130 protein-coding genes and 3 pseudogenes (1 of these 133 running past the window's edge) are annotated in these 172,810 nt (G+C 46.8%); 97 read left to right on the top strand and 36 right to left on the bottom strand.

What is annotated here, in order from left to right; translation table 11 throughout:
• The 8 genes from NLX82_RS21655 to NLX82_RS21620 form a co-directional block, all read left to right on the top strand.
• Positions 1–6,086, top strand: a 6,086-nt coding sequence (locus NLX82_RS21655) for a non-ribosomal peptide synthetase (RefSeq protein WP_254349042.1), incomplete at its 5' end; no start/stop codon positions are given.
• A 154-nt stretch (positions 6,087–6,240) separates the two neighbouring features.
• Positions 6,241–9,549 carry a non-ribosomal peptide synthetase gene (locus NLX82_RS21650; protein WP_254349041.1) on the top strand — a complete coding sequence of 1,103 codons (3,309 nt, stop codon included), beginning with the start codon at positions 6,241–6,243 and terminating at the stop codon, positions 9,547–9,549.
• Positions 9,539–11,365 (top strand): ABC transporter ATP-binding protein, encoded by a 1,827-nt coding sequence (locus NLX82_RS21645; RefSeq protein WP_028542658.1) that lies wholly within the window; start codon positions 9,539–9,541, stop codon positions 11,363–11,365. Before NLX82_RS21650 ends, NLX82_RS21645 begins: the two co-directional genes overlap by 11 nt.
• Positions 11,362–13,095: an ABC transporter ATP-binding protein gene (locus NLX82_RS21640; RefSeq protein WP_069081198.1), complete on the top strand. Its 1,734-nt coding sequence runs from the start codon at positions 11,362–11,364 to the stop codon at positions 13,093–13,095. Before NLX82_RS21645 ends, NLX82_RS21640 begins: the two co-directional genes overlap by 4 nt.
• A gap of 230 nt (positions 13,096–13,325) precedes the next feature.
• Complete coding sequence (locus tag NLX82_RS21635; protein WP_254349040.1) at positions 13,326–32,168, top strand: non-ribosomal peptide synthetase; 18,843 nt, start codon at positions 13,326–13,328, stop codon at positions 32,166–32,168.
• 442 nt (positions 32,169–32,610) lie between these two features.
• A complete protein-coding gene (locus NLX82_RS21630) occupies positions 32,611–32,883 on the top strand; it encodes a hypothetical protein (RefSeq protein ID WP_023990462.1) in 273 nt (90 codons plus the stop codon).
• Positions 32,884–32,975: 92 nt separating this feature from the next.
• Positions 32,976–33,284 carry a hypothetical protein gene (locus NLX82_RS21625; protein ID WP_023990461.1) on the top strand — a complete coding sequence of 103 codons (309 nt, stop codon included), beginning with the start codon at positions 32,976–32,978 and terminating at the stop codon, positions 33,282–33,284.
• A complete protein-coding gene (locus NLX82_RS21620) occupies positions 33,259–33,534 on the top strand; it encodes a hypothetical protein (protein WP_023990460.1) in 276 nt (91 codons plus the stop codon). The genes NLX82_RS21625 and NLX82_RS21620 overlap by 26 nt, the downstream gene beginning before the upstream one ends.
• 92 nt (positions 33,535–33,626) lie before the next feature.
• Here NLX82_RS21620 and NLX82_RS21615 read toward each other — a convergent pair whose 3' ends face one another.
• The 3 genes from NLX82_RS21615 to NLX82_RS21605 all read right to left on the bottom strand — a co-directional run bounded on the left by NLX82_RS21615 (position 33,627) and on the right by NLX82_RS21605 (position 36,133).
• Positions 33,627–34,730, bottom strand: a complete 1,104-nt coding sequence (locus tag NLX82_RS21615) for a sensor histidine kinase (RefSeq protein ID WP_023990459.1) — start codon at positions 34,728–34,730, stop codon at positions 33,627–33,629.
• Positions 34,723–35,403 (bottom strand): response regulator transcription factor, encoded by a 681-nt coding sequence (locus NLX82_RS21610; RefSeq protein WP_023990458.1) that lies wholly within the window; start codon positions 35,401–35,403, stop codon positions 34,723–34,725. Before NLX82_RS21610 ends, NLX82_RS21615 begins: the two co-directional genes overlap by 8 nt.
• 163 nt (positions 35,404–35,566) lie before the next feature.
• On the bottom strand, positions 35,567–36,133 hold the full coding sequence (locus NLX82_RS21605) for a class I SAM-dependent methyltransferase (protein WP_081391272.1): 567 nt from the start codon (positions 36,131–36,133) through the stop codon (positions 35,567–35,569).
• A gap of 808 nt (positions 36,134–36,941) precedes the next feature.
• Here NLX82_RS21605 and NLX82_RS21600 point away from each other — a divergent pair.
• From NLX82_RS21600 to NLX82_RS21575, 6 genes and pseudogenes are all read left to right on the top strand, one after another.
• Positions 36,942–37,532, top strand: a complete 591-nt coding sequence (locus NLX82_RS21600; RefSeq protein ID WP_023990456.1) for a DedA family protein — start codon at positions 36,942–36,944, stop codon at positions 37,530–37,532.
• Between the two features lie 44 nt (positions 37,533–37,576).
• A complete protein-coding gene (locus NLX82_RS21595) occupies positions 37,577–38,143 on the top strand; it encodes a class I SAM-dependent methyltransferase (RefSeq protein ID WP_254349039.1) in 567 nt (188 codons plus the stop codon).
• Entirely contained in the window at positions 38,144–38,740 is a 597-nt protein-coding gene (locus tag NLX82_RS21590; protein ID WP_068938306.1) for a DedA family protein, read from the top strand.
• Position 38,741: 1 nt separating this feature from the next.
• Positions 38,742–38,867: pseudogene (locus tag NLX82_RS21585) on the top strand (winged helix-turn-helix domain-containing protein); the annotation flags it as partial.
• A 549-nt stretch (positions 38,868–39,416) separates the two neighbouring features.
• Positions 39,417–40,586 (top strand): MGDG synthase family glycosyltransferase, encoded by a 1,170-nt coding sequence (locus NLX82_RS21580; protein ID WP_254349038.1) that lies wholly within the window; start codon positions 39,417–39,419, stop codon positions 40,584–40,586.
• A 46-nt stretch (positions 40,587–40,632) separates the two neighbouring features.
• The gene (locus NLX82_RS21575; RefSeq protein ID WP_023990451.1) at positions 40,633–41,331 is read left to right on the top strand and encodes a polysaccharide deacetylase family protein; all 699 of its coding nucleotides are present in this window, start codon (positions 40,633–40,635) and stop codon (positions 41,329–41,331) included.
• Positions 41,332–41,522: 191 nt separating this feature from the next.
• Here NLX82_RS21575 and NLX82_RS21570 read toward each other — a convergent pair whose 3' ends face one another.
• The 3 genes from NLX82_RS21570 to NLX82_RS21560 all read right to left on the bottom strand — a co-directional run bounded on the left by NLX82_RS21570 (position 41,523) and on the right by NLX82_RS21560 (position 44,023).
• On the bottom strand, positions 41,523–42,671 hold the full coding sequence (locus NLX82_RS21570) for a sensor histidine kinase (RefSeq protein WP_075154804.1): 1,149 nt from the start codon (positions 42,669–42,671) through the stop codon (positions 41,523–41,525).
• Complete coding sequence (locus tag NLX82_RS21565) at positions 42,664–43,344, bottom strand: response regulator transcription factor (protein ID WP_053326157.1); 681 nt, start codon at positions 43,342–43,344, stop codon at positions 42,664–42,666. Before NLX82_RS21565 ends, NLX82_RS21570 begins: the two co-directional genes overlap by 8 nt.
• Positions 43,345–43,432: 88 nt before the next feature.
• Positions 43,433–44,023 carry a class I SAM-dependent methyltransferase gene (locus tag NLX82_RS21560; RefSeq protein ID WP_076264960.1) on the bottom strand — a complete coding sequence of 197 codons (591 nt, stop codon included), beginning with the start codon at positions 44,021–44,023 and terminating at the stop codon, positions 43,433–43,435.
• A 454-nt stretch (positions 44,024–44,477) separates the two neighbouring features.
• Here NLX82_RS21560 and NLX82_RS21555 point away from each other — a divergent pair, with 454 nt between their 5' ends.
• The 6 genes from NLX82_RS21555 to NLX82_RS21530 all read left to right on the top strand — a co-directional run bounded on the left by NLX82_RS21555 (position 44,478) and on the right by NLX82_RS21530 (position 50,287).
• Entirely contained in the window at positions 44,478–45,152 is a 675-nt protein-coding gene (locus NLX82_RS21555; protein ID WP_028541750.1) for a phosphatase PAP2 family protein, read from the top strand.
• Positions 45,153–45,362: 210 nt separating this feature from the next.
• Positions 45,363–46,469: a TolC family protein gene (locus tag NLX82_RS21550; RefSeq protein WP_053326155.1), complete on the top strand. Its 1,107-nt coding sequence runs from the start codon at positions 45,363–45,365 to the stop codon at positions 46,467–46,469.
• Positions 46,470–46,502: 33 nt separating this feature from the next.
• Positions 46,503–47,957, top strand: coding sequence for an efflux RND transporter periplasmic adaptor subunit (locus tag NLX82_RS21545; RefSeq protein ID WP_076264961.1), 1,455 nt, complete (start codon positions 46,503–46,505; stop codon positions 47,955–47,957).
• Positions 47,954–48,691 (top strand): ABC transporter ATP-binding protein, encoded by a 738-nt coding sequence (locus NLX82_RS21540; RefSeq protein ID WP_076264962.1) that lies wholly within the window; start codon positions 47,954–47,956, stop codon positions 48,689–48,691. Before NLX82_RS21545 ends, NLX82_RS21540 begins: the two co-directional genes overlap by 4 nt.
• A complete protein-coding gene (locus tag NLX82_RS21535) occupies positions 48,688–49,902 on the top strand; it encodes an ABC transporter permease (RefSeq protein WP_254349037.1) in 1,215 nt (404 codons plus the stop codon). The genes NLX82_RS21540 and NLX82_RS21535 overlap by 4 nt, the downstream gene beginning before the upstream one ends.
• Positions 49,903–50,035: 133 nt before the next feature.
• Positions 50,036–50,287, top strand: a complete 252-nt coding sequence (locus tag NLX82_RS21530) for an RNA polymerase sigma factor (RefSeq protein ID WP_023990442.1) — start codon at positions 50,036–50,038, stop codon at positions 50,285–50,287.
• 334 nt (positions 50,288–50,621) lie between these two features.
• Here NLX82_RS21530 and mprF read toward each other — a convergent pair whose 3' ends face one another.
• Positions 50,622–53,267 (bottom strand): bifunctional lysylphosphatidylglycerol flippase/synthetase MprF, encoded by a 2,646-nt coding sequence (mprF, locus tag NLX82_RS21525; protein ID WP_076264964.1) that lies wholly within the window; start codon positions 53,265–53,267, stop codon positions 50,622–50,624.
• Between the two features lie 1,301 nt (positions 53,268–54,568).
• Between mprF and NLX82_RS21520 the strand changes: the two genes are divergently transcribed.
• Both NLX82_RS21520 and NLX82_RS21515 read left to right on the top strand, forming a co-directional pair.
• Positions 54,569–54,970: a VOC family protein gene (locus NLX82_RS21520; protein WP_071558210.1), complete on the top strand. Its 402-nt coding sequence runs from the start codon at positions 54,569–54,571 to the stop codon at positions 54,968–54,970.
• 208 nt (positions 54,971–55,178) lie between these two features.
• Positions 55,179–55,415: a hypothetical protein gene (locus NLX82_RS21515; protein WP_254349036.1), complete on the top strand. Its 237-nt coding sequence runs from the start codon at positions 55,179–55,181 to the stop codon at positions 55,413–55,415.
• Positions 55,416–55,817: 402 nt separating this feature from the next.
• On the opposite strand, the gene NLX82_RS21510 is transcribed toward NLX82_RS21515, so the two are convergent.
• A complete protein-coding gene (locus tag NLX82_RS21510) occupies positions 55,818–58,667 on the bottom strand; it encodes an alpha-amylase family glycosyl hydrolase (RefSeq protein ID WP_254349035.1) in 2,850 nt (949 codons plus the stop codon).
• 768 nt (positions 58,668–59,435) lie between these two features.
• Positions 59,436–60,149 (bottom strand): beta-glucanase, encoded by a 714-nt coding sequence (gene bglS / locus NLX82_RS21505; protein WP_254349034.1) that lies wholly within the window; start codon positions 60,147–60,149, stop codon positions 59,436–59,438.
• A 499-nt stretch (positions 60,150–60,648) separates the two neighbouring features.
• Between bglS and NLX82_RS21500 the strand changes: the two genes are divergently transcribed.
• The 5 genes from NLX82_RS21500 (at position 60,649) to NLX82_RS21480 (ending at position 66,386) form a co-directional block, all read left to right on the top strand.
• A complete protein-coding gene (locus NLX82_RS21500) occupies positions 60,649–61,626 on the top strand; it encodes a LacI family DNA-binding transcriptional regulator (protein ID WP_254349033.1) in 978 nt (325 codons plus the stop codon).
• Between the two features lie 164 nt (positions 61,627–61,790).
• Positions 61,791–63,116 carry an ABC transporter substrate-binding protein gene (locus NLX82_RS21495; protein WP_254349032.1) on the top strand — a complete coding sequence of 442 codons (1,326 nt, stop codon included), beginning with the start codon at positions 61,791–61,793 and terminating at the stop codon, positions 63,114–63,116.
• Between the two features lie 59 nt (positions 63,117–63,175).
• Positions 63,176–64,060, top strand: a complete 885-nt coding sequence (locus tag NLX82_RS21490) for a carbohydrate ABC transporter permease (protein WP_053326151.1) — start codon at positions 63,176–63,178, stop codon at positions 64,058–64,060.
• A complete protein-coding gene (locus tag NLX82_RS21485; RefSeq protein ID WP_025723176.1) occupies positions 64,060–64,887 on the top strand; it encodes a carbohydrate ABC transporter permease in 828 nt (275 codons plus the stop codon). The genes NLX82_RS21490 and NLX82_RS21485 overlap by 1 nt, the downstream gene beginning before the upstream one ends.
• An 83-nt stretch (positions 64,888–64,970) precedes the next feature.
• Positions 64,971–66,386, top strand: a complete 1,416-nt coding sequence (locus NLX82_RS21480) for a glycoside hydrolase family 32 protein (RefSeq protein ID WP_254349031.1) — start codon at positions 64,971–64,973, stop codon at positions 66,384–66,386.
• Between the two features lie 75 nt (positions 66,387–66,461).
• Here NLX82_RS21480 and NLX82_RS21475 read toward each other — a convergent pair whose 3' ends face one another.
• Positions 66,462–67,649, bottom strand: coding sequence for a macrolide family glycosyltransferase (locus tag NLX82_RS21475; protein ID WP_254349030.1), 1,188 nt, complete (start codon positions 67,647–67,649; stop codon positions 66,462–66,464).
• Positions 67,650–67,848: 199 nt separating this feature from the next.
• Between NLX82_RS21475 and NLX82_RS21470 the strand changes: the two genes are divergently transcribed.
• The 17 genes from NLX82_RS21470 to NLX82_RS21390 all read left to right on the top strand — a co-directional run bounded on the left by NLX82_RS21470 (position 67,849) and on the right by NLX82_RS21390 (position 86,965).
• Complete coding sequence (locus tag NLX82_RS21470; protein ID WP_023990429.1) at positions 67,849–68,043, top strand: H-type small acid-soluble spore protein; 195 nt, start codon at positions 67,849–67,851, stop codon at positions 68,041–68,043.
• Positions 68,044–68,062: 19 nt separating this feature from the next.
• Positions 68,063–68,233 carry a hypothetical protein gene (locus NLX82_RS21465; protein ID WP_007432293.1) on the top strand — a complete coding sequence of 57 codons (171 nt, stop codon included), beginning with the start codon at positions 68,063–68,065 and terminating at the stop codon, positions 68,231–68,233.
• Positions 68,234–68,480: 247 nt separating this feature from the next.
• Complete coding sequence (locus tag NLX82_RS21460; RefSeq protein ID WP_023990426.1) at positions 68,481–69,206, top strand: FadR/GntR family transcriptional regulator; 726 nt, start codon at positions 68,481–68,483, stop codon at positions 69,204–69,206.
• Between the two features lie 47 nt (positions 69,207–69,253).
• Positions 69,254–70,438 carry a M20 metallopeptidase family protein gene (locus tag NLX82_RS21455; RefSeq protein ID WP_076295685.1) on the top strand — a complete coding sequence of 395 codons (1,185 nt, stop codon included), beginning with the start codon at positions 69,254–69,256 and terminating at the stop codon, positions 70,436–70,438.
• A gap of 69 nt (positions 70,439–70,507) precedes the next feature.
• The gene (locus NLX82_RS21450; RefSeq protein WP_028541762.1) at positions 70,508–72,055 is read left to right on the top strand and encodes an ABC transporter substrate-binding protein; all 1,548 of its coding nucleotides are present in this window, start codon (positions 70,508–70,510) and stop codon (positions 72,053–72,055) included.
• An 85-nt stretch (positions 72,056–72,140) separates the two neighbouring features.
• Positions 72,141–73,058 carry an ABC transporter permease gene (locus tag NLX82_RS21445; RefSeq protein WP_023990423.1) on the top strand — a complete coding sequence of 306 codons (918 nt, stop codon included), beginning with the start codon at positions 72,141–72,143 and terminating at the stop codon, positions 73,056–73,058.
• A 17-nt stretch (positions 73,059–73,075) separates the two neighbouring features.
• Positions 73,076–74,008: an ABC transporter permease gene (locus NLX82_RS21440; protein ID WP_023990422.1), complete on the top strand. Its 933-nt coding sequence runs from the start codon at positions 73,076–73,078 to the stop codon at positions 74,006–74,008.
• Between the two features lie 23 nt (positions 74,009–74,031).
• Positions 74,032–75,009 (top strand): ABC transporter ATP-binding protein, encoded by a 978-nt coding sequence (locus tag NLX82_RS21435; RefSeq protein WP_075154797.1) that lies wholly within the window; start codon positions 74,032–74,034, stop codon positions 75,007–75,009.
• Positions 75,006–76,010: an ABC transporter ATP-binding protein gene (locus NLX82_RS21430; RefSeq protein ID WP_028541764.1), complete on the top strand. Its 1,005-nt coding sequence runs from the start codon at positions 75,006–75,008 to the stop codon at positions 76,008–76,010. Before NLX82_RS21435 ends, NLX82_RS21430 begins: the two co-directional genes overlap by 4 nt.
• Positions 76,011–76,055: 45 nt before the next feature.
• Positions 76,056–78,080: a S9 family peptidase gene (locus NLX82_RS21425; RefSeq protein ID WP_254349029.1), complete on the top strand. Its 2,025-nt coding sequence runs from the start codon at positions 76,056–76,058 to the stop codon at positions 78,078–78,080.
• Positions 78,073–78,540 (top strand): hypothetical protein, encoded by a 468-nt coding sequence (locus tag NLX82_RS21420; protein WP_028541766.1) that lies wholly within the window; start codon positions 78,073–78,075, stop codon positions 78,538–78,540. Before NLX82_RS21425 ends, NLX82_RS21420 begins: the two co-directional genes overlap by 8 nt.
• A 186-nt stretch (positions 78,541–78,726) precedes the next feature.
• Positions 78,727–79,965: a sensor histidine kinase gene (locus NLX82_RS21415; RefSeq protein WP_254349028.1), complete on the top strand. Its 1,239-nt coding sequence runs from the start codon at positions 78,727–78,729 to the stop codon at positions 79,963–79,965.
• Positions 79,962–80,612, top strand: a complete 651-nt coding sequence (locus NLX82_RS21410) for a response regulator (protein WP_023990417.1) — start codon at positions 79,962–79,964, stop codon at positions 80,610–80,612. Before NLX82_RS21415 ends, NLX82_RS21410 begins: the two co-directional genes overlap by 4 nt.
• Before the next feature lie 201 nt (positions 80,613–80,813).
• Positions 80,814–82,205, top strand: coding sequence for an efflux RND transporter periplasmic adaptor subunit (locus NLX82_RS21405; protein ID WP_028541768.1), 1,392 nt, complete (start codon positions 80,814–80,816; stop codon positions 82,203–82,205).
• The gene (locus NLX82_RS21400) at positions 82,202–85,312 is read left to right on the top strand and encodes an efflux RND transporter permease subunit (protein ID WP_023990415.1); all 3,111 of its coding nucleotides are present in this window, start codon (positions 82,202–82,204) and stop codon (positions 85,310–85,312) included. Before NLX82_RS21405 ends, NLX82_RS21400 begins: the two co-directional genes overlap by 4 nt.
• 167 nt (positions 85,313–85,479) lie before the next feature.
• A complete protein-coding gene (locus NLX82_RS21395; RefSeq protein WP_028541769.1) occupies positions 85,480–85,941 on the top strand; it encodes a MarR family winged helix-turn-helix transcriptional regulator in 462 nt (153 codons plus the stop codon).
• A complete protein-coding gene (locus NLX82_RS21390; RefSeq protein ID WP_069080158.1) occupies positions 85,928–86,965 on the top strand; it encodes a threonine aldolase family protein in 1,038 nt (345 codons plus the stop codon). Before NLX82_RS21395 ends, NLX82_RS21390 begins: the two co-directional genes overlap by 14 nt.
• A gap of 224 nt (positions 86,966–87,189) precedes the next feature.
• Here the strand turns inward: NLX82_RS21390 and NLX82_RS21385 are convergent, their stop codons facing one another.
• Positions 87,190–88,029 (bottom strand): helix-turn-helix transcriptional regulator, encoded by an 840-nt coding sequence (locus NLX82_RS21385; RefSeq protein WP_023990412.1) that lies wholly within the window; start codon positions 88,027–88,029, stop codon positions 87,190–87,192.
• 188 nt (positions 88,030–88,217) lie between these two features.
• On the opposite strand from NLX82_RS21385, the gene NLX82_RS21380 reads away from it, so the two are divergent.
• Positions 88,218–91,526, top strand: a complete 3,309-nt coding sequence (locus tag NLX82_RS21380) for a pectinesterase family protein (RefSeq protein ID WP_254349027.1) — start codon at positions 88,218–88,220, stop codon at positions 91,524–91,526.
• A 189-nt stretch (positions 91,527–91,715) separates the two neighbouring features.
• Positions 91,716–92,933: a macrolide family glycosyltransferase gene (locus NLX82_RS21375; RefSeq protein ID WP_023990410.1), complete on the top strand. Its 1,218-nt coding sequence runs from the start codon at positions 91,716–91,718 to the stop codon at positions 92,931–92,933.
• 7 nt (positions 92,934–92,940) lie between these two features.
• On the opposite strand, the gene NLX82_RS21370 is transcribed toward NLX82_RS21375, so the two are convergent.
• Positions 92,941–94,167: a sugar efflux transporter gene (locus NLX82_RS21370; RefSeq protein WP_069080160.1), complete on the bottom strand. Its 1,227-nt coding sequence runs from the start codon at positions 94,165–94,167 to the stop codon at positions 92,941–92,943.
• Between the two features lie 244 nt (positions 94,168–94,411).
• Here NLX82_RS21370 and tnpA point away from each other — a divergent pair, with 244 nt between their 5' ends.
• Together tnpA and tnpB are read left to right on the top strand one after the other, a co-directional pair.
• A complete protein-coding gene (tnpA, locus tag NLX82_RS27965) occupies positions 94,412–94,549 on the top strand; it encodes an IS66 family insertion sequence element accessory protein TnpA (RefSeq protein WP_397344732.1) in 138 nt (45 codons plus the stop codon).
• 215 nt (positions 94,550–94,764) lie between these two features.
• Positions 94,765–95,015 (top strand): annotated as a pseudogene (gene tnpB / locus NLX82_RS27830) (IS66 family insertion sequence element accessory protein TnpB).
• A gap of 196 nt (positions 95,016–95,211) precedes the next feature.
• Here tnpB and NLX82_RS21360 read toward each other — a convergent pair.
• Both NLX82_RS21360 and NLX82_RS21355 read right to left on the bottom strand, forming a co-directional pair.
• Entirely contained in the window at positions 95,212–96,717 is a 1,506-nt protein-coding gene (locus NLX82_RS21360; protein WP_023990408.1) for an alpha/beta hydrolase family protein, read from the bottom strand.
• 430 nt (positions 96,718–97,147) lie between these two features.
• Positions 97,148–97,921: an alpha/beta fold hydrolase gene (locus NLX82_RS21355; protein WP_068938291.1), complete on the bottom strand. Its 774-nt coding sequence runs from the start codon at positions 97,919–97,921 to the stop codon at positions 97,148–97,150.
• 185 nt (positions 97,922–98,106) lie between these two features.
• Here NLX82_RS21355 and NLX82_RS21350 point away from each other — a divergent pair, with 185 nt between their 5' ends.
• From NLX82_RS21350 to NLX82_RS21340, 3 genes are all read left to right on the top strand, one after another.
• The gene (locus NLX82_RS21350; RefSeq protein WP_254349026.1) at positions 98,107–99,699 is read left to right on the top strand and encodes an alkaline phosphatase family protein; all 1,593 of its coding nucleotides are present in this window, start codon (positions 98,107–98,109) and stop codon (positions 99,697–99,699) included.
• Positions 99,700–99,780: 81 nt separating this feature from the next.
• Positions 99,781–100,134: an ArsR/SmtB family transcription factor gene (locus NLX82_RS21345; protein WP_254349025.1), complete on the top strand. Its 354-nt coding sequence runs from the start codon at positions 99,781–99,783 to the stop codon at positions 100,132–100,134.
• Between the two features lie 88 nt (positions 100,135–100,222).
• Positions 100,223–101,512 carry an arsenic transporter gene (locus tag NLX82_RS21340; RefSeq protein ID WP_302055917.1) on the top strand — a complete coding sequence of 430 codons (1,290 nt, stop codon included), beginning with the start codon at positions 100,223–100,225 and terminating at the stop codon, positions 101,510–101,512.
• A 30-nt stretch (positions 101,513–101,542) separates the two neighbouring features.
• Here the strand turns inward: NLX82_RS21340 and NLX82_RS21335 are convergent, their stop codons facing one another.
• Positions 101,543–101,938: a winged helix-turn-helix transcriptional regulator gene (locus NLX82_RS21335; RefSeq protein ID WP_075154788.1), complete on the bottom strand. Its 396-nt coding sequence runs from the start codon at positions 101,936–101,938 to the stop codon at positions 101,543–101,545.
• Positions 101,939–102,097: 159 nt separating this feature from the next.
• Here NLX82_RS21335 and NLX82_RS21330 point away from each other — a divergent pair, with 159 nt between their 5' ends.
• The gene (locus NLX82_RS21330) at positions 102,098–102,658 is read left to right on the top strand and encodes an NAD(P)H oxidoreductase (protein ID WP_254349024.1); all 561 of its coding nucleotides are present in this window, start codon (positions 102,098–102,100) and stop codon (positions 102,656–102,658) included.
• A gap of 122 nt (positions 102,659–102,780) precedes the next feature.
• Here NLX82_RS21330 and NLX82_RS21325 read toward each other — a convergent pair whose 3' ends face one another.
• The 3 genes from NLX82_RS21325 to NLX82_RS21315 all read right to left on the bottom strand — a co-directional run bounded on the left by NLX82_RS21325 (position 102,781) and on the right by NLX82_RS21315 (position 106,002).
• Positions 102,781–104,031: an ABC transporter permease gene (locus NLX82_RS21325; RefSeq protein ID WP_023990401.1), complete on the bottom strand. Its 1,251-nt coding sequence runs from the start codon at positions 104,029–104,031 to the stop codon at positions 102,781–102,783.
• Positions 104,015–105,334, bottom strand: a complete 1,320-nt coding sequence (locus NLX82_RS21320; RefSeq protein WP_023990400.1) for an HlyD family secretion protein — start codon at positions 105,332–105,334, stop codon at positions 104,015–104,017. The genes NLX82_RS21325 and NLX82_RS21320 overlap by 17 nt, the downstream gene beginning before the upstream one ends.
• A 134-nt stretch (positions 105,335–105,468) precedes the next feature.
• The gene (locus tag NLX82_RS21315) at positions 105,469–106,002 is read right to left on the bottom strand and encodes a MarR family winged helix-turn-helix transcriptional regulator (protein WP_076161070.1); all 534 of its coding nucleotides are present in this window, start codon (positions 106,000–106,002) and stop codon (positions 105,469–105,471) included.
• 335 nt (positions 106,003–106,337) lie between these two features.
• Between NLX82_RS21315 and NLX82_RS21310 the strand changes: the two genes are divergently transcribed.
• From NLX82_RS21310 to NLX82_RS21295, 4 genes are all read left to right on the top strand, one after another.
• On the top strand, positions 106,338–106,904 hold the full coding sequence (locus tag NLX82_RS21310) for a helix-turn-helix domain-containing protein (protein ID WP_023990398.1): 567 nt from the start codon (positions 106,338–106,340) through the stop codon (positions 106,902–106,904).
• 220 nt (positions 106,905–107,124) lie between these two features.
• A complete protein-coding gene (locus NLX82_RS21305) occupies positions 107,125–108,360 on the top strand; it encodes a CynX/NimT family MFS transporter (protein ID WP_254349023.1) in 1,236 nt (411 codons plus the stop codon).
• A 2-nt stretch (positions 108,361–108,362) separates the two neighbouring features.
• Positions 108,363–108,794 carry a universal stress protein gene (locus NLX82_RS21300; RefSeq protein WP_254349022.1) on the top strand — a complete coding sequence of 144 codons (432 nt, stop codon included), beginning with the start codon at positions 108,363–108,365 and terminating at the stop codon, positions 108,792–108,794.
• 331 nt (positions 108,795–109,125) lie between these two features.
• Positions 109,126–110,301, top strand: coding sequence for an alanyl-tRNA editing protein (locus NLX82_RS21295; protein WP_254349021.1), 1,176 nt, complete (start codon positions 109,126–109,128; stop codon positions 110,299–110,301).
• A gap of 12 nt (positions 110,302–110,313) precedes the next feature.
• Here the strand turns inward: NLX82_RS21295 and NLX82_RS21290 are convergent, their stop codons facing one another.
• Positions 110,314–111,015 (bottom strand): YoaK family protein, encoded by a 702-nt coding sequence (locus NLX82_RS21290; protein ID WP_254349020.1) that lies wholly within the window; start codon positions 111,013–111,015, stop codon positions 110,314–110,316.
• 194 nt (positions 111,016–111,209) lie between these two features.
• Positions 111,210–111,728 carry a DJ-1/PfpI family protein gene (locus NLX82_RS21285; RefSeq protein ID WP_028541780.1) on the bottom strand — a complete coding sequence of 173 codons (519 nt, stop codon included), beginning with the start codon at positions 111,726–111,728 and terminating at the stop codon, positions 111,210–111,212.
• 149 nt (positions 111,729–111,877) lie between these two features.
• On the opposite strand from NLX82_RS21285, the gene NLX82_RS21280 reads away from it, so the two are divergent.
• Positions 111,878–112,270 carry a winged helix-turn-helix transcriptional regulator gene (locus NLX82_RS21280; protein WP_254349019.1) on the top strand — a complete coding sequence of 131 codons (393 nt, stop codon included), beginning with the start codon at positions 111,878–111,880 and terminating at the stop codon, positions 112,268–112,270.
• Between the two features lie 170 nt (positions 112,271–112,440).
• Here NLX82_RS21280 and NLX82_RS21275 read toward each other — a convergent pair whose 3' ends face one another.
• Positions 112,441–112,776, bottom strand: a complete 336-nt coding sequence (locus NLX82_RS21275) for a winged helix-turn-helix transcriptional regulator (RefSeq protein WP_023990392.1) — start codon at positions 112,774–112,776, stop codon at positions 112,441–112,443.
• Positions 112,777–113,044: 268 nt separating this feature from the next.
• On the opposite strand from NLX82_RS21275, the gene NLX82_RS21270 reads away from it, so the two are divergent.
• The 6 genes from NLX82_RS21270 to NLX82_RS21245 all read left to right on the top strand — a co-directional run bounded on the left by NLX82_RS21270 (position 113,045) and on the right by NLX82_RS21245 (position 121,537).
• Positions 113,045–114,151 (top strand): FAD-dependent monooxygenase, encoded by a 1,107-nt coding sequence (locus NLX82_RS21270; protein ID WP_254349018.1) that lies wholly within the window; start codon positions 113,045–113,047, stop codon positions 114,149–114,151.
• 68 nt (positions 114,152–114,219) lie between these two features.
• The gene (locus NLX82_RS21265) at positions 114,220–114,984 is read left to right on the top strand and encodes a GTP cyclohydrolase II (protein ID WP_025722502.1); all 765 of its coding nucleotides are present in this window, start codon (positions 114,220–114,222) and stop codon (positions 114,982–114,984) included.
• A complete protein-coding gene (gene ribD / locus NLX82_RS21260; RefSeq protein WP_028541782.1) occupies positions 114,981–116,081 on the top strand; it encodes a bifunctional diaminohydroxyphosphoribosylaminopyrimidine deaminase/5-amino-6-(5-phosphoribosylamino)uracil reductase RibD in 1,101 nt (366 codons plus the stop codon). Before NLX82_RS21265 ends, ribD begins: the two co-directional genes overlap by 4 nt.
• Positions 116,082–116,662: 581 nt before the next feature.
• The gene (locus tag NLX82_RS21255) at positions 116,663–119,581 is read left to right on the top strand and encodes a glycosyl hydrolase (RefSeq protein WP_254349017.1); all 2,919 of its coding nucleotides are present in this window, start codon (positions 116,663–116,665) and stop codon (positions 119,579–119,581) included.
• 353 nt (positions 119,582–119,934) lie between these two features.
• Entirely contained in the window at positions 119,935–120,072 is a 138-nt protein-coding gene (locus NLX82_RS21250) for a hypothetical protein (protein ID WP_155990463.1), read from the top strand.
• A 346-nt stretch (positions 120,073–120,418) separates the two neighbouring features.
• Complete coding sequence (locus tag NLX82_RS21245) at positions 120,419–121,537, top strand: slipin family protein (RefSeq protein WP_069080674.1); 1,119 nt, start codon at positions 120,419–120,421, stop codon at positions 121,535–121,537.
• A gap of 60 nt (positions 121,538–121,597) precedes the next feature.
• Here NLX82_RS21245 and NLX82_RS21240 read toward each other — a convergent pair whose 3' ends face one another.
• Positions 121,598–122,011: a chemotaxis protein CheW gene (locus NLX82_RS21240; RefSeq protein ID WP_254349016.1), complete on the bottom strand. Its 414-nt coding sequence runs from the start codon at positions 122,009–122,011 to the stop codon at positions 121,598–121,600.
• 275 nt (positions 122,012–122,286) lie between these two features.
• Between NLX82_RS21240 and NLX82_RS21235 the strand changes: the two genes are divergently transcribed.
• The 14 genes from NLX82_RS21235 to NLX82_RS21170 all read left to right on the top strand — a co-directional run bounded on the left by NLX82_RS21235 (position 122,287) and on the right by NLX82_RS21170 (position 135,993).
• Positions 122,287–123,222 (top strand): DNA-binding transcriptional repressor DeoR, encoded by a 936-nt coding sequence (locus tag NLX82_RS21235; protein ID WP_023990386.1) that lies wholly within the window; start codon positions 122,287–122,289, stop codon positions 123,220–123,222.
• Between the two features lie 209 nt (positions 123,223–123,431).
• Positions 123,432–124,094, top strand: a complete 663-nt coding sequence (gene deoC / locus NLX82_RS21230) for a deoxyribose-phosphate aldolase (protein WP_023990385.1) — start codon at positions 123,432–123,434, stop codon at positions 124,092–124,094.
• A 30-nt stretch (positions 124,095–124,124) separates the two neighbouring features.
• Positions 124,125–124,520, top strand: a complete 396-nt coding sequence (locus NLX82_RS21225) for a cytidine deaminase (RefSeq protein WP_023990384.1) — start codon at positions 124,125–124,127, stop codon at positions 124,518–124,520.
• Between the two features lie 75 nt (positions 124,521–124,595).
• On the top strand, positions 124,596–125,774 hold the full coding sequence (locus NLX82_RS21220; protein WP_068938278.1) for a NupC/NupG family nucleoside CNT transporter: 1,179 nt from the start codon (positions 124,596–124,598) through the stop codon (positions 125,772–125,774).
• Between the two features lie 29 nt (positions 125,775–125,803).
• Entirely contained in the window at positions 125,804–126,988 is a 1,185-nt protein-coding gene (gene deoB, locus NLX82_RS21215; protein ID WP_179085407.1) for a phosphopentomutase, read from the top strand.
• 91 nt (positions 126,989–127,079) lie between these two features.
• On the top strand, positions 127,080–127,787 hold the full coding sequence (deoD, locus tag NLX82_RS21210; protein ID WP_023990381.1) for a purine-nucleoside phosphorylase: 708 nt from the start codon (positions 127,080–127,082) through the stop codon (positions 127,785–127,787).
• Between the two features lie 32 nt (positions 127,788–127,819).
• Positions 127,820–129,121 (top strand): pyrimidine-nucleoside phosphorylase, encoded by a 1,302-nt coding sequence (locus tag NLX82_RS21205; protein ID WP_025722513.1) that lies wholly within the window; start codon positions 127,820–127,822, stop codon positions 129,119–129,121.
• A 134-nt stretch (positions 129,122–129,255) separates the two neighbouring features.
• On the top strand, positions 129,256–130,305 hold the full coding sequence (locus NLX82_RS21200; RefSeq protein ID WP_254349015.1) for a leucine-rich repeat domain-containing protein: 1,050 nt from the start codon (positions 129,256–129,258) through the stop codon (positions 130,303–130,305).
• A 120-nt stretch (positions 130,306–130,425) separates the two neighbouring features.
• Positions 130,426–130,614: a hypothetical protein gene (locus NLX82_RS21195; protein WP_254349014.1), complete on the top strand. Its 189-nt coding sequence runs from the start codon at positions 130,426–130,428 to the stop codon at positions 130,612–130,614.
• A 116-nt stretch (positions 130,615–130,730) separates the two neighbouring features.
• On the top strand, positions 130,731–131,414 hold the full coding sequence (locus NLX82_RS21190; RefSeq protein WP_254349013.1) for a hypothetical protein: 684 nt from the start codon (positions 130,731–130,733) through the stop codon (positions 131,412–131,414).
• Positions 131,415–131,768: 354 nt separating this feature from the next.
• Positions 131,769–132,833: a sulfate ABC transporter substrate-binding protein gene (locus NLX82_RS21185; RefSeq protein WP_023990376.1), complete on the top strand. Its 1,065-nt coding sequence runs from the start codon at positions 131,769–131,771 to the stop codon at positions 132,831–132,833.
• A gap of 78 nt (positions 132,834–132,911) precedes the next feature.
• Positions 132,912–133,745 (top strand): sulfate ABC transporter permease subunit CysT, encoded by an 834-nt coding sequence (gene cysT / locus NLX82_RS21180; RefSeq protein ID WP_023990375.1) that lies wholly within the window; start codon positions 132,912–132,914, stop codon positions 133,743–133,745.
• A gap of 79 nt (positions 133,746–133,824) precedes the next feature.
• A complete protein-coding gene (gene cysW / locus NLX82_RS21175) occupies positions 133,825–134,700 on the top strand; it encodes a sulfate ABC transporter permease subunit CysW (RefSeq protein WP_013312030.1) in 876 nt (291 codons plus the stop codon).
• 162 nt (positions 134,701–134,862) lie between these two features.
• Positions 134,863–135,993: an aminotransferase class V-fold PLP-dependent enzyme gene (locus NLX82_RS21170; protein ID WP_075154773.1), complete on the top strand. Its 1,131-nt coding sequence runs from the start codon at positions 134,863–134,865 to the stop codon at positions 135,991–135,993.
• Between the two features lie 85 nt (positions 135,994–136,078).
• Here NLX82_RS21170 and phnE (NLX82_RS21165) read toward each other — a convergent pair whose 3' ends face one another.
• The 4 genes from phnE (NLX82_RS21165) to NLX82_RS21150 all read right to left on the bottom strand — a co-directional run bounded on the left by phnE (NLX82_RS21165) (position 136,079) and on the right by NLX82_RS21150 (position 139,596).
• Positions 136,079–136,876: a phosphonate ABC transporter, permease protein PhnE gene (phnE, locus tag NLX82_RS21165; RefSeq protein WP_013312028.1), complete on the bottom strand. Its 798-nt coding sequence runs from the start codon at positions 136,874–136,876 to the stop codon at positions 136,079–136,081.
• Positions 136,873–137,727, bottom strand: a complete 855-nt coding sequence (gene phnE, locus NLX82_RS21160; protein ID WP_034095097.1) for a phosphonate ABC transporter, permease protein PhnE — start codon at positions 137,725–137,727, stop codon at positions 136,873–136,875. The genes phnE (NLX82_RS21165) and phnE (NLX82_RS21160) overlap by 4 nt, the downstream gene beginning before the upstream one ends.
• Positions 137,724–138,494 (bottom strand): phosphonate ABC transporter ATP-binding protein, encoded by a 771-nt coding sequence (gene phnC, locus NLX82_RS21155; RefSeq protein WP_023990372.1) that lies wholly within the window; start codon positions 138,492–138,494, stop codon positions 137,724–137,726. The genes phnE (NLX82_RS21160) and phnC overlap by 4 nt, the downstream gene beginning before the upstream one ends.
• A 133-nt stretch (positions 138,495–138,627) precedes the next feature.
• Positions 138,628–139,596 carry a phosphate/phosphite/phosphonate ABC transporter substrate-binding protein gene (locus NLX82_RS21150; RefSeq protein ID WP_025722520.1) on the bottom strand — a complete coding sequence of 323 codons (969 nt, stop codon included), beginning with the start codon at positions 139,594–139,596 and terminating at the stop codon, positions 138,628–138,630.
• 252 nt (positions 139,597–139,848) lie between these two features.
• On the opposite strand from NLX82_RS21150, the gene NLX82_RS21145 reads away from it, so the two are divergent.
• The 4 genes from NLX82_RS21145 (at position 139,849) to NLX82_RS21130 (ending at position 146,354) form a co-directional block, all read left to right on the top strand.
• Complete coding sequence (locus NLX82_RS21145; RefSeq protein WP_069080671.1) at positions 139,849–141,759, top strand: bifunctional 2',3'-cyclic-nucleotide 2'-phosphodiesterase/3'-nucleotidase; 1,911 nt, start codon at positions 139,849–139,851, stop codon at positions 141,757–141,759.
• Positions 141,760–142,005: 246 nt separating this feature from the next.
• Positions 142,006–143,412, top strand: coding sequence for a hypothetical protein (locus tag NLX82_RS21140; protein WP_023990369.1), 1,407 nt, complete (start codon positions 142,006–142,008; stop codon positions 143,410–143,412).
• Positions 143,413–143,609: 197 nt separating this feature from the next.
• Positions 143,610–144,419: a bifunctional hydroxymethylpyrimidine kinase/phosphomethylpyrimidine kinase gene (gene thiD / locus NLX82_RS21135; RefSeq protein WP_013312022.1), complete on the top strand. Its 810-nt coding sequence runs from the start codon at positions 143,610–143,612 to the stop codon at positions 144,417–144,419.
• Positions 144,420–144,656: 237 nt separating this feature from the next.
• A complete protein-coding gene (locus NLX82_RS21130; RefSeq protein WP_075154772.1) occupies positions 144,657–146,354 on the top strand; it encodes a M3 family oligoendopeptidase in 1,698 nt (565 codons plus the stop codon).
• A 159-nt stretch (positions 146,355–146,513) separates the two neighbouring features.
• Here NLX82_RS21130 and NLX82_RS21125 read toward each other — a convergent pair whose 3' ends face one another.
• Entirely contained in the window at positions 146,514–147,488 is a 975-nt protein-coding gene (locus NLX82_RS21125; protein WP_075154771.1) for a ring-cleaving dioxygenase, read from the bottom strand.
• Positions 147,489–147,725: 237 nt separating this feature from the next.
• Here NLX82_RS21125 and NLX82_RS21120 point away from each other — a divergent pair, with 237 nt between their 5' ends.
• The gene (locus NLX82_RS21120) at positions 147,726–148,256 is read left to right on the top strand and encodes a GNAT family N-acetyltransferase (RefSeq protein ID WP_075154770.1); all 531 of its coding nucleotides are present in this window, start codon (positions 147,726–147,728) and stop codon (positions 148,254–148,256) included.
• Positions 148,257–148,487: 231 nt separating this feature from the next.
• Here the strand turns inward: NLX82_RS21120 and NLX82_RS21115 are convergent, their stop codons facing one another.
• On the bottom strand, positions 148,488–150,008 hold the full coding sequence (locus NLX82_RS21115) for an MFS transporter (protein WP_069080669.1): 1,521 nt from the start codon (positions 150,006–150,008) through the stop codon (positions 148,488–148,490).
• Complete coding sequence (locus tag NLX82_RS21110; protein ID WP_023990363.1) at positions 150,005–150,202, bottom strand: hypothetical protein; 198 nt, start codon at positions 150,200–150,202, stop codon at positions 150,005–150,007. Before NLX82_RS21110 ends, NLX82_RS21115 begins: the two co-directional genes overlap by 4 nt.
• A gap of 172 nt (positions 150,203–150,374) precedes the next feature.
• Here NLX82_RS21110 and NLX82_RS21105 point away from each other — a divergent pair, with 172 nt between their 5' ends.
• Both NLX82_RS21105 and NLX82_RS21100 read left to right on the top strand, forming a co-directional pair.
• Positions 150,375–150,842, top strand: coding sequence for an Lrp/AsnC family transcriptional regulator (locus NLX82_RS21105; protein WP_023990362.1), 468 nt, complete (start codon positions 150,375–150,377; stop codon positions 150,840–150,842).
• Positions 150,843–151,131: 289 nt separating this feature from the next.
• Positions 151,132–151,447 (top strand): annotated as a pseudogene (locus tag NLX82_RS21100) (transposase); the annotation flags it as partial.
• A gap of 189 nt (positions 151,448–151,636) precedes the next feature.
• Here NLX82_RS21100 and NLX82_RS21095 read toward each other — a convergent pair.
• The 4 genes from NLX82_RS21095 to NLX82_RS21080 form a co-directional block, all read right to left on the bottom strand.
• A complete protein-coding gene (locus NLX82_RS21095) occupies positions 151,637–154,177 on the bottom strand; it encodes an ABC transporter permease (protein WP_068938269.1) in 2,541 nt (846 codons plus the stop codon).
• The gene (locus NLX82_RS21090) at positions 154,174–154,851 is read right to left on the bottom strand and encodes an ABC transporter ATP-binding protein (RefSeq protein ID WP_068938268.1); all 678 of its coding nucleotides are present in this window, start codon (positions 154,849–154,851) and stop codon (positions 154,174–154,176) included. Before NLX82_RS21090 ends, NLX82_RS21095 begins: the two co-directional genes overlap by 4 nt.
• Before the next feature lie 108 nt (positions 154,852–154,959).
• Positions 154,960–155,877, bottom strand: a complete 918-nt coding sequence (locus NLX82_RS21085; protein ID WP_068938310.1) for a sensor histidine kinase — start codon at positions 155,875–155,877, stop codon at positions 154,960–154,962.
• The gene (locus NLX82_RS21080) at positions 155,874–156,551 is read right to left on the bottom strand and encodes a response regulator transcription factor (protein WP_023990358.1); all 678 of its coding nucleotides are present in this window, start codon (positions 156,549–156,551) and stop codon (positions 155,874–155,876) included. Before NLX82_RS21080 ends, NLX82_RS21085 begins: the two co-directional genes overlap by 4 nt.
• A 328-nt stretch (positions 156,552–156,879) precedes the next feature.
• Between NLX82_RS21080 and NLX82_RS21075 the strand changes: the two genes are divergently transcribed.
• The 7 genes from NLX82_RS21075 (at position 156,880) to NLX82_RS21045 (ending at position 162,961) form a co-directional block, all read left to right on the top strand.
• Complete coding sequence (locus tag NLX82_RS21075) at positions 156,880–157,833, top strand: ABC transporter permease (protein ID WP_023990357.1); 954 nt, start codon at positions 156,880–156,882, stop codon at positions 157,831–157,833.
• Positions 157,823–158,773 (top strand): iron chelate uptake ABC transporter family permease subunit, encoded by a 951-nt coding sequence (locus tag NLX82_RS21070; protein WP_028541803.1) that lies wholly within the window; start codon positions 157,823–157,825, stop codon positions 158,771–158,773. The genes NLX82_RS21075 and NLX82_RS21070 overlap by 11 nt, the downstream gene beginning before the upstream one ends.
• Positions 158,767–159,525: an iron ABC transporter ATP-binding protein gene (locus NLX82_RS21065; protein WP_028541804.1), complete on the top strand. Its 759-nt coding sequence runs from the start codon at positions 158,767–158,769 to the stop codon at positions 159,523–159,525. The genes NLX82_RS21070 and NLX82_RS21065 overlap by 7 nt, the downstream gene beginning before the upstream one ends.
• A gap of 12 nt (positions 159,526–159,537) precedes the next feature.
• Positions 159,538–160,518, top strand: coding sequence for a siderophore ABC transporter substrate-binding protein (locus NLX82_RS21060; protein ID WP_068938267.1), 981 nt, complete (start codon positions 159,538–159,540; stop codon positions 160,516–160,518).
• A gap of 33 nt (positions 160,519–160,551) precedes the next feature.
• Positions 160,552–161,295, top strand: a complete 744-nt coding sequence (locus tag NLX82_RS21055) for an alpha/beta hydrolase (RefSeq protein WP_068938266.1) — start codon at positions 160,552–160,554, stop codon at positions 161,293–161,295.
• 339 nt (positions 161,296–161,634) lie between these two features.
• A complete protein-coding gene (locus tag NLX82_RS21050) occupies positions 161,635–162,486 on the top strand; it encodes an aldo/keto reductase (RefSeq protein ID WP_254349043.1) in 852 nt (283 codons plus the stop codon).
• Positions 162,487–162,634: 148 nt separating this feature from the next.
• The gene (locus tag NLX82_RS21045; protein ID WP_013312008.1) at positions 162,635–162,961 is read left to right on the top strand and encodes a thioredoxin family protein; all 327 of its coding nucleotides are present in this window, start codon (positions 162,635–162,637) and stop codon (positions 162,959–162,961) included.
• A gap of 129 nt (positions 162,962–163,090) precedes the next feature.
• Here NLX82_RS21045 and bacA read toward each other — a convergent pair whose 3' ends face one another.
• Positions 163,091–163,888: an undecaprenyl-diphosphate phosphatase gene (bacA, locus tag NLX82_RS21040; protein WP_075154762.1), complete on the bottom strand. Its 798-nt coding sequence runs from the start codon at positions 163,886–163,888 to the stop codon at positions 163,091–163,093.
• A gap of 125 nt (positions 163,889–164,013) precedes the next feature.
• Positions 164,014–165,384 carry a hemolysin family protein gene (locus tag NLX82_RS21035; RefSeq protein ID WP_028541809.1) on the bottom strand — a complete coding sequence of 457 codons (1,371 nt, stop codon included), beginning with the start codon at positions 165,382–165,384 and terminating at the stop codon, positions 164,014–164,016.
• Positions 165,385–165,608: 224 nt separating this feature from the next.
• On the opposite strand from NLX82_RS21035, the gene NLX82_RS21030 reads away from it, so the two are divergent.
• From NLX82_RS21030 to NLX82_RS21010, 5 genes are all read left to right on the top strand, one after another.
• Complete coding sequence (locus NLX82_RS21030; protein ID WP_068938264.1) at positions 165,609–166,409, top strand: DUF1836 domain-containing protein; 801 nt, start codon at positions 165,609–165,611, stop codon at positions 166,407–166,409.
• Between the two features lie 204 nt (positions 166,410–166,613).
• A complete protein-coding gene (locus tag NLX82_RS21025) occupies positions 166,614–167,555 on the top strand; it encodes a glycosyltransferase family 2 protein (protein WP_068938263.1) in 942 nt (313 codons plus the stop codon).
• A gap of 41 nt (positions 167,556–167,596) precedes the next feature.
• Positions 167,597–168,550: a glycosyltransferase family 2 protein gene (locus tag NLX82_RS21020; protein WP_053326118.1), complete on the top strand. Its 954-nt coding sequence runs from the start codon at positions 167,597–167,599 to the stop codon at positions 168,548–168,550.
• Positions 168,551–168,623: 73 nt separating this feature from the next.
• Positions 168,624–170,003 (top strand): lipopolysaccharide biosynthesis protein, encoded by a 1,380-nt coding sequence (locus NLX82_RS21015; protein WP_028541812.1) that lies wholly within the window; start codon positions 168,624–168,626, stop codon positions 170,001–170,003.
• On the top strand, positions 169,978–170,952 hold the full coding sequence (locus NLX82_RS21010; protein ID WP_023990345.1) for a polysaccharide pyruvyl transferase family protein: 975 nt from the start codon (positions 169,978–169,980) through the stop codon (positions 170,950–170,952). Before NLX82_RS21015 ends, NLX82_RS21010 begins: the two co-directional genes overlap by 26 nt.
• A 184-nt stretch (positions 170,953–171,136) precedes the next feature.
• Here NLX82_RS21010 and NLX82_RS21005 read toward each other — a convergent pair whose 3' ends face one another.
• Positions 171,137–172,546, bottom strand: coding sequence for an RCC1 domain-containing protein (locus tag NLX82_RS21005; protein ID WP_028541813.1), 1,410 nt, complete (start codon positions 172,544–172,546; stop codon positions 171,137–171,139).
• Positions 172,547–172,765: 219 nt separating this feature from the next.
• On the opposite strand from NLX82_RS21005, the gene NLX82_RS21000 reads away from it, so the two are divergent.
• On the top strand, positions 172,766–172,810 hold the 5' portion of the coding sequence (locus NLX82_RS21000; protein WP_028541814.1) for a YrpD family protein. It continues 1,011 nt past the right edge of the window; 45 of the gene's 1,056 nt are visible here — the first part of the coding sequence; its start codon is at positions 172,766–172,768; its stop codon lies beyond the right edge, outside the window.

Raw genomic sequence — 172,810 nt, 5'->3', positions numbered from 1 at the left:
AAGAGGAGCTGGCGCTGGCGGCGGTGCTGTACCTCGACGACGAAGCGTCGTACAGCGACGAGCGGGCGAATGCGCCGATTGGCTCCGGCATGGTCTCCGGCAAGCTGACGGATGCTGTGGACGACGGCGGTGAGAGCCATCAGAATGTTGGCACCGACAGCTTCCATGAAGCCCGTCCGGAGGATCTGGCGTACGTGATCTACACGTCGGGAACGACGGGCAAGCCGAAGGGCGTGATGATCGAGCACCGCAGCCTGGTGAACACGGCGGCGGGCTACCGGCGGGAATACCGGTTGGATCAGTTCCCGGTGCGGCTGCTGCAGCTCGCAAGCTTCTCGTTCGACGTGTTCGTGGGAGATATCGCGCGGACGCTGTACAACGGAGGCACGATGGTGATTGTGCCGAAGGACGACCGGATCGATCCGTCTCGTCTGCACCACTGGATCAGCCAGCAACAAGTGACGATCTTCGAATCGACACCGGCGCTGATCGTGCCGTTCCTGGAGTACGTGCACGAGCAGCGGCTGGATATGAGCTGGATGGAGCTGTTAATCACGAGCTCGGACAGCTGCAGCGTGGCGGATTACCGGACCTTGCAGGAACGCTTCGGCTCGTTGTTCCGGATCATCAACGCTTACGGCGTGACGGAAGCGGCGATCGACTCAAGCCTCTACGACGAGGAGCTGGCGAAGCTGCCGCAGACAGGCCATGTGCCGATCGGCAAAGCGTGGCTGAATGCGAAATTCTACATCGTGGACGCGCATCTGAACCCGGTGCCGGTCGGGGTGCTAGGCGAGCTGGTCATCGGCGGAGTCGGAGTGGCGCGCGGGTACTTGAACCGTCCGGAGCTGACGGAAGAGAAGTTCGTAGACAGCCCGTTCGCCGCGGGCGAGCGGCTGTACCGTACGGGAGACTTGGCGCGGTGGATGGAAGACGGGAACGTGGACTTCATCGGCCGGATCGACAACCAGGCGAAAATCCGGGGTTACCGGATCGAGACGGGCGAGATCGAGTCGCAGCTGCTGCGGGTGGAAGGCGTGCGCGAAGCGGTGGTGCTGGTTCGAAGTGACGCGAACGGGCAGAAGGCGCTATGCGCGTATTACACGCCGGATGCCGGAGCGGAGCTGGCAGTGAACGATCTGCGCGGCGCGCTGGCGCAGGAGCTGCCGGGCTACATGATCCCGTCGTACTTCGTGGAGCTGGAGCGCCTGCCTCTGACGCCGAACGGAAAGATTGACCGGAAGGCGCTGCCGGCGCCGGAAGGGGAAGCGGGAAGCGGAACGGAGTACGTCGCACCGCGCAATGAGCTGGAAACGAAGCTGGCGGCGATTTGGCAGGAGGTGCTGGGGCTTGCGAAGGAGATTGGCGTTCACGACAACTTCTTCGACATCGGCGGCCACTCCCTGCGGGCGACGACGCTGGTCAGCAAGATTCATAAAGAGTTGAACGTGGATCTGCCGCTGCGTGACGTGTTCCGCCATTCCATGATCGAGAGCATGGCATCCGCCATTTCCCGGCTGGATGAGCAGACATTCGTTGCCATTCCGGTGGCGGATGACCGGGAGGTGTACCCGCAATCTTTTGCTCAAAAACGTCTCTTTATCCTGAATCAACTGGAAGGCGCGGAGCTTAGCTACAACATGCCGGAAGCGATGCTGCTGGAGGGTGCTTTGGATCGGACAAGGTTCGAAGAAGCGTTCCGTAAGCTCGTGGCGCGGCATGAAATGCTGCGCACCGGGTTCGAAATGGTGGATGGCGAAGCATCGCAGCGGTTATACCATGACGTGAATTTTGCTGTGGAGTTCTATCGAGTGGATGAGCAAGAGGCCGAAGAGACGGTTCGCCGTTTCGTCCGTCCGTTTGACTTGGCGAAGCCTCCGCTGCTGAGGGTAGGCCTTGTCGAGCTGGCTCCGGAACGCCATATTCTAATGTACGACATGCATCATATTATTTCCGACGGCGTCTCGATGGAAATCTTTGTTGAAGAATTCGTCCGCTTGTACGGCGGCGAGCAATTGGAGCCTCTGCGCGTTCAGTACAAAGACTACACCGTTTGGCAGCATTCGCAGGAGCAGAAGGAACGGCTTCAGCGTCAGGAGGCGTACTGGCTGGACATGTTCCAAGGCGAGCTTCCGGTGCTGGAAATGCCGACCGACTATCCGCGTCCGGCCGTGCAGAGCTACGAAGGCCAAACGCTGGAGTTTTTCTTCGACGCTTCGAAAACCGACGGGCTGAAGCAGCTGGCCTCGGAAACGGGCACAACGCTGTTTATGGTGCTGCTTGCGGCGTATAACGTCCTTCTGCATAAATATTCAGGTCAGGAAGACGTGATCGTCGGTACGCCGATTGCCGGAAGGAATCATGGGGATGTGCAGCCGTTGATCGGGATTTTCTTAAACACGCTGGCTATCCGCAGTTATCCGGCTTCGGAGAAGACATTCCTGTCATACCTGAACGAAGTCAAAGAAACGACCCTCCACGCCTTCGAGCATCAAAACTATCCGTTCGAAGAATTGGTGGACAAGGTGCAAGTCACCCGTGATTTAAGCCGCAATCCGCTCTTCGACACGCTGTTTACGATGCAGAATACGGAGGACGAGGAATTTGAGCTGGAAGGGCTTCGCCTGATTCCTTATCCGAGCGCACTGGATACCGCGAAGTTTGATATCAGCTTGGATGTGGGCGAGGAGAACGGCGGCTTGGATTACAGCTTCGAATATGCGACGGCTCTCTACAAAAGGGAGACGATCGAACGGCTGGCGAAACATTACGAGCAGCTGCTCGTAACGATCGTAAGCCGTCCAGATGCGAAGATCGCCGAGCTGAACTTGCTGACGGCAGAGGAAAAAGAACAAATTCTCGGCGCGTTCAACCCAGCGCAGCCGGAAGCGGCTCCTGTGGCCGCGTTCCACCGGCTGTTCGAGGAACAGGCGGAGCGCACGCCGGAAGCGGAGGCCGTCGTGTACGAGAACGACCGGCTTACGTATGCGGAGCTGAACGAGCGGGCGAACCGTTTGGCGGCCACGCTGCGCGCAAGCGGCATCGGCCGGGAGACGATCGTCGGCATTCTCGCCGAGCGTTCGGTGGACTTGCTGGTGGCCGTGCTGGCCGTCTGGAAATCGGGCGGGGCGTATGTGCCGCTCGACCCGGATTATCCGGCAGACCGCGTGCGGTTCATGCTTGAAGACAGCGGAGCGAAGGTGCTGCTGACGCAAACGGCGCTGCGAGAGCGTGCCGAAGCCTGGTTCGGCGAAGAGGAGCTGGCGCTGGCGGCGGTGCTGTACCTCGACGACGAAGCGTCGTACAGCGACGAGCGGGCGAATGCGCCGCTGGAAGCGGATGATCACTTGCACGAATGCCGTCCGGAGGACCTGGCGTACGTGATCTACACGTCGGGAACGACGGGCAAGCCGAAGGGCGTGATGATCGAGCACCGCAGCCTGGTGAACACGGCGGCGGGCTACCGGCGGGAATACCGGTTGGACCAGTTCCCGGTGCGGCTGCTGCAGCTCGCAAGCTTCTCGTTTGACGTGTTCGTGGGAGATATCGCGCGGACGCTGTATAACGGAGGCACGATGGTGATTGTGCCGAAGGACGATCGGATCGATCCGTCTCGTCTGCACTACTGGATTGAGCGGGAGCGGGTCACAATCTTCGAATCGACGCCGGCGCTGATCGTGCCGTTCCTGGAGTACGTGCACGAGCAGCGGCTGGATATGAGCTGGATGGAGCTGTTAATCACGAGCTCGGACAGCTGCAGCGTGGCGGATTACCGGACCTTGCAGGAACGCTTCGGCTCGTTGTTCCGGATCATCAACGCCTACGGCGTGACGGAAGCGGCGATCGACTCAAGCTTCTACGACGAGCCGCTGACGAAGCTGCCGCAGACAGGCCATGTGCCGATCGGCAAAGCGTGGCTGAATGCGAAATTCTACATCGTGGACGCGTATCTGAACCCGGTGCCGGTCGGGGTGCTGGGCGAGCTGGTCATCGGCGGAGTCGGGGTGGCGCGCGGGTACTTGAACCGTCCGGAGCTGACGGAAGAGAAGTTCGTAGACAGCCCGTTCGCCGCGGGCGAGCGGCTGTACCGCACAGGAGACTTGGCGCGGTGGATGGAGGACGGGAACGTGGACTTCATCGGCCGGATCGACAACCAGGCGAAAATCCGGGGCTACCGGATTGAGACGGGCGAGATCGAGTCGCAGCTGCTGCGGGTGGAAGGCGTGCGCGAAGCGGTGGTGCTGGTTCGAAGTGACGCGAACGGGCAGAAGGCGCTATGCGCGTATTACACGCCGGATACCGGAGCGGAGCTGGCGGTGAACGATTTGCGCAGCGCGCTGGCGCAGGAGCTGCCGGGCTACATGATCCCGTCGTACTTCGTGGAGATGGAGCGCCTGCCTCTGACGCCGAACGGAAAGATTAACCGGAAGGCGCTGCCGGCGCCGGAAGGGGAAGCGGGAAGCGGAACGGAGTACGTCGCACCGCGCAATGAGCTGGAAACGAAGCTGGCGGCGATTTGGCAGGAGGTGCTGGGGCTTGCGAAGGAGATTGGCGTTCACGACAACTTCTTCGACATCGGCGGCCACTCCCTGCGAGCGACAACGCTGGCGGGCAAGGTATTTAAGGAATTAAACGTCAACCTGCCGCTGCGCGACGTATTCCGTCACTCGACGATTGCGGCGATGGCCGAGGCGATCGCCCGGATGGAACGGCGGGAGCATGAGGCCATTCCTCAAGCTGAGGAGAGAGAGTACTACCCTCTGTCCTCCGCCCAGAAACGGCTGTTCATTCAGCACACGCTGGATGGAGCGGATCAGCTTTACAACATGCCGGAGCTGGTGCAGGTGGAAGGCGAGTTTGATTTAGACCGGTTGGAAGCCGCCTTGCGGAAATTGATAACACGGCATGAATCGCTGCGCACCGGTTTTGAAATCGTGAAGGGCGAAGCGGTTCAGCGGATTTACCCGCAGGTCGATTTTGCTATCGAGCATCATCAAGCGGATAAAGAGGATGCGGCTCAAATCGAGCAGATCGTCCGCAGCTTCGTTCGTCCGTTTGATCTCGGCAAGCCGCCGCTGCTGCGAGCCGGGGTCATCGAGCTGGAGTCGAACCTGCATATTCTCCTTTTCGACATGCACCATATGGTGTCCGACGGCGTATCGATGGCGATTGTGATCGATGAGTTCTCAAGTTTCTACGCCGGGGAAGAACTGCCGCCACTGCGCATTCAATACAAGGATTATGCCGTTTGGCAGCAGTCGAAGGCCCACCGAGAGCGGATCGGGCGGCAGGAAGCGTACTGGCTGCAAACCTTCGAAGGCGAGCTGCCGACGGCGGACCTGCCGATGGACTACGAACGGTCTGCGGCTCGCAGCTACGAAGGCGCGCATCTGGAGTTCGACGTCGAAGCTTCTCTCTCTGCGCGGCTGCGCGAATTGGCGGCCGAGCGTGAAAGCACGCTGTTCATGGTGCTGCTTGCGGCTTATACCGTGCTGCTGTCCAAGTACAGCGGGCAGGAGGACTTGGTCGTGGGCACCCCGGTGGCGGGAAGAACGAACGCCGATTTGGAACCGGTCATCGGGATGTTTGTCAATACGCTGGCGATCCGCAATCGTCCGTCGGACGACAAAACGTTCTTGTCCTACCTGGAAGAAGTGAAGGAAACGGCTTTGGGTGCTTTCGAGAACCAGGATTATCCATTCGAGGAGCTCGTGGAGCGTTTGAATGTGAAGCGGGAGCCGGGCCGCTTCCCGCTGTTCGATGCCGTTTTCGACTTGCAAAATATCGAAGAACGAGACGCCGAGCTGGAAGGGGTCAGCCTGAAGACTTACGAGCTTGACCATTTGGAAGAAGCGAAGTTCGATCTGACGCTGTTTATGTATGAAAACAACGGGGCGCTGAGCGGGGGCTTCTTCTACGCCACCAAGCTGTTCAAAGAAGCGATGATCCGCACCTTGACCGAGGATTACCTGCGGGTACTGTCTCAAATTGCGGAAAATCCACAACTCGAGCTAAGTCGGATTGAATGTCATAAACCGGCGGCAGGCGCAAAGAGTGCCGTCGATACGATCGAATTCGCGTTCTAATCCTACAAGCGCGCCTCCGCCGTCAAGCGAAAGCGGCGCGCATCCCAAGGAAGACGGCGAACAACGTCCAAGCCCGTAAACGCGCAGGCCGAAAGCAAGCTTTTTCGGACCTGCGCCAGGGCATGCGGTCACTTCATTTTTAGGGGAGGTACAAATGAAATCTTTGTTTGAAAAGGAAGAACGGTACTGGAGCGGCAAGTTTGATGCCGATGACAGCCTGAGCTTCCTTCCCTACAGTCAATCCTCCAAATTATCCGCCGACGGGGAAGCTGCGGCCGAGCCGGGCTTGCTTCACCGTACTCTGCCGAGCGAACTCTCGGAGAGAATCATTTGCCTCGCCAACGGTTCGGATTTGGCTTTGTACATGATTGTTTTGGCAGGAGTAAAAAGCCTGCTGTTCAAATATACCGGGCGGGACCAAGTGCTGGTCGGCATGCCTTCTTATAGCGCAGACCCCGACGGGACTCCGCCGCCGCATGACATCTTGGTGATCAAGACGTCCGTAAGCCGCCAGACGACGCTGAGAACGCTGCTCGGGGGCATCAAAGCCTCCATCGGCGAGGCGCTGGAGCATCAGCACCTGCCTTTTCGGAAAATGGTGGAGCCGCTCCATCTGGACTATACGGGGGACGGCCTCCCGGTCGTCAACACCGTCGCATCCTTCGCCCCGATTCATCCGGAACCGCTGGTTAACCGGGTGGCGGCCGATACGATTTTTCGCTTCGACCGCCAAAACCACTCCATCGAGCTGGAAATAAGCTTTGACGGGCAGCGGTACGAGCGGGCATTTGTGGAACAGGCGACCGACCATCTTGTTCGGCTGCTGTCCGTGCTTTTATTTCAGCCGGATCTGGAGCTCGGACAAGCCGATGTGCTGTCCCCAGACGAGAGGGAGACGCTGCTGAAGCGATTTAATGACACCGAAACCGGGTTCGAGCGGGGGAAAACGATTTACGGCTTGTTCGAAGAACAGGCGGAGCTTTACCCGGACAACGTGGCCGCCGTCATGAACGAGCGGCAGCTGACCTACCGCGAGCTGAACGAGCGATCCAACCGCCTTGCGCGGAAGCTGCGGGAGACGGGAGTAGAAGCGGACCAGCTGGTAGCGATTCTGGCCGAACGCTCGCTCGATATGGTTGTCGGCATTCTGGCGATTCTCAAAGCGGGCGGAGCCTACGTGCCTGTCGATCCCGACTACCCGGAGGAGCGCATCCGCTTCATGATCGAGGATTCGGGCGCGCCGTTATTGCTGATTCAAAAGCATCTGCACGAGAAGACCGACTTCGCAGGAACGCGCCTCGAATTGGACGATTTCGTTTGGGGCGACAGAGGGGCGGACGCCGCCGATGCGCTGGACGCTTCGAACCTGGAGCCGATTTCCGGGCCGGGCAACCTGGCATATGTCATCTACACGTCGGGAACGACCGGCAGACCGAAAGGAACGCTGATCGAGCATAAGAACGTCGTGCGGCTCCTGTTCAACGACAAGAACCTGTTCGACTTCGGGCCGTCCGACACGTGGACGCTGTTCCACTCGTTCTGCTTCGATTTCTCCGTCTGGGAAATGTACGGAGCGCTGCTGAACGGAGGCAAGCTGGTCATCGTACCGCCGCTCACGGCGAAAAATCCGGTCGATTTCCTGGCGCTGCTGGGCCGCGAACAGGTCACGATTTTGAACCAGACGCCAACGTACTTCTACCAGCTGCTGCGTAAGGTCTTGGCGGACCATCCGTACGATCTGCGGATTCGCAACGTCATCTTCGGGGGCGAAGCGCTCAGTCCGCTGCTGCTCAAGGGCTTCAAAACGAAGTACCCGGAGACGAAGCTGATCAATATGTACGGCATTACCGAGACGACGGTTCACGTGACGTATAAGGAAATCACGTGGGTCGAAATGGAGGCGGCGAAGAGCAATATCGGCAAGCCGATCCCGACGCTGAGGGTGTACGTCCTGGATGAAAACCACCGCCCTGTGCCGATCGGCGTAGCGGGCGAAATGTACGTGGCCGGGGAAGGGCTTGCGAGAGGATACCTGAACCGTCCAGATCTGACGGCGGAGAAGTTCGTCGATTCCCCGTTTGCGGAGGGGGAGAAACTGTACCGCTCGGGCGACTTGGCGACTTGGCTGCCGGACGGCAACATCGAATACCTGGGACGGATCGACCACCAGGTCAAAATCCGCGGGTACCGGATCGAGCTGGACGAAATCGAGACGCAACTGCTGAAGATCGCCGCCGTGCAAGAAGCCAAGGTGCTCGACTGCGACGACGCGAACGGCCAAAAGCAGCTTGTCGCTTACTATGTCGCGGAAACGAGGCTGGCGGCGCATGAACTCAAGGAGGAGCTCGCCAAGCAGCTTCCGGGGTATATGATTCCTTCGTACCTCGTGCAGCTTTCGGGGATGCCGCTGACCCCGAACGGGAAAATCGACCGCAAAGCGCTGCCCGCGCCGGAGGAAGCCGCGGTCGGAGGAGCGGAATATGTCGCGCCGAGAACGCTGCTTGAAATGAAGATCGCCCGCGTCTGGCAGGATACGCTTGGCGTTCCGCAGGTCGGCGTAAAGGATAACTTTTTTGAGTTGGGTGGCAATTCGTTAAGTCTGATGAGGCTCGTTCAAGCCGTTTATGATGAAACGGGATTTGAGATACCGCTGAACCGCCAATTCCATAATGTAACAGTTGAAGCCATGGCTTTCGGAGAGGGGGATCTCGGCCTGGATAAAGGAGGAGACTCCTTCATTAAGCTGAATAAAGCAGGAGATCTGAACGTGTTCTGCTTCCCTCCGGGCAGCGGCTTCGGCATCGGTTATCGAGAGCTCGCAAGCAGGCTCGACGGCCGGTTCGTGCTCTACGGCATTGATTTTATCGACGATGCCGTCGATTACAAGGCCATGCTGAACCGTTATGTGGACGAGATCGTCCGCATCCAGCCGGAAGGACCTTACGTGCTGCTCGGCTACTGCTTCGGAGGCAACCTGACGTTCGAGGTAGCCAAAACGATGGAGAAAAGAGGGTATTCCGTAACGGACGTGCTCATGGTGGACTCGTGGATTAAGGACGCGCTGACGCCTTCCGAAACGTCGGAGAAAGAGCTTGAAGAAATGCTTGCTGATTTCGACGAAGAAGAGAAGGAATTAATGAGCAACCCGCTCGTGCGGGAGCGGGTTCATCGGAAGGTCAAAGCGACCTTGGCGTACGAAGCGCAGCTTATTAATTCCGGCACGATCCCGGCCCGGATTTACGAACTGATTGCGAAGGACAGCGAAGCGTTCCGCTTGAAGTACCAATTGCCTTCCTGGCGGGGGGCAACGACGCAAGCTTATGCCGATTACCGGCTGGAGGGCGCGCACGAGGAATTGCTGGAACTCGCGCGCGTGGAAGAAACGGCCGTCGTCATCCGGGACATCTTAGAGCAAGTCAAGCGGCAAATCGAAGCGGAGGCCGGGGTACTGCATGGAAGCTGACCGACAGCCGTCTGTTCTAGAACAAGGCACAGCGGCGTCTTCCAGGCGCCAAACCGCTTACGCCGCCTGGAAAGCGTTCCGCTGGCTGATGTCCTATGTAAGCCGTCACAAAGGCTGGATGATCGTCGGTATCTTGTCCGCGATTGCCGCCGCCGTTATTGAGGTATGGACGGGAAGTTTGATCGAGCAGCTGACCACCCAGGCCGAGAAGGGGGCGGGGCCAGTCGTTCTGCAAATCGTGTACACGGTCTTTGTGGTCATCTTGATCGGTGTGCCGGCGAAGTTTTTCATGAGCTTCGGCGTGGAGCGAAGCAGCGCCTCTGCGGTGCAGGATATCCGCAATCATGTCATGCGTCATATCGGCAAACTCCCGGTCTCCTATTTGGAAAAGCAGCATTCCGGCGACGTGTTGTCGCGGGTCAACAACGACCTGCAGCTCATCCAGCAGTTTATGGTTCGGGACTTCGCCCAGTGGTTTTATCATCCGCTTTTGTTCATCGGCTGTTTCGCTTATTTGATCTACCTCCAATGGGAGCTGATGTTGTACAGCCTGCTGTTATTTCCCTTAGCGCTGCTGGTTTCCCAATGGATCGGCAAGCAGTTGGAGCGGTTAACGGAGGAAGCCCAGGTGAACATGGGCCGAATGAACGTCAACCTCCAGGATACGCTTGGGGGTATGCCTATTGTAAAAAGCTATCTGCTATCCGGCATGTTATCTCGCTCCTACCAAGTGCTGCTGCAATTGACGGCTCAAAAAAAGCTGGCCGTGAAAAAGCGGGAAGCCTGGGTCAACCCGCTGCTTTCCACGCTGATGATCAGCCCGATCATTTTCGCCGTCAGTTACGGAAGCTATTTGATCTACAACGGGCAGCTAGGTGCGGGAGAGCTGATTGCCTTCCTGTACTTGCTGAATCTGTGTCTGGAGCCGCTGGAGCATATTCCCGAGCTCATCACGCGGACGTTCGAAATGTCCGGTGCCCTGAGAAGGGTCTCCGAAATCGTCGAGCAGCCGACCGAAACGGAAAATGGCCGTTCGCTTCCGAAAGCAAGCGCCGCCCCCATCGAGTTTCAGAACGTAACCTTCGGGTATGAGGAGAACTCCCCGATTCTGCGGAATGTCAGCTTCTCAGTGCCGGAAGGAAAGACGATCGGGCTTGTCGGAGCGAGCGGCGGAGGGAAGAGCACGGTGTTTAAGCTTGTATGCGGCTTTTATCCACTTCCGGAGGACCAGGGAGAAATCCGCGTGTTCGGCAGCCTGATCCACGGCGCCGATCCGGAGCAGCTTCGGTCGTATTTTTCCGTGGTAACCCAGGATTCATATTTGTTTAGCGGCACGATCGCCGAAAATATCGGCTACGGGCGGGAAGAAGCGTCGATGGACGAGATTATCGAAGCCGCCAAAGCCGCTCAGGCGCATTCCTTCATTATGCAGCTTCCTGGCGGCTATCAGACGTATGTCGGAGAGCGCGGAGGCTTTTTGTCCGGCGGGCAGCGCCAGCGCATTGCAATGGCCCGGGCTTTTCTGAAGGATGCTCCCGTTCTGCTGCTGGACGAGCCAACGTCGGCTCTTGATCCGGAGTCGGAAAGCGCGGTTCAGGAAGCGCTTAACATATTGCTGAAGCAGAGAACGACGATGGTTATTGCCCACCGGCTTTCCACAGTACAAAACGCCGACGAAATTTGGGTCATGGAACAAGGAAATATTGTGGAAAAGGGCACTCATGAACAATTGCTGGAGATGAAGGGACTGTACGCCCAGTCGTACTACCAGGAATTTACCAAGTCTGCCGAACGCAGGGAGGTGGCGTACACTTGAAAAAGGGCGGATGGCTCTCGCAAGTGAAAGAACTCTGCTACTTGCTGACGTTTATGAACGGCAAGCGCAAAACCCAGTACGCTATTGGCCTGGTCGTGACGGCGCTCTCCCAGACATTGTTCCTGATCGCCTTCAGCTTGGTCGTACAAAACTTGGTTGATTTCTCCGTGTCCCGAGATACGTCCCTGATGGTGGAAGCCTTTATTATTTTGGGCGTGTCCCTGTTCCTGGAAAATATAGTTTCTCCCTGGTTCATTTACTTATACCAGCGCAGTGTCGAGCTGACTGTGCTGAATATCCGCGAACGTCTTTATGACAAGCTGTGCCGGGTGCGGCCGAAATTTCTGGAGCAGACGCACCATGGGGACTTGCTGTCGCGAGTGAACAACGACGTAACGACCGTTGAGTTTACATTCTCGCAGGTTTACTTCGTTTTGCTGCTTCAAGTTGTCTTTTGCATCGGCTCCATTGTCTCCATGGTGTTGATCGATTGGCGTTTTGCCGGCGTATCCTTTGTCATTCTGCTGCTGTCCTCCGTGGTCAGCCTGAAATTTGCGCGGGATGTTCGCGTCTTGTCCGAACAAGGCTTGCAAACGCTCGGTAAAATGACCGAAAAATTCAAAGATTTTATGGGCGGCATTCAATTGGTGAAGCTGTTCCGCATCCGCACGATTTACGGCCAGTACGAGGCGTTGAACGAACAAATGACGCAGACGCTTCGGCAAACGGCGCAGAAGAACGGCATGCAGGCTGCGGTGAACCATTTTATCAGCTACGTCACGTTCTGCGGCATCATCGTCATCGGCAGTCTTCTTTATGCCTACGGATTGATGGGGATGGGAAGCGTCGCCGCCCTGGCGGTTCTGCAAGTGAATCTGACGCACGCCTTGTTGAACTTGGGGATGGTTCTGTCGATGATCCAAAATTCGCTCGCGGGCGCTCACCGGATTCAAGAGGTACTAAGAGAGGAAGAGGAACCGGAGCGTTTGGGATCTCCTCACAGCGAGCTCGTGTCGGAGGCTGCGGTGGAGTTTCGCGATGTGGAATTTTCCTATCAGGCGGATAAAAAGGTGCTTGTCGACATGTCCATGCAGGTGTTTCCCGGCCAGGTCGCCGCTATCGTGGGGGCCAGCGGCAGCGGCAAAAGTACGCTGATCAAGCTGCTGCTCGGCTTTTATCCTGTGGACAGCGGAGAAATCCTGCTCCAAGGCAAACCGTTCGGCCATTACACGCTGGACGAAATCCGCAGGCAGATTGCATACGTTCCGCAGGAGCCGTTCTTGTTTACCGGCACGATTGAGGAAAACATCCGCTACGGCAACCCGGATGCAACGGATGAAGAAGTGATCGAAGCGGCCAAAGCGGCGTACGCTCACCATTTCATTCAGGAACTTCCTGAACAGTATAAAACGCCGGTGGGAGAGAGAGGAGCGTCGTTGTCGGGCGGACAAAGGCAGCGAATTGCGATCGCCCGGGCGATTCTCAAAAACGCCCCGATTCTGCTGCTGGACGAAGCGACTTCCGCGCTGGATAATGAATCCCAGCATTGGGTACAGCAGGCCCTGAACGTATTGATGAAGGGGCGCACCACCATTCTGATCGCCCACCGTCTCAGCACCGTGGAACATGCGGATTTGATTACCGTCATGAACCAAGGGATGGTCGTCGAGCGGGGCCGCCATCAGGACCTGCTGGCGCTCGGGGGTTATTACGCCCGGCTGTACGGCTAGACCCGCTTTACGGCGGGCGGCTTCCTGCTTGCGAATGCGACAGAGTCTTTTAGTAATCCAAGGTATGACTTTATAACCGGTAGTTACCAGAAAACGTAGACACGAAAAAGGAGGAAGAGTCCGAAGGAGCCGTTCCGGGAATGGCCTGCGCGGTTCTTCTAAGAGTGACTAAGTGACATCTAGGTACAAAGCCTATCTATAAAGAATCTCTAAACCGGGAGTGTGTCGATGTGAGAGAGAATACCAACGAGCAATATGGATTAACGCAAGCCCAGCGCCGAATATGGTTCATGGAAATTATGAATCCGGGAACGTCCATCACGATGCTTTCCGCGACCTACCAGATTACGGGCGAGATCAACACACAGCTTCTGGAGCAAGCGGCGGCAGAGATCGTCAAAACCTATGACGTTTTCCGAATCCGCATTAGCGGGGATTTGCAAAATCCAACGCAGTGGTTCGAAGAGCCGGAGAATGTCCAAGCTAGGATAAGCCGCCTCGAAATAGGCACAACCGAACAATTCTATGCTTGGGTGAAAGAAGTAAGCGAAAAACCGGCCAGCGTGTTCGACGAACACCTCTACCAATTTACGATTATCCATTTTGCGAACGGCCAAGTATGGCTCAATTTGACGGTAAATCATATTATCGCCGACGGCTTGTCCGTCAATGCTTTGTTGCATGCGGTGATGGAAAAATACCTGGAACTGCGCAAAGGCATCTCCAGCAGTTACCAGGCCCCTTCCTATCTGGATTATATTTCCGCGGAGCGTGAATATGAGCAATCGCAGCGTTATCAAAAAGGCAAGGAATACTGGCTGACGAAGTACAACACTTTGCCTGAAACGACCGGCATTAAATCGTATCCGCCATTCTCGATCGGCAGCGAATCCAATAAACTGGCCATCACTTTGGACGGTTCCCGGTATGAACGCATTCTGGCCTTTAGCGAACAATATCAGGTCAGCTTATATACGTTATTTCTGTCCGCCATGTACGCCTTATTGTACAAGCTGACCGACAGCACCGATGTTCCGGTCGGCACGGTTTTCGCCAATCGCACCAGCAAGAAGGAAAAAGAAACGATCGGCATGTTCGTCAGCACCGTGGCTACGCGGATTCGTCTGAATCCAGACAGGCACGTGCTTTCCTTGATCCAAACGGTTTCCAAGGAAAATACGGCGGATCTGAGGTATCAGAAATACCCTTATAACCAATTGATCCAGGATTTACGCGAACAACACGGCCGCAACGATCTTTCGGGGCTGTTCCGCACGTCTCTGGAATATCTGCCTTTGAAAATCGTGGAGTACGAAGAAATCAAGGTACGCCTGGAGGCTCACTTCGCTAGGCACGAGATGGACGATTTGCTGCTGCGCTTCGACCATATGCTGAATGAAGGCCATGTAATTCTCCATGCTTCCTATCGTACCGGCCTGTTCGAGACGGCCGAGATTGATCGGATTATGGAACAGTATGTAACCGTTCTGGACCAGTTTCTTCAGACTCCCGAACTGCCGGTACGCGAGATTTCTCTGCTGAGCGATGAGGAGAGACACCGCATTCTCAACGTTTTTAACCCGCCGGTGGCAGGGCTGAGCGAGGGAGAAGCGTTTCATCGGTATGTTGAAAAGTTTGCCCGGGAAATTCCGGATCATCCGGCAGTCGTCTACATGGACAAACAGCTGACCTACGGCGAATTGAACGAACGCGCCGAGCGGCTGGCTTCTCTCCTTCGCGAACAGGGCGTGGGAAGGGAGACGATTACGGGGATCTGGGCGGAGCGTTCGGTGGAACTGCTGGTCGGGGTGCTCGCTGTTTGGAAAGCCGGCGGAGCCTATGTACCGCTGGACCCCGATTATCCGGCGGAGCGGATTGAGTACATGCTCAGCGATAGCGATGCATCGGTGCTGCTTACGCAGCGTCATCTGTTGGAGCGGGCCGGAGGTTGGTTGGCCGATGACCGGCTGAAGCTTCAAGCTGTCTATGCCATGGACGATGAACAGATTTATAACGGGGATGCCTTAGCCGTGGAATTTGAATCTGCCGGCAGCGCCCTGCAAGACTTGGCTTATGTGATTTACACCTCGGGTACGACGGGACGCCCGAAAGGCGTCATGATCGAGCACGGTAGTCTCGTGAATACGGCGGATGCGTACCGTCGCGAGTACCGGTTGGATCAGTTTCCGGTGCGGCTGCTGCAGCTGGCCAGCTTCTCGTTTGACGTGTTCGTCGGAGACATCGCGCGGACGCTGTATAACGGAGGCACGATGGTGATTGTGCCGAAGGATGACCGGATTGATCCGAACCTCTTGTACGGCTGGATTCGGGACCAAAACATTACGGTATTCGAATCGACGCCTGCGCTCATCCTGCCGTTCATGCAGCATATTTATGAAGAAGGGCTGGACGTTAGCTCCATGCAGTTGCTGATTACCAGCTCGGATGCTTGCAGTGTCACCGATTACCGATTGCTGCAGGAAAGATTCGGCGGACAATTCCGCATCATCAACAGCTATGGCGTTACCGAAGCGGCCATTGACAGCAGCTTTTACGGTGAGCCGCTGGATAAGCTGCCGCCGTCGGGTCATGTGCCGATCGGCAAAGCTTGGCTGAACGCCCGGTTTTACATTGTCGATGCCGCGTTAAAGCCGGTTCCTGTAGGGGTTCCGGGCGAGCTTGTCATCGGCGGCGCCGGGGTGGCGCGCGGGTACTGGAACCGTCCGGACCTAACCGCCGAGAAGTTTGCGGACAGCCCGTTTGTGCCGGGCGAACGTCTGTACCGGACAGGCGATTTGGCCCGCTGGCTGGAAGACGGCAACGTCGACTTCATCGGCCGGATCGACTATCAGGTGAAAATTCGCGGGTTCCGGATCGAACTCGGCGAAATTGAAACGGCCCTGCTGCGTTTCCCGGGCGTCAAGCAGGCTGTGGTGACCGACCGTACGGATGAGCAGGGGCAAAAGTATTTGTGCGGCTACGTGGCGGCGGATGCTTCCTTGCAGCTGAGCGATCTGCTGTCCCAATTGAAGCAAGAGCTGCCGGCCCATATGGTCCCGGCCCGGCTGGTGTCTCTTGACAAGCTTCCGCTCACGCCGAACGGCAAAATTGACCGTAAAGCGCTGCCTGAACCGACCGGAGAGGTAGAAGCAGGCCGTGAGTATGTTGCTCCTCGCACAACGCTGGAAACAAGACTTGCTCTCATTTGGCAGCAGGTGCTGGGTATTGCGCGAGTTGGAGTCCAAGACGATTTCTTTGACTTGGGTGGTCATTCCTTGCGGGCCTCCACGCTTGTTTCCAAGATTCGGAAAGAGCTGCAAGTCGAGGTTCCGCTGCGGGAAGTTTTCCGCTACACCACGATCGAACAGCTGGCCCAAAGAATCAGCGGTTTAAGGCAGCAGGAGACGTATGAGATCACAAAGGCGGCTGAGGCCGAGTACTATCCGGTTTCATCCGAGCAAAAGCGTCTGTACGTCCTGCGCCAGCTTGACGGGGCCGAGCGCAGCTACAATATGTCGGCGGCGCTTCTTCTCGAAGGCAAGCTGGACCGCACGCGCGTCGAGCACGCGTTCCGGGCGCTGATTCAGCGCCATGAGACGCTGCGTACCGGGATCGAGCAGGTTCAAGGCGAGCTTGTCCAGCGCATCTATGACGAGGTAGAGTTTGCTGTCGATTATTTCCAGGGGAGCGAGCGGGAAGTGGACCAAGTGGTGGAAGCTTACTATCATCCGTTTGATGTGACCAAGCCCCCACTTCTCCGCATCGGCCTGATCGAAGTCGCCGAGGATCGCCACATTCTGCTGTTCGATATGCACCATATCGTCTCGGACGGCATTTCGACAGCGCTGCTCTTCGACGAGTTCAGCCGCCTGTATCGGGGCGAGGAGCTGACCCCGCTGCGCATTCAATACAAAGATTATGCCGTTTGGCAGCATTCCGAAGCTTACGGGCAGCTGCTCCAGCCGCAGAAGGAGTACTGGCTGGAACAGCTGTCGGGCGAGCTGCCGGTCTTGGAGCTGCCGACGGACTTCCCGCGGCCTGCCGTGCAAAGCTTTGACGGCCGGACCGTGAAGTTTTATATCGGGAAAGAGCGGACAGAGAAGCTGAAAGAACTGGCGGCACGGACGGGGACGACCCTGTACATGGTGCTGCTGTCGGCTTACACCATCCTTATGCATAAATATTCGGGTCAGGAAGATCTGATCGTAGGAACGCCGATTGCCGGAAGAACGCAGGAAGAAGTGCAGCCGATCGTAGGGATGTTTATCAACACGCTGGCCATTCGCAGCCGTCCGGAGCGTTCCAAGCCGTACCTTTCGTACCTGGAAGAAATCAAGGACATCACGCTCGGGGCTTTCGAACACCAAAATTATTTGTTCGAAGACTTGGTAGTAAGTCTTCACATTCCGCGCGCGACCGGCCGGAATCCGCTCTTTGACACGTTCTTCTCCCTACAAAATACGGAGAACGAGCAAATTGTCATCGAGGGGCTGGAGCAATCGTTTTATCCACTGGAAAACCAAACATCCAAGTTCGAGCTGCTCCTGGATATTTCGGAGCTGGACGGTCAGCTCGAATGCCGGTTGGAGTACGCTACGGCTTTGTATAAACAAGAGACCGCGGAGCGGTTCGCCAGACATTATGACAAGCTGCTCGAAACCATCGCAGCAGCGCCGGACGGGGATATTGCCTCGTTGGAAATGCTCACGGAGGAGGAAATCCGCGAGCTGGTGCGCGGTTTCAACGATTCGGAGGCGGACTACCCGCGACAGCAGACGATTCACGGCTTGTTCGAAGAGCAGGCGGAGCTTTACCCGGACAACGTGGCCGCCGTCATGAACGAGCGGCAGCTGACCTACCGCGAGCTGAACGAGCGATCCAACCGCCTTGCGCGGAAGCTGCGGGAGACGGGAGTAGAAGCGGACCAGCTGGTAGCGATTCTGGCCGAACGCTCGCTCGATATGGTTGTCGGCATTCTGGCGATTCTCAAAGCGGGCGGAGCCTACGTGCCTGTCGATCCCGACTACCCGGAGGAGCGCATCCGCTTCATGATCGAGGATTCGGGCGCGCCGTTATTGCTGATTCAAAAGCATCTGCACGAGAAGACTGACTTCGCAGGAACGCGCCTCGAATTGGATGATTTCGTTTGGAGGGACAGAGAGGCGGACTCCGAAGGTGCGCTGGACGCTTCGAACCTGGAGCAGATTTCCGGGCCGGATAACCTGGCTTATGTCATCTACACGTCGGGAACGACCGGCAGACCGAAAGGAACGCTGATCGAGCATAAGAACGTCGTGCGGCTCCTGTTCAACGACAAGAACCTGTTCGACTTCGGGCCGTCCGACACGTGGACGCTGTTCCACTCGTTCTGCTTCGATTTCTCTGTCTGGGAAATGTACGGAGCGCTGCTGTACGGAGGCAAGCTGGTCATCGTACCGCCGCTCACGGCGAAAAATCCGGCCGATTTCCTGGCGCTGCTGGGCCGCGAACAGGTTACCATTTTGAACCAGACACCAACGTACTTCTACCAGCTGCTGCGTGAGGTCTTGACGGATCATCCATACGATTTGCGGATTCGCAATGTGATCTTTGGGGGCGAAGCGCTGAGTCCGCTGCTGCTCAAGGGCTTCAAGACGAAGTACCCGGAGACGAAGCTAATCAATATGTACGGCATTACCGAGACGACGGTCCACGTTACATATAAGGAAATCACATGGGTCGAAATAGAGGCGGCGAAGAGCAATATCGGTAAGCCGATCCCGACGCTGAGCGTGTATGTCCTGGATGAAAGCTGCCGCCCTGTGCCGATCGGCGTAGCGGGCGAAATGTACGTGGCCGGGGAAGGCCTTGCGAGAGGATACCTGAACCGTCCGGATCTGACGGCGGAGAAGTTCGTCGATTCCCCGTTTGCGGAGGGGGAGAAACTGTACCGCTCGGGCGACTTGGCGGCTTGGCTGCCGGACGGCAATATCGAATACCTGGGCCGAATCGATCACCAGGTCAAAATCCGCGGTTACCGGATCGAACTGGACGAAATCGAGACGCAGCTGCTGAACGTCGAGGGCGTGGAAGAAGCGGTGGTGCTTGCCCGTCAGGACGGCGGGGGCGAGAAGGCACTTGTCGCCTACTTTGTGGCGGACCGGACACTGACGGTCAGCGAAATGAGAACCTCGCTGGCCCAGGGAATGCCGGGGTACATGATCCCGTCGTACTTCGTGCAGCTGGAGCGCATGCCGCTGACGGCCAACGGCAAAGTAGACCGCAAAGCGCTGCCGGAGCCCCAAGGCAGCTTGCAGACGGGCGTCGAATATGTAGCACCGCGTAACCGGACGGAGTCCGAGCTTGTGAAGATCTGGGAGGAAGTGCTGGGTTACTCCGGTATTGGAGTCCTGGACAATTTCTTCGAGCTCGGAGGCCACTCCTTGCGGGCGACGAACCTTGTCAGCAAGATTCGGAAGGAAATGAACGTCGAACTTCCGCTGCGCGATGTGTTCCGCTATATGACGGTAGAATCGATGGCCGGGGCTATTGCCAGCTTGGAAGAATCGCAGCACAGCTCGATTCCGAAAGCGGAAGAGAAAGCGTACTATCCGGTTTCCTCCGCGCAAAAAAGGCTGTACGTCCTGCACCAGCTGGATAGCTTGGAGCTGAATTATAATCTCCCAAGCGCCTTGCAATTGAGAGGGGCTTTGAACGAGGCCAAAGTGGAAAAGGCGCTGACTACTTTGGTGGCCCGGCACGATATGCTGCGCACCGGATTTGAAATCGTGAATGGGGAGCCGGTTCAGCGTATTCATCCGCTCGTAGCTTTCAAGGTCGAGAAGCTTCAAGCAAGCGAAGATCAGGTTGCAGCCATTCTTGAAGGCTTCATTCAGCCTTTTGACTTGACCCAGCCGCCTTTGCTGCGCGCCCTGCTGATCGAACTGGAGAAAGAGAAATTCCTGCTCGCGCTGGATATTCATCATATTGGTTCCGACGGCCTTTCCATGGACGTGCTGCTGCGTGAATTCGTGCGGCTTTACAATGGGGAAGAATTGCCGGAGCTGCGGATTCAATACAAGGATTACGCCGTTTGGCAGCAATCCGAGGAGCAGCGCCAGCGCATCAAACGGCAGGAGGAATACTGGCGCGGGGTATTCAGCTCCGAGCTTCCGGTTCTTGAGCTGCCTCTCGACTTCTCCCGCCCGGCTGTCCAGCAGTTTGACGGTCAAACGCTCACGTTTACGCTGGATGCGGAGAAAAGCGAAGCTCTCAAACGGCTTGCCGGCGATTCGGGAGCGACGCTGTACATGCTTCTGCTGGCTGCGTACTCCGTATTGCTTCATAAATACGCGGGACAGGAAGATATAGTGGTCGGCACTCCGATTGCCGCCCGTTCTCACGCCGACCTGCAGCCGATTATCGGCATGTTCGTCAATACGCTGGCCCTTCGCTTGGGTCCGGCGGCGGAGCGGACGTTCCTGGATTACTTGCAGGAAGTGAAGGAAACGACGCTTGGAGCCTACGAGCACCAGGACTATCCGTTCGAGGAGCTGGTGGAAGCTCTTCAGGTGAGCCGGGATTTAAGCCGGAATCCTCTGTTTGACACCATGTTTTCTTTGCAAAAGCACGAAAGCTTGGATTTAACCCTGGAAGGCTTGCAATGGTCGCTGTTCGACATCGAGGAAAAGACGGCAAAGTTTGATCTTAGCTTTGATATCGTGGAAGCCGATAACGAGCTGGTTTGCAAGATCGAGTACGCTACCTCGTTGTTTAGACAGGAAACGATGGTCCGGCTGGCGGGTCATTACGAGCAGCTTTTGGCGTCGATCCTGGCTCAGCCGGGTGCACGGATTTCGGATTTGGATATCTTGACGGACAGCGAAAAGCATGATTTGCTGGTCGGGTTTGACGTGTCGTCTTCGGCTCTTGCGAAGCAACCCGCCGCAGAGGGTACAGGTTTGGAGGCGGATGAGTCGTGGAGAGAGAGAACGTTCCACGAGCTGTTCGAGGAGCAGGCGGAGCGCACTCCGGGAGCGTTGGCGGTTGTCTACGAAGACAGTAAGCTGACGTATGCGGAGCTGAACGCCAAAGCGAATCGTCTGGCGTATGCACTGCGGGCGCGCGGGGTGAAGCCGGAACAGGTGGTCGGCATTCTGGCCGACCGTTCGGCGGAGCTGTTGATCGGGGTGCTCGCCGTATGGAAAGCGGGCGGCGCTTATGTGCCGCTCGACCCGGACTATCCGGCGGAGCGGATCGAGTATATGCTCGCGGACAGCGGGGCGTCGGTGCTGCTCACGCAGACCCGCCTGCTGGAGCAGGCGGAAGCTTGGCGCAGCGACGGAGCTCTAGTGCTGCAAACGGTGCTTGCGCTTGACGACGCCGCGACGTACAGCCTCGGAGCGGCGGAAGCGGCTGTGGGCGAAGCAGGCGCAGAGGCGGAGGCTTTGGCGCAAGCGGAAACGGCTGCCGCCGAAACGTCCGCCACGGCAGAAGCCGAGAAGAACGTACTAGCGGCGGATCTCGCATCGAATCCGGCGAATGTGAACAAGCCGCGCGATTTGGCTTACGTCATCTACACCTCCGGTACGACGGGCCGTCCGAAGGGCGTGGCGGTGGAAAACCGCAGCCTGGTGAACACGGCGGCGGGCTACCGGCGGGACTACCGCCTGGATCAGTTCCCGATCCGGCTGCTGCAGCTCGCCAGCTTCTCGTTCGACGTGTTCGTCGGCGACATTGCGCGGACGCTGTACAACGGCGGCACCATGGTCATTGTGCCGAAGGACGACCGGATTGATCCAACCCGCCTCTACGGCTGGATTCGCGACTACGCCGTGACGGTGTTCGAATCGACTCCGGCGCTGATCGTGCCGTTCATGGAGCATGTGCATGCCGAGGGTCTGGACCTCAGCTCGATGCAGCTGCTGATCACAAGCTCGGATGCGTGCAGCGTAGCGGATTACCGCACCTTGCAGGAGCGCTTCGGCTCGCAGTTCCGTATTATTAACAGCTACGGCGTAACGGAAGCGGCGATTGACTCCAGCTTCTATGACGAGCCGCTGGAGAAGCTGCCGAAGACGGGCAGCGTGCCGATCGGGAAAGCGTGGCTGAACGCCAAGTTCTACATCGTGGATGCGAATCTGAAGCCGGTGCCGATCGGGGTGTTGGGCGAGCTGGTTATCGGCGGAGCGGGTGTGGCCCGCGGTTACTTGAACCGCCCGGATTTGACGGCGGAGAAATTCGTAGACAGCCCGTTCGCCGCTGGGGAGCGTCTGTACCGGACGGGCGACCTGGCGCGCTGGATGCCGGACGGCAACGTGGACTTCATCGGCCGGATCGACAACCAGGTGAAAATTCGCGGCTATCGGATCGAGCTTGGTGAAATTGAAGCGGCTATGAAAAATTTTGCCGGCGTGCGTCAAGCGCTTGTCATCGACCGGACGGACGAGCGGGGGCAGAAATATTTGTGTGGGTATGTCGTAGCGGATTCCAGCTTCGATCTGGAAGGGCTTGTGGCCCATCTGGACGCCGCGCTGCCTTCCCATATGGTGCCTTCGCGCATCATGCGCCTGGATCAAATGCCGCTTACGCCGAACGGGAAGATCGACCGTAAAGCGCTGCCTGTGCCGGAAGGAAGCATTCGTGCCGAGGCTGCATACACGGCGCCTCGTACTCCTGCCGAGCAAGCACTTGCGTCGGTCTGGCAGTCGGTGCTGGGCGTGGATCAGGTCGGCACGATGGACAATTTCTTTGCGCTCGGCGGCGATTCGATCAAGGCCTTGCAGGTATCGTCCCGTCTTTTGCAAACGGGGTACAAGCTGGTCATGAAAGATTTGTTCCATTACCCGACGATTTCCGCCCTTAGTTTGCAGCTGCAAACGGCGGAGAGAACGGCAAGCCAGGCCGAAGTGAGGGGAGAGGTCATCTTGACCCCGATTCAGCGCTGGTTCTTTGAACAAAATCCGGCCGACGTGCATCACAGCAACCAGGCGTTCATGCAGTTCTCCAAGCAAGGCTTTGACGAAGAAGCTTTACGCCAAGCGGTGCGTCAGCTTGTCGTGCATCACGATGCTCTCCGTACGGTTTACCGCCAAACCGAGAACGGCTATACCGCCTGGAACCGCGGCGCCGGAGAGAACGAAGCGCTGTTCGATCTGGAAGTTGTCGATTTCAAGGGAGTCGGCGACGTGAAAGAAGCGGTAGAGGCTAAGGCGAATGACATTCAAGCGAGCATCGATCTGGAAAACGGTCCGCTGGTGAAGCTCGGCTTGTTCCGCTGCGACGACGGCGACCACCTGCTCATCGCGATCCATCACTTGGTCGTAGATGGCGTATCCTGGCGGATTCTGCTTGAGGATTTTGCTGCCGGCTATGAGCAGGCGCTGCAAGGGCAGCCGATCCGTCTGCCGCTCAAAACGGATTCATTCCAAACGTGGGCGAAACAGCTCGCTGATTATGCGAACGGTCCGGCGATGGAAAGCGAGAGAGAGTATTGGCAGCATATCGAGCAATTGACCTATGAGCCGCTTCCGAAAGATTTTGAACAAGGCAGATCCAAGCTGAAGGACAGCGGGCTCGTGACCGTTCGCTGGACGGCGGAGGAAACCGAACAGCTGCTGAAGCAGGCACACCGTGCTTACCATACGGAAATGAACGATTTGCTGCTTGCCGCGCTTGGCCTCGCGGTACAAGCTTGGAGCGGCCGGGAACGCGTGCTGGTGAATCTCGAAGGCCACGGCCGGGAAGATATATTGCCGGATGTGGACATTACGCGCACGGTAGGCTGGTTTACAAGCCAATTCCCTGTCGTTCTGGAGCCGGGTCACGCCCAGGCGCTCGGTCATCAGGTGAAACAGGTTAAAGAAAGCTTGCGTCGCATTCCGAACAAAGGAATCGGCTACGGCATCCTGCGTTATTTGTCGGCGCCGCGTGACGGCGAGCGCTTCGCTTTGGAGCCGGAGATCAGCTTTAACTATTTGGGTCAGTTCGACCAGGCTTACGAAAGCAGCGGCTCGAGGCCGTCTCCGTTCAGCCCGGGCTCCGATTCAAGCCCGAATGCAGTGATGGATTATGTCCTCGATATCAACGGTATGGTGTCGGAAGGAGTGCAGGAACTCACGATCCGTTATGGGGAAACCCAGTATAAACGGGAAACGGTAGAGCGCCTGGGCACCCTGCTTCATTCGAGCTTGCGTGAAGTCATCAGCCATTGCGTATCGAAAGAGCGGCCGGAGCTTACGCCTAGCGACGTACTGCTTCAAGATGTGACGTTGGAGGAACTGGAGCGGCTGACCGAACATACGGCGGCGCTCGGCGAACTGGAGAATGTATACACCCTGACTCCGCTGCAAAAAGGGATGTTGTTCCACAGCCTGCTGGATGCCGATTCGGAAGCTTACTTCGAACAGGTGACCTTCGATCTGTACGGAAGCCTGAATGTCGAAGCCTTCACCCAAGGATTGGATACGCTGGTGCAGCGGAATGAGGCGCTGCGGACCAACTTTATTACCGGCTGGAGAGACGAGCCGATTCAAGTGGTATTCCGTGAGCGGAAGTGTGAAGTGTACTTCGAAGATATTCGCTCAGTAAGTGATGAAGACCCGGAGAAGACGATAGCCGATTTCGTCAGCGCGGATAAAGCGAACAAGTTCGATATGGCCCGAGGCTCTCTTATGCGCGTGACAGTTTTGCGCACGGGCGACGAGTCCTACCATGTGATCTGGAGTCACCATCACATTTTGATGGACGGCTGGTGCATGTCCTTTATGATCAAGGAAGTGTTCGACACCTACTTCGCGTTCCAGGAGAAGCGGACGCTGGAGCTTCCTCCGGTTACCTCGTACTCCCGGTATATCGAATGGCTGGAAGCTCAAGATGCCGCGAAAGCTTCGCGTTACTGGTCCGAGTATTTGGCGGGTTACGATCAGCAGACCAAGCTGCCCCAGGAGAAAACGCAGCTGAAGCAGGGCGCTTTTGAAGCGGCTGAAATCGATGTGGAACTCAGCAAGGAACTGACCGGGCAAATCGAGCGGGTGGCGCGCCAGCAGCAGGTGACGCTCAATACGTTCATGCAGACCGTATGGGGACTGGTTCTGCAGGTATACAACAACAGCGAGGATGTCGTATTCGGCTCCGTCGTATCCGGGCGTCCGGCGGAAATTCCGGGCATCGAAAGCATGATCGGCCTGTTTATTAATACGATCCCGGTCCGTATTCAAGGCAAAGCCGAGGAGACGGTAGCCGATATCTTGAGAAAAACCCAGGATCAAGCGCTGGCATCGGGAGCTTACGAAACGTTCCCGCTGTTCGAAATTCAGTCGCTGAGCGAGCAAAAGCGCGATTTGATCAACCATATCATGGTCTTCGAAAATTATCCGATGGAAGAACAGATTGAGCAGGTCGTCGGCGGAGACAAAGAAGCGCTGAAAATCGCTAATATCCAGTCGCCGGAGCAAACGAACTACGACCTGGACATTACCGTCATTCCGGAAGAGCATATTTTGCTGCGGTTTACGTACAATGCGCTGACGTTCAGAGAGGAAGACATCAGGCTGATCCACGGTCATTTTGCCCGGGCACTGGAGAAGGTTGCGGCTAACCCAAACATCCGCGTGAATCAGTTGGAGCTTTTGACGGCGGCGGAAAAAGAGCAAATTCTTGGCGCGTTTAACCCGGCGCAGCCGGAAGCGGCTCCTGCGTCGGCGTTCCACCGGCTGTTCGAGGAACAGGCGGAACGCACGCCGGAAGCGGCAGCTGTCGTGTACGAGAACGACCGGCTGACGTATGCGGAGCTGAACGAGCGGGCGAATCGCTTGGCGGCTACGCTGCGCGCAAGCGGCATCGGCCGGGAGACGATCGTCGGCATTCTCGCCGAGCGTTCGGTGGACTTGCTGGTGGCCGTGCTGGCCGTCTGGAAAGCGGGCGGGGCGTATGTGCCGCTCGACCCGGATTATCCGGCAGACCGCGTGCGGTTCATGCTTGAAGACAGCGGAGCGAAGGTGCTGCTGACGCAAACGGCGCTGCGAGAGCGCGCCGAAGCCTGGCTCGGCGAAGAGGAGCTGGCGCTGGCGGCGGTGCTGTACCTCGACGACGAAACTTCGTACAGCGAGGAGGGGACGAATGCCGACAGCTTCCATGAAGCCCGTCCAGAGGACCTGGCGTACGTGATCTATACGTCGGGAACGACGGGCAAGCCGAAGGGCGTGATGATCGAGCACCGCAGCCTGGTGAACACGGCGGCGGGCTACCGGCGGGAATACCGGTTGGATCAGTTCCCGGTGCGGCTGCTGCAGCTGGCAAGCTTCTCGTTCGACGTGTTCGTGGGAGATATCGCGCGGACGCTGTACAACGGAGGCACGATGGTGATTGTGCCGAAGGACGATCGGATCGATCCGTCTCGTCTGCACTACTGGATTGAGCGGGAGCGGGTCACAATCTTCGAATCGACGCCGGCGCTGATCGTGCCGTTCCTGGAGTACGTGCACGAGCAGCGGCTGGATATGAGCTGGATGGAGCTGTTAATCACGAGCTCGGACAGCTGCAGCGTGGCGGATTACCGGACCTTGCAGGAACGCTTCGGCTCGTTGTTCCGGATCATCAACGCCTACGGCGTGACGGAAGCGGCGATCGACTCAAGCTTCTACGACGAGCCGCTGACGAAGCTGCCGCAGACAGGCCATGTGCCGATTGGCAAAGCGTGGCTGAATGCGAAATTCTACATCGTGGATGCGCATCTGAATCCGGTGCCGGTCGGGGTGCTGGGCGAGCTGGTCATCGGCGGAGTCGGGGTAGCGCGCGGGTACTTGAACCGTCCGGAGCTGACGGAAGAGAAGTTCGTAGACAGCCCGTTCGCCGCGGGCGAGCGGCTGTACCGCACGGGAGACTTGGCGCGGTGGATGGAGGACGGGAACGTGGACTTCATCGGCCGGATCGACAACCAGGCGAAAATCCGGGGGTACCGGATTGAGACGGGCGAAGTCGAAGCGAAGCTGCTGAGTGTAGGTGGCGTAAAGGAAGCGGTCGTCGTCGTCAGGGAAGATCAAGAAGGTCAGAAAGCTTTGTGCGCTTATTATACAGCGGAAGAAGGCTTGACGGCGGCGGACCTGAAGCGGGCGATTGCCAGCGAGCTGCCGGGGTACATGATCCCGTCGTACTTCGTGGAGCTGGAGCGCCTGCCTCTGACGCCGAACGGAAAGATCGACCGGAAGGCGCTGCCGGCACCGGAAGGGGGAGCAGGCGGAGGCCGCGAATACGTGGCGCCGCGCACCGAACTTGAGGAGAAGCTGGCCGCCATTTGGCACGATGTGCTTGTTCGGGAGAAGGCGGTAGGCGTAACGGACAACTTCTTCGACCTCGGCGGACACTCCCTGCGGGCGACGACGCTTGTCAGCAAAATGCATAAGGAGCTAGGCGTTGAATTCCCGCTTCGCGACGTATTCCGCTACTCGACGGTTGAGGAAATGGCCGCGGCTATGGAGCAGCTGGAGATCGGCTCGTTCACGGCTATTCCGGCTGCGGAACCTAGCGAGTATTATCCGCTCTCTTCCGCTCAGAAACGTCTCTATATCTTGAACCAGCTGGAAGGAGCCGAGCTGAGCTACAACATACCGGGAGCTATGCTGCTCGAAGGGGAGCTCGACCGGCAGCGGTTTGAAGAAGCGTTCCGCGGGCTCGTAGCTCGTCATGAAACGCTGCGTACCGGCTTTGAGATGGTAAAAGGCGAAGCGGTTCAGCGGATTTACGAAGAAGCCGCCTTCCAGGTGGAATATGTGCAGATCAGCGGGGAGCAGGCGGAAGAAACGGTGCGCCAATTCGTTCGTCCGTTTGATCTAGCGAAGCCGCCACTTCTGCGGGTAGGCCTTGCCGAACTGGCGCCGGACCGGCACATTCTAATGTTCGATACGCATCATATCGTATCTGACGGCGTTTCGATTGACGTACTGATCGAAGAGTTCGTCCGCTTGTACAGCGGGGAGCAGTTGGAGCCGCTCCGCATTCAGTACAAAGATTATGCGGTATGGCAGCAATCGGACGAGCAGAAAGCTCAGCTTGCCAAGCAGGAAGCCTACTGGCTCGACATGTTCCGCGGAGAGCTGCCGGTTTTGGAATTGCCGACGGACTATCCGCGCCCGGCTATGCAGAGCTACGAGGGCCGCACGCTGCAATTGTTTATGGATAGCGAGAAAAGCGAGGGTCTGAAACGGCTTGCAGCCGAGAACGGCGCAACGCTTTACATGGTTCTGCTTGCTGGTTATACAATATTATTGCATAAATATACAGGGCAAGAAGACGTGGTGGTCGGTACGCCGATTGCGGGAAGAAATCACAGCGACATTCAGCCGCTGATCGGGATGTTCGTCAATACCCTGGCCATCCGCAGTTATCCGGCTGCCGGTAAGACGTTCCTTGACTACTTGAAGGAAATCAAGGAGACGACGCTGGGCGCTTTTGAACATCAGAATTATCCGTTTGAGGAACTGGTGGATAAGGTGAACGTGACTCGTGATTTACGCCGCAATCCGCTGTTCGATACGATGTTTGCTTTGCAGAATACAGAGAATTTGGAAATCCAGCTTCCCGGACTCCATTTGTCGACGTATGCCAGCGAAGAAATTGTTTCTAAATTCGATCTCAGCTTGGACGTCACGGAGATCGAGGAAGGCTTGGAATATCTGTTTGAATACGCCACTGCTCTTTATAAAACCGAAACGGTGGAGAAATTGGCCGCTCACTACTTGCAGCTGCTTGAATCCATTCTCTGCAACCCGTCGGCGACTATTGCCGAGCTGGGCATTTTGACACCGGCGGAAAAAGAGCAAATTCTCGGCGCGTTTAACCCGGCGCAGCCGGAAGCGGCTTCTGCGGCCGCGTTCCACCGGCTGTTTGAGGAACAGGCGGAGCGCACGCCGGAAGAGGCGGCCGTCGTGTACGAGAATGACCGGCTGACCTATGCGGAGCTGAACGAGCGGGCGAACCGCTTGGCGGCTATGCTGCGCGCAAGCGGCATCGGCCGGGAGACGATCGTCGGCATTCTCGCCGAGCGTTCGGTGGACTTGCTGGTGGCCGTGCTGGCCGTCTGGAAAGCGGGCGGGGCGTATGTGCCGCTCGACCCGGATTATCCGACAGACCGCGTGCGATTCATGCTTGAAGACAGCGGAGCGAAGGTGCTGCTGACGCAAACGCTGCTGCGAGAGCGTGCCGAAGCCTGGCTCGGCGAAGAGGAGCTGGCGCTGGCGGCGGTGCTGTACCTGGACGACGAAGCGTCGTACAGCGAGGAGCGGGCGAATGCGCCGATTGGCTCCGGCATGGTCTCCGGCAAGCTGACGGATGCTGTGGACGACGACGGTGAGAGCCATCAGAATGTTGGCACCGACAGCTTCCATGAAGCCCGTCCGGAGGATCTGGCGTACGTGATCTATACGTCGGGAACGACGGGCAAGCCGAAGGGCGTGATGATCGAGCACCGCAGCCTGGTGAACACGGCGGCGGGCTACCGGCGGGAATACCGGTTGGATCAGTTCCCGGTGCGGCTGCTGCAGCTGGCAAGCTTCTCGTTCGACGTGTTCGTGGGAGATATCGCGCGGACGCTGTACAACGGAGGCACGATGGTGATTGTGCCGAAGGACGACCGGATCGATCCGTCTCGTCTGCACTACTGGATCAGCCAGCAGCAAGTGACGATCTTCGAATCGACACCGGCGCTGATCGTGCCGTTCCTGGAGTACGTGCACGAGCAGCGGCTGGATATGAGCTGGATGGAGCTGTTAATCACGAGCTCGGACAGCTGCAGCGTGGCGGATTACCGGACCTTGCAGGAACGCTTCGGCTCGTTGTTCCGGATCATCAACGCCTACGGCGTGACGGAAGCGGCGATCGACTCAAGCTTCTACGACGAGCCGCTGACGAAGCTGCCGCAGACAGGCCATGTGCCGATCGGCAAAGCGTGGCTGAATGCGAAATTCTACATCGTGGATGCGCATCTGAATCCGGTGCCGGTCGGGGTGCTGGGCGAGCTGGTCATCGGCGGAGTCGGAGTGGCGCGCGGGTACTTGAACCGTCCGGAGCTGACAGAAGAGAAGTTCGTAGACAGCCCGTTCGCCGCGGGCGAGCGGCTGTACCGCACGGGAGACTTGGCGCGGTGGATGGAGGACGGCAACGTGGACTTCATCGGCCGGATCGACAACCAGGCGAAAATCCGGGGCTACCGGATCGAGACGGGCGAGATCGAGACGCAGCTGCTGCGGGTGGAAGGTGTGCGCGAAGCGGTGGTGCTGGTTCGAAGTGACGCGAACGGGCAGAAGGCGCTATGCGCGTACTACACAACGGATGGCGAACTGACGGCGGCAGACCTGAAACGGGCGATCTCCAGCGAGCTGCCGGGTTACATGATCCCGTCGTACTTCGTCGAGCTGGAGCGCCTGCCTCTGACGCCGAACGGGAAAATCGACCGGAAGGCGCTGCCGGCGCCGGAAGGGGGAGCAAGCGCAGGCCGCGAATACGTGGCGCCGCGCACCGAACTGGAGGCGAAACTGGTCGCCATCTGGCAGGACGTGCTCGGGCCGGTCACGATTGGCGTGACGGACAACTTCTTCGACCTCGGCGGGCACTCCCTGCGGGCGACGACGCTGGTCAGCAAGGTGCACAAGGAGCTGAGCGTGGACCTGCCGCTGCGCGATGTGTTCCGGCACTCGACCATCGAAGCGATGGCCGAAGCGATCAGCCAATTGGAGCGGCAGGAATACCTCTCCATTCCGGTTCTGGATAAGAGGGATTACTATCCGCTTTCCTCCGTGCAAAAACGGCTGTACATCCAGCAGCAGATGGAAGGCGCCGAGCTTAGCTACAACATGTCCGGCATGACGGTTCTCGTCGGGCGCTTGGAACGGAATCAATTCGAGGCGGCGCTCAAAGGATTGATAGCTCGTCACGAAATTTTGCGAACCGGCTTCGAAATGGTCGACGGCGAACCGGTACAACGGATTTATCCGGACTTGAAGTTTGCCGTCGAGTATACGAAAGCGACGGAAAGTGAAACGAAGAGCATCGTAGACGGCTTTGTGCGCGTCTTTGATTTGGAGCGGCCGCCGCTGCTACGTGTGGGCTTAGTCGAATGGGAAGCGGAACGGCATCTGCTCATGCTGGACATTCATCATATCGTCACGGATGGCATGTCGATGGGCATCTTCGTCGAAGAACTGCTGCGCCTGTATAACCGCGAGACTCTGGAACCGCTTCGGATTCAATACAAGGAATTCGCCGCTTGGCAGCAGTCCGAACCTGTAAAAGAGCGGCTGAAACGTCAGGAAGCCTACTGGCTGGACGTGCTGGAAGGCGAACTGCCGACGCTTGAACTGCCTACGGACTTTGTCAGACCTGCCGCTCGCAGCTTTGAGGGAGATGTGCTGCCTTTCAGCATCGACAAGCAGATGACCGACAGCTTGCAGCGCATCGCCGATGAGAACAGTGCCACCCTTTATATGGTGTTATTGGCGGCCTATTCAATCCTGCTCAGCAAGTACTCGGGACAAGAAGACTTCATTGTAGGCACGCCGGTTTCGGGCCGCACACATGCCGACCTGGAGCCGCTCATCGGAATGTTTGTCAACACTTTGGCGATTCGCCATTATCCGTCCGGGGAGAAGACGTTCCTCGCTTACTTGAACGAAGTCAAAGAAACGATGCTGGGGGCCTACGACCACCAGGATTATCCGTTCGAGGAGCTTGTGAAAAAGCTGCAGGCGCCGCGAGATCAAAGCCGCAATCCTATATTCGATGTCATGTTTGCTCTGGAAACCAAGGAAGATAACGTTCAAAGCTTCGGGGATATCAAGATCGAATCTTATCCGGAAACTCATACGGTTTCCCAATTTGATCTTACCTTGGTCATTTCGTTGCTGGATGAGGGAATGAACGGGCAGTTTGAATATGCCACCAAGTTGTTTACGCTCAATCTGATCGACAATTTCGCTCAGGACCTGCTCGTGATCATCACCCAAATTTGCGAACAGCCTTCGGTGCTGTTGAAGGATATTTCCCTGAACGGGCAATCCGAACAGGAGCAAGATGTGCTAGAGGCCATTGATATTATTTTCTAATCCCTTACCCGGCTTGGGTGTATGCCGTATTTCTCTCGGTACGCATCCTGCCGGGTGTTTTTTTCCAAATGAAAGGGAAAAATCCACCACAGGAATCTGACGTCAAGTGCCGCTGAGTAACTATTTCGATTTATTGGAAAATCGACAAAACACAACAGACTACCATCCAAATCTGCTTGGTAGTTTTTTTTGTAAAAGGGGTCGAATAAGCTGAATTGAGATTTTTAAGATTCTCTTTATATCCTGCATTTCCTGCATAAATCCCATTTAGATTTATCATAAAATGATGCTGTTTTTTCAAGGCTTATCCATCGAGATATTTTTTGTGCCAGTTTTTTTGTTTTCAGATCATTATCTCACTCACGGTTAATTGAACGAACAATAGGCTCACCTCATTAGGTTTTTTAATATCGTATGATGGCACGAAGACTGTGCGGCTCCCGTGACACTAGATACCTTGGAAGCCTTAGAACAACAAATAAAAGTAATAAAGCACGATAATGGAATTTATAAACTTAGAACGATTACAGACGAAGAGGAAGAATCAACAATTAGAAAAGAAGACGTTAACGGAACTGAACTCGATTACGAAGAATATGATGAAGGGGGTGATTACTTTGTTCCATTACCTACTAATATTAAACCAATAATAGATAGTTTGAATTCACTAGATGACAGAAGAGTTCAAACTGTTATAAATTCTTATTATTGCTAATTGTTGCGTATCACATCTTTCGTTACTTATAAATACACTTGTCTCAAATATCTCGAACGAGAGCCTATTGTCAGTTTATTATGACAATTTAATTGAGAGAGTTAAAAAATTTTAAGGAAGATCAGAAGGAAGAGTTTATCGGTTTAATGGTGGATATAATTGATTCGCTTAAGGACTATGTTCACAAGGGTCAACTTAATGGGAAAAAGAATTTAGCGAAACCAAACTTAGATAAATTGAGCTACTTTTTAACTATTTGCGGAAAATCAATCTATAAATCTGCTGAATTAGAGTACAAAGATGTCCAAACCGAAGTATGTTTAGTTCCAGGGTATCAAGAGATAATAAGGAAACGTGAAGCTCTTGGAGAAGACAATGGCTTCATTGAAAGAAGTGAATAATGAACTAGTAAGAGATTTGATAGAAGAATTTAATAAAATAAAAATGGATAATAACCTAACTTTAGTTCAAAAAGAGCATCTGAAGACAGCACTTCTTCTTGAACTCTCACGAACTACAGGGCGGTTAGTTCAAATATATGGACAATGGACTAAAGATGGACAGATTATTAGAGATAATTCTTTGAAAAAGAAAATTGATCATTTAAGCACGTTATATGCGACATTCAGTATATTGAGGAAATGGTTATGAAATAGGAATATCCTGAGTCGCTGTAAATGGATTTATTAAGATGTAAAATTATAATAATCCGCCACTGTATAAATATTCTTTAAGGACTGCGGTTAGCTACTTGAGTTGTTTACAAAAGGTAAATTCAATTGGAATGTAAATACGTTATGACTATGATTGAGCGTTAGGGTGCCTTGATGTAACTCAACAATATTCCTAGCGATGGAAAGACCCAGTCCTGCTCCAGTTTGGATACCTTCGCTACTTCTTGAATGGTCAACCTTATAAAAACGATCAAATAGCTTCTCCTCTTGATCTTGCGTGAGGGGAGCTCCTTTATTTTCGACCTCAATCGTAATTTGCTCATGACTCGTTTTCAGTCGAATGCAAATGCCTCCCGGCTTCAAGGAATACTTTAAGGCGTTCATGAGAAGATTATCGATTGCTCTAGCAATTTTATCGCTATCAATGGAGGTAACCACTGGGGAGTCACCGATATCTTTTACGATATATACACCGTTTTCTTGAGCAATGGGTTCGAACTCGAACAGCAATTGATCCAAGAGTTGAAATAAATTGATCCTTCTCAGATTTAAGTGGGTATCGACTGAAGTGAGCCGAGTATATTCGAACAAGTCATCGAGCAACTTCTTCAAATGAATCGCTTTGTTATAGGTGTTTTGAACAAAGCGCGTATATTCATCTTTATCCTGATATGAGTCTGTTCTTAAAAGCTCGATATAGCCGATAATGCTTGTCAGAGGCGTGCGCAAGTCATGTGAAATACCTGTGATCAAATCCATCTTGGATTTCTCTATTTCACGTTCTTTTACAATCTGTTGCTCTAAACGTTCTGTCATTCGATTGATGTTGAGCGCAACCCGTCCAAGTTCATCTTGCCGAACAACAGGTACCCGATATTTTAAATTACCTTCGGAAATAATCTGAAGCCCTTGCTCCAATGTAATTAAGTCTCTAACGATTCGCCGTGTCAAAACTAAAAAAGTAAAAATAAACGTTACCATAAACAAGGGGGTAAGAAGATAAGGAAAAAAATTGCGAAACCAATGCCATTCCATAGTACTGCTAATTTTCAAGAAAAGTAAAATGAGAATATCATTTATAGCAATGGCGATAATAAAACTTAGCACCATTCTGATTAAAATGTTGACTTGAATTCGTTTTTTTCGTTTTGACTTTTGTACATGTTCATTCAATTTTATAGCCAACTCCCCACACCGTTTTAATATACTGAGGATCTCTTGGGAACTGCTCTAATTTTTCTCGTAAATTACGAATATGAACCATTACGGTATTATCAGAAAATCCATATGGTGCCTTCCATACATTTTCGTAAATGTGCTCCGAACTAAAAACCTGTCCAGGATGGCTGGCAAGCAAGACCAGAATAGCAAACTCCAGAGGAGTCAACGAAATTTCGTTGCCCTTTAACTTTACGGAATGTTTACTCTTATCGATGATCAGGTCTTTAATAAGAATAAGGGAATTAAATTCTTCTTTTCCTATTAATGTTTGACGACGTAGCTGCGCTTTTACGCGAGCAAGCAATTCTAATGGATTGAACGGTTTGATCATGTAGTCATCGGCCCCGGTAGTCAGTCCGTTAATTTTATCAATATCTTCTTCCTTGGCTGACAGCATGATAATCGGAGTATTCGATATTTCCCTTATTTTAAGGCATGCTCTGATTCCATCCATTCGTGGCATCATGACATCCAAGATAACCAGTTGAATCGGTGTTGTCTTTATGGCATCCAGGGCTTCTTCACCATCGGCTGCTTCAATCACATGGTATCCTTCATTACGTAGATATACATGAATGACATCCCGAATCTCGGAATCATCATCCACGACAAGAATGGTATTCATTACTGACTGCTCCTTCTTTTTTGACTGGGTAGAATTAAGGTATTTAAGGTACCTGAAATTACGCAACTAGTATAGATATCTTGATAATAAGGTAAAGTCTTCACTTTTTCTACATAGGCATAAGCGAAACATTTAATGGAGTGAATGAAAGTGTCATCATCATTTAAATTGTTTCCTTTTTGCGACAGACGTAAACGAAAGCGGGAGGGATATTGAAAGGTGCTAAATCAATTTTTTCAATGATAAATTTTTCGGAAAGCTGCTTTTTCATTTGAAGCGAATATTGAAAGGCGATAAACAAGCCTCCAGGTTTGAGTGCTTTATAGATCTGTTCAACCAAGGTATCTCTCAATTCACGCTCAAAATTAAAAAAAGGTAGTCCGCTAAAAATACAATCCAGCTGATGAATGTTCTCTTTCTTCATTGCTTCTAGTAACTGAGCAGCGTTCGGATGACAGGAGAAGTCTGGGTATTCTGTCTGTAAATTATTCCTCATAGTCTCATTCATCTCAAACAATAACACTTTCGTGGGTTCACTCACCTGGGCGTTGATAAAGCGGGTGATGGCACCTGTACCCGATCCGAGTTCTGCGACTGCCTTAATCTCGTTCCAGGGGGCTTGTTTAACCATTTTGGTCGCTAGAAACCGAGAGCTTGGTATAACACTGCCTACATTTTTTGGGCTGTGAATAAAGCTTTGCAAAAATAAAAGGTATTCATTAAGTTTCAACTGATTTTCCTCCATTACTGTTTTTATTGTCAGGAACAATGCTGAATATGGCACAAAAATTAACAAATTTATTTCTTTTATCGAAACGGATGGATACCGAAACGATTAAAAATGAGAAAATTGAAGTGAAGACATAGGGAGAAAATATCGTACGATTGGGAAGAACATACCGATGCACATGGCCCAATCTCTCTATTTCTGCACCTCTTTATTGTTTCGATACAGAAATCATAATGAAAAAAACTAAGGAATTAATGAGTATATTTCTAAAGAAAATCTAAAGATTCATCTATAGAAGGTTTAAAATCTATATCATCCAACCCAAAAAGCCTTACCAACCAAGTCGGTAAGGCTTTTTTATAAGGGCAAACTGTTCCGCCACGCAACTCAATGATATTTATGGCTATAGAAAGACCTAGTGCGACTCTAATTTGTATCCCTTCATAATGTTGGGAGGGGGATGTTTATGAGATCGTGTATTTTCTTCTACTTGTATGTGAAGCTATGTTTTCACTAGTACGAGTGGGAATAGGAGAGTGAACTCTCTCTTTTTAAATTTCCATCAGTGCTAAAGAAGTAGAATTACCAAAGTGTTAGGATAAAGTTGAGGTCTGATTAGCTTGGTTAAAAGCTGATCAGACCTTTCCTACATTGGGCGTAAAACAGTTTAAGATGTCAAGCCATGGCTTGGAGGGGAGAATTAAAGGCGTTTTTGTATTACTTCAGAATTTCTTTAGAAATATCCCTATAAGCTCCTAAGATTTTTATAATAATATACTTTCATCGACATTAACGAGGAGGTTAGAACATGATTAGTGATATCGTCTTACAGCTAGTCGATCATTATGGATATCTCTTTTTTTTCTTAGCCTTCTGCCTAGGCCCATTCGGCGTCCCGGTTCCAAATGAAATAACCATACTAACAGGTGGAATTTTGAGTAACAACGGAGCTTTAAACCCGTGGATTGTATATATTGTTATTCTCGCTGGCTTATTTACAGCAATTACAATTGCTTATTTTGCGGGCAGAATCTTTGGAGAAAAATTTAAACTAAAGTTTCAAAACAACCGTCACTTTCAGAAAGCAGAGAAATTTTTTGAACAGCACGGAGATATCGCAATGTGTCTTGGACATTTCATACCAGTCATTCGGTATATTTTGCCTGTATTCGTTGGTCTAAACGGTACCTCATACAAGAAGTTTGCTTTGATTTCGTATTCCAGCGCGTTTGTTTGGACCGCTACGTTCTTTACCTTTGGCAAGTTCCTTGGACATTATATATTGGCTTTGCTAGATTTGATCGATCCTAAATTGGCCGTGGTTGCTCTAATGATAGCCGTTGGCACCTTTATCACAACCAAGTGGTTCAAGTCGAAATTATCCAACTTTACTGCATAAGCTGGTGAACAAATGAAAAAAATAGAAGAAAGGGGGAGAGTCATTTGACTTCAAATCAGTATGCAATGTTCTTGCAACGATTTATTAAAAATCCAAAGCGAGTTGGAAGTGTTTTGCCCAGTTCACGGTTTCTGGCGAGTAAAATGGTTCAATCTGTGTCATGGGATGATGTGAGCACAATTGCAGAATTCGGTTCTGGCACAGGAGCTATCACACGCTTTATCGAACTGCGAGTAAATCGATCTGCTAAGGTGTTATTGTTTGAAATGGACGATAAGATGAGGAGGGTTTTGCAAACAACCTACCCAAACTTCTCATGTCATTCAAACGCTTGTCATTTAACAAAAATAATGAATCAAAAAGGTATTGATTCGTTGGACTGTATTATTAGCGGATTACCCTTTTTTAATTTTAAGAGCGAATTAAGAGAAACTTTACTCCATCAAATTACCGAATCCTTAAAACCAGAGGGCAAATTTATCGCTTTTCAATACTCCCTTCAAATGAAGAAACATTTATCTGAGAAATTCATTATTGATAAAATCGATTTTGTGCCCCTCAATTTTCCTCCTGCTTTTGTTTATACATGCCGTAAGAAAGAGGGGATTTAAGTGAGTTATGACACACTAATTCATTGGATTGCGCAGTTTGGTTATGCTGCTTTATTCTTTGCATTATGGCTCGGAATTGTTGGAATGCCAATACCGGACGAGGTTGTCGTTATGACCGGCGGAGCCGTTAGCAAAGTAGGATTACTCCACTATTTCCCAGCATTTATTATCACTTATTTAGGAGTTATCTCCGGGCTATCTCTTGGTTATATTCTAGGCAGGTTTTTCGGTTCGCCGGTGCTGGATAAACTTCGCCATAAAAAAAATTTGGGGAAGCATATACAAACATCAGAACACCTTCTAAATAAATATGGAAATATTGCATTGAGTTTTAGCTACTTTTTTCCGGTGGTGAGGCATATTGTTCCCTATTTAGTCGGAATTAATAAAATGTCATTTCGCCGTTATATTCTTTATTCCTATACAGCCGGGCTTGTTTGGACGTCTGTCTTTTTTGTAGTTGGCCAATTTGCAGGTGGTCATGTGGAAACAATCGGGACAATGATTTATCACTACGGTATATATGTGGGACTTGCCTTAATCATAGGAATTGTCATATTCATGATTCTTAAAAGTCGGAAAAGGAGCAAAGCGTGATGTGTGGAATCAACCTTTAGGAGATTTAGATAATACGGTAGTAGTTCAAATTCTGAATTTACACGAGAAAATAGATGATCTTCCAAGAGAGCCGCGATATATAAAAACCGTTTGGGGAGTTGGGTAGAAAATTGAAACTGATAAACGGCAAAAGAAATGTTTGCTTTGAGATTTTTTTGGCGTTAGTTTTCAGTCTTGTCATTGCATATCTCAGTTTCGCCATTGTAATAACTTGTATCAATTTGTTTGTAAATCGATTACAAGCGGGATATTTTTTTCTAAAGCTAGACCAGCCTTTATTTTCCCCTTTTTTTAAACTGACCCGACACATGTTTAAATACATTTTCGATTTGCCCGAAGGTTCGCAAGTTCTCTTTTGATAGATTTAAAGGAAATACAACAAAGTTATGATTTCACTGTTGCTATATATTCTAGCAGCTCAAACGATTTTCACATAAGGCGAAATGCTGATTTAAAAATATTAATCGTCATAGGTCAGATATACCCCCACCAACTCCCGAATTTCATTTCATCATCAATAATAAGAATCGTTTCTTTGGCATATGAAAGCATCCTTTCTGTGCCTTCAGTTTATGCCGATTTCTCTTAACATAAAAGGAAAGTGATTCTTAAACGTTTCTGAGATTTGATTTTTTGAAAAGGAGAGCTGTGATCCATGAAAAAAGGAACGAAAGAAAAAATGTTGATTCTTACCGGAAATTATGGAGATGGTCACATTCAAGTAGCCCAAGCGATACAGGATGCGATGCAAATTCGATTTCCTCATATGGAACCTGTCATTATTGATTTTATGGAATGGGTCCATCCTTATATGAATCATTTGAGTCGAAATGTTTATCTCCAAGCCGTAAAAACATTCCCTCAAGTTTATGGATATCTATATCAGAAAACGCGGAGACAAAACACCCTATCCTATATCATAAAGACCGTTTTTTCTACAGGAATCGGACGAATGATGAAATTGATTAATGAAATACAGCCTGCTATTGTAGTATGCACCTTCCCTTTGGCGGCAGGCGTGATGTCGAAGTTGAAATCATATGGTTCAATCGATATTCATACTGTTACTATCATTACCGATCACACGGATCATAGTTCATGGATTTATCCATATACAGATCAATATATTGTGGGTTCCAGAAGTGTACGTGATTCTTTAATTCAATTAGGTGTTGAAGAGACTCGGATTGCAGATACGGGAATTCCCATTCGCCCGCAATTTTCTCAGTCCATAGAAAGAGAGAAAACAGCTAAGAAGTATGGTTTAGATCCTCATATGCCTACTGTGCTTGTGATGGGAGGAGGTTGCGGCATGATTGGCGATGGAAGCTCTACTATTCAGAAATTTGATCTATTGTCACAGCCTGTACAATTCATCATTGTTTGTGGGCATAATGAAAAACTTCGAATGAAATTGAATGAGAGTCTGAAAATTTCCAAACATCGCATCTATTTAACAGGTTATATTAACTATGTTCATGAGTTAATGGCTATATCTGATATTATGATTACCAAACCAGGAGGAGTCACGACTTTTGAGGCGATTGCTATGGAACTGCCGATGCTACTTTGTAAACCAATTCCTGGTCAAGAACAGGATAATGCCAAATTTTTAGTTCGTTCTGGGGTAGCCATTCATGCAGAGACATCTGGGGATCTAACCGAGCGCCTATCGGAATTACTAGATGATGCAAAACTTCTTCAACATATGATAGAAAATACTAAACAGCTCCATCCTAAAGAGTCCGCGTTTGCTTCATTAGAAGTTATTTTTGGAACTATTGCAATGAATAATAGATCCAGTGAAATAAAGATATGCTCCTAGAAAAAAGGCAAGCATGGATTTATTACTGTTAAAAAGGAGCAGGATCATGAAGCAGACATTCATAATTCTCATTAGTGCATTACTCGTATACACGATTATCCCGACCCTTATAATCCGACTATTTGGAATCGGAGTTTATAAAAGGGGAACGGGCGAGCAGCCCATTGCGTTAACTTTTGATGACGGTCCGGACCCAGAATTTACGCCTCTTTTGCTTGATTTATTAAAGAAATATAATATAAAGGGTACCTTTTTTGTCCTTGGTCGCAAAGCAGAGAAATATCCCGATTTAATCCAACGGATGCACAATGAAGGACATCTTGTCGGAATCCATAATTATGTACATTGGTCAAATGCTTTAATGAGTCCTAAGAGGGTTCGCGAGCAGGTAAACAAAACGGCCAATGTCATTAATCGTATTATTGGGGAGAAAGCCTTCTATTATCGGCCCCCGTGGGGAGTCATTAACCTATTTGATTTTTTTCTGATGAAGCAATTTCGCATGATTCTTTGGTCTGTTATTGTAGGTGACTGGAAGAGCTCTGGCGGCAAGCAAAAAATTAAGCAAAGGCTGCTGTCCAAGCTAAGGGGTGGAGCTGTTATCGTTCTTCATGATAGCGGGCAAACATTTGGAGCAGATAGGGATGCACCTGCATACATGTTGGAGGCATTAAATGAATTTATCATTGAAGCATTATATACGGGGTATTGTTTTCAGAGAGTAGATGAGAAAAGAGCTGCATAATGAACAGGCTAAATATATGAGCATTAATTATGGTACGGCCGTGATAAGCGCGGCTTTTTTGTTTTACATAAACACATTAACTGTCAGCACTCTCGAAGATTATTTAAAAAACAGAGTAAGTTTAATTTGGATACTAAAAATCAAAACTTAAGCCCAGGACAAAGTATTGTTCGGGGCTTAAGTTTTTTTACTTATACATCAAGGTTGCCGGAGTGGCCTTCTTCTGATCCAATGGAACGGGTCAGAACTCCTTCGAAAGGCAAAGTAAGAGTAAATTTAAATATGTTATTTATATGAATGAGCGTTAAGGTTCCTCCATGCAACTCAATAATGTTTCTAGCAATAGAAAGGCCCAGACCTGCTCCCGTTTGAATGCCTTCACTACTTCTTGAATGGTCTACTTTATAAAAACGATTGAAGAGTTTATTTTCTTGCTCTTGTGTGAGGGGATTCCCTTTATTTTCGATCTCAATACTAATTTGCTTATTATCCAACTTCATTAAAATACGTACGGTTCCTGGCTTTACAGAGTACTTAAGGGCATTCATGAGTAGATTATCGATTGCTCTGGCAATTTTTTTACTGTCAATAACGGTTATAATAGGAGAGTTACCTAAGTCTTTAATAATATGGATACCGTTCTCTTGAGCGATCGGTTCAAATTCAAAAATTAATTGATCTAGAAGCTGGAATACATCGATTTTATTTAGGTCCAGGCGGGTATCGACCGAAGTAAGTCGGGTATATTCAAACAAATCATCGAGCAATTTTTTTAAATGAATAGCTTTGTTATAAGTGTTTTGAACAAATCGCGTATATTCATCTTTATTTTGAAATGAATTTGTTCTTAAGAGTTCTATATAGCCAATAATGCTTGTAAGTGGCGTACGCAAGTCGTGTGATATGCCTGTTATCATTTCCAACTTGGAGATTTCTAGTTCACGTTCCTTTTCGATCTGCTGTTGTAGACGTTCCGCCATCAAGTTGATATTAAACGCAACCCTCCCAAGCTCATCATTTCGCATGACAGGCACTCGATAGCTTAAATTACCCTCGGATATAATTTGAAGCCCCTGCTCCAACGAAATTAAGTCTCTTACGATTCGTCGAGTTAAAGCTAGGAAAGTAATAATAAAGTTAACCATAAACAGGGGGGGGAAAATATACGGAATGAAATTGAGGAGCCACTCGGATTCCATGCCATGGCCAATATCCAGTAAAAGTAAAATAAGCATGTTATTTATGGTTGTGGCGATAATGAGACTTAGCATCATTCTGATTAAAATATTGACCTGAATCATCCTTTTTTTTCGTTTTGGTTTTTGCACATGTTCAGTCAATTTTATAACCAACTCCCCAAATCGTTTTAATATACTGAGGATCTCTGGGAAACTCCTCTAATTTCTCTCGTAAATTACGAATATGGACCATCACGGTATTATCGGAATACCCAATAGGATCTTTCCACACGCTTTCGTAAATCTTATCAAAGCTAAATACTTGCCCAGGGTGGCTTGCAAGCAACTCTAGAATTGAAAACTCAAGAGGGGTCAGCGAAATGTTATTTTCTTTCAATGTAACGGAATGTTTACTCTTATCGATCACAAGATCTTTGATGAATATAACAGAATTAAATTCTTCTTTTCCTATTAATGATTGTCGCTGCAAATGAGCTTTTACTCGAGCGAGTAATTCTAACGGATTAAAGGGTTTTATCATGTAATCGTCCGCACCGGGAGTAAGACCCGAAATTTTACCAATATCTTCTTCCTCCCCCGATAGCATGATAATGGGGGTGCTCGATATTTCCCTTATTTTAATGCAAGCATTAATGCCATCCATTTGTGGCATCTTAATATCTAAGATGACCAGTTCGAAAGAGATTGATCTTATTAAATCTAACGCTTCCAGACCATTTGCAACTTCTATGACAAAGTATCCTTCATTGCGCAAATAAACGTGAATGACATCTCGAATCTCTGTATCGTCACCTACAACAAGTATTGTATCCATTACATGATGCCCCTTTCCTACTTTTTATGATTACGGCTACTAAAATTCTATAATTAAGACAAACCCAATGATTGCTACGAAAAGTTTATTAATACCGATTATTGCCTCCCCTTTTGCGACAGGTATATACAAAAGCTGGAGGGAAATTGAAAGGTACGAACTCGATTTTTTCGATGATTAAATCTTCGGCAAATTTTTTTTTCATTTGAAGTGAGTACTGATAAGCGACAAAAATCCCTTCTGGTTTTAGTGCCTTAATAATCTGACTAAGTAAGGTTTCTCGCATTTCACTCGTAAAATTAAAAAATGGCAATCCGCTAATAATACAATCAAGCTGGCCGATGTCATCTTGATTCAATTTTTTGATTAATTGGCAAGCGTTTGAATGACACGCGAAATCCGGGTATTTTGTCTTCAGAGTAGCTCTCATTTTCTTATCCCTTTCGAACAATAGCACTCTTGTTGATCCGGTTAACTGTGGCTTCATGAAACGTGTAATAGCACCTGTACCTGACCCGAGTTCTGCGACTGCCTTTACCTCATTCCATGGTATAGACTCAACGATTTTAGCTGCTAGAAATCGGGAGCTAGGTATAACACTTCCTACTCGTTGTGGATTTGTGAGAAAACCTTGCAAAAAAAGTAGACATTCACTGATATTCAACTGTTTTTCCCCCATTATTTAATTTCTCCCTTTTGGGTACCCAACAAATAAAGGGATGATATACCGAACAACTGGAAGGAATAATCCAAAACATATTGCCATATCTCCTCGTTTTGTTATTTATATCAATATAAAAATAGTAACGAAAAAATCTAAGGATTTTACGAGGATATATCTAAAGAAAATCTGAAGATATGTACACTATTCAGACTCGAAGTCTGCAAGAAGTGCATGAAAATCAGAAAGCTGATCTGATTGAAGAACCCAAAAAGCCTTGCCAACAAAAAAGTTGGCGAGGCTTTTTATTACGTAAATTGTTGATAAGATTCCCTATAAATAAGATGTGAGAGGGAATACCCCTTACCAACTAATGTTAAGGAATTCTTTAGAAAAATCCTCTAAAGTTCTTCAGAGTTTATCATTATGATGGGTTCATTGCTATAGATGAACCTAATCAGGAGATGATAACGTGACTCACCCTACAAAACAAACCTTCCTTTCAACTTGGCTGTCTCTTCTATGGCTTACAGTGGTTCCGTTATTGTATATTTTCTACGGTATACTTAACCATCCTACCGAACACGTCTATAGCCTCGTAACGGATCTAGATCGCCTAACGCCATTCGTTCCGTCCTTTATTATTCCTTATGTTCTTTGGTACCCGTTCATTGCATCTGTACTGATCGGACTTGCGTTCAAGGACAGAACAGCTTATTACCGGACGCTACTTGCGCTCTGTGGAGGGCTGATCCTTTCTTATATCGTCTATGCCCTTTTCCAAACGGCTGTTCACCGTCCAGACAATCTAGCCCAGACAGGCGTCATCAACCGTTTGGTCTGGTTGGTGTACAGCCATGACCAGCCGTTTAACTGTTTCCCGAGCATTCATGTGCTAACCAGCTACCTGATGCTTCGTGGAGCAAGGGTATTCGGAAGAACGATTCGCTGGGCAGTCACCGCGATGTCTATTGTCATTATAGCGTCCACTTTGCTGGTCAAGCAGCATGTACTAGCAGATGTCGTTGGCGGTATCCTAGCCGGAGAGCTGTTGTACCGATCGGCGGGCATAGCCTTATCATACCTACGGGGACATAGAAATCGCCTGACTCTGAAAGGAGGCGAGCGTCATGTTTCTGCTGAGTAAAGAGAGACGCTCATTCATATCTCATTTTATGAGAAAACCCTGACATATGATTACATTGCTAGATCGTTTCATCCCGAAATACTTTTAGCCAAAGCAGAAAGCAATCTGCACGTGTCTATGATTCATTTGTAGTTGCTCAAAAGAGAACAATAGATAATTCATATAAGAATGTGTTTGTACAATTATTTAAAAATAGAAAGAGGGGGTTCTATGAAAAAACGTATGTTCATTTTATTGCTGTTGGCCTTATCAACCAGTTCTTTTTCAGGGTCCTTTGTTCAAGCAGAGGGGCAGCAATTGGCTTCCAATGCAAGTGTGAAACTAACATTGAGTCAAGCCCAGCAATGGGCGCGATCCAATAGCTTTAGCTTGAAGGAGGCCCAGCAAACGATAGATCGCAATCGGATTAACTTGAAAAATGCAGGTAAGAATCTGGACTTCATTCCCGCAGGTACAGGTAATGGAGAAGAGGATGCGGCCAGTAGTTCAGCATGGAAGGGGTATGCCTCATCGACGGTTTCTTATCTGGAATCCAAGAAGCAAATCGAGCTTGCCCAAGATCAGACAGACTACACTACAATGAAGAACTATTATGAGGTACTTCTGGCTGATAACAAGGTGAAGAGCAGTGAGGATGCACTTTCGCTTGCATTATTGGAGGAAAAAGCTGCTGAGGCAAAAGCCAACCGTGGAAAAATTTCTCCAAGTGATCAAAGCAGCATTATTCAGACTCGTATAGAAGCACAAAAAAATATAGAGATTGCAAAAGCTGCGTTGCAAAAAGCGATGGATTCACTAAATACCCAAATGGGGCAACCGCAAGGTACGGTCTATGAACTGGTGGATCGACCTGTTTACCGAAAAATGGATAGCACGAATTTGGATACGCTTGTGACACGTGCCATTTCGGCGAGTCCTTCGGTATGGAGACAGGAGGAGGCTGTCAAGCTGGCAAAGATGGAAGTTAAATATTACACGTGGAACTCAGGGAATGATGATTATGAAATTAAACAGATTGATGTAGATTCAGCACAAGGTGGACTGGAAAATACCAAAGACCAATTGGCAGAAACATTGAAGAGTATGTACTTTAATTTACAGCAAAATGATGAGCAATACGAACAACTGCAAAGTAATCTGCAGAACGCTAATAAAGTATTAAACATTTCTCGTAAAAAAAAGGAACGGGGATTTGCCACAGGTACGGAGGTCGCTACTAATCAGTTAAAAGTGAAGCAAATAGAACGGAATATGGATGAATTGATTGTTCAAATGACACAGTTACAACATGCTTTAAACAAACCGTGGAGTGTATAGGATTTAAAAAAATATATTTAAGGGGATATGACATTGCCGGAAACAGTAAAAAAAGATGCATTGCAAATATTAAGAAAAAAAAGAAGATTAAAAGTGATCATAGGTATTCTGGCCTTGATCATTATAGTGGGAATCGGTGGTACTGTTTATATGAATAGGGGGCAGGAAAAGCCCGTGGAGGGTCCTGCGAATCAGATTGTTCAGGTGAAAAAAACCAATATAACCGAATCGCTTGCCGTGACTGGGACCGTTCAGGCTTCCAAGGAAGTGAATATTAATTTTACAAATGTCGAGGGTGCCAAGCTCATTGCGGTCAATGTCAAAGCAGGAGATAGTGTTAAGGCGGGCCAGGTTTTAGCTCGTTTAGATGATTCAGATGCCAAATTACAAATTAAAGATGCCCAGTCCAATGTTGCGATTGCAAGGGCCAAGCTAGAGGAAGCCAAGCGTGGACCAAAGCAAATTGATATTGAGCTCCAGAAGGCAAATGTCCTAAAGACACAGATGGCGATTAAAACAGCCAAGGACGGGACGGAGTTAGAGGAAGCCGCTGCACAAAAAGAGGTTGCCAAGGTGACCTTGGATAAAGCCCAGAAGGATTATGATGACCAGACTTATCTAGTTCAGAATGATGCGGCCGCAGAAAGTGACCTGGCGACGGCCAAGCAAAGCTTGGATAAGGCAAAATTGGATATGAGTAATGCCGAGCTTCAATACAAGAAGGCACAGATCAGACAAAACCAGGCTATTGAAGATGCTGAAATGGGTTATAAAACCGCTTTAATTCAATTAAAGGCAGCACAGTCCCCGCCTGAAGCTTCCAACATTCAATCTGCACAGGCTTCTTTACAGCAGGCCGAAACAGAATTGGAGCAAAAGAAAAGTGTTCTGAATAAATTACAGGTTACGGCGCCGTGGGATGGGATTGTTTTGAAGGTCAACGGCGATGTGGGCACCAGTCCTACTGCACCTTTTATCATAATGAATAACTCCAATACAGGGGTCATGAAGGTTAGTGCCAAGGTTAACGAAAGTGATATCGCCAAATTGAAGACCGGACTTCAGGCTACAATGCATACCAATTCATTTCCGGACAAGCAATTCAAAGGAGAAGTTCTTTTTGTTTCTCCAGAGCCAGTTGTGGAATCCAATGTGACTACATACAAAGTTGAATTGTCTTTGGATAGCCAAAAAATAAGGCTGCAACCGGGGATGAACATGGATGTATCCCTTCTGTTAGCTGAACACAAAGACGCGCTGTCTGTGCCATTGTTTGCATTGAGATCTGAAGGTGGTGTAGATGGAGTATATGTGGCGAAGAACGCGGCAAATCCTGCTGATTATGGATTTAGACCGGTGAAACTAGGCGTCTATACAGCGGATCAGGCCGAAATCAAGTCTGGTGTCAAGGAAGGCGAAACTATTGTTATTCCTCCTCAGAACAGCAGTGCTGATCCGAATGGCAGTGGAGGGGGGCAGGCACAATGAGCGAAACTCAATCCAATAAAACGGTGATCGAAATTAAAGAACTGAAAAAAATGTATGAAGTAGGCGGTCAGGAGATTCAGGCTCTGCGCAGCGTGAATTTATCCATTAGCGAAGGTGAGTTTGTTGCTATCATGGGACCCTCTGGTTCGGGCAAGTCTACCATGATGAATGTCATTGGTTGCCTGGATCATCCGGATACCGGAAAATACTACCTGGATGGGTATTCCATATTGGATGCTCGTGAGAAAGAACTTTCGGAGATTAGAAATCAGAAACTAGGTTTTGTGTTTCAAAAATTTTATTTACTTCCCCGAACTACAGCATTAGCCAATGTAGAGCTACCTATGATGTATGCAGGTATACCTGCCAAGGAACGCCGGGAACGAGCCGTGGAGGCGCTACGAAGCGTTGGCCTTGCCGAACGGATGTATAACAAGCCTAACGAGCTTTCTGGTGGTCAGCAGCAGCGTGTCTCCATTGCACGTGCATTGGTAAATAATCCTGTTATTCTGCTGGCAGATGAACCTACGGGCGCACTGGATACGAAAACGAGTATTGAGATTATGGAACTGTTTCAAGGGTTGAATGAGCTGGGAAAAACTATAGTTCTGGTTACTCATGAGCTGGAAATAGCTGAATATGCCAAACGATTGATTAGTTTTCGGGATGGCAATATTGAGCGGGATGAGCAAATTACGAATAGACGAATTTCATCAAGGACGGTAAGCCTATGAATGTGATGGAAACGATCCGTGTATTAATGAATAGCTTAACCACCAACAAGATGCGTTCATTTTTAACGATACTCGGTATTATTATTGGGGTGGCAGCGGTTATTGCCATTATGGCAATCGGAAACGGTTCTAAAGCCAGTATTAAGGAGGAAATAAATAGTCTAGGGAATAACGTGATTATGGTTGCTCCAGCCATGCCAATGACCGAGGAAGAAATCAATGGGGACAACTTGCCCTCCTTTACGTGGGTTGATATCAAGGCAATGGAACAAAAGAGTTCGATTGCGGCATTAATGCCCAGTATTTCGAGCAATTCAAAAGTTGTATGGGGTCGATATAACTATAATGCAACTATTATAGGAACATCCGCTTCATTTTATAAAGTTAAAAAGTTTTCCTTTGCTGAAGGCAGGACATTTACCAACGATGAGTTGGATAAACGTATGAATGTTGCTATTCTGGAAAGCCAAGCGGTTGTACGTCTTTTTGGTGGGGATACCAAAAACGTGGTGGGACGAACGTTTCAAATTAAACAGATCCCCTTCAAAGTGATCGGAGTATTGAATTCTCAGCCCGTTACGAATTTAAGCCGCAGTACAAATGATCAAATTTACATCCCTGCTACAACCATGATGAACCGTCTGGGTGAGAAAAATATCACCAGCCTAGATGTCTCCGCCAAGTCACCAGGTCAGATGGATCAAGCTCATTCAGATATATTGGGGAGCTTGCGTGTGACGCATCAGCTAAAACCCTCAGAACCGGATCAATTTCAAACTATGAGTCTGTCCGAAGCAGCAGGTGCAGCTTTGGGTGTAGATAATATCATGAGCAAATTGCTGGGAGGTGTAGCCGCAATATCGCTCGTGGTAGGGGGAATCGGAATTATGAATATTATGATGGTCTCCGTTATAGAGCGTACAAGAGAAATCGGTATTCGCAAAGCGATTGGCGCCAAGCCTAGAGATATTATGATTCAATTCCTGTTCGAAGCAGTCATTTTCGGTCTAATGGGAGGTATACTTGGGGTTGCTGCTGGCATAGGAGCGTCTAAAATAATTGAAGCAACAACTCGTATGACCATTGAATTCACGGTCTCGCCGATCATATATTCGTTTCTTAGCTCTGCAGGTATAGGTATCTTATTTGGGGTATACCCAGCTTATAAAGCAGCGAGATTGAAGCCGATAGATGCATTGAGATACGAATAATTTTATTGAAAAATGTTCATGAAACGTAAATAGGTATTGTTGAGGGTGCAGTATTTGTTGAAAAGCAATCGAAGCAGGAAGGAAAAGTAATGCCAAAAATCTTGCTATAGATGTATTAAGAAAACGAAAAAAGATGAGAGAATACTCTTCACATAGAGAACTATTTGATTATCACTGGGATACCCTCGATTTTGTAATTCAAGAGGAAGTCGAGCGAATTCTTTTGATGGTAAGTAATGACGTGCAAAGGACTGTACTCGAATTGCGCCTAGTCCAAGGATACTCCATAAAAGAAACAGCTAAAATTTTAAACAAGAGCGAAGCTGCCGTGAAGTCGTCGCTGTACAGAGCTTCTAAACATATTAAATTAAGATATATTTCATGAACTGATTGGGAAGAACCTAATAAGCAGTAGGACTGACAGTATTCTTTTTGCTGAAAGAGCTTTTTTTTCAAGCTCTGATCCTTAAATATCTTTTTATTGATCCAACCAATACCTCTAGTTTATCTGTTATCTAATACAATAAACCACGTTTTTTATGTCTAGAAGAGTGTAGGTAGAATAGTTGAGTCAAAACATTAAAAGGTGGTCATTTGACCACCTTAGGATGTGAAGGAATTGCGAATATCTAACCGTGAAAAATAATTACTTTCATTCTATTACCCTCATTTTTTCAGTCCACGTAACTGTAGCCTATCCAAAGAATTTATTCTGAAGGTTAAAGAAGCTCTACTTGTTCTGGACGACGAGATACCAGTCGGACAAGATCCAGCGTAAGCATTGGAAGTGTCATACCTGCCGGATAAGCTAAATATCTTGCTTGCCATTCAGGTGAGAATTTTTCCTTGTAACGGCGCAATCCCTCAAATCCATACCAGTGCCCACCATATCGGAACACCAGCCGAGCTAATTTTTCTTCACGATGCGCATTCTGATTTTCACCCACACTGGAGAGAGGAGACATACCCAAATTGAAATAAGAATAACCTTGTTCTTTTGCCCATTCAATTATACGTACAAATAACACATCCATCGTTCCATTCGGTGTATCATTCAAATGGCGCATCAGATCAATTGAGATCACTTTATTTTGGTCATAAGCTGGAGCTAATGTTGCAAAAGCCAAAATGTGACCCTCAGCATTACGAAGCAATGTTAAGGGAGAGCGTTGAATATACGCTTCGTTGAACCAGCCTAAAGAATAAGCTTTTTCTTTACGATCGCCTAGCCACTCATCCGAAATCTGACGTAATTCAGACAGTAATTCTGAATGATAGGGTGGGGCAAGCACTTCAAATATTTGACCTTCACGATCTGATTTATTTTTAGCAGTTCGCAAGTTCTGCTTACTTTTCCCACTTAATGTGAATGTAGTTAGAGGAACCAAAGCTTCTTCGCCTAGTTTGAAGAATTTGTAACCATTCTCATGATAGATCGATAGATATTCAGGTGTTGCTTGATAAAAAACAACGGTTAATGCATACTGATCCGCATACCTCTGAAATTCTTGAATCGCAGCAGAGACAAGATTTTTATTACCAACTGGGTCGCCAAGTACAATTAATTTGTGACGCACTCGAGAATAGGGAATTAAAATTTGATCATTTTGCGCCCAATAAAAATTTTTGTCTCCTAGATAGAGAAGATGAGTCAAAAGATTACCGTCTTCTTTGGCAATAAATTGAGTTAATTTCTCTATACCCGCCTCATCTGGACGTATTCCTGTGTAGCGATGCGGGCGTAAGGTGAATATAGATGCCATTAAAATTAAAGCACCGATTAATCCAACAAGGGCCGTCACTGCATATTCATGCGGGTTCAAAAACCATTGTTGAGTACGCATTGGTAGATGTCGCAAAATAGCTGGATGAATATGTGTACCAATAACGTAATACGATAACGATGAGATAAAAGCAAGGAACGCCCAAATCCAGATACTACGTAAAGAAATACTAGCACTTTCACTGTTAAATCGAGCCCGTGATATCCATAGCACCAATGCAACAATAAGTAAAATAATAGCTTCCTCGTAATCGAACCCTTTGGCAAATGTGAAGATAGCACCTGCTAACAACAATGCTCCCGTCCATATGTAAGCGCGACGAGTACGCATTGAAATACCACGTGATACGATAATAAGCATAATACCGATAGTCACAGATAACTGTTCTGAAAAACGCATAATAGGTAAAGATAACACATGTTCCATAAAACGTAGGCGAGCAATTAGGCCTGGGGTAGCCGCAGAAAGTAGTAATATGATACCACTGGTGAATACTAACTTTCCAAGCGCCCATGCTCCTAGATCACTAAGTAGACCGAAATGAGAAGGCCAGCCCCAGAATTTGACCCATGTGTTACGTGAAGCGTCCAGACTAGTTGTAATCATTTCACGCATTTGTTTACTGTTCGGACTCATCTCAAACGTAGCTAGCACAAGACCGATCAACCAAGGAACTACAAAGTAAAAAATGCGGAACAATAACAAAATCGTTAGTGCACGTGATGGATCAACACCTAATGTCTGAAGTCCAAGCAACACGATCAGATCAAATGCTCCAATACCACCTGGCGCCATACTAATAATCCCTGCAATTGCTGCTACAATATACACACCGAATACCGGGGCAAACGGTAAATGATTCAGATCATAAAAAGTGAATAACCAAAATAATGCCCCTGCACAAGCCCACTCTAGAACAGAGGAACCTAGAGAAGCGATGACTACTTTCCAAGGTAACTTGCCATCGCCCTTATGAAACCATTTGGCGAACAGGGAAGATCGTTGCATTAATAGGAAGAACGGTAAGTACAATGAAACTCCCCATACACCGATACGAAGCCAAGGAAGTTGTTCAAAAATAGGTTCAACAGGAAAAACACCGACCAGTACAAGACAGCCAAGTAAAGATAGACCGACTAATACGATAGGCGATAAAAAGAGTGCAGCAGCTCCCATTGTTTTCATAGGAACGCCACTTCTCTTATACAGTAATGTACGTAGTCCTAGACCGGTAAGACCAGCGAACCCAATCATATTATTAAATGTATTGGCTATCCATGCATATCGATAAGTCGTTTTCCAATTGATATCAAGCTTAAATTGTTTTCGTATTAAATAATCATAAGTACTCATTACAGATACCGCTATAAAAGAAGCAATGATCAATTGAATAACGACATGAACGGGCATCATGCGTAATTCATGAATAATTTTAGCTAAGTTAATATTCTGAATCTCGTGTCTTCCATACACATAGATAATGACTAAAATAGCTACAGGAATCAGTATCCTAATAATTTTAGCACGGTACAAAGCCAAAAATAGCTGTAAAATTTTAAGCTTTCGAAGCAATTCTCTCATTGTGTCGTCGACTCCACCTTCGGACAAAATAATATCGATATTTTTAATACAAGACGGATTGTCAAACCAAATGCGACAGGACTTCTGTGAAAGATTCGTGAGCGGTCCTCCAATCCAGACATTTTCGGGGTCGGTGGTTAATTAGATCCAGTAAATGAAGGAGATCTTCATCCGTGACCCAAGCCATCAGTACTCTTGGGGAGGAACCCAGCAGTAAACCGTTAGCATTTTCATTCAAACCGCGTTGCTAGGACAAATAGCGTCAGCAAAATAAACTAGCAGGTTAAGTATAGCTTCCATATCCGCCTGGCAAGCAAACTACTTGGTTCAGTTAGCAGTGGCTGTGAATAAGCTGCCTGCGGGGTACTGTGTGATGGTTACACCTAGCGCAATCTCTATGAACAACTCCATACGATCGGCATTGTTGATGGGAGTATGCAAGCGGGTTTATGTTCAATTATTGTGGCTACGTACGCTTCATCCTTACCGTGGGCCAGATACGAGGATACTAGATGAAGTTTCATATGGGATTGTATTCTAAAAGAACTCAGAGAGAGGGCGAAATAAGAATAGATAGGCATAGCGTTAATTAGATTTATTAAGTTATTACTGACCATTTTGAACTTCTCTCTTTTTCTTTCAGAAAGCATAATAAAAAAAACTAAGGAATTAATGAGTATATTTCTAAAGAAAATCTAAAGAATTTGTATAACTAAGTAATAACTTGAAATGGAGATTCTTTCGCTAAGACTCTCCACCGTTAAAGTTGAACAGGGCTTCCTACGCAAGTGCTCCAGTTGCAAGCTCCATGATTAAGCTTCAGCGCCCCCCATCTCGGTTAAAAGACGGAATTCAGTGTGAAAGCTCTAACTACGCATGAAGAGTTGAATATATTCTTGACTGAATCGTATTCAATTTATTGATACTCGGATATTTTATTGTTTTATAAATATAAAAAATCTTATTGCCAATAAATATAGTTATAAGCTAAAGGGAGGAACGATGATGCCCCTAAAATCAGATTCTTTGAAAATATATGATTTTGCTTCAGTGACACCTTTGGGTATCCATTATCGGCATGCGCATTCAATATACCCAACTGACTGGAAGCTTCTTTACCTAGATACGGATCCCGAAGAACTTGAAGAGTGCAGAATTGTTGTAAGAGAGTCATTACTTTGATGCGAAATCCATTCTTGGCTAGATCGATACCTTGCGGTTTCTTTTATAAGATTCGCTTCTGCTGCCAGAAGTAGAGTATAGTAGGAGTAGTTGGAAATATATTCCAGGAGGCTACAGCCATGTCACAGGAGATATGGATTAATCTGCCGGTCAAAGATGTTGAGAGGTCAACTGCCTTTTTCAATGAGATTGGATTCCATGCGGCTAGCGTTGGTAACGAGAGAGCCAAGCTTGCCATAGGCCAAACAACGATTCTGCTGTTCCCGGATGCGGCGTTTGAGAAATTTACAGGTTCAAAAATCGCAGATACTTCCCATACCGCAGAAGTAATATTTTCCATTGGCGCTGAAAGCAGAGAAGAAGTAGATGCCTTTATTCAAAAAGTAGAGTTTGCCGGAGGAAACATCTTTGGCAAACCGAGTGAAATTGACGGCTGGATGTACGGCGCAGGATTTGCCGACCTGGACGGTCACCGCTGGAACCTGCTGTACATGGATGAGAGCAAAATGCCGAAACGCTAATATGAAAACGCCGGTCACCTGCTTAAGGTCACCGGCGTTTTTTACACCCCCTATAATCTCATATCCGTAATTCAAATCAAAGTCGTTGCTTAGAAGGAAAAATTCGTGGGTTAAATTTATACAAATCACCTGGGCTATCCCTAAGCTAAGGGATATATTAGATGTTTTCAATCCTATTGAAAATCTCGATCGCTCAAGAGTAGAACTTGTGCATGGATTGACCCATTTGCTTAATAATGCGGGATTAGACCCTAATAATTTAAGTGCTTTTTCTTTAAGAACAGAAGTTATAAAAATCACGGCCAACTTTAACAGCTGGCCTGCGGAAGTAATAGATTTGTATCTAACAACTTCAAAAAACGTTCTAGAAGGTATGAAGGAGATTATTCAGTCTTTTGCTGACCCGAACACACAGCTGAAAAAATTGTTAAAGAAACGTGTGTGAAATACAATGCAAATGGAGGAAACAACTATAATAATTGTATTACAGTTTTGCCTATCATTATTATGGCAATAGCATTATACATTCATGAAGGACATCCTCAATTATCATATGCTTTAGGTACTTTTGGTCTAACGCTTGTACCGTTGTATGCGGTAGAACATATCCGGATGACCGGCCAGAACCCGTTAATACTTGATGGTTGTTGGTCATTAAATATACGGAGGAATGTACGCACATAGAAGCTGTCGTTGGTGCATCTTGGTTCACTCCCCATCCGTTAAAAATTTAGTCCAGAGCAATATCCTGACTCTCTCTCTTGGATATACTTTTTAATTGGAAGCAACCTTAGCACGGTGCAATACCGAACTGAGGTTGCTTCAGTTAACTAAGACATACTGCCGCTTACTTCAGATAGGTTCCCGTTTCTCCAATTCCACCGCTGCCATTCAATACATATACCCTTGCGTTTCCTTTGCCGGAGCATGTCAGGGTAATCTTGCCATCAGTAACGGTTTTGGAATTACCAGTCACCGCATCCACATAGGTTCCGTTCGGAATTCCGGTAAATGTGGCGTTTCCTGAAATCGTGACCAATGCAAAGCTGTCAATGCCTTTGGCGCTGTCGGTATATCTTCTCTTAAACGCCAGATTGCCCGTTACATTCTCTGTGGAATACTGTCCTTTTTGCAAGGCGGGAACAGCTCTTCTGATTAAATTAAGCTGTCTGATATGTTTGGCCAGAGGATGGTTGAGCGATTCCGCAAGCGTGCCGGTAGCATTTGTGTATTTGCCGTAATCTTGTACTGTAACATTGCCTTCCATGTGATCGCCGAAATATGCCCGTCCCGTTTTGCTTAGCGGTGCGTTTGGACCCGGATCAATGACAGCCCCCTTTTGGAATTCGATTTCGGAACCATAGAAGATAGCGGGTATTCCGCGGAAGGTGAACATCAGATCGAGATTCTCGGCCCAAGTGTCCTGTGTGCCCGCAAATCTTTGATTTTCCGGAGCCTGGTCGGGCGCATAGTCATGCGAGTCGATATAGGTTACATTCCAGGTAGCATCATTATAGTATTGATCGCCACTTCTCATATTGAATGCTTCCTGCGCGGTCTTGAATGCCCAGTGCATCGGAAAATCAATCACATCCATGCCCGATTTCATTGAATAGTCAGGCGTATGATAGGTATTTCCGTTTAAGAGAGCATTGTTCGAGGTTGGCTGTCCTGCTGTAGTAGAGTTGTCCGCCCACTCTTGTTCAACCGACACTTTATTGGAGGCGTAATCATTCTTTCCATCGCCCGGATACGATTTCGAGCTTTTCCAAGTATAGAATGGCGTCGAGATCGCCGGAATTCCACTGTTCCAGACATCTCTGTAACGGGTGGCTACTTCTCCAAAAATATAGAAATCCGAGCCGCCTCTTGTCTTCCAGGCAGGAATATAGTATTTATTGAAAATATACCGGCTCACATGCTTCACCGTATCGACACGGAAAGCGTCAACACCCATGTCTATATAGTGATTGTAGGTATCAATTAAATATTTGTTAACTGCAGGGTTTTCCGTGTTCAAATCCACGCAATCTCCCGCTATCTGACCAGTTTGAACAGTATAGGATTCCCAGGAGAGACTTTTCTCTGTATGGTAAATGTTATTGTTCGTTTCCGCGTTCTTCATTAAAGCGAGCCTTGCCTGATACTGCTGATCGGGTGTCATAGTATCATAGTTTGACGGCAGCTTATCCGTAGTTTTCACCAAGTTGTTAGCCGTATCCGGTTTAGCCGGATCTTTCTTGAACATGGGGTACAGATTCTCTTCACCGAAATTACCGGTATGATTGACAACGATGTCTTGAATAACCTTCAGCCCTTTGGCATGGGCCGCATTGATCAAATCCTGGTAAGAAGCTCCCGCTGATTCATATCTTGGGTCTACTTTGGCGAAATTTATTGCATGGTAACCATGATAATCATAACCGCTGGCATTCTGCACAACAGGTGTAATCCAGACGGCGCTGAATCCGAGGGCTTTGATATAATCGAGCTTTTGAATCAGCCCCTTAAAGTCCCCTCTCCAAGCCGGGTCCGAATCCGGATTACGCGCCTTGGCATCATCCCATGCGTGCATGTTGTTGCTCGGATCACCGTCATAGAACCGGGAAGTAATCACGAAGTAAATAGTATCTTCCCGAAAATCACCTTTATTTCCAATATTATAAACAAAGCTTTGTTTGGTTTGATTGCCAGCGCCGTCTATAACGAGAAATTTTAATGTCGTGGTCTTGGAAATAAGGATGGACGGTCCGGTCAATCCGGCCATAGCGTTGCCGAGGATATATACTTTCGAGTTTATGGTTGGTTCCGTACCATCGTCCGTGTAGTATGCCTTGGTCGTTGCCGCCTTGTTATCATTTAGGTTGAAGGATACAGTCACGGAGGAATCGGAATGTCTGGTAGGCAAATTCGCTGTGATTGTCGGAGCTTGCAGATCTGAATTCAGGTCAATCATATAAGCGAAAGAGGATGCATTTCCAGTTTGACCGATTGAGTTGACACCGAAGGCCTTAATGGTCAAAGAGGAAGCAACTTGGATTGGAGAGGTATACAAGGTAGAGGATGTCGTAGGTGTCGAGCCGTCTATCGTATAGTAAATCTTATCGTCACTGTTGGTGCTGGAAAGCGTCACCGATTGGGACGAATCATATGTTTTGGGTACAGGAGAGGCGGAAATCGCCGGAATTTTAGGCATTTCCGGGCTGGTATCATACCATGTGTTATCTGTGTAATACCAGCCCTCTTTCACACTGCGGGACAAGTCGGCCGTCTGTTTGCCGCTACCGTCATTAAAGATGAGACTTGAGCCTGTGGCCTCGGCAATGGTGTAGCTGTACCAGTCGTTTCCATCCGACTTCATCAGGATTCCCGGCCACGCTCCGCTTATCGGAACGGTTGTCGGATTCAGATTCCAGTAATGGATTCGAATCGCTGAATTCCAGCTTGAAGGTTTCTTAAAGTGAACCGTTAACCCAGTTTGAGTTGATTTAGGTATTGTGGTAGGTGCATACGTTGCGGTAACGGTAGACGTGATCGAAGCGGTTGTAGAGGGAAGGGTAGTCGCTGTGGAATTCGTGTAGGTGGCTGTATAATCGGTGCTACTGGCCGAAGCTACGCCGGGTAAACCGAAGAAGTTGAAGCAAAGCGACAAAATAATCAACCAAGAAATAAAACTCCCAGTTTTTTTTCCTAGCAAGTTAACAACCTCCTGATAATATTTAGTGGAATAGATAATGCAACCGGTTGCATTAAAAATAAAAAAAAAAGAAGACATTTATTTTGATAAAATGGATTCTTTGATCGCCTCCTCCGTGGTATATATGGAAAATAATCATTGTACGCGCTTACAAAAGAAACTATGAGAAAAGCCCATTCACACAGGGCTCTATACCAATGATTTTTTCCTTTTATGATTATATCATCCATACTTTTACTGGTCAATGAATTGCTAGGGACATATTTCAAACCTAAGCTAGCCTGTTCATAATTGAAGCCAACGTCCAAAAAGCCTTGAAAGGCACATGTTAATGTATCAAAGCGAGTCGCTAAGCAGATGTCAATAAGCAGTATATGGTCAGGAAAGAAAATAGAAAACGCGAGCGTGAGTATCCTAAGGTGGAATGGACAGCAATATAAGCTTGAACTTGAAGCTGAACCGGGGATGATTCCTTCAAACGTAATACTTGTTGTCTGACTTCCTTTCATTAAAGTTGATTCCTGAGTTATAAACCGATTGGAGTTACATAACCCCTTTCCTGTATTGGTATCTTTAAAGTAATTGAAGCAGGAAAATGCTAACCATCCGCAAACATATGGGTTAAACAGGGGATTTATTAAATACCTGATTATATTCAGCTGCGCATCGGTGATCGCCAGCTTTGAATAGATTTCCAGCGATTTTATTCATGGCCGAATGCATCATCAAAAAAAACAGCCACTACAGGGCTGCTTTTGGTACTATGGGCTAATTGCTCGTGTATTTTACCCAATCATATTCAGCGTATAGCGGATTCGCTCCATTATACGAACCTAGCCAGTCGTCAACGCCAGTGCCATTCCATAAATTCATCATAATCTTGCCTGGCGTGCTTGGTATGTTTGTAGTTGCCGTATGCTTTAGAACCCCGTCAACATACCACTTAATGTATCCTGGCTGCCAATCGAATGCATAGGTGTGAAAGCCTTTTGATGCATCGAAGCCCAGGTCTACAATCTTCTCGTGACCACCGACCCCGTTTGTATAATAGTTGAATTGCACTTTTGTCGTGTCTTTGCCTAAAAATTCAATATCTATTTCATCCCATTGCGTGCCATCAGTAGGTCCCGTATACGTAAAAAAGGAAGATACGATCCCTGTATTTTTAGCCGGCTTCATGCTGACCTCGTATAAGCCGTATCTGTAAGTGTTCGTCGATCGATACTCTCCGCAATCAAATTTATTGTACGCAGAACTTGTTAAGCCAAGCTTCATTTTGCCATCGTTCGTAAAATTGATATTATTGGCACGCCAAGTGCAATTAAACATGTTCCCATTGGAATATCCATCCGCTTTTTGCCATGCACCAGAATTGAAACCATTAAGTGGTTCCCAAAAAACATTCCCCGCATAAACGCTTACTGAAAAAAACAGAGAGACAATTCCAGTTGCCAGTAAAGTAAACCAAGATTTCTTCTTCATGTTACACCTCCATAAAAGATTGACCAAACATGAAAGAAGCGGCTGACAATGATACATTATTTCAAGTATTGACCGGCTTACCGAAAAAATATAAAACGCTTCCATATTTGGTATCTTCATTGTAGCTTGAAATTGAGGCGTAGACTATAGCAAACTTAACGCTTGAAACATAATTTAAAAAAACCTAAATTTTATCAAGTTGTGGTTTAAAAATGCACCGCTGGGCCGCTACGCTACTCACCCCGATAACCAGAGCCTTTACGTCCGGCGGGGAAGTTGAATCCAAGAAGGATGGTTAAAGAAAAGATAGCAAGACCTTTTTAAGGGGGCCTTGCTATCATTATGGTTTAGAGCAATTGTGACCTTTAATTTTGGATTCGCAAAGTTCAGTCACCTAACATTTAAGGCCATTTTGAGGCCTTCCGTTATGTAAGGTTGTTGAAATGATGAGGAGAGAGTATAGTTTGTATGTATTTATTTTGTGCGGGAAGAGGTTAATATGGCGACAATTCATGATGTAGCATTAAAAGCGGGCGTGTCAGTCACTACAGTATCCCGTGTAATGAATAACCGAGGATATATCAGCGAAACTACACGCAAAAAAGTGTTTGACGCAATGGAGGAGCTTAATTATCAACCGAATGAAATAGCACGATCTCTGCTACGTAAGCAGTCCAATATTATTGGCCTTATTATTCCCAATGTCTCGCATCCTTTCTTCGGTGAGCTTGCCAATCAGGTCGAGTATTATGCCTATCAGCATGACTGCAAGGTCCTGCTGTGCAATTCACATATGGATCCCGTGAAGGAAAAAGTATATATCGATATGTTGAAGCGGAACCGGGTGGATGGCATCATTATGGGTAGCCATACATTAGAAGTAGAAGAGTACCGACATTTGAATTCACCGATCGTGACGTTTGATAGGCAGATCGACCCGTATATTCCTTACATATCCTCGGATAATTATCGCGGAGGCGAGCTGGCTACGGAGCTGCTCATTCGCAAAGGCTGCCAGAAAATTGCGCATATCTGCGGAAATCTGGAGCTGAACATGCTGTCCAATGAGCGGACCAAAGCATTCCGGGATGTCGTGGGCAGGAATGGTGTCGAGCATGTGATCGTTCAAACAGACTTGAATGTGTTCGATCAGAAGGAGTACGAGCGAATCATTTCAAAACTCGTTCATGAACATCCGGATGTGGATGGAGTGTTCGCAACAAGTGATATTATTGCCGCTTTTGCGCTGAAAGAATATATTCGCGCTGGAAGGCATGTGCCAGAGAATGTGCGCATTGTAGGCTTCGATGATGTAAGCGTTGCTTCCTGGCTGACGCCGGAACTTACATCGGTAAGACAGCCGATTGCAGACATCGGCAGACTGGCGGTCGAGCTGATCCGCAGGCAGGCGGAAGGGGAGCAGGTACAACCTGTCAATCTGCTGCCTGTTGCACTAATTGAGCGTGCAACGACCTGAATGAAAATCTGTTCCTCTAACAAGGGGAACAGATTTTTTTTAGTACATGTTAAAAATTCAACATGTCAAACGATTGACACAAGTTAAACCTTTGACATATAATCCGTTTGTAAGCGTTTTATTTAAGTGTTCAGAGCCATTATATAAATAAGGGGATGACAACAATGAGGAAATTCAAAAGAGTTCAATGGATGGTAATGCTGCTTCTTTTGGTTATGGTGGTGTCTGCATGCAGTGGCTCCGGAGGAGAAGGTAATTCGGTTTCTGGAGGGGGATCAGGGGATTCGAAAAATGTGAAAATTACGCTTTTGAACTCCAAAGGCGAAATCCTTCCACAGCTGGAGGAAGCCGCGAAGGCGTTCCAGAAAGACAATCCGGGCATTACTGTTGAAATCCAGCCGGTTCCGACTGGTGGTTCTCCTTTTGAGCGTGCCTCCGCATTGTATGCATCAGGAAACCCGCCGACCATGATCATGCTAGATACAGGTGATGTTGAGAAATTCAAGGACCGTATCCTCGATCTAAGTGGGGAAAAGTGGAATGCGGACACTGTTGAAAACGCTACCACTGCTACGACATTTGATGGTAAAAATTACGCGTTTCCGCTGGCTGTTGAAGGCTACGGATTCATTTACAACAAAGCCGTTGTAGATAAAGCGATAGGCGGAAGCTTTGATCCCACCACAATTAAAACCCGAAATGACCTTGAAAAACTGTTTCAGCAAATCGAGGCATCTGGTAAGAAAGCATTGGTGATTTCACCAATGGACTGGTCTCTGGGCGCTCATTATTTGCCTCTTGCTTATGCAGGCCAGAACAAAGACATGGCTGAAGTGGACAAATTCATGGCGTCACTAAAAGCGGGCCAGGCTAGCTTGGCTAATAATCCTGTATTTAACGGACTTATGGATACATTCGACCTCATGATGAAATACAACATCGATCAGGCTTCTCCGCTAGCAGGAGCTTATGAACGCGGACCGGAGCTGCTCGGCAAAGGTGAAGTTGGCATTTGGTTCATGGGCAACTGGGCATGGCCGCAAATCAACAGTTTTGATACCGCTAATAAAGAATATGGTTTCTTGCCTGTACCCATCAGTAACAATGCCGATGACTACGGCAATCAGGAGATTTCGTCCGCTGTATCCAAGCGCATTGTTATTGACAAGGAGAAGACTACTCCGGAACAGCAAGAGGCGGCGAAGAAGTTCCTGAACTGGATCGTATATGATGCGAAAGGCCAGGATTTCCTCGTGAACCAAGCGAACATTATCCCGGCGTTCAAAAATATTACACTGCCTGCGGCCGACCCGCTTGGCAAGTCCATCCAGGATTATATTGCAAAAGGCAAGTCAGAGCAGTCGATGAGCATGCTGCCTGCCGACCACTGGTCCAAGACAGGATCTTCCATGCAAAAGTATCTGGCGAAACAGGGCGATCGTGCAACACTGGTTAAAGAAATCGAAAACTACTGGAAAACGGTTAAATAAGGTTATTTTCAAATTACCTGGAATAGAGAGAGAAACCCGGAACAAAGGGAGGGATCATCATGATTACGGAAAAAGGAGTATGGAACCGGCTGCGGACGCGGCTACTGTTTACCGGCCCAACCTTGTTTGCCTTCATAACGGTAATGATTATTCCATTTTTGTATGGCATCTATCTGACGTTCACAAACTGGGATGGTATTTCCACCACACTATCGCTGGTAGGCATCCAAAACTATCTGGCTGTTTTTAGAGATATTGAGTTTTGGAAATCGTTCAGCTTGACGCTCAAGTATGTGTTTTATACCGTTGTTCTTATTAATGTGATCGCTTTTATGCTGGCTTATGTGCTGACTAAAGGGTTAAAAGGACAGAGTGTTTTCCGAGCGGGATTTTTCCTGCCCAACCTTGTCGGCGGCATTGTACTCGGCTTTATATGGCAGTTTATATTCAACAACGTGCTTGTCTATTTGGGACAACATGCCAGCATACAGTCGCTCAGCACGACTTGGCTGGCTGATCCCGACAAAGCGTTCTGGGCACTCGTGATTGTAACCGTGTGGCAGAACGCGGGTTACATGATGGTCATTTACATCGCGGGATTGACGGGTGTGCCGAATGATATTATGGAGGCCGCAAGCATTGATGGGGCAAACAGCTGGACCAGACTGCGGAAAATGGTGCTGCCCTTGATGGTTCCTTCTTTCATCGTATGTATATTTTTGTCCCTGCAGCGCGGTTTTATGGTCTATGACGTGAACCTTGCGCTCACGAAAGGTGGGCCGTTCAGCAGTACTCAAATGGTGTCGATGCATGTGTATGAAAAGGCATTCCTTTCCCGTGATTATGGTGTGGGGCAGGCAGAAGCATTCGTGTTGTTCCTGATGGTTGCTCTCATCACTCTGCTTCAGGTTTATTTTAGCAAGAAGTTGGAGGTGGAGGCGTAATGGCAAGAAAAAGAGTTGCTTCCTCCGTGATCAAATTCATTGTGTTGACAGTCATACTCATATTGTTCATCGTACCGTTCGTCTTTCTGCTGATCAATTCGTTCAAGGAAAACATGGCCATCACCTCAAATCCGTTATCGCTTCCAGAGAGCTTCAGTATGGTCAATTATATGAATGCATTCGATAAAATGAATTACATCGCTGCCTTCACCAACTCATTGGTCATAACGGTGTTAAGTGTTCTGTTTATCTCACTGTTCGCGGCGATGACGGCTCATTATTTTGTCAGAAACAACACCAAGTTCAACCAATATACATTTATGCTGATGGTTGCATCCATGATCATTCCATTCCAGGCTATCATGATTCCATTGGTGAAAATCTACGGGTCCCTTGATCTGCTGAACAGTAAGTGGTCGCTGATTTACATGTATATCGGTTTTGGCAGCTCGCTGGCCGTCTTCATTTATCATGGTTTTGTAAAGAGTATTCCAAAGGAACTGGAGGAAGCGGCGCTAATTGACGGATGCACGCGGTTTCAGACATTCTTCCGGATCGTGTTTCCGGTACTGATGCCCACGACGGCCACCATTTCCATTCTCAATGTGCTGTGGATCTGGAATGATTTTCTGCTGCCTTCCCTCATTCTGGTCGATCCGGAGCAAAGGACACTTCCATTGTCCACGTACAACTTTTATGGAACCTATACAGTGGATTATGGTCCATTGATGGCAAGTTTGGTACTGACGATATTTCCGATCATTATCATCTATCTGTTCGCCCAGAAGTATATTATTCAGGGTGTTATGCAAGGTTCGATTAAATAACTGCAGGGGAAGGATGCTTTATCAAACAGACTAAAGCGTATACGAGAGAGCGTGCAGATCAATTTATTTCCCAATCGAAGCATATGCTTCGGCCGGATTATCGGCTGAACTACCACTTAATGGCTGAATTCGGCTGGATGAACGATCCGAACGGCTTCATTCAATATCACGGGCAGTATCACTTGTTCTATCAACATTACCCGTATAAATCAGTATGGGGACCGATGCACTGGGGACATGCAGTCAGCCGCGATCTTATGAAGTGGGATTATCTGCCGATCGCTTTGGCACCGGACGGTGAGTTCGACCAGGATGGCTGCTTCTCCGGCAGTGCGATTGAGCAGGACGGGAAGCTTGTCCTGATGTATACCGGACATGTTGTAACCGGGCCTGACAAAGATCAGGATTACAAGCAGTCGCAGGGAATCGCAGTATCAGAAGACGGAGTAACGTTCGAAAAGTGGGAGGGCAACCCGGTCATCGGTTATGACGCCATACCGGACACGATCAGCCGTAAAGACTTCCGTGACCCTAAGGTGTTCAGACACGAAGGTCAATATTACGCCGTTCTCGGTTCTAATGATGCGAAAGGGAACGGACTTGTACTGCTTTACCGTTCTGAAGACCTGAAAAGCTGGACGTATGTCAATGTACTAGCCGTGAGTGACGGACGCTTCGGCGATAATTGGGAGTGCCCGGATCTGTTCCCGCTCGGTGGTCGGCACGTATTTATGCTGTCCCCGCAGCGCATGCCTGCGCAGGGGGAGGCTTACCGCAATCTGCATTCCACCATGTACGGTATAGGTGATTTCAATTCCGCTGCCGGAACATTTACGGCAGAGCGGTATGCTCAGGTGGATCACGGATTCGATTTCTATGCTCCACAGTCAACCTTGGATGATAAAGGGCGGCGTATCGTTATCGGATGGATGGATATGTGGGAGTCGGAGATGCCGACTCAGGAGGGGCACCATTGGGCTGGTGCGATGAGTCTTCCGCGGGAAGTGGTTATCGACGGCGCCAGGCTGCTGTTCCGTCCGCTTGAAGAGGTAAAGAATTACCGATCCAATCTGTTCGAGCAGCGGAATATCTTACTGACAGGTGAGCAGATTATGGACACGCGCGGAGATAGCTACGAACTGAAGGTCGTATTTGAGTTTGAGGCCAGTAACACCGATGAATTCGGTTTGAAACTGCGGGTGGGTAGTGAAGAGGAGACTGTACTGTCGTACCGTCCCGATGACGGTCTGTTCCGTTTCAACCGAGAACGTGCCGGTATAGGCCCGGGCGGGGAGAGAAGAGTGCCTGTGGGCTTACACGAGGGCCGTCTGGAGCTTCGGGTTTTTGTCGATAAAAGCTCGGTGGAAATATTCATCGGCGATGGTGAATACGTCCTCACGGGAAGAGTGTATCCGGGAGTGGAATCTACGGGCATTCGAGCGTTCGCGAGCGGAAAGTGTACGATTGCTTCGTTTCAGAAGTGGGATATATCCACATAGGAAATGCATGACAAACAGGAACCCGACCATTGATGGTCAGGGCTCCTGTTTTTTGTAGAATTGTAATCGTGTGATTTACACAAGCTTATTTTGAAGATAGGCATCAATTTTTGCGAGGGCTTCTTCTGTACCGCCAGATTGCTGGAAGCTATCATTTATTTTTTGTACGCCCTCTTTATACGCCGCGTTCGACATTACCTCATCTACGGCATCTCTTAACGATTGGACATTGATTTGGTCTTTGGTTATTCGATAGCCAGCCTGAAGTTCTGTTAACCGCTGCGCGACCATGGGCTGATCCTTGTCCTGAGGCAGTACAACCAAGGGTACATTAAAGTGAATCCCTTCATTCACACTGTTCATTCCACCATGAGTAATAAATACATCTGAATGACGTAGTACCTCCAATTGGGGAACATAGGGCGAGATGATAAAGTGCTCTGGGGCTGGATTGATTTTCGTAAAGTCAGCTTTCTCGCCAGCTGCAATCACGACGATACCTTCAAAATCGGAAAAAGCTTCAATACAGGTGTTGAAAAAGTCCTCAACATGATCCAAAACCGTTCCCATCGAAATATACAGAACTTTTTTATCTTGTAGTGCGTCCAAAGGAAATGAATTTTCCCCTTTGCGTTCTGGGAAGCTGGGACCAATAAAGAGATTCTCTTCACCAAAGCTGTCAGCGTCTGGTTGGAAATATCGACTGGTATATACAACATTCAAAGCCCCTGTATTGCTCATAAATTGAACCATATTTTTGGGAGCAACACCGAACCTTTCTTTCATGAGCTGCAGTGAGGTCGTGGCCTGTTCATCAAGTTGAAACGGCTCATTTCTATTAGAGCGAAAGAGATTGGTAGCCATCCGATTCTGCGAAATCAGAAAAGATGGGGAGGAAGCAATACCAGGGATTTTCAAATAGTCTCTAACTAACTCGCCAGCTCCGAATCTATCATAGAATACAAAGTCAAAATCAATGCTTTCAGACAGCTGCTGGGTAATGGCTAAGATGTCCATTGAAGTCTGGATATGGATATTCATAAATGCGTTCAGTCCTGCCGAAGTATTGGTATTAATGGAAGCAGTCCTGACCAGATCAGAATGCAGGTGAACCTTCGCTCCAACGGCTTCGAGTCTGTCCTTGTATTTCTCAGTTGTAATGTAATGTACTTGGTCCCCTCGTGCTGCAAAGGCTTGCGTCATCCCGATCGTAGGGTTTACATGTCCTTCTGCCGGAAAGTTAACCATTAATATGTTTAACATTCATCATTACTCCTTTTCTCTACAATTAAGATCGCAGTTTTCACTGAATCTCTCAATCCATAATAACAATAATATTTATTTTTTCAAATGATATCCTTTCATGATCATGAAAAACATGTTGGCATGAAATGTGTATAACAAATATTTACCTCGTGCATAGTAAGGGGGAACTCTACTTAGCAAGGGAGGTTTTTTCTAAGTGAATGTTCAAAGAGCGCAAGAAATAGCGTCCTCTTCCATAATGGCGAATGTGTTGTGTGATGGGTTACCCATTTATATTCAGCATGTGAACGAGCAGAGTGAGACGGCACGCATTTATGCGCTGAACCATCCAGAAGAGGAACGGGAAGTACCTTTGTACACGTTAACGGAAAGAGATCAGGTACTGGAATAAGAAAGGAGCGATATGAAAAATGAAACCAAATCAACAGAAAGTAGTCGAGGCAGACCGTTTGAATTTTCGTGACCAGACGGATGATGTGGTTAGAGAAGTGCCGGCCACGACGGATGCCAGCGAAGCAGTTGCAGCAATGACCTCACATATCAATAAATACGATGTACCGGATGAGTTGGAGGAGAAATAGAGAATGACCGAGCGCGCACAGGATAACCTGTTGCGTGCTTTTTATATGATGCATAAGGATAACCAAAGATTTAGCAGCTCTGTAAGGGGCTGCTTCTTTTTATTGTTTCGAAAGCATCATAAATATTTTTAAAAAAAGTATTGCATATAGGTTTACTAGGTATTATGATAACAACAGATTTATATTTTTTTGTTTTTTACAATGGTATAAGGTTTAGACCTTAAAGATTTATGATCGGAGTGTTCATATGTTAATCCAAACTCCTCTGCGCTTTGAAAAAGTATCAGCTAAAAAAGTGAGTGATTTTATTAGAGAGCAGTTGGAAGAGGCTATTATTTTAAAGGAATTGCTTAGCGAGGAGCAACTACCGACAGAACGGGAACTCGCAGAAATATTTAATGCCAGTAGAATTACAGTTCGTGAGGCGTTATCTCAATTGGAATCCAAGGGACTCATTGAAAAGAGAGTAGGTGCCAAGGGAGGGACCTTTGTTCTTCCAGTGACAGCAAACTCTCATAAACGTACCCGGGAAGAAATTGCAAAAGATTGGGAGCACATGCTGAAGGTCTTTGAATATCGGATGATTGTGGAGCCAGAGGGTGCTTTTTTAGCGGCTGCGCGGATCACCACGGATGAACTGGACCTGCTTCAGCATTACCTGGAACAGAGCATTGAAGCGGACTGTACCCGAGAATGGTTTCGGGCCTTGGATGTTAAATTCCATCTGGCCATTGCCAAAGCATCCGGTAATCCATTTTGTGAAGATGCGGTTAGGCAGATTCGTACCAAGATTAACCCGGCACTTGATCTCATGCCCTATGATGATCAGATTCGGACGGTGAATTACGACGTCCATACAGAAATTTTGAGTGCACTTCGGGCACGAGATGCTGAGAAGTCGCGGGAAATGATGAAGCATCATATCGGACATTCCGCAGATGCCATTTATGCAAGAGTAGTTGCAAAAGGCTAACGATATCATACAGAAAAGAATACGATTCGAGTGGGGAGGGTGAAAACATGAACATACACGAGCTTTTGGCTTTATCTAGACCACTTCAAGAGCAATTGATCACATGGCGAAGGGATTTTCATCGCCATCCTGAAACGGGTTATGAAGAGATTCGAACATCGGGCATTGTAGCCGAGCACTTGCGTAGTCTCGGGTTGGAGGTGACAACCCAGGTAGGGAAAACCGGGGTTGTGGCTCTGTTACGGGGAAAAAGCCCAGGGCCTACCATCGGTCTAAGGGCAGATATGGATGCATTACCGATTCAGGATCAAAAAACGGTTCCCTATCGTTCGGAGATCCCAGGTAAGGCCCATTTATGTGGGCATGATGCCCATACAGCCATACTGATGGGAACTGCACAGTTACTTGCTCATTTGGAGCGACCTGAAAGAGGAAATATCAAATTTGTCTTTCAGCCGGCTGAAGAAGGTTTGGCAGGGGCCAAGGCTATGATCGATGACGGTGTATTGGAGAATCCAAAAGTGGATGCGATGGCAGGACTACATATGTTCCCGGGTCTGAAGACAGGAACACTGGGGGTCAGCAAAGGGGTCGCTTTTGCATCGGCAGATAGCTTAACCATTAAGATTCTAGGCAAAGGCGGTCATGCTGCCCGTCCACATGAGGGAATAGACGCCATTGCCGTGTCCGCGCAGGTTATTTCTGCCCTGCAAAACATTCCAAGTCGTATGGTTGATCCCCTTGAAACCATGGTCATTACGATTGGCAAAATTAGTGGCGGGTATATGGGAGCGGCCATTGCACCGGAAGTAGAGATGATCGGTACCGTGCGTACCCTATCTGCGGAACTGCGTAACCGGATGCCTGAGCTGATCGAACAGGTGGTCCGTGGGGTGTGTGAGTCGTTCGGGGCTGGATATGAGCTGAGTTATCAGCAGGGCTACCCGGTTGTGCAGAACGACCCGGATATGGTCGATCTGATGACGGAAACGAGTGAGCAATTGTTTGGCTCCAAGGAGTGGGACTACATCAAACCGTCAACAGGCGGGGAGGATTTCGCTTTTTATTGTGAGCAGGTACCCGGCGTGTTTTTCCGGCTGGGATGTGGGAGAGGTGATGAAGATACTAGCTATCCATTACATCATCCCAGATTTGATTTAGATGAAATGGTACTGCCTTATGGGGTAGCCATGATGTCGGCCATCGCGCTGAATTTTTTGAAGACAACATAAAATTGGGATTAAGACGCTCAAATGCAGCTGTGTGGCAATATACAACCTTAATGGAGTGGAGTGGACAAGATGAATAGACATAAGTGGTTTAGAGGCGGGATTACGTTACTGATTGCTGCGATGATCCTGGCAGGCTGCGGTACCCAATCCACAGGCGATAGTAAAGACAGCGCAACATCGACCGACAGTAAAGTACTGACAATTGCTAATGCTACGGATATTGAAAGTTTTGATCCACATAACAATAACAATACGGCGAGTGAAGCTGTTCTGGTTAACGTATTTGACTACTTATTGAAAAATGATAGTCAGCAAAAGAAAGTACCTGGACTCGCTACTTCCTGGGAAAAGGTAGATGATACCACTTGGCGTTTTCATCTGCGCGAAGGGGTAACCTTCCATAACGGTGATCCATTCACAGCCGAAGATGTGAAGTACACGATAGAAAGAGTAGCAAAGGATAACACACTCAAACAAAATTCCTACTTTAAAAATATCAAAGAAGTGAAAGTGGTAGATGAACATACGGCAGACATCATCACCGATGGACCTGATCCGTTGCTGTTGAATCGTTTATCCAAAATGGGAGCTGGCATCTTACCTTCCAAGTATATTGAGAAAAATGGGATAGAGGCATTCCTTAAGAATCCGATAGGTACGGGCCCTTATAAATTTAGCCAATGGATCAAGGATGACCGGGTGGTACTCGTTAAAAACGATAAGTATTACGAAGGTCAGCCCAAATGGGATCAAGTTGTCTTCCGCTCCATTCCAGAAGCCTCTACGCGTGTATCTGAACTGCTCGCAGGCTCGATTGACATTGCATCTGGTATCCCTTCCACGGATATAGAACGTGTTCAAGGCGAAGAGGGTAAAAAAATCGTTAAGGCTCCGATCCAGCGTGTGCTGCAATTGATTTTACGTCAAAGTCAGGGCAGTGTTACGGCTGACTCCAAAGTGAGAGAAGCGATAGATCTCGCGATTGATAAAAAAGGAATCGTAGACAGCATCGCAGGCGGTGCTGGGATTGTAACCCGTACTTCCGTTACACCAGGCAACTTTGGTGCCGATCCTTCCTTATATGAGAAAACATTATATGATCCGGCTAAAGCTAAGGAACTGCTGAAGCAAGCCGGTTATGCTGGCGCAGGCCCGACATTGACCCTTTCAGTATCCTCAATATACAAAGAGTATGCCGAGGTCGTAGCCGCCATGTTAAATAAAGAAGGATTCAACATTAAATTGGACGTGCTGGAGCCAAGTGCTTTCAGTGAGCGTTACAGTTCCAAATCTTTCAAAGAAATGTTTATGATCGGCATTGGTAATTCTCTATTTGATGCTTCCAACAACTATAATCGCTATCTGGTAGAAGAGGCAAAAGGCGAAACGGATTATAACAATCCGAAGGTAGAGAAGCTGCTGCAGCATGCGCTGACGAATTTGGATACAGCCTCGCGTGAAAAAGAGTATCAGCAAGTGCAACAGATTTTGGCTGAAGATCGTCCAGCCGTATATTTGTTCCAAATGGAAGGGATTTATGGCACCGGTAACGGTGTGAACTTCCAACCGAGAAGCGATGAAATGTTCTATGCAGAGGATATTACACCTGCTAAATAAAGAAGAGAAATGAACGGGCGGGGACCTCAATGAAGGTTCCTGCCCGTCCTTTTAAAAAAAGCCTGCTGGTTACGGAGGTGACAGATTGAAAACGTATATCGCTAAATCACTGCTTCAGGTTATTCCTGTACTGTTGATTGTCTCCCTTATTGTATTCATCCTGGTGAGGGTAACCGGGGACCCTGTGGCCCTTATGCTGCCGGAGACCGCTACAGCTGAGGATCGTGCAGTGTTAACGCAGGCGCTGGGGCTAGATCAGCCCTTATATACGCAATACATTAAATTTATTGGCAGTGCCTTACAAGGAGATTTTGGTACCTCGTTTCGCTATGGTGAATCGGCTTTGCCGTTAGTATTGGAACGGCTGCCTGCCAGTTTTGAATTGGCAGTAGCCGCCATGATTTTTGCGGTCATCATTGCTGTGCCGTTGGGCGTCATCTCAGCAGTCAAACGGAATACCTTTACCGATTTAATCATTTCCAGTTTATCCGTAGTCGGCAAGGCCATGCCTAACTTTTGGATGGGGATTATGCTCATCTTATTATTTTCCGTCATGTTAGGGATGCTTCCGGTGTCCGGCCGGGGCGGGATGGATCATTTAATACTCCCCGCCTTTACACTGGGTGTCGGCCTTTCTGCACAGATGACCCGACTCATTCGCTCCAGTATGCTGGACATTTTGAATCAGGACTATATTCGAACAGCCCGAAGTAAAGGGATTCTAGAAATCGTGGTTATCGGAAAACACGCTTTCCGTAATGGATTGATTCCGGTCGTTACGATTATGAGCTTGCAATTTACGAGCTTGATCGGCGGTACACTGATTACAGAGACGGTATTTGCATGGCCGGGTTTGGGACAGTTACTTGTCGTCGCTGTGAATACGCACGACATGGCTATCGTTCAGGCTGCTGTATTTGTGATTGCCTTTATTGTGGTGGTCAGCAATATTTTAACCGATGTCGTTTACCGACTGCTTGATCCAAGGATTAAATACAACTAGAGAGGGGAGGGGGAAGCGTGGCAGGCATTCATGATGTACAAGCCCTTGGTCCAGATCTAAACCTGGATGGCAAAAAGCAGACACAACCGTCCGGTATCGGACGCATATGGAAGCAACTGTTACGAAGTAAAACCGGAACAGTCGGCGCAGTAATCTTACTGCTCGTTAGTTTAACGGCATTATGTGCCCCTATGCTGGCCAGTCACAATCCTGCGGAAATTGACCCGCTTAACCGTCTGAAGCCGCCTATGTGGCTGGATGGTGGATTGCCGAAACATTGGCTTGGTACAGATAACCTAGGACGAGATATGTGGAGTCGTATCGTATATGGAGCGAGAGTTTCGCTTATCGTCGGTATTGGTGCAGTTCTGGTCTCAGGCACCATTGGCGCAATCCTCGGCCTCCTCGCCGGGTTTTATGGTAAATGGGTGGATGCCACCATAATGAGAGTTGCCGACGCCTTTTTGGCTATTCCGGCTATTCTGCTGATGCTGGTTGTCTTGGCCGTGGTAGGGCCTGGCATGACTACGCTCATTTTCGTCATTGGGGTTACAAATTGGGTTTCTTATACGAGAGTTGTCCGGGGCGAGGTATTGAGTATCAAGGAACGAGACTTTGTTAAAGCAGCCAAGGCGATTGGCTCTAAAAATAGTAGGATTTTGTTGAAGCACATTTTACCGAATGTCCTGTCTTCGTTTATCGTCATTTCCGGTATGAATGTAGCAACGACGATTATTATGGAAGCTTCTCTTAGTTTTCTCGGGTTAGGGATTACACCGCCGGCAGTGTCTTGGGGTGGCATGCTGAGCGATGGGAGACAGTATATAGCCACGAGCTGGTGGGTGGCAACGTTTCCCGGTCTGGCGATTACCATCACAGTCCTGGGCGTCATTTTTCTCGGTGACTGGCTTCGCGACGTGTTAGATCCCCATATGAAAGCGAAAGAATAACAGAAAGCGGGGGATCGGAAAAGATGACCACGAGATTGCTTGAAGTGAATCATTTGAAAACCTACTTTAAAACGGAGGATGGCATCGTTCCTTCAGTCAACGGTGTCAGCTTGACTGTGAATCCAGGCGAAACAGTAGCTATTGTTGGAGAGTCCGGTTCCGGTAAAAGTGTAACCTCCTTGTCTATTATGGGTTTAGTGGCAGCACCAGGTAAAGTCGTGGGCGGGGAGATTCTGCTTGAAGGACGAGACTTGCTCCAATTGTCCAAGGGAGAAATGCGCAAATATCGGGGAAACGAGGTATCCATGATTTTTCAGGAGCCAATGAGTTCGTTGAATCCTGTATTTACGATTGGCAACCAAATCAGTGAGGTCATCCGGCAGCATCAGAAGCTGAGCAAATCCGAAGCACGGCAGAAAAGTATAGAGATGCTGGAAAGGGTAGGTATACCTGGCGCGTCGAAAGTGGTAGGTTATTTCCCACATCAGTTGTCGGGAGGAATGCGTCAGCGGGTGATGATCGCAATGGCCTTGGCCTGCCAGCCAAAACTGCTCATCGCTGATGAGCCGACGACGGCTCTGGATGTAACGATACAGGCTCAAATTTTGAATTTAATCCACAAGCTGAGCAAGGAAGAGAATACAGGCATCATTCTTATTACCCACGATTTAGGTGTCGTCGCGGAAATGGCTGACCGGGTAGTCGTGATGTATGCCGGGGAAGTAGTCGAGGAAGCGGACGTATTTGAATTGTTCGAAAAGCCGGGCCATCCCTATACGATCGGACTGCTAGGATCACTCCCTAAGCTTACGGAACAGAGAGAATGGCTGGATTCCATTCCCGGTACCGTTCCTAATATGATGCAGATGCCAAGTGGTTGTCCATTTCATCCCCGCTGTCCTTATGCCCAGGAACAGTGCACAAGGATTCATCCTGAAATACAGGCTAAGAATCCAGGACACTATGTCAGATGTTTACGGATGGAGGAGGTGTCAGTATGAACGAGACAACACAGAAAACACCGCTTCTCGAAGTGAATGGGCTCAAGAAATATTTTCCGATGAACAAGGGCTGGTTTTCCAGAAAGAGCGGTTATGTACGGGCGGTTGATGATTTGAGCTTTAAGGTGATGCCAGGAGAAACCTTAGGTATTGTAGGGGAATCAGGGTGTGGCAAATCAACAACAGGACAAATGATTACACAACTATTAGAACCCACGGCAGGCGAAATTCGTTTTCAAGGGCAAAGCCTGTCTGATTTAACAGACGAAGAAGTCCGCAAAGTCAGACGAGATTTGCAATTTGTATTTCAAGACCCGTATTCCTCTTTAAATCCAAGAATGAAGGTTTTTGATATCGTCGCGGAACCGCTGCAGGTACACGGGATTGCTAGAGGCAAGGAGCTTAAAGCTGAAGTTTTTCGACTGTTGGAAACGGTAGGGTTAGGCGCGCATTTAGCGGATCGGCATCCCCATGAATTCAGTGGCGGGCAGCGTCAACGGATTGGCATAGCGAGAGCACTGGCTATGAAACCGAAGCTCATTGTTTGTGATGAACCTGTATCCGCGCTGGATGTGTCAATTCAGGCTCAGATTTTGAATTTGTTAAAGGAGCTTCAGCAGCAGTTCCAGCTTACCTACATTTTTATTGCCCACGGGTTGCCCTCCGTCAAGCATATTAGCGACCGCATCGCGGTGATGTACTTGGGCAAAATCGTGGAGCTTGCAGATCGTGACGAGTTGTTTGCAAGACCGCAACATCCGTATACAAAAGCATTGCTTGAGGCAGTGCCTGTTCCTGATCCGAGGCTGCGTAAAGAACGGATCACATTGACGGGGGAAATCCCCAATCCTGCCAATCCGCCTTCGGGCTGTACTTTTCACACGCGTTGCCCCTATGCACAAGAGATATGCCGACTACAGAGTCCATTGCTCGAAGAGCATACTCCAGGACATATTGCTGCCTGTCATTTTCCCCTGCATGAGCAGGTGGCTCACGAATAGATGAACTTTTGGAAGTAGGCGTTAACCAAAAAAAGGAGGCTACTCATGAATAAACGATCAATTGTACCGGAGGATTTGTACGGATATCAGTGGATCAGTGATCCCACAATAAGCCCCGATGGAACGATTGCCTACGTCAATAAAAGCATAGATCGCCCAAAGAATGACTACCAAACACACATCCGTGTCGCATCCCTTCTTGGGAACGACGATCAGCCGTTGACCGGTGGCCACAAGGATTCGGCTCCAGCTTGGTCACCCGATGGATTACAGCTAGCTTTTTTACGTCTGGCGAATGGAAGCAAACAGCTATGGACGGTTCCGGCTGAAGGTGGAGAGGGACAGCAGCAGACGGAGGTGAAGCGGGGAGTGGGTGCATTCGTCTGGTCACCGGACGGAAAGTATATTGTATTCACAAGTATGGTGAGTATACACGCTGAGCGGGAAGCCATGGGGCTTGAGGAATATAGCAAGCAATCCGGTGAGCGGGGACGTATCGTGGATCGCACCACTCCCAAAGCTGAAGGATCGGGCTGGTGGAATGGTCTATTTAGTCATTTATATGTATTGGAGCTTGAAAACGGCCGGATCACGCCAATAACGTCGGGACCTTGGAATGCATCTTACCCTGTATGGTCCACGGACAGCAAGCAGATTTCCTTCTTGTCCAAACGTGTAGACGACGACATGAAGGATGCAGACATGCTTTCGTTTTCGGATGTGTATACGATCGATTGCGACGGCGGTAATCTGGTGAAAGTTACGGATTCCAGCTTGGCGATTAGCCAATTTTCGTATGCCCCAGACGGAAAATCATTGACTCTGATCGCTAGTGATCGCATTTATGGAAGTGGTAGCCAGAATCGACTATACACCGTGCCTGTTACGGGGGGAGCCCCGGAACTATTGGTTCCTGAATTAGACATGCAAATCGGCAACTTCGCCTTAAGCGATATGAAATCATTTGGTCCGTCTCCATCTCCGTTATATGCTCCTGCACGATTGAAGCCAGAAATGTATGTGCTCGGGACGTTGCAGGGTGCTGTTCATATATACCGCATCACAATGGACGGGGATGTTCAAGCGGTGACTGGCGGAAGTGATAGAGATATCTATCAGTACACGCTATCTGATGACGGCCGCTATTTGGTTTTTGCTGCACTTGATGTGGACCGGCCAGGCGAGCTGTATCAAATGAATCTGGAGACAGGGGAAGAGAAGCGACTTACGCACCATAACGACGATCATATGGCTTCCTTGCAAGTGAGTTCACCAGAGACGTTTTGGTTTGAGGCTTCGGATGGCTTCAAGGTACAAGGATGGATTTTCAAACCGGCCGGAATGGTACCGGGGGATCAGGTTCCTTTGATCTTACAAATTCACGGCGGACCCCATGCGATGTATACCGGCACGTATAGCCATGAAATGCAGACGCTCCTTGCGCAGGGATATGCCGTGCTCATGACCAATCCGCGCGGTAGCTTTGGTTATGGTCAGGATTTTGCTCAGGCCTGCCGGGGGGACTTTGGGGGAGGAGATTATCGTGATCTGCTGGACGCCTTGGACTTTGCGCTGAACCAGTTTGATTGTATAGATGAAACCAGGCTCGGGGTGGCTGGCGGCAGTTATGGCGGCCTGATGACCAACTGGATCATTTCTCACACGAACCGATTTCGAGCTGCCGTTACGCAACGCTGCATCTCCAACTGGCTCTCCTTCTATGGCTTGAGCGATATTGGTATTTCCTACACAGAGGGAATCGTTGGGGCTAACCCGTGGGAAGATCCTGAGCTACTCTGGTTCAAATCCCCATTGGCACATGTAAATAGCATTGAAACTCCGTTGCTGATTTTACACGGCGAGGAAGACCTGCGCTGTCCTGTTAGCCAAGGGGATGAGTTGTTTACGGCTCTTAAGCGGTTGGGTAAAATAACACGCCTCATTCGATATCCCGGGTCCAATCATTCATTGCTAAAGAGCGGTAAACCGTCCCTTCGTGTGGATAACTTTGAACAAGTGGTGGCTTGGTTCAATTCCTACTTGAGTAAAGGAGTATACTCCAATGAGTAAAGTGAAATTGTCCATCCCAGTGGCCTTTCTGATCGAGAACTTATGTACGAGTGGTGAACCAAAAGACGTCATCATTGAATGTATCAAAAAACAGGATTTCACTCCTTTGCTCGACAAGGTTAAAGAAAAAACAATGGATTTCAAAGAACGTTGTCAAACGGCAGAAGACATAGGAGACGAGTGGGAAGAAGCGATCCTTAGTGGTTATGAATTTAAGTTTTTACACATCAATGGATTGAAAAGGCTGCTTTATTTTCGTTTGGATCGAGCCCTAGATCGCGATTATGAGCAAGATGGGATCACGTTGAAAAATCTGTATCTTGATCCTATCGAAATTGATACTTTACAAGGGCTCATCGGCAGACAGTGGCAGGTGATTGCTGAAGACAATGAAGCTGCAGGTAACGTGCAGAGGAGAGTCAGCATTAAGCTTTTATACCGAAATGAAGATGATTCTTAAAAAGCAAATAGTATTTAATGCCCAAACGTACAAATGATATTGCCCATGTGTACGTTTTTTTCTTTTTGTTTTTTTGTAAAATAATATATAAATGATTTCTGTTCAAACTAAATGGACCAGGCGCTCTCATAGCGGCGTTGTCTCTAATAAGTTGAAAAGCCGAATTCAGAATTGTAGGAGGGAATTATGATTGATGTATTCAATGAACAGATTCAAAATCTAGATCCAGAAATAAGTGAAAGTGAAGGTGAATTTGAGAAGAAAGATATTTCAAAAGTGTTAACTATAATATGGATTTTTATAATTTATAGTGAGTCTGTCATTCTTCAACATTTGTCCAGCGGTCTAAATCTGCCGCAAAGTGTCTTATTCACTGTAATCATCATATTGCACATCCTCTTGTACTTGCATGCTCAAAGAGTTGCAAAATATTTTTCATGGGCTTATTTTGTTGTGCAAGGGGGATTGATCTTTTCAAGTGCATTTCTTCTACCTGAAAGTTTCTCCATTGTACTGGTTGGGTTAATGCCAGTTTTGGTGGGTCAGAGTATAGGCATTTATTACAAGCCGCTTAAGGTTATTCTTGTATTTTTGATCTCCTATGTACTTTTTTGTGTGGCTGTGGTCTGGCATAATGATGGCAAGCAATTTGTGTTGTTCATCCCGCTATTTTTTCTAATTGCAGTTGTTATAGTAGCTTATGCCGTTCTTTTTCTCAAACAAGTCCAAGCACGAATCCGAACGCAAAACGTTCTTAAAGAACTTGAAATTGCACATCAAAAGGTCGAAGAACTTACAATTGCTAACGAACGACAACGTATGGCCCGTGATCTTCATGATACGCTGGCTCAAGGGCTTGCTGGGCTAATCATGCAACTTGAAGCCATTGATGCCCATCTGACAAAAGGAAGTACGCAAAGAGCTCAGGAGATCGTCCAACAATCGATGTCACAAGTGCGAAGAACATTGTCTGATTCAAGGCGAGCTATAGACAATCTGCGTTCGAAAACCATCTCGGAAGTTGATTTTGCAGAAGCAGTGGAGGAAGAAATACAGCGATTTACGATGGCTACGAGCATTCGTGTAATACGCAACATCAAAATTAAAGCTTCAGTTCCCAGACTGGTGTTCGAACATGGATTGTTTATTATAAGCGAGTGTTTAACCAACGTAGCGAAGCATTCACATGCTAATACCGTATGGATTAATATTTTAGATAACGAAGGCAAGATTGAAATCGAGATTCGCGATGATGGAAAAGGATTTGATACGGATATTATTGCCAAGCAAACAGGGCATTACGGAATAATAGGTATACATGAACGTGTACGGATACTGGGTGGAAAAATCAATATTAGCAGTATATTTCAAGAAGGTACAGCTATAAAAATAGAGGCGCCTCTTACTAAAGGAGACCTATCATGAAATACAAGATTTTAATTGTCGACGATCATTGGGTAGTTAGAGAAGGATTAAAGCTGGTGCTGGAGACCAATGACAGTTATGAGGTTATTGGTGAAGCCGGAGAAGGTGTAACGGCTCTTAAATTGATTGAAGAACTTCAGCCGCATGTCATATTGTTGGATTTATATATGCCACAAATGAGTGGTTTGGAAACCATGAAAGCCCTCAGAGAAAAACAAAATGAAACACCAGTCATTATCCTGACGACCTATAACGAAGATGATTTAATGATTAAGGGGCTCTCTTTGGGAGCAAAAGGATATTTATTAAAAGATACCAGTCGAGAAAATTTATTTCGCACTATTGAGTCTGCGCTAAGGGGGGAAACGCTGCTTCAGCCAGAGATAACAGCAAGGGTATTCGCTGCCACGAATAAGAGAGAAGCTGAGATAGAGTCACACGAAAGAAACTTAGTTCTGACTGATAAGGAAAAGCACATATTAAAGTCTGTTGCACATGGTTATAAAAGTAAGGAAATTGCGTTTGATATGGGAATTTCCGAGCGTACCGTAAAGGCACATTTAACGAATATTTATAACAAGCTTGGTGTTGATTCCAGATCCGAAGCTGTTGCTGTTTCGTTGGAACGTGGTATTTTACAGCTTTAGAAATAATAACTGAAAATATGTTATTTATTTGCCCAGTCGTACATAAGGTGCTTGCCCCTTTGTACGATTTTTTTGTTTGTTCATTGTTATAACATGAAAAAAGGATGAAAAAGTTTACTTGACCCACGGGTTGCTGATAGCACCTTTAGAAGAGAGAATCAGAGAGGATGACATTAGTTGAAGAGAAAAGGAATCAGAATAATGATTGCAGGGGTTGTATTAGCTATAGTAGCTTCTGGTTGCTCCAGTGCAACGGAGAACTCTGTAACACAAGCCAGTCACCCGGTAAAAGTGGAGAAACTTGCAATGAAACCTTTGGCCAATGATTTTAATTTGGCGGGGACATTGCAGGCAAGTAATGAGGCCAATGTTTCCTTTGAAGCGGATGGACGTATATTGAACACCATGGTCGAGGTTGGAGATTCAGTAGAAAAAGGGAGTGTCCTTGCGAAGTTAGATACATCTGCTTATCAGTTACAGCTGGATCGGGCAAAGGCAACCATGGAAAAGGCAAAGGCTGGTGTTAGCCAAGCGGAGGCTTCTGTTCAATCGGCACAGGCGGGCATTCATAGTTCACAATCCCAGGTCAATGCGGCCCAATCCAAATTGCAGGAATTGAACAATGGCGCCAAAAAGCAGGAGATTGCACAGTCTCAAAATGCGGTTACTGTAGCAACTAATAATTACAACAAGAAGAAAGCGGATGCCGCACGGTCCCAAAGTCTATTCCAGGCAGGTGCAGTATCCTTAACGGAAAATGAGAATGCACAGCTGGAATTAACGAACGCACAAGAAAGTTTAAGTGATGCGCAAGAGAAATTGTCTCTTTTGCTTGCAGGGGCATCCCAAGAACAACGTGCACAAGCTTCGGCTGGGGTAGATCAGGCTAGAGCAGGGCTGGAGTCAGCTAGGGCTACTAGGCAACAAGGGATAGCCAGCAAAGCCCAGGCGCAGGCTACCTATGAGGATGCACTGGCTGCTTATGAACAGTCATCCTTGTCACTGAAAAAAGCTACTTTAACCTCCCCGATCACAGGTGTTGTGATTGAAAAAAAGATATCTGATGGTCAACTGGGCTCCAGCGGGAGTGAGGCATTTGTTGTCGGGAATATCAAGACTTTAAAAGTACTCCTCCCCGTACCGGACAGTGAAATCTTATCTTGGAAGAAAAACCAAAAAGTAAATATGTCTCTCTATGATGAAATTAGAACAGGGACTGTTACCCAGATCTATCCATCGACTAACTCCAAAACGGGAAGCATCAATGTGGAAGTTAGCATTCCCAATCCTGAACTGAATTGGAAGCCTGGTCAAGTCATTAGTGCTTCTAAAAGCATGAATCAAAACGAAGCGCTTTTAGTACCCGTAGAGGCTGTAATTAGTACGGAAAATGACCCGTATGTCTTTAAAGTTGTGAATGGAAAGGCCGTAAAAGCCGCGATTAAACTGGGGAAAGTGACTAATAATCTACTCGAAGTGGTCTCTGGGCTACAGGCAGGCGATCAAATCGTTACGCAAGGAGCAGGAACCTTATTTAATGGTGATTTAATTGGGAATGATGTACTTGGGAAATCGGAGGAGTCGTCCGAATGATTAAATATATCGTTAAAAAGCAGAAAATCACACTTATTTTCTTTGGCATGTGTATTTTGCTAGGGATTTACAATTTTGCATCGTTACCTAAACAGGAGATGCCCGACGTTATTCCTATGTCAGCCAGTGTCACAACTGTGTATCCAGGGGCCTCACCTGAAAGAATCGAACAAACCATTACGAAGATATTGGAACAGAAAATTAAAGAAGTGGAGGGTGTCAAAACTATTTCTTCCACTTCATCTAAGGGCCAATCTAGTATAAGTATAGAAGCTTTGGATGAGGCAAATCCGACAAAAGTGTGGGCCGATCTTCGTACAAAGGTACAGGATGCGCAGTCTGAACTTCCGGACGATGCGATGCAGCCCATTATCAATGATAGTATGGCAGGCTCCTTCATCGGGTCATACGCAATCACTTCTGATAAAGTTGAAAATTTATATGCGTTAAATGAATTGATGAATAAATGGAAAGATCAATTAAAAACGGTCTCAGGAATTTCAAAAGTTAATATTCAAGGAATTCCAGAACAAGAAGTACGGATAAGCCTGAACACTCAAAAAATGCAGCAATATGACATCTCCTGGGAACAGGTCGTTCAAGCCATTAAAAATGAAAACGATAGAGTGCCTACAGGAAGTCTGGATTTCAATCAGCGTACGTATCAGTTGACAGTAGATGCTTCAACTGATCCCAATGTTTTAAATAATGTTCAGATTTCAAGCAACGAAGAAGGGTTCCCTATATCCTTGAAGGATATAGGTTCAGCCTCGCTTGTTTTAAAAAAAACGGGGAGTTATACGTATGTGAATACCAAGCCTGCTATTTCAATCAGTTTGAGTGGAGATAAAGGCACAGACGTACCAACGGTATCCAAAGCGGCAACAGCCAAAATCAACGAACTTGCGAGTAGTTTACCTAAGGATGTACATTTTGAACTACTTTTCGCTCAAAATGACCGTGTAAGTGAAATATTTGGTAATCTCTCCAAAGAGATGATGATTGCTATTGCATCGGTTATTGTGATTTGTACATTAGGTTTGAACTTGCTGACCTCTGCATTTGTGGCCTTGGCTATCCCTGTTTCTATTGCCATCGGTTTTATTGTCTTGCCGATGACAGGAACGACGCTGAATCAAATTTCAGTCATCGGATTAATCATCGTACTGGGGATACTGGTTGATGATGCCGTTGTGGTAAACGACAACATTGAACGCCGACGCTCTGAATTTGGGGAAGATGCTACGGAGGCGGCAATTAAAGGAACGAAAGAAGTATCCTTATCGATCATTACAGCCACGCTGGCTACGGTTGCAGCATTTGCCCCGCTTTTATTTCTACCGGGCAATATGGGAGACTTTATTAAACCGATCCCTACCGTTATTTCGTTAACGATGCTGGCCTCCATGATTATGTCGCTTACGATCATTCCTATTTTCCGTCAATGGTACGATAACCGTCATAAAGGTAAAGAACGTAGCAAACCGACCAAGCCTCCAGGGCTTCTTGGCAATCAAATTCAGTCCCTCTCTAATGTATACGCTAAAAACTGGATGCCGAGAATACTGCGTCGACCACTTTTCACTGCGCTTATTGGTCTTATGATTGGTACGGCAGCTTATGGACTGCTTGCTATTGTGCCCATTCAATTATTTCCTGAATCGGACCAACCGGATGCCACAATCAACGTAACGATGCCAGAAGGAACGTCGTTGCAGGCAACCAATCAGGTTATAACCGAGATTGAGAACTGGGTTAAAAAGCAGCCAGAAACCGAACATTTGGCAGCAACGGCAGGTGGTGGAGCACCTCAAATGTACAGCGATATAGTAGCTGGTAGTGGCTCCGTGGGAGCGGTACACGGACAACTTACTGTTGTTGGTAAAGAGGGAGTCTTTGATATCAAAAAAACAGTGGACAGCTGGACAAGTACGCTGCAAGCCAAATATCCAGCAGCATTAATAAGTATACGTGTTCCTCAATTAGGCATCCCAGTCGGTAGTGCAGTATCTGTCCGTATTAAAGGAGAAGACCTTGGAAAGTTGCAAACGATGACCACAAAAATAAAAGAAATTGTTGCGGGAACTTCTGGAGCTGTAGATGTGACCGATAATATGGGGATGCAAAGCTATAATTTGAATTTTCAAGTCAACCAGCAGGCCTTGGATAAATATCAGGTCAACTATTCCAACTTAACCCGCACTTTGTTGCTAATGGGTGACGGAGTGAAGGTCACGGATTTTGACACGGGTAAGGAACTGCTGGATATCAATATGTACATGGATAAACCTAACCATGATCCTGAGGTGTTATTCCAACAGCTAAGTGTCACTAATGCGGGAGGAGAGCAGATCCCGTTATCCCAGTTAGCAACGATGAAACCGGACTTTTCCATTCAGCAAATCCACCGCTATGATTTGGAACGGACGGTAACGATCTCCGCCAATGCAAAAGGGCGTACGGCTACGGAGCTCACCCAGGACATCCGTAGCAAGCTTACAAGTACACATTTCGATTCGGGGTACACTTGGGAAATGGACGGGGAAACATCTACGCAGACCGATTTGTTTAAGGATTTAGGCAAATTAGCCGTTATCGTTGTTTTTCTCATTCTGCTCTTGATCACCATGCAGTTTTACTCGGTTTCCACACCGATCATTATAATGACGACTGTGTACCTGGCAGCAGCAGGAGGAGTGCTTGGTAGCTTTATTACAGGTATGCCAATTGGTTTTATGAGTATTATGGGTATCATTTCACTTGCCGGTATCGTCGTGCGCAATGGTATTGTATTGATCGAGTTTATTGAAGATGCGCGGCGTGAAGGCGCAGAATTAACAGAAGCCATCTTAATGGCATGCTCTGCCCGTTTCCGTCCGATCTTGCTCACCTCGCTAACTGCGATCGTCGGAATGATACCGATTGCTACGATGGGAGAAATTCTATTCAAGCCATTGGCAGCGACCATTATATTCGGACTGATTTTTTCAACCATTTTAACGTTGTTTGTAGTTCCGACTCTTTATATGGTCGTAGCTCATCTGAAGCTGAAACGGAAGCATAAGAAGGAAAAGGCTATAAATAGCGATAGCTCAATGACCTTGTAAGTAAATATAGAAAAGAATATACTTCATTATCTCCTTATTATTATGAAATCGTACATTAGACGAGTGTCTTAATGTACGATTTTTCTTTTGTGATTATTATTTCATTGACATAGTCCACAAAAATCATTACTATAATTGTTGCAAAAGTCCACTAAATTGGGGGAGTTATGATCAATATAAATGCTAATATGATAGCGGATATGAGGCGTTTTAATCGGTTCTATACGAATATACTGGGTGTTTTAGATAGACATGTGCTGGATAGCGGATATTCCTTTACCGAGGCCCGTGTCATTATAGAGATCGGGTTGATCGAGCCATGTATTGCGAATACTCTTGTCGAATCTCTTAAAATTGATCGCAGCTATATGAGTAGGATCATTGCTAAATTTTGCAAAGAGGGCTTTCTTGTTAAGGAAAATTCAACGTTGGATAATAGAACAAATCTGATTCGTTTGACTCCTAAAGGAAAGGAGTTCTATAACCAACTGAATGAAAGGTCTGATGAACAAATTCTAAAATTAGTTCAAGGACTTTCAGAAGAAGAGATAAAGGAATTACATGCTTCTATGTTGTTAATTCAGAAGAAATTGGATAATTTGGAGAGGATACAGAATGATACGATTTGAATGCGACTATACCGAAGGTGCCCATGAGCGCATATTAAAGCGACTACTGGAGACTAATGATGAACAAACTCCAGGTTATGGTGTGGACGATCATTGTGAAAAAGCCAGAGCATATATTAAAGAAGCATGTGACTTCCCAAATGCGGATGTACACTTTTTGGTTGGAGGTACACAGACCAATACCACCGTTATTTCTTCTATTCTGCGTCCGCATCAAGGCGTCGTTGCGGCAGTTTCTGGACATATTGCCGTACATGAGACCGGAGCGATTGAAGCTACTGGGCATAAAGTACTTACTTTGCCAAGTGATGATGGGAAAATCCGGGCCGTGCAGGTAAAGGAGCTGTATGACGCTCACTGGAATGATGCCGCTCCTGAGCATAGTGTACAGCCCGGGATGGTTTATATTTCCCAACCTACTGAAAATGGAACGATTTATAGCAAATCAGAGCTAGAAGCATTAAGTAGAGTCTGTCAAGAGTGTGGTTTACCACTGTTTATAGATGGAGCCCGATTAGGCTATGGCTTGGTGGCCGAAGATAGCGATGCATCTTTAGCAGATATAGCGAAGCTATGCGATGTATTTTATATTGGTGGGACCAAAATTGGAGCCTTGATGGGAGAAGCAGTAGTCATTCTAAATGGTACATTGAAAAAAGATTTTCGATATATGATCAAGCAAAAAGGAGGGCTGCTGGCTAAGGGAAGAATGTTGGGCATTCAATTCGAAACTTTGTTTGAAGACGGTTTATACGTTGAAATTTCCAAACACGCTATAGATATGGCCATGCTGCTTCAAAACGGATTATCTGAGCAAGGGTTTTCTTTTCAATACCGTTCTACAACCAATCAGCAGTTTCCGATTTTACCAGATCGTATACTAAAGGCATTGAGTGAAAAATATACTTACTCCTTTTGGGAAAAGGTTGATGATGCACATAGTGCTGTTCGATTCTGTACCAGTTGGGCAACGAAGAAAGAAAATGTTGAATTGCTAATTCAGGATATTAAAGCATTGCGATAAAGGTCATAGAAAGAGTAATTTATAATTTTAAAGATGTAGAATGACTATGTAATAGCCATACTTCGTTGCATGCATTGCAGCGAAGTATGGTTTTTTTGTGTGCATTTTACTTATTCCAAAGTGGCTTGTCTTTAGTTCCATGAAAGAGCAAGTGGATATAAAAATGGGAAAACAAGACAAGAGCGGAGGTATAAAATCGGCGTCTAATTCTTTACACTGAATATCTACCGAACCTGCTTGCGGTACTGAAGAGGGGAGAGCCCAGTTATTTTTTTGAAGATTTTATTAAAGTGGGAAGCATGACCGAACCCGACATCCTCTGCAATATGCTGGATTTTGTCCTTGGTGGTTCGAAGTCTGGTTTGGGCCGCCCTGACCCTCACTACGCGGATGTATTCGCTGAAATGAAAACCAGTCAACTTTAGAAAGATACGGCTTAGGTACGCTGGACTAATGAAAAAGCAGGCGGCCACTTGTTCGAGAGTTAACGGTTCATTGTAATGATCCTGAATAAAAGAAGAAATTTCCGTGATTTTCTGATGCATGGGATGAGAGGAAACAGGTTCACTACGCTCGATCGCTTCCGATCGGTGCACCAGGATCAGCATTTCCAGCAGTAGATGCTGTACGCAACGGTCATGCAGAGGCTGCTTATTCCTGCATTCGGTATTCATCTGTAGGAATAAACGTTCAACTTCCACTTGCTCTCTCGCAGGTAAGCGAAGCAACGCGGATTGCTGATACGGCGGCAGGTCAAGAATGTCATGATCCTGCTGTGGGAGAAACGTCGGAGAAAAATGAATCAAGATGCGCTCTGTTTCCTGCAATTGCGTACTGGCGGTAGAGTGCAAGTCATGAGGAAGGATGAATATCAGATCCCCCTTGCGAGCGGTGTATACCTTGCCATTCATAAAATAGATGCGTTCGCCTCGCAGTAAGAGATACAGCTCATAGTTCTCATGGACATGAGGCCGGGGCATGACTGTGAAACCGGTACGATAGATGTGATGAATGGAAAATTGTTGTTCGCCAATGACATATTTATCTTCTTTCATTTCATTCATGTGCTTCTTCCTTTACAAATTAAGATAAGTAAGCGCATTCATATACCAACAGTATATATGACAACCTGCCAATGATAAAAGCAGAAAAGATTGATGAAAGGAGGTGAAGGCGCTTCTGAACGTCTCGAATCGTGTTTTTATAAAAATATGCGCTGATGTGGAAGAAAATCTTAGGGAGGAAACAGAATATGAGCAAGCAGCGTACATGGAAAAAGGTGCTATGTAATGTGGTTGTGGGTTCATTGTTGTTGACCTTGTGCCCACCACTAATCCAAGCGGAGACTGCGGTAGGAACAGAGATCGCAAAGGTGGCAAAAGTGGCGACGGATATTCCGGCGTTTCCGGGGGCTGAGGGTGGCGGTAAATATGTTACTGGTGGACGCGGAGGTGAAGTGTATGAGGTCACCACGCTGGCAGACTACGGCAAAGGGGAACAGATCATACCCGGATCTCTTCGCGCAGCGGTCAGCTCCGATAATCGGACGGTCGTATTCCGGGTGGGTGGAACGATTCATCTCAAGGAGCCACTTAAAATCTTGGGAAACAACCTGACGGTTGCTGGTCAGACAGCTCCTGGCGACGGTATAACTGTAAGCGATTACACAACAGGAATTGATGCAGATAACGTCATTCTCCGTTACCTGCGTTTCCGATTGACCGACCGTTACCCCAGTGAGGATGACGCGTTAGGGGCCAGATACCATAAAAACATAATGATTGATCACTGTTCCTTTAGCTGGTCGGTGGATGAGGTACTGAGCCTGTATGACAACGTCAATACAACGGTACAATGGTCCATTGCGTCCGAAAGTATGCTAATGACCACGCACCAGAAAGGTCGCCATGGCTATGGCGGCATATGGGGCGGACGAAATTCCACCTATCATCATAACTTGTTGGCTCACAATGCAAGCCGTAATCCGCGTTTTCCAACCGATAAAAAACAAATCGACGCTGTGGAAATGACCAATAATGTCATTTATAACTGGGGATTTTTCTCTTCATACGGCGGCGGTGAAGGATCGTATAATGTGCTAAATAACTATTATAAGTATGGCCCCAACACATATCAGGACGTTCGCGGTCAAATCTTTGTGGACGTGGGTAGTAAAAAATATAAAACACGCATCTTTATTGGTGGTAACTACATGTACGGCAATGACTCGGTTACAAAAGACAACTGGCAGCTTGGAACATCCATTGGGTCAATTATTGATCCTTCCACCCGTTTGGCGGAGCCGATTGAAGTCAGAGGGGAATACGACAACGGAATTTCACCGGATGCGTATGGTCCATATCAAGCGACGGATGCACAAACCGCATATACGGAGGTGCTTGCCGGCTCAGGAGCCACGCTGCCAAGAAGAGATGCGGTGGACGCCCGAATTATGAATGATGTGAAGAATGGAACGGGTGCGTTTATTAACTCTCCGCGTGAAGCAGGGTGGATTTACGACGATTCTAACGTAACGACGACGGAGATTTCTGACAGTGACCATGATGGAATGCCGGATGAATGGGAACGTGCCCATGGGCTGGACCCCAATAATGCAGATGACCGTAACGGTCAGGGGCTTGCCGGTACAGGGGCGTATGCTCATTTTGCCAAGGGTTATACGAATCTTGAGGTCTATTTAAATGATCTTATTGAGAAGCTGTCGAATGGAAATGAGGTGGATAATCCAGAGGCCGTCGTTCAGGTGTCGGATGCAAACGGACGTTCACTAAAGCATAACGATATTTTGGAAGCAGGCCGTGATGCGACCATAACAGCAACAGCCAAGGACAAAGATGGTATTGCTCATGTTGAATTTATCATTGACGGCAAACTTGTTGGTAAAGTAGAGACCGCGCCTTATCATCTCGATTGGAATCATGTAACAGACGGTACCCACAATATTATTGTACGGGTGACTGACCGCAAGGGGACTGCTGTATTTTCCAATCCTGTTACCATTCACGTCAATACGACTGCGCCATCGGGAAGTTGGCTCAGCGAAGAGATTGGCTCTGAGGGCAACGATGGTTATATAAAAGGGCATACTCAGGTCTTAAAAGAAGATGCAAGCGGTAGCAGCATACGACTGAAGTCAGCGGGAGACGTTGACGGTAAGGCAGATATTTTCCATTATGCTTATCAAAAATGGGAAGGTGACACTGAGATCACAGCCCGTGTGGAACAAATTACCCCGGTGGATGATAATGCCGAAGCGGGTGTAATGATTCGTGAATCGCTGAAGCCTGGATCAAAAATGGCTTTTATGTCTTTAGCATTTGTTAAATATGGCAAACAGGGTATTCTTATCAGTCGTGATCAAACCGATGGTAAGACGAAACGCGCGTCAATGGAGGCTTTTATTACAACGCCATATTCGGTTCGTCTTGTACGACAAGGACAAAAGGTTACCGGCTGGGTATCCGCAGATGGTGTGACGAACTGGGAGAAGGTTGGTGAAACTGTTATAGATGTGCCAGATAATCAGCCGTTATTGTTCGGGTTGGCTACCGATGCATCCAAACAACAAAACGATGTATGGAATTACAATACGTCGGAATTCAGCAATGTCACCATCCGCAACCTGACAGACTCAGGAGGAACTCATCCCACTAGTGTGGTGGTAGCGACCTATGGCCCTGCTGACTTTAGATCTCTTCAGGCAGCTATTGACGCAGTCCCTGACGACAGCAACACAAGGACAGTTATCCATCTCAAAAACGGTACGTATCGTGAAAAAATAAAGGTGAATTCCTCCAAAAAAAATCTGAGCATTATCGGAGAAGATCGCGACAAAACGATCATTTCTTTTGATGATACGGCCAAAACCGTGGTGGACGGAAAAGAATTAGGAACAAGCAACAGCTATACAATGCGTGTGCAAAGTCCCGATTTTGTGTTGGAGAATGTCACGGTTGCCAATACAGAAGGAACTGGGCAGGTGCAGGCTGTAGCGTTATATGCCGAAGGCGATCGTGGTAAGTATCACAATGTCAAAATTACCGGCCTACAGGATACGTTGCTTGTGAACCGTGGCAGACAGTATTTCAAGGACAGCTACATCAGTGGCAGTGTAGATTTTATATTTGGCAATGCACCTGCCGTGTTTGATAATTCGATCATACACAGCCTGCGTGCTGGATATGTGACAGCAGCTTCAACAGAAGAGAACAAGCCGGGCTTTGTATTTATTCAATGTCGTCTGACAACAGAAAATGGCTTGACAGGCAAGGTGGATCTCGGACGGCCATGGCGCCCTTATGCTCATGTTACTTTTTTGAAGACCTATATGGATGACCATATCAAGCCGGGCGGCTGGAACAATTGGGGTAAGGAATCCAATGAGCAGACCGCAAGATTTGGAGAGTTTGACAACTTTGGGCCAGGTGCGGAAAGTAGCGGGCGTGTACCTTGGGCCAAACAGCTTACCGCCGATGAAGCAAGCCAGTACACCGTTGAAACTGTTCTGGGCGGGACAGACCATTGGGATTGGCGTCTTTAAATTTGATGTTCAATGGTTAAGCGGGGCAAGCGCTTCTAGCGTTCAGCCTCGCTTATTTCTATAGTTTGAGTAGAGGATACATACTTAATTTTCGGTGTTGAAAATACTTGTTTATATGGTAAATGTTTGCTATGTTAAAAGTGCATTTATTTCAAATTGTAATTTATTATTGATTTGGAGGTGTAAGGTATGGCACGTGTGTTAGTAGTGATCACGCCTGCTGAAGGCCATGTTAATCCGACACTAGGATTAGTGAAAAGGTTGGTAGACAGTGGGGAGGATGTTGACTATGTGTGTACGGAAGAATATCGTACGAGAATTCAACAGACAGGAGCACAGATGATCACCTACCCTTTTGTTGATGATGCTTTTTCTAAAGACTCTGATTTAAAGCCAGCAGAATACAAACATCATTATCAATTTGTGTACATGATGGTAAAAGGTATGATTCTTCCGATTATTCCAGAGGTTTTGAGAGTTATTGAAAACAGAACCTATGATTATTTAATCTATGATTCTTTGATGGGCTGGGGAGGCACGATTATTGCACAGAAGCTAGGAATCCCTGCTGTGTGCTCTATCGCTTCTTTTGCTTTCGTAGAGCCGTTGGGATCGGGACAAGGCATGAATGACAATGATCCGGAGGTAAAAAAGTTGTACACGGCTACGATGCAAATAACGCATCAACTAGCTAATGAGCTTCAGGTTGACGCTCCGGCTATAGAAGAGATTGCTCCTCATGGCGGGCGCTTAAGAATAGTTTATACAAGCCGCTATTTTCAACCGCAAGCCGAAAAACTGGATCACAGTTTTATTTTTACAGGTCCTTCTATTGTACCGCGTAAAGATGCTCCATCTTTCCCGTTCGAACAACTTCGTGTTCTGCATCCACAGGCGGTTTACATTTCAATGGGTACTATATTGAATAAAGACTTAGAATTTTATAAGCTTTGTTTTGCAGCATTTCGCGATTTGCCTGTGCAGTTTGTGCTGTCTTCAGGCAATTATACAGACATGGAGCCATTGGCCCCGTGTATCCCTGACAATTTTATAATCAAGCCTTATATTCCGCAATTGGAAATGCTTCAGCATGTGGACGCTTTTGTTACACATGCGGGGATGAACAGTACAAGTGAAGCCCTATATTACAATGTACCGCAGGTCATGATTCCTTTAACATCGGATCAGCCGATCGTAGCCAGTCGGGTGCAGGAACTGGGAGCGGGTGTTGTTGTGGATAAAAATGAGCTTACACCCGCTAGTTTGAGAGCTGCCTTATTAGAGGTATTGAGTCATCCAACCTATAAAGAACAGGCTCATGTGATCGGCGAATCATTACGCCAGGCTGGTGGGTATAGACATGCTGCAGATACAATTATGAGTCATTTCTCCACCATAGAAAAATAAGCGCAGTCTATATACTGTGATTCCTTTCTTTTAAAGCAGCAGATTTTTCAAACTCTAATTTCTTCGAAATTGCCAGGAGACCAAGGGAGCAGATGATTAGGGCCAAACATACCCAATAGGTGTTTCGGTAACCAATCCATTGAGCGGTTAATCCGCCCATCAAGCTCCCTACCAGTCTTCCGATGGTTGTCGCATTGGAATATAGCGTCGATGCGTACCCTGGAAGAGAGGGCAACAAATCCTGCATGTAACTAATGCCAATGGCAGAAATCACTGCAACAAAGAAGGCTAGAAGAAGTTGCCCCACGAATAGCTGCCACATCTCCGTAGACATAATAACAAGGATATAATAGACAACTCCTGTTAATGCCCCTAAAAATACAAGCAAACGGTTGGAGTATTTAGCTGCTAGTACGCCTAGCATGAGCATCAAGGGGATTTCTAAAATGGCGCAAATACTGGATACTAGAGCAACGTCACTCGTGTCACCTTTTAAATTGTGAATGATGAACAAAGAAATATTTAAACTGTTCATCCAGTGAGACGTATAGAGCAGAGTAAGAACTAAAAAGGGGATCAGAATCTCAATATTTTTATGTAATGTAATGTGATGAAGTGAAAGTTGATTCTTATGTTTAAGCTGAGCGGGAGTCTGCTGGATAAAAAAGAATAAAAGAACAGCAATGAGAACAAAAATAGAGGTCGTTCCCATAAAGATACCTTTAAAGCCCGTATGTGCAATCAAAAAGGAACCAAAAAGCGGCCCAGTAATAAAGCCAAGAGAAAACATAGACCGAAGCGTTGAATTAGCAAAGGCGTGATCCGCAGATTTACTGCGATCTACTGCTTCACGTGCACTGGCAAATAACTGCGGCATCCCAGGAGCACCAATGGCCGTAAAGATCGTCATATAAACAAAAAGTACATAAAAATTTTGGATTACAAGATATCCTGCAAATGCTACGGCATTAAATAACGTACAAATCACCAAAATTTGTTTACGATCTAATCCGGTATCAGAACGTTTGGCAATCAGAGAGCTTATCCATATGCCACAAATCAAAGTCACCGCTGTAAACACACCAAAGGTTCCCACAGATACGCCAAGTGTACTTGTAAAATATACAGCTAAAAAAGGTGCGCTGATGGATATAGCCATGCCTTGCAATAACATGCAGATCATGAACAATGGGTAGTTAGGGATAACGAAAAGATTTTGAATACGCTTTAGCATTTCTTTTTTACACCCCTTCGGATTTAGTAGCAGAAACATATCTATCCTTACTAAACTATATATGATTTTAGTATAAAATGTATATTTACATGGTGTGAAATATTATATATTATTTTTCACTTTGAGGAGCAGGTCAATATACAGGCAAAGATACAGTAACAGGCTAAGAGTCAAACTCTCCATACCTTCAACTACTAACCTAGCTATGAGATCATGAGATTAACCTGAATACGGAGGGTAACTCATGAATGCCAAAGAACAACGCAGACAAGATTGGCACACACGTATCGCAGCCTATCGGGCAAGTGGCCTCACGATGAAAGCTTGGTGCTCCGCAAATCATTGTTCTGTCGAACAATTGAAATATTGCTGTACAAAATAAAGCGGTATCATCCTCAGCTACTCCAGATCCAAAGACTTCTCCCGTACAGTTTGTACCTCTTGCCACTGTAGATCCACCTGGCAGCGTTTCTCCTTCTCTAATCCTTCATATCGGTGTAGCCAGTATCGAGCTTCATTCCCGCTTTGACCCAATGCTTTTGCGCGAAGTGATTCACGCGCTTACTTCACCATGCTGACCTTTCCAAGCATCAGCGTGTGTTTCTTGCTTGTGGTTCCACCGATCTGCGCAAGTCGATCGACGGACTTGCTGCCATCGTTCAGGAAAGCTTTGGTCTGAATCCGTTCTCCTCCGCTTATTCGTATTCTGTAACCGGGCATGCAACAAGCTCAAAATTCTATATTGGGGTCACAATGGGTTCTGGCTTTACTATCGCAGCCTAGAACGTGGCAGATTTCAATGGCCTACAGGCAAGGAAGAAGTAGTAGCCATTTTACTAAGGTGGTAACGCTGATGTTATGTTTTTTGCTACTTCCACACGGCTGCTCTGTCCTGCTTTTAACTCCTGTATGATGGCTAGTTTCTCAATCGCATTGTATTCGTTCTTCTTAGACAAAGGAAAACTCCCCTTCAAGTAGCGGTTTATTTATTAAACCTGTCTACTTGAAGGGGAGCATATCAAAATCGGTAGCCTGTTCCGTAATTTATAATAGCGAGGTTACGAACTTCACCTCCGGAAAGCGGCTATCCGGTCCTTTCATTAAGATTCCGCCTTGATTTTTCAGATACCTATCGAAGAAATCCAGCATATAGGCATTGATAACGGAGTTCGCTCTTTCGGGCGCAATCTTTCCTGTAATGCCCAGCATTTTGAAAATCGGAGAAATGAACTGTACGTCGGCAAAATTCAAATGCTCCGTATTTTCGATATAGAGGACTTGTCCTCCTTCGTCGACCGTTTCGCGCATCCGTTCAAGCTCCAACTTTTTATCTTCCGTTACTTGATCCTCCCACTCTCTTGTTGAGCCCATATGGTTAAGCTCTGCATCCGTGTAGACCCGGTTATCCATCACCATTTTTAATTTTTCGAAATAGCTTTCCGAGTTGATGAACAAAAACGGCTTTCGCAGACCCTCTCTGTCACGCAGTCGATAAAGCCCTCCATCAAGGTCTATTCCAACCGCGATTCGCGGATCGTAAGAAGCGTCATAGGCCGTCGCTCCGCCGATGGAATGACCGAACACCCCGACATGACCAAGATCAATTCTCCCTTTTAGATGACTTGGAATCTGTCCCGATTGGATGAGCTCGAATTGGTCCAGCGCAAACGCCACATCGCCGGTTAAAACTTGTCCCAACTTGTCGCGATTTCCTCTACTCGTCTGGTAATCATGGTCGGGCGAGAATAAGTCGTTGGTTGTGCTGGTCGTGATTCGCCCGTCCGGAAACTCGGTTGCAAATGTATTGTAGGTGTGGTCGATCACTGCCACGATATATCCATGACTCGCGAGATTTTCGGCTTGCGACGTGTGGAGGTACCTGGAAGAGCCGTTGCCGGGATTCGCAAGGATCAGCGGGTATGAAGTCTGTGCCCAAGAGACTTCGGCCCCCGAATAAGCATGACTGGGTACGTACTTCAGGTGTTGAAAAGTAAACCCGGGAAGGCCATAGTCCGCGGCCATATAACGTAAAATCTGGGTTTCGGGAATAAAGGGAGCATACTTGCCGATGCCAGCTTGAGCTGGATACCATACCTGAACCATCAATTCCCTTTTGCCTGTCGTGGTTTTGCCAAATGTCTCCTCCCGGCTTGGATCGATGAAATGAAAGACTTGCGTACCTACCTTCAACTCGCCGGTTGGCGCCGGAAAGTCGAATACGGGAAACACATAGAGGAAGCACCCCGTTGCGATTAGCCCAATCACGATAAAAAGGCGGCCCAGCACCCTACGGATTCGCGAGGCAGTCCGAACGACTTTCAGCGTTATGAAAACGTCTATAAGTGAGAGCATAAGCATCAGGATCGTAAATCCGTATAAAAATAAAAGCTGAACCCTGTATCCTTCGACAAGCAAATGTATCACTAAAAAAATGGAGCCTGCTCCGCTTGTCAGGAGCAAAGCTGGTTTTCGAATACGTTGATTGATAATGAACAGGAGTGCCAACAAACAAGCACTTGAAAAGAATAGCAGCATTTCAAAAAACCTCACGCCAACTCCTCCTTAAAAATAATCCTATCAATGGATTAGTATAGAGGAGCAGCTAGGTTCATACCATTGATCTAGATGACAATTGCCTAACACTCTTGTAAGGTTGCGCGACGATGGCGCAGAAAACGGCATGTAATGTGCTGATTCCTGCCTTTCGGCTGGGGTTGTTTGTTTCACAATTGTGAAGACAGCTCAATCTCCAATCTCCGATAAAATGATTTTCAGAACTCAGCTTCTTGCTTCGTTTATGGAAGGGTTCAAAGGCGAGATTGACCGAAACACCTCGGTCAGCATCACTTCCGCTAACTTGTTAAATCATAATTCAGCATAACTTAGCCCTCATTTAGTTGAACAGGTGGGGGCTACTTGACGCTTACGTAACAGGAGTGGGATGTAGATATGTATGTGGAATTTTCCTGTAGGATTTACCTTAAAGACTGAAGCGATCTACGAACTGCTTGATCAGTTCATTCAATAATCTGGCGGCCTTCGTAGGAAGGCGATGATCAGCTTTCTTAAGGAAAACCAGCTCACTATTTGGTAATTGTTGATGCAATATTTTGGCATAGGGATGAAAGTGCTTATCTTCTTCACCATAAACGAGCAGGACAGGAAGCTGGATTTCCTTGAGCCGAGAGGTGCAGTTGTACTTCAAGCTGTAACGGTAATATTGTTCGACATTCCTGGGATTTCCCTGCTTCGCATCGTTGAATAACTTACGGAACAAAGATAGCTGTTTCGTTTGTGACCAAGCAATAGAAAGGGCAAGCGTACCGACTGCGCCGATTTTGGAAAGAGCAATGCCCAAAGAAATTTTGTTTCTTAGTCGCCATTCGTTTACTTCCGACATTCCACTGATAACAATTCCTCCCCATGCCCGATCTGGATAAGTCAAGAGGAACTCAAGTACTATCGAGCCTCCGGTAGAATATCCACACAAAAATACTTTATCTAAGCTCATCCGGTCCATCAAATGTTTAATATCCAGGGCGATGAGAGGATAAGTAACCGTTTGTTCGGAAGGCTGACTTTTACCGTGTCCTCTGATATCAAAAGCTATAGTTCGAAAATCGGATGATAACTCTTGGAATTGGTATGTAAAATTTAAGCTTGTGAGTACTGGAGGGTGAATGAATAGGATGGCCATTCCTTCACCAGAATCCATGTAATGCATAGAGTATTCGTTTATGTTTGTAGTAGCCATGGTTATGCTCCCTCCCTGAATGGTTTGATCTTAAATTTGGCCTATTAGATCCAAAAAATTCATGGAGGCGTAACTTTAATTGCTTGTATGAAATACCTTTGTCCCGATGATCCAATACAGGAATAATATTTTTAGTACAAGAAAAAAATAAGAGGATCAAGTTTTTCTAAGAAAGGGACACATACATGGGCATGAAAAATAAAGTTACCATAGCACTAGTGCTAAGTTTATTGTTGATGATCTTGGGCTGTAGAGCGGACTCCAGTCAACAGCTAAAACAACAAAGTGTGAAGTCACCTATCATAGTAAATCAAATGGGCAAAAAACCTGTCATTGTGATCTTGATTGATTCATTAATGGATAAGCCTTTGCAAGATGCGATTCAAGAAGGCCGTGCACCCGCGATGCAATATCTCCTTCATCAAGGGCAATATTTCCCGCAAGTAGTGAGTTCATTTCCCACGATGTCTGTGACAATCGACAGTACATTATTAACGGGAACGTATGCCGACCAACATCATGTGCCCGGACTCGTTTGGTACAGCGACCAAAAGAAACGCATGATTCTCTACGGCAATGGTGCCAAAGAAGCCTTGAAGATAGACCAACTGCAAGTATTCTTAGACGCAATTTACCAATTAAACCAAGTTCATTTGAATAAAAAAACGAAAACCATACATGAGGAATTGGCTGACAAAGGAAAAGAATCCGCGTCCATCAATGCTATTGTCTTCAGAGGGAAAACGAAACATGCCTTAAAAGTGCCTGACTTCATAGCGAATAGCAGCAGGGTGCCAGAAAAAATGATAGTAACAGGGCCTAAATGGTTATCTTATGCAGCTTTGGCACAATTGAATCCGAAAAATAGCTGGAATACTCCTTTGTGGAAAAAATTTGGGATGAACGACGAATTTTCCGCAAAAGATACCGCTTTTCTAATAAGCCAGAAGAAACTTCCAGACGTAACCATCACATACTTTCCAGAGAATGATAATTTAGCGCATAGAAAGGGCCCGACTCAACTGGAGGGAATCGAAAAAGCAGATCAAGCACTGCAAACTGTGTTGAATGCATATGGTTCGTGGGAACAGGCTGTAAACGATGCGATATGGGTTGTCATGGGTGACAGTGCGCAAAGCGCTGTTTATGATGATCGACAGGTTGCCACTGTTGATTTAAAGTCGCTTTTGAATCATTACCGTATTGCAAAATTAAATCAACCTGTAAGAAGTGATGACCAAATCGTGATTGCCGCTAATGAACGGATGGCCTATATCTATGCGATAAACGATAACGTAGAGCTGTCCAACGTGGCGAAGCTTTTACAGCATGAGGACAAGCTCGACATTATCGCTATGAAAGATGGTAAAAACAATATTCATGTTACAAAGGGAAAAAAGGATAAGCTGTTTTCTTATCATCCCGGTGGAAAATTCATCGATGAATATGGGCAATCGTGGACCTTGTCGGGCGAAGAGGACCTTGTGGATATTACGGTGAATAACAACCGGATCCAATATGGAAAATATCCAGACGTTTTGGCGAGGCTACACGGGGCAATGAATTCACATGAAGGAAGATATGTTGTCGTCACGGTCCAACCTGGATATGAACTTGTCGGCGAAAGTTCCCCTACTCACATCGGAGGGGGAGCTCATGGATCGCTGCATGAAAAAGATTCCCTTGTCCCATTAATTATTTCTGGAACGAATACACGCCCCAAAACACTGCGAATCGTGGATATAAAAGACTGGATTATGCAATTGGTGAACGAATAAGTATTATTCGTGCTTGATATTAAAACCGTACTACATTAGTATATAAGCATATAGTTATATAAGTGGAAGGGGGGGCACACCTTGGATCAACTTGGTTATGTAGCCGATCATTTAAAGCTATTGGGGGATAAAACTCGGCTGGCCATGCTTTCCCTGCTAAGAGAGAGAGAATGGTGTGTTTGCGAATTTGTAGATATCTTTGATATGTCGCAGCCAGCAATTAGCCAACATTTGAGAAAATTAAAGTCGCAAGGGATTGTAAAAGAAGAACGACGAAGTCAGTGGGTATACTATTCCTTAAATGTAGACGACAAGCCGCATATTCAAGCTGTTCTTGAGAGTATGCCAAACTCTAAGCAGATTTTAAAATGGCTGAATAAAGAGGAGCCGATCGCATCTTGTGGACCGGATTCATCGGCTTGCTGCTCATCCTAAAGGCTGCTCCGTTTAACTCCTTGCAGGGATAAAGATGTTTTTAATATAAGTATATGTTTATAAGGTGATGTAATGGAGGTTTAAAACATTGATTTTGTTGGCATGCATTATATTCTTAGCCACTTTAGTGTTGGTGATCTGGCAGCCTAAAAATTTGTCCATCGGATGGTCTGCCTGCGGCGGTGCCATACTCGCCTTGCTGGTGGGTGTCGTCGATTTGCATGATGTTTGGGAAGTTACTCATATTGTCTGGAATGCGACACTGGCTTTTGTAGCCATTATTCTGATTTCGTTGGTGCTTGATAAAATAGGCTTCTTCGAATGGGCGGCGCTTCACATGGCACGAGCTGCGCGAGGAAGCGGAACCCGGATGTTTGTTTATGTGACCATTCTTGGCGCAGTTGTTGCTGCTTTTTTTGCGAATGACGGTGCGGCCTTAATACTGACACCGATTGTACTGGCGATGGTTCGGGCACTTAAATTGGATGAGAAAATGGTTTTTCCTTTTATCATAGCGAGCGGTTTTATTTCAGACACGACGTCGCTTCCGCTTGTGGTCAGCAACTTGGTTAATATTGTGTCAGCCGATTTCTTTGGTATCACCTTTATGGAATATGCGAGTCGCATGATTATACCTAATTTATTTTCTTTAGCAGCCAGTATAGGAGTACTGTATCTCTTTTTTCGTAAAAGGATTCCGAAAACGTTTGATGCGACACAATTAATCAGGCCTGCGGAAGCGATTAAAGATCCAAAGATGTTCCGTATGTCCTGGATCGTTCTCGCGGTTTTGTTCATTGGCTACTTTGCATGCGAATTTTTTAATATTCCCGTTTCGGTGGTGGCCGGTATTATTGCTATCTTTTTCTTATTGATGGCGCGTAGAAGCCCTGCAGTGCCGATGAAAGAAGTCATCAAGGGCGCTCCATGGGCTATCGTATTTTTCTCCATCGGAATGTATGTTGTGGTGTATGGTCTACGTAATGCCGGTTTGACGGATCTGCTGGCCCATGTGATTCAAGCGGCTGCCGATCAAGGTATGTTTGTGGCCACCATGGGCATGGGTTTTATTGCAGCGATTATCTCGTCGGTCATGAATAACATGCCTACGGTCATGATTAATGCGCTTGCCATTGATGCCACCCATGCAACCGGTATGGTCAAAGAGGCGTTGATTTATGCTAACGTGATTGGATCGGATCTAGGGCCGAAAATAACTCCGATTGGTTCATTAGCCACGTTGTTGTGGCTGCATGTGCTTCGTTCGAAAAACGTGAAAATTTCTTGGGGGGCTTATTTTAAGACAGGCATTGTCTTAACCATTCCTACACTTTTTATGACCCTACTCGGCTTATACCTGTGGTTAGTCATTTCATAGGGCTATAGTATTTCAAACAAGCACGCTTCCTTAAAGAGGTGGTGCTTGTTTGGCGTTTTTTTCCTTCACAGTATACTCTTCCAGCACCTTTGTTTTATCTCCATAGATCCTATCCAAATGATCTTCTCCCCATAAGCAAAAACGATCAAGCAGATCTTTAAAATCCCATCCATATTCACTAAGCTCGTACTCCACTTTGGGTGGAACCTGGTTATAAATGATACGGTGGATGATTCCATCCTTTTCAAGCTCTCTAAGCTGTTGGGTGAGCACTTTTTGGGTGATTTTCGGAATGAGTTGACGAAGTTCGTATGTACGTTTTCTGCCGCTGATTAAATGGTGTAGGATGATGCCTTTCCACTTTCCACTGATGACCTCCAAAGTTGCCTCGATCCCGAGCATATAGGTTTTGGCGTTATCTTCCATAAACTTTCCCCCTCCAATTTGTAGTTCTAAAAGCACTAAGGAACCTTAAAGTACCTACGGTACAATGAAGTGCGTACTTCACACTTTCACATATATCAACCATAATAGCATCTGTAAACAGGGTACACCAATCACGAGGAGAAAGAAGGTTACGGATACATGAAAGTTCTATTGGTCGTCACGCATCCTAGAGAAGATTCACTTACCCTTGCGGTCATGAATCGTTTTGTAGAGGGATTGAAAGAGAATAAGCACGAGGTAGATATTTTGGACTTGTATCGGGATGGATACAATCCGGTATATAGCGCGGCAGATGAGCTGGATTGGAATACGCCTCATAAACAATATGCTCCTGAAACACGGAGAGAGATGGACAGAATTGCTGCTGCGGATGCTCTGGTCTTTGTGTTTCCTCTATGGTGGTACAGTGTTCCTTCCATGCTAAAAGGGTACCTGGATAAAGTCTGGAACATAGGTTTACTTGAGGAGTTCAAGACAAAACAGGTCTTGTGGCTGTGCTTGGCGGGAGGAACGAAAGAACATCTGATCAAGTATGAATATCACGATTTAGTTACTAATTATTTGAATAAAGCCATTGCTGGTTACGCAAGAGTAAGAGAGTCCAAGGTGGAGTTCTTCTATGATACTTTGTCCGAATCGAAAGAATACATTGAAGGTTTACTGGAGCACGCTTATCAATTAGGTCGGGCATATAAGTGAATTTTATTCTGATAACAATGACAATTTAATATTATTGAGAATTTTGCAAAATCCTGATTATTGAAAAAGGGTTAAGGCTCGTTAGACGGCACTTAACCCTTTTTTATTTTATAGACGAGACTCTATCCTTTTATAGGCTCATGCATAGGTGCTGATGGTGCCCCTTGCATAGATAACCCGCCGCCAGTTGAGCTTGCTGGAACAACGGGATGTGGTGATCCCTTTTCAGAAGCATTGCCAGCAGTTTGCTTGGCCAGCTTTTGTTTTTCCCACAGTGCTCTGGCGATAACCAGCATGGAGAGTACACCCACATATAGTAACAGAGAACCGAGTTCGGGAAGCATCTCTTGCAAAGGTGCACCACGCAGACCCATGGTACGAAGGAATTTGTACATCCATACAAAGGGGAAGAAATCACCGATTTGAATCGCTAAAGGTGGAAACAGTGATCTGGAAAGAACAGCCCCTGATAAAACAAAAGCAGGCATGAGTATCATCACCATTCTGCCGATGGCTATTCCTGGATGTGCAGCGCCCCATGCAACCAGGACATTGATACAAACGGTGCCGAATACATACAGGACAACCGGAATTATAAAGAGAATCGGATTGGCCTCGAAACGGCCTCCTCCAAACACTTTAAGCATCCCGAGAGAGAAGATTAAGCCAGCCGTCGAAAACAGCGTATAAGGAAGCATACGCAGTAGTATGTTGAACGGATTTTGCAGCTCAGCAGCCAGCCTCTTGGAAACCCGGAGTCTAGCGACCAGAGGTAAGCTATTTATATTGAGTATCATAAAAGAGAACATACAAGTGAATGCAAGTATCGTCGTATTCTGATAGTCATTCGTTGGATTAAACAGGGAACGCACTTCCAAGGCGATACCATTGAGGGCCCCTTGGGCCTGTTCTGCGTTCATCCCGGTTTTCAACATAGCTGGAACAGACAGTTCCATATTCTCGGAAACGCTAATTTCCTGCATAGCTGTACGAATCGAAGTAATAGATTGAACATTGGTATTATCGAGAATGAGACCCACGCGGCTGGAAAGGGAACGATTGTGATTATCCTCTAAACCATGCGGCAGGGAAATAACAGCCAAATATTGCTCATGATAAAAATACTGTTCAGGGTTGTCCGTATACGAAACAATCTCAGCTACGTTCATATACGGGGAAGCATCTATTTTCTGAATGAACTCACGGCTGTAAGCTGTGTTATCTTGATCCACCACTACCACGTTAGCGTCGTTAATTTGGCTGCTTGGGAGCAACAGTGAATACCCCAGTACGGCAATCAACGGGAAGATGATTGCTATGATCGGATACTTGGAGTGAACCAGATACGACCATTCATCACGAAGAGATTTCATTTGTATTCACCTCAACTGTCATGCCTGGTAGCAAAGCTGCTTCTCTTGTTACATATACACGTACCTGGAATGTAGCGGTATCTGCTTCTCCTTTTTCACGGGACATCTTTACATTAGCGAATTGTGGTGCAGCAGTTACATAGCGTACCGTACCTTTCAGGTCCTTATTGAGACCAGAGATATGAGTTTTAATTTCTTGATTGGCCTTGAATTTCCCCGCTTGTTCTTCATTCACATAGAGATCGTAATATAAATCATTGGTTTCCAGGGTAATCACAGGAGCCCCTTGCGCCACATTTTCGCCGACTTTGGTACTAATCGAAGTAACCTTGCCATCCTGTGGTGCTTTTAACACCAGGCGTTCTTTTTTGAGCAGCAACGTTTTAAGCTGAACTTCCTGTGTGTCTTTTTGCTGCTTTAAGAGGTCAATAGCCAGCTTCTGATCTGCCAACTGTTGACGACTCTGCTGAATGGTTTCCAGTTGGGTCTTGGAACGATCGACGGACAATTGGGCACCGCGAATTTCTTCCTCGGCTTGTTTTACCGAAACGGCTGCTTGTGTCGTCTGTTCACTGGCCTGCATACGTTCTTCAGAAGTGGCACCATGAAGTAGCTTTTGAAGAGACTCTTTTTGCTGGCTCAACTGATTTGTCGCTAAAGTCAAAGAGGATTCGGCATCATCCAACGCTGCTTTGGATGCACTTCCTGCATCATAGAGTGCTTTATTACGCTTATAGTTGGTTTGCGCTGTCTGAACGTTTTTGGTGGCTGAGGCTACGGCAATTCGTTGCTGCTGAACATCTTCATCCCGAGCCCCGTTATTGACCTGTTGTTCCGCAGCAGTGGCTTGACGCTCAGCCGCTTGTGCCCGCTGCAATGCGGCCTGACTTTTACTCTCAGTCACTTGAGCTTGCGCGATATCTAGCTGTGCCTGTTTTTCCTGAGTTGCTGCTCGTGTATACCCTAAATGGATGGATTGTTGTTGTTGGCTGATTTGCGTATTGAACTGGGCGATTTGTGTCCGCAGCTGCTCAATTTGCAAATCCACATCTTTAGAATCCAAAGTCATAAGGACAGTTCCTTTTTTCACCTTAGTTTCTTCTGTTACCGGGATGTTCAGGATTTTGCCGCCTACTTGTTCAAACGATACATGAATGCTATCCGCATTTAGTGTTGTGCCTTTAACAGATCGAGAAGCATTGACTTGATCTTGTCCGTTAGTCTGAAGCAGGAACCCCCCGCCGATAAGGCAGGCAATAGAAATGACAGGGATGATGAGGCTGGCGACTTGTGTGCGATTCATGAGTAATACGCTCCTTACATTCATAAAATGAGTTAAACATAGACTCGAATAAATATCCTGGTATGTACATTTTATTTATTCTTTTATTTAATAATTTAAAAGTTAGTCGGCTAACTAAAACGCAAAATTAAAACTTATTCTGGTTTTGCTGCTTTATATATCTCTTTTGCTTGAGGGATGCCGCTTTCTATTTTTTGGAGTAATGTCAGGAGCAGCTCTTTTTCATCGGTGGATAGGTGGCTCATCAGTGTGGAAGTGCTTGTGAAATGTGTAGGCAGCAGTCTTTCCATCATTTCTGTTCCTTGTTCGGTCAGTTTAACAATGCTCATACGGCGGTCGGAAGGGTGTACGGATCTCATAGTAAGCCCATCGCGTTCCAGGCGGTCAAGCAGACCGGTAACGGTAGGCTTGCTAACCCCTACTTTCTCCGCAAGCTCTGTAGCCAGCAATCCTGTATGGATGTTGCGGTACAGAAGAATTAGTATTGAAAATTTTCCATGAGATATACCGAACTTCTCAAAGCCCTCAAAACTGACTTTAAAAACACTGGAAGATACTCGCATAAAAAATAGCATAGCTTCTGTCGCTCTTACATCAATCTCGGGGATACGCTTAGAAAATTCTTGCAGCGCCTCACGAGTGGGCAAGTCCCGTAAATCAAAATCCATAGGGTTCTCCTTTCTTCTTACAGTATGTTCCAATCAACAAATTAGTTAGCCGACTAATCTTAATCTATTCAAAAATGAATTTCAAGCTAAATTTTGTTAATCGTCATGTGGATTTTTCACTATATGGAGGTTGTTGTCAAAAGAAAATAAAGTATTAGACTGAAAAATAAAGTGTTAGACTGACGATGCTTCATTAAGCTAACTGGCAGATTAGTTACATAGACGTCAGAATTTTGCATAGGAGTGTAGTCCACCATCCCATACTAATTGTATGGAAAAGAGTCTAGATAAACAGTATACTAGCTATAATTGTTTTTTGTTGAGGTGCATATCAAATGGATGAAATCGATGAATCAAAACAAATTGTATTACAAATCGGCGGTGTCTTGAAAAAGTACAGAAAAGAAAAAAACATGAGCTTAGACGACTTAGCGGAATTAACGGGTGTAAGCAAACTTACTCTGGGGAATATCGAACGTGGCGATACAAATCCAACTTTGGCGATTATATGGAAAATTTCAAAAGGCATATCTTTACCGCTATTAGCTTTGTTGAAATCAGAAGACCCTGTTAGTTTGTATCGAGCAGGCGAAGGACTGCGGTTTTCTAATGATCAAAAAAATTGGATCATTGAACCGGTCTTTAAAAACGCAAGCAACGATATTGAAATGTGTCGGGCTTACTTACAGCCGAATAGCTCGTATCACCCTGAAGGTCATCATGTGAATACAACTGAAATTGCGACAGTAATGACTGGTTCCATTGAAATTCAAGTCAATGGAGAGATTTACACATTGAATCAATATGATACGATCAGTTTTCGTGCAGATTGTCCTCACTCTTATACCAATCGTACGAATAGCGAAACAGTGCTCCATATATCCTTAAAGTATGGTTTCTAAAAGTCGAAAATTCCACTTATTAAATACAACTCCGAATTCCATGACGGGAATTCAGAGTTGTATTTTTGTTTTTAGATGAGTTAATGTGTGTTATAAAATACTTATTGTTAAAAATAATATATTATAATATACTTTTATTGTTCGCGCGGATGTTATTTCATAGTTTTTCAATCAGCAGGAAACAAATTTTACGTATGAATTTAGTAAGGAGAAATGAAGAATGTCGAACAAACAAAATATAAAAGCCGTACCATCCTCTATAGGACTGATAATTCTCGGCATTATTATTATTGCAGCTAATTTACGTGCTCCCTTAACCTCAGTCGGTCCTTTAGTGAGTCTCATAAGGGATGACGTTCGTATTTCAAATACAGTAGCAGGCCTGATAACAACGCTACCTTTGCTTGCCTTTGCTTTATTATCACCTCTAGTACCCAAATTTGGACGAAGGTATGGGATTGAACGTATCATTTTGATTGCCCTAATCGTTCTGACTGTTGGCATTGTAATACGTTCTTTATCTGGCGCAGCTAATCTATATATTGGGACAGCAATTCTTGGATTCGCAATTGCCGTATGTAATGTATTATTGCCAAGTTTAATCAAAAGGGATATCCCAAATAAAATTGGCTCCATGACAGGTGTTTACTCAATTTCAATGAGTTTATTTGGAGCAATCGCATCGGGAATCAGTGTACCGCTAGCCGTGAACGCAGGTCTAAAATGGCAGGGAGCATTGGGAATATGGGGGATTCTAAGCTTTGTATCGATTCTCTGTTGGTTACCCCAATTAAGAAATCAAACGAAGCAAACAACCACGACGAGTCAACAGATGGCCAGCAACGATGTGAATGTTTGGCGATCCCCTCTTGCCTGGCAAGTAACCTTGTTTATGGGTATACAGTCCATGGTTTTCTATGTGTTGATCGCATGGTTGCCTGAAATTTTAAAGCAGCAAGGAATTGGCTCAAACCAATCAGGATGGTACCTCTCGATAATGCAGTTAGCTCTGCTTCCATTTACCTTTATTGTCCCCGTTATTGCTGGGCGCATGTCTAGCCAACGTTTGTTAGTGGTCATCACAATCATTTTGCTTTTAACGGGAACGCTCGGACTTCTATACGGAAGCTCCAATATCATTCTGTTGTGGATTATAATACTCGGAATTGGTGGAGGCTGCGCCTTTAGTTTGTCCATGATGTTTTTCGGTTTACGTACTGAAAATGCGCATCAAGCAGCGGAACTGTCTGGCATGGCGCAATCGATCGGATATTTTCTTGCCGCAATCGGTCCTGCCCTTATAGGATTTCTGCATGATGCGACAAATAGTTGGAATCTGCCACTTTTCATTCTGCTTGGCGCTTCGGTCTTACTCTTTTTAGTCGGTATAGGAGCAGCAAGAAACCGTTTTGTAGGTAGCCGAAATAGTTACGAGCTGCCACGGAAAGGACGATAAATATGTTTGACAAAATTATTGTGGCAATTGATAAAGCTGAAATAACGAACAAACTCCTCGATGCAACCGTTGAAATAGCTCGAAACAAACAAACTCAAGTTACCTTGGTTAATGTCAGCCAGGAATATGTATCGAATGGCATGACATATTTACCAGGGCATTTCTTGGAAGAAATATTGAACGAAATGGAGAAAGCGAGTTTGGAACAGTTGCAACAAGCCAAATCCAAATTAGAATCTGCGGGGATTAACCCGGAAACACTTCATCTTAAGGGAGATCCTGCACATGAAATATTAGATTATGCAAGAGATTCCAAGCAGCAACTCATTATTATTGGAAGCCGTGGGCTAAGTGGCATAAAAGAAATGATGCTTGGAAGTGTCAGCCACAAGGTTTCACAGCTATCAAGTTGCCCAGTCCTCATTGTGCATTAACTCCTTCGGGAACCGTAAAGATGATGCATTGTTATACTAACGGAGAACTTTAGTTCAATAAAACAGCGACAGTCTAGGACTTTATTTTCTCGTCCACGGCTGCCGCTGTTTTTATAGCTGGGGCCAGTCTAATACTTTTTTTACGAGATCTGACGGTTTTATAATTCGAAATGTCGCGTGGGACCAACATATCCAGTCTAGTACTTTATTTTCTTTCTACAGTTGTTCGTGCCATGGTTCAAGCTTTTCCCTACATTGATATTTACAATGAAGTGCTTGATAATAAGTGGATATCGTACGAGACAAAGAACCTAAAAGTGAGGAATCTGGAATGACGACAAAATTATACTACACTGCTCCAAATCTTACGGAGTGGGACACTCATATTACACAGAGCATGGAAAGAGACGGAAAATATTTGGTTATGCTGGAGGAAACGGCCTTTTATCCGCATGGCGGAGGCCAGCCTTGTGATACAGGAACAATTCAGGGCGTCCGTGTATTAGATGTTGTTCTCGAGGATGGGGATATTTGGCATCAGGTAGAGCATTTGCCGGAGGATAGGAAAGTAGCCTGCCAATTGGATTGGGAGCGCAGATTTGATCATATGCAGCAGCATAGCGGGCAGCATTTGCTGTCAGCGGTTTGTCTGGAGTTGTTGGGTGCGCGTACTGAAAGCTTTCATCTGGGACAAGAATATGCCACGATTGATGTGAACTGTTCGGATGTAACACCTGCGCAGCTATCGGCAATCGAACAGGAAGTAAATCAGCAAATCTATAGTAATCGCAACATAAAAAGTTTTTTTGTAACCAGTGAGCAATTGAAGGATATTCCGCTGGTGAAAACGCCCAAAGTGACGGAAAATATTCGGATTGTCGAGATCGAGGGCATTGAATATAATGCTTGCGGCGGTACTCATGTAGCTCAGACCGGGGAAATTGGAATGATTAAATGCTTAAAATGGGAGAAGCAGAAGGGGATGGTAAGAATCCATTTCAAATGTGGCGTTCGCGCACTCCAGGACTTTAACGATAGTGTTCAGATACTAGATGTGTTATCTACGAAGTTCAATACCGGGCGAAAAGATATTTTGACCCGATTCGAAAAGTGGGAGCAGGAGCATAAGCAGCTTAAGGCGCAAGTGGAGCTCCTACAAGAGGAAAATGCTTCGTACCAGGCGAAAGAGTTGCTATCTGCTGTGCAGGGGCATGTTCTTGCTCATGTATTCGAACAAAAATCCCTTCAGGACATGCAGCAATTGGCTACCAAGCTGACAGCTGAGCATGATCTGCTTGTTTTATTTGCCACAACAGCAGAAAACAAAATCATTCTGGCACATAACGGCACCCAGCCTGTTGCCTGCGGAGCATTTTTGAAAGAGAATCTGGGCGCGTTTCACGGTAAGGGGGGCGGTAGCAACCAATCTGCTCAGGCTGCATTCTCGTCCCGCGAAGACCTTTTGAATTTCTTTGAAACGGCCCAGCGGCAGTTCATTCAGGGCTGATGTAATGGAGGATTAGTGACGAAGCGGCAGCTTCCACTTTTCCTCTTCTGTAAATAAAATAAAAGAAAAAATAAGTGCAACAACAGCGCCCCAAACGGCTTTATCCCCAATCGTCAAAGTCAGAAATCCCCCCAGCAAGGCTCCTACCAAGAAGGCAGCCAGGATGACACCATAACGCATCGCTCGAATGGCAGCGTTCGTGTCCTTAGTCGTTACAGCGACATACACAGCCTCGATAGCTGATCGAAGGTTACCGGTGCTGACCGTGGAGGTGTACGGCACATCAATGAGCTTGCGGAAGGAAGTCATTTGCACGGAAGCGACGAATGAGACGATCACCACTACTACCGTATTGGGAACTCCTTGCGGAATCAATCCCACGATGAAAAAAATCGCGATTTCCAGTAAAAGAATTGCGCGGGTCCAGTCTGGAGTTAAACGGTGGGTTGATTTGCGTTTAATCCCTTCAGCAACAAAAACCCCCAGTGAAAAGGCGATCAGAGGCGGGATATAGGATAATGCCTGAATCCAGTGCCCCTGAATGACTTTAACAGCCAGCAGCACGATATTGCCTGTCTGTGCGTTGGCGAAAACACCGCCTCTTCCAACAAAGGTATATGTGTCCAAAAAGCCCCCTACTAATGATAGTAAGGCGCCCAGTCGCAACGATTCGGACGTTACCTGATGTAAATGGATTTTGCCTTTCCTAAACACGGCATATAAGCCTCCTATACTAAACGTCGATTCTTTAAAGCTAACACGAAAATCCAGGACCATACAATTAAATTAATCACTTAAGCATGAAAATGGCACAAAGAAGCCGCATCGGGTCCCATACAAAAGAAAGGACGCGATGCGGCTTTTTGGAGTGCTGTTTAAAGTGCCCACCTAGAACCTCAAAGATGTGCTTATTGCAGGGCTTTGACAAGTGCTGCGCCGAAGTCCTGTGCACCATCTGGACCGTCGGCTGTAATAATGTCGCTATGCGCAACGACATGCTGTGCCACATATTCGGCTTGATGCGATTGGAGCTGGTCCTTTTGTACATCCACAGGATAACATGTAGCCGTTCTGCCGGAGAGCAGTCCAGTTTGAGCCACGGCTACAGAACCTGCGCAGATGCCAGCCAATAGTTTCTTTTGCTCATGAGTTTGTTTCAGCAGAGCTTGGAGATCCGCGTTATTCCAAAGATAGTCATTCGTTCCTGATCCGCCGATCACAGATACCACATCATAATCAGCCAGCACAGCGTCAGTAAAAACAAGATCAGCTGTCGCTTTACCGTTGTAGTCACCTATGATTTCGCCTGTTTTTGTACTAGCTAGCGTCACAGTAACACCTGCTTGCTCCAGTGCTTCCTTTGGTTTAAACAATTCATCCTCATTAAAGCGCTCTGGGGGTATAATAAAAAGAGCTTTTTTACTCATACTTTATTCCTCCTTGAATGTGTAACGTTACCTACTATTGTAGGGTGGACTTGTCAGGCTGTGAAGAATGCACTTTCAAGTACGGAGGTTACCTGTAGGTTACTATTAGAGTGCAAGACCATGATGATTTAGAAGGAGTTAATTGATATATGTCCGATACGCTAAGAGAAGAAATACGGGAGAAGATCGTCAACGGAGACTATAACTGCGAAAAGGAACTGACCCTTTCGGTCTTAAGCGGAAAGTGGAAGATCGTCATTTTATGGCATCTGGGTGTAGAAGGGGCGCACCGTTTCAGTGACCTGCAAAGGCTGTTTCCGAAGCTGTCGCATAAAGTGCTGACCAATCAGCTGCGGGAGTTGATGGAGGACGGTATTGTGCACCGGGAAGTGTATCCCGAGGTACCTCCAAAGGTGGAGTATTCGATGACTGAACTGGGGATGACGATTTTGCCCATTGTGGAGATGATGTATGACTGGGGGAAAAAACGGGTGCAATCCATTCGTGAGGAAATGCAACGCAGCGGTGAGGGAAACGTTTAAATAATGGAATCGATATGTAGGTGAATCAATAAAGTTCCTTCATATGAAAAATAGAACGCCTTGCACTATGAGTACAAATTGTACTTAGAGCAAAGGCGTTCTTTGGCATGTTAGCAGTCTGTGTGTTTTTATCATGTTAGTTTAGGAAAAATAGCTGTAGCCCATATGGATCATTGCTTTTCAAGTGCTGGTAGAACCTCAATCCAGCGTGTAGCCCAAGTACCGATATGGTCAAACAAAGGAGCTAAATCGCGTCCCTTATCTGTAAGAGAGTATTCAATCCGTACAGGCTTCTCAGGATAAACCATACGTTGTATGATTCCTTCTTCCTCCAGCTCTTTTAGACGGTCGGAAAGGACCTTTCCACTTAAATTAGGGATTGAATTCTCAATAGCGACGAAACGTTGCGGACCATTAGTTAGTTGAAATACGATCAACACCGTCCAACGCTTACTCAGTAGCTCCATAGCTTTTTCAAACCGTGGGCACATCTGCGGAATGTTCATGTGATCACCTCATGCTCCTATTATTAACGATCCACTGTTAAAAGTAAATGATTTTACTTTACATAAATTTATTACTTGACGAAATGGTGTGATATAAATATACTTTGTTACATAAAGTAACTTGTTGGCTTTGATACGGAGCTTGAGATATGAATACTTAAAATTTGAACTTAATTTGATATTATTTTTGATATTATTAATGATGTAATTAAATGAACAGATACGAACTAATCGTTATGGTGATGGTTTGGGCGTAGGGGGAAGTCAGATGAAGTTGGAATGTGAAGTGTGCGTAGTTGGAGGGGGACCCGCAGGAACTTTGTTGTCCTGTCTACTGGCGGCGCAGGGTGTATCCACGATATTGATTGAGCGGCAGAGCATAGCGGGAAAGGCTTTCCGCGGTGAAATCTTGAATGATGAGGGTCAGGAAGTGATCCAAAAGCATAAGCTGCTCGAACAAATTCATAAGGACTATGTTCTCGCCTCTACAAGAATCGAATATTGGGAGCATCAGCAGCAAGTGAAGACGGTCAAGCCAGCATCAGTAGATGGTAATGTGGGGGTTCATATTCCACAGCCTCGATTTTTGGAGGCTCTGCTCAAGCAGGCGTCAACCTACGAGTCCTTCCGTTACCTGGCGGGTACAACTGTGACTACCTTGGAAGGTAAGAGCGAGCAGGGGTACACGGGCTTGGCCGCCCGCGATAAGAACGGTCATGAGATCACGATTGACAGTTCGTTGATTGTAGGGGCAGACGGTCGCTATTCGACTGTGCGCAAGCTGGCGCAGATGCCTGTGACAAACATTCGACACGGCTATGATCTGCTATGGGCGAAAATCACAGCACCTGCTGGGTGGGAGCCCGTCACTCGTCTGGCACGGGTCAACGGAGGGCAGTTGGCTTTATTCTCGCAGGCTGAGGGCTATATTCAAATTGGCTGGAATGTGGAGGAAGGTAGCTTTCCAACCCTGTTTAAGCAATCCTTTGAACCCTTTATACAACGGCTTACCGAGGCTTTTCCGGATTTGAAGCATAGTGTGCATGATCACATTCGTTCATGGAAGGACTTCGTACCGTTGGATATTTTCAGCAGTCGCAGTGACACCTGGGCGCAGAACGGGCTGGTCCTTATTGGAGATGCGGCGCATACCATGACACCTACCGGAGCTTTTGGCTTGAATGCAGCGTTAAAGGATGCCGATGTGCTAGCTAGTGAGCTTCTTCGTTTACGACAGAAGAGCTATACCGCAGGAGACCTAAAGGCGTTCGAAGACGGACGACGACAGGCTGTCACCGAGCTTCAGGAACGGCAGCTGACGATGGAATCCACGTTTCATGAACATTTCTTACAAGCCGATAATCAAAGGATATAAATCCTGACAACAACATGAATTACCGGAATTTTCATATATAGAGTTTATATAAAGGATGGTGCAGAGAGATGAACCAAAAAGATGTAGCTACGCTACTTAACGATAAAATTCAAACCGTTCGCGGAGAGCAATCTTCGACGATTTTAGTAGGACCGATCAAGCTGCCAGTTAATATGGAAGGAGAAACGGTTGTTTTTCAGTGGTACTGCTGGTTGCCTGTACGGGATGAGGAAGATCGTCAGGACTTACTGAATGCCACCGCTGAGACGATTGTGAAGCGATTGTCCACACTGGATTTGGCAGAGGGACAACAGTCAAGCGTTTTGGTGTATGGCGATCTTCAACAGTCGGAAAATGCATTAGTTCGCATGCATAGTATTTGCCATACTGGAGATATTTTTGGTAGCAAGCGTTGTGATTGCGGATTTCAACTCCACCAGTCCATGAAAATGATTGTGGAACATGGAACGGGTGCATTGTTCTATCTGGCTAACCATGAAGGCCGCGGAATCGGTTTGTTTAGTAAAGCAATGGCTTATATTCTGCAGGAAGAAGGCATGGATACTGTAGAAGCCAATCATCAATTGGGTTTTGAAGATGATACACGCAACTATGCGGATGCCATTAGTGTGCTCCGTCACCTGAGACAAAAACCAGTAACCCTGATCACAAATAATCCCAAAAAACTGGATGCCTTGAAGAAATCGGGTATGAATGTGGCGGGTCGCATGCCGCTCTGGGGCGATGTGTCGCAATATAATGAACGGTATTTGAATACAAAAGTGGAACGATCCGGCCATTTGCGGGATTCCGATCTCAGGGAGGTTCTATGACCACTCACGAAAAATATATGCGCCTGGCACTGGAAAATGCCAGAAGTGCTAAAGGGCAAACAGAACCGAATCCGCTCGTCGGATCAGTCATTGTCAACAACGGTCGTATCGTTGGGATCGGCGCTCATCTGAAGCCCGGCGAGCCACATGCCGAGATTCATGCGTTGCGTATGGCGGGTGAACACGCTCAGGGAGCGACAATTTACGTAACGCTGGAGCCGTGTTCCCATCACGGTCGGACAGGCCCGTGCGCGGAAGCCATTGTGAAGGCAGGCATTCGTCGGGTGGTGGTTGCAGCGCTGGACCCGAACCCGCTGGTTTCCGGCAGAGGGGTACAGATTTTGAAAGATGCGGGCATTGAGGTCATTGTCGGAGTATGTGAGCAGGAATCCATCCGCATGAATGAAGTGTTCAATCAATATATTGTGAGCAAGCGTCCTTTTATTACGATCAAATCGGCAGTAACACTGGACGGTAAAATTGCAACCCGGACCTCGGAAAGCAAATGGATTACATCTGAGGCTGCACGGGAGGATGTGCATCGTCTTCGTAACGAGCATGTGGGAATCCTGGTCGGTGTACAGACGGTGATTCACGATAATCCTCAGCTTACGACTCGTCTACCAGAAGGACGGAATCCGATTCGTATCATTTTGGATAGCAAGCTTCGAATTCCATTGGATGCCCGTGTCATTACAGATGGGGAGGCGCCTACCTGGATATTCACAGGACGCGCTTATGATGAAGGCAAGCGTAGCCAGTTGGAACAGCTAGGTGTAAAGGTATTTCCGACTCAGGATGAAAACAGCGATCGGGTTAACCTGCCGCAAATGCTGGATATTTTGGGTGCGGCAGAGGTATCATCGGTGTTCGTGGAAGGCGGAGCCGAGGTGAACGCTTCCTTCGTGCAGCAAGGGCTGGCAGACAAGCTGGTGCTGTACATGGCACCAAAGCTGGTTGGAGGACGCGCAGCCCCGGGATTTCTCGGGGGAGAGGGCGTGTCTGCGATGAGCGATGCGGTGGCATTGCATGATTTGAGCGTGACACAGGTTGGTGTAGACTGGAAACTAGAAGGGTATTTTGAGCGGGAAAAATGAGTGTTGTTTGCGGGGGAGAAGGCACTCCACTAAGGGGTTGATCTTCCGATCGCTGTTGCAGTGGGATTCTTCGGATTGTATAAGACATTTAAAGGTAAGAATCCCACTGCAAAGGCGAACGCTTACGCTTCTCCAGATTCAACCCCTTCGCTCCGCTACTGCCCACCGCAAAGTCACTCATTTTTTCGAAATGGTGTGGAGCATGGGAAAGGCAAAAGGACTTAAATACTCAAAAGCTTATATACTTAAAAGAACAGAGAATCTGAAGGGCTACAAGGCCTGGAGGATTCTTTTTTTATATACTAAACGTTTATTAGGGTGAATGATTAATGGGATGAATAACTCATAGGGTAAATGTCTAATGGGGTGAATTCGAGATAACATAATTACACATGCTTGGGTTTTTCGTCCTGGTTTCTTATGTATTTTTAGAGACTTTCGCCTCGTTTAGTTAGAATATAGAAATGAAAGGATTGACCTGGAAATTGAGATCAAGCACAATGAAGTTGAAATCAACTTGGAAGAGAAGGGAAAAGCCTTGCAGTGAAAGGGATTATAGAATTCAAAGGAGGATGTAGGTTGTGAAAAAAACGTTATTATGCTTGTTAAGTGCCAGTCTGATATTTTTAGCTGCACCGGTTTCTACTAAAGCCTTTTCGGGTGAGGTCACACAAGGCGCTGGCTCATATTCAACCACACTACCTGCCGGAGCAGCAACACCGCAAAACGAGATTTACAAAACAGCGAATGTAAACAGCCCAATGCCTACCAATGACTGGTGGAGCAGCCTCGCCTGGGTACCGTACTCCGAGGCTCAATATCCGCATCCCCTTGCCTTGAAAAATCAGCAAAACGGTTTACGCATCTTTAACCCGAGTGGGAAAATTACGGTAAATCCGGGATACATCGCAGGTTGGATGGATGATGTGAACGATTTTTCCGTCGGTCATTCTGTAAGCGTTTCATTTCCTGATGCCAAGGTGGACGGTTTCAGCGACTGGTTTGTCAAATCATTATTTCAAAGCGGCAGCAATAAAATGAGTGCTACCTATGGACACGGCTCCCCCTATGTTTTTTTTGAGTTTGGCGGTGGCAATCCCAAGCTTTCATTTAATGGGGTGCCAGAGGTTTGGTCTGGGTCAGCTAGTTCCCCTGTGCTTGGCATTACGGTTAATGGCTCACACTATGGTCTGTTTGGTCCTTCCGGCAGCACCTGGTCTGGCCTCGGAACGAGTACTCTGATCAATCAATTGAACGGGAAAAACTATTTTACAGTGGCGGCTTTGCCTGACAAAACAACCGCGACATTGGACAAATTTCAGCAATACGCCTATTCTTTCGTTACAAACTCCAAAGCACAGTACAGCTATAACGAAGCCTCTTCCGAAGTGACGACCACCTTTACTGTTGCGACAACAGCGAAGGAAGGCACGCAAAGCGGTACTATTTTTGCCTTATACCCGCATCAGTGGAAAAATTCATCACAACCCCTGCTAGGCTATACGTACAATTCTGTACGCGGTCTGATGAAAACAGCAGAAGGTGCTTCTTTTCAAACGAAAATGAAGTTTACAGGGGTACTGCCTTCCCTGCCCGACTTGGGGTCCTACGATAAAAATACGCTCAACAGTTATATAGACGAAGCGAAAGCGGAAGTCTACTCCGGCGATAGAGACACGTACTGGACTGGAAAACGTCTGGGCAAGCTAGCAGCGCTGGCGCCGATTGCCGACCAGGCTGGCAATACCGCAGCAGCGACCCAGTTCCGCAATGAGATCAAAAGCCGGCTGCAGGACTGGTTTAAGGCCAGTGACAGCTCGGGTAATCTGAAAAGCTCCAGTCTATTTGTGTATAACAACAATTGGGGGACACTGATCGGTTATCCCGACAGCTTTGGCAGTGCGGTAGAATTAAATGACCATCACTTCCATTATGGATACTTTATCAAGGCCGCAGCCGAAATTGCACGTGTGGACAAGAGCTGGGCATCCAATTCCCAATGGGGGCAGATGGTACAGCTGCTCATTCGCGACATCGCCAATATCGACAGGTCTGATTCGAAATTTCCGTATTTGCGTAATTTTGATCCCTATGCCGGGCATACCTGGGCTTCCGGCCATGCCAAATTTGGTGATGGCAACAACAATGAATCCTCCTCGGAAGCGATGAATGCTTGGGCAGGTCTTATTTTATGGGGCGAGGCGACGGGAAATACTCAAACTCGTGATCTGGGCATCTATCTATACACAACGGAAATGAATGCGATTAACGAATACTGGTTTGATGTGCATGGCACAAACACCCCTGCAGGGATGCAAAGCGCGACGGCAAGCATGATCTGGGGTGGTAAAACCGTAGGGAATGCAACATGGTGGACCAATAATGCCGCAGAGGTTCATGGTATCAACTGGCTACCGATCACCTCGGCTTCCTTGTATCTGACGCAGTATTCAGATTATGCAGCTAAAAATTATAACGATCTGCTGCGAAAAAACGGTGGGAATTTCAGTCCATGGGAAGATATTGTGTATATGTACAGAGCGATCTCGGACCCGTCCGATGCCAAGGCCAAATTCAGTGCACGCGTAGCGGCCATGACACCGGAAGCGGGGAATTCCAAGGCGAATGCCTACCACTGGATCTACAATTTGGATGCTTTAGGCAACATCGACCGCAGCATCACTGCTAATTCACCTATTTATGCCGTATTTCATAAAAACGGTGTAAAAACTTATGTGGCCTACAATTTTACAAACCAGGTTAAAACGGTAACCTTCTCAGATGGGCACACTATTACCGTGCAGCCGAATAGCTTTAATACCGGAAATGGGAGCGGCGGTGGCAATCCGCAACCTGATACAGAGGCTCCATCCATCCCGGCGAATGTTCGAGCTACGACCAAAACGGCTTCGGTAGTCACTTTGGAGTGGGATGCAGCTACAGACAATGTTGGCGTTACGGGTTATATCGTTTATAAGAACGGGGCTCAGGCCGCAGAGATAAGCGGTACTTCCGCTTCAATTACAGGGCTGAATGCAGCTTCCACTTACAGCTTTACCGTTAAGGCTCGCGATGCAGCTGGTAACCTATCTGCAGCAAGCAATGCGGTAGGGGTAACGACAGAGCCAGCATCTGGCGGTAATGAGGGTGGCGGAGAAACAGAGGATTATAAAGTAGGAGCTCGCTTTGTCAGCGATCATGAAGCATTGCTTCAATTTACACCCAAAACAGCCTCGGCCTATGTTGACGTGCATTATACTTTAACGGGTGGACAACAGCTCAATTACCGAATGACAAACAACGGCGGTGTCTGGGAGCAGCGGGTTACAGACCTCGATATTGGGAAGGCTGTCAGCTATTGGTTTACCTATGAAAAGGCGGGATTGCAATACGAGACCCCTTCATTCAGCTATACACACCAGCAGACTGCTTCTACAACGACAGACGTTCCACAACTTCCACTACCGAGCGTTGATCCCGTTTTCGAAAAAACATCCTAGTGGATCAGGCCTAAGATACGAACGCGACAGTTAACTATAGAAAGAAAGACACAAGGGAAGCAAATACGCTTCTCCTGTGTCTTTTTTTGTTTTTTTATAGGGTCGTAATACTTTCGCCATGTTCGTGAGTTCCAGGTTGCGCGATAATGATAAAGGCTGATACAGGAAGATATTACCGAGGCGAGGATTTCCAAAGGTCCCGCAGTGCCTGCCCTGATGGGGTCAGGTATCCTGTAATTCTGATGTATCCACCAACATTAGGGTTCAATTCCCAATCGCCTTCCACGCGACTTCTGGTAGAGTATTCGAATGATCGAATAAAAACAATGAAAAGACCCGGATAAGAGCATCCCATGTCTGGTCTCGATGACAGGTACCGGGGCGATGGCTATGCGGCCAGCGGATACCGGAGAGAGCAAGCGCCGACAGGGTTCGAGGCTTCGGGGATACAGATTCACAATCGATGTTGGGCTGATGAATTCCATCCCTAGAACACGGAAACAGGCGGTATCTTTCTTTTTCCTTAAGCTTGACCCCGCCGTCCACACCGAAGGGATGCTCTGCAAGGGTCACTAACCCTACTACAACAAATAAAAATAAAAAATCCTCATTTTAAAAATGTGTGTTTACTATAACATGCGAATCAGCGGAGCGGACCATTTGAATCTGAAGAAGCGAAGCGTTCGCCTTTGCAGTGGAATTCCTACCTTTGAATGTTTTATGTAATTGAAGGAATTCCACTGCAACAGCGATCGGAAGATCAAATGGAACGTGAAGCCGCTACACGCGGAAATGTACATTTTTAAGTTGAGGATTTTAAATACTAGGAGTGATACGATGTTTAAGAAGATAACGATTAAATCTGATGAGCGCGGGCTGCTGTTCAAAAAAGGAAGCTACCACAAGTTGTTGCACCCAGGAACTTACCTATTGAAAACATTTCGGCAGGAAGCAGTTGAAATTTTGAATGTAGCCGAACCATTTTTTGTACCTGATCATGACATTCGTTTGTTTTTGACAGATCCCCTATTGCTTGAGCAATTGAATGTCATTGATGTAGAGGACCATGAATATGTGTTGCATTATGAGGATAATCGATTTGTGGAGCTACTGACGGCAGGAAAATATGCTTTTTGGAACATGCTCAAGAAACATCGTTTTGTTCGTGCAGATACTCGGCAGCCTGCGATTGATAAGGCATTGGGGCAAGCATTCTTGTCCAAGACACCGGGCTTCTGGAAGGCACTTCAGGTGGGCAGCTATGAATTGGGATTTTTATATTACGATAATGTGTTGCAGGGTGAGCTGAAACCGGGCAAATATTATTTCTGGATGTCCACAGTGAATACAGAGATCAAAACGATAGATATGCGACAACAGCAGATGGACCTGATGGGACAGGAAATCATGACAGAGGACAAAATCACGCTGCGCCTCAACTTCGTCTGTCAGTACCGTATCATCGACCCGTTGCGGGCGTTGGAATTCAGGGCATACGAGGAACAAATGTACATTATGCTTCAACTGCTGCTGCGCGAATATGTTGGCACGATGAAGCTGGATGATTTGCTGAAAATGAAGCAGGAGATTGCGGAATATGTTTTGACTCGACTGAATGAGCAGAGCGGCGAATATGGAGTGACTTTTACGTCAGCAGGGGTGAAGGATATTATTTTGCCGGGGGATATCAAGGATATTCTGAATACCGTGCTGTTGGCAGAGAAGAAGGCACAGGCCAACCTCATCACACGACGTGAAGAGACGGCATCCACTCGTAGTCTGCTCAATACGGCCAAGCTGATGGACGAGAATGCCACCCTCTTTCGTCTTAAAGAACTGGAATTCATGGAAAAAATCTGCGAGAAGATTGGCACGATTTCGCTGACTGGCGGGAATACGTTGCTGGAGCAGCTGAACACGCTGGTTCACATGAAAGAGGGGCAGGGACTCCAATAACTGAAAATACTCCCGAACGATGAGTGCAAGCCGGCTCAAGGTTTGGGAGTATTTTGCGTTTTAGTTTGTCTTGGTGGATGCAAGAAAAGCGTCCATATCGATCACCGGAATGAGGGTACCCTGATGCTCCATCACAGTAGGGAACAACTCGCGCTGCCACTCTTCCTCATTGCTTTGTAGCTGACTGTCCTCGGCAGAAGCCGTGTCCTCCACCTGATCGACAAGTAGAGCAATCTTCGCACGGCTGAGCAAAATCATTTTGTCCTCGGCGGAATCGCTTGATGCAGGAAGAAACAGCTTTTTGCGTAAATTAAGGATCGTAAATACGTTGCCACGAATAGTCACCATTCCTTCATGCCACGTCTCGGAAAAGGGAAGCGGCGTTCCTTTTTTGGCATTCATGACTTCTTCTACTTCCACAAAGTTTAACGCGAACTTTTTGTCCGCCAGACTGCACACAATAAATTCAGACATAGCAATTCTCCTTACATATTCAGATAAGCCATCACAGGTTGTGAATGAGCGGTAAAATGGGTTAACTATTGCGTTTTGACAGATGGAACGATAAAGTTGAGGATGCGGTAAAGTAGTTGTAGTTAATCACAGAATATCACAAACGAGCAGTTAAATCTTCCAAATTAACAACTATACGGCCAAGGCGTGGCTTTAAGTTTCCCTTCATATATAATGTTTGGGACTAAAGTTGTGTCCGCTGGCACTACATTTTAAGATAAGCGGGTTGAGGTAGAATGGATCATGAAAAGCAGCGATTAAGTATCGAGGCAGCCAGATTATACTATCTAAACGACTACAGTCAGCAAGATATCGCGGTCAGACTCGGGGTTTCGCGTCCTACGGTATCGCGGTTACTGCAGGCTGCCAAGGAACAGGGATACGTGCGGATCAGTATTGTGGACCCGATGGAGGATATGGACGCGCTCGGAGAGCAGGTGAAGAAGAAGTACGGACTGGATACCGTGTTAGTCTGTTATTCGCCGTTAAATGAATATCAGGAGATCAAGAAGCATATCAGCAAAAAAGCAGCCGATTATTTGCATGAAACGGTACAGGATGCTGATATTATTGGAGTGACATGGGGAACAACGATGCATGCCGTGGCCCTTCATCTCCAACAAAAGCAGGTCAAGGGTGTTGAGGTGGTTCAGCTCAAAGGAGGCGTGAGCCATTCACATGTCAACACATATGCCGTGGAAACCGTGAATTTGTTCGCAGAAGCCTTTCATACCATAGCACGGTATTTGCCGCTGCCTGTGATTTTCGACAGTCACGCCGTTAAGAAAATGGTCGAGGAGGATCGGCATATCCAGCGTATCATTGAACTTGGCAAGCAGGCGAACATCGCTGTGTTTACGGTGGGTACGGTCAAGGAGGATGCATTGCTGTTCCGATTGGGTTATTTTAACGGGGAAGAGCAGAAGCTACTGCAAAGAATCGGCAAGGGCGATATTTGCTCGCGCTTTTTTGACGCTGAGGGCAACATATGCAGTCAGGAAATCAATAGCCGTACCGTCGGGATTGATTTGCCTGATTTGCGAAAGAAGGAGAAGTCCATTCTCGTCGCTGGAGGCCAGCGTAAAGTGGAGGCCATTCGGGCATCGCTGCGTGGAAAGTATGCGAATATCTTGGTGACAGATCAGTTTACGGCACAAGCACTTTTACAATAGAGCAAGTCGTTCTCAATCCAGCAAAATACACGGTTATGGCGTTTCCCTACAGGGTAATATGAATTGTAGGTGACGCCTTGCGCATAAGCTTGAACATAATTTCAAAATGTGTTTTACATATGTTCAAAGGCATGCTATGATGGTCTCATCACAGAGAAATAAAGGACTTTTGTCTTCACACTATTTATCTAATGAAGGAGCTTTTAGATATGAACATTGCAGCATTAATCGACCATACATTGTTGCGTGCAGATGCGACGAAGGATGAATTTACGAAATTGACTACCGAGGCAAAAAAATATCAGTTTGCTTCTGTATGTGTGAACCCGACGTGGGTAGCTTATGCAGCAGAACAGCTCGCAGGCACAGGCGTAGCCATCTGTACAGTTATCGGTTTCCCGCTGGGAGCGAGCACGTCCGCAACGAAAGCATTTGAAACGAAAGATGCTATTGCTAACGGTGCGACTGAAATCGATATGGTTATTAACATAGGTGCTTTGAAGGCACGTGATGTACAGCTCGTCGAGCAGGACATCCGTGCGGTCGTGGAGGCAGCTGCCGGTACACTGGTAAAAGTGATTATCGAAACATGCCTGCTAACAGACGAAGAGAAGGTACTGGCATGTGAGCTGTCCGTCAAAGCGGGAGCGAATTTTGTGAAAACCTCGACAGGCTTCTCAACAGGTGGAGCTACTGCGGAAGATGTGGCTTTGATGCGCAAAACGGTAGGACCTGAGATTGGTGTCAAGGCTTCAGGCGGTGTACGCAGTTTGGAAGACGTGCAAAAATTAGTAGAAGCTGGCGCAAGTCGGATCGGTGCAAGTTCCGGTGTGAAGATTATCGAGGGCGAGCAGTCTACATCTTCCTACTAAGTTTATTTTAAAGTCATGGAGGGATTCGCGATGAAGGATCAATTGATTCAGAAAGCGCTTGAGGCGCGTAAACAGGCATACGTTCCGTATTCGAATTTTCAGGTGGGTGCTGCGGTTCTCGGAAGCGATGGCACGATTTATCACGGATGTAATGTGGAAAATGCCTCCTACGGCTTATGCAATTGTGCAGAGCGGACAGCGATTTTCAAAATGGTATCCGAAGGCTGCCGTCAAATTGATTCGATTGCGATAGTAGCTGATACGGAAGGACCTGTGTCTCCATGTGGGGCCTGTCGTCAGGTTATTTCCGAATTTGCTCATCAAGATACCAAAATTTATCTGACAAACCTTCATGGCAACACGGAAGAGTGGACGGTGGATCAATTACTGCCGGGTGCTTTTCGACCTGCGGATCTGGGGAAATAAAAAAAAGAATGCCTCTTTGGAGCGCATTCTTTTTACGGGGAATGTAAGCGCTTAATGTAATGAGGGGGAAATTAAATGAAATATGTAATCGCTCTGGTGGGACTGCTCGTTGTATTTGCACTTACTTACGTTGCCAGCAGTGACAAGCGTAAAATCAGGTATCGTCCGCTGATAGTTATGGTTGTTCTGCAAGCAGCGCTTGCTTGTGTGCTATTAAATACACGTATTGGCGAATTTCTGGTCAAAGGCTTTGCAAAAGGTTTTAATAGTCTTTTGGCATATGCAACTGAAGGGATTAACTTTGTTTTTGGCGGAATTGCGAATGAAGGAGCAGCACCGTTCTTTATCGGTGTACTGCTGCCAATCGTGTTTATATCTGCGCTGATTGGTATATTGCAATATGTAAAAGTGTTACCTTTTATTATTAAATATATCGGGCTTGTCTTGAGCAAAGTAAACGGAATGGGTAAACTGGAATCCTACAACGCTGTAGCTTCGGCTATCTTGGGTCAATCCGAGGTGTTTATTTCCGTTAAGAAGCAAATTGGTCTGCTGCCAAAACATCGGTTGTATACACTGTGTGCGTCTGCGATGTCTACGGTGTCCATGTCGATTGTGGGAGCTTACATGCAAATGTTAAATCCCAAATATGTGGTCACAGCTTTGGTATTGAACCTGTTCGGCGGCTTTATTATCGCTTCCATTATTAATCCGTACAAGATTGAGAAGGAAGACGATTTACTGGAGGTTCAGGAGGAAGAGAAGCAGTCCTTCTTCGAAATGCTCGGGGAATATATTATGGACGGTTTCAAGGTTGCTATTACGGTAGCTGCAATGCTGATCGGTTTTGTGGCGTTGATTGCCATGGTTAACGGGATTTTCTCTTGGTTGTTTGGAATCAGCTTTCAGGCGCTGCTTGGATATGTGTTTGCGCCTTTCGCTTTTGTCATGGGTATTCCGTGGAACGAAGCCGTTCAGGCGGGCAGCATTATGGCTACCAAACTCGTATCCAACGAATTCGTGGCTATGCTTGATCTGACCAAGCAAACAGGCTTGTCGGAGCGCACGGTCGGGATCGTATCGGTATTCCTCGTATCCTTTGCTAACTTCTCATCCATCGGTATCATTTCCGGGGCTGTGAAGGGTTTGCATGAAAAACAGGGAAATGTGGTGGCCCGCTTTGGTCTGAAGCTGTTGTACGGGGCAACGCTGGTTAGCGTGCTGTCGGCAACGATTGCAGGGTTGTTTTTGTAAAAAAAACAGCGAGTTAGGAAAGGATTTTTATGATGTCTAAATTCAAACGAATTCACTTGGTGGTTATGGACTCGGTTGGTATCGGCGAAGCGCCGGATGCTGCCCAGTTTGATGATTACGATGTAGATACACTCGGTCATATTGCCCGCGAACGCGGTGGTCTAAAGATGCCGAATATGGGTAAGCTCGGTCTATCCAATATTCGTTCCATAGAAGGTGTGGCAGCAGCCGACAAGCCGCTTGCGTATTACACTAAGATGCAGGAAGCGTCCAATGGCAAGGATACGATGACGGGTCATTGGGAAATCATGGGCTTGAATATTGCCGTTCCTTTCCGTGTATTTCCTGATGGGTTCCCGGATGAGCTGATTCAGCGCATTGAGGAGCACACAGGCCGCAAAGTTATTGGCAATAAGCCTGCCAGCGGAACGGAAATCATGGATGAGCTGGGCGAAGAACACGTGAAAACTGGAGCGCTCATCATCTATACCTCGGCGGACTCTGTGCTGCAAATTGCGGCGCATGAGGAAGTTGTACCTTTGAAAGAGCTCTATGAGATTTGCGAGTTCTGCCGTAAAATCACGCTGGAAGATCCGTACATGCTGGGTCGCATTATTGCACGTCCGTTCGTAGGCGAGGCAGGGAACTTCTCTCGTACCTCCAACCGACATGATTATGCGCTCAAACCGTTTGGTCGCACCACCATGAACGAGCTGAAGGATGCAGGTCTAGATGTGATCGCCTTGGGTAAAATCTCCGACATTTATGACGGTGAGGGTGTGACGAAGGCGGTGCGTACGGTGTCCAATATGGACGGCATGGATAAGCTGGTGGCTACGCTCGATGAGGATTTCACCGGATTAAGTTTTCTGAATTTGGTGGACTTTGACGCTGTATACGGTCACCGTCGTGATCCGCAGGGATATGGTCAAGCCTTGGACGATTACGATGCGCGTCTGCCAGAGGTTTTTGCCAAAATGACCGATGACGATCTGCTAATCATCACTGCGGACCATGGGAATGACCCGACATATCGGGGAACGGATCACACCCGCGAATATGTACCTTTGCTGGCATATTCCCCGCGTTTTACAGCTGGGGGCAAGGAGCTTGCAGTTCGTAAAACCTTTGCTGATATTGGAGCGACCGTGGCGGATAACTTTGATGTGAAACTGCCTGAACATGGAACGAGCTTTTTGGCAGAGCTTCAGTAATCAAGGACCAGCAAGAGTACAAGCAGGATTACTAGTAACGATATAAATAACGATACAAGCATGGACAAATGGGACGGAGGAATAAAAAAACATGAGTGTACACATTGGAGCCAAACCCGGAGAAATTGCAGAAACGATTTTGCTGCCAGGAGACCCGTTACGGGCTAAGTTTATTGCTGAAACGTATCTGGAGGACGTGACCTGCTACAACGAGGTACGCGGAATGCTCGGATTCACGGGTACGTACCAAGGCAAACGCCTATCTGTACAGGGAACTGGGATGGGGCTGCCTTCCATCAGTATTTATGTCAACGAACTGATTAGCGAATATGGTGTGAAAAACCTGTTCCGCGTGGGTACATGCGGCGGAATGAAGGAGCATGTGCACGTTCGTGACGTCATTTTGGCACAGGCATCCTGTACGGATTCCGGCATGAACCGCCATATCTTTGGCGGCTACGATTACTCGCCGATTGCCAGCTTCAATCTATTGAAGGGCGCTTATGATCGCGGTGTTGCCAAAGGCTTGAACATGCATGTCGGCAATGTATTCAGCTCAGACAGCTTCTACCGTGATGACAAATCAGTGGTACAAAAGCTGATGGAATACGGCGTGCTGGGTGTAGAGATGGAAACTTCGGCTTTGTACACGCTGGCAGCCAAGTTTGGCGTAAACGCACTGACGATTCTGACGGTAAGCGATCATTTGCTGACGGGGGAAGAAACGACCGCAGAAGAACGGCAAACAACCTTTAAAGAAATGATGGAAGTTGCACTGGATACAGCAGTATCTCTGTAAACGATCATACGCACAGTGAGGAGAAATGACATATGAGAATGGTAGACTTGATTGAGAAAAAACGTGACGGAAAAGAACTGAGTACAGAGGAAATTAATTTTATTATCCAAGGCTACACTCAGGGTGAAATTCCTGATTATCAAGTCAGTGCATTGGCGATGTCCATTTTCTTCAAAGATATGACTGAACGCGAACGCGCTGATCTGACAATGGCGATGGTTCATTCGGGTGATACCATTGATCTGTCCGCGATTGAAGGTGTAAAGGTCGATAAGCATTCCACTGGCGGTGTGGGTGATACGACAACGCTGGTACTGGCTCCGCTCGTAGCGGCCTTGGACATTCCGGTAGCCAAAATGTCAGGCCGCGGCCTCGGACATACCGGAGGAACGATCGACAAGCTGGAAGCTATTGCAGGCTTCCACGTCGAAATCAGCAAGGACGAATTTGTGGATTTGGTGAATCGCAGCAAAATTGCGGTCATCGGGCAAAGCGGCAACCTGACACCTGCGGACAAAAAGCTGTATGCCTTGCGTGACGTTACAGCGACGGTCAATTCGATTCCGCTGATTGCCAGCTCGATTATGAGTAAGAAAATCGCTGCTGGCTCCGATGCCATCGTGCTTGATGTAAAAACAGGTGCAGGGGCATTTATGAAAACCGTAGATGATGCCAAAGCACTGGCACATGCCATGGTGAGCATCGGTAACAATGTGGGTCGAAAAACGATGGCAGTCATTTCCGATATGAGTCAACCGCTGGGTCTGGCCATCGGTAACTCGCTGGAAGTGAAAGAAGCGATTGATACGCTGCGTGGCGAAGGACCAAAAGATCTGGAAGAGCTGTGTATGGCTTTGGGCAGTCAGATGGTGTTTTTGGCAGGGAAAGCAGAATCCCTCGAAAACGCCGAAGAGAAGCTCAAAGAAGTCATTCGCAATGGCAAAGCACTGGAGAAATTCAAAGAGTTTATTGCAAATCAGGGCGGTGACGCTTCTGTAGTGGATCATCCTGAACGCTTGCCGCAAGCGCAATATCTTATTGAGGTGCCTGCGAAGCAGGACGGTGTGGTAGCTGAAATCGTGGCTGACGAAATCGGTACCGCAGCGATGTTGCTTGGAGCAGGACGTGCGACCAAAGAATCCGAGATTGATCTGGCTGTCGGCTTGATGCTGAACAAAAAGGTCGGGGATGCTGTTCAAAAAGGCGATTCACTGGTTACTATCCATGCGAACCGTGAAGATGTAGCCCAAGTGCTGGAGAAAATCTACGCCAACATCCGTATTGCGGATCACGCGGAAGCGCCAGTGCTAATCTACGGAACAGTGACAGAGTAAGCGATAAGCCATATTTATAAAGTCGTGTTGAGTGTCTTTGATCAAGTTTGAAAAATATGACAGCCGGACTCATAATAGATATGAGTTCGGCTTTTTTTATTGTAAGGCCGAGGGTTGCACAGAGGGGGAGAGACATGTTCAGATTATACAGCGATGTCCGGGGAGCAGCCTATGAAAGACTGATTGATTATGCTATGGAACGGGCAGACACGTTTATGCTGGGCATACATAAATGGGCGACAGAGGATGAGAATGGAGTGATCGACCAGGATGTCCTGTTCAAGGAATTGTTACAGCAATTGAATCCTTTTATGCTGTCCACACACTCTTATGAGGAAATTAGGGGCATCCATTCCATTGCCTACACACAAGGAACATTTTACCGATACCAGTGTGCGCCCGAGGCAGGGGGATTATTAAAGCAGGCGGCGTCTAGTTTGTTTTCCTGGGTACATCCCCAATTACCTGAGGATTTGTGCTTCCAGAATGCGGAGGGAAGGGATTGGATCATTAACATAGCTCACGAACGAATAGGTGGACTAAACATGGCTACAGAAGAAGCGGATGAATTGGAGAAGCTTATCCCCGGTGTGTTTATTCACAAACCTGAATATCATCAGAATATAGATATTTTTCTGGACGATGCTATTCGACATCAACCGGATCGAGTAGAGCTTATGCGGTTTGGCTTGAGGGAGATACCGGAACGGATTAGAGAATTGTATTCCCTGAAGCATCTGACTATTTTCGAGCAGGATATACGAACACTACCGCACGCTTTGTTCGAATTGGAATCGTTGGAGTCACTGACGATACAAGTAGCGGATTTGGAAGAGCTACCCGCTGACATTGCCAAGCTGACCCATCTCAAAAACCTGAGGATCAGCTGTGGATGCTATGATCGTCCGGCCCCAGATTTCAAAGTGATTCCCAAGGCGGAGCTGGCATTTCGGCATTTGCCTCCTGAAATCGGAGAGCTGCAACAACTGGAGTATCTGGATATTCAGTATAGCGGAATCCGTACGTTGCCTCCTGAATTACAAAACCTGAAAAATCTACGCTCCTTGGACATTGTGAATGGATTCATCGAATCGGCACCCGATTTTATATATAAAATGACCTGGCTGAATCGCTTCCTTATAGAAGATAAGCCGTTCCATCTGTGCAATCACGGTGACGACTGAAGGATAGATAAGAAGAGGAGGAAATCAAATGGTGGAGAGGAACGCAAGCTGTACATCAGTATCAAGAATACAGGTAAGCAACCCGTACAATACAAGCTCAATAGTGCGAATGGATTAGACTTGCAAGGGTCAACGAGCGGGTTTTCCAGCCGAACGTTGCAGCCGGGAGAACGCCACGATCTGGTGTTTGTAAAGCCAGAGGGACAGGATGAAGCTGCAAATGACTCCTTGAAAGAGATGATTTTGAAAGTAAGTACGGACGATGGATCGCAAGGAAACGTTAAAACCTTCGCATATATTACACTGTAAGCTCCTTCCAGAAAGGGCACGACATGCGGTCATTAGTCTACTTATGTTACAATAGAACGGTTGAAGACTTAATGAACAGAATAGGTCAGAGCAGAAAGCAGAAAGGATGACCCGTTGTGCCCAAAAACCATGAATTCGGTAATCAAAAGATGTCACGGAGGCTGTCACTCACAGCCATTTTACTTACACTTACCTTTGTAGCACTTACTGGCTGTGGTCAGGATAAGAATGCTGAAACCATTGATACTGGAAGCAGTACAAGCGTGATCGAGAACGGAGCCGGTGGTAGTCGTAGCGGTTCAGCCCAAAGTGACAAAACAGCGAAAGAGAGCAAGAGTGCAGAAAACAGCGGTACTGATGCACAAAAATCAACTCCTTCGGCTCCATCTGCTTCATCGGATACATCTTCTTCTCCGGCAGCCTCCAATCCATCGCAAAATCCATTTGAGGTAGCAGGTATTCAAGATCCTAAAGCGTTTTTGAACACGTTCAAAGCGCTGCAGAAGGCAGTTGCCGACAATGACAAGGAAAAAGTGGCCAATTATATTTTGTACCCTCTGCGTGTTAATGATAGTGAAAAGTCGCTAACGATTCCGAATAAGAAAGATTTTATGGCCAAGTATGATCAGATTTTTACGGACGCAATTCGCGAGGCGCTGGTGAATCAAAAGACAGATGATTTGTTTGTTAATTATCAGGGAGTCATGGTGGGATCGGGTGAACTGTGGTTGAGAAGAGCTACGGACAATCCGAAGCTTTTTGGAGTCTTTTCGATTAATCTTGAAACGGTTGCCAACTAAGTCGTACTTCGTGTGTAAATGACCTCTAAACGGTCGGAAACATATATAATGTTTCTGACTGCCCCCCCCTAAAGAAAGAAAAGTCCAGATGATACATACCAAAAAAAGGTTTGACATCACTCCTAAACTCTCGTATTATATCCATATAACTCATTAAACAGGTAGGAATTAAAGAATTAATGTATGATCTCGCCATTTTGGCGGAGAACCTCTAGGAACAGCAGGCAGACACTGTCCACGTGACAGGTTTGACCTATCAGGGCTGCATCAGGGAATTCTCCGCTCTTTTTTTGATTATGTCTGTCAATAACAGGCGTAAATGAATACAAATTACATAGAATTCGGGGTGTCTTGATGAAGAGGCAATGGAAAAGTGGACTTATTCTCGGACTATCTTTGGTTTTAACGATTATGCTAAGCGCTTGCGGGGCAAGCAAGGGAGGGACGCAGGCGGATGGTAGCTCTGCTGCCGGTTCCAAGGACGTGGAGTTACTCAATGTTTCTTATGATCCGACCCGTGAGCTGTATGAGGCATATAATAAAGCATTTGCCGCCCATTGGGAGAAGGAGAAAGGGCAGAAGGTTACGATCAAGCAATCTCACGGAGGATCTGGCAAGCAAAGTCGTTCTGTGCAGGACGGACTGGACGCGGACGTGGTAACTCTGGCCCTGGGTTATGATATTGATGCGCTACAGGAAAAAGGACTCGTTAAAGAGGGGTGGCAAAGTAAATATGAGCATAACAGCGCCCCGTACACTTCAACCATCGTGTTACTGGTACGCAAAGGGAACCCGAAAGGGATTAAGGACTGGGACGATTTAATCCGTGGCGATGTGCAAGTTATTACACCGAATCCTAAAACTTCGGGTGGAGCACGTTGGAACTATCTTGCAGCCTGGGCCTATGCGCTCAAGAAGAACAATAACGATGAAGCCAAGGCCCAGCAGTTTGTACAGGAGCTGTATAAGCATGTGCCGGTACTGGATAGCGGAGCACGTGGAGCGACAACGACTTTCGTAGAGCGTGGAATTGGCGATGTACTGATCGCTTGGGAAAATGAAGCACTGCTCTCGGTGAAGGAGCTGGGTGCGGACAAATTCGATATCGTGTATCCGTCGATCAGTATTTTGGCGGAACCACCGGTAGCGGTAGTTGATAAGGTGGTAGATAAAAAAGGTACACGCGAGGTGGCGGACGCATACCTGAAATATTTGTACAGTGAAGAAGGGCAGACCATTGCTGCCGAAAATTATTATCGCCCAACACTGGAGAGCGTGACGGCAAAGTTCAAGGATCAATTTCCTAAATTGGAGCTCGTGACCTTGAAGGATGTATTCGGGACATGGAAGGAGACGCAGCAGAAGCATTTCAGCGACAAGGGCATTTTTGACCAGATTTATGTACCCGGCAGTTCATAAAATAGGTGGACTGTGTAGGGATTGGGTCGGTAGCCGCGAGTGTCATAGTCAATGGATTCAGAGAGGGATGGACAGAACATGAATCAAGTGCAAGCCACTCGAAAACGCGTACTTCCCGGGTTCGGGTTAACAATGGGTTATAGTGTGCTGTATCTCAGTCTGGTGGTGCTGGTGCCTTTATCGGCACTGCTTCTGAATTCAACTGGACTGACGTGGGAGAAATTTTGGGACGTGGCGACTGATGTTAGGGTGCTGGCTTCCTACAAGGTAAGCTTTTTGTGTGCTGCGGCTGCGGCGCTGATCGACCTGTTTCTCGGTTTATTGATAGCTTGGGTGCTGGTGCGTTATGAGTTTCCGGGAAAACGAATTTTTGATGCGGTGATTGATCTGCCCTTTGCTTTGCCTACTGCGGTAGCAGGGGTTGCTTTGACTGCTCTGTATGCGCAGAACGGCTGGATCGGTTCATTGTTTGAACCGCTTGGATGGAGGATGGCGTACTCACAGACGGGGATTACGCTAGCATTGATGTTTATTGGCATTCCGTTCGTTGTACGGACAGTGCAGCCGGTGCTGGAGGAGCTGGACAAGGATGAGGAGGAGGTCGCTGCTACGCTGGGAGCTGGCAGATGGCGTATCTTCTGCAGCGTTATTGTGCCGGAGCTGGTGCCACCGCTGCTGACGGGTTTTGCGCTCGCCTTTGCCCGTGGCATTGGCGAGTATGGTTCTGTCGTCTTCATCTCTGGCAATATGCCGATGAAGACGGAAATTGCTCCACTGCTCATAATGTCCAAGCTGGAGCAAAATGATTATGCAGGAGCTACGGCAGTAGCGTTGATGCTGTTGGTAATTTCATTCGTGCTGTTACTCGTGATTAACAGCATTCAGCGCTGGTCACGACGGCGTACTGCCTAAACGCAACTGTCTAATGTGACTATCTAATGTTAACATGCAGGGCTGCGCATGATACCCACGTTCTAAGGAGGGATAGATTATGTCACAAGCGATAACTGGGCAGGAGCTTGCTTCTGCACCAGTGCCTTCATCTGCACCGCCCAACAGGGTCACGACCGAGGCCGCTTGGGTGAAGTGGACGCTGATTGGTGCTGCTTTTTTAGCTTTGCTCTGGGTGCTGGTATTGCCGCTAATCGTCGTGCTTACCGAAGCACTCAAGCAAGGATGGGGCGTATACGTCGAAGCGTTACGGGACCCGGATGCCATGTCCGCATTGCGGTTGACGCTGCTGGTGGCAGCGATAACGGTACCGCTGAATACGGTATTTGGTGTAGCTGCCGCTTGGCTGATCACGAAATTTCAATTTCGCGGCAAAGGCTTGCTGGTCACCTTAATTGATTTACCCTTTGCCATCTCTCCTGTCGTCGGAGGGCTGATGTATGTATTAGTGTTCGGCGCACAGGGCTGGCTTGGACCGTGGTTGGACGAGCATGATATTAAAATTATATTTGCTTTGCCTGGTATTATTTTAGCGACGCTGTTCATCACCTTTCCATTTGTGGCGCGAGAACTCATTCCAATGATGGAAGATCAGGGACAGCAGGAGGAAGAAGCGGCGGTCATGCTGGGCGCGCGCGGCTGGCGCATTTTCTGGAAAGTGACGCTGCCGAACATCAAGTGGGGTTTGTTGTATGGCATCATTTTGTGTAATGCGCGAGCCATGGGTGAGTTCGGTGCAGTGTCCGTCGTTTCTGGACATATCCGTGGAGAGACGAATACACTGCCGCTGCATGTAGAAATTTTGTATAACGAATATCAGTTCTCGGCATCTTTTGCGGTGGCCTCGTTGTTGTTGTTACTTGCTCTGGCAACCTTGGTACTTAAAAGCTGGTTTGGACGCAAACGCGTGCATTAATTTATGATTTTGTATATGATCCCTCAGGGCCTCTCTTTGCGTCTATCGTCTGTTAACGGCGAGAAGATGGGAAGAGAGGCCCTTGTTCTAAGGTGGCTTATATGGATAATAAAATGATCATATCAAGGCACGTTGGTGTGCCCAGGAGGAGCGAAGGGAAAAATGAAACATCCGTTTCAGTCCTACCGTCAGCTGTTTCCAGTGCTGTCCTCACATATCCATGTAGGGAGCTGTTCACAGGGGGCTGTATCGAGGCCGGTTTCCGCTGCCATTGAGGAATATCATCGAAGTTTGCTGCAACATGGTCATAACGGCGATCTGTCTATGGCACGTTTGGAGGAGGCCAGAGGGCATTTTGCCAAGCTCATCGGGGCGGAGCCTGACGAAATTGCGGTCCTGTCCTCAGCCTCTGAGGCGATTGCTGGGGTGGCTACAGCCCTTCCTTATGTACCAGGTAAAGAAAGCATTGTGTATGCGGACACCGACTTTCCGACGGTGGGACACATCTGGCAGGCACAGGAGATGTTCCATGATCACATCTGCTGTATCCCCTCCATCGAGGGAGAAGTGACGATAGAGCAGTATGAGGAGCATGTTACGGAGAAAACTGCGCTCGTTATGGTGTCACAAGTGAACTATACCAACGGATTTCAGCAGGATTTAAAATCCATTGCAGATATAGCTCACCGAAATCAGGCGTTGCTGTTTGTGGATGCTTACCAGTCTGCAGGGATCGTTCCAGTGGATGTTAAGGCGATGGGCGTAGATATTTTGGTCGCGGGAGCACGCAAATATATGCTGGGAATTCCGGGCGTGGCTTTTCTTTATGTAAGCAAGGACCGAATAGACCGCTTCAAGCCACGTCTTACAGGCTGGCTTGGGCAGGAGCCTGCTTCCCGGTTTGATATTGCTCACCCGGTTCCGGCGGCGGGAGCCCGACGCTTTGAGACGGGATTGCCTTCTTTCATTAGCATTTTTGCCGCCAATGCGGCTTTAAAGCTGCTGCTAGAGATCGGAGTCACGAATATTCAGGCCTATATGAGTGAGTTGTTGGATTTTTCCGTTGAATATGGACGGCGCAAAGGGCTACACATACGTGTACCTTACAGGGGAGGCACATTACCAAGCCTGCTCGCTGTTGAAGTAGCCGACGTGTCGGCTATGGAGAGGAATTTGAGAAGCCAAAATATGATCGTTTCAGCACGAAAGGATGTTATCCGTGTGGCTCCTCATTTTTACAATACGGCTGAGGAAGTCCGACGGGTCATAGATGAATTGGCAGGGAGATGTTGAACGACAAAAGCCTCTTCCGAGTGAATGGGAGCATGACATGTCCCTTTTTACACAGGAGAGGCTTTTTGGGCTTTTAGAGTTCTAATTATACGATCCGTTTGCGCAGCCAGCCGGAAATCAGATCCGTCAAAATGATCAGAACCACAATGCCGAGCAAAATAACGCCTACACGGTTCCAGTTGCGCATTTGGAGTGCAAATAATAGCGGAGTACCGATACCACCTGCACCGACCAGACCGAGCGTGGTAGCAGAACGGATATTAATTTCAAAACGGTAAAGCGAATACGAAAGAAACTGTGGAATCACCTGTGGTAGCACGGCGAAGAAGATCACCTGCCAACGATTGGCACCGCACGCGATCAAAGCTTCCTGGGGCCCGTGATCGACGCTTTCGATCGTTTCCGAGAAAAGCTTCGCCAGCATGCCGATGGAGTGAATGCCAAGGGCGAGAACACCCGCAAACGAGCCGGGCCCTACGGCTTTGATAAACAAGATGGCGACGATCATTTCGGGAAATACCCGGATGACACTAAGCACAAATTTCCCGCTACCCGATAAGGGACGCAGACGGGTCATATTGCTGGACGCCCAAAAGGCGAACGGAAGGCAGACAAATGCGGATACGAAGGTTCCGAGCACTGAAATGACCAGCGTATCCAGCAACCCGCGCAGCAAATCCTCTCCCTCAGGGATGTAGACGAACGACCAGTCGGGATGAAGGAAGCCGTCCAATATAGCGACAGAGACACTTTTAGCCGTCCCCTGTAATCCTTCAAACTGCATCCCGCGAAAAGCCCAAATATAAATGATGATTAGCAGAATAGCTATCGCCCATAGGCGCAGGCGGGAGCCAATAGGTCTGCGAAGCGTAGGATCATTCATAATAATTTCCTCCGTAGCAGGTTACTGCCGTAATCAATCGCAAGGACGATGACGAGGGTCAGTAGAATAATGATGCTTGCCCGATCATATCGGAACAGCCCCAGAGAACGGTCAAGCAACAGACCGATACCGCCAGCCCCGACCAGGCCCAGAACGGAAGCTGCGCGTACATTAACCTCAAAGGTATACAGCAAGTACGACACAAAATAAGGAAGAGCCTGCGGAACCACACCAAAGGCGATGACTTGAATGCGGCTCGCGCCAACAGCGGTCATGGCTTCCAGCGGCCCGGGATCAATGGCTTCAATCGCCTCAAAGGTCAGCTTGGCTATGATGCCAAAGGAGAAGAAGAGCAGGGCGAGCATCCCTGCAAACGGCCCGATGCCGAACACCGCCACAAAGATCGAGGCAAACAGCAAATCGGGAATCGTCCGTACTAGATTCAGGATCGTGCGCATCGGGAGCGAAATCAGCTTGCGCGGCATCACATTATAGGCACACAGCAACGCGACAGGGATCGCTAATATGGCTCCCAGTGTCGTGCCAACAATGGCGATCTGGATCGTTTCCAGCATCGGTTTCCAGATGGTAGGCAAGTAGCTCCAGTCGGGTGGAAACATTTCCCCCAACAATTTGCCCATCTCCGGCAAGCCGACGATCAACTGGTACGGTGTGGCATCCGTATGAATGGAGCAGGCTACCAGCACCACGATAAAAATCATCCAGGTGGCATAACGCTTGTAACGTCCTGGCAAAGGTGGCCCTGCGGGCGTCTTGCCAGGTTGCGGCGGTCCAGCATGCGGTGACGGTTGCGTCGAAGAGAGCGGCTGGGCAGTAGAGTCGGGCTTCATGATCCCACTCCCAGCAGCTCATCATGCTTGATGGCCCGGCCGTAGATCTCCGCAAAGGCCTCATCCGTAGCCTCCTCCGGTGTGCCGTCAAAGACCACTTCCCCGGCGCGCAATCCGATGATCCGCGTTGCATATTCGCGCGCGAGATCAATGAAATGCAGATTGACGATGGTCGTAATCTGCATTTCACGATTGATCCGCTGAAGGTCATCCATTACCTGGCGGGTGGTCAGCGGATCCAGCGATGCGACAGGCTCGTCCGCCAGAATGATTTTAGCCTCCTGCGCCAGAGCACGGGCGATGGATACGCGCTGCTGTTGGCCACCGGACAGCTCATCTGCCCGGCTGTAGGCCTTTTCGCGGATGTTCACGCGCTCCAGCGCTGTTAGTGCCAGTTCGATATCTTCCTTCGGAAAGAGGCCGAGAATGGTTCGCAGCGTTGAATGATAGCCGACGCGGCCGGAAAGTACATTGCGGAGCACCGTCGAACGCTTAACCAGATTGAAGCTTTGAAAGATCATGCCAATATCACGGCGAATGCGCCGCAGCTCGCTGCTTCCAGCAGACGTGACGGACCTGCCACCCACGACAATGTCGCCGGACGTAATGTCATGCAGTCGGTTAATGGAACGCAGCAGGGTAGACTTACCTGCACCGGATAAGCCGACGATGACGACCATTTCTCCCTCCTGAATCGTCAAATTAATATTGTTTAACCCTTTGGTGCCGTTCGGGTATGTTTTCGATACGTTACGAAATTCGATCATATGCTCCCAACTTTCTCCCCTGATGGGGTGGAATGAAAACAACACCGCCATGAATACATGGACGGTGTTGCCCTGTCATTCGTAAAGCCTGTTTCGTAGCTGTTACTTCATTACAGTACCTTGTTTGCTCCGATTACTTAACCGCTTGACCAACGGCTTCGGCGTATTCACGCACAGAGTCGAAGTTTTTATCGTCGCCCTTTTCATAACCTACATGGGTGTAAATCTCTTTAATGATTTCGCCGCCTGCAGGATCTTTAGCGATGTCAATAAAGGCTTGGCTGATCTTGTCTCTCCACGCTTGATCCATATCAGAACGTACGCTGACGGTATCATTTGGAATTTTAGCTGTGTAATGAATGACGCGAGTTTTTTCAAATACATCCGGGATTTCCTTCTTCACCGTGTTACGTGCATCCTGGAAAACAGCTACCGCATCAACTTGACCGTTCAGCAACGCCAGAATAGCAGCATCGTGGCCTTTGATTGTCACACCCTGCACATCCGTGTCGGGGTCCACGCCAGCTTTTTTTAGCTCTGCTGCAGGGTACACGTAGCCTGCGGAGGAGGTTACATTTTGCCAGCCAACCTTCTTGCCTTTCAGATCAGCTAGACTTTGAATCGGAGAATCCTTTTTCACCACGATCATTGCTTTATAAAAGTTTACTTTTTCAGTCGTGTCCTTGCCTGTAGCATCTTCAATTCCGTAGCGTTGAGCTTGCAACAGCAAGTCGGCTGCTTTACGGTTATCGTGGGCCAGTACATAAGCATTCGGCGGAAGGAATCCTACATCTACCTGTTTGGAAGACATGGCTTCCACAATCGTATTGTAGTCAGGAGATACCGTTACTTTCACCGGGATCCCAAGCTTGTCACCCAGTAGATTTTCGAGCGGTTTGGCTTTGGCTTCGAGCGTATCTGCATTTTGAGAAGGAACGAACTGTACCTTTAACTCCTTAGGAACATAGGCTGTGCTTTCGTTTTTAGAGCCATCTGTACCCGGAGTGGACGCGCTGTTGTTATTGCTTGCATTGGAGCCACAAGCGGCTAGACCCGCTGCCAGTGTGAAAGTCATGCACAAGGTCAGTGCTTTTTTGAACAAAATAATTTCCCCCTAAACATAGTGATAACGATAATAAAAAACCTGTAAATGCTGTGACAAACCAAATCTTAACAGCTAGTCCCGTAGCTAGGGTAAAAACCACTCCTGACTTTGGTAAAAATGATGTAAAATTTATCGTATGCTTAAAACCATTTTCTGGATTTATGCAAAATGCTTGTTTTAACATTCTCTTAACAGTGCTCTGTTAGACTTGTTCAAGCTCTATGACCGAAGCTGAGGGAGAGAACAAGATTGGATATTTTGGATATTAACGAAAAGGCAGACCAGGACAATGTAAGCCTTGTGAGAGTGAAATTCCGCATTATGGTTACAACCGATTTGCATGTCAGCTTGTGGAATTACGATTATTATACGGATCAGGAGACGCTGCATTACGGTCTGGCGCAAACAGCCAGCTTGATTCAAATAGCCCGGGCGGAGGTACCCAATCACCTGCTGCTGGATAACGGAGATGTGATTCAGGGGAATCCAATGGGAGATTATGCTGTACAGCGAATCCAACAGGACCCAAGCGCGGTGCATCCCGCCTATAAAGCTATGAATCTGCTTGGATATGAGGCAGGCAATATCGGGAATCATGAATTTAATTACGGACTGGAATACTTGCAGACTTGCCTTCGAGGAGCGCAATTTCCTTATGTGAATGCCAACATTTATATAGCGGGAGAACAAGAACGAAATTACTTTACACCTTATCTATTGCTGGATAAGACGGTAGAGGATGAAGCAGGTGGTAAGCATCTGTTGAAGGTGGGAGTCATCGGCTTTGTCCCTACGCAAATTATGCAATGGGACAAGGCATGGCTGGAGGGGAAAATCATCGTCAAAGATATGCTGGAAACGGCAAGACGGTTTATTCCACAAATGAAGGCGGCGGGAGCCGATCTCATCATTGCTATGCCCCATGCAGGCTTTGAGGATATTCCCGAAACGCTTGATATGGAAAATGCGGTGCTGCATCTTAGCAGGGTGGAAGGGATCGATGCCATTGTGTTTGGTCATGCACATAAAGTATTTCCCGGACCTTCGTTTATGGGGAAAACAGGTGTTGATGTAAAGCGAGGTACCATCCACGATATCCCAGCAGTGGAGCCGGGCTTTTGGGGGGATCATCTGGGTATCATTGATCTGGAGCTGACCTTTAGTGGAGAGAAGTGGCAAGTGGCTGCATCTGCTGCCGAGGTACGCCCGGTGTATGATCCGATACGCAAGGAGGCGCTGGTACAACCGGATACTGCCATTCAGCTGGCGGTAGCAGAAGAGCACGCCGGAACACTGGAGTATATTCGTGCACCTGTAGGTCAGACGACGGTGGCGGTGAACAGCTTTTTTGCTCAGGTGATGGATGATGCTTCGGTTCAGCTGGTGAATGATGCGCAAATGTGGTATGTGAAGCAGCAGATGCAAGGGAGCGAGCACGAAGGATTGCCCGTTCTGTCGGCAGCAGCTCCTTTTAAAACAGGTGGCAGATATGGCCCATCGTACTATACCCATATTCCGGCGGGGACGTTGGCGATCAAGCATATCGCCGATCTGTACAATTTTCCGAATACGTTGCATGTCGTTCGGCTGAGCGGAACGGAAATCCGGGAATGGCTGGAGTGGTCTGCTGGACAATTCCGGCAAATTGATCCTTCAGCAGAACAAGAGCAAGAGCTGATTAATTCTGATTTTCCAAGCTTTAATTTCGATATCATCGACGGCATCAGGTATCAGATTGATGTAACACAGCCAGCCAGATATGATGCTGACGGGGGCCTAAAGGACCCAGATGCACACAGAATCATTCAGATGTCTTTTGATGACGAACCGATGGATATGCAGCGAAATTATCTGGTTGTTACGAATAACTATCGCGCGTTTTCCTCTGCGCTGGTCAATCCGGGTGGAGAGCGAATCATACTTGCTTCACCGGATGAGAACCGTCATGTGCTGACTGAATACGTGCGGCATATGAAGACGTTGACGCCAAAAGCTGATGGCCATTGGTCCCTCGCCCCATGGTCAGGGCGTCCGCATGTGACCTTCCTGACCTCACCGCAAGCAACGGATGCCGCTAATGCCTATTCGGAGTTGCTTTATGAAGGGTTAACGGTAGAGGGATACGCTAAGTTTGCCCTCGATTTCGGACGTTCACGGTAAAACTGCTAACTTGTTTTTGTCCTATAAGTCCACAGCATCAAAATAATAGAAAAAGACTGTCCCACAGAGGACGGTCTTTTTTCATAAAACAGTTTTAAAATCGTACAAAATTCGTGATTTTATATGTCCTGAGTCGTATTTAAAGTTATTGACCTCTCGTATAAATAGACATATACTTTGATTAAACAAATTTTGGTTTAAAAGGTAATGAAAAAGTCACCATCATTCGTTTGAGGGGGTGTCCCTTTGGAAAAAAACACCACGATCCGCGCAGAAATAGAAAAGTATATTCAAAGTGAAGGCATTTCAATGCAATGTTTTGCAGATGCTTCCAAGGTAAATCCGGGTACACTTAGCGGTATACTTAACCGGAACCCACCACGGCCGATCTCAGTCAATCAGCTGGATTTGATTACCGAGGCCATGGGATTGGAAGAAGGATCTTTGTTCGAGATGTATGTTGATGAATGTTTTATTCATTCCTTACCACACTGGAGAAGGTTGCGTCCGTTTCTCCTGCGTTGCTCAGAGTTGAACAAGCTGGAGTGTATACGCAGTGTACTTGGCTATTTGATGGACGATTTATCGAACGTTCCTGCTATTTTTGAGACCGCAGAAGCGATGTTTGAGGATGGCAGACATGAAGCTTCCATGCTTCTGTATGATTGTGTCATCGAGAGTGAAAAGTATACCCACTCTGAACGATTGGCGATCAGCTATTTCCGTATATTCCAGATTCAGATTAAGGATAACCAACGGAACTTGAAGGCTGCTGTACAATTCCATTTGTACCGTAGTCGTCTACCGGAAATTTACGCACTGGAAGGCTTACATATGCTATCTCAAGTGTTTGCTTTAAAAATGCAATGGTCCGAGATGGAAATGTATGCGGACGAGCTGAGAGAGCTGGCGCAGGCATTGTATCGCAATCGGAACCGTTTTGGAGATGAGCACCTGGAGCTGCTTAAGCCGCTCGTTTATTACTATGCTCAGGGGCATCTGCTCAAGGCCAGTTGCTATGAGTTTCAGGGTAGATATGAGGAATCCAAGCAATGGATTGAAGGTTATGCAGATTTGAGCTGGTTTGAGGGTTTAGACGAGGAAGGCTGGAAAGTGGTCAACCTACATCGTGTATATGCACAGGGCAACCGACTTTGTATTGAAATTAAAATGGGCAACACTTCTGCAATCTATGATTATATTACTTACCTGCGTGAGCATCCGGATGAGACACTGGAGGGCTTGAACACCTTGCTCGAATCAGCGAACCGGTTTGGTTATTTCGTGGATGCCGAACTGGGACTATTTAGTCAGCAACTCAAAAGCTTTTGGCAGCTTGCACCGGAACGATGGGACACTCATTATCGCAAGCACTTTAACGCATTTCGCTTTGCATCCTTTTGTAAGGTGTATGCGGAATACTATTTCCGAAAAGGCGATTACCCCGAGGGAGTGGGACAAACACTGCATTGCTTGCAACTGTCTGTCGATAATAGCTATACAGAACATATCATTGGTTGTATGGCTTTATTTGAGCAGCATCGGAATTTTGCTACACTGGAACAGCAGCAGTTGTATCAGAGTCTGTGCTTAGGCGTACGTGCAAATGAAAAGAATCATGCCTATGATCATAGTACCGGTGGGTATTTATAATTCTAAATTTCATTCGAATTCTTCATATAACACGTTATTGCGAGGATGTTCCTGTTTCAAAAGGGGATGTTCTCGTTTTTTAGCTACTGTCGTCGCCTGTGACTTTTAGCATAGAGAGGACCGTTTTGCGCGTTGACAAGTTTCGCGAGCGGGATTAGGATAAATGCAGCACAGAAAGTGAAGGAGAGCATGTACAAATGACGATTCCCAAAACATTAACGATAGCCGGCTCCGACACAAGCGGTGGAGCGGGTATTCAGGCAGACCTGAAAACCTTTCAGGAGCTTGGCGTATATGGCATGACCGTATTGACAACCGTAGTAGCGATGGGTCCTAAAACCTGGGATCATCTTGTATATCCTGTTGCGTTGGATGTGGTAGAAGCGCAGCTGCGTACTGTATTGGAAGGTATCGGTTTTGATGCGATGAAAACAGGTATGCTTGGTTCCGTTGAAATTATCGAGCTGGTAGCCAGCCATTTGAAAAAGCATGATCTGAAGCGGATCGTAATTGACCCGGTCATGGTCTGCAAAGGCACGGATGAAGTGCTCCAGCCGGAAAATACAGAGGCGATGCTGGAATTGTTGATTCCTGGCGCTGACCTGGTAACACCGAACTTGTTCGAGGCTTCGCAACTGGCGAAGAATGGACCGATCACGACACTGGAGCAGATGCAGGAAGCGGCTGCGATTATCCATGAGCGTGGAGCTAAGCATGTACTGATCAAGGACCGTGGCAAAATTCGCGCAGGTAAAGCGATGGATCTGCTATATGACGGAATCACTTTTGACTGGTTTGAAGCCGATGTTGTAAAAACAAACTTTACCCACGGTGCAGGCTGCACCACTTCGGCAGCGGTAACGGCTGGTTTGGCTCAAGGGCTGACTGTACGTGAAGCAGTGGATCAGGCCAAGAGATTCATTACACAGGCCATTGAAGGTAGCTTCAAGCTGAATGAATTCGTCGGTCCGACTTTGCATGCGGCACATCGTTTGCAAAATCAATAAAGCATAAAGGTCTGCGATCTTAGAAAGACTTATAAATCTCCATCAGGCTGAATATATATTAGATTGTTTTAGACCATGACTTTTTTGATATATAGAGTTAGATGAGGCTCAAGAGCCGCAATACATGGTATTGCGGCTCTTGAGGTTGTATTTTTTTGGAATTATAGCTTCCAGTTTGGTCTAAGCGTACTGTATAATAGGCATCAGATTTATTATATTTAAGGAGGAACCGAAGCAATGACATTATTCAGCCAAATGGCTTACAGCCGACCAGAGCAACCTGAAATTGAACAGCGGTTTAAAACGCTGTTGCAGCAGTTTCGTGAAGCGGACAGCGTAGAACGTCAAAATGAAGTGATTCATGCGATTAACAAGCTGCGCAGTAACGTGGAAACGCAATTGCAATTGGTGGAAGTTCGGCACTCCATTAATACGGAGGACGCCTTTTACAAAGCGGAGCAAGAGTACGCTGATGATTTCATGCCGGTTATTCAGGAGTATGTAACCGATTACTACCGTGCATTGGTGGATTCTCCATTCCGAACCGAGTTGGAGAGTCAATGGGGCAGTCAGCTTTTCAGTATTGCCGAAGTAGCACTCAAGTCGTTCCATCCGGATATTATTGAGGATTTGCAGCAGGAAAATAAGCTGACCTCGGAGTATGCTCAATTGATTGCTTCAGCGAAGATCCCGTTCGAGGGAGAAGAACGCACATTGTCGCAGCTCCTGCCTTTTGAAATGGCTACCAACCGGGAGACGCGCAAACAGGCCTCCGAGGCTAAATATCAATTTATGAGTGAGCATGAGGACGAGCTGGACCGGATTTATGATGAACTGGTGAAGGTGCGCACGCGCATGGCACACAAGCTGGGCTATGACAACTTCGTAGAATTGGGCTATGCTCGCTTGGGACGTACAGATTACAATGCCGAAATGGTAGCCAATTTCCGCGAGCAGGTGCTGAAGCACATCGTTCCTCTGGCAACCAAGCTGAAGGAACGCCAGCGCGAACGGATCGGAGTAGATCAGCTTCGCTATTATGACGAGGGCTTCAACTTCCTGTCAGGCAATCCTACGCCTAAAGGTGACCCGGAGTGGATCATTCGTAATGGAGCACGTATGTATGAGGAACTTTCAGCGGAAACACATGAATTTTTCAGCTTTATGATCGAACGTGGATTGATGGATTTGATCAGCAAAAAGGGCAAGCAAAGTGGAGGCTATTGTACATTTTTGAGTGAATATGGCACGCCGTTTATTTTCTCCAATTTCAATGGTACATCCGGTGACATCGACGTATTGACGCATGAAGCAGGTCATGCCTTCCAGGTCTATGAAAGCCGACATTTTGAAATTCCTGAGTACCATTGGCCAACCATGGAGGCGGCTGAGATCCACTCTATGAGCATGGAGTTTTTCGCATGGCCATGGATGAATCTGTTCTTCGAGGAAGATACGGACAAATATCACTTTGAACATCTATCCTCATCGTTGCTGTTCGTGCCTTACGGCGTAGCCGTGGACGAATTCCAGCATGCCGTATACGAACATCCAGACTGGACCCCAGCCGAACGTAAAAGCGCATGGCGCTCCATTGAACGTAAGTATAAACCGCATCTGGATTATGAAGGCAACGAGTATCTGGAGCAGGGCGGGTTTTGGCACAAACAGGGTCATATTTTTCAATCCCCGTTCTACTATATTGACTATACACTCGCGCAACTGTGTGCGTTCCAATTCTGGAAACGCATGAGTATCGACCGGGCAGCTGCGTGGGAAGATTATTTGAAGCTATGCCGTGCTGGGGGAAGTCGATCTTTTACCGGATTGGTTGAGTTGGCTGGACTAATCTCGCCGTTCCAAGATGGCTGTATCGCCTCTGTAATCGGAGAAATCGAAGCATGGCTGAACAGTGTGGATGATAAAAAGCTGTAAGCATAACTAAAAAGGGCATTTCGCTTACCTGTCAAAGCTGAAAAGCTTGCAGATGAGATCCTTTTTAGAATGAAAATAGAACAGTTGCACGAAAAAAGCCGGGAACCTCTACATGATGTAGAAGTCCCGGCTTTGCGTGATTTTAGAGCAAATATAACTCTATTCATGTTTGGTGTTAAGCGGTTTGAGATTGGCTTCAATAGAGGCACGGCGTGATTCCAAAAATGGCGGTAACGCCAGCGATTCACCCAGAAACTCCAGTTCCTCATCCGTATCAAAGCCGGGTCCATCGGTCGCCAATTCAAACAGAATGCCGTTCGGCTCACGGAAATACAATGAACGGAAGTAAAAGCGATCTACAAAGCCTGAGTTGGAAATTTGCAGCTGCCCAATACGGTCTACCCACTGTTTGAGCTCTTCCTCAGTTTCAACACGGAAGGCTACGTGATGCACACTGCCACGTCCTGGTCGTTCTTGTGGCAGATCGTTGCGCTCTTCCAGATGAACTTCAGTTCCCGTACCGCCTTCACCTGTTTCATAGATGACCACATCTGGTTGTCCGGCAACGGGGGAAGGGTAAGAGCCTTTTTTGCGGAAGCCCATAACCTGTTCAAGAATGAGAATGGTATTCTCCGCTTTAGGAATGGTCAGATGAACCGGCCCAAGTCCTACAATGCCGTACTCGGCAGGGACAGGGCTTTTCTCCCAAGGCGTGCCGCCGCGCATTCCGTTATCATGTTCATCTGAAACGAGGAAGAAGCGTTGTCCTTCAAAATCCTCAAACGAAAGCGCCAAGCGTCCTGCTTGATCCGTAATTTCACCATGCTTTACATCCAGCTGCTCGAAGCGGTTTTTCCAGTAATCCAGTGCCTTGTCATTCGGTACCCGTAGGGAGAGCGCTGAAATGCTGTTATTGCCTGTACGAGTTTGTCCCGCATGTGGAATTTCAAAGAAAGTGACTTCCGTACCCGCAGTTCCACGCTCATCTCCGTAGAAGAGGTGATAAACGCTCACATCATCCTGATTCACCGTTTTCTTAATGAGTCGAAGACCCATTACCTGAGTATAAAAATCAACATTCTTAGCCGCCGCCGCCGTAATCGCCGAAACGTGATGCAATCCTAACAGTTTCATGTCATTGTCCTCCTTGGTTTTATATGATTAGCATGTAAAAGCGAAATGAACAGTAGTCAACGTTGCTTAATATTTATTATCTTTATATTAAGATATATCATTTTTGATTGTTTGTCAACTTGAATTAGACACTGACTCCAAAGACGGACAAAAATAGAAATTCGAAATAGTGCAAAAGCAGATACAATATAGCCCAATATAGATAGAATGAATTTTATTATAAAAGGAGTGTGTTCGTTGTATACGGATAAGGATTTAACCATTAGGCCCGTTACAGAAGAAGACTTACGGGCTCTTTGGACGTTAACTTATAAAGAAGAAGCACCGGAATGGAAACAATGGGATGCGCCTTATTATGAACATAAGACACTTTCTTTGGATGATTATTTAAAAGATAAGGAAAAGCGAATCGGACAAGATGACTTTTGGATCATTGAAGTGGAAGGCAAGGTCATAGGATCAGTGAGCTACTACTGGGAGCATCAGCCTTCACAATGGCTTGAAATGGGGATAGGTATTTATGATTCGCGGTATTGGAGCGGTGGGTATGGTACGAGGGCACTTCGACTATGGATCACACATTTGTTTAATACACTACCTCTAGTGAGAGTGGGCTTTACAACCTGGTCAGGAAACCATCGGATGATGAAGGTGGGGGAGAAGCTAGGCATGACCCTCGAAGCCAGGCTTCGCAAGTGCAGATATTATAATGGAGAGTATTATGATTCGATCCGAATGGGGCTTTTACGGGAAGAGTGGGAACTGTAGTTGTTCATACAAAGTACCTTTCTAAGCATAAAAAGATGACCTCTGAATTGATCAAGGCCACTGAAAAACTGTTGATTTCCGAAAATACAAAGATTTTAGGGGTACAAATATGTCTCCCTGAACGCGAAACGAGCCTTAGAAGCGATTCTAGAGGCTCGTTTTTCTTTGGATATTCTCTTACTCTCAACAATGGGGGACTTTTTCAGTACCTCGATATCCCCGGGATTGTCTTTATGCTCTCTTAGGTCCAAAAATCATAAAACTGATCGCGGCTAGAACCCAGACACCAATACCGCCATAGAGCATTATCAAGCCAAAGCCGTGCATAAGCGCCGCATGGACGACGGCTCCAGACGCATCCAGGGAGGAGAGTTCTGGCAAACTCTGCCTGAGAGATACAGTATTTCCGGCGGCTACTTTTTCGGCTACAGACCGCAATTGCACTGCACTGAGAGTCCCGGAAAGGGCACTCTTCAAATAAGACAAAATACCTGCCTGCAAGATGAATCCCATCACAGCGATATTGATGGCTAGACTGATCAATCTAGCACTCATATCTATACCGGAAGCCATGCCTGCACGGGCACTTGGAACAGAGCCGGTGGTCGTGTTGGTCACAGGCGTGTTCGTTAAGCCAAGCCCAATACCAGCCAACAAGGAGCCAGGGAGCATGGTCAACCAACTGGCGTGATCGCTGCCGCTGCCATATTTCATCAAAATGAAGCCCATACCGAGGATGAACAGACCTGATGGAATGACTATGCGCGGCTGGTAGCGGAGCGAAAAACGCTCTGCCAGAGGTGGAATTACCAAGGTGGGCAGCGCATAAGCCAAGAGAGACAGCCCGGCGGCTACGATGCCGTAACCCAGGCCACTCTGGAAATAGATCGGCAGATAGATCATGAACGGCCAGAAACTGAAGTTCATGCCGATGGAGCCAAGGAGAGCGCCGGAGAAATTACGTATCTTGAATACGGAAAAGTCAAACATCGGATGGGCGCTGAGCTTTTCCGCAAATAGAAAAATAATGAAACTTATTGCTACTGCAACAAGGATGCTGATGGATGCTCTGCTGGTAAAGCCGAGTTCCGGCCCTTGCGTGATAAAGTATGCAAGGCCAAAAACTGTCAATGAAAGCGTGACGATGCCGATAATGTCCAGCTTTTTCACCTGCGGATCTCTGGACTCTTCTATGCCACCAAAAACAAGAATCAAATTGAGGATGGTCAACGGAACGTGGACCAGGAAAACCCAATGCCAGTTCAACACGGCCACGATTATGCCGCCGATGATAGGTCCAAAACCGAGGCCGATACCGAACACAATCCCCCATATGCCAAAGGCTTTGCTGCGTTCTTGTCCTTCCTGAAACCGATGTGAAAGAATTGCTATCTGGCAAATCTGCATCGCACCAGCACCCACCCCTTGAAGAAACCGACTGATGATCAGAACCGATGTGCTTTGCGCCAAGCCACAAATCAAGGATGTAACACCGAACAAGACGAGGCTGATAATAAAAATACGCCTCCTTCCATACCGGTCAGCCAGCGTTCCAACAGCCATCAGAACTGTGGCACATGCAATGGTATAAGCGTTCATAATCCACTGCATATCCTTAAGATCGCCATGCAATACTTTCTCCAGAGTTGGCAGTATCACTGGCACACTGGAAATTTCGAGGCCGAACATCAATGCGGACAAACATATAGCAGCCAATGCAATTATATTTTTGCGGGAGAGGGAGAGGCTCACTGAGAGGTCCCTCCAGACTTTTGTTCACGGTCTGGACATCCGGCAGCGCAACTATAATATTGCGCCTCATTAAGCGTAACTCGTATACCAGCACCAACCAGCCTTTTTTCGACAATTGTACGATCAATAGCCTCTTCAATATGTACTTCTAAATCTGCTACTGTTCCTACCTTATTAAAAACGTATTTGCTCAAGGGCAGCCATCCTCTCTATCTTTTCATGTTTGGTTCACCTTATCGATATGAGTTTTATTATATAATCTAAATCATTCATTTTACATAACGCAATCAATCCATTATGATGATTATACAAAGTAATTAAATGAATTTCTCATAAAAACGTTAAATTTAAAGGAGAGAATTCAAAGTGGATCATGTAGACAAACAAATCCTCTTTTATCTTCAAAGTCAGGCGAGAATTTCAATGACAGAGCTAGGGAAATGCGTGGGTTTATCCCAACCTGCTGTAACAGAACGAGTTAAAAGAATGGAAGAAAAAGGTATTATCAAGGGGTATCGCACTATCATCTCTCCTGAAAAAATAGGAAAGGATACGGCAGCCTATATATTGTTTCGGACTAGAGATTGCCATGCATTTCTTGATTTTGTTCATACATCTCCACATGTTGCCGAGTGCCATCGTATAAGCGGAGAACACAGTTATTTATTAAAAGTAGTGACCAGCTCGACACGCACCCTCGAAGAGTTTAGCAACCAGTGCGATAAGTATGGAACCTACACGAGCCTGCTTGTCATGTCGTCACCGATCGATCATAGACTTCTCATTCATTCTCTGGAAGAAGCAAGTGGAGCTGCTCATTCAGAAAAAGATTAAGGATGAAAAAAAGACAACCCCGGATATCCCGAGGCCACTGAAAAAGTCCTAAATTCTAAAGCGAGACAGTTCCTCCATAACAGAGGTTACTGTCTCGCTTTTTCGGTATAATTAAAATATCCAAATAAAGGCGGGTGGTTCCGGTGCTTCCGAAACAGCAAAGCATGGTCTAAGTCCATATATTGAACTATACAATCTGTTGATTCCCAAAGACCATCTGTTACGGAAGAATGGACGAATTGGTGGACTTTAGCTTTATTTATGAGGAACTGAACGAAACCTATTGTCACGACAAGACGAGTTCGAGTTTAACAAAGATGCGGGAATGTACGTATGCAAAGCTGGACATCTGGCGATCCGCAGAGCGCGTGAAGGCAAAAAAGTATAAAAAGCCATGAGCATTTGAAGAAGTTACGTTTCAAGAAAGCGAAAGCTTTAAAGCCAAGGCCAAAGAACGATACAAAATTGAGGCGAAGAATAGTGAACTGAAGCACAGACACGGGTACGATGTAGCGTCCTCCTCGGGTCTGATAGGTATGGAAATCCAGGGGGCTATGGCGATATTCACTGTCAATTTAAAACGAATATTGAAACTGATGGAGTAAGCAAGGGCCACATGAGGCGGAGAGCAAGAGAAAAGACGACGGTTCATTCTGTGAATTCAGAATAAACCGTCGTCTTTTTGATTCGTGTTCTTGTTTTTTTCACGAAAGGCTGGTTTTTCGGTGGCCTCGAATTGATCAGGAGTCATCTTTTTATTATTCACACTGGTATTTTGGAATTTCTCAGTAAATCTATTCTGCCTGCCGAAGTTGCTCTACAATACTTTGTTTGTTGCTCAAAGAGTAAACCACTAATGGAATTAATATCCCAAGCAATAACAGTAAAGGTAATAAGACTAGAAGTGGCCAGATTATAAAGTGATAGCTCAAAAACCACATCATACTGCTTAGGGGTTTCACAATTGAAATAGAAAATATGATCCCTAATAAAATGGAGAATAGGGCGGTGCCGAGAACATAATATAGCCCTTCATAGATCAGCATACCCCGCAATTGCTTTTTGGTCATGCCGATACTTTGCAGCATGGCAAACTCCTGACGCCGTGTCAATATACTCGTCAGAATTGCGTTTACAAAGTTGAGGATACCAATTAGGCCGATAATCAGACTAAGCGTGCCGCCGATCATCATGATGGTGTTTTGCATACCGGAAAACTCATTCATTGAAGTAAATTTGGATGTGTAGTTCATTACCGGCTCTGTAGTTTCGGTGTAACTTTTTAAAAAAACCTCCATGGCCTCTTCCTGATCAGGGGATACATTAAAGGCATAGCTCATCACAGCAGGTTGCTCCGCAAGCGGCTTGTAAATATTCGCTGGAAGATAAAAATTATACTTATCTGAAAGGCGATCAGAATTGGTCATATATTTAATTGCAACATGACCAAGCACTGTGAATGCATGCGTAGTATACTCTTTATCCAGCGGAGCTTCTGCTGCTCCCATATAACTGTGAAGCGTGACCTTTTCACCCACCTTATAAAGAGCTTCTTCCATATGGGGGATGTTATGGTCATCTAAATCTACCCCTTCCAATATATACTTACCGGAAGCCAGCTTCTCAAAATCAAGCTCACCGTCTAGCAATTGCAAACGGTGCAATGGTAAATCTTCCAGCCCATATACTGTCGCCATGAAGTTGCCGCGAGAGTCAGTCACATCGTCCTCATGGGTGTCTTTTCCATTCTCGACAGTAAGCACTAATTTGCCGCCGTACAAGCGACCGCCCTCTTCAAAGCCGGGCTGTGTCTGTACAGCCTGAATAAAACTCTCGGAGGTCTCATTTTCAGGGCCTTTAAAAAAGGGGCTATGGAAATATTCAGCATGAGCAATGAGAAAGTCGGTGTCATTGAAATTGGATACAAACTTATCCATATCAATGCTCTTAGACAGGGTGAAGGCCGTGTTAAGAAGTACAAGGCTCAACGAAAGACTGATGACTACCAACACGGTACGCTTTGTATTGCGCCCCAAGTTGGAGCGAGCCATGTGGATCATTTTAGCGCCTTTGGTGGATTTTTTCAGCTTACGGCTGCCCTTGGTATTTCCGTCTGTGTATCTTACTGCCTCAACCGGCGAAACAGCTGCCGCAATCCTGCCTGGCTTGAAAGTGCTGATCATTACGGTAATGAGCGCGAACAAAGCCGATCCTATAAAAATCCATGGGTTGGGAGATACCGATATCTCGGTGCCAGCAAAGGTAGTGTTGTTCATAAGAAGTGGTATAAGTGCTTTACCGACAAAAAAACCTGCTATTAATCCAAACGGGATTCCTATCACTGAAAGAACTAACGCCTGTCTGCGAATGATCCGGCGGATCTGCTTGCCGCTTGTGCCGATCGTCTTTAAAAGACCATAAAAACGAATATCTCGCATCACCGATATTTGAAAAATGTTATAGATGATCAAATAGCCGGTAAATACGATCAGTATCAGGGCAGAAGTAAGTGCCATGATTGTTCCCGCATCCATACTGAAATTGGTCGAGATGTATGACCAATTTACATTATTCGCGATATAGTTCGGTGCCTCTTCGTCAAGCGAATACCCGCTTTCGGTAATCACTTTACTGAGCTTTCCCTGCAAATCAAGGCTGTTGTCGAACATCATATATGCACTAATGGTTCCTGTATAGAAGTGATCCTTTTTATAGTTGCTTTGTAATTCCTGAGCATGAGCATCGACATAGGATCTGGAGGCGAATATTTGTCCTGTGTTAAACACAGGATCGCTTTTCCACCAGCCGGAGAGGATAAAATCACGCTGTACTTCTTTACCTCGTATGTCAAGCTTTAGTCTCAAAGGTGCTCCAACCTCCAGTGGAACACCCAATAGCTGCAACGTCTTGGAGTCTGCGATTACTTCATTTTCCGCCGCAGGCTTGTGCCCCTCTTTAAGCTCAATAAAACCAAGCTTCATCCCTACATCGTCGTAATACCAGAACTCCGTATGGCGTTTTAGAAAATTATCGTTCATAACTCGATCGCTTAATATACGGTTATAAGCTATTTCCTTGATCAACGGATGATCCTTGACATGATTAAATTCGTCATCCGTTATATATTTAAGTACGGCATGTCCATCTCCACCGACCTGGCGCATGGTCGCCCGTTGTAAGTTTTCCACAGCGCCAATCCCCATAGTGAACAGTGTTGTAAATAGCAATGAGGTTAGTGCTATGGCAACAATGGCAATAATGTTACGGGTTTTGTTCACTTTGAAACTCTTATCAGCCAGATTGCGGATTACTTTTTTGTTCTTTACCTTGATCATTTGCCTTCACCGCCAACTATTTTACCGTCCTCAATCCGGATGATCCGGTCTGCCATTTGCGCGATTTCCTCGTTGTGGGTAATCATCACTATCGTTTGGCGGAACTGTTGGCTGGATACTTTGATCAACCCCATCACATCCAGACTGGTTTTACTGTCCAGGTTTCCGGTGGGTTCATCTGCTAAGACAATTGCGGGCTTGGCTGCCAGTGCTCTGGCAATGGCTACACGTTGCTGTTGTCCACCGGAAAGATTGTTTGGCAGATTATTCATTTTGTGGTCAAGGCCCAAGGTATGTACAATTTTATCTATGTAAGTTTCGTCCGGTTCTTTACCGTCCAGTTCAATGGGCAGTACAATATTTTCGTAGACATTCAAGACAGGCACCAGGTTGTAATTTTGAAACACGAAGCCAATCTTTCGTCTGCGAAAAATGGTCAATTCTTCGTCTTTCAATGAAAAAATATCTTTGCCGTCAATCGTAACGCTTCCGCTTGTCGGACGATCAAGTCCACCCAGCATATGAAGAAGAGTAGATTTGCCGCTCCCGGACGTACCGACAATGGCGACAAATTCACCGCTTTCCACCTCCAGATTCACGCCGTCTAAGGCATGAACAGCAGTATCCCCATTACCATAATGCTTTTTTAGTGCCTGAGTTTTTAATAGAGCCATATACGTTCTCCTCCACAAAAAAATGTCTGGATCGTAGTCATCTACAGTACAGACATTAACACACTAATCTTTCTACAATCTTTCTGAAATCTAACGGTATTGAAAGAATTAAGTATCCATAGAAAGGAAAATAGAAAAGGTGGAGCCACTGCCGTAGCGTGACCGTACCTTGATGTAACCACCCTCCGCAGCGATGATTTCTCTAGCTAAAAACAGTCCAATACCGACACCTTCCTGCGTGTTTACAGTAGGGGAGCGATAGAAGCGGGTAAAGATATTCCCTTGTTCATCTTCTGCAATCCCTATGCCGTTGTCGGTAATATCAATTCGGCAAAACAAATCGTATGCCATTACTTTTATATTCATGCTTCCGCCTGTCTCTGTATATTTTATGGCGTTATCCATAATGTTATAGACAGCTTCACTCGTCCACTTTAGGTCAAAATAAGCATGGGTAACTGTGTCCTCCATAACAACTGAAATCCCTTTGGCGTCTGCTTTTGGCATCATTTGCTCCAGTGCAGCATCAAGGAGCTTTTGAACAGATTCTCGCCTTGGCGATACCGTGATAATCCCCGTTTCAAGCCGCGATGTTTTCAACAATGCCTGGATAAGAAAGTTAAGCTTTTCGGCCTGTGCAGATAGAGCTTTCACACAAGTGGAGGTATCCTGCGATAGTTCGTATTCGCTAAGTAGTTGGGAATAAAGCAGGATGTTAGCCAATGGTGTTTTCGTTTGGTGTGAAATATCGGAAATCAGCTCATTTATTTTATTCTTTTCGGCAAGCAGATTTTTGGAGGACACGGAACAAATGGAAAGAAACTTCGCAAATTTAGCTTCTATTGCAGAGAGAACGGATTCATCAAAGACATCCTCCGAGAAGCTGCCATTTATCGCGGCATCCAGCATGTTCTCAATGGTTTTCATTGTTTTATGGATGCTCCTGCGATAAAGCATAATAGCACACACAGCGGTGCATACAGCAACAACGGCAATTCCAATACATATATAGAGGAGTGTTGTCATTTCAACGCCCATGTGTAGCCCAGCCCATAAACCGTCTTAATGTATAGAGGAGAAGAGGGGGAATCCTCTAATTTATCCCGTAGCCTTTTTACTGTAACAGACAATGCGTTTTCACCTACATACTCAGCTCCATCAGTCCAGATGCTATCTATCAAATGATCGCGCGAAACGGTGTTGCCTCGATTATCGACTAGGATACGCAACAATTTTTGCTCAGTTTTACTTAGTTCAATAGGTGTACCATTCTTAATAAATTCCATTCTCTCGAATGAAAAAGAAAAATTGTCTAGCTGAATGGAGTCTGCAAGCGAGTATCTGGATTTCTTTAGCTGAACGCCAACTCTTGCTCTCAGTACCATAAGACTGAAAGGCTTGGTTATATAATCGTCAGCACCCAGCTCAAAACCAGTGACGACATCTGTTTCCATATCATTCGCAGTCAGAACGATGACTGGTAAAGTTGTTCTTTTTCGTATATGGGTTAACAGATCGAGTCCACTTCCATCCGGCAAATTTACATCAAGAATCACTAGGTCAAAGGCGGTAACGTTCAATTGTTCTTTTGCAGTAGCTATGTCATACATTTGCGTAAATACGTTGTTAGGTTCTTTAAGGGCAAGAACAATACCGTTACTCAAGGCGATATCGTCCTCGATGATTAATATGTGATTCATCATTCTCCTCCTATTTTTTTACTAACCAAAGTTAATGAACTCGGTTTCCAGAACTGCTCACCATAAACATAAAAAAGGGCTCCCAAACTCTCTATTTCCAGTTTACCGGATTTTACTCTTATTTGCTCCTTGGGTTGTCCAGGTGGGGTGTCGAGAAAGTTCTCTGCAGCTTTTTTGTCCAGCTTTAAAACCTCATCACATTGACAGATACGGTATGACTGATATAATTTATGCTAGTTGATTTTGATAATCATTATCATTATTGGAGGGGAGGACAGGGCCGAAGCTTGGTACAGGTTGTTGGAGAACAGGCTCCCTTGGTTAGAACATGAAATTGCGTTATTTAATACTGGCTTTTCTGGTACTGGCCTTCGCCTCGGTTTTTATCGGTGTTCATGATGTAACTCCACTTGATGTGTTCCACTTAACCAACGATCAGGCGCAGGTACTCCTGATTAGCAGATTCCCACGATTGATCAGTATCATTATTGCAGGGGCGAGTATGAGTATCTGTGGGCTCATTATGCAGCAGCTTACCCGGAACCGATTTGTTTCTCCCACCACTGCAGGGACGATGGATGCGGCACGATTGGGTGTGCTGATGGCTATTATGGTGTTTGGAGCAGCAGGATTTTGGACGAAGATGCTGACGGCTTTCGGATTTGCTCTAGGGGGAACACTGATTTTCATGAAAATACTGGATAAAATCCGTTTCAAGGACCCGGTATTTATCCCGCTTGTCGGTTTGATGTTTGGAGGCATTTTAAATTCGGTAACGACCTTTTTTGCTTACAAATACAATCTGATCCAGGGCATTTCTTCGTGGATGCAGGGAGACTTTTCTCTAATCATGAGTGGTCGCTACGAGATGCTATATCTTAGTATTCCTTTGGTTGCGTTGGCGTACATATATGCGAATCGTTTTACAATTGCAGGCATGGGTGAGGATTTTGCGGCCAACTTGGGTGTACATTACAAGCGCACCGTCAATGTCGGTTTGGTGATCGTGGCTTTGGTTTCTTCTGTTGTCATCTTAACGGTCGGAACGATTCCCTTTTTGGGGCTGGTTGTACCCAATCTGGTCAGCATGTATATGGGGGATAATCTGAAAAAAAGCCTGGCCCATACAGCGATCTTGGGCGCCGTCTTTGTGCTGTTTTGCGATATTTTGGGACGGGTGATCATTTATCCGTATGAAATTTCTGTAGGGCTTACGGTTGGTGTGATCGGGAGCGCGTTGTTTTTGTATTTGCTGCTGAGGAGAAGGGCTTATGAATCCTAAATTAAAAATCGGAATATTAGCCGCTGCCGCGCTTGTGTTGATTGCTGCTTTCGTGTTTATAGATCTTCCACATACCTGGCATTACGCGCTGCCACGACGATTGAAAAAGATCGCAGCCTTCATTCTGACAGGTGGCTCCATTGCTTTTGCAACAGTTATTTTCCAGACGGTTACGAATAATAAGATTTTGACTCCCGGTATTATTGGACTGGATTCACTGTATATGCTGATTCAGACGACGATTATTTTTGCATTTGGTTCCGTCCCTTTCATTTCGACCAGCAAAGAATTGAACTTTTTGCTGTCGGTAGGGCTGATGGTGCTGTTCGCAGGACTGCTATACAAATTAATTTTCCGCAAAGATGGACGCGGGATTTATGTACTTTTGCTGATCGGTCTGGTGTTCGGCACACTATTCAACAGTCTGTCTACCTTTATGGAGGTACTGATTGACCCGAACGAATTTGCGAAAATCCAAGACAAGAGCTTTGCCAGCTTCAGTAATGTAAACACCGAACTACTGTGGCTTTCTGTATTCATTCTTGTGCTCGTATTTGCTTATGCGTGGAGATTCATCAAGTATCTGGACGTGCTGTCGCTCGGACGAGAGCATGCGATTAATTTAGGGCTCCCTTATAGTTTTATTATCAAAAGGCTGCTAATTATCGTAGCGATTCTTATCTCCATATCCACGGCACTTGTCGGGCCGATTACGTTTCTAGGGTTAATTGTGGCCAATGTGGCTTATCAGGTGATGAAAACCTATCAGCATCGTTATATTATTCCGGCCTCTATTTGTGTCAGTGTCATTGCGTTGGCAGGATGCCAACTGCTGGCAGAAAGAGTATTCGACTTATCGACAACGGTCAGTGTCATTATTAACTTTATCGGGGGGGTGTACTTCCTGTACCTTTTGCTGCGGGAGAATAAGTCATGGTAGAAGTCAGAAACGTATCCAAACGCTACGGGAATAAAAATGTGGTGGATCAGGTATCCGTCACTGTACCTAAAGGTACCATTACCTCCTTTATTGGACCTAACGGCGCTGGAAAAAGCACCTTGTTGTCGATGATCAGTCGCCTGACTGACAGTGATGAGGGAGAAATCCTCATTGACGGGCAGGCCGTGAGTCTGACGAAAAGTGAGGAGCTAGCCCGGAAGATATCTATTTTAAAACAGACGAACGATGTCAATATCCGCTTAACCGTGAAGGAACTGGTCAGCTTCGGCCGTTTTCCGTATTCCAAGGGCAGATTGAACAGCGAGGATCGCAAAATGGTGGAGCAGTCTATGGCCTACATGGGACTGGAGGATATGAAGGATAAGCATATTGATTTGCTTAGTGGGGGACAGCGACAGCGGGCTTTTATTGCCATGATTCTGGCTCAGGACACAGAATACATCCTGTTGGATGAGCCGCTGAACAATCTGGATATGAAGCATTCGGTTCAGATTATGAAGACGCTGCGCGGTTTGGTGGATGATCTCGGCAAAACGATTCTGGTCGTGTTGCATGACATTAATTTCGCCTCCTGCTATTCAGACTATATTGTAGGGATGAAGGATGGCAGGTTGCTAAAACAAGGAACGGCTGACGAGATGATTGATAGTCAGGTATTAAAGGATTTGTACGATATGGATATTCCGATTCAACAGATTGGTGACCATAAAATTTGCGTTTATTTCACTTAGGGGGAATGTTAAATGAAGAAAAATATGATGTTTTTAACGCTGATGCTTGCATTGGTACTGATCGTGTCAGCCTGTGGCAAAGCAGCTCCGGCAACACCGGAAGCGACTGGAAACGACTCCTCTGCTGCAACAACGGAATCCAAAACTATCTCGGTCAAACACGCACTGGATGAAAACCCGGTCCAAGTCAAAGTTAATCCAAAAAATGTCGTTGTCTTTGATTTTGGTTCATTGGATACGCTGGATAAGCTGGGCGTTGACGTTGCGGCAGTAGCGCAGCAGGATCTTCCTACGTATTTGAGCAAATATAAAGATTCCAAATATGCAAGTGCGGGCACGCTGTTTGAACCGGATTACGAGAAAATCAGTGATCTGTCTCCTGAACTCATCATCATCGGCGGCAGACAAGCTGATGCATATAAAGAGTTGAGCAAAATTGCACCGACCATTTCGATGGCTGTAGACACCAAGGATTATATCAATTCCTTTAAGAAAAACGTTGAAACATTGGGTCAAATCTTCGACAAAGAGGATGTTGCCAAGCAGGAACTGGCTGCGATTGATAGCTCCATCAAGGCCGTACATGACAAGGCTGTAGCGAGCAAAGCTAAAGGACTGATCGTGCTGACGAATGAAGGAAGCCTGAGCGCATATGGCTCACAATCCCGTTTCGGTATCATTCATGATGCTTTTGGCGTAACCCCTGTAGATCCGGGCATTAAAGTATCCACGCATGGACAAAAGGTTTCTTTTGAATATGTACAGCAAAAAAATCCGGATTATATTTTTGTTGTTGACCGTGGGGCTGTGGTGGTCGAGGAAGGCAAGGAACAGGTTACAGGTAAACAAACCATTGAGAATGAACTGGTGAAGAAAACCAATGCATTTAAAAACGGTCATATTGTATACCTTGATCCTAACTACTGGTACCTGTCAGGTAATGGTCTGGAATCTGTGTCTGAAATGATCAAGGAAATGGATGCTGCACTGTAATGAATACATTCACATCATGGGGGACTGTGTAGGATGAAAGGTCATGTAGATGAAATTCCATTAGATGGGTACCTTGTGCACGTCTATACACCTCCCGTCTCCGTGAGTCATAATGAGCTGTATCCTGTGCTGTATGTGCAGGATGGCAGCTCTTTATTTCTAAGCGGGTTGGATGAGCTGGAAAGAGGTTTTTCTACGGGAGAGTTGCCCCGTGTCGTGCTGGTAGGTATTCAGCCCGTAAATCGGCTGGATGATTATACGCCTTGGAAGGCAGCTGCTTTAGTAGAAGGAAGACCTGCTTTTGGTGGTGACGGAGATGCCTATCTGGCGTTTGTGGTTACAAAAGTAATGCCGTACGTCGAGGGGAGATATCCGGTAAAAACCGGACCGGAGCATACGGGAATCATCGGCGCCTCATTGGGCGGATTAATTTCCATGTATGCCGTCTTCAAGTATAAGGACATATTCGGACGCGTCGGTTCCATCTCAGGCTCGTATTGGTATCCGGGTATGATTGGTTATATGCAATCTGCATCTTGTGCAACTGTGAGGGATGGGATACATCGCTTTTATATATCTGTCGGGACCCGTGAAGGTGAAGGGAAGACGAATGTACAAAAAGATATGGTTCCGCTGACCCTCCAGGCACACGAGGTGCTGCGGACACAGGGACTGGATGCAAAAGATGTGCTCCTTGAGTTGGATCAGGATGCGGTGCATCGTGTGGATTGTTTTCAGCGTCAATTTCCTAAGGCCGTCCGATGGCTGTTCGGATAGCATGAATGGAATACGAATTTCATACAACAACCTCAAAGGATTGGAGAGCGTGGAGTCTCTATGCCTTTGGGGTTGTTTTTTTTGTATATTTTTTTTCGTATAATAGAATCAATTTCATAATACCTTGAGTAGCTTTAATAAAGAGTACATATAGATCAAAATGGTTTAATTTGTCTATATGAGGTTTACATTTCGTTAGTTTAATCATTTATGAAATTGATTCAATAGAGAAATATTAAAAATTTAAAATTATACGTTATTGGAAGTGAGGGGAGCATAAATGAAAAAAACCGCCTGGGATCTTCAGATTTGCTGGTAGGTGAGATTGGCTTGGGATGTATGTCGGTCGGTACGGATGAGCAGCAAGGTGTTTACTTGATTCATGAAGCGCTAGACAGGGGCGTAAACCTGTTGGATACAGCCGATTTGTACCAGCACGGACGCAATGAAGAAATCGTAGGTGCAGCGATCCGTGGACGGCGACAGGAGGTCATCCTGGCGACCAAGGTTGGCAATCGGCGTCTACCGGGGCAGGAGGGCTGGGGATGGGACCCATCCAAGAAATATATTCTGTCTGCTGTTAAAGAGAGCCTACGCCGCCTTGGAACGGACTACATCGACCTGTATCAGTTGCACGGAGGGACGATTGACGATCCGATGGACGAAACCATAGAGGCTTTTGAGCAATTGCAGCGGGAGGGAGTCATCCGTTATTATGGTATTTCCTCAATTCGCCCTCATGTCATCCGTGAATATGTCAAACGCTCGAATATCGTTAGTGTTATGAATCAGTATAGTTTGCTGGATCGGCGTGCAGAGGAAGAGGTACTGCCTTTGCTTCAGGAGCGGGGAATTAGCGTGATTGCACGTGGGCCAGTGGCCAGTGGTGTATTGGCTGACCAAGGGGAAGGGAAGATAGCCAAGGGATATCTGGACTACAATGAAGCAGAGCTGCTGGACGTGCGTAAGCAATTAAAGGCATTTGCAGGTGCGGACCGGAGTATGGGTCAGACAGCGATCCGTTATAGCCTGTCTCATCCGACTGTCGCTGCTGTTATTCCGGGTGCAAGCTCTTTGGGACAATTGGAGCATAATATTTCTGCTGCGGATATTGCACCGCTAACCAGGCAAGAGCGGCAGACGCTACAGCAAATCAGCCGAGCCAATCGGTATGATGCGCAATACCGCTAATCCGAGCAAGTATAGGACAAGTGTCAAACATGTACCCGTCCCAGTTGCAATTTATAAAAGAATCATTACAATATAGGAATAAGCCTCGGTTTATAATTCATATGTGAATATGGAGACGTTATAAATACACTCTAGGAGGGACCAACGAATGGAACGCATCGAATCTCAGCAGCAATATCAGGATTTAATTAATGGTGACGGTCTGACTGTCGTGAAATTTGATACAACCTGGTGTCCGGATTGCAAGACACTGGATAAATTTATGGACGGCATTATTGAGGAAAACGCAGATAAGCGTTTCTTTGCGCTTGATGCGGAGAAATTCCAGCCGATTGCAGAAGAAAATCAAGTGCGCGGCATTCCGAGTCTGCTCGTGTTCCGTAATGGCGAAAAAATTGCTCATTTGCACAGCAAATACGCTAAAACGCCAGCTCAAATCTCGGAATATTTGACTACGCTGGAATCCAAACAATAATCAGAACGCATGATAGGGATAGTTCCAGACTATCTTTCCTTTCAGCAAAATAGTAAAAGGGATATCCAAGGCTGATCATTCAGATCCTATGGATATCCCTTTTACTATTTATTGGTACCAAACGATGGCTTATAAAATAATGAAAAAGAACACAGCCGCCAGCACGAAGCGGTAAATGGCGAACGTAGTCAGGCTCAAGCGTTTGAGCAGACCGAGGAATGTTTTGATCGCCAGCATCCCGACGATAAAGGCAGTAATAAAGCCGGCCGCGAACACTGGGAAATCACTCATAGACAGATGATCCATACTTTTGATCATATCAATACCCGATGCACCCAGCATGACCGGAACAGATACGAGGAATGTAAATTCCGCGGCTGCCGTATGGCTTACACGTGCGAATAGGCCCCCAGACATGGTTGAGCCTGAACGGGAGAATCCTGGCCATAGGGCTAGGACTTGGAACAAACCGATCGTAAAAGCTTGTTTGTACGTGATCTCATCCAGCGTATGTGATCTAATAGGCGGATGAAATTTTTCAGCCGCGATCATGAGCAGGCCCCCGATCACCAAACTGTATAAAACCGTTTCAGGACCAAACAGGTATTGCTTAATTACATCACGGAACAGTACGCCAATTAGCCCCGCTGGGATCATGGCTAAAATAATATGTAACAGGTTTAGACGTGGCTGACTCGAGATTTTGCGTCTGAAATCAAACAGGCTCAGGAATCTGCGCCAGTATAATACGACGACTGCCAGCACAGCACCTAATTGTACGATAACCTCAAACGTTTTGACCGTATCATTCTCTGTGTTTAATCCTAGAAGATTAGCCGTAAGGATCATGTGACCCGTCGAAGAGACCGGCAAAAACTCTGTCAGTCCTTCAATAATTCCCATAATAATAGAAGATAAAATATCCACTTTACTAGCTCCTCCTTACACGCGTGCAGGGCAAACGACCTAAGCCGTTTGCCCTGGGAATATGTCATTTCAGTAGGAGTGAACACAAGTGTCAAGTGCAAAGATAAACGCTCAGGTCACACGGTTCACTCCCGGGAAGAAGTGTCCGATTCTGCTTCCAATTCAGATGCGGGGGATGTGTGGTGTAAAATAATCTCCACCCGACGAATACGATTTTTACCCATTTCACGAATGATAAATTTCACATTCTCTTCTATGAATTCCTTGCCCTGTCTAGGTTCCGGAACCCGGCTATACACCCACCCTCCGACAGTATCCACGTCTTCATCGTCCAATGTCAAGCCCGTCAGATCACTCAGATCGGAAAGCATCACTTTACCATCCATCAAATAACTGTTCTCCGTCAGTTTCTCGATTTCCTTCCGTTCATCCTTATCAAATTCGTCCCGAATTTCGCCAACAATCTCCTCCAAAATGTCCTCAATGGTAATGAGGCCGGAGGTTCCACCGTATTCATCGACCAGGAGAGCGATATGAACCTGCTCCTTCTGCATACGTTTCAGCAGTGTGTTGACGGGGATAACTTCCGGAACGGTCAAGATCGGTTGAATCAGACTGTCGAAAACAAGCTCTGGATTGCGATCATACTCAAGGAATAGCTGTTTGGTATTAATCATACCAATGATCTGATCCTTGCTGTCTGTCGCCACCGGAAAACGGGTATACTGCTCTTCGTGAATAGTCAGCATGTTTTCTTGTAGCGAGCGATTCGTAAACAAGCATACCATATCTGTACGTGGTACCATAATTTCTTTGGCAACGGTCTCGTCAAAAGCAAAGATACGATTTACGTAGCCATATTCGGTGTTATTGATCTTACCACTTTCCACGCTTTCGGACAAAATGATCTGAATTTCTTCCTGAGAGTGCGCTTCTTCATGCTCACTAGCCGGTTGAAGACCAAACAGACGAACCAGACGATTGGCCGAGCCGTTAAGGAGCCAAATAAACGGATACATAATCCGATTAAACCACACAATGACTGGGGAGGTTAACAGACTGACAGCTTCCGCTTTGCGGATCGCCAATGTTTTGGGAGCCAGTTCGCCGATCACCACGTGCAGGTAAGTTACAATGACGAATGAAATAATAAAGGCCAGGATATGTGAAAAATCCCCATTGATGTTGAGCTGTTGAAAGAGAGGCTCCAGCAATTTGACTACGGTCGGTTCACCGAGCCAGCCGAGTCCCAACGCTGTAATCGTAATACCAAGCTGACAGGCGGACAGGTAGCCGTCCAGATTATTGACGACTTTTTGTAGCGCCAGTGCGTTTTTACGGTTCTCCACGACCAGCTGATCGACCCGGCTGGAACGGATTTTAATAATCGCAAACTCGGTAGCCACGAAAAAAGCACTAAATAAAATCAACACCGCAAACAAAAATAGACTGACACCTATACCCATATAATTTTCACTCATCCCTTTTTCGTTCAATTTTTTAAGGAACTCCATTTTAAGTTCACTTGAACTTATTTTAAGAACTTAAAAGGAAATATACAAGGTTCATATGGAATCATAGCAGGTCACCTACCTCCAATTTACACGGAAAATAAGGCATAATAGAACCCGCACGGCTCATTGCTTCACTTTACAAGCCTAGTTTGAGGGCGTATGATGAGTTCAAATGAACTTGAAATGTAATAAAGGGAGGAAAGCAGATGGAGTCTTTTACCCTTACTCGTCGTGATATGGCCCATTTGCTGCTGGCCATGGAAGGTCGCCGCGAATTGCAGCCTTTGGCCGTTCTACAGGACGCCTGGAGGCGCACTCATAGCCATCTCGCCCGTTCCGGGAGCACGATGCCGACATTTTTATACACCGACGTGACACCTGTGCTAGATAAAATCATCAAGGGTAAGCACAGCGCAGCCTTTTCGCTGCAGGAGATCGTTTCCCTGGGTCAACTGGTCGAATACAGTCATGTCTCACTGGCATCTATGCAAAATTGGGTCAAACGCGACTTCAAGGAATTTCTCGGCGCTCCGAAGATCGGCAAAAAATACTCGGTCAACCAGGCAGCTATATTGCTCATTGTGGAAGATTTAAAATCATGTCTTGATTTTGAATCCATTCGTCAGCTATTTCATATCCTGTTCCAACAACCCGAAGATGATACGGACGATCTGATTCAGCCGGTCGATTTGTACGCCGCTTATTCAACTTTGTTTGAGGAGCTGGATGCGAACGGAGACCAACTGCTCGATGTTGCTGGAGCAGGCTATGCAAAGGACAACGGAAATTCCGTTACAGGACAGCAGCGCCAGGAAGCTGCGACAGAGGAGCTGCTGGTTCAGGCGGCCGATCAATACACCAGCCGTTTACAGCATTTGACCCCTAACCAGTGTGAAGCAGTGCGTAATACTTTGCTGGTGGCAGCGGTAGCGGTGCAAAATAGTTATTTTTTGTCCATGGCACGTCGGTATGTGAATGCGACGTTGTTTCTGGACTTCCAGGGGTAAATCAGGATTGGCACTAGAAGCCAATCCTATTTTTTTGCTCTTTTTAGAGGATTGGCTACCCTTTTGGAGACTGAAAAAGTATACAAAAGAGGTATATACACTAAAACGCTGTCAAAGATACAATAAACATATATAATCCAGCAATTGGAAAAACTTTGAATATCTCTTCCAAAGCATCTGGATACACACACAGGAGGTAATGGCATGTCCGATGTCTCCATCATCATTTGTACCCGCAACCGGATCGAAGACCTGACACGCTGTATACAATCTATTGCAGTACAGCAGCAATTGGATCATACGGCTGTAGAACTGCTGATTGTTGATGACGGCGATATTTCCGACCAACAGATCGAGCAGTACCGTCACATGGTATCCGGATTGCCTCAAGGCGTTTTGAAATATTATAAAAAAAGTCGTCCCGGCGTTTGGTTGTCCCGCTATGAGGCCTTGTCTCTTGTGCGGTATGATATTGTGCTGTATTTTGACGATGATGCAGAACTGGACGATAAACTCTATATCCGGCGCTTGCTCGATACCTATGATCAGGATGAAACGATTGTGGGTGTTGGAGGGATTGCAAAGGGATTACATTCGAGCCGGGCAGGAAAGCTGCTGGGCGTTTTGACATTTCAGATGTCTTCATCCCTCGGCAAGCTCTCGCCTAGTAGTCTGGCAGGTTCTTTGCTACGTTGGGGCGAAGCGACTGAGGTTTTCGATACAGAATTTTTCCATGGCTGCAATATGTCATTTCGGAGGGATGCGCTTCGGGACATGAAGCCGTATCCGTGGATGACCAGTTATGCCGTGGCTGACGATTTGTACATGTGCCAGTTGGCGAGCCGTTACGGCAAATTGGTTATCAATCCTGACTTAACCATCATTCATCATGAATCTCCAAGCTCGCGCGATAAGGCGGGCAAAGTAGCCAAGGCTACAGCAATTAACCACTATTATTTTCTTGCTTTGAAAAAGGCTGGAGTGATTCAGTATGGAGCCCTTTTATGGACCTTATCCTACTTGATGCTCAAAGAAACGCTGCGTCGCAATTTTAATGCCGCAGATGGATACAAGCAGGGGGTGTTGTTCATTCTGAACCCGCGCAAGCAAAAATATAACGAATATTTAGGCCCGGCGGTTCAGTAAACTGTTTTCTTTACACACTGACAGGATAAAGGGGGAGTATGATGTTAAGCTTGTCCATTGCTCTGTGCACCCGAAATCGGGTTGATGATCTGACCCGATGCATTAATTCAATTGCCATTGGGGGAGCACCGGAGGCATGTGAAACCGAGCTATGGATTATTGACGACGGAGAACTGCCGAAGCATGTGCTGGAACGTTATGAGCGTCAGTTGGGCAGAGCGGGAATTACCTACCGATATCATCGCAAGGAGCAGCCGGGATTATGGTTATCTCGTGTAAAGACAGCTGAACTTGCGCAGGGTGACATCATTTTGTTCCTTGACGATGACGTTGAGCTGCCGAGCAACTATTTGAATGAGTTGATGCGTACCTATGAGGCTTACCCGCAGGCCGCTGGTGTCGGCGGTATTGCACAGGGAATGAGTAACAGCTTCATGGGAACGATTCGATGCTTGCTGTCATTCCAGCAGTCTTTGTCCAAAGGGAGGTTGTCCCTCAGCGGTCAGTCCGGCTCGATGTATAACTGGCATAAAGCCAAGAAGACGTTTAGAACCCAGTTTTTTCATGGCTGCAATATGTCATTTCGCCGTGAGGCGATTCGCAGTCTGGAGCCGGTACCTTGGTTGCAAAGCTATAGCGTAGGCGAGGATTTATTACTTTCGCGCATCGCAATGAAAAGCGGTCCGTTATACATTAACCCGGCGCTTACGCTACTTCATCACGAATCGCCGTCCTCGCGCGACAATATGGAGCAGGTTACTTATATGCGGGTGATGAATCATATTCATTTGCTGCGTGACGAGGGATCTGGGCCGATTGGTTATGCAGCACTATACTGGACGACGTTGTATCAGATTTTGAGAGAAAAGCCCAAGAAAAATCATACTGCCATTCAAGGCTATAGAAGAGCGTTGAAAGCAATCTTTTCAAGTCCAAAGGAGCCTGTTGGCGGGGGACAGTTGCCTGAACGCAATTCCAAAAAAACGGTAGGCTGATGGAGGTGCGTCAAAAGACGCAATGTGAGCTTAGAGACGAGAGGCTTAATAAGGAACAGGAGTTGGACGTAACATGAGCACATGGACAGCAGCAAGGAAAGTATTCACGGGTGACAGTCTCGCCAAAACGATCATGCGCACGAGCTTTAACAATTTTTTTGTGCTAATCGTCACGACCCTGACTTCCATCCTGACCGCACGTATGCTCGGAGTAGAGGGGAAAGGAGAACTGGCGGCAGTTCTGTTCTGGCCTACGTTGATCGGCAGTGTGTTGAGCTTCGGATTACCAACGTCGTTAATTTATAACATCAAGAAGAAAACAGGCACGACGGAAGAACTGCTGGCGTTGTCGCTCTGGATTCAGTTGCCTGCCAGCTTGTTGGCGGGAGCGGTGGCCTGGATATGCATGCCGCTGTGGCTGAATGGTTATGGTGCGGACATCATCCAGCTGTCCCAGCTTTATTGTGCGGCAGCCATACCGCTGGCAGTGCTTACAGCGCTGACGACAGCATTGTCGCAAGGGCTGGATCGATTTAGCGTATATAACGGCCTGCTGTTTTACTACCCATTACTGAATTTCATCGGTCTGGTGACACTGTGGCTGATGGGCCTGCTCAATGTGCAGCTGGCAGGAGCAGTGAATTTTGCCGCGAGTTTCCTTGCGCTAGTATGGGCGTTCCTCCGTTTGCGCAAGTATATGAATTTGCGTGCTTTCCGTCCATTTACCAGCCGCCAAGTGCTTCGTCCTTATTATAGCTATGGAGCGAGGGTTTACGGGATGGAGCTGATGGGGACGCTGTCCACACAAACGGACAAAATCGTTATTGTGGCGCTGCTATCACCCAAAGCGTTCGGTCTGTACTCTGTCGTCTACGCCTTGTCTCGTGTGTTCAATGTGGTGCAAAATGCCGTCACTAACGTTACTTTTCCTAAGGTGACGGGGATGGAGCACAGCAAGATTGTCGAAACAGTAGGTCGTGCTTTTCGCATCTCTATGGCTGCGATGCTAATCGTCATTGTGCCTGCTCTCTTCATTGGACGATACATGCTGGGTTTGCTGTACGGCCCCGCTTTTCTGGAAGCATCGCTAACGTTCTACCTGCTGTCACTGGAATGTATCATTGGTGGCGGCTCATGGATTCTGGCTTCGGCCTTTAACGCGCTGGGACGTCCGGGACTGGTATTGTTCCGGCAAATTGTAGCCTATGCGATCACCGTCGGTCTATTTTTTATTTGTACACCGATCTTTGGTCTGGACGGCATTGCGATTGCTTTGCTTGTAGGCGCTTGTGTACGATTGGCGTTCTCACTGTTCTCATTCCCGATGTTTTTCAATGTTCCGCTATCACGGATCATTTTTGATAAAAGTGACATTACATTTGTCATTCAGACTATACAAAAGAAGCGCAGGAAGGGAGAACTGAAAGATGCCGAATTTGCATCCCATGGCTAAACTGAAAAATAAGCTGAGCGTCATTCTCGACGTAGTCCCCCAAGGTTCGAATATCATTTATGTCGATTATCCCGTCTATAATAACGGTGGGGATGTACTCATCATGAAAGGCACCGAAGCGTTCTTCAAGGATAATGGCATCCGTGTCCGTGCCCGTTATAGCGCTATGGATATTCCCGATCGGCTTCAAATTCCGGGTGACTGGATTATCGTGTGCCACGGCGGCGGCAACTTCGGCGATCTCTATTCAAATCACCAAAATTTGCGAGAACGCATCGTTCGCGATTTCCCTAACCACCGAATTGTAATTATGCCGCAGACGATCCACTTTCAATCTGAACAGAAGGCTAATGAAGTCGCTGCCTTGTTCAATGCTCATCCGGATCTACATATGTTTGTGCGGGATACACGCTCTTATCAGTGGGCTAAGGACAAGCTGAACCAGTGCAGTATCACACTATGCCCTGATATGGCGCACCAGCTCTGGCCATTGAAGCCGACTACGGAAACCGTGAAGGATGTATTGTATTTCCTGCGGACTGATATTGAAACGGTGGGTGGACAAAAGAAGTTCGATGACGAGGCAGATGCCGCTCACCGGCTGGACTGGGATACTTTGTTCACTCCGCTGGAAGTGAAGGGAATTGTCTATTTCCAGAAGTTTTATCGACTGGATAAGAAAATCGGTGGACCGTTGCCTACACGTACGTTCTGGTACAAGTACACAGACCATCTCATGAACAAAGCGGTTACGCTGTTCAGCTCTTACCGCGAGGTTCGCACTTCACGGCTGCACGGTCACATTCTGGCCTGTCTGCTTGATATGCCGCACGTTGTCATTGACAATTCCTACGGCAAGAACTCGCAATATTATAATACCTGGACACAGCCGAATCCAAAGGCGCAGCTGTTTAGTGAAGCTCCAAGTGCGTTGGAGCAGCCATCTTAATAGTAAGAAAAGATACGTATGATTAATTTCAAAGGTATGATAACGGCAAAAAATCTCCTGACCATTTCATTGGTATAGGAGATTTTTGCTTGTGTTAAATTAATAAGGATAGTTAAGAGTTAAGCTTGTGAACTATTAAGGCTATTCATATTTAATGGGATGATCGCTCGTTCTTTCTTGGCTTCTATTGATTATTGACAGTTACCTCATATTTTGATGCGTTCCAGTTTACCTTTGCACCCAAGGTTTGAGAAATGAATCTGATCGGTACCAAAATACTCCCGTTTATATATTTTGGAGGAGCAGCGAGACTTACTTTTTTTCCATTAACCAATGCGAATTTTTGGTTTACAACTAGTTCTATAGTCAGTTTACCTTTTGTGATGGTGACATGATCCCTTTGGCTACTATTCCAAATGACTTTAGCTCCTGATTTTTCAAATATTCCTCTGAAAGGAACATAGACTGAGCCGTTCAGTAATTTGGGAGTGGTAGTCAGATCCATGATAGAGCCATCTACGGTCAATTGAATAGGCTTCACTACAATAGTCGGTTGCTTTACATTTTTCAATGTCGAGTCAATTCCAAGTTGACCGTTAACGTTGCTCCCCCAACTCCATAATTTATTGTTTTCCGTTCTTACGATTGTAAAGTCGTTTCCAGAGTTTACTTCCGATATATTAGCAAGCCCCTTTACTTTCTCTGGATTGGAATTACCAGCAGAAATCCAGACATCGCCAGTAGTTGTTACAAATGAAACAGTGTGGTCGAATTGAGCAGAGATATCTTTTAACTTCTGTGGAATTTTAAACTGTTTAGTTTTGCTCTCTAGCGGATTATATGTCCACCCGTTGCCATTCATATCAATTGCACTTATAGCAAAATCTCCACTTTTAATCATTTTAATTTTTTTAAGTTGTTTAAGCAGCTGTGGTTCTTTAATATTCGCATCTTCATTGTCGCCGCCCCAATAGAGCAATGTTCCATCCTTGGAAAGTGCAAAGGAACCCTGATTCGTAGCTGCTATACCCACAATATTCATGGGTAGATCTTTTATTAAAGTTGGTTCATTGATGAAAGATGACTTAAAGTTGGCTAATTGTCCCCGAGAATTATCACCCCAGCCCCAAACCTGCCCGCTTTGATCTAATGCTAAAAAGTGATCTCCTCCGGCGGCAATTTTTACAACATTTTTTAGGCTTGAGAAGGTTTTAGGGGCAACACTACGACCTTGATTTTTTTTACTTTGCCAACTAACAACGGTACCATCTGTTTTTATGGCTAGAGAACCAAAGCGACCCGTGGTGACCTGTTTAAAAGTATCAGATGACATAGAAACCACAGGAGAGGGTACGGAACGATTTATGCCGTCTTCTGAGCCTAATTCCCCATCTTCATTACGCCCCCATGCAAGTAGCTTTCCTTGATTGTCAATAGCGTAAGTATGTTCACCACTGCTTGAAAATTGAACTATATCTGGAGATGGTTTTACATATTCGTTTGAATATGCTTCTTTTGAAACTAAGCAAGAGGAGAAAATTAATAAAATAACTGATAAAGCTATGAAACATTGCTTTAAATTTTGATTTTTCAAGATATGCTCTCTCCTTTTTTGAAATAACTTCTAATATCATATAACCATAAACAAGAAAGAAATTGCAAATAAATCCAGCTAATATGTATTTGTTTCCATAAAAAATGTAGACAAATGAATAATGAAATACTATTATATGTTTTGGGTGAAAATTTTTACAATATTAGGGAAGGGGAATAGCAAAAATTTTTCTCAAAAATTAGGATGAGGTGAGAGTGAATGAAAAAGGTAAAGTTCTCAATAATTATCTTTCTGTTATTCTCT

Source organism: Paenibacillus sp. A3M_27_13 (assembly GCF_024213315.1).
Taxonomy (GTDB): domain Bacteria; phylum Bacillota; class Bacilli; order Paenibacillales; family Paenibacillaceae; genus Paenibacillus; species Paenibacillus polymyxa_B.
Note: the sequence above shows the minus strand (reverse complement) of the source record. Positions and strands in the feature narration are given on the sequence as shown.

Coding starts and splice junctions, on each gene's coding strand:
- phnE (WP_034095097.1), bottom strand. CDS start 137,727: ATGAAGCCCGACTCTACTGCCCAGCCGCTCTCTTCGACGCAACCGTCA.
- NLX82_RS21065 (WP_028541804.1), top strand. CDS start 158,767: ATGGTAGAAGTCAGAAACGTATCCAAACGCTACGGGAATAAAAATGTG.
- NLX82_RS21250 (WP_155990463.1), top strand. CDS start 119,935: ATGTCTGGTCTCGATGACAGGTACCGGGGCGATGGCTATGCGGCCAGC.
- NLX82_RS21265 (WP_025722502.1), top strand. CDS start 114,220: ATGAACCAAAAAGATGTAGCTACGCTACTTAACGATAAAATTCAAACC.
- NLX82_RS21225 (WP_023990384.1), top strand. CDS start 124,125: ATGAAGGATCAATTGATTCAGAAAGCGCTTGAGGCGCGTAAACAGGCA.
- thiD (WP_013312022.1), top strand. CDS start 143,610: ATGACGATTCCCAAAACATTAACGATAGCCGGCTCCGACACAAGCGGT.
- NLX82_RS21350 (WP_254349026.1), top strand. CDS start 98,107: ATGGGCATGAAAAATAAAGTTACCATAGCACTAGTGCTAAGTTTATTG.
- NLX82_RS21095 (WP_068938269.1), bottom strand. CDS start 154,177: ATGATCAAGGTAAAGAACAAAAAAGTAATCCGCAATCTGGCTGATAAG.
- NLX82_RS21170 (WP_075154773.1), top strand. CDS start 134,863: ATGAAACATCCGTTTCAGTCCTACCGTCAGCTGTTTCCAGTGCTGTCC.
- NLX82_RS21300 (WP_254349022.1), top strand. CDS start 108,363: ATGTTTGACAAAATTATTGTGGCAATTGATAAAGCTGAAATAACGAAC.
- NLX82_RS21240 (WP_254349016.1), bottom strand. CDS start 122,011: ATGTCTGAATTTATTGTGTGCAGTCTGGCGGACAAAAAGTTCGCGTTA.
- NLX82_RS21475 (WP_254349030.1), bottom strand. CDS start 67,649: ATGTTAAACATATTAATGGTTAACTTTCCGGCAGAAGGACATGTAAAC.
- NLX82_RS21370 (WP_069080160.1), bottom strand. CDS start 94,167: ATGCTAAAGCGTATTCAAAATCTTTTCGTTATCCCTAACTACCCATTG.
- NLX82_RS21415 (WP_254349028.1), top strand. CDS start 78,727: ATGATTGATGTATTCAATGAACAGATTCAAAATCTAGATCCAGAAATA.
- NLX82_RS21285 (WP_028541780.1), bottom strand. CDS start 111,728: ATGAGTAAAAAAGCTCTTTTTATTATACCCCCAGAGCGCTTTAATGAG.
- NLX82_RS21275 (WP_023990392.1), bottom strand. CDS start 112,776: ATGAACATTCCGCAGATGTGCCCACGGTTTGAAAAAGCTATGGAGCTA.
- NLX82_RS21130 (WP_075154772.1), top strand. CDS start 144,657: ATGACATTATTCAGCCAAATGGCTTACAGCCGACCAGAGCAACCTGAA.
- NLX82_RS21455 (WP_076295685.1), top strand. CDS start 69,254: ATGAACATACACGAGCTTTTGGCTTTATCTAGACCACTTCAAGAGCAA.
- NLX82_RS21430 (WP_028541764.1), top strand. CDS start 75,006: ATGAACGAGACAACACAGAAAACACCGCTTCTCGAAGTGAATGGGCTC.
- NLX82_RS21355 (WP_068938291.1), bottom strand. CDS start 97,921: ATGGCTACTACAAACATAAACGAATACTCTATGCATTACATGGATTCT.
- NLX82_RS21245 (WP_069080674.1), top strand. CDS start 120,419: ATGTTTAAGAAGATAACGATTAAATCTGATGAGCGCGGGCTGCTGTTC.
- NLX82_RS21200 (WP_254349015.1), top strand. CDS start 129,256: ATGTTCAGATTATACAGCGATGTCCGGGGAGCAGCCTATGAAAGACTG.
- tnpA (WP_397344732.1), top strand. CDS start 94,412: ATGAATGCCAAAGAACAACGCAGACAAGATTGGCACACACGTATCGCA.
- NLX82_RS21220 (WP_068938278.1), top strand. CDS start 124,596: ATGAAATATGTAATCGCTCTGGTGGGACTGCTCGTTGTATTTGCACTT.
- NLX82_RS21025 (WP_068938263.1), top strand. CDS start 166,614: ATGTCCGATGTCTCCATCATCATTTGTACCCGCAACCGGATCGAAGAC.
- phnE (WP_013312028.1), bottom strand. CDS start 136,876: ATGAATGATCCTACGCTTCGCAGACCTATTGGCTCCCGCCTGCGCCTA.
- NLX82_RS21540 (WP_076264962.1), top strand. CDS start 47,954: ATGAGCGAAACTCAATCCAATAAAACGGTGATCGAAATTAAAGAACTG.
- NLX82_RS21420 (WP_028541766.1), top strand. CDS start 78,073: ATGAGTAAAGTGAAATTGTCCATCCCAGTGGCCTTTCTGATCGAGAAC.
- NLX82_RS21055 (WP_068938266.1), top strand. CDS start 160,552: ATGAAAGGTCATGTAGATGAAATTCCATTAGATGGGTACCTTGTGCAC.
- NLX82_RS21410 (WP_023990417.1), top strand. CDS start 79,962: ATGAAATACAAGATTTTAATTGTCGACGATCATTGGGTAGTTAGAGAA.
- NLX82_RS21320 (WP_023990400.1), bottom strand. CDS start 105,334: ATGAATCGCACACAAGTCGCCAGCCTCATCATCCCTGTCATTTCTATT.
- NLX82_RS21400 (WP_023990415.1), top strand. CDS start 82,202: ATGATTAAATATATCGTTAAAAAGCAGAAAATCACACTTATTTTCTTT.
- cysW (WP_013312030.1), top strand. CDS start 133,825: ATGTCACAAGCGATAACTGGGCAGGAGCTTGCTTCTGCACCAGTGCCT.
- cysT (WP_023990375.1), top strand. CDS start 132,912: ATGAATCAAGTGCAAGCCACTCGAAAACGCGTACTTCCCGGGTTCGGG.
- NLX82_RS21495 (WP_254349032.1), top strand. CDS start 61,791: ATGAGGAAATTCAAAAGAGTTCAATGGATGGTAATGCTGCTTCTTTTG.
- NLX82_RS21010 (WP_023990345.1), top strand. CDS start 169,978: ATGCCGAATTTGCATCCCATGGCTAAACTGAAAAATAAGCTGAGCGTC.
- NLX82_RS21375 (WP_023990410.1), top strand. CDS start 91,716: ATGGCACGTGTGTTAGTAGTGATCACGCCTGCTGAAGGCCATGTTAAT.
- NLX82_RS21330 (WP_254349024.1), top strand. CDS start 102,098: ATGAAAGTTCTATTGGTCGTCACGCATCCTAGAGAAGATTCACTTACC.
- NLX82_RS21530 (WP_023990442.1), top strand. CDS start 50,036: ATGAGAGAATACTCTTCACATAGAGAACTATTTGATTATCACTGGGAT.
- NLX82_RS21480 (WP_254349031.1), top strand. CDS start 64,971: ATGCTTCGGCCGGATTATCGGCTGAACTACCACTTAATGGCTGAATTC.
- deoC (WP_023990385.1), top strand. CDS start 123,432: ATGAACATTGCAGCATTAATCGACCATACATTGTTGCGTGCAGATGCG.
- NLX82_RS21560 (WP_076264960.1), bottom strand. CDS start 44,023: ATGGGGGAAAAACAGTTGAATATCAGTGAATGTCTACTTTTTTTGCAA.
- NLX82_RS21235 (WP_023990386.1), top strand. CDS start 122,287: ATGGATCATGAAAAGCAGCGATTAAGTATCGAGGCAGCCAGATTATAC.
- NLX82_RS21575 (WP_023990451.1), top strand. CDS start 40,633: ATGAAGCAGACATTCATAATTCTCATTAGTGCATTACTCGTATACACG.
- NLX82_RS21565 (WP_053326157.1), bottom strand. CDS start 43,344: ATGGATACAATACTTGTTGTAGGTGACGATACAGAGATTCGAGATGTC.
- NLX82_RS21045 (WP_013312008.1), top strand. CDS start 162,635: ATGGAACGCATCGAATCTCAGCAGCAATATCAGGATTTAATTAATGGT.
- NLX82_RS21030 (WP_068938264.1), top strand. CDS start 165,609: ATGGAGTCTTTTACCCTTACTCGTCGTGATATGGCCCATTTGCTGCTG.
- NLX82_RS21270 (WP_254349018.1), top strand. CDS start 113,045: ATGAAGTTGGAATGTGAAGTGTGCGTAGTTGGAGGGGGACCCGCAGGA.
- NLX82_RS21205 (WP_025722513.1), top strand. CDS start 127,820: ATGAGAATGGTAGACTTGATTGAGAAAAAACGTGACGGAAAAGAACTG.
- NLX82_RS21385 (WP_023990412.1), bottom strand. CDS start 88,029: ATGAATGAAATGAAAGAAGATAAATATGTCATTGGCGAACAACAATTT.
- NLX82_RS21535 (WP_254349037.1), top strand. CDS start 48,688: ATGAATGTGATGGAAACGATCCGTGTATTAATGAATAGCTTAACCACC.
- NLX82_RS21520 (WP_071558210.1), top strand. CDS start 54,569: ATGTCACAGGAGATATGGATTAATCTGCCGGTCAAAGATGTTGAGAGG.
- NLX82_RS21620 (WP_023990460.1), top strand. CDS start 33,259: ATGGCTTCATTGAAAGAAGTGAATAATGAACTAGTAAGAGATTTGATA.
- NLX82_RS21015 (WP_028541812.1), top strand. CDS start 168,624: ATGAGCACATGGACAGCAGCAAGGAAAGTATTCACGGGTGACAGTCTC.
- NLX82_RS21435 (WP_075154797.1), top strand. CDS start 74,032: ATGACCACGAGATTGCTTGAAGTGAATCATTTGAAAACCTACTTTAAA.
- bglS (WP_254349034.1), bottom strand. CDS start 60,149: ATGAAGAAGAAATCTTGGTTTACTTTACTGGCAACTGGAATTGTCTCT.
- ribD (WP_028541782.1), top strand. CDS start 114,981: ATGACCACTCACGAAAAATATATGCGCCTGGCACTGGAAAATGCCAGA.
- NLX82_RS21390 (WP_069080158.1), top strand. CDS start 85,928: ATGATACGATTTGAATGCGACTATACCGAAGGTGCCCATGAGCGCATA.
- NLX82_RS21310 (WP_023990398.1), top strand. CDS start 106,338: ATGGATGAAATCGATGAATCAAAACAAATTGTATTACAAATCGGCGGT.
- NLX82_RS21610 (WP_023990458.1), bottom strand. CDS start 35,403: ATGAATACCATTCTTGTCGTGGATGATGATTCCGAGATTCGGGATGTC.
- NLX82_RS21650 (WP_254349041.1), top strand. CDS start 6,241: ATGAAATCTTTGTTTGAAAAGGAAGAACGGTACTGGAGCGGCAAGTTT.
- NLX82_RS21460 (WP_023990426.1), top strand. CDS start 68,481: ATGTTAATCCAAACTCCTCTGCGCTTTGAAAAAGTATCAGCTAAAAAA.
- NLX82_RS21325 (WP_023990401.1), bottom strand. CDS start 104,031: ATGAAATCTCTTCGTGATGAATGGTCGTATCTGGTTCACTCCAAGTAT.
- phnC (WP_023990372.1), bottom strand. CDS start 138,494: ATGATCGAATTTCGTAACGTATCGAAAACATACCCGAACGGCACCAAA.
- NLX82_RS21395 (WP_028541769.1), top strand. CDS start 85,480: ATGATCAATATAAATGCTAATATGATAGCGGATATGAGGCGTTTTAAT.
- NLX82_RS21645 (WP_028542658.1), top strand. CDS start 9,539: ATGGAAGCTGACCGACAGCCGTCTGTTCTAGAACAAGGCACAGCGGCG.
- NLX82_RS21465 (WP_007432293.1), top strand. CDS start 68,063: ATGAAACCAAATCAACAGAAAGTAGTCGAGGCAGACCGTTTGAATTTT.
- NLX82_RS21125 (WP_075154771.1), bottom strand. CDS start 147,488: ATGAAACTGTTAGGATTGCATCACGTTTCGGCGATTACGGCGGCGGCG.
- NLX82_RS21335 (WP_075154788.1), bottom strand. CDS start 101,938: ATGGAAGATAACGCCAAAACCTATATGCTCGGGATCGAGGCAACTTTG.
- NLX82_RS21485 (WP_025723176.1), top strand. CDS start 64,060: ATGGCAAGAAAAAGAGTTGCTTCCTCCGTGATCAAATTCATTGTGTTG.
- NLX82_RS21295 (WP_254349021.1), top strand. CDS start 109,126: ATGACGACAAAATTATACTACACTGCTCCAAATCTTACGGAGTGGGAC.
- NLX82_RS21380 (WP_254349027.1), top strand. CDS start 88,218: ATGAGCAAGCAGCGTACATGGAAAAAGGTGCTATGTAATGTGGTTGTG.
- NLX82_RS21020 (WP_053326118.1), top strand. CDS start 167,597: ATGTTAAGCTTGTCCATTGCTCTGTGCACCCGAAATCGGGTTGATGAT.
- NLX82_RS21550 (WP_053326155.1), top strand. CDS start 45,363: ATGAAAAAACGTATGTTCATTTTATTGCTGTTGGCCTTATCAACCAGT.
- NLX82_RS21580 (WP_254349038.1), top strand. CDS start 39,417: ATGAAAAAAGGAACGAAAGAAAAAATGTTGATTCTTACCGGAAATTAT.
- NLX82_RS21315 (WP_076161070.1), bottom strand. CDS start 106,002: ATGGATTTTGATTTACGGGACTTGCCCACTCGTGAGGCGCTGCAAGAA.
- NLX82_RS21060 (WP_068938267.1), top strand. CDS start 159,538: ATGAAGAAAAATATGATGTTTTTAACGCTGATGCTTGCATTGGTACTG.
- NLX82_RS21450 (WP_028541762.1), top strand. CDS start 70,508: ATGAATAGACATAAGTGGTTTAGAGGCGGGATTACGTTACTGATTGCT.
- NLX82_RS21425 (WP_254349029.1), top strand. CDS start 76,056: ATGAATAAACGATCAATTGTACCGGAGGATTTGTACGGATATCAGTGG.
- mprF (WP_076264964.1), bottom strand. CDS start 53,267: ATGAGAGAATTGCTTCGAAAGCTTAAAATTTTACAGCTATTTTTGGCT.
- NLX82_RS21305 (WP_254349023.1), top strand. CDS start 107,125: ATGTCGAACAAACAAAATATAAAAGCCGTACCATCCTCTATAGGACTG.
- NLX82_RS21405 (WP_028541768.1), top strand. CDS start 80,814: ATGATTGCAGGGGTTGTATTAGCTATAGTAGCTTCTGGTTGCTCCAGT.
- NLX82_RS21080 (WP_023990358.1), bottom strand. CDS start 156,551: ATGAATCACATATTAATCATCGAGGACGATATCGCCTTGAGTAACGGT.
- NLX82_RS21600 (WP_023990456.1), top strand. CDS start 36,942: ATGATTAGTGATATCGTCTTACAGCTAGTCGATCATTATGGATATCTC.
- NLX82_RS21500 (WP_254349033.1), top strand. CDS start 60,649: ATGGCGACAATTCATGATGTAGCATTAAAAGCGGGCGTGTCAGTCACT.
- deoD (WP_023990381.1), top strand. CDS start 127,080: ATGAGTGTACACATTGGAGCCAAACCCGGAGAAATTGCAGAAACGATT.
- NLX82_RS21185 (WP_023990376.1), top strand. CDS start 131,769: ATGAAGAGGCAATGGAAAAGTGGACTTATTCTCGGACTATCTTTGGTT.
- NLX82_RS21075 (WP_023990357.1), top strand. CDS start 156,880: ATGAAATTGCGTTATTTAATACTGGCTTTTCTGGTACTGGCCTTCGCC.
- NLX82_RS21085 (WP_068938310.1), bottom strand. CDS start 155,877: ATGACAACACTCCTCTATATATGTATTGGAATTGCCGTTGTTGCTGTA.
- deoB (WP_179085407.1), top strand. CDS start 125,804: ATGATGTCTAAATTCAAACGAATTCACTTGGTGGTTATGGACTCGGTT.
- NLX82_RS21490 (WP_053326151.1), top strand. CDS start 63,176: ATGATTACGGAAAAAGGAGTATGGAACCGGCTGCGGACGCGGCTACTG.
- NLX82_RS21050 (WP_254349043.1), top strand. CDS start 161,635: ATGTCGGTCGGTACGGATGAGCAGCAAGGTGTTTACTTGATTCATGAA.
- NLX82_RS21070 (WP_028541803.1), top strand. CDS start 157,823: ATGAATCCTAAATTAAAAATCGGAATATTAGCCGCTGCCGCGCTTGTG.
- NLX82_RS21280 (WP_254349019.1), top strand. CDS start 111,878: ATGTCCGATACGCTAAGAGAAGAAATACGGGAGAAGATCGTCAACGGA.
- NLX82_RS21090 (WP_068938268.1), bottom strand. CDS start 154,851: ATGGCTCTATTAAAAACTCAGGCACTAAAAAAGCATTATGGTAATGGG.